Below are 230686 nucleotides of genomic sequence, written 5' to 3'. Positions count from 1 at the left end.
TGCGGATGTAGCCGTGGACGGTGCGCGGGTTGGACCAGCGGCCTTGGCGCATGATCTCCCGATCGCTGGCGCCGCCCAGCGCGGCCTGCGTCGCGAAGCCCGCGCGCAGTGAATGGCCGGAGAAGAGGTCGGGGTCGAACCCGGCTCGGGCGGCATACCGCTTGACCAGTTCGGCGACGGCGCGGCCGGACATCGGACGGTCGGAGATGGCGCCGTGCCGGGTGATGGTGGGGAAGAGGGGAAGGTCCCCGTCGGCGAGGGCTGTGCCGGTGTAGCCGTGGCAGCGGTGGATGCCGGGGTCGATGGCGGGCAGGTCGGCCAGCCAAGCGCGTACACCGAGAGTGCCTGCAGTGGAATGGGTTTCGCGTAGACGCAGCCAGTCGGCCAGGGTGCAGACCGGGCAGGTGGCGGGGCGGCGGCCGCGCGGGAGTGCTACGCGTTGTTCGGCGGCGCCGGTAGGGTCTGTCTTGGTGGCGGGCAGCCGGATCAGGAGGACCGGCTCGTCAGTGCTGTGATCGAGGGTCACCGAGACGTCGCCGATGCGCAGGCCGGCGAGTTCGCTGCGGCGCAACGCCCCGGCGAAACCGATGAGCAGCGCGAGCGAATCCCGGCGGCGGGCAGGTTCGGTGGGCCAGCCCGGTTCGGGAAGTCCAGCCAGGAGTTGGTCGAGGGTGTGCAGGAGGACGGGGCGTTTGCGTGCGGGCTGGGTGCGGCGAGTGCGGCGGACACCACGCAGAGTGAGGCGCACGACGTCCGAACGCGTCGGTGACGGCAGCCCGTTCGCGGCATGCACCGCGGCGATGGCGGCCGACTTGCGTTCCAAAGTCGCCGGGCTGAATGCCCATCCGCCGGTGGCGCGGCGCGCGTCGGCGGCTGCGGCCAGATAGACGGCGACGTCGAGGGCATCGGCGGGCAGTGCCTGCCTGCCCTCGGTCGTACACCACGCCGACCAGGCGACCCAGTCGGTGCGGTAAGCGCGCAAAGTATTCGCCGATTGCGAGGCCTCGAGATACCGGCGCAGCGAGCCTGCCTGATCGTCGTCGAAGCGATCACGTACCAGGCGCAGCGCCGCGGCATCCACCAGCACGCTGCGCACGCCACGGCGCAATTCCGTGCGCACCGACTCCGGGACTGCGACGACACTGGATCGATTGTCCATGTTCGGCTCCCGCGTTCACTTCGGCGATTGGCTGTCTGCGCCACGGTATCGGCGCCCGCGATCCCGTGGCGAATCCTCTGGCACTACAACGGTATCGAGCGCCAGTCTTCGCTGAACGGGCCATCGCGGCGCTCGACCATCGCCAGCGCCTGACCGCGAGCCGCATCGATGGCATGCTGCCATTCGATCGGCACCAGTCCGAGGCGGATGGCGAGGACGTACTCGTCCTCATCTTTCCAGTGGCAGTTCAGGTCCGGGTCGACGATGAGATCGAGGTGCAGATCGCTGGTGTCGACGCCATCGGCGGTTCGGGTGAAGGGGAGTTGGAAATTGACGTACCAGCAGCGGAATTCTCCGCGCTCGTTCCACATCGGCGCGATGGCGAAGTAGCGGTCGGTGTACATGATGGCCAGCCGGGTGTTGCGCTGCCAGGTCCAGGGCGCCATCTCCCATTCCCGGCGGGCATAGGCCTGCAGTAGTTCGCCGCGAGCCGCGGGGTCGTTCTCGCGCATCGACTTGATCCATAACGCCGGGCCGAGACCCTTTGTCCCCGGTATGAGGAGCACGCGGAGCTCGTTGCCGCGGTCCTCGATCACCCGTTGCGGCCACTCGGTGAACGATCTGCCGTAGATCATGTCTCGGATAACGATCGTTCGACCTGCGGCGAAGGATGTCACGAGAACGCAGCATAGTGATCGGGCGGTGGAAAAGCAGTTTCCGGAACAGCGTTTCCCGGTGTGGGACTGTCGGGCCCGACGTCGGCTTTGGATGAAAGTTCCATTGCCGAGGTGGACGGAATGTTGCGTCGGAGGTGGCTGCCCCTCCGGTGCGCCACCGACGCTTGCTGTGGTCAGGATGCCGCGCCGATCTATCTCGATGCCCGCCGTGTCCGGGTGGAAGCCGACAACCGGCGCGGCCCAGTGCACAGGAGCGCCGAGTTCTGTTGCACGCTGGTCGAGTTCGCGTTCGATCACCGGTTGCAGAACGGCGAGCGTGTAGAGGTGGCGGGTGGCACGTGAAGAACAAGCGAGAACTGCTCGACGTCATGGCCAGAACCGTCTTCGTCTCCGCCACCGTCGGCTTCGTCATCGAGGAACAAGCCCACTCCGGCGCGGAGTACGCCGAGGGGAACCCCTACGACGCGGACCATATCGGCGCGGCCGTCGATTCCCGACGCTACCCACTGGCCGCCGGCATGGTCACCGAACTCTTCGCGGCCGAACCCGAAGTTCGACCACGGGCTGCGTGTCATCCTCGCCGGAATCGGGTCTCCGCGATCTATTGACACTTGAGGCTAATCAAATTAGCTTTGTGGCTATTAGGATTAGCTACTAGCTCTTCGGGAGTTCGATATGACCGAGTACCTGACCATCGACGGTGGACAGATCGCCTACGACGTGGACGGGGCAGGGCCACTGGTCGTGCTCTCGCACGGCATCGGTGACCGTCGGCAGGCCTACCGGTTCCTCGCACCGAAGCTGGTCGCGGCGGGATATCGGGTGGCAGCAGTTGATCTGCGCGGACATGGGGAGTCCAGCATGAACTGGAGGTCTCATGACGGGGGTGACGCGATCTCTCGCACCGACGTCGCGGGTGACCTGCTCGCCCTGATACGTCATCTCGGCGGTCCCGCCGTCATCATCGGCCACTCCCTCTCCGGCGGCGCAGCAACCATCGCCGCGGCCCAAGCGCCCGAACTCGTCAGCGGGATCATCGAACTCAACCCGTTCACCAAGACCCAGAAGTTCGCCGCGGGCGCCGTATTCACCATCTCGCGCTACCGCAAGGGCATGACGCACCTGATGGCGGCGATGATCTTCAAGAGCCTCGGCCAGTGGATGAGCTACCTGAATGTCGCCTATCCGGTCAAGCCCGCCGACTACGACCAGTACATGGCCGAGCTATCGGCGAAGCTGCGCGAACCCGGGCGGTTCGCCGAGTTCCTGAAAACCGGCAAGTCCACACCGGCCGACGCCGAAGCGCAGCTGCCGAACATCGGCAGCCCCGCGCTGATCATCATGGGCACCGAAGATCCCGACTTCGCCAACCCCCAGGCCGAAGGTGATGCCATCGTGGCGCTGATGCCCGCAGGCATGGGCCGGGTCGAGCTGTCCGAGGGGTCCGGGCACTACCCGCACGCGGATTCGTCCGACCGGGTCGCCGAGCTCGCCCTATCGTTCCTCGAGGAGCATGCCCGTGCCTAGAGTCGGACTCAGCACGACTGACGTCGTTCGGGCGGGCGCCGAGCTCGCCGACGACCTCGGCTACGGCAATCTGGCCATGGGATTGCTGGCCGAAAGGCTCGGCGTCCGAACCCCTTCCCTCTATAAGCATGTTGCGAACCTGGCCGACCTACAGCGGGGCATCGCGGTGCTGGCCGTGACCGAGCTCGACCGCGAGATCCGTGACGCCATGCACGGACTATCCGGCGCGCACGCTCTGGCGGCCTTCGCGCGCGCTTTCCGCGCCTACGTGGTCGCGCATCCCGGCCGGTACTCCGCTACCATCGGCGCCGAATTCACCGGCCCCGACGATCCGCTACTGGAGCTCAGTACCCGGCTGTTGGATTCGATGACGGCAGTACTACGCGGCTACAACATCCCCGATGACGAAATGGATCACGCGCTGCGCAGTCTGCGCAGCACATTCCACGGGTTCGCATCCCTGCAAGCATCCAACGGGTTCCAATGGACCGGCGACCCGGACGTCAGCTTCGACTGGATGATCGACTTCGTCGACCGCGGACTTCGGGCCTCCCGCGATTCGTAACCGACGGCCCTGACGCAGCACGACTCGGGCACCGCCGGAGAGCGAGAAATTCAGTTTCTTTCGCCAACTCGCCCTGAGCTGGGGCGATTCGAGTTATCCATGGGCCGCCGCACGATCATGGTGAAATGCTGGACAGTGGGCATCAGGGTCGTCCCCCCCAGGCGGGAGGGGGCTGTCTACTGGGCAGCGAGGTGATAAAACAAAGGCAAGGAGGGGTATCCGCTCCTTGCCACTTTGAGCATATAGCGCATAGGGGGTCTTGCCGCAAGGCCCCGGTTGTGCCGCACAATCACCCCTCGACGCCGGAACGTACGAAAGAGGGAGTCGCCGGAATGCGCGTTGTGTTGGTGACCTACGGGTCGCGCGGGGACGTCGAGCCGATGACGGGGCTGGCGCGGCAACTGCAAGCTCTCGGCGCCGAGGTGCGGGTGTGCGCGCCACCGGACTTCGCGGAACTACTGGGCGGCGTCGGCGTTCCGCTGACGCCCGTCGGTTGGCCGATACGCGCGCTGGCGACGCGGGCGGTCACCGGCAAAGCACCGAAGACCCTTCCCGAGATCGCAGCCGAGCTGACCGCCATGGCCTACGAGGCGGTCGCCGCAGTGGCCGTTGGCTGTGACGCGGTGGTGGCCACCGGCTCGCTTCCGGCCGTGGCCGGTGCGCAGGCGGCGGCCGAGAAGCTGGGCATCCCCTATGTGTTCACGTCCTTCTCCCCGTGCTACCTGCCGTCGCCGCACCACCGGCCGGTCGCCTGGCCGGGCCAGGTTCTTCCCGCGGACGAGACCGACAACCGGGTGCTGTGGGACGCCAACGCCGAGCACCTGAACACGCTGTTCGGCGAGACGATCAACACCCATCGGGTTTCGATCGGCCTGCCTCGGACCGACAACATCCGCGACCACGTCCACACCGCCCTCCTGTTCCTGGCGGCGGACCCGGTCCTGGGACCGTGGCCGCAGCCCGCGGACCTCGACGTGGCGCAGACCGGCGCGTGGATCCGGCCGGACGAGCGCCCGCTCTCGGCCGGTCTGGAGGCGTACCTGGACGCCGGCCCCCCGCCCGTGTACGTGGGCTTCGGCAGCATGCCCCTGCGCGAGGCGGAGGAGGTCACCCAGGCGGTCATCGAGGCGGTCCGCGGACAGGGCCGCCGCGTCCTGCTCGGGAGCGGCTGGGCCGACCTTGCCCTGATCGACGACCGGGACGACTGCTTCGTCGTCGGCGAGGTCAACCAGCAGGCACTGTTCCGCCGGGTGGCCGCCGCCGTGCACCACGGCGGTGCGGGCACGACCACGACGGCCGCCCGGGCCGGCGCGCCCCAGGTGATCGTGCCGCAGGTGGCGGACCAGCCCTACTGGGCCAGCCGAGTAGCCGAGCTGGGAATCGGCACTGGACACGACGGTCCGACGCCGACCGCCGAGTCCCTGTCGTCCGCACTCGAGATCGCCCTGACCCCCGAGACCGGCGCCCGCGCGGCCGCCGTGGCCGCGACGGTCCGCACCGACGGGGCGGAGCGGGCCGCGAATCTTCTGCTCGGCATGATCGGCCGGAGCGGGTCCGCGGTGTCCGCGGGCTGATCCCCCGGAGGTCGCGCGGGCAGGCACCCAGCCTGTCCGCGCAGCCGACCAGGGACCCCTCGGACCCGTTCGGTCGAGTTCGTCGAAGCCTGGTAATTCGATCAGCAGATCCACCAGAGCGTCGGTGATCGTCGACCAGCTTCTCATCGGCATCGGCGAACAGATCCGGCGGCAGCCGCAGCGCCCGAACCGCCGACAGCTTGTCCCACCTCCCGCAACAGAGTCTCCGAGCTGACCTAGCCCGGGTCGGACTTCAACTCCGCCAACAGATTCCGGCGACTGGCCAACGGTGCGGTATCGGTCGCGACCAGAGCGGTCCACCGATGTCTCACTGAGCCGGGACACGGCGCGCCGGCAGACTTCGGCCGACAAATCCGGCGGGATCCTCCACTCTGGTACGGGCGTCCAGGGGGCTCTAGTTTTCAAGCGGTTCCGTAGCAGTTTTGTTTCGTTTGCTTCAATCAAACGCAAACGAAAAAGATGTTGAAGGTTTCGAGGGTCTGTCCAATTCTGACCGCCGATAATGTTCACTTATCGGCGGTCAGAACGGAGGTTTGTTCCTTCCGGCCCACCCTGGCGGGGGAGACAAAACGTTCGACTGGCACCCGGGAACGGCTACGCCGCCGCGTCGCGAAGATCTCGGGAGGCCGCTACGGCGCAACCGCCGTCGAAGGCAACGTTCAATCGGTTGGTGGCGAATCTGTCGACGGGACGGCACAGCTTCGGATCGGCTAAGGCGCTGCTTCGACATCCCGCGTTGGCCAGGGGCTGGTCAGCGATCGGCACGGTGGGAGTGGTGATCTCGGAGACGAGCCCTTCGCGAGGGTGGGTGTCGGAATCGGATGCGCAGGTGAGCGTGGCGAGCAGTCGGAGGGCGTCGTGGGAGGGGGAGTCGGGTTCGGCGGTGTAGACGGTGAAAGTGAGGTTGGGGTCGGCGACGAGTTGCATGCCCTCGTAGGCGAGGGTGATGTCTCCGACAAGGCGGTGGTGGAAGTGTTTGGTGCCGTGGTGGCGTACGTTGTGGGCGGCCCAGCGATGGCGGAATTCCTCTGAGCGGGTGGATAGTTCGCCGACCAGGTCGTGGATGCCCTTGTTGAGTGGGTCGCGGCCGGCGTTGGTGCGCAGGACCGATACGCAGATGTCGGCCATGGTGTGCCAGTCGCTGAAGAAGGTCCGCGCGCGGTGGTCGAGGAATGTGTAGAGGGCGAGGTTGTCACGATTGTCGGGGGTGTCGTAGACCTCGCTCTACCCGACACGCGGCTGCTGTGGTGGGCCGCCGCCGCGCTGCTCGAGACCGCCGGAACATGGACGGCGCACCTGGTACCCGGGCGCTCGCTGGATTCGGAGCAGTTGGCGTTCGACGCCGATCACATGCTCGAACGCATGGGGTTGTTCTTCATCATCACCCTCGGCCAGGTCGTGCTGGTGACCGGCACCGCCATCGACGAGGCCCACGACACCGGCGTCATGATCGTCCGCGCTGATGGTGGCGACCAGCCTGTGGGCGCTGCAGTTCAGCGGATCTCAGCGCATCGCCGTCGAATACGCCGCTCGTAGCTCGAACCCTATCCTCGCGGTCAGGCTCGGCGTCAACGCCCAACTCGTCGGATTCGGCCTGGTCTGCCTCGCCGATCGAACTGATCCGCCCCGAACAGATCAACCAGGCGATGGACAACGTCGTCGCGAAGAAAGCGCGCTACTGTCAATCCCCTCGAAGTGTGGAGGGTTCCTTTATGCGGCTTCGTCTCGCGACAGGGCTGCGGCGGCCTCCGCTCGGACGGTGGTCATGTGGGTCTCGTAGTCGATCGTGATCTCCCGCAGAAGCGGATAAATGACAGGCTTCAGCTCAGTCGAAGACGTGCCAGCAGATGGCGCTCCGACGTTGTTGATCGTCGAGAACGAGTTCATGGATAGCGGCAGGGAGGTGCAGCCGCTGCCACTCCCGTTCCTTGGCCTGAGCTTGCGCAGCGTCGTCGGCTGCGACGCATGCGCCGGCTGCCCTGATGGCGTACGCCGCAGCGCCCAGCTCATGGGCGGCGACGTGAGCCACCGCAACCGCCTGGCCCGCCGACAGTGCGGCGAACTTCGCTGGATCGGGCATCCCGCGCGCCGCGGCATTCGCCTGGAAAGCGGCTCGGTGTGCGTCACCCATACGCACCTCACCGCGGATCCAGGCTCGACCGATATCCATAGCGTCGCGGGGCCGGCTGTCACCTGGTTGATGATGCTCGAACAGATGCAGCACGTGCTCGGCGCACAAGAGGGCCCAGTCAGCCAACAGTCGGTGGTGCTCATCCGTCAGAGTGCCCCCGCGACGGATGGTGATCAGCCGAGGATCACGCTCTTTCGGAAGAATCGGCACGCTCCCATTCCTACCATCCAGATCCCGGCCGCCTCCTGCGTGGACAGGCCGTGCCCACGCGCCGGGTCGATCGGCCTGAGCAGTCCACTATCTTGAATGTTTCTCCTCACTGTCCTGAGGATATCGCGCATAAGTTTCAATTGATGGTTCAACGATACCGTTGAGGGAATGACTGCTTCTATCAAAGACGCCGCACATGTCGTCGACGCTGCGACCGTCATGGGGTTGCTCCCGGCAAGGCCGCGGCTGCTCGCCCTGGGTGAGCCCACCCACGGCGAGGATGTTCTGCTCGAGCTGCGAAACGATCTGTTCCGGCAACTCGTCGAGCAGGAGGGCTACCGGACCATCGCGATCGAGAGCGACTGCATGATGGGCCTGGTCGTGGACGACTATGTCACCTCGGGCACGGGCGATCTCGACGACGTCATGGAGCGCGGCTTCAGCCATGAGTGGGGCGCCTTCGCGGCCAACCGCGAGCTCGTGCGTTGGATGCGCGCGTACAACCACGGCCGGCCCGTGTCACAGCAAATGCGCTTCGCCGGTTTCGACGGCCCGCTGGAGATCACCGGCGCCGCGAGCCCCCGGGAGTCCCTGGCCGCACTCCACACTTACCTCACCGCCTGGGTCGACGCCGACCTGCTTCCCTGCAGATGGGCGACCTGCCGGTGGAATGGTGGAGCGCCGGGGCGATCGTCAGCCCCCAGGCTGGGCGAGGAGTACGCCTTCATCGCCACGGCCCTCGGCACGATCCGCCACCACGGTGTGGAGATCCCACCCCCGGACACCGTCGAAGGACTCCTGTACGCGCTCCCGGAGTACCGATACGTCGTCGACGCCCGCCGACTGGCCGCTATCCTCCGCGACGTGACGCCCGCTCCCCGCGTGTCCCCTTGGTTCGGCTACTCCCCGCTGGACCCGGCCCACGTGGCCGGCGCCGACGGGATCATCTTCGTCAAGGACGCCCCGCCGAGCTAAGCTCCTCCGCGTTGAGCGCCGACCGGCCGGCAACGGTCCAGGCGGCGACCGGGCGTCGTCGGCTACTCGTCGACGGTGTCCGGGTCACGCAGTGGGCGTAGCGCCCGGTCGGTACGCGGGCTGAAGGCATAGCGGCCGAGGATGTTGATGTGGGTGTGCGCTCAGCGGGGACAGCCGGGCAACGTCCTCATTGCGGACCGGGTTCCTGTCGGTGCGCAGCCGGTCGACGGCGGCGTCTATGTAGCCGGTGTTCCACAGCACCACGGCGTTGAGACCAGACCGAGCGCGTCCTCCTGGCCCTCAGGGTAGGAGTGGTGCTGTTCGCCGCGCTGCCCGTGGAAGATTCTTGCAGTCTGAGCGGTGGCGGGACTCCTGGACGGTGAGCCGGCGGTGTACGGTGCGCCGGTAGCCGTATCGATCGGGTCGACCATCGCCAGCAGGTGCAGGGTCTCGGCGATGTGGCCGCACTCGGCGAACGCCTGCCCCGGCGGGGGGTGCGTGTTCCGGGCGAGCATCCGGATCAGGTCGTAGGAGCGCACCCTGTTGGCCAATAGCGCCCCGGCCACCCGCGGCATGTCCGGCCAGTGCGCCCGGATGCGTTCCAGGTTGACCCTGTGCCGGGCGATCGCGCCCAGCGGCAGATCAAAGATCACACCCTCAACAAGCCAGCCCGCTTACCGGAGGATCCTGTACCGATCCTCCCCGCCCTCGCAGCCACAATCGAGTTCCTCACTAGCCAGATCTGATGAGATCAGATGGCGCTTGCCTTCTCGATAGATCTGGCCAAACCCCAGTTCAGCGAACCTGATATTGGCCAGATAAATTGAGACAGGAATAGCCACAAGGTATTTCGTTTCATATCAATAATTCATATTCGACAAAGCAAACGCTACGATTTCCAGGTGTCCAATGTATGCAACTATCCGGGCTGCGCTCGTCCCATCACACGCGGCGGCGGGCCTGGTCGGCCGTCGGAGTACTGCGACCATCCGGATCACACGCGATGGCGCGCCTGGCGGGAACGTCAACGGCAACAACAGGAATTGGAGGTGCCCGCCGCTTCCGTCACTGTGACGCAGCAAGGGCCGGTGCCGGCCGCGCGATTGCGCGCCGATGAACTGCTCACCCGGTTCCGCGGACTCGCTGATCAGCTGACGACCACGTTGAACGCTGCCGTCGCCGAATTGTCCACACTGGCCGACCCGTCCATCGTCGAGGCCCAGGTACAGGCGGTGCAGGCGGACGCGGCGCGGCGCATCGCCGAGGCAGAGGTCGCCTCCGTCGCGGCCGAGCAGGCGCGCAGGGAGGCGGACGAAGCCAGAGCCCTCGCCGAGTCCGCGGCCCACGACGCGGCAAACGCCGCCGAACAGGCGGAAGGGCGGGTCGCCGAGGCGAATTCGGCCCGCGAGGACGCACTACGCGAGGTCGAACGCATCACCAAACAGGCGGCCGACGATGTGTTCGCCGCGCGCGGCGCCGCCGACGCCGAAATCCGCACCGTCCGTCGCGAGTCCACCGAAGAGATCGAACGCATCAAGCAGGACGCCGCCGAACAGGTCCAGCGTGTGGAGCGGCGCGTCGAAACCGAAATCGCGCACGCGCGGCGCGAAGCGGCCGCACAGGTCTCGGCCGCCAGGTCTGAACGTGACTTCGCTGTCCAGCGTGCTGCCGAGGCAGAACGCGCGACCGACCGCGCCGAACATGCCGCTGCTGAACGAGTCGAAGCCGCGAACGAGGCCCGCGACGAGTGGCGCAGGGTCCGTGCCGAACTCGACGCCACCCGTGCCGAGCTCACCGAAGCCCGCCGATGCGCCGCCGCCGACCTCGCGCTCGCCCGTTCGGACGCCGCGGCGGCCGTCGACAAGCTCCGCGCGGAGGCGGCCCACCGTATCGAGGCGCTCGACGAAGCCCGCGCCCAAACCCTGGCCCGCGCTGAACGCGCGGAAGCGCAACTCGACGAACTCCTCGCCGAAGCCCGCCGCAAACCACCCGCCACCGATCTCGGTGCCCGCGTCGAGGCGTGACGGGCTGTGAACGAACACACCGAACCCGATCCGCACCCGTTTCAGTGACCGCTGCTGCGGTCGCCAGCCCGATCGTGCCGTCCAACGTGGGCATTCCCGTGGCCAGATGATCCCCGAGTCACACGCTGTCCAGGCCCACGTCCTCGTCGGCCGCCGGCGAAATGCATTCGTGACGCTGAACTTCGATCGACGGCAGAATCGCTTCGATGCTCATCATTGGAACGATCCTGATATCTCAACCCGACTCGAGGTCGAGCACCGGTTCCGAGCGGCTGATCCCCGCAGAAGAACTGCCACCGCCGACGAATCATGCCGCAGTGTCGAAAGGCTACATGATCCCAACAGATTCTGGTCCGGCACCGGTCGGCTGAACCAGGGCGGATACGTGAAGGATGGGCTGGTCGGAAGCCTGATTACACTTCAGTGTGACGGCGGCGTGGAGGAGGCTCGGGTATGCCTGTCCTCTACCGAACCACGATGGTTCCAACGAAGTTGGCGCTGCTGAGTTCTTGGTTGCCCACTCGCGCATGGTATCGCGGTGACGGCGAGCGCGAACTGCGGAAAGCCGGTGGGTTCCGCCTGGATGATCCCGATGGCGAGGTCGGGATCGAATTCATGGTGGCCACCGACCATGCGGGCGAGCAGGCGCGCACCTACCATGGGCCGCTGACTTATCGCGGGTCACCGCTGGCGGGTGCCGACGAGGAGCTTGTGGGGACCGCGATGCACGGTGTCCTCGGCAAGCGATGGATTTACGATGCTGTCCGCGATCCGGTCGCGGTGGCTCAGATCGTCGCAGTACTCGCTGGGCGGACGAAGCCGCAGGCGCAGAGCGAAAGCGGCACCCCGGACCCTTCCGTGGTGGTCCGTGCTGCCGAAACTCTCGTCTCCACGAGCGAATTCGGCCCAGCGCAGGAAGTATTGTCCTACACCGACATTCCGGTCGGACAGCGAGTCGTGCGCGTCCGTCGCCTCCTGAACGCTACCGGCGCACCCGCCGAAGCATGTGGTTCCGGCCATGTTCCGGCCCCGTGGCGGACTGCCGGGGGAATCGCCGTCCGCAGTGTGTTCTTGTCCTTCGCCGAGAGACCAAGAGAACGCTGATCGACCCGCAGGCCTGGGTGACTCGAATCTCGAGCATTCGCTTCGGCGTTGCGTAGTGCAAGCAAACATCCTGCGAACAGAAGTCGTCATATCATGTTGCTATGCCCGAAACCGAGATCGAAGGGCGTACGGAACCACTGGCCGGCGGCGCCCGGCAGATGGTACTGGTGGCCGGTGCCTGCTCTATGATCATGGGTGTGGCCTTGGCAGTGTGGCCACACAAGTCGCTGCCGACGGCGGAAATGTTGTGCGGCGCTTATCTGCTGCTCCACGGAGTGCTCCAACTGATTGTGACATTCGGCGCTCGCTTCGCCACAGCGCTGCGCGTGCTGGTGTTCGTCAGCGGCGTGCTGTCGGCCGCGCTGGCCGCGCTGTGCTTCGCGGGCGGCAACTCGACGCAGCTGCTGTCGTTGTGGATCGGTTCGGCGTGGGCGATTCGCGGCACCTGCCATGCCACTGTGGCGGTGTGGGTCGAGGACCTGCGCGGCGGGGGACGACAGGAGGTGGTCGGCCTCGCCACCATGGCGCTGGGTGTGACCATCGGCGTCCTGCCATCCGACTCGCTGGACGCGCTCGGCTGGGTGATTGGGCTGTGCTTGATCGCGATCGGGTCGACGGAGGTGCTCGGCGTCGCAGTCGTCCGCCACGGCGCGGTCGCGTTTCCCGCGCTCGCTCCGAACACACGGTTGAATCCGTAACCGCGCCAACGATTGCGGTGGCGACGGGCCCGCACACCAGGTTGACTGTTCACCATGGCAGCCCAGCATCGAGAGTTCCGATCGCCCGCCGAGCTGATCGTGGTCACCCACGGCACCGATTCCGCGATCACACCGACTGCCCTCAGCGAGAACCGCGACGGACAGTCGCGAGTCGACGATTTGCTTCCGGCGGGCGCCGACTTGGTTCGAATCTTCGGACCGGCCAACCGGTTGCAGAGCAGGCTCGCTGGCACCTCGCACGCGGATGCCGGCGCGGAGTACCTGAACTACTTCTTCGTCCGCGGCGTCACCGATGATCTCGACAGCGTCGTCGAGCGATTGCGTGCGGACGACGCCGTGGAGGCGGCCTATGTGAAGCCGCCCGCTGAACCGCCGATCGCGCCGGGAGGTGTCGTGCGCGTCGCGGCGCCTGCCGCTGACGCACCGCCTGTGACTCCGAATATCGAAGAGCGCCAAGGGTATCTGGACGCCGCCCCGCAGGGGATCGACGCACGATGGGCCTGGACGGTTCCCGGTGGGCGCGGCGAAGGCGTGCGCGTGGTAGATGTCGAGGGTGCGTGGCGGTTCACCCACGAAGACCTGCACAACAATCAGGGCGGGGTGATCGGAGGCAATCCGTCACCGGATCAGGGCTGGCGTGACCACGGCACCGCCGTCGCAGGCGAGATCAGTGGTGACGTGAACCCCTACGGGATCACCGGCATCACACCAGAGGCGTATATCAGGGCGGTATCGGTCTTCGGGTCGGGGTCGGCGGCGACGATCCGTTCAGCGGCGGACGCGGTGGGCGCCGGCGACGTGATCCTGCTCGAATTGCACCGTCCCGGACCGCGATTCGACTACGCGGGCAGGCCGGACCAGCGCGGCTACATCGCGATTGAATGGTGGCCCGACGACTGGGCGGCTATCCGCTATGCGATCGGCAAGGGCGTAATCGTGGTGGAGGCCGGCGGCAACGGCGGGGAAGACCTCGACGCCGCACTATATGACACGCGCCCCGCGGAGTTCCCGGAGACATGGCGCAACCCGTTCCGGGGCGGTGCGGCCGATTCCGGGGCGATCATCGTCGGCGCGGGCGCACCACCGCCCGGGTTCCACGGGAACGATCACGGCCCCGCCCGTTCCCGGCTCGCGTTCTCCAATTACGGACAGCGTGTCGATGTGCAGGGCTGGGGGCTGGAGGTCACCACCACTGGGTATGGCGATCTGCAAGGTGGTTCCGACGAGGACCTGTGGTACACAGACGTGTTCAGCGGCACCTCGAGCGCGTCGCCGATCGTGGTTGGCGCCGTCGCGAGCTACCAGGGCATGACCGGGGCCGCGGCCGGACGCAAGACACCTGCGGCGGTGCGAGCTCGACTGCGGGAGACCGGCTCACCCCAGACCGACGCGCCGGGACGGCCCACGACCCAGCGGATCGGCAACCTGCCGGACCTGAAGTCGATGATCGTGCCGCAGGCCGAGCTTCGACCAGATCGTCGCGACCCGACTGAGTCCGGGCACGGTGACCGAGATGCCGGGTAGGTCGCTGCCCGACGCGGCGGCGCGGCTGGGCGAGAAGCAGGCGCAGCCGGTCGTCCGCGGGCGGCGCGGGTGCGCTGAGTTGCATTTGCGCACCGGGGAATCGGCCATCGCCGCACTTTCCGACTCCACTGAGGGGAAGCCGGGCTTCCTCGCCGAACGTCAGATCCTTCCGGAGGTCGCGCAGCGACGGCAATTGTCATTATGCTGCGGGTCGGGCCCGGAGGGCTACGATCGGCGAAGCGGGAACCGGTCCGACGACGCACACATCGTTCCAGCGCGTTCGCCTACTTCCAAACCATGACCGGGCCGATGGAATCCGTGCTTCCCGCGACCGCGTCGGCGCGGAGGATCGCGGAAGTAGACATCCTGCGCGGGTTCGGGCTGTTCGGCATCCTCATCACCAACGTCACGGTCGCGACCACGCTGTGGTCGTTCACCGGCACCGACGACGATCCGCGGCCGCGATTCGGGGGGCCGGTCGACGAGGCGCTGCGCGGACTGGTGGACGCGCTGTTCGCCGGTCGGTTCTACCTGCTCTTCGCCTTCCTGTTCGGCTACTCGTTCACGCTGCAGATCGCGGCGGCGCAGCGAGCCGGGGTCTCGGCGAACGCACGCCTGTTGCGGCGCTGCGCGGCGTTGCTGGTCGTCGGGCTCGCACACGTATTCTTCCTGTGGATCGGTGACATCCTCACCCTGTACGCGTACCTGTGCCTGACTCTGATCGCCCTGAAGGACCTTAAGCCGCGCACTGCGGTCATCGCCGGGGCCGTGCTGTACTCGGGCTGGTGCGCCTGGGCGTTCCTGCCGGGTGGCGGCGGCACGATTTCCGGGCTGGTGACCTTCTTCGGCATCCACCGGATACACGACGGGTACACGGGCAACGCCGCGGATGCTTTTGCCAACCAGATATGGCTGGCGCCCGCGTTCATCGCCCTCATCTGGCTCACCCAGGGCGTGACCAGCCTCGGCATGTTTCTGATCGGTATGGCGGCGGGCAAGCGGGAGCTGTTCACCGACCGGGAGACGGTGGCCCGCTGGGCGCCGCGAGCATTAGCGGGCGGCATGGCGATCGGCCTTCCGGTGTCGGCCATGACCTTCGCAGGCGCGCTGAATTGGATTCGGCCGCCTACATTCTGGGTCGGAGTGCAGGAGTTGGTCGATCCGCTCATGACTTTCGCCTACATCGCGGGCATTCTCTGCCTGACCCGGTCGGCGCGCACGGCGCGGGCGATCGGTCGGCTCGCACCGGCAGGACGGATGGCGGCCTCCAACTACATCGGGCAGTCGATCGTGCTGATGGTTGTCTACACCGGGTATGGGTTCGCCCTGGCCGATGCGGTCCCGCCCGCCGTTGTCCTGGGCATCGCGCTACTCACCTACGCCGTGCAGCTCACGCTCAGCGCCTGGTGGTTGGGGCGGTTCCGGTACGGGCCGGTGGAGTGGCTGCTGCGAGCAGCGACCTACCTACAGGTCCCGGCGTGGCGGCATAGTCCGGAACACGTTCCGGCTAACCAATCCTGAAGCCGGCCCCAGACGCAAAGTGGTTTCGCGCTCAGACTGGTTTGCCTACTGTTGCCTGGCACGCGTCAGGGGTGGTCGACCGAGAATTCGATCGGGTCACCGACGCCGGTCGGTGACGAGTGGTGGTTGGTAGGCAACAAGAGCGGTGTGGGTCTGTCCCATCCGCCACCGGCCGGCACGGTTCGTGTCCCCCCGGTGCGCAGCGATCTCCGCCAACCATGCTGCCGACGCTAAGGTGTCGCCGAATAGCGGATTCTGTTGCGTCACAGTTGGATTGGGACGAAGTCGGCGGCGGTGCCGGCTGCCGCGGCGGCGGCGAGGCGGGTCAGGTCACGGCGGAAGGCGTCGTGGGTGGCGTACATGATGGTGAAATCGATGGACATGAGCGACCCTTTCAGCGCGTGAAGGCGGCGGTGTGTTCGGCGGCCCAGGTGGCGAAATCGAGGGCGGGGCGGTCGAGTAGCTCGGCGACGGTGCCGGTGGTGGGACCCGGGACGCGGGCGTAATCGGACAGTGAGCCGAGCAGCCGGGCCGGGACCTCGTCGGGCAGGCCCTGCGCCGTCATTGCGGCGTGCACCTGTTCGGGGGTGAGTTCGAGGAACGACAGGTCGCGGCCGGTGATCTCGCCCAGGATGCGGACCTTGTCGTACTGGGTCAGCGACTCCGGGCCGGTCAGCAGGTAGTGGCGGCCGTCGTGGCCGTCCTCGGTCAGCCCGCGGACCGCGACGGCGGCGATATCGCTCTGGTGAATCGGCGAGGTGGCCGCCTTGCCGTACGCGCCGCGCACCACGTCCCCGGCTCGCAATTGCGGTACCCAGGCCAACGTGTTGGCGTCGAAGTCCGCGCAGCGCATGGATGTCCACGCCAGCCCCGATGCCTCGGCCGCGGCCTCCAGTGCCCGGAATCCGGCCATGAACCGCAGCTCCCCGGCGGGGTACTCGACCGTCGACGCCGAGATCACGACCACTCGGCGCGCTCCGTGATCGGCTGCGGTGGAGAGGATTTCCGGTGCCGAGGTGGTCACGGCGCGGGAGCTCAGCAGCACCCCCTCGACGCCGTCCCAGGTCTCGGTGGGAATGCTCGGTACCGAGGGATCGGCCCCTACCACAACGGTTCCCGTCGGCATCTGTGCCTGTCCGGGGTCCCGGGTCACAGCGGTGACGGCCGCACCGGTCCCCCGTAGCTGCGTGACCACTTCCCGGCCGATCGTTCCGGTGGCTCCGATGATGACGAACATGGTCGACCTTCCCTTCTTCCCCGGTGGGCCGCCGATGCGAACCTACCGAATGTCGTAAGATATGAAAGTCATATTATTTAATATGACTTAGAGATGATATGAGTGTCGTAGAAAATGTAGGTGATGCTCGTCACCGTCGACGCCTGGCCATCCGCGTCAAGGACTCGCTGCGCGATGTGCGCAGCCAATTGGCGTTGCTCAACCGGCAGGTCGGCACCCACCTCGACCTCAAGGACATCGACTTCGACTGCCTGGACCTGATCAACAGCCATGGCCCGCTGAGCCCCAGCGCCTTGGCGAAGCAGGCCGGTCGCCATCCCGCGACGCTCATCGAAATCCCGGTCCGCCTGGAACGCGCAGGCCAGATCGTGCGCGAACGCGCCACCGGCGACCGCCGCGCGGTCACCGGCCCGCTCCCGCCCCGAGCGACTCGGCGAGGTCTACGACCTGCTGTCGGGAATGAACGCAGCCGTCGACAACCTGTGCGCCGGGCCGATCTTCAGAGGTTCGCTCAGCAGGCCGTCGGCCATCTCGCATTCCCTTCTTAATTCTGATGAATCTGATCAAGTATGACGAGATAGTCACCCATCATCCATATGATGCTGGGGTCACATCTGACAAATTCGTCATCAGGAGTTTTCGTATGCACGGAGATCTCGCCGGGCGCACGGTCGTCGTCACCGGCGGAACTCGCGGAATCGGTCTCGAGACGGCCCGGCAGGTCGCGGTCGCGTTGCCGTCCTCGACGTGGGCGGTGCGGCCGCGCAGGACGTCGCAATCACTGCCGGTGCACCGAGAATGGCCCGAGGACTCGCTGCCGACGTCCGCGACGCGTTCGCGCTCGGCACCGCCCTGGCCGCAGTTGAGGGCGGGGATGATCCGTTGGCGATGGCCAAACGATTCGAAGTGGTGGTGACAATCTGGGGTTCACGCCTATATCGCAAGGCGCCACTCACCTGCACCTGCGTTTGACCGACGGGCCGCGCACTCGTCGACATTTTCCCTACCCGTTCACCCTCGACGTGCACCTGCGGCCTATCCGGAGATGAGCGCCCGCTATCTGGTTGCGAATCCGAAGGCTGTACGACAGCTTTCCTATTCGTTCGGGGTGCATTCCGCATTCCGATGGCCGATGGCCGATGGCCGATCGCGCGATCAAGACCGATTGCCGGATCGAATTCGGCACACCGCAAACCGCACCCATTCGCCGGGTCGCGCGTGTGTTGTTACAAGCCGGAATTTTCCCCAGCCCGGTCCACAGATCGACATTGCCTCTACACGTCGACTTGTTTATGGACGGCGCTGTCATCTTCGAGTCGATCGGTCTCGGGGGCGAACACCGGGATGCTGGTGCCCTGGCATCCAGCACTGCGCTCGAAGGAGGCAGCGAACTGCGGTATCTGGACCGCGAGGGCAACGGAATCGGTATGTCGTTGAGGGGTTTCGAACAGCTGGCAATTTGGTCACCGACAGACGGCGCCGATCTGCCCTGTATCGAGCCGTGGTTCGGGCTACCGGCTCCGGTTGGGCTCGACGGCGAATATGTGAACAAGCACCATCAGAGCGAGCTCGCCCCAGGAGACCCGGTCCGGTCCTCTTCTGGATCGAGGTTTCGGTGTTGGGGCGTGGTGTGCCCGATCGGTGCCCGGCCTAGTCGGCAGGGTGGTCGTTGGTGGTCACGGGGATGCGGTTTCGTGGCCGCCGAGGCTGCTGCAAACCCCATTCGGAAGAATGACCGTAGGTTACGAGTGTAGCTCTACATCGTTGACATTACGGTCTGGGCGGCGTCTACTTAACGGAACAACCGATCCGAGCTGAGGCTTCGAGGATCGCCATGGTCATCACTGTCAGGCTTGCCGAGTTGGGCATGCTGCAAGTCGGCTCGAGCGTCGCCGCTCGACGCGTGGCAAGCGCAGGTCGCGGGTTCGACGCCGACGGACACGACCTCCACACTGGCTACCCCGCAATGCCGCCGCCACCAGTGCATCCGGCAACGCCGCCAGGCAGGGACCCGAAAGCTGGCCGACATCACGGGGACGCGACTCCGGGCCAGTTGTTCGGTGACAGGTCGGCCGATCTTGGGCCGTTCGACACCCCACGCGGCGACCAATACCGGTAACCGCGCGTCATCTCACTGCAGACAAGGAACGCCGCGATGAGCATCAGAGCAAGATTCGCCCACAAAACTGGAGCCACCAAGGGTGCCGTCAAGAAGTTGTTCGGCCGCGCTACCGGCAACTCACGCCTGAGGCGCGAGGGACGTTTCGATCAGGCCACCGGAAACGTCGAACAGGCAGGCGACAAACTCGGCGACGTATTCAAGCACTGACCCTGCCCCATAACATCCCACATGCTTCTGCACCGAAAGCAGGTACTGCTCGTGATCATTCTCGGAGTCGTTCTCCTCATCGCCGGACTCTTACTCGGCATCCCGCTGCTCGTCACCGCCGGGGTCATCATCGCGCTCATCGGTGTGGTCCTGATGATCGCGGGCATGGCAGGCCACGCCGTCGGCGGCCGACGCCATTACTACTGACCGATCCCCGCGCAGCCGGGCCGAGATCCGCGGCTGCACCGCGATCCGCCTACGCGGCAACCTGACGCAAGGAGAACATGATGCGACACTCCGCTATCAACAACACGATCGAGACAACGTCGATCCACGAGAACCGAACTCGATGCGGCGCTCAGGCAATCACCGCGCCCAACCCGCCGGAATCAGGTCGAGGTGCACGATGAGTCGTCTAGTCCCGTTGCTGGTGCTCGTGTGGTTGATCATCGGTGTCGTCGCCGCCGGTCAACGCGGATACTTCACCGACCGTGACCAGAACTGCGCCAGTGCAGCAACCATCGCGGTCACCGTCATCGCGGGACCGCTGAACTACGCAGGCGTCAACCCCAAAGTGAACAACTGCAACCTGCCCCAACCCAGCTCGTAGCACGACACCACAACGGATGTCCCGGCCCTATCGGTGCCAGCATCCCCGTACCTATGCCAGGCCGAGGCAATCTCGGCCCGGCACCACGTCGCGACCTGGCGACCTCCATCAACCTCGGTCGTCGCTCCCCAACCGTTCATCACTGCGGTTGTCCGGGTATCCAACCACCGCCGATTCAGCTGGATCCGAGGCAGTACCGATGACCGATAAGTCGACACGAACTTCTCCCGCGAGGACTCCACACACGCGCCGCGGCACCGACGACTACGACCACCTCGAACCGTTGTTCGTCCAGCTCGCCGAGCTGGACGTGGGCGACCCGCGCCGAGTTACCTTGCGGGAGGAGCTGATCAGGCGATGCCTGCCACTGGCCGAACACATCGCCCGCAAGTACGCCGGCCGCGGCGAGAACTTCGACGATCTCCTGCAGACCGCCCGGCTGGGGATGGTGGCCGCCGTCGACCGCTTCGACCCCGATGATGGGGCGACGTTCCTGTCTTTCGCGGTACCAACGATCGTCGGCGAGGTCCGCCGCCATTTCCGTGACTACATCTGGGCGGTGCGAGTGCCGCGGCGGCTCGAGGAAGTCCAGCAGAGCGTCGGGCCCACGATCGACATGCTATTCCAGCGACTGGATCGCATGCCCAAAGCCAGCGAGATCGCTGAACATCTCGGCGTCGACGTAGTCGATGTCATCCAGGCAATCATCGCCCACAAGGGCTACCAGACCTCCTCGATCGGCGCGGACGCCGACAACGACAACGACATCGCACCACCGTTGTTGCTGGACGCTCTCGGCGCGAGGAGCCGGACTACCGCAGCGTCGAGGACTGCCTGGCGGTGAAACCCCTGATCGTCGCGCTGCCTGAGCGTGAACGCGAAGTGCTGTTCATGCGGTTCTTCGAATCCCGATACCAAATCCGGATCGCCGAGCACCGCGGCGTCTCCCAGATGTATGTCACAAGCATCCTGGCCAAGACCCTGAACTCGTTGCGCAAGAAAATATTACGCGATCAAGAGCGACTCGACTCGGCGGCTGTGCGCGATTGCACCTTGGTGTATCGGGCCATGGCAAAGCTGATGATGCCCCGGCCGGACACTACGAGGAGGGCCACTTCGTAGGGTTGAGCCCCCAGGGTTGTGAAGGCGCCGTCGAGTCTGGCGGCCTTGTCCGGCTAGGATCGACTCACGGCGAGGACCATCAGCGACCCGACCGCGGCGATGGCCAGCCCTTTCGCGATGTATCCGACCGTGCCCGGCCTTCGCACGAGGTCTCTGGTGGCGCCCTCGAGGTCCGCGAGCAAGTTCTGACTCGCTCTCTCTGTAGACGTGGTAGCCGCCGATCGTGTTGAAGGTCAGCCCGCCTGCGACGAGGGCGATAGCGTCGGCGGTGGTCTGCATCATGCGGGCGGTGCGGCACGAATCCTTCCGCCTCGCCCGGACGGCCCGGGGCCTTCGGCCCATTGGGGTCATACGCGTTGGCTGGCGGCTTGTAGTTCGAATTGAACGTCGCATCACCGGCGATGGACAGGATAGTCAGTCCGGTGATGGTGGCCAGCGCATTTGTAGCCAGTGCTGCCGCGCTGAACTTGATCCCGCTCAACGTCGTGAAGAACGTCCCGACCACGCGTGCGATAGACGTCGCGGCGCTTTCGAGAGCGGGGCCTTCCACGGTCGCGGCCCTAGGATTGCGAATCCACACCAGGGTCACGGCAATTGCGACCGATGCGGCGACGAGGGGCGCCGCCACCTGAGTGTTGATGTCCGAGCGGAGTCCGACGAGCGCTGCATGGTGGCTGGCGGTCGCACCTGCGAGATCGTCGGCCGCCAGCTTGATCTCGCCCGCATTCTTCGAGAGTGTCCTGAGATGGTCGGTCAGGTTCTGAATATCGGGTGCGTCGAACTTGGCCAGCCCATCGGCAACGACCCGCAGCCGAGCTTCCGCTGCGAAGATCGTGTTGTCGTCGGCGAACGCTTTCCACGCATTGCGACACACCGGCAGGTCTACCTGCAAAATGTGTTCCCGCGCAGTCTGGACCGGCTCGATGATCGCCAGCGCGAATTCGTCCGGCACCGATCGTCATTCGACTTCGTCATCTACAACCGGATCACCAATGAGAGCGTCGGCGCCATCGAAGTGGACGGCTTCAGCACCCATGAAGCGAACCCGAAGCAGCTCGACCGCGACGCGTTGAAGAACGAGATCTGCCAGCGCTACGACTTCGAGCTGCTGCGCCTCCGACCACCGGGAGCGGCGAAGCCGCCGAGGTCCGCAGGTTCCTCGACCGGCTGCCCTGAACGCGAACGCAGCCGCACCCCGACGAACGAGAGGTTCCCATGGTCGGCATCAGTGACGCCGACGCGGCCCTCGCCAGCAGCCCTCGGAGCGCTTCCGACGATCCCGGCGAGGTCCGGAGGTGGTCCGAGCTCGACCCGAAGCACCTCGACGTGCTCGTCGCGAAACCTGCTCGCGTCCAGGGGAGACCTGGTGTCTTCGTCGTCCCCAACACTGAGCCCCTCGACCTCTCAGGGCGGATCATCCGGTCGGGAAGGAACTGAGCGTGCGGTACGTGAAAGTCACCTGGCACCACGACTTCGACGACGAGCCCGTCCACTACTTCCACGAAGTCAGCGACGACAACTACGAAACACGCCGAGTCCAAACCTACCGCGACGGCCACGCCGAATGGGCCGACGATACCCACGAAACAGCCACCGCCGGCATCGCCGAGATCCCGATCGCACCCCCCGAAGAGATAGCAAGCCAACCCGAGTTCGAAGCCGAACACATCTCCCAGCAAGAATTCGAACTTCAGTGGGCACGGGCACGAAAGACGCGACCATGAGCCTCTAGCGACGCAGCCCGATGCGACAGCGCTCGAACGTGGATCGTGACCCGGCCGGCGGACCTGCCCGAAGGGCGCCGCTCACGTTGGCAAACTCCTCGCCGCATGCCCGGAAATGACCGATTCAGCCAGCTTGTCAGCGAATTCGCACAGCCGATGACCGAGCGCCGTGGCAACGACCTGGATTCGTGAATGAAGCAGGTCCGCGAGGCTCGGCTGCCGGAACTCGATCCTTTCCTGTTGTGGCATCGACCAGGACCACGACGCCGCGGTCGCTGGCCTCACCCTGCCTTATAGCAACAGCCCCGTCGGAGGCCCCGTTTGCCCTCCGACCAGACCGCCCACCCAACAGACACCCTCGAAAACTACTGGTCGGCGGGGGCAAACCGGGACAGAAGGCCAACTACGGACAATAGTCCGTGGGCAGCCGTCCGTATCTTGTAGGTTCATTGCGTTCCGGAAGCGAGGTACCGAGCGAAGATTTCGGGACCGACACGCTAGATTGTCGCGGTATGGGTGATGTCATCTATCCCGCAGTGATTCTTGCCGTCAGGGCGGCGTCGCGGGCGCTGGGGCTGCGGATCCGAATCCGTGGCGACGTGAACATCCCCGCGGCGGGCGGCGCGGTGATCGTCGCCAATCATGTGTCCTATCTCGACCCGTTCGCAGTCGCCTTGGGCGCATCCGGGCGCAGCGTGCGGTTCCTGGCGCTGCAGGAGTTGTTCGACCACCGGGTGTACGGGCCGATGATGCGCGGCCTGCGACAGATTCCGGTCCGGCCCGAGCGGGGAGGCGCGGCATATGACGCAGCCGCGGACGCACTGAAGTCCGGCGAGGTCGTTGGCGTGTTCGCTGAGGCCACTATTGCCCAGTCGTTCACCGTCCAGCGGCTGCGGACCGGCGCGGTGCGGCTGGCGGGCGCGGCCGGCGTGCCGTTGATCCCTGTGGCGGTGTGGGGAACGCACCGGTTGTGGACCAAGGACCGGCGCGAGCTGATACAGCCGCTGCTGCCCATCACCGTCCTCATCGGCGAACCGCTGCGCCCGACACTCCACGACGACCCCGCGGAGGTCACCGAGCAGCTGCGCGTGTATATGCAGGCACTGCTGGACTGTGCACAACGCGAGTACCCGTGCTCTGGTACCGAGAAGTGGTGGCAGCCTGAGCATCTCGGAGGAACCGCACCCGGCCCAGAGGAGGCCGCGGCGCGGGACGCCAAGGAGAACGCTACGCGCCGCGGGCAGGTCTCGTGAGCTCGACCTGCGTGTTCCTGCATGCCCATCCGGACGACGAGTCCTTGTTGACTGCGGGCACGATGGCGCGCCTGGCCGCCGAGGGCCATCGGGTCGTCCTGGTGGTCGCCACAGACGGTGAAGCGGGACTCACGGATTCGCCTGCCGGGACCGAACTCGGTGCGCGACGGCGACGGGAAACGATGGACTCGGCGGCCGCCCTCGGCTGCGCTCGGGTGGAGTTCCTCGGCTACGGCGATTCCGGATCGGATGGTGCCGTACCGGACTCGTTCTCCGCTACGCCGGTCGAGCAGGCTGCGGAGCGGATTGCCGCACTGCTGGTCGAGGAGCGCGCCGAGCTGGTCACGTCCTACGACCCGGCGGGGGGCTATGGGCATCCCGACCATGTTCATCTGCATCACGTGGGTTCGCTCGCGGCACGGATCGCGGGCACCCCGGTACTGCTGGAAGCCACCGTCGACCGCGACATGCTGTTGCGGGCGATCCGGATCGCCGCCCTGTTTCGCCTGACACCGACCGGGCTGACGCCGGACCGGCTCGCCAGCAGCTACTCGCCCGGCAGCGCGATCACTCACCGGGTGAACGTACGCTGCTACGCAGCAGGCAAGCGGGCGAGCATGGCCGCGCACGCCAGCCAGGCAGCTGGCGGTGACGGAGTGCGCACGTTGGCCGCTCTGCTGCGGTTGCCGCAGCCGGTGTTCCGATGGGTACTCGGCACGGAATGGTTTGTGCGGCGCGATGTTTGACATTCGTATCGAACGCGATCTGTCCATCCCGATGGCTGACGGCACCCTCTTGCTCGCCGATCTCTACCTGCCCGCCAACAGCCCGGCACAGGCGACAATCCTGGTTCGGTCGCCGATGGGCCGCCGCCCGATGGGCATCCTCTACGGCTGCTACTTCGCTCGACACGGTTTCCAGGTCGTCGTGCAGGACGGCAGATCCTGCGACGAGGTGTTGCCTTTGAGTACTGAGCGCGAGGACGGCCTTGCCACGGTGGCGTGGCTGCGCGCACAACCCTGGTTCCATGGGCCTCTCGCGTTGCACGGCATGAGCGCGATGGGGTTCGCACACTGGGCTATTACGGCCGACGTGACCGAATTACGCGCGATGTCAGTGCATGTGGCGGCGTCGTCGATCGCCGACACGATCTTTACCGGCGGGTCGACCGCGCTGGAGTCGGTGCTCATCTGGTGCTCCAACCACAGCTTCACCACCGCACTGTTGGCGCCCAGGCGGGCGCGTCGGGCCATTGCGTCCGGTCGGCCCGCGGCCGAACTCGACGTGGCGACCGGAGGTAGAACGGTGCCGTTCTACCAAGCCGTCATCGCCGACGAAGGGCCGGGCAGCCCGCTGCGAGCAGGATTGGATCACAGCCATGTGCCTCGATCCGGCGTCGCGGCATCGGTGCATCTGGTCGGCGGATGGTACGACATCTTCCTGCCCGGTCTGATTCGCGACTTTCTCGCGCTGCGGGCGGCGGGCGGCACCCCACACCTGACGGTCGGGCCGTGGGGGCACTATCACCCACAGCTGTTTCTCACCGCGAACCGCGAAGCACGGCAATGGTTCCGGGCGCATCTGTGCGGTGACCGCACGGGTTTGCGGGAGCTTCCTATCCGGCTGTTCGTCACGGGTGCACGGCAATGGCGCGACTACGCCAACTGGCCCCCACCCGGAACCCGCCCGGTCCCATGGTTCTTGCACACGGCCGGTCGACTGGCCCGAAATGGCCCCGACGAGTCTGGCCGTGACTGCTATCGCTACGACCCCGCCGACGCAACCCCGGCACCGCGAGGGCCGGTGATCGTCGGCCATTCTCGACCCGAGGACTGCCGCAGGATCGAGACTCGCTCAGACCTGCTGACCTACACCAGCGAACCGCTGAGCGAGCCGGTGGAGGTGATCGGCACCGCGACGGCCCGGCTGTATTTCCACAGCAGTCCGCCGACGGGCGCAGACTTCGTGGTGCGGCTGTGCGATGTGCATCCCAACGGTCGCTCGTACAACATCTGTGAGGGCGTGCGCCGGGTCGGTCTCGAGACAACGGGCAGGATCGAGGTCGAATTGTGGCCGACAGCCCACCAATTCGCTGCAGGCCATCGACTCCGAGTGCATGTCTGTGGTGCCGCGGTGCCCCGCTTTGCTCGCCACCGCGAGGTCGTGGAGCAGGAGATTTTCCACGACCCGCGCAGACCGAGCGCGGTGGTGCTGCCGATCGTCACCACCATGTCTTGAACGTCTCGAACGCTACCGCCTCGTTGTGGCCGGAGCGATTCACCGTGTGATGCAACGCTCCCACGAACGCACCGGTGGACTCGAGTGGCGTGCCGCTCACGGGTACCACGAGCCGCGACACTCGCCGCCGGGCCAGATGCGCGGAGATCCACACATCATCCTGCCACCGCACCTCGTCGGGCCAACCTTCGAATTCATGCACAGCCTCGTCCAGCGATCCGGGCGGAATCAGATATCCCCACATGCCCATCAACACGTCGACCGGGACGTGCTCGAGCACTGCCGTCCCGCAAACATGCCCGAGATACCTTGGGTCACAACCGAACCGGACATACTGGCCGCGCAATCCCAGCGCTGCGGTCGGAACCTGGCGATGGGCGGCGAGCAGGTCCTCGAGGAACGTCTCAGGGTAGATCGCATCGTCGTCGACGACCACCAGCACCGCGTTCGGCTCCGCCCGCAGCGCGGGCAGCAACTTCGTCGCCGGACCTTCGTCCTCGCACCGCACAATGTCCACCCCGGCGGGCAGCGAAGGCGGGTCGGGGTAGGCAACCCCCGACCGGAGCGAATGCCGCGGCCAGGCCAGCAGCAGCCGATCGGCAGGGACGGTCTGGTCCAGAAGGCTGCGCAGGACCGGGCGCAGGTGCCTGCGTCGTTGCGGCACGGTCGACAGTGTCACGACGACGCGTTCGGCACGCGCGGGCACCATCCGCGGAGCCGGGTCGCGCCGCAGTAGCCGGGCCGCCCTGGTCACGTCGCGAGTCAGGCCGGCAACGGTGGCGTTGCCGAACCGTTTGCGCAGATGATCAACGTTGCTCAAAGAGATCCGGGCAACATGCACGGGCGAAATCATCAGGCGGCCCTCTCCGCCGCCGTCGCGCGGGACATGCACGCTCGACGTTCCGCCTCGTCATAGCAATGGCGAAGCCGATTCAGCACGACCGGCCAACTGTGTTTCGACGGTGCCACCGTGCGGTTGTGTGCGGCCACCCGGTGGTGCAGCTGTATGTCGCGCCCGAGCTGTACCAAGGCCGTCACCAGCTCGGCTGCCGTGTCGCCCAACAAACCCTCGCGGCCGTGCTCGACGAAATCGGCCACCCCTGTACCGGATCGGGCGACCACCGGCAGCCCCGCGGTGCGCGCTTCCAATGTGGCCAGACCGAACGCTTCGCGACTGGTCACGTTCAGGTAGACATCCGCGGTGGACAAGATGTCACGAATGGTGTGCTGATCCTGGACCCCGACCAGATGCACCCACCCAGTCATGCCATGTCGATGCAGGTACCGCCGCATCGCGTCCGTCCGTGGACCGGCGCCGACAACGGTGGCCTGCACTGCGACCTCGCCATCGAGCCGTTGCTGCGCCATCCGAAGGACTTTCAGCAGGATCAGCGGTTGCCGACGAATCACCAACCGTCCGACAGAGACAACATGTAGTTCTCCCGATAGGCGAGAGGTGTTCTGCTGCAATGCCAGTGAGACGCCATTGGGAACAACGACTGTCGCGGTCCCGGGCAACGCGCGGGCGACCTGGTCGGCGACCACTGTGCTCACCGCAGTCAGCACGAACCGGCGTCGCCAGTCACCGGCCCTTCCGATCAGGCTATAACACGCCCGCACCGGCGCGTCCCACATGCTGTGCACCGTCATCACGGTCGGAATCCGGAGCAGCCCCAACTGTCTCACGGAGCGCAACGCGAACGGTGAATAGACGCTCAGATGCACATGCGCCACCTGCGGTCGCAGGCGCAGCAACAACGAACGCAGGTGCCCAGCCCGAGTGATGCGATGCACCCGGTACGGCAGTGCCACATCGTCGTTGGTCCCGCTGGTCACAGTGATCACATGGACTTCCTCGCCCGCAGCTGTTTGGGCGCGCGCCAGCTGCTCGACCTGAACCTCGATGCCGCCGACGCGGGGAGCGAAGACATCAGTAAGGTGCACGATCACGCGCTAACCCCCTCGATTGGATCCAACGCACCCACTGAGTGCTGATCACGAATTATAGCGAGGATAAATTACAATGATCACGCTTATGCATCACTGAGGCAAAGGTGGGGGCATGAACGAAACTCGGGTACTCGCCGACGATGGCACCGGACTGCATGTCGAGCTCGACGGCGATCGCGACGCCGGGCGAGTCATCATCTTCGTCAGCGGGATCAACACTGCACTTGTCTACTGGAGTCGGCAGCGCAAGACACTCGCGGATCTGGGCATGATCGTCCTATTCGACCATCGCGGTCACGGCCGCTCCGACGAATCCCCGGTCGACTACGCTACCGTCAGCCAACTCGGCCTCGACATCGCCGCGATCATCGACTCCGTCGCGCCCGATCGACCGGTGGTTCTGGTCGCGCATTCGTTGGGAGGTATGGCCGTGTGTGCCTTGGCGGCGCATCGACCCGAACTGTTCGGCACCCGCATCGTGGGCGTCGCATTGTTGGACACCGTCCCCTCCCGATGGGGCGAAATCGCGTTGCGGCTGCCCGGTTTCGCGACCCGTGTGTTGGTCCGAGCGCTCTGGTGGGTGGTACCACCGCTGCGCCAGCTGCTCACCGATACCAGCGAGCGACGACATCCGACATACGACTCGAGCAGCCAGGCGGGCACCGGTCCGCGTACACGGACCGCGCACATCTACCGCGCGCGCCGACTCGTCACATCCTTGCGAACCATGAGTCTGCTGGCATTGATCGCCGACACCGCCCTGTGCGACCACAGCGCAGGGTTGGCCACGCTCGGGACCACTCCCGTGTTGGTGGTTGCGGGCGATGATGATCGATTCATTCCTCTTCGGCACAAAACCCGTGCTGCCGCGAGCATTTCGGGTGCACAGCTCGTAATCATCCCCGGCGCAGGACATCTGAGTTCGATCAAGAATCCCGAAGAGGTCGACCGGCACCTGCGTACGTTCATCATGAGTCTGGATCTCGCAAAGTGTCGGGCATGAAAACCGCCTATTTCGTCCTTGGTCCGGAGAGCAGCGGGACGCGCATGGTGGGGTGCCGGTAAGAATCCAGCAGCCGTGCAATCGACGCGACGACGGCACGCGGATGCTGCGGAGGATCCTGGAACTGCAAGCTGTTTCCACCGTCGATGACCTCTTGGCGCAACATCGGGGTGTCGGTCGCTGAAGGCATGACAGATCCGACGTGAATTCCCCTGGCCTTCAGGTCGAGTCCGATCGCCAGCATCGCGCCGCGCAACCCGAATTTCGACGCCGTGTAGATCGGTGTTTCGCCGAGCGGGAAGATCGCGCCCGCCGACACATTCGTCACCACTCGAGGATCCTCCGATTGACGAAGCAGCGGGATCGCCAGCCGGGTCAATGCGAGTGGCGCCACTGTGTTGCGCCGAATTTCCAGCTCGATGCTTTCCACACTGCGTGTGTCGAAACGTTTGCTACTCGTCATGCCCCGCGTTGTTCACGAGCATATCGATTCGCGCATACTGCTGCCACCGGCACCGCCGGTGACCACGAACACTCGATCGCGATAGTCGAACTCGGACATGACGTCCTTACCTTCTTGTGAGTCGGCCGAGTCGTTGGCCGCGAGCTTCGCATCACCCAGAGACGACGGGTATGGCTTTCATCGCGTTGCTGAGATTCATGGCCGAAGGAGATCGACCACCCGGCGTCCGCGACGACTCGACCGCTGATCGAGAATTTCTGCTATCCGGATTCCGGCCGAGTCGGGGTTCGCTCGGCGAACGCGTCGGCCGACGAGAAGTCGAAATCGCCGTAGTCGCTGCCGAGTCCTTGTGCGACGAGTGCGGCCGCGGCGTTGCCGAGGACCGCGGCGGCGCGCGGTGTGCGGCCGATGGCCGTGGCGTAGACGAATCCGGCGGAGAATGCGTCACCGCAGCCAGTAGTGTCGACCGCGAAGGCCAGGACACGGTCTGTGCCTTCGGGGGTGGCGATGATCGCACCCTCTGCGCCCAGTGTGACGGCGAGCAGTCCCGCGCCCGCGTCGAGCGGGATCCGGCAGCCCTCGGCGATGTCGGCGGCTTCATATCAACGAGGATGATGTCGAAGGCGTGTGTATAAACCATATTTCCAGCGCGGCCTGCCCGTCGGCGACGAAATGAATTCGTGCGCCAGCTTTCTGCAGCGGCCGGCACAGTGTGCGAGCCACGTCACTCTGATCGTCGGCTACGAGGACAAGGATGCCGGCCAGCCGCTGGTTCATGGGAGCTCCGATGTGGTCGCCATGGCTACCGGCAAGGCAATTGGCCATGCGGTGCCGGACGCCGTAGGCGCGGCGTGGAATTGTCCGCCGACTCTGGACAGCAGTGAACGAACCCCCAGCAGGCCAAGTCCGTTTCCCCCGGGTTTAGTGCTACCGATACGCTGCCCCGAGTTCAATGCGGTGACGACATCAGGCGGCACGCCCGGTCCGCTGTCCATGATCTCGACAACAGCTTCATACTTGTCAGCAGTCCAAGCCAGCGCGATCGAACCTCCTTGCGGCAGCGCCTCGATCGCGTTGGTCATGAGGTTGTCCAGTACCGCGGCCAGTGCGGGTACGTCGATCGCGACGCGAACTGCGGTACGGGCTTCCGGCACCGACAGTGAGATGTTGGCCGGCAATCGGGGGAGTGCGGCAGCGGCGTACTGCCGGAGGAAGGCGCCCAGTTCGACGCTGTCTGAGTTGGCCGGCATCAGCAGGGAGGTCGCGGCGCCGTGCCGCGAGTGCATGCGCCTCATCGAGGTGGCGGCTCGCAGCGAGCTGTTGTTCCAGGCGGCCAGTTCGGCTTTCGGCAGATTGCGATATAGCAAGCCGAGTGGCGACGAGCTGATTCTTCAGATCATGGAGCAGATCGGCGACAGCGGCCCGATACGGCTCCGGGCGGGGGCGTCGTGCAGCTATCACGGCTCGAGTGGTGGGGCCTGGCTCACCGGGGGCCTCCGGTGCCGTGATGGTGACGTCGATCGTGCGCTCCTCGATGTGTATCGACACTGCGCTGCTCACGCTGGACCGCAGTTGCCACATGCTGGTCGAAGCGGTCCTGTCCAGGGGCGGGTTGCCGAGAAGCGCAGGCGAAGTGGTCTGGTAGCGAGAATGTCCACCGACGCGTCGTCATCGGGGCCCAGCACTGCGGATAGCGCAGCGTCGACTACTGCCTGTTCTCGGCCGGTTAGCTGGATGTCCGGGGGAGTCATCGGTGCCTGTGCCCGACTGCGGTGCACAATCCGCCAATCGCGCACCCAGATCGCCGCCTGGGCCGTCGAGCAGAGCCGGCCTGCGCACAGTTGAGGGTGCAGCTTCCGCTGCCTCGGTCTCTATCAGCCGAGGTGGGTGATTGGATTCGCCATAGATCCCCTCGTGACGGAATCGATTTCAAGTTAATCGCACGGCCCGCCTCGGCATCGTTCGAATGTGCATGAAGGTTCGACTTTTCGAGCCCGGTTCGGTCACAGCCCGAGATCGTTGTCGCGGTGCGGCTCGATGGGCTCGAATGGATCGGGGGTGTAGTCTATGGACTGGTCGTCGGGGCTGGTGAGTTGTTGGCGGAGTTGTTGTTCGGCGGCTGCTTGGGGTGGGGTGAGGTGTTCGCGGCGTCGCTGTTCGGTTGTCAGTTCGTCATTGATGCGATGGTGCGCTTCGCGTTCGGCGGCTTCGCACCACTCCTCGATGTGTGGATGGTCGAGATGGTGAGCCCATCCTGCAGACTGCGGGCTGGCCTGCCGTCTGGTGCGGGACACTAGAACACGATCATGTCCGGCTGATCATGGCTGAGGAAGTCGTGGTGCGAGATCTCCCAGGCGTACGCGCCTGCGCGCGGAAAGACGAGAATGTCACCCACTCGCAGTCGGCGAACGTAGGCGTCGCGAGCCAGAATGTCTCTGGGCGTGCACAATTCGCCCGCGACGGTGATGATGTCGTCGATGACACCCGGCCTGGCGAATGGGTACGACCACTCCTGGACCGGAAGCACAGTGAACGGATGGCTGTATCCCCAGGCTGCGGGGAGCCGGAAATGGTGTGTTCCGCCGCGCAGTATCGCGTACCAGTGACCGTGGGTGCGTTTGAGGTCGAGTACCTCGGCGGCATACCAGCCCGCATCGGCGGCGATCATGCGTCCGAGCTCGAACAGCACACGGATACCGGGTGGCAACGGTGGCACCCGGGCGGCGAACTCGGAAAGGTCCAGGTCGGCGCCGCCGGGATAGTCGATACCCATGCCGCCGCCGACGTTCACCACCCCCAGATCGATTCCGAGGCGGGTGGCAGTTGCGTTCGACCAATCCAGCGCCGCGGCGACGAATTCCGCGTGCGCTGCGGCGTCGAGGTTGTTGCTGACCGCATGCAGATGGAATCCGATGAGTCGGATGCCGGGCAGTTGCCGCACGGTGGAAACCACCTGCGGCAGCAACTCCTCATCGATCCCGAAAGCCGTAGGGGCGCCGGTCATGTGATGAGTGCCGAGTGGTGGTGGGCCGGCGCGATTGACCCGCAGCGTGATCGGTACCGGGTCCCCGGTGTTCGGGTTCGTTCGTTCGGCGAGGCGCAGCAGTTCGAGTCGGCTCTCGACGTTTATCGTCGCCCCGGCCGCGACCGCGGCGGCGAGTTCGGCATCGGTCTTTCCAGGACCGGAGAACACCAGCCGATGGGCCCCAGCTGCAGCGGCCTTGCGAATTTCACCCCCGGAAGCGATGTCCATGCCGTCGGTCACCGGCGCCAGCGTCTCGAGCACGGCCGGGTGACTGTTGGCCTTGACGGCGTAGTACAGCTCTGCACCGGAAGGCAGGGCGGCACGGATCTCGGCGACCCGGTGCCGCAGCCGTGCGGTGTCATAGACATACGCACACACCGGGCGGTCAAGTGAGCGCAGTGCCCGCACGACGCAGGATGGAAGAGTGCTCATATATCCGCGAGCGGGTTCCGTACGCTGCACCACAGGAATTCGTCCGGGTCCGCTGCCAGTCGCATGGCTGTGGTCGCCTTCGTCGGGAGCCTGTCGGCGAAAAGCACCTGGTGTTCTGGGCCTGCGGGCCAGGTGTTGCGCAGCACCTCGGCTGCTGCGGCCCACAGCCGATCCGATGCGAACCCGCAGTCCTCGCAGGCTGTGATGAGTGTGGCCAGTGTGCCGCTGACGAACGCTGACAGCAACGTCGCACGCGTTTCGTCCGGATCGGAAGATCGCACGGACCCCTGCGTCCGGGGTACGCCGCTGCGGGCGGCCACTGCCGTATCGACCCGGATGCCGCCGAGATCGCGGTAGATAAGGCGCACGGGCCGTCCGTCCCGAAGTACGACCAGTAGGTTCTGGCCGTGTGCTTCCAGCGCGATGCCGTAGCGGGCGAGCACCGCCCCGAGGCAACGAGCGGCCAGGGCTGCCACCGTAGTGACAAATTGTGCTGCCGCGGTGGGGTTGTCGGCGTATCCGAGGGTGAGCGCTTCGGCCAGCACGGGCATACCGGTGCGCGGATCGACCGCCGCGAGCGCGCCGACCGGGATAGCCAGCTCGCCCGGCCCGGTGCGCGGCGGCCGTCGCAACAGCACAGCGATATCCGCACTGAGTCCGGCATCCGATCGCAATGCGCCCGCGGCGGGCTCGGCGAGCACTGTCATCCCGGGCAGATCCAGGCGTGACAACCACCGGCTCAGGGTCGGCCCGTTGTGGACGTTCTCGGCGGTGATATTCCTTATGGCACTGGTCAATTGGGCGGTGAGCGCTGTCTTGACATGGAGCTCGCCGCCAATTGGCGCGAGCGTGCGCACCGACATCAGCGGCCGTGCGGGCATGCTGACGGCACGAGCACGCAGCCCGCAACCGGTGAGATCGAGCCGGGCGACCTGCCACGGGTGCAAGGGCACCAGAATCCGATCGCCTGCACGGAGGTGGCGGGGCCACTCACCCACCGTGTGCCAACGCGGCGCGGGGACTTCGACCACGACCAGATCGACGATCGGACGGTGCTCCGGGGCGTACGCACGTACCTCCGAGGCAGAGAATCCGCTTCGGCTACGACAACACGGGTGAGTCGGATGGCCCTCCACCACAGTCTGTTCCAGATACGCGGAGCCGTCGAACCCGGGATCGGCAGCACGCCGTGCAGACACCCACGACAGCGCGCCCCCGCAATGCGGTGAGGCCCTTGAAACTGCCCGCGCGGACGCCAGGTTGGCTGCACTGTTCTCCAATTCAGATGCCAACCGCGCGATTCGGTCCAGTGGAACGGGTAATCGCAACCCTCGCAGAAGGTCAGAGGCGCGGATGATACGTTCTCCCCCCACGAACACCGCGAGACCTACGACCCCCTTCGCGTGCGGTGCAGCCGCCCCCGCCGGCCCGCGAAGCCACCGTCCGTCGTCGAGTCGCACCCGCATCATCCCACCAACCTGATGACGGCGACCGATCCCCGGAATGGGCTCACGGGTCAAAGCGCCCCACAAACGCGCCAAAATGGCGGCCTCAGCGCCTCGAGCCTCCGATTCACTCACCTGGATATCCACCGGTGCAACGGAATTCGAATCCGCGAATCGTTTGGACGCCTCCGTCGGCACGTTCATCAGGCTAGGTTCCCACAACCCGTGCACGGTCATCCGAAAATGACGAACCTCGAAGTGCCGTGACGCGGAGGATGCACGAACCCATGTCCTCGGGCCTGCCGTTGTGACCGCAAGTGACCTGCTCCGCTCGGCCGCTTCGAACCACGCGGTATGCGGCATGTTAGTGCGTTTCGGTCCCTCGAAGATCGACAGCGTCGCTGGCCGGCTTGTCGTAGACAAGTGAGTACCGCCAGAACAGGCGGCGGCGGATGTGCGCTCCGGGCAGACACTCTCTTGCTGCGCGGTGACTCTCCGTTCGCTGGACCAGGCTCGGTTCGTCAGCAACATCCATGGTGGCCACGGCCCTGCTGCCTCCGATACCTCACCGCGACGGCGTACATCTTCGGCACGGCGACGGAACAGACCATGGCGAACGACGAATTCATCGGCTGCAGGGAGTCCCTAATCGATGGCTCCATGGACATGGTCGGCGCCGACGGGCATTCCTACACCCCCGAGGAGTACGCCGGCCACCTCGAGGAGCAGGCAATCGAGCGTGCTCAGACCAATAGATGGAAACTCGGGCGACGAATGCTGGGAGGAGCAATCCCATCAGCCTATGACACGCACAACCACAGGTAGAGCTGGCTGAGAGCTTCCCCGCACGTGACGTCCTACGGTCATCAGACGGCGTGCGGGGGTAGAAGAGAAAGCCCCGGGGGGCCGGTCTGGCGCCGGTCCACAACCCGGGGTGCTTCCGCACCCCCAGTGTGACGTGCACGAGTAACACTGCTCGACCAGGCCGAACCGTGACGAGGAGGCAGACGATATGGGCGAGAGCGCGAACACGGCGCCGCGCAACAGCGTTAACCTCGCACAGCTGGTCGACGACCTCGGCTATCACCGATACTGGGTGCCTGAGCACCATGGGATGCGGGGCGTGGCCAGCGCCGCGCCGGCGGTCGTGGTCGACCGCATTGCCTCGGTGACACAGCGCATGCGCGTGGGGTCGGGCGGCGTGATGTTGCCCAACCACCCACCCATCGTGATCGCCGAACAGTTCGGAACCTTGGAGGCATTCCACCCAGGACGTGTCGACCTCGGACTCGGACGCGCTCTCGGCAGGCCTCGCGCCTGCTGGGGGTCTGCGGCTAACAGGACCCGGTCGCGAATACGGATGCCCGCACTGCGGCGCATCGGCGCCGGTAGGGCCAGGTGCCCGTGCTTGGTGACGCCGCGGCGGCCGTAGCCGCGGCGAGTGATCACGATCAACCCGCCGGTGACACGCCACGACAGCAGGTCACCGGGCCGCCAATCCAAAGCCGTCAGGACGGCCTTGTCGACCACGCGCCCGTTGGTGTCGACCGGGCGGATGCTGTGCACCGCCGATCGCTGCGGTGGTAGCTCGACGTTCCCCAGCGGCAGCCCCGGCGTGCCGGGAACCGTGCCATCACCACCGGTGGCGGTGGGCGCGGAGAACGAGCGTAGCTGGGACCGGCAGCAAGAACCGAAAGGGAAAGTTCGGTAAGGACTTTCGCTACTGTAGCTGCCCCGCTATCCCGCGGATGATTGCAGCATGACGCGAGCAAATGCACCGAAACGGCGGTGGTGGTCATGGCCGTAAGGTTCGACGCCCCGGGGACTGGGCACATCGTCGGAATTGCTGGCGTCACGGCCGCCGCTGCGGTTAGGCGCACCGCGCTTTCGGTGAACCGCGGTATCAGTGCGTGTGTTTGGGTCGGTGCTGTGCCCTGCCGATGTTGTATGTGGTGGACCTACGATCGTGTGGTCGTCCGGGGGCCCGGGCCGCCACAACGACGTGGCGGTCGGCGAACACCGTCCTTACGTGGTGCAGCACGGCACCGCAGCTGATCACCAGCTCCCTGCCGTACGGGTCGGTCGAGGGCGGCAGCCGGTCGGCATCGGTGTGCAGGCGCAAGCGCATACCGTCGAACACCCAGCGCCAGGGCTGGGTGTTGATGTCTCCAACCAGTCCAGGATGCTTCAGTTGTGCACCGACGGCGCCCAGGCAGCAAGCCGCAGCGCCGCAAGGGTCGTCGGGTGATCGGGAACCGAAACGGGAGGTGTGTCGTTATCGGCGGTCATAATTCGAGTTTGCTCGGTGCGCGGAAGGGCGAGTACGGGCCTTTCGCCCGCGGGGCAGGGCATGTGATCACCGCGGGTGGCCTGCTCTGGCGCGCGACGCTGATAGTCACATAGGCTCGTGTCCTAATGAGGTCGGCTTGTTAAGCCCACTCGGGCTACCGCGCCACGGATCTCGACCGACACAGCGGATTCCGAACCGCCGGACGTGGCGCGGAAGCCAGCGTCCATCTCGCCGACATCCCCGTCGACGGCCCGTCTGGCAATTTGTTGGCTATCTTTATGGGTGCTACCGAAGGCGAAGTGAGGAATACGGTCCATTGCCTGGTAACCGGTGCCGATCTGCGCTCACGCGCTGTACATTGCGCCGACCTCCGTGGCGAAGTCACGCAGCACGATGTTGCGTTTGAGCTTTAACGACGGGGTGACATATCCGTTGGCCTCGGTGAGGTCGGCGCGCAGCAGGTGGAATTTGCGGATGGCCTCAGCATGGGAGACGGCTCGGTTGCCGTCATCGATGGCGGCCTGGATCGCGGCGAGCAGATCAGGGTCGGCGGCGAGATCGGCCACGCTGGCTTCGGCGGGTTTGCCATTGAGCTGTTTCCAGGTGGGGAAGTGCTCGTCATCGATGGTCACCAGGCAGCTGATGAACGGCTTGCCGTCGCCGACGACGATCACTTCGCCGATGATGGCGTGGGCACGGATGCGGTCTTCGATCACCGCGGGGGCGACGTTCTTGCCGGCTGCGGTGACGATGATTTCCTTCTTGCGTCCGATGATGGTGAGGTATCCGTCGTGGTCGAGCGTGCCGAGGTCTCCCGTGGCGAACCAGCCGTCTCGGAATGCGTCGGCGGTGGCGGGTGGGTTGTTCCAGTATCCGGTGAACACGTTCGGTCCTCGTAGCAGGATTTCGCCGTCGTCGTCGATGCGGATCGAGGAGCCGGGTAGCGGCTGGCCGACCGTGCCGATCTTCGGCCGGTCATTCGGATTGAACGTTGCGGCCGCGCAGGTCTCGGTTAGCCCGTAGCCTTCCAGCACGGTGAATCCGACCCCGCGGTAGAAGTGGCCGAGCCGTTCGCCGAGCGGGGCGCCGCCGGAAAGGGCGTGCGTGGCGCGGCCACCCAGGGCGGCGCGTAGACGGCGGTAGACGACGCGGTCGAACAGTGCATGCCGGATCCGCAGCGGAAGCGGGATCCGGCCGCTGTCTCGGGCGCGACTGTAGGCGATGGCCGTCGTGGCCGCCAGATCGAAGATCCAGCCCCGACCGGTGAGTTGGGCTTGCGCACGGGCGGTGTTGTACACCTTCTCGAAAACACGCGGGACGCCCAGGATCAGCGTCGGCCGGAACGCTCCGAGCTCGGCGGTGACATTCTTGACGTCGCCGACGTAGGCGATGTCGACCGGGACGAACGCTGCCGCGACCTCGGCGATCCGGCCGAGCACGTGCGCCAGCGGCAGGAACAGCAGCACCGAAGACTTGCCGGTGCGGAACAGCGTCGGCATCCGGGCGGTGGTGTTGCCCAACTCGGCAAGGAAGTTAGCGTGGGTCAGCTGACAGCCCTTCGGTCGGCCGGTGGTGCCGGAGGTGTACACGATCGTCGCCAGCGCATCGGCCGATACGGCGGCCCGGCGATCGGCCACAGCGGTGTCGCTGATCCGTGCGCCGTCCGCCGTCAGGGTCGCGATGGCGGCGGCGTCGATCTGCCAGGTGTGCATCAGTTTCGGCAGTTGGTCGCGCAGGCCGGCGACCACGGCCGTGTGGTGGTCGGTCTCGGTGACGATGGCGACCGCCCCGGAGTCGGAGACGATCCACCGCACTTGTTCGGCGGAGGAGGTTTCATACACCGGGACCGTGACCGCGCCTGCACACCAGATCGCGAAGTCCAGCAGCGTCCACTCGTAGCGGGTGCGGGACATGACGGCCACCCGATCGCCGACCTGAATGCCGTTCGCGATCAGTCCCTTCGCTGTCGCCCACACCTCGGTGCGGAACTGGGCAGCGGTCAGATCACGCCAACGGCCATCGACCTTGCGGCTGATCACGGTGAGCTCCGGATACCGTTCAGCGTTGCGATCGATCAAGTCGGTGAGATTCGCGTCGGGGGGGACGTGGTACAGAGCCGGCAATCCGAATTCGTGCATGATCGCTCCTCGTTGGCGACGCTGCGGCAAGGCGTTGGTGCGCTCGACCTGGCTAAGCGGCGCACAGTCAAGCGTGAACCGAACTACATCGGTGTGGCGATGGCTGTTGGCAATCCTGCGTGAGGACCAAAGTCCTCTGTCGCAGGTCGGGCCGGGTGGCTCCGGCTGTGCCCAGGGTGTCGTCTTCCACCGCTGAGCGCATTGCGCCGCCGGTGCCCGGTTCCGGCAGCGCGGAATGTCCCCAGACGCCAGGACAGGTCGAATTGGACCGGATCACGTCCATGTTCCATGAGGACAGGGTCGACCGGGACATGTGGGATTCGCGGGCCCATAACCTGTGTCTTCAATCCGCCAGGGTCCAGCTCGGCTCCGGGGCGAGTGTCGCGCGATTCGGTCTTCCAGTCCGTCGGCGCGGCGCGCGACGACCAGGACAACACCTACGGTCATGGATCAGTCCTGTCTGCCTCCGTCGGCGGGGTTATGCTTGGCTCTCAGAGCCCGGTGGGGTATGTCTCGGGAGTGGCGTCGGTTTTCCAGTGTGTACCGGGGGCGAGTGGTTGGAGGGCGGTGGTGTTGTCGATGTGGATGATGGCGTCGTACCGGTCGGCGAGGCGGGTGTGGAAGTAGTGGCTGTGGCGTTCTGTGCTGGGTTGGTAGATGACGCCGATGGCGCGTTCGAGGCGTGGACTGTGGAGGATGTCGACGGCTTCGCCAGGTAGGTCCGTGCGGATCATGAACGAGGGGATTCCGGTGTCGTGCAGCAGTTCCTCGGCGCTGCTGGGCAAGGACATGCGCACGGGTTTGTGTTCGGCGGGACCGTCCCATCTGCTTGCCGCTGTGACCGTGCCGTGGCTGGTGGTGAATCCGATGGTGCGGCAGGCTTTTTCGTGTCGTTCGCGCACCAACTGCCCGAGTGAGAGCTGGCCGTCGGCGGCCATTTCGGTCGCGCGGGCGTCTCCGATGTGGGAGTTGTGCGCCCATACGACGATCCTTGCCGGAGCGCGGGGGTGTTCAAGGTGTGCCGCGAGAGCATCGAGGGTGTCGGCCATGTGCTCGTCACGCAGATTCCATGACGACACCCGGTCGCCGAACATGGCACGGTAGTACGCCTCGGCGTCGCGGACTGTCCAGGCGTTGCGCAGTGCGTCGAAGTGTGCCTCACCGTCACGCACGTCGATATGTTCGGCGGCGCTGCGGTGCAGGTCGACGAGCTGACCGACCACCTCGGCCTGGCAGGACTCTCCGGCACCGAACGCCGCGGCGAAACCGTAGGTTCGGCCGTCGTTTTCGGAGGTGCGATCGAAACAGCTGTAGCGTCGTCTGGCTCGTTCGGCCGCGTCGGGGTCCACGGTCTCCAGGTAGGTGATCACCTGCCGCATTGAGCGGTGCATGCTGTAGAGATCGAGCCCGTAGAACCCGGCGAGCGCGCCGCCCGCGCGGCGCTGTTCGTCGTTGTGCAGGCGCAGCCACGAGATGAACTCCCAGACCACGGTATTGCGCCACATCCAGGAGGGGAACCGTTCGAAACTGTGCAATGCGGAGGCGGCCGATTCGTCGGTGCCCAGGCCGCGGACGTATTGATCGACGCGGTGGGCGTCGGGCCAATCCGCTTCGGCCGCCACCGCGGTGAACCCCTTTTCCATGATCAGCCAGCGGGTGATGGCGGCTCGCGCGGCGTAGAACTCCTCGGTGCCGTGTGAACTCTCGCCGATCAGCACGAACCGGGCATCGCCGACGAAATCCTCCAGGACGTGTTCGGGCGGTACGCCCGCGGGCGCCTCGATCGCTACCTCGCGCAGCATCTCGACCGGGTCGGTCACCGCGATGGGGGCGTCGGCGGTGGAGGTCGCGAGTAGTTCCCGGACCTGGTCATCGCTCACCTGGGCGAAATTCCAGAACGAGTTGCCGACCGCGAGGAACGGTGACGGCATGGTCGCGCACACCATTTCGTCGACGAGCGCCTCGAACTCACGGCACGTGGATTCGGGGGCGGCTGGGACGGCGACCACTATCCGTTTCGGCTGGCCCGCGCCGATCGCATCGACGGCGGCGAACATGCTCGCGCCGGTAGCCAATCCGTCATCGACGAGAATTACGGTGCGGCCCGCGACATCCAGAGGTGGGCGGCCACCGCGGTAGGCGGCCTCCCGGCGTATCAATTCGCGCGCTTCGGTGCGGGCGATGCTGCGCACTTGTTCCGCGGTGAGACGCATTCCCCGGATCACGTCGTCGTTCAGCACGATTCGGCCGCCTCCGGCCAGCGCGCCGATCGCGAACTCCGGATTGCCCGGGACGCCGAGTTTGCGCACGACGAGTGTGTCCAGGGGCGCGCGGAGGGCGGCGGCCACCTCCCAGGCGACAGGCACACCGCCGCGGGCAAGCCCCAGTACGGCCACGTCCGGATCACCGCGATAATGCTCCAACAGGCCAGCGAGGACACGACCGGCTTCACGCCGGTCACGGAAGATCGGCTGAGGTTCGTCCCGGATGGCCGGTGCCGATGTCATGAGAAGCTCCTCTTGTCGATTGACGAGGGAAAGTTGTGCGAGTGCCTCCCGCTTCCGGGCGGCAAGCCGAGTGCGGAACCGCCATCGGCCGCCGTGTCATCAGCTCGCGAACCCTGCTGTCGCCGAATCGATGGCGCAGTCCGGCGACGGTGAGTTCGGCGTGTGCCGCCGATTGCAGGAACCAGCCGAGCAGCATCAGCCACAGTCCTGCGAGGTAGCCGAACACGATCAGTTCCGCGACACCGATCATCAGCAACACGGTGCCGAGGATTTGTCCGCTGCGCGCGGCCGTGGTCGCCGCCCGCAGCCGGTCACCGGTCCGCCACCAGATCGTCGCGCGCAGCACCCGGCCACCGTCCAGCGGCGCGCCGGGCAACAGATTGAACACTCCCAGGACAGCGTTCATGACGGCCAGCCACACCAGCGCACCGGTGATCGGCCCGCCCGGGTCCACCACTGCAGCGGCGACGGCGGCACCGAACGCGACCACAGCGAGCGCGAGGCTCGTCAGCGGCCCGGCCAGAGCGATCCGGAGATCGGCCCGCGCGTCTCGCGGCTCTTCGGTGAGTTCGGAAACACCACTGCCGTGGACGCCGTTGCCGACAGATAGGAACCGAGAATCCACGTGAACAATGCGGCCGTCACCAGCACCGACCAGTGCGCACCGATACGGATCCCAGGACCGCTGTCGCGCGCGTGTGCGCCGACGCGAGAAGGGACGCGGTCGGGCCGGACGATGTCCGCCAGCACGGGGTGGGCCTCGGGTGCGATGTAGACGATGCGAAGGGGGCAGTGCAGGCGTTCGGCGAGCGCGGCCGACCACACGGCAGCGTCGTGCCCGATCGGGGCCTGGTCGACGGTGACCACGACCCCCAGATTCTTGTGTGCGCTCACGTACGTCTCCTCGGCAGAGGCTCCCTCGACCGGTGATCGCAGCGACGGGTCTACCGCCTGTGGCTGAGCGGTCGGTCACCGCGCCGCAGCCGGGCGGGGCCACCCATCCCCACAGCAACGGTGCCTAGACCCAGCACACACACAACCGCCCCGACGACGATGTTGGACCAGATCATCGCGGTGGTGGTATCGACACCGGCGACGATCCAGGGGGAGACGATCATCCAGACCCCGAGCAGCGGTGCGACGAATGCCATGCCGTGGGTGCGGCCGTATGCGGACCCGAATGCCAACGCCAGCAATGCGATCGCGATACCGCAGACCAGGTTCGTCATTGTCAGCGACGTCTGGTCGGCAAAGCCGATGATCCAGGCGGACGCCGCTGCGTACAGTCCCGACAGCAGCAGCAGCCCGTCGGCGACTTGCGCGGTGGGTTGTTCGGCTGCTTGGTCGTAGCGCTCACGCAACGCGACGATGTCGGGGTGGGTGTGGATCGGGGTGTGCGTCGGTGTCGACATTGCGCTCATCTCCTCGGCGGGCTCGTCAGGACTTCTTACCGGTGTCCTCGGGGGTGGTTTCTGCTTGGTTTGCGGTGACTTGGTGTACCTCGATGTGCTTTTCGGCTGTCTGGGGTTCGGTAATCGGCATCGACACCGTAAGGATTCCGTTGGTGTAGGTAGCGTCGATGTCGTTTTCCTTCGCACCCGTGGGCAGCGGGATCGACCGGTAGAAGCTGCCGTATCGGAATTCCGATCGGGTGCCTTCCTTCGTTTCTTCGCTGCGTTCGGCCTTGATCGTGAGTTGCCCGTCGCGGACGCTGACGTCGACGTCCTTGGCCGGGTCCACACCGGGTAGTTCGGCGCGCAGGGTGTAACGGCCGCTCTCGACGTGTTCCTCGACGCGGATCATGTGGCCCTCGAGCGATGTCCACGGGGGCATCGACTCGAGTCTGGCCATCAGATCCGGCCAATCGGGCATGGCAGGCAGATTCGACAACCAGGACTGGCGTGGGCGGCGGGGAGAAAGGGTGCTCATATCAACTCCAACAAGAAGGAAACAAATGATGACCCTTCGATTGGACTCGCCCACCATACCGCGGCAGTAGGGCCGACGGTCCCTCCCCCGAGGACGAGGGTCATCGGGACGGGTTCCGGGATAGGGCCGATCCGCTGATGTGACACGAGCAGCTCACCAGGCACCGGCCCGAAACCGACGCCGAAACACGACGCAGATTGTCGAACCACCTCCCCGCCGGGAGGCTGTTCTGCCGATCGCCCACGGGTCGGTCGTTCTACGGTCCGAGGACCTCGCCCCGTGAAGTTCTGTGGTGTCTGCAGCCGGTGTCGTTAGACGCCGCCGGCCCCGGCCCCGGCCCGGGCCTTGTCCTTGACAGCGTGATGTCCATGATCGTTGTGCCGTTGGGTCGGGCGGCGGTGGCGTCGGGGCCGGCAACTGGTTCGCGGATCACGTTGGTGATGAGTTCGCCGAAGGCGTGGGGGTCGTGCATGAGCCAGGTGTGCCCGCCGGGCACGGTGATGGTGTGCGGGTCACCGAGAGCGGTCTGCAGCGACATCGAGGTGGATTCGGGGATGACCGTGTCTCGCTTGCTCCACACTACGAAGATGGGGAGCCGGCGTTCGGCGAGCGCAGCGAGTTCGGGGGCCAGGTTGGCGGTTCGGGCGAGGTGGGCGACTTCCCGCACCGCGGTCGGGTTCCGCAGGATGTTCGGCACCGCATCGCACAAGATCACCGGCAGGACCCGGGTCAGTTGGCGGCCGGGCAGCAGGTCGGCCTGCAGGTGCAGGCCCCAGTCCCACAGCGGACGTTCGCGCAGCGCGCGTACCACTCCACGGCCGTCGGTCCACGCCGAGCCGCCGATGGAGTTGACGAGTACGAGCCGCTCGGAGAGGTCGGGTAGGTCGTGGGCGGTTTTGATCGCGACGCCGCCGCCGAAGGAGTGCCCGACCAAGGTAACCGGTCGGGGTAGGCCGATCGCGTCGGCGAAGTGGCCGACCCACCGGGCGTATCCGGCGAGGGTTCGCTGCTCGACCGGCAGGCTGGCGGTGCCGCCGAACCCGGGAAGCGCCGGGGCGTACACGCGCATTCCCATTCGGATGAGCTGTTCGAGCGGGCGGACATAGGCCTGTCCGCCGAGTCCCCACCCGTGCAGGAAAAGCACGCCAGGGCCGAACCCGCCGACCGCGTAGCGGGCGGTCCGGCCCTCGACCAGGATCGACCGCCACCGCAGTCGAGTAGAACGGTCCTGTGGTGACCGTTTCGCATTCGTACCCTCCGTCACACGCCGATCGGGTGAAGAGAACTCCCCGACCTCGAGCAGTGAGAACAGTGGCGCCAGTTCGGCTGCGGCGTCGACGATTCGATCGGCAGACACGCCCGGGCCCGCCGACGCGACGGGAACTCCGGCAGACCGGAAGCGCTGGAGAAAATCTCGCCACTGCCGCATCTGAACTCCTGACATCGTCTCGACCATGTCGCTGTTCACGTTCGGGGCCGCGAAGTCACGAACGGTTCCGCTTGTCCGGCCACCACAGAAAGCGAGCTGGCCCATATCGAGAATCGCCGATAGCTCTAGCCAGCCGGAAGGGCGCAACGTCCACCATGTTCGGGTCGCCGGTCTCTCGATCCAGGGGACTTTCGGCACCGTCCGAACAGGACGCTACGCGGCACGCCGCTCCCGCTCCAACACGTAGTTCGCGAATATCATCGGGGGAAAATCCTTGACACCGTTGATATCCGGTGTGTTCCACACTGCCTGAGCCGCAAGGTCCGGCGGATCTGCGGCGGGTCAGTCCGGCGCGTGCGCTTTGACCGCGGTACTCGCCGTCCCGTTGTGTATCGGTGTCGACACCGGCGGGGTCGTCGGCGGTGTCTGGGCGGTGCGGGTCAGGGCCGTGGAGGCGGTGGTTTCGCGGGCGAAGAAGGCACCGACGTCACCGATCGCGCTCATCAGCGGTGCTGGGAACACGACGGTGGTGTTCTTGTCGACGCCCAGCTCGAGGAGGGTCTGCAGGTTGCGTAGTTGCAGGGCCAGCGGGTGGGCCATCATGGTGTCGGACGCATCACCGAGTGCCGCGGCAGCCATGGATTCGCCCTCGGCGGCAATGATTTTGGCTCGCTTCTCCCGTTCGGCTTCGGCTTGGCGGGCCATCGCCCGCTTCATGGTGTCGGGCAGTTGGATATCCTTCAACTCGACCAGCGTGACTTCGACACCCCACTCCAGAATGGTCGTGTCGAGGATCTGCCGGATATCGGCATTGATCGTGTCGGTCTCGGCCAGTGCTTGGTCGAGGGTGTGCTGCCCGACGACTTTGCGGAGCGTGGTTTGGGCGATCTGATCGATCGCGGCGTAGACGTTTTCGATCGCGACGACCGATTTCTCGGCGTCGACGACACGGAAGTAGGCGACGGCGGAGATATCTACGCTGACATTGTCGCGGGTAATGATGCCTTGAGATTGAATCGGCATGGTGATAATACGCATCGACACCTTCCACAGCCGATCAACCACCGGAATGATGAATCTCAACCCAGGCTCCCTGACCGCGATCACCCGCCCGAGACGGAACAACACTCCCTTCTCATACTGGGTCACCACCCGAATCGACAGCCACGCCACGATCAGTGCCACGATGAGCACTACGACGACAATCACGAGTGCATCCACAACTTCTCCCTATCTCGAATTCGGGTCGGCATATGAAAACGAGGTGGTTGACGGCGTTGCCGACGAATACCGACATAACGACCACCAGCAGCCCGCTGGACGCGCATACCCGCGACGATCACGGCTCACCACCTTTCAGGATGTGGCCCCGTACACCGATTTCACAGTGCCGAACGACACCGCCCGCTGGGTACTTTGGCGCCGGCGGCGAAGAAGCCCGGCAAGCCCTCCGGATTCGAAGACCGCATACCACGCGCGCCGCGCCACGCGCTGGATCGCTTCGGAGTGCGCTGCGGCGATACACGTCGCGACGTTGTCGCTCGCGGCGGAGATCGGTCTCGTGCTCGAGATCGACGACAGCTTCACGACAGGAATACTCGACGCTGGTCAGCCATTCCACCCGATTCATCGGATGGTGCGACGTCGCTGTGGGGCAGAGTCCGAATGGCAGCGGTGGCATCATCGCGGCACCGGCAGGTAGATCACCAGCGCGGCGGCGAACGCCTAAAGGCAGCGGCGACGGTCTACCACGAGGTGACCGAATCCGCTGCCGAAAACCCACTGTAGCCGTTGCCCTCGAAGCGCCTGGCCACCCGGCCGACCACGGTGCGGGAGCGTTCGGGGTCGGTGTTTGCCCCTGAAATCTGCCGGTTCGTGGTTGTGGCCGCGGTTAGGCGTGGTTGCCTCCCGAGGCCCCTGGCGAGCGGCGGGAGTCGTGACTGCTGAAACTTCAGGCATCGTGGCCGGTTGTCGTGTTCTTGTCGCACTGGACTGTTCGAGCCGATGAGGGTGCAGGCGATGCTGGTTACAGCATGTGGTGGCGTTGCAGGGAGGTGAAGGAGAAGAAGCCTGCGGTGGCGGGGAGCCAGAACGTGGCCAGTCGGTAGGCGAGGACGCCGGCGATCGCGGGTGCGCTGGGGACTCCGCCGGCGGTGAGGCCGGCCACGAGTGCGGCTTCGACGACACCGAGGCCGGCGGGGGTAGGGCTGGCCGCGCCGAGCGAGGTACCGCTGAGGAAGACCGCGGACACCAGGGCGGCGGACGGGTGCCCGCCGAAGGCGTGTACCGCGAATCCCAGGGCTGCGATGTAGGCGATGTTGGTGGCGATCTGGCCGCCGAACAGCAGCAGTGCCTGCCGCGGTCGGCGTGCGATCGCGGAGATCGACCAGACGGCGTTACGGATCTCGGCGAACCAGTCCGGCCGCCGGATCAGCACCGCGACGGCCACGCCGAGCAGGGTCATGACGGCGACGAATCCGATCAGCAGCCCCCACCCGCTGGGCAGTGCCGAGGCGAGCATCAGCCGGGTGCGGCCGAGCCACACGCCGGCGCCGATCAACTCCAGAAAGTGCAGGATCACAGCGGACCCCAGGTAGACCGCCATCGCGGCCATCGCGGTGGCGCGGGGTAGCCCGGATCGCTCGAGATAGCGTTCGTTGACGGCCGTGGCAGCCAGCCCGTAGGGCGCCAGCCGGTTGGCGAACGAGGTCGCCAGTTGCACGTTCACCGTGCGGCCGAACGCGAGCGGGTGCGGGCAGGCGCCCATCAGAGCCAGCGCGGCGGCCAGGTAGGTCCCTGCGGACATCGCGAGCGTGCCTGCCAGCCAGGGCCATTGCGCGTCGCCGAGCGCGGCGATCGTGGCGCCGAGTTGGCCGACTTGGGGGAGGAGCACGTAGGTGGCGAACACGGTGGCGGCGATCCAGCCGAGCGTGCGCCAGCGCACCCGCAGCAGCTCTTGCGGTGGTGCACGTTGTTCGCCGGTTGCCTCGGCGATGCGGGTGCGCAGTTCATCGAGCAGGCCGTGCTGGTGGCGGACGGCGTGCCGAGTCGCCGATGTCAAGGCCAGCGGCTGGAGCAGTGGTGCCGCGTCTGCCAGCGCATCGTGGCCCAGTACCCGCACCGCGGTCGCGACCGTGCGTTCGACGCCGACACGCAGGCTCATCGAGACCAGCAACTCGGCGACGTCGGTGGCGAGGCGGCGGTCGGAAGCGCTGGACTCGCCGAAACCGAAGTCGACGATCCATGCTGTGCCGCCGGAGTCGATGAGGACGTTGGCCAGCCGCAGATCCCGGTGGGCTATGCGGGCGGCCCGCAACCGCGCCAGCTGGCACCAGACCTCGCACAGCATCTGCTGGGAGATGGGCTCGGGCACCGAGCGGGCGAGGTTGCGTGCCGGGATGCAGGTCTCGGCGAGCCAGGCATCGTTGCCTGCGATGGCTCCGGCGCCGGCGATGGTGGGCGTGCAGACCCCGGCCCGCGCCGCCAGCAGTGCGATGAACGCCTCGTGTTCGGCCTGCTGTTTCGGTGTGGCGAACGGTGATTCGTCTTCGACCTCGCGGAAGACCAGGTGGCGGAACAGTTTGAACAGCAGATCCGCGTTGCGTTCGTGGTAGCCGACGACTTTCACGAACAACTCGTCACCTGCGGCGGTGGTGGCGATGAACGGTCGGGAGCCGCGCGAATCTGCCTGCACCGCAACCACGGACACCGGGCGCAGTCCGGCGGCGGTGAGCGCGGCCCGCACCGCCGGCGCTTCGGCCCGGTGCAGTGGCGCACCCCACACCAGATGCAATCCCGCGGCCACCGACCAGCCCAACGCGGCGCCACCGAAGACGTCCAGCACCAGATGTGCCCCCATGAACACCCGCGCCAGGGCCACCATCGCCGCACCCGCCCACGCGGCGCGCCGCCAGGGCCGCGGCAGCCACGGACCGGCCGCCGCGGCCATCGCCGCCGCCACCGCCGCGTGCCCGGACACGAAACCCAGCCCATCCTGCTGGCTGCGCAGAACGACCTCGTGCAGCAGCGCATCCGGACGCGCCCTTCCCACAAGATGTTTCACCATCGACGCCAACAGGTAGGCGAGCACACCGGCCGCGACCAGATCCCGCGCCAGCGCGACCCGCCGCCGCAACAGCGCGGCGCCGGCCGCGACTGCGACCGCGCCGATCGTCCCTGCCTGCATCACCGCCCACAGCACCGGCCTCACCCAAGACGGCAGGTCGTTGATGACGTGGAACAGGTCCACTTCCAGACGCGGCACTTGAGTGTGGTGCGCGACCAGCGCGGAAATCACTACCGCGGTAACACCGAGCGCCAGCCGGACGGCGTCACCGGGATGACGGTGCACGATCCGCCGCGGCACTCGCACGAGCGCGGCCGCGTCGGCCGCAGTCGATTCGTGCGCTGCCTCGGTGGCCATGTTCCCTCGTCCCTTCTCGGATGGACTCTGCCGGTGACCGGGCGGTGCTCGACAGGGCAGTTCGGCTCGCGACACAGCGGGGCCGGATGACACACCGGCGTTCACGCTCGCGGATCCGCCACACCGACGAGGAGATCGCGTACGGCGCCGAGAGCGACCCCGGCGGCCGCGCCTGCCAAGACATCCAGCAGCGCATACGCGCCGAGATGGATGCATGCGACGGCACGGCCGCGCCGGCGAAGACCACCCCACGCCACCGCCGACCGAGATAGGGACTCAGCAACGTCGCCATGCGGCTCTTCTCCAGTGTCTGCGCCTCGTCCACCTGCCTGCGGGCCAGTCCCTCGAAGAATCCGAGAATTGGCCTGCCAGAAGCAGGAGGCGCCCGCGATCATCAGGCCGGTGAACACGATGCCGAGCGCATGGTTGCGGATGTGCAGTCCCCACGCGGCGAACAGGTCGAAGTCGGTGATCCACGCGGCCGCGATCCGAGCACGACGTAGCCGACGGCGACGAACTCCCGCGCCATCTCCAGATACCGGACCGAGATCCGCGACACAATCAGGGCCGCGAGTCCGAGCAGAGCGATCATTCCGAATGCTTCCATGGGCTGACTCCCTCCTCACACGTTCAAGCCACCCTTCACGATCCGCTACCCGGACCGTGGCAGGCAGTGCGACGTGTCACCGACTGTCATGACTTTCGGCCGTGAACCCGGCTGGGAATTGGGTGAAGGGGTAGAGCATCGTGTTCTCCGGTCCCGGCGGAATGTAGGTGTCTCGACGTGGCGGCGATCTCGTTGCACGCGGTGACCACACCGTCGACGGCCTCGGTGAGGACAGTGATGATCTCGACCAGCGGAAGGCCCCCTGCCCCGATGACTTTTTCCCCTGTCGGCGCGATCGAACGCCATCGAATGATAGTCAGGCAATCGAAACCCGACCACGGAGAGGAGCTCACCATGACCAACGCACAAGAGATCATGCACACCCACGCAGCATGCATCGGAGTGCGCGACACCATGGATACCGCGGCGCAGCGCATGCGCCAACTGGATGTCGGCGCGCTACCGATCTGCGATGGGGAACATCACCCCGTCGGCATCATCACCGACCGCGACATCATCATCAAGGTCCTTGGTATCGGCGCGAACCCGAAGACAACCACCGCTGGTGAACTCGCCCAAGGCGACGAGCTGCACACCGTCGACGTCGGCGCCGACATCGGCGACGCACTGGCCCTCATGGAACAGCACCAGATCCGGAGGCTTCCGGTGACCGAGCGCGGCCAGCTGGTCGGCATCATCACCGAGGCGGACCTGGCCCGCCACCTGCCCGAACAGACGGTCGGCGAATTCGTCGAAGCCGTGTGCGCCCAGCATTTTCCGACGGCCACCGCCGAGGCGCCGTACTAGAGCCGACGGGAGTGATCAGCCCCAGGTCCGCATCGTAGCGGCGAGGCAGCAGGTGTCTATGGCCGGTTCCTCGACGAGCGGCGCACAAACAGACATTGGTCCTCGGCTGCGAGTAATCCTTGGCGTCTTCGGCAGTCGATGGTGCGTGCAGTGGTGACCGAGGCCGGTGGCCCGCCCGGCGAGTCGTCCCTGCCACGCGACGCGGCGGGATTGCTCGTTGGGAACCCGATGACGACGAAAGGTTAAGACGATGGCCGATTCCGCTGCTTCGCAGTCCGTCCCGCAGATGATCGCGGCTGTCGACGGCTCGGAGAGTTCATATCAGGCGGTGGCCTGGGCAGCAGTCGAGGCTGCCTTGTACCTTCGGCAACTGCAAATTCTTACTTCGATGGCGCTGCCCGGTGGTTTCGGTCCCGGCGTGACACTGAGCGAGTCGGATAGGGAGTGGATGCGCCGCGACGGCGAGCGGATCGTCACCGAAGCCAGCAGGATCGCGCGAGCGGCCGTGCCGGGTGCGGAACTCGTCCTCACCACCGAGGTGTCGTTCGACCTCCTCGTTCCCACCCTGATCGCCCGGTCGGAACAAGTGAAGATGCTGGTGGTCGGCAGTCGGGGCCTGGGCGCCTTCCATCGCGGGCTGTTCGGCTCGGTCAGCACCGCGTTGACCCGGCATGCGCATTGCCCGGTGGCTGTCGTTCACAACGTCGCCGGCATCGAACCGGAGTGGGCGGGCAAACCCGTTGTCGTCGGTGTAGACGGCAGCAGCAACAGTGTTCCCGCCATCGAGCTCGCCTTCGACGATGCGTCGTTGCGCAAGGTCGGGCTGACCGCAGTGCACACGTGGAGCGATGTCACCGGACTCGATTTCCCGGTGCCCGGCTGGGATGCGGAACTGGAGTCGGAGGAGATGGTGCTCGCCGAACAGCTGGCCGGCTATTGCGAGCGCTATCCGGATGTGCCGGTACGGCGCATCATCAAGGTGGACCGCCCGGCTCGCGCGCTGCTCGACGAATCGGCGCACGCGCAGTTGCTGGTGGTCGGCAGCCACGGTCGCGGCGGGTTCGCTGGCATGCTGCTCGGCTCGACCAGCAACGCGCTGCTGCATTCGGCGCAGTGCCCGATGATCGTCGTGCGAGATCACAAACGTCCTCCAGAATAAGGGCCTTCGCATCTGACGCGCCCGTGAGCCGCGCCGCCAGGATGAAGTCAGCGATCGCCGCGGCCACTACCTACCAGCACAGCATCGCCGGGCTCGCCACCAACGTGCCGGATCCGAAGCGACTGCTGTCCCTGCACGGCAGCGATGTGCTCGAGAAACTCGCCTACGCTCGGATTGTCATGCGGCTGCGCACCGGCATCGCCAATCTCAGCTATCGCGACCAGCTGGCCTTCGGCATCCCGGCGACTACGACACCACAGCCGACATCGAGATGATCGCTACCGGGATCGGAGACGCCATCGAGGAGTTACAGCACCACGCCCGCAGCGCGGCGGCCCCACCCGCATATAGCCCTGCGAGGTAGCTCGGGGTGCCCGATTTCGTGCCCGACGGCCCGGGCAGCTGGTGACTTTCGGCCGTCGGCGCAGGTGTGGCCGCGCGGGAGGCTTAACGGATAGACACTCGATGAGACAAGAGGTGGGTCATCATGAGCAGGTTCAGTGCACGCAACGCGATCGTCACCGGCGGCGCGCGTGGCATCGGAGCCGCCATCGCGGAGGCGCTCGTCAAGGAAGACATCTCGGTGGTGATCGCCGATTTACTCGAACACGAGGGCTGTGAGGTCGCGCGAAAGCTCGGCTCGACTGCGAAGTTCTGCCGGCTCGATGTCACCGACGACGCCAACTGGCGCATTGTCATCGACGAAGCGGAAGAGGCGTTCGGGCCGCTGGCGATCCTGGTGAACAACGCGGGAATTCTCGATTTCGGTGGGATCGAGACGCAGTCGCCTGTGATGTTCCGGCACGTGGTGGACGTCAACCTGTACGGCGCCTGGCTCGGTATGCATCTAGCCGCACCGCGCCTGCGGGCGGGCGGCGGCGGGGTGATCGTCAATATCTCCTCGACTGCCGGGCTGCTCGGATATGCGGGGATCGGTGGTTACGTGGCCAGCAAGTGGGGGTTGCGCGGGCTGACGAAGGCCGCTGCCATCGAACTCGGTCCCGCGGGGATCCGGGTGTGCTCGGTGCATCCCGGCCCGATCCACACGCCGATGACCGCCGGCCTCGACGCTTCGGTCGCCGCAACGCAGCCGCTGGCCCGCTTCGGGGAGCCAGAAGAGGTCGCCGCGATGGTCCGTTTCCTGATCACCGAAGCCACCTTCTCCACCGGTTCGGAATTCGTGCTGGACGGTGGTGCTACCGCTGGGCAGGCGCTACCGCTGCCCAACGCGTCCTGATTGCGACGAAGTCACCGGGCCTTCGATATGTGGCCTTGGGCCCTTTCGGCGGCGAGGTCGCCGGATGCGACCGTAGCGACAGCAGACATTGGCGTCGAGAACGAGGAAAGAACAATGGCCAGTAGGCATCCCGATGTCGACAGCGTGCGGGCCGCGTTGGCGCTGGCCGTATGCGCACCGTCGGTCCACAATACCCAGCCGTGGCAGTGGCGCGTCGGCGACACCACCGTGCACCTGTACGCCGACGACAGCCGCAGACTGCCGCAGGCCGACCCGGATCGCCGCGATCTGCTGATCAGCTGTGGCGCCGCGCTGCACCATTTCCGGGTGGCGGCATGGTCGTTCGGGTGGGACACCGTCGTCCACAGGTTCCCGAACCCGGCCGAGCCACGACATCTCGCGGCTTTCGAGTTCAGCGCGAGCACGCCGACCGCGGACATGGTCGCGGCGGTGCGCGCCATCAGCTGTAGGCGCACCGATCGGCGGCGGGTCACCGCGTGGGAGATCTCGCAGGCGCTGCTCGCCGAGATCATCGAGGCCGGCACCGCCGAGGGGGCGCTGACCAGCGAAATTCCCGGTGGGCCGACCCGAATCCGGCTGGTGCGGGCCTTCCAGGAGGCCGCGCGGCAGCATGATGCGGACCCCGCGTATCAGGCCGAGCTAGCCGCCTGGAGCGGACGCCATGCCGCCGTGGAAGGGGTACCGGCGCGCAATACCGTGGCCGCCTCCGATCCGCTGACCCGCGAGTTCCACAATCCCACCCTCACCGAGGCAGTGCTCCACGATCTCGACGTTCGTGGCGGCCTTTTGCTGGTGCACACCAGTTCCGACGATCCGTTGTCGCGGCCGCGCGCCGGGGAGGCGACCAGTGCGGTGCTGCTGGCCGCCACCAAGATCGGATCGACGACCTGCCCGCTGACCGCCAGTGCCGAGCAAGTAACGATGACTCCGCGGCGCGCGCTGGCTGACGTGGTGCGCCCCCTGTGACCTGGCGCCCGGCGGGTCTGACGCAGGTCCGCGGCTACCGGCCCGTTTGGCTGCGGGACGACGCCATTGCCGGTGTCACCGTGGCGGCCTATCTGGTGCCGCAGGTGCTGGCGTATGCGACGGTGGCCGGGCTGGCACCGGTCACCGGACTGTGGGCGGCACTCGGACCCCTGATCGTCTATGCGCTGCTCGGTAGTTCGCGGCAGCTGTCGGTGGGACCGGAATCGACTACGGCGCTGATGACCGCGGGAACGCTGGCACCCCTGGCCGCGGGTGATCCACGGCGCTATGCCGCACTGGCCGCGGTGCTGGCCCTGCTGGTGGGGCTGATCTGCTTCGCAGGGGCGCTGGCTCACCTCGGACTGCTTGCGGATCTGTTGTCCAAGCCCGTGCTGATCGGATACCTGGCCGGCACCGCCGGAATCATGATCGCCGGTCAGTTGGGCCACGTAACCGGCGTGCCGGTGGAGGGGGAGACGATTCCCGCGCAACTGCGCTCGTTCACCGCGAATTTTCACCAATGGCATTGGCCCACCGTGATTCTGGCCGCCGCGGTACTGATCGCCCTACTGCTGCTCGGCTCCCGGGCGCCGCGGATACCGGGCCCGCTACTCGCGGTGCTGTTCGCCACGCTGGCGGTCACGTTGTTCTCCATGCAGCGATATGGGATCGATGTGGTGGGTGCGGTGGAGTCGGGTATTCCGCTGCCCGGTGTCGCGGCCGTGCCGCTCCATGACATTGCGATACTGGTATTGCCCGCGATCGGTATCGCAGTCGTCGGGTTCTCCGACAACACGCTTACCGCACGGGCATTCGCGGCACGCCACGGCCAGAACATCGACGCGAACACCGAACTCGGCGCGCAGGGAGCCAGCAACCTCGCCGCCGGACTGCTGCATGGGTTTCCGGTCAGCTGCAGCGGCAGCCGCACCAGCATCGCCGATATCGCGGGTGCCAGAACACAGCTGTACTCGGTGTTCGTCGCGGGCGTGGTGGTGGCGGTGCTGCTCGGAGGGCGCGGAGTGCTCGCGCAATTCCCTACTGCTGCCCTCGGCGCGCTGGTCGTCTACGCGGCACTGCTCCTGATCGACCTCCCCGCATTCCGGCGGATAGCCCGGTTCCGGCGCAGTGAATTGGTGCTGGCCATCAGCACCACCGCTGCCGTGCTCGCACTCGGTGTCCTCTATGGCGTGCTGGTCGCGATCGCACTGTCCATTCTCGACCTGCTGCGCCGCGTCGCGCGGGCCCACGACGCGATCCTCGGCTTCGTGCCCGGTTTGGCCGGGATGCACGACATCGACGATTATCCGGCAGCGAAACTCGTGCCAGGACTGGTGATCTACCGCTATGATGCGCCGCTGTGCTTCGCCAACGCCGACGACTTCCGGCGCCGGGCGCTGGCCTCGGTCGAGCAGCGGACCGCCAGCCGGAATCCGGGCGACCAGGTGCGCTGGTTCGTGCTCAACGCAGAGGCGAACGTCGAGATCGACCTGACCGCGTTGGACACGTTACGGCAATTGCGCGGCGAGCTGGCCGCACGTGGCGTCGTCTTCGCGATGGCGCGGGTCAAACACGACCTGTGGGTGGCCCTCGACGCGGTCGGTCTGATCCACGAAGTTGGCGCCGACCGCATCTATCCGACCCTGCCGACCGCGTTGGCGGCCTATCGGCGGGAAACCGGGGGTCGACGACACATCCACCCGGTGACTTCCTTCCCCGCAGGCCCGGCGCTGAGCGAGATAGGTGCTGCCTCAGACGCTTTCGATGTCGCGCTGGTTCCCGGGACCGGCCAGCCCCGACGCTCGCTCCAGCTCACCGTCGAGTCACCGGGCCGAGCGGGCCGCCGACAACGAAATCCTGCAGTGCGGTCATGAGCAAGCCGTCCCCGTCAGAGCCGTCGGGCCCGTTGGTCGCGACCACACGACCCCGCAAGAACCGAGTCCGGGTGAGGAGCATTGATCCATGACGAGCACAACCAGGTGTCAAGCACCGAACTTCTGCGCCCGCTGATCCTGCGGGCGCTGTTGCCGAGGTGGTCGGAATGGAAAGTCGCGGTCCGCGCCCTGGGGCGGACTTGCTGGTCGGACTCATCGTCGCGCTGGTCGCATTGCCGGTGGCGTTGAGCTTCGGGATCAGCTCCGCCCTCGGCTCCGGGGCCGGACTGGCCACCACTGTGGCCGAGGGAACAGTAGCCGCGCCTATGCCGGGTGTGCTATCAGCACCGGGCAGTGGGCGTGCTGGACCAGGAAATTGCTGGTGGAGCCGAGTAGCAGGCCGGTGAAGCCACCGCGGCCGCGGCTGCCGACGGCGATCAGCTGGGCGGACTTCGAGGGGTTCCGGTAGTAACCGCCGAAAAAACAACGGATATGCGTAATCTGTTGGTAGATAACTAATTTCGTGCTCGGGATGCGGGTTTGGGCTGGTAGTGCTTGGCCTGGCTGCTGATGAGGTTGCTCGGCGTGGTGGAGGTCGGGGTTCATGGCGACGCGGGTATTCGCGGACGAGGAGTTGGCGCGGCTGCGGGAGTTCCCGGAGATCAGCCGCGAGGAGCTGTACCGGTTCTTCACACTAACCCTGGCGGATGTGGCGTTCGTCGCGCCGGGACGGGGCCGTGGCCCGGCAGACCGATTGGGTGTGGCTGTTGCGCTGTGCACACTGCCGTGGTTGGGGTTCGTGCCGGACAAGGTGTCAGCAGCGCCGCCGGTGGCGGTGGCACGGCTGGCTGATCAGCTGAATCTCGATGCGGCCCAGATTCTTTCCTACGGCCGCCGGGCCCAGACCAGGACAGAGCACCTGCGGCTGGTGGCGCAGTACCTGAGCTGGCGGGGGCCGGGGACGATGGAGCTGAAGGAGCTGGACGAGTTCCTGCTGGCAAGGGCGATGGAGCACGATTCACCGACCCTGCTGTTCCGGTTGGGGTGTGAGTACCTGATCTCGGCGAAGGTGATCCGACCGGGCCCGGTGGTACTAGTGGAGCGGGTCGCTCACGCCCGCGAGCAAGCGCAGCGGGAAACCTACGACCGGCTGGCGCACGAACTCACCCCACAACGGTGCGCGGAGCTGGACGACTTGCTGGTCACCGATGCCTCACTGAAGATGTCACGGCTACGGTGGCTCTCGACCGGCCCGGTGGAGGCGTCCGCGGCGGCGGTGAAAGCTGAAGTCGACAAGCTCGGGTTCCTGCGCAACCTGGGCGCGGATCGTTTGGACATGTCGGTGCTGCCTGCCGAGCGGCGCCGGTTTTTGGCCACGATGGGCCGACGGCTGACCAGCCAGCCAGGCACTCGAACGGCGGGATCCGCAGCGGCGTCATCCGATCCTGCTGACGGTGCTGGCGCAGTCGGGCACTGATGTGCTTGATGAGGTGGTCGCGTTGTTCGATCAGGCGATCTCGGCGAAATTCGGTGCCGCCGAAAAAAGGATGAAAGACGAGCTGGCCGAACGCGGCCGCTCCGGTGAGGACCGGCAAGCCCTGCTGGACGAGCTGCTGACGATCATCAACGACCCACTCGTTCTCGATGAACAGGTCGGCGGCCTGATTCGCGGAGACCGGATCGGGTGGGAACGGTTGCGGGCGGCGATAGCGCAGGCCAAACCACGTTTGCCGCGTGATCACGGGCATCTGGCCGCCCTGAATACCTCCTACAGCTATCTGCGGCAGTTCACCCCGCACGTGTTGTCGAGTGTCGGGTTCGCCGGCGGTACCGCGGCGACCGAGCTGCTGATCGCGGTGAACATGCTGCGGGAGTTGAACGCGACCGGCCGCCGCAAGGTGTTCGACGAGGCCCCGACCGGATTCGTACCGGTCAAGTGGCGCGGCTACCTCGAGGAGGCCCGCAAATCCGGCAATCCCACCGCGTATCGGCACTATTGGGAGCTGTGCGTGCTACTGGGCTTGCGTGACGGGCTGCGCACCGGGGACGTATACGTGCCCGGCTCACGCCTCTACGCCGATCCGGCGTCGTATCTGCTCAACGCGGAGCAGTGGGAGCCCCAGCGCGCCGAGTTCTGCCGCCTGGTCGGCAAATCCGCCGATCCGGCCCGCGCCTTGGCGGCCGCGGTCGATGAACTCCACGAGTCGGTCGGGGAGCTGGAGAAGGTCCTGGCAGAGGGCGAGGGCCCGGTCCGTCTCGATGAGGATGGCGACCTGGTGATCTCGCCGTTGACCGCGGAGGATGTGCCTGCTGAAGCGCGCGAGCTCAAGGCGGAGCTGACGCAGATGCTGCCGTTCGCGCCGATCGTGTCGCTGCTGATCGAGCTGGACAAACGCACCGGTTTCCTGGACTGTTTCGTCCACGCCACGGGCAAGCAGGCCCGTAGCTCGGAGCTGAAACGCAACCTGATCGCGGTCCTGCTGGCCAATGCGACCAACCTCGGGCTGGCCAGCATGGCCGACGCGTGCGGCATCTCCTACGACATTCTGTCCTGGACCGAGGAATGGTATGTGCGGGAGGAGACGCTGCGGGCGGCGAACTTGGCGATCATCGACTACCACCAAAGCCTGCCGCTCACCGCGACTTTCGGTGGCGGCACGCTGTCCTCCAGTGACGGGCAGCGGTTCCCGACCCGTGGCAAATCGACCACCGCCCGCACGGTTCCGCACTTCTTCGCCGAGCAGGGCCTGTCGACCTACACCCACGTCACCGATCAGCACACCACCTACGGAACGAAGGTGATCGTCACCACCCGGCGCGAGGCGCACTATGTGCTGGACGAGATCCTGGGCAACGCCAAGGATCTGCCGATCACCGAGCATGCGACAGATACTCACGGGGTGACTCTGGTCAACTTTGTACTGTTCGACCTGCTCGGTATGCAGCTCTCGCCCCGTATCCGGGATCTGGGCAAGATCACCCTGTACCGGCCGGGTTCGCGGTCCGACATCGAGTCCCGGTTCCCACACGCCGGGCCGCTGTTCACCCGCAAACTGAACTTGGACCTGATCGGCGAGCACTACGACGATTTGCTTCGTCTGACCGGGTCGCTGAAGTTCGGTCACGCGACCGCGTCGCTGCTGGTCGGGAAGCTGTCGGCGTCGAGCCGGCAGAACGCGCTGGCGGCGGCGTTGAAAGAGTATGGGGCGCTTCGCCGTACGATCTACGCCGCCCGCTATTTGTCAGATCCGGACTATCGGCGCAAGATCACCCGGCAACTGAACAGGGGCGAGTCGGTCCACGCGCTCAAGCGCGGCCTGCTCTACGCCCACGAGGGGATGATCCGGTCCCGGCATCTGGAGGACCAGGCCGAACAAATGTGGTGCCTGACCCTGGCCACGAACGCGGTGATCGCGTGGACGACAGAGTATTTCGGTCTCGCGGTCGAGCAGATGATGCGTGAGGGTCGCCGGGTGGATGACGAGGTGCTGGCTCATGTGTCTCCGGCGCACAGCGAGAACATCAACTTCTTCGGCGCAATCGAGGTCGACATCGACGCCGAGTTGGCCCAGCTCGGGCCGACCGGGTATCGACCCCTGCGGATGCGTGACACTCTTTTCTGATGCGAGTTGTTGACACCAGGGATCACCGATCGACTCCTGACACCTGCTGGCGCGCACTGGGTTTCCTCGGGCAGCGCCCACAACGCGTACTACGCCTACGACGTCGCCTGCGGTATCTCCGATCCCATCGGCTCCGCGCTCGGGTTCTTCCAGTCCGCCTACATGGCTAACCCGGGAATCCTGAAGCTGGCCCCAGCCCCAAAGTAGAACTGTCGGCGGGGGAATCGTAGCTGTCCAGCGCGCCGTCGAAGTCCAGGCCCGCCAGGCGGTGGTGGCGGTGAGGTGCATCGAAACCTCAGATGCAACGATGTTCACCCGATACACCATTCTCGTCCAGCCCGTAGGCGAGTACTACCGGCCGACGCTCATCTTCGATCGGATCGGGCCCGCGGAAGATACCGGGCGTGATCTTCGTCTGCATCTCGTGGCGTCGGCAGCACTGCTCATTCTGCCGATCTTCCTGCCACCGCTCTTGATATGGGCTGACACTCCCTCGGCGCACCCGGCGAAACCGGCTTCGGATGGTCCGACGGGTGCGTGATCCGTGGTGACATGGATAGTATGTTGCTCGGGGAGGATCACATGCGCCAGCACATGTTCGGTCCATCTGAGTGGCGACCGCCGCAGGATGCCGTCCGAAATCCACTGGCCACGCCGGATGGAGGGTCGGCCCGGCGGGAGTCCGCGCCGGGAAGTAGCGGCTGTTGGGCCGAGATCACCGTGCATGCGTCGTGCTCACCCCTATTGATCGACGGCGAGTCGATCTGCAAGCCGGTCATCGTGGTGAACGGATGGGTGGTGCCGGGCAGCCACTGGGGTAGGAACCGGGTTCCCATGCGGGAAGGCCGATATCACGTACGGGTTTTCACCACCTCGACTCTCGACGACGGTCCCGAGGTGGGTTCCGCTATGACCAACGTATCGGTCGCCCAGGCATCGCCAGCCGAACTCTACTACCGGGCACCGACTATGCCTCCGTTCTCGGGAGCCATCGGCCCGGTGCCGCAGCGCACGCCGGGTCTCGCGTTGAGTTGCGTGATCTGGGGGATTACGGCCTGGGCACTGGGCTGGCTCCCGGTGGTGATCCTCGTCGTGGCCGTCCAACACTTGGCCGCGCTGTGACCGGTGGAAATGGTCCGGCACGACAGGTGGCCGGCCCGCGACCGGAGGGAGTTCCATGAGCCGACACGACATCCGTTCCGAGCCGAAACCGCCACCGCAACCTTCGCGACGAGGAACGCGGGCGAACGACCCACCGGGGCTCACTGTCCACACCTCGTACTCCTGGTTGGTGGGACTCTTACTGCCCAAACCTCACATCGTGGTCAATGGCCGGCAGGTTCCCCGCACACGCTGGGGCGCGAATCACGTACCCGTTGGCCCAGGCCTTTATCAGGTCGAAGTTTCGATACATGGGCTGTTGCAGCCGAAAGGTATCGCCAGGATCACCGTACCTGTCGCGGCTGGAGAGTCCGTGCGGCTGCGCTACCGGGCACCGGTCTCGCTCCGATACTTCTCTCCGCCCGGGGCAATCGGGTACGGGCGACAGAGGACTCACTACCGCCTGTATGGAATTCTAGCCTGGATAGGGATGGTGGAACTGCTGCTCCTGGTGGTATTCGGGGTACTGGTGATCTGATGATCGGAGCCGGCGGGCCCGCCCGTGACCTCACCGGCTGGGGCGGCATCACCGACCCGGTCCGCCGCCGGCACGATCCCCGCTGGCTGGAGTGGCCGAGCCCGCACTGACCGGGGTTACGATCACGGAGTGGTTGCTCCTTTTCAGCAAGTGATTCCGGTAGTCGTGGTGGCGGGCACGCGGATTCAGGCTCGCTACCAACGGATGCCCATATATGTCGACTTCGGCCGCGGTCTGCATTTCGAACTTTGGGAAGGGCGCAACGATCTCGCTCTGCCGCCGGGCCGGTTCCGTGCCCAGCTGTACTCCGGTGGTTGGATGCGGGTCGGCCGGGCATTCCTCGATATCGACACGACCCGAGGGCCGGTCAACTTCTTCTACGCGCCGCCGTACACCATCTGGTCCCAGGGTGCGGCCGGATTTCATCCGGTCGAGCGCCCGGGGCGCGGCGCGCTCGCAGTGATCATTGCGCTCGTGGTGGTCACGCTCGTCCTCTGGGCCGCAGCACTGATCCTGCGCTGAGTTCCGAGCGCTGCTATACCATCGCCGACGTGCTCGATCTTGCTCTCCCACTGCTCGCAGGACTGGGGGCCACCACTGTCGGCGGATTCCTGTGCGGTGCCGCCTTCCACCATGTGCTGGTGCCGCTCAACGAGATATTTCGCAGCATCGGCCGGCCGTCGTACACCAACCGTCGCCCGGCCCTCGCCATCGCCCACACCTGTGTGTACGCCCACGACCCCGCGGTCTGCTCGTGCATGCCGCGGCATCGACGCACCGTGCTGGAATTTCGGGGGACGAACGCGCTCCCACAACAGGCCGCGGTACACGGTGTCTACGCCCTCGGCGCAGAGCTGCCGGTGCGCGTGCGCTATTCCACGAACGAGCCGGTCCCGCTGACTCGAAACACCGTGGTCCGCAGTGCGATTCGAGGCAGCACCCTGGGAGCCGGACTCGGGTTGGTCTACAGCGCACTGCTATTTGCTGTGCTACGCACATGGGCATAGCTCTGAATTCGAGGCTGACGAGGACCGAAAGCGAGATGCCGCAGTTCACCTGACGGCCGCCGAGGTCAAGGGCGGCAGCGCACCAGAACGCTGCGATGGTCACCGCCATCGGCGAGGGTGCCGAAGCGCCGCCGCCCCAGCCGGGGGCGGGCGGCGTCGCCGTCGCGAGGTCTCTCTCACAAACGATGATCAGATACGAGAGTTCTGCGACAGCCCCGGATCGACCACCAACCCGCAGGCCAGCGCTCGCAAGACTCCTCTCGAAACCTGCCCCTTGTGCGAGACACTTCTGAGAGACTTCGTCCATGGGGCTGACCCCCGATCAGGCCGCCGCCGCGGTAGAACATCACCGCTGCCCGAACTGCGATGCGCCTGCCGGACCCGAAGCGGGAAGACCGCCGCGAAGTACCACACCACACCCCACGCTTCGTCCTGGTGCCCGCACTGCGCGAGGAACTCGACGTGCCGGTGCCCGCCGATCGTCGCCCTGGCCGAACCTGGACGCAAGGCCCTACGCTGACCGTGGTTCCGGCACCGGCAACCGAACGGCCGGTGCGGATCGGCTACGCCAGAACATCGACCGCCCGCCAAGAGCTGGCCAGTCAGCTCGAAGCTCTCCGCCGGGCCGAATGCCACAAGATCTTTCACGAGCAGATCAGCACCCGCGTCAGGGTCCGGCCCGAGTTGGAGAAGGCGCTTGCGCTGGCCCACCAGTTCAAAGAGGCCGCACCCGAGACACCGGTCATGTTTACCGTCCACGAGCTCAAGCGCCTGGCCCGCAACGCTGCCGAACTGATGGCGCTGTCCGCCGAACTCCAGACCGGCGGCATCCAGCTCGAACTCCTCACCGGCCCACTCACCGGCATCTACGACCCCAACGGCATGGGCGCGATGTTTTTCGCGGTCCTCGCCGGCGCCGGGCAGATCGAACGCAACTACATCCGAGAAAAAACCCTCGAAGGCCAAGCCATCGCCGCCTCCAAGGGCAACCACGGCGGCCGGCCCAAGGTCATCGACGACGACTCGCTCACCTTCGCCCTCGCACTGAAGAACAAAGGCATCCCGGTCCCGGACATCGCGAAAAAGCTCACCATCAAGACCGGGAAGAACGCAGGCGAATCCCCGTCCGTCGCCTCCCTTTACCGGGCGTCCGCGGAAGCCGAACACACCGCCGCGGACGACGGCCTGCCGATCCGGCCGAAACCCGCCCGCATTGGTCGTCCCGCTCACACCCGAAGAAACCGACCTCCGCGACCGCCTCCAGGCCCAGGTTCTCCAGCGTCCAGAAGACCAGTAGCCAGCCGGAACCCTCAACGCCGCACCTATCCCTGACCAGGGACTACGCCATATCCGTTGTTATTTCGGCGATTACTACCGGAACCCCGGTTGAACGTCGTGGCCGCCTTGTTGTCCCACACGACGGTGAACCACCCGCTCACCCGATCCGGCTCCAGGACCAACAGCGCCACATTCGTGTCCCGCGCCGAAGTCGGCGACCAAGCGGTTAAACACGATGCCGTAGCCCCGGCGGGTGTTCGTCGCCGGGATCGTGTCGAGGAACACCTTCACCGCGTCCGCCAAGCGCACGCCTGCCGTATCGGCAGGCTCGAAACCGTCCCCATTGCACCATCTCTCGCGCTATCGCAGATTAATTCCGGAGTCGACCCGACCCGAAAGGGTCATAACGCCAAGCCGGCCCCGAGCCTATCTCAGATAAAGAGTCCTTATCTGCGATAACTCCTTAGCGCCGGATCTCGGGCGACTGTCCCTCAACCCCCGAACGGGCCCGACAGGACTACGACGCCCACGAGCGGACCCCGACCGTTGGACCTGATCGGCTAGGAACGTCGATCACCACGAGATCAGCGGATGAACGTCGCCGCCCGACCAGCCAAATCGAGCAGCGGCTGCGGGAACACGCCGAGCACGAGGGTAGCCGCCGCAGCGACGGCCACGATCGTCGTGGTGAGCGCAGGGGTGGTGATCAGCGGAGCGTCGGCGGGCGGGTCGGTGAAGAACATCAGCACGATTACGCGAATGTAGAAGAACGCCGCGATGGCACTGCAGATCACGCCGACGATCACCAGCGGCGTCGCGCCGCCCGTGGCCGCGGCTTCGAAGACGGCGAACTTGCTGACGAACCCGCTGGTGAGCGGCAGGCCCGCAAAGGAAAGCAGCAACAGTGCGAAAACCGTAGCCAGCCAAGGGGAGCGGCGGCCGAGCCCGGCCCACTGGGGCAGGCTGGTGGCCTCGGCGCCGGAGGATTCGCGGACCAGGCTGACCACCGCGAATGCGCCGAGCGTGCCTAGGCCGTAGGCCAGCAGATAGAACAGCACCGCCGCGACACCGCGATCGTTCGCCGCCGCCAAGCCGATGAGGATGAAACCGGCATGGGCCACCGAAGAATACGCGAGCATGCGCTTGACGTCGGTCTGCGTGATTGCCATGACCGCGCCGACCGCCATGGTGGCGATCGCGACGGCCGCCAGGATCGGGCGCCAGTCGTCGCGCAATCCCGGCACCGCGACCTGCAGGACACGCAGCAACGCGCCGACTGCCGCGATTTTGGTTGCCGCGGCCATGAAGCCCGTAATCGGGGTGGGCGCGCCCTGGTACACGTCCGGCACCCACGACTGGAACGGCACGGCACCGATCTTGAACAGCAGGCCGACCGCGAGCATCGCGACTCCGAGCAGCGCCAGCATCGCGTTGTCCGGGTGCTGAGCGATAGCGTCCGCGATCCCGCCGAGCCGCACCGTGCCTGCCTGCCCATAGAGCAGCGCGACACCGTAGAGGAAGAACGCCGAGGAGAACGCGCCGAGCAGGAAATACTTCAGCGACGCCTCCTGCGAGAGCAGCCGGCTGCGCCGCGCCAGCCCACACAGCAGATACAGCGGCAGCGACAGCACCTCGAGTGCGACGAACATGGTGAGCAGGTCGTTGGACGCCGGAAACAGCATCAGGCCACCGACCGCGAGCAGCGTCAGCGGGAACACCTCAGTGGTCGCGACGCCCGCGCGGAGCGCCGCAGCTTCGGTCGCGCTGCCGGGCACCGCGGAAGCCTGCGGAGTGAAGGCGTCCACGCCGTGTCCGAGGGTGGCGGCGGCCAGACTCCATGTCCCCGGGCCGGTACGGGCTTCGACACGGGGTTCGGCGCCGCGCTCGGCGATGAGCAGGACGCCGAGGATCGACACCACCAGGATCGTGCCCTGTAGAAACAGGCTGAAGCCGTCGATCGCCACGGCGCCCGCGATCGCGGTGGACTCGGTGCCCGCCAGCGCCACCACGGCTACCAGCGCCGCCACCAGCCCGACCAGACTCAGCACCAGGTGCGTGCCGTAGCGGTAGCGGCGCTCGAGGAACGCCTCGACGAGCACACCGAGCACGGCGGCGCCGAACACGATCAGCATGGGGGACAGGTAGCCGTATTCGATGCTCGGCGCGGGCACACGCGCGGCGAGCGTTGTCGCGTAGTCGAAGTCGCTCACTCAGGCCGTCCTCGGGAAGGCGATCATCGCGGCGAGCATTCCCGCGACGGTGACGACAAGGCGCGCAATCAGTCGGCTCATTTGTGGGCACCTCCGGGGTGTTCGGCCGAACCTGCCTCGGGCAGCGTGGGTGTCGACGGCGCGGGATCGGTCCGGCCGATGGTGGTGAGCGTCTGGCTCACCGCGGGATTGATGAAGTCCGTCAGGACTTTCGGGTAGACGCCGAGGAACAGCAGCGCGGCGATCAGCGGAGCCACCACGGCGAGTTCCCGGGGCACTAGGTCGTAGATCCGCTCGTTGCCGTCCTTCACCGGTCCGGTCATCATCCGCTGGTATAGCCACAACACATACAGCGCGGCGAGCACCAGTGCGCTGGTGGCAACTACCGCGGCGAACTGGTAGCGGGTGAATGTGCCAACCAGCACGAGGAATTCGCTGACGAACGGGGCGAGCCCGGGCAGCGACAGGGTCGCGAGACCGGCGATGAAGAACGTGCCGGCCAGCACCGGGGCCACTTTCTGCACGCCGCCGAACTCCGCGATGAGCCGGGTGCCGCGGCGCGATACCAGGAATCCGGCCACCAGGAACAGTGCGGCGGTGGAGATGCCGTGGTTGACCATGTACAGCGTCGCGCCGGTCTGGCCCTGGCTGGTCATGGCGAAGATGCCGAGGATGATGAAGCCGAAGTGGGAGATCGAGGTGTAGGCGATCAGCCGCATCACGTCGGTCTGTCCGATCGCCAGCAGCGCGCCGTAGACGATGCCGATCACCGCGAGCGTGATCACCAGCGGCGCATAGGTTCCGGACGCGTCGGGAAACAGCGGCAGGCAGTAGCGCAGCATGCCGAACGTCCCCACCTTGTCGACCACCGCCATCATCAGCACCGCGCTCGACGGTGTCGCCGCGACGGCGGCGTCCGGCAGCCAGGTGTGTAGCGGCCACAGCGGTGCTTTTACCGCGAAGGCGAACATGAACCCGAGGAACAGGGCATTGAGCACCGCGGGCCCCGCGCCGAGCTGGCCTGCGTTGGCGGCCGCGACCACGGCGCGGAAGTCGAATGTGCCCGACGATCCCTCGCCCAGCCCTTCGCGGGCGGTGAGCACGTACAAGCCGATCACCGCAGCCAGCATGATCAATCCGCCGAACAGGTTGTACAGCAGGAACTTCACCGCCGCCCGCGACCGCTGCTGACGCAGCTGCACATCCCCGGTGCGCGGCCCGAAGCCGCCGATGAGGAAGTACATCGGGATCAGCATCGCCTCGAAGAACACGTAGAACAGTAGGATGTCCAGCGAGACGAAGGAGATCAGCACCATGGCCTCGACGAGCAGGATGAGCGCAACGTAGGTGTGCGCGACCCGTTTGCCGCTGCCCACCTCGCGTTCGTCATGCCAGCCCGCCAGGATCAGCAGCGGAACCAGCGCCGCGGTCAGCAGCACCAGCACCAGGGCGATCCCGTCCAGGCCCAGCGTGTAACCGGCGCCGAACGCCGGAATCCATTGGTGGGATTCGACGAACTGGTACTGTGCGCCGCCGGGATCGAATCCCACCGCGAGCCCGATACCGAGAATCAAGGTCACCAGCGAGAAGCCCAGCGCCACACAGCGGGCGAGGGTGCGTCGCGCGGCGGGCAGCACGAGTACGATCGCCGCTCCGACGATCGGCGCCAACCACAGCGTCGTCAACCAGGGAAAATCGCTCACCACAACCTCACCGCCAGCAGGGCGGCAGCCACCAGGGCCGCGCCGGTGAACATGGACAGGGCATACGAGCGCACGAACCCGGACTGCACCCGCCGGACCCGCGCCGACAGCCCACCGATCACCGCAGCGGTGCCGTTGACTATCCCGTCGATGCCGCGATTGTCGAGGAAGACCAGTGCCCGAGTCAGATGCCGTCCCGGCCGCATGAACGTCGCCTCGTTGAACACATCGCCGTAGAGGTCCCTGCGCGCCGCGACAGTCAGCGTCGACACGGTTTCCGGTGCGGCTTGCGGAACCTCACGCTGCGCGTACCGGTAGTAGGCGACCGCGACGCCGACGGCTACCACCAGTAGCGCGAGCGTTGTGACCACAGCCGCGGGGACGGCTTCCTCGCCATGATGGGCGCCGACCACCGGTTCGAGCCAGTTCTGCAGCGAGGAGCCGAGGACGAACAGGGCGCCTGCCCCGACCGAGCCCACCGCGAGCAAGATCATCGGTCCTGTCATCACCGCTGGCGGTTCGTGTGGATGTGTATCCGGTTTCCAGCGGCGCTCACCGAAGAAGGTCATCAGCATGACGCGCGTCATGTAGAACGCGGTCAGTCCCGCACCGAGCAGCGTCACCGTGCCCAATGCGAGTCCGCTTGTGCCGCCTTGGTTGAACGCCGCCTCGATGATCCGGTCCTTCGAGAAGAACCCGGCGAACGGCGGGACCCCGATAATGGCAAGGTAGCCGAGGCCGAAGGTGACATACGTGATCGGCAGGAGCGTGCGCAGGCCGCCGTAGTGGCGCATGTCGGTCTCGTCGTCCATCGCGTGCATCACCGAACCGGCGCCGAGGAACAGTCCGGCTTTGAAGAATCCGTGGGTGAGCAGGTGCATGATGGCGACGGCGTAGCCGGCCGGGCCGAGGCCCGCAGCGAGCACCATGTAACCGATCTGGCTCATCGTGGACGCGGCCAGTGCCTTCTTGATGTCGTCCTTGGCGCAGCCGACTATCGCGCCGAACAGCAGCGTGACGGCGCCGACCAGCACGACCCCGAGCCGCGCGTTCGGCGCGAGGTCGAAGATCGGGTTGGACCGCGCGATCAGGTAGACGCCCGCAGTGACCATGGTGGCTGCGTGGATGAGCGCCGACACCGGGGTGGGGCCCTCCATCGCGTCGCCGAGCCAGGACTGCAGTGGCACCTGCGCGGACTTGCCACACGCGGCCAGCAGCAGCAACAGGCCGATCGCGGTGAGTGTGCCCTCGCCGGCGGCGGGCGCGGCGCCGAACACGTCGCCGAAGCCGATCGATCCGAACGTCGCGAACATGATCATCATGGCGATCGCCAGACCTATGTCGCCGACCCGGTTGACCACGAACGCCTTCTTGGCCGCCGTTGCCGCCGATGGTTTTTCGTGCCAGAACCCGATCAGCAGGTAGGACGCCAGGCCGACGCCCTCCCAGCCGAGGTAGAGCACGAGGTAGTTGTTCGCGAGCACTAGCAGCAGCATGGCCGCGAGGAACAGGTTGAGGTAGGCGAAGAACCGTCGCCGCGCCGGGTCGTGGCTCATGTAGCCGATCGAGTAGACGTGGATCAGCGAGCCGACGCCGGTGATCAGCAGTGCGAAACACACCGAGAGCTGGTCCAATTGGAGCCCGAAGTCGACCTGGAGGCCTGCCACCGGAACCCAGCTGAACAGATCGGTGTGCACCGCACGTGCGGCGGTGTCGCGCCCGAGCATGGCGAAGAACGCGATACCGGCGACCACGAAGGAGGCCAGCGCCATCGTTGTGCCGAGCAGGTGACCCCATGCGCCGCTGTAGCGTCCGGTGAGCAGCAGGACGATCGCACCCGCCAGGGGGAGGGCGGGCAGCAGCCAGAGCGTTGCCGTGTCCACGTCAGAACTTCAGCAGGTTGGCGTCGTCGACCGAGGTCGAGCGGCGGGCGCGGAAGATGGTCATGATGATGGCCAGACCGACGACGACCTCGGCCGCGGCGACCACCATGGTGAAGAACGCGAACACTTGGCCGTCCAGGTTGGCATGCAACCTGGCGAAGGTGACGAATGCGAGGTTCACCGCGTTGAGCATCAGCTCGATGCACATGAACACCACGATGGCGTTACGCCGCAGCAGTACGCCGGCCGCGCCGATCGTGAACAGCAGGGCGGACAGGAACAGGTAGTTCTCTGGATTCACCGATTGCCTTCCTCGTCGCTCTGGTTCTCGGTCCCGTTCGATGGGCTCGCGGTGCCGACCGAGAGGACGGCCGCTTCGGTGAGCGCCCTGGTGCGACGGTGCCGCAGGATGGTGCTGACCGAGAGTTCCTCGAAGGAGCCGTCGGGCAGTTGTGCCGGGACGTCCACCGCGTTGTGCCGGGCGTACACGCCGGGAGTGGGCAACGGAGTGGCGCGGTGGCCCGCTTCGCGGAACCGGCGGCGGGACACCTCGCGCTGGCTCATCCGCGGCCCGAACTGTTCGCGGTGGGCGAGCACCATCGCGCCGATGGTGGCGGTGATCAAGAGGGCGCCGGTGAGCTCGAAGGCCCACACATAGCGCACGAAGATCAGCTCGGCGAGCTCGCCGATCACGTCGCGGCCCGCGAAACCACTGGCGGGGAAGGGGATTCCGGAGTCACGCACACCGTTGGCGATGCCGCCGACCAGCAGCAGGCCGAAGCCGAGGCCTACCGCGGCGGCGGCGAGGCGCTGGCCGCGGATGGTTTCCTTCAGCGATTCGGCGGAGTCGACGCCGACGAGCATCAGCACGAACAAGAACAGCATCATTACCGCGCCGGTGTAGACCACGATCTGCACGACGCCGAGGAACAGCGCATCCTCGGCGATGTAGAACGCGGCCAGCGTGATCATCGTCGCGGCCAGGCACATCGCGGAGTACACGGCCTTGGGCGCGAACACCATGCCGAGCGCGCCGATCACCGCCAGTGGGGCCAGGATCCAGAATTGGACGGCTTCTCCGGTGGAGGTGCGGGTCAATGGCTCCGCGGCCAGGATCAGGTCGGTCACCGCACTGCTCCTTTCGCGCCCGCGGGGGCGGGCTGCCCGGGATCGACGGCGGCGGTTTCCCGTGGGCTGCCGGGAACGTTGCCGAGGTAGTAGTCGGCCTCGTCGGCGCCGGGGTACATCGCGTGCGGTGGCGCGGTCATGCCGGGCTGCATCGGGGCCAGCAGTTGGTCCTTCTCGTAGATCAGGTCGGCCCGGTTGTCGTCGGTGAGTTCGTAGTCGTTGGTCATGGTGAGTGCACGGGTGGGGCACGCCTCGATGCACAACCCGCAGCCGATGCAGCGCAGGTAATTGATCTGGTAGACCCGGCCGTAGCGTTCACCTGGCGAATAGCGCTCCGCCTCGGTGTTGTCGGCGCCTTCCACGTAGATCGCGTCGGCGGGGCAGGCCCATGCGCACAGTTCGCAGCCGATGCACTTCTCCAGGCCGTCCGGGTGCCGGTTGAGCTGATGCCTGCCGTGGTAGCGAGGCGCGGTGGGCACCTTCTGCTCTGGATAGAACTCGGTGTTGGGCCTTTTGAACATGGTGGCGGCGGTGACCATGAATCCGGCGAGCGGGTCCAGCAGTCCGGCTTCGGCGGCGTCTCGGGAGCGGACGTCGGCGGGCAGCGGCGGCACCGGGAAGCCGAGGAAGACCGACGAGCCTGCAGCCGCGGGCTCGTCGACCGGTGGCGGCGTGCCCTTCGCCCGGCCCGCCCGCAGGAACTGGAGCACCATCAGCCCGGAGATCACCAGGCCGCCTATCACCAGGATCGGCGTCTGCACGTGATAGCCCTCGGCCTGCAGTACCCGCGCGGTGGCCACCACCATGACCCAGAACAGGGAGGTCGGGATCAGCAGTTTCCAGCCGAGACTCATGAACTGGTCGTAGCGCAGGCGCGGCAGCGTGCCGCGCAGCCAGATGAAAACGAACAGGAACGTCCACACCTTGGCGGTGAACCACAGCACCGGCCACCAGCCGGAGTTGGCGCCGTCCCACATGTTCAGTGGCCACGGCGCGTGCCAGCCGCCGAGGAACAGGGTGGTCGCCAGGGCGGAAACCGTTCCCATGTTGACATATTCGGCCAACATGAACATGGCGAACTTGAGCGAGGAGTATTCGGTGTGGAAGCCGCCGACCAGCTCGCCCTCGGCCTCGGGCAGGTCGAAGGGCGCCCGGTTGGTCTCACCGACCATGGAGACGCAGTAGATCAGGAACGACGGAAGCAGCAGGAAGACATACCAGGTGCCCTCTTGCGCGGAGACGATGCCGGAGGTTGCCATGGTGCCGCCGAGCAGGAACACGGTGGCGAAACACAACGCCATCGCGATCTCATAGGAGATGACCTGTGCGGTCGAGCGCAGGCCGCCGAGCAGCGGGTAGGTGGAGCCGGACGACCATCCGGCAAGCACGATGCCGTACACGCCGATCGAGGTGATCGCCAGGATGTACAGCACCGCCACGGGCAGGTCGGTGAGTTGGAGCGCGGTGCGGTTGCCGAAGATCGACACCTCGGGGCCAAGGGGGATGACTGCGAACGCCATGAACGCGGGCACCACCGAGATGATCGGCGCCAGAATGAAGATCGGCTTGTCCACGATCGCCGGGACGATGTCCTCCTTGAGGGCCATCTTCACGCCGTCGGCGATGCTCTGCAGCGAGCCGAACGGTCCGGTCCGGTTGGGCCCGATCCGCATTTGCATGCGGGCCACGATCTTTCGTTCGGCTACCACGGCGATCAGCGGAATGAACATCAGGTAGACGAAGACGGCGAGAGCTTTCGCGATCACGAGCCACAGTGGGTCGTTTCCGAAACCGGCGGTCGCGTCGGGCCCGTAGGAGGCAGCGTGCGTAACCACAGAGGGCCCCGCGGACGCCGTGAAGAGCGCAGCCAGATCACTCATGACGGTGTTCCTTCATCCTCTCGTCGGCGCGTCGCAGGTGCACGATGTCACCGGGTTGGACGGCGAGTTGCTCGGTGACGGAGCAACCCGGTGAGTGCTGCGGCAGCCAGACCACACGGTCGGGCAGGTCGCTGATCATCAGCGGCAGTGTGACGGCGCCACGGTCGGTGGCGACCGTGACCGGATCGTCGGTGATCACGCCGATTTCGGCGGCCGTCGCGGCAGACAGGCGCACCACCGGTGGGCGGGCGATGCCCGCCAGATTCGGTTCGCCGTCCTGCAGGCGGCCTTGGTCGAGCAGCATCCGCCAGCTGGCAAGTATCGCGGCGCCCGGTCCGGGCTGGGGGAGTGGATGCGGCCGGTTCGCCGGCGGTGTGACGGGCGCTCCGTCCCACGCGCCGAGTTCGGCGAGTTCGGCGCGGGCGGATTCGGTGTCGGGCAGGCCGAGGAGCACCGTCATCTCGTCCGCGATGGCGTGCAGCACCCGCTGATCCGACAGCGGGGCGGACTGGCGACGCACCATGTCGTCGCCGAGCGCGGCGGCGAACGGTCGAGGCCTCCCCTCCCAGGTGCGGAACGTGCCGGACTTCTCCATGGCCGAGGCCACCGGGAAAACCACGTCGGCGCGTTCGGTGACGGGACTGTGCCGCAGTTCCAGGCTGACCACGAACCTCGCGGCGTCGACGGCGGCGAGCGCGGCGGCCGGGTCGGGCAGGTCGGCGACGTCGACGCCGCCGATTACCAGCGCGCCGAGGCCGGCCGCGGCGGCCAGGATGGCCGCGGTGTCGCGGCCGACGGTGCCCGGCAGTTCGGGCACGTTCCACAAGGACCGGACCTGTTGGCGGGCACGGGAATCCACCACAGGGCGACCGCCGGGCAGCAGGCCGGGCAGTGCGCCCGCCTCGACGGCTCCACGTTCTCCGGCTCGGCGCGGGACCCAGGCGAGCGCGGCTCCGGTCTCGTCAGCGAGCCGGACAGCCGCCGACAGCGCACCGGGGATGCCCGCCATCCGTTCGCCGACCATGATCACTGCCCCTGGTTCGCGCAGCAGCCCGGCCAGTTGAGCATAATTAGTTGTGGGCGTGGGGTTTTCGCCGGTGCGGATGGCGTCCAGCAAGCGCGGTTCCGCACCGGGCACGGCCTGCAGGAGGCGGCCGGACATGCGGCCGAGTCCGCGCGAGGAGTAGGGCGCCACCGAGTAGACCGGCAGGTGATGCTTGCGAGCCGCCTTGCGCAGTCGCAGGTAGACGAGGGGCGACTCCTCCTCGGGTTCGAACCCGGCCAGCAGGACCACCGGTGCGGCCTCGAGGCTGTCGTAGGTCACCGTGGAGCCCCGGCCCGCGACGTGGGCAGCGAGGAAATCGGCCTCCTCCACCGAGTGCGCACGGATGCGGAAGTCGATGTCGTTGGTGCCGAGGGCGATTCGCGCGAACTTGGCGTAGGCGTAGGCGTCCTCCTCGGTGACCCGGCCGCCGACGAGCACGCCGGCGTTGCCGAACGCGGCGGCGAGTCCCTCCGCGGCCGCGGCGAGCGCTTCGGACCAGGAGGCGGGCGCGAGCTTGCCGTCCCACCCACGCACCAGCGGCGTAGTGAGCCGGTCGCGTTCGGTGGCGTAGGCGAAGGCCCAGCGCCCCTTGTCGCAGTTCCACTCCTCGTTGACCTGCGGGTCGTCGCCCGCAAGCCTGCGCAGTACCTTGCCGCGCCGATGGTCGGTGCGCTGTGCGCAGCCGGAGGCGCAGTGCTCGCACACGTTCGGGCTGGACACCAGGTCGAACGGGCGGGCACGGAATCGGTAGCTGGTGCCGGTGAGCGCGCCGACCGGGCAGATCTGCACGGTGTTGCCGGAGAAGTAGGAGTCCAGCGGTTCGGCCTGTGCCGTGCCGACCTGTTGCAGCGCGCCGCGATCCATCAATTCGATGAACGGGTCACCCGCGACCTGCTGTGCGAAGCGGGTGCAGCGGGCACAGAGCACACAGCGTTCCCGGTCGAGCAGGACGGCCGTAGACAGCGGAATCGGCTTGGGGTAGGTGCGCTTCTCGCCGTCGAACCGGGATTCGGCACGGCCGGTGGACATCGCCTGGTTCTGCAGCGGGCATTCGCCGCCCTTGTCGCACACCGGGCAGTCGAGCGGGTGATTGATCAGCAACAGCTCCATCACACCCTCCTGCGCCTTGTCGGCGACGGGGGAGGTGAGCTGGGTGCGCACCACCATGCCGTCGGCGACGGCCATGGTGCAGGAGGCGACTGGCTTGCGCTGGCCCTCCACCTCGACCAGGCACTGGCGGCAGGCGCCCACCGGGTCGAGCAGCGGGTGGTCGCAGAAGCGGGGGATCTGGATGCCGATCAGTTCGGCGGCCCGGATCAGCAGGGTGCCCGCGGGTACGCTGACGGCGGTGTCATCGATGGTCACGGTCACCAGGTCGGCCGGAACCAGCCCGCTGGTGCTGCTACTCGCGATGGCTGGCCGAGCTGTCGCCTGACCTCCACCCCTCATCGAATCGCTACGCGATACCGGATTCATCGAACCTCTTCTCCTGCCTCGGCCCATGCCGTGGTGCGAGCCGGGTCGAACGGGCATCCGCCGAGCCGCAGATGGTCGACGTACTCCTCGCGGAAGTACTTCAGCGAGGAGATGATCGGGCTTGCCGCGCCGTCTCCGAGGGCACAGAACGACTTGCCGTTGATGGTGTCGCTGATGTCGAGAAGCTTGCCCAGGTCGGATTCGGTGCCGCGGCCTGCCTCGACCCGCCGCAGCAACTGAACGAGCCAGTAGGTGCCCTCCCGGCACGGGGTGCACTTGCCGCAGGACTCGTGCGCGTAGAACTCGGTCCAGCGCAGTACCGCCCGCACGACGCAGGTGGTGTCGTCGAATATCTGTAGTGCCTTGGTGCCCAACATGGATCCGGCACCGGCGACGCCCTCGTAGTCGAGCGGCACGTCGAGGTGCTCCTCGGTGAACAGTGGCGTGGAGGAACCGCCTGGGGTCCAGAACTTGACCTGGTGTCCGGTGCGGACGCCGCCGGCGTAGCCGAGCAGCTCACGCAGCGTGACGCCGAGCGGCGCCTCGTACTGTCCCGGCCTCGCCACGTGGCCGGACAGTGAGTAGAGGGTGAAGCCGGGGGACTTCTCGCTGCCCATGGACCGAAACCAGGCAGTGCCGTTCTGGATGATCGGTGGCACGCTCGCGATCGATTCCACGTTGTTCACCACGGTCGGGCAGGCGTAGAGGCCCGCGACGGCGGGGAACGGTGGACGAAGTCGCGGTTGCCCGCGACGGCCTTCGAGCGAATCCAGCAACGCGGTCTCCTCACCGCAGATGTAGGCGCCCGCACCCGCGTGCACGATCAGCTCGAGGTCGAAGCCGGAGCCGAGGATGTCGCGGCCGAGGAACCCGGCCTCGTAGGCCTGCGCCACTGCGGCTTGTAGCCGTCGCAGCACCGGAACGACTTCGCCCCGTACATAGATGAACGCGTGCGCGGCGCGGATGGCGTACGACGCGATGACGACGCCCTCGATCAGCGCGTGCGGTGCGGCCAGCATGAGCGGAATGTCCTTGCAGGTGCCTGGTTCCGACTCGTCGGCGTTGACCACGAGGTAATGCGGCTTGCTGACACCATCGGGGCCGGGGCCCTGCGGGATGAAGCTCCACTTCATGCCGGTGGGGAAGCCCGCGCCGCCACGGCCGCGCAGGCCCGCGTCCTTGACGGTCTGAATGACCTGGTCGGGGTCCATGTCAAGGGCTTTGCGCAGCGCCTGGTAGCCGTCGTGGCGACGGTAGGTGTCGATCGTCCAGGACTGCGGCTCGTCCCAGTACCTGGTGAGTACGGGGGTGAGTGCCATCAGGCGCCCTCCGAATCCTGTTGTGGCCCTGGCGCTTGCATGTTCTGCTCGCGGGCGACGCGCAGACCGGCGAGAGTGGCATCGCCCGCGACTCCGTCGAGGACGCCGGGGCGTTCGTCCGGGAATCCGGCGAGGACGCGCGCGGTCTGCTTGAAGGTGCACAGCGGCGCGCCACGGGTCGGCGTCACCTGCTGTCCGGCGCGCAGCGCGTCCACCAGGGCGCGGGCGGATTCCGGCGTCTGGTTGTCGAAGAACTCCCAGTTGACCATGACCACGGGCGCGAAGTCGCAGGCCGCGTTGCATTCGACGTGCTCTAGCGTGATCGACCCGTCCGCTGTGGTGTCGCCGTGCTCGATGCCCAGGTGGCGCTCGAGGGCAGCGAGGATGGCGTCACCGCCCATGACCGCGCACAGCGTGTTGGTGCACACGCCGACGTGGTAGTCGCCGGTCGGTGTGCGCCGGTACATGGAGTAGAAGGTGGCCACGGCGGTGACCTCGGCACCGGTCAAGTCCAGCTGCTCGGCGCAGAAGTCGATGCCGGTTCCGGTGACGTAGCCCTCCTCGGATTGCACCAGGTGTAGCAGCGGCAGCAGTGCCGAGCGCGGATGCGGGTAGCGCGCGATGATCTGCTCTGCGTCGGTCTCGAGCCGCTCGCGGACGAACGGAGGGTACGGCTCGGGCCGGGTGCTGAGCTTCAGGAGGATTTCCGTCATCGGTCCACTCCGCCCATGACCGGGTCGATACTGGCAACCGAGGCGATGACGTCGGCGACCATGCCGCCCTCGCACATCGCCGCGACCGCTTGCAGATTGGTGAACGAGGGATCGCGATAGTGCACCCGGTAAGGTCGGCTGCCGCCGTCGCTGACCATGTGCACGCCCAGTTCGCCGCGCGGCGACTCGACGGCCACGTACACCTGGCCCGCCGGAACCCGGATGCCCTCGGTGACCAGCTTGAAGTGGTGGATGAGGCCCTCCATGGATGTACCCATGATCTTGCCGATGTGCTTGGGCGAGTTGCCGAGTCCGTCCGGGCCGAGCTGCAGGTCGGCGGGCCAGGCGATCTTCTTGTCGTCCACCATCACGGGGCCGGGCCGCAACCGGTCCAGGCACTGTTCGGCGATCTTCAGCGACTCCTTCATCTCCTCCACCCGGATCACGTAGCGGCCGTAGCAGTCGCAGCCGGTCGTGGTAGGGATGTCGAATTCGTAGTTCTCGTAGCCGCAATACGGCTGAGCCTTGCGCAGGTCGTGCGGAAGGCCGGTGGCGCGCAACACCGGGCCGGTGATGCCGAGCGCCATGCACCCCTGCAGATCGAGGTAGCCGATGTCCTGGGTGCGGGCCTTCCAGATCGGGTTCGAGGTGAGCAGGTGCTCCATATCGCGCAGCCGCTTGGGCAGCAGGGCGAGCAGTTCGCGCACCTTGGAGACGCCGTCGTCGGGCAGGTCCTGGATGAGGCCGCCGGGTCGGATGTAGGCGTGGTTCATCCGCAGACCGGTAATGGTCTCGAAGACGTCGAGGATCAGCTCGCGTTCCCGGAAGCCGAACAGCATCGGGGTGAGCGCGCCGAGTTCCATCCCGCCGGTGGCCAGCGCGACAAGGTGTGAGGAGATGCGGTTGAGCTCCATGAGCAGGACGCGGATGACCGTGGCGCGTTCGGGGATCTGCTCGGTGATGTCGAGCAGCTGTTCCACGCCGAGGCAGTACGCCGTCTCGTTGAAGAATGGCGACAGGTAGTCCATGCGGGTGACGAAGGTGACGCCCTGGGTCCAATTGCGGAATTCGAGGTTCTTCTCGATTCCGGTGTGCAGATACCCGATTCCGCAGCGGGCCTCGGTGACCGTCTCGCCTTCGATCTCGAGGATCAGCCGTAGCACGCCGTGCGTCGACGGATGCTGCGGGCCCATGTTCACCACGATGCGTTCCTCGCCCGCGCCGGATAGCGTCTCGGCGACCTGATCCCAGTCCTGTCCCGCGATGGTGACCACGGTGGGCTCCGGCCCGGCGTCACCTGCGACGTCGGGCCGGGTGTCGGTGTCGTTCATCAGCTGTACGTCCTCCGCTCGTCGGGCGGCGGGATGCGCGCGCCCTTGTATTCGACCGGGATCCCGCCGAGCGGGTAGTCCTTGCGCTGGGGGTGGCCTCGCCAGTCGTCCGGCATGGCGATCCGGGTGAGCGAGGGGTGACCGTCGAACAGGATGCCGAAGAAGTCGTAGGTCTCGCGCTCGTGCCAGTCGGTGGTCGGGTACACGTCGTAGAGCGAGGGGATGTGCGGGTCCGCGTCCGGCGCGGACACCTCCACGCGCAGACGGCGGTTGTGCGTGATCGACATGAGGTGGTAGGCCGCATGCAGTTCGCGGTCGGAGTCCTCCGGATAGTGCACGCCGTTCACGCCGAGGCAGAGCTCGAAACGCAGCGCGGGGTCGTCACGTAGTGCGCGGGCTACGGCGACGAGGTGCTCGCGGCGCACATGCAGGGTGAGTTCGCCGCGGAAGACGACCACCTTCTCCAGCACCGTGTCGAAGCGGGTGCCGACCGCGCTGAGCGCGGCGCGGAGCGAGTCGACCACCTCGTCGAAGTAGCCGCCGTAGGGTGCGGGTGTGCTGCCGGGCAGGGTGACCGGGCGGACGAGGCGGCCGTAGCCGGAGGTGTCGCCGGTGCCGGTGACACCGAACATGCCGCGGCGCACGCTGATCACCTCGGCGCCGGACTGTGCGGAATCCTCTTCGGGCAGTGTGCCTTCGGGGCCCGCGGTGGCCGCGGCATCGGTCGCGTCGTGGCCGGGCGCGGTATCGGCGTTGTCGGAGGTATCGAAGGTCATCGCAGCAGACCCTCCATCCGGATGGTCGGCGTCGAGGCGAGCGCGGCCTGTTCGGCGGCGCGGATGGCTTCCTCGCGGTTGACGCCGAGTGGCATCTCCTGAATTTTCGCGTGCAGCGCCAGGATCGCGTTGAGCAGCATCTCCGGGCGGGGCGGGCAGCCGGGTAGATAGATGTCGACCGGCACCACGTGGTCGACGCCTTGGACGATGGCGTAGTTGTTGAACATCCCGCCGGAGGACGCGCAGACGCCCATTGCCAGCACCCATTTCGGCTCGGTCATCTGGTCGTAGACCTGACGCAGCACCGGGGCCATCTTCTGACTCACCCGGCCCGCGACGATCATCAGATCGGCCTGCCGAGGTGAGGCGCGGAACGCCTCCATGCCGAAGCGCGCGATGTCGAATCGGCCTGCGCCGGTAGCCATCATCTCGATGGCGCAGCAGGCCAGGCCGAAGGTGGCGGGCCACAGCGAGCTCTTGCGCAGGTATCCAGCGAAATCCTCGACCGTGCTCAGCAGAAACCCGCTGGGCAGTTTTTCCTCGAGACCCATGTTCTACCGACTCACTTCCACTTGTCGTCTACGAATGCGGTCGTGCGGTGTTCAGTCCCAGCTGAGACCGCCGCGCCGCCATTCGTAGGCGTAGGCCACGGAGACGTTGAAGATGAACAACGCCATCGCGGCGAGACCGAAGAGACCGAGCGCATCGAAGTGGACAGCCCACGGGTAGAGGAACACGATCTCGATGTCGAAGATGATGAACAGCATCGCGGTGAGGTAGTACTTCACCGGAAAGCGCTGTCCGGTAACGTTTCCCGGGCCGCCCGCGACGGCGTGCGGGGTGGGTTCGATACCGCATTCGTAGGCTTCCAGCTTCGCCCGGTTGTAGCGCTTCGGGCCGACAAGGGCTGCCATGACGATGGAGAACAGCGCAAACGCCGCAGCGATCGCGCCGAGTACAAGAGTCGGCATCTCGATGTTCACGACTGCCCTTCCCCTCCTTGCGAGCTGGAGCTGGTCACAACAGCGTCCGAGGCGGGCTGACGTCGCTGTCCGCCTCGGCCGGACTCGCCCCTCGGCTTGCCCGGGACGGGTTCATACCGTTCCCGCTCCCATGTGAGCTAGGGCACAGCCTACAACTGAACGGCCGAGACACAACTCGTTTCGATGCAGCGTTTGATCGAATTCAGTACGCCGATTTATGACTGAAACGGTGGTAATCCGAGACGGCCTCACGTGACATCGGGTGATCGGTCAGTTGCGCGGTGGATCCGTTGCCGTCACCGACGTCCTTGTGGGTCCGAGCGGGTTCAGAGTCGGAATCGGCGATGGCGAACGGCGGCCCTGCGGTCGCAGGGATGGCGACGAATCGCTCGGGTCTCGGTTGTCCGCGCGCATGACGGAGACCGCCAACCTATTCATGATCGCTATGAGTCGCGGCGGCGTCGTGCGCCGGAGCCGTGTGGGTTCAGGCCGCGGAACGGTTGCGCAGCAATCCTACGACGGCCTCGGTGAGACGGAGGGGATCGATCGGATGAGCGACCGATGCCTCGGCGCGTGACCACTTGGCCAGCCACGCGTCGTCCGGACGGCCGGTGAGCACCAGAACCGGTGGGCACTGGTCGATTTCGTCCTTCAGCTGTTTGGCGATGCCGAGTCCGCCTGTCGGGGCCGCCTCGCCGTCGAGGATGGCCAAATCGATGCCTCCCGCATCCAGCTGCTCGATCACCACAGGGGCTGTGGCCACCTCGAGGTAGTCGAGTTCGGGGAGTTCGGGATGCGGGTGTTTGCCCAATGCCAGGATCACCTGGCGCCGGGTATCGGCATCGCTGCTGTACACGAGGACCCGCAGTGCGGTGGAACCAGCGGAATCGGCCACGAACGGCATGGTACGTCCGCGAGGGCAGGCCGCGTGGCAGGTTCGCTCAGATCGCTTCCGCGCGTCGGACGGCGGCAAGACGGACTTGGCCATCCAGCTGATTTCGACGCCGCCGATCCTGCGGCTGATGGACACGCGGCCGAAGCGATCCGCTGAGCGACCGGAGGCTTCCCGCCCGACACGATGTGGGTTACTGTCGAGGCAACCCTATTCAACCAGTTGCATATGTGGAGGTATCGAATGAACGCGTTCCGAGCGGCCGTCGAGGCCGGGGACATCACGGCGGTGGAGGAGCTGTTGGCCGAGAATGTGGTGTTCACCAGCCCAGTGGCGTACAAGCCGTATTCGGGCAAGGCGATCACCTCGGCGATCCTGCGCGCGGTCTTGCGTGTGCTCGAGGACTTCCACTACGTGCGCGAGATCGCCGGGTCCGACGGGCGCGACCATGCGCTGGTCTTCGAGGCGACGGTGGATGGGAAGACCGTGAACGGTTGCGATTTCCTGCATTTCGACGAGAACGGCAAGATCGACGACCTCATGGTGATGGTGCGGCCGCTGTCGGGTGCCCAAGCCCTGTCGGCCGCCATGGGCGTCCAGTTCGAACGGATCCAACAGGAGGCGCCGGCCGCGACGCGGGGGTAGCCCTGGCGCGCGAGGGCTGCGGTTTTCGGAGAGCTGCCACGCGTACGATTGCATCGACCGTAGCCCCGTCCCGAGTGAGGCGGCTAGTGAGCGTTCTACCGGTGTGGGCCGACGATCCAGGCGCACTGGAGATGACGGAGGCGCAGTACGGCCAGCTGCCGGACGATCTGCGCAAGCTGATCGAAGTGATCGATGGCAATGTGATCCGGTGCCAGAGCGGGTCCGCCGAGCACAGCGATATCGCTCGAAGGCTTGCCAACCGGCTGGAAGCGGCGAAGCCCGCCGATCCATGCACACGCGTATCAACCGACGTCGACGTGCACTTCAGCAGGCGCGCGGACCGCGCGGGCGCCTTCTCGTTCCGCCATCCGGACGTGACCATCTACCGCTGCGTCGAACGCGGGTCGAAGCTGACGACGGCCGACGCGCTCCTGGTTGTCGAGGTCGTTTCACCCGGTTCGGTTTACACCGACACGATCGACAAGCTGGCCGAGTATGCGTACGAGGGCATTCCGGTCTATCTGGTCGTGCATCTCGACGCGAACCTGTACGTCAAGCTGATCCAGGAGTATCGACTCGACTGGGCCAGCCGCAATTATCGTCTGGTAGACACCCATCAGGAGACCGTGGTCCTCGACAGCCCGTTTCCGGTATCGATCCCGTTCGCGCAACTCGATGGGTGACGCGATTCCTCACAGGCGGTCAGTCGGGTAGCAGCGGCACTGAGAGGCCTTCGCCGCGGCCAAGGAGCGACGCGCGGGTAACCGCGGCGGGGCCGAAGCGCTGTCGCAGGTTGTCGAGCGTCGCGTCGAGGGTATTGGTGGCGCGTACTTCGAAGGGCAGGGTCAGCTGGACGGCGTCGGCGTTGTCGAGATTGGTCAGTGCGAGGCCGATCAGGGTGAGGCCGCGCTCCTGGATCACCGGCATGGCTGTGGCCAGCAGGATGCGGGCCGCGTGCAGGATCGCCTCGGAGCTGTCGGTGGCCCGGGCGAGGGTGTGCGAGCGGGTGGCGCGGGTGAAATCGTCGAAACGCAGGCGCAGCACCACGGTTCGGCACACGCGGTCGGCGGCGCGCAGGCGTCTGCCGAGCCGGTCGGCGAGGCCGTGTAGATAGGCCTCGATCTCGTCGGGCGGGCGGTAGCGCCGGCCAAGAGCGCGCTGGGCGCCGATCGATCGGCGCCTTTTGCCGGTCTGGACCCGGCGCGGGTCGCGCGCCCAGGACAGTGCGTAGAGGTGGTGGGCCGCTGCGGGGCCGAGGATCGCGCGCAATGGGCTCTCGCCCAGCTCGGCCAGCTGGCCAACTCGCGTGATGCCGTGCTCGCGCAGCGCGCGGGCAGTGACATCGCCGACGCCCCAGAGCCTTTCGACCGGCAACGGGTGCAGGAAATCGAGCTCGCCGTCCGGGGTTACCAGGCGCAGCCCGTCGGGCTTGGCGACCGCGCTGGCCACCTTTGCGAGGAACTTGGTGCGGGCGATCCCCACGGAGATGGGCAGACCGACCCGATCGCGCACCTTGCCGCGCAGCTGCTCCGCGATCGCCACCGGCTCGCCCGCGATCCGGCGTAGCCCCCTGACGTCGAGGAACGCCTCGTCGATGGAGATGCCCTCCACGACCGGCGTGGTGTCGCGGAAGATCTCGAAGATCGCTTTGCTCGCCGCGGCATAGGCCGACATGCGTGGGCGCACCACGATCGCCTGCGGGCACAGACGCCGCGCGTGTCCGCCGTTCATCGGGGTGCGCACGCCGAACGCCTTCGCCTCGTAGCTGGCCGCGAGCACCACACCGCCGCCGACGATCACCGGCTTGCCGCGCAGGCTCGGATCGTCGCGCTGCTCGACCGAGGCGTAGAAGGAGTCCAGGTCGGCATGCAGGATCGACGCCTCGGCCCGCGGGAGGATCCGGGGTCTGCCGGATCGGAGGACGGGTGAATCGGACACGAACATATGTTCGCATACCCACATGACTGGCCGCGTCGGCCGCAGCCGAATCTACGATTTAACTCAGTAGTAAGCCACCTCGGCCAGGTACCCTCGTTCCCACGAGAGGGCACAGCTAGGCATGAGGGAGTCGGTAGTATGCGTGGATTCGGGGACCTGGAGGCGGTGATCATGGACCGTATCTGGGATCGGGACGCAGAGGACACGACAGTGCGCGAGATCTTCGACGAACTGTCGACTCAGCGGGACATCGCCTACACCACGGTCATGTCGACCATGGACAACCTCCATCGCAAGGGCTGGCTGGCGCGCGAGCGCTCCGGCAAGGCCTATCGATATTGGCCGACGCTCACCAGGGAGGAGCACAGCGCCCGGCTCATGCTGGAGGCGCTCGGCTCCGGCGGACGCTCGGACCTGGTTCTCAGCCATTTCGTCGACCGGATCAGCGCCGAGGAGTCAGCCGGCCTGCGCGCTGCGCTGCGCAGATTGCCGGCTCGCAAAACCCCAAAAGCACCGTGAGCCTGGCGATCGCGCTGATGTTGTACGGCAGCGCGGTGGCGGCCGGCGGCCCCCCGGTGCTGCGTCGCCTCACCCAGCGCGGCGCCGCGCCGCGCCGCGGCTCGGCGTGATCGCCTGGCTCGCCGCGATCGTCGGCGCGCTGACCGCGTGGACGGCGACGGCGATCATGCTGACCATCGAATTCGCCACCTATTGGGGACATCCGAAGGACGCGCTGCGCGCCTGCTTCGCGATCCTGTGGACGCCGATCCACGCGCACGGCGTCGCCGCCACCCAGGCTGCTACCTTCGCGGTGGCCGCGCTGGTGGTTACCGCCACGGTCGCGCTCGTGGCGCGCGCGGTGAGCGTCGTCGTGCATATGCGCAGGCGCACCCGTGTCCACGCGCGCGCTGTGCGCCTGGTCGGCAGGCAGGTGCCCGGCGTCGGCGCGGTCGTGCTGGATTCGGCTGAGCGCCAGGCGTATTGCGTACCAGGCCGCCCCGACACCATCGTCGTTACCAGCGCCGCGCTCGAGGCGTTGACATCCGATCAGCTCGCCGCGATCCTCGCCCACGAACGCGCGCACCTGTCCGGTAGGCACGCGCCGTTGACGGCGGTGCTGCACGCGGTCGCCACCACACTCCCCGGCCTTCCTCTGGTCACCGGTGGCGCGGCCGCCATCGCCCGGTTGCTGGAGATGTGCGCCGATGACAAGGCTGCCGAGGAACACGGTCCGCTGCCGCTGCTCGGCGGGCTGCTCGCGATCGTCGGCATCGCCGAGCGCGCGCCATCCGGCGCACTGGGCGCGGCGAGCACCGCTGTGCTGGCGCGGGCCGAGCGGCTGGCCGATTTCGTGGGCACGATCCAGCGGGCGACCACCCGCACCGCGCTGGTCGGCGTGATCGCGATGACGGTGACCGGTTCGGTGCTCACGGCCGCGACCGCGCCCTTTTTCGGCGCACTGCTGAACTGAACCGTAGCGCGTTACCTGGGACCAGGTTTCGCTTGGCGGCGCCGCCAGCAATAGGTCGAGTCGCGCTCGGACGACGGTGCGGCGTTAGGCTGCGGCGGTGGCGGACGGGCGCGTGGAGCAGTTGATCGATACGGTTGCGTGGGTGCGGATCGAAAGCGGGCGGATTCTGTGCGCCAGACCGCGCGGCAAGCACATCTTCTACATTCCCGGTGGTAAGCGCGAGGGCGGTGAGACCGATCTGCAGACGTTGCTGCGCGAGATCGAGGAGGAACTCACGGTCGCGCTGCTTCCGGCTACCGTCGCGCACGTCGGCACCTACGAGGCGGTGCACGGGCCCGGGGGCGCTCCGGTGGTCCGGATGAGTTGCTACACCGCCGATTACCGCGGAACACTGGCCGCGAGCAGTGAGATCGAGGAGGTCGCGTGGTTTTCCTACGCCGACCGGCCGCTCGTGCCGCCGGTCGACCAGTTGCTGTTCGACGATCTGTTGCATGCGGGCCGGCTGCGGTGAAGCGCGGATCCGACATCGCTATCGTCGACACCATGCCGTGGATTCGAGTGCTGCTGGGTATGCGCTCTGGGTGCTGCCGCTGTCGGTCCGGCGAATCGCGACCAGGCTACGTGTGCCGCGGCGGATGCTCGGCGAAACTGTTTTCCCGCATAGGGTTTCGGCTATACGAGCAATCCTGCACTCGGTGCTCAGCGGCGCGGTCGGTCTGCTCGCCTGGTTTCTGGCGTTCCTCGCTGTGGTAGCCGTGCTCCGGGAGATCGGTTACCCACTGATCGCGGACGACAACTTCGAGGGTTCTTGGGGTGGGCCCACATTGGCTGGCGCGTGGGCGGTCCATGCCGTGCTCTGCGTCTGTCTGCTGCCGGCCTGTCTGCTGCCTGCTGGCCGGGCTCGGGCGTGTTCCAGGTGCAGCTCGTTCGTGGCTTGCTGGGCCGGAATGGGCCGCGGTGGTCGGTCCCGGTCGCGCTGACGCTGACCACAGGCGGCGTGCTGCTGTTCCTTGCCTGGCTGCGGCAGGCATGAGCGCTCAGCAGTACGGGATACACCGAGCTGACGAAACTGGCCCTTCAGCAGGCAGCCGAGGAACTCCAGGAACCCCGGCCCGAAGGTGACGACTCGCTGGCAGCCACCTCGGTACTGCTCGCCGCAGGCGCGGCCGCCACGGCTGGCCCGACGGGTAGGCGCAGGGGGATGGATACGGCAGCGCGAGCGCGTTCGACGCACATGATGACTCCAGTCGGTCGGCGATCGAGGCATCGGTTTCGTGTGCGATCCGAGTAACCGACAGCCCCGAACACCCGGGGAGCAGCTGTCGGAGGCAGCACGGTGACTACGTGGGTCGACGGTAGTCGTCGGCAACTACCTCGGCACCGTGCGTGTAGGTCGAATCAGGTGGTGACGCGCGCGCGCTGAGCGCGCGCGATCAGGTGCTCCACCAGGGTCAGCAGCACGGTCTTGCACGAACTGCGGTCGCGGGCGTCGCAGAGCATCACCGGAGTGACCGAATCGAGGTCCAGGGCGTCGCGGACCTCGTCGGCGGTGTATTGCGGCGCGCCGTCGAAACAGTTGACGCCCACCATGAACGGAAGCCCCCGGCGTTCGAAGAAGTCCACGGCGGCAAAGGAATTACCCAGCCTGCGGGTATCGGCCAGCACCACGGCGCCGAGCGCGCCACGGGCGAGTTCGTCCCAGAGGAACCAGTACCGGTCCTGGCCGGGGGTGCCGAACAGGTAGAGCACGAGATTGCCGTCGATGGTGAGCCTGCCGAAGTCCAGCGCGACCGTGGTCGTTGTCTTCCGCTCGACGCCCGATAGGTCGTCGACACCGGTGCTCACCTCGGTGATCAGCTCTTCGGTGCGCAGCGGCGCGCACTCGCTGATCGCCGAGACCATGGTCGTCTTGCCGACGCCGAACCCGCCGGCGACGAGGATCTTGACCGAGGCGGCCAGGTGCGGCGTGCCGCTCGGGTCAAATTTTTCGGATTCCATCCAGTACCGCTCGCAATATGTTGAGGTCATCGGGTCCGGCCTCCGTCGGAACGGGGGCACGGAAGATCAATTGCCCGTCGCCGATCAGATCACCAACGAGGATCTTGGTCACCGCGAGCGGCAACCGCAACCGGGCGGACACTTCTGCCACGGTCTGCGAAACCCGGCACAGCCGAAGGATTTCGGTGTACTCGGGTTCGTTCCGACGCAGTGCGGGCGCGGACTCGTCCGCGATCACGGACGTGAGCATATCCAGTTCGGGTCCGGATCCCGTGGTACGTCCGCGCGTGAGCGCGTAGGGACGGACCAGCGGGCCTGCCGCCTCGTCGAACCAGGGCTCACGCGGATGGGTCATGGCAGCTTCGGCTCGACTTGTCCGACGAGGTCCTGCCGCGGAGTGGTGGACAGATAGGTGCCGACGCGCTGGACGGTCAGGTTCATCTCGTAGGCCACCATGCCCAGGTTCGCCGACTCGGCGGCCTGCAATGCCAGGCAGGCGTTGTCGCCGGCGGCGGTCACGAACAGCACGGCGCGGTCGAGTTCGATGACCGCCTGGCGCACGCCGCCACCATCGAAGCGGCTCCCCGCGCTGCGGGCGAGACCGTAGAGGGTGGAGGACATGGCGGCGAAATGTTCTGCGTCCTCGCGCGTTATCGCGGCGGAGCGGCCGAGTAGCAATCCATCCGTGGACAGCACCACCGCATGCCGCACACCGGCCAGCCGGTCGACGAGATCGTCGAGCAACCAATTGAGATCACCTGGGTTGGATGAAGTCACCTTAGTCTTTCTGATCGTCCGGGGTCGGGTTGTCGTCGGAGAGAGGCTTGCGGCCCTGCCTGGTGCCGTTCTCGATGGCGGACATCAGATCACGGGCCTGTTCGGCCGTGCGCTGTCGTTGCGGGCCGGTCGGCGTTGCGGCCGGTTCGCTCAGTTGCGGCGCGAGATTTGCCTGGCGATTGCGGCGCGGCAGCACAGGCCTGGCATCGACGTTGCCGGTCGGTGCGGCGGTCACGGCCTCGGACGGCGTCGGGTCCGCGGCGGCCGGCTTGGCGACCAGTGTCGCGACGGGCGCTTCGCTCTGTTCCGCCAAGGTCATGGGGGACTGGTGCACGGGCGGTGGTGCCGCCGCCCGTGAGGGCGTCGCGCCGGACACCTCGGATCTCGGTGTCGGCGTGCCGGTTTCGCGGGCGATGAGCGCGGAAGGAATGAGCACGATAGCCCGGATCCCACCATAGTCGGACTCCACGAGCCGAACCGACACCCCATACCGAACGCCGAGCTGAGCGACCACGAACAGACCGAGCCGGGAATCGGCGGACAGCGCGGCGACACCGAAATCCGGTGGGTTGCGCAGCATGTCGTTCGTCTTGGTCAGCTCGTCGGCGGGCATGCCCATGCCCTGGTCCTCGATCTCGACGACCACGCCCTTGCCGACGACATTTCCGCTCACCTCCACGCGTGACTGTGGCGGGGAGAACGAGGTGGCGTTGTCGATCAGCTCCGCGAGCAGGTGGATCAGGTCGGCGACCGCGGAACCGACGATCTGCGTCTCGGGCTGCCGGGCGAGGCGGACACGCGAGTAGTCGAGCGTTTCGCCGATGGCGCTGCGCACCAGAGCGATCAGGTCTACTGGGTTACGCCACTGCCTACCGGGCTGGCCTCCGCCGAGGATGACCAGGTTCTCAGCATTGCGACGTTCCCGGGTGGCCAGGTGATCCAGTCGGAAGAACGTGTCGAGCAAGGCGGGATCCTCTTGTCCTCGCTCGGCTTCGTCGAGGATTTCCAGCTGCTGGTGCACCACGATCTGGCTGCGGTGGGCGATATTGAGGAAGACCGCCTTCACGCCCTCGCGAGTTCGGGCCTCGGTGACCGCGCCCGCCACTGCCGCGGCGTGCGCGCGGCCGAATGCCTTGGCGACCTGGCCGATCTCGTCCTCCCCGTAGTCCAGCAGCGGCGTCTCCTCGGCCGGGTCCACCGGCTCGCCCGTGCGCAGGCGGCGCATCATGTCGGGCAGACCTTCGTCGGCGAGTGCGAGAGTTTCCCGGCGCAGCAGCTTCAGCCTGCGGATGATCCGATTGGCAAGCTTGACCGCGATGATGAAACCCGCGATCGCAACCAGCAGTACCCCGATTCCGAACAGCAGCGAACTCAGCGCGGAGCCCCCGGCCTTGTCTTCGGCGACCTTCTGAGCCTGCTTGTTCTGGTTGATCCAGATGTCGATCAGCCCGCGGTTGACGTCGGTCGCCGCGTTCTGCCAGTCCGCCACACTCCACGGCAGTTCCATGTTGTCGGATGTTGTCGTGTTCTGACCGTCGTCTGGGGGGCTCTGCAGAGCACGCCGGGTGAGGGTGTCTTCCATCGAGGTCAGTTGCCGCCATGCGGGGGAGGCGGTCGCCGCCTTTGCGGCATCGCGCTGCGGCGCGTCGAATTCGCTGGTCAGATAGTCGATCTGAGCATGGTAGTAGCCGACCTGGCTGAGGTACTCCGCTACCGGGACGGTCGCCTGATCATGTGCGTTCACCAAGGCCATAGCCAGCGCATTGCTGCGCGACATCGCCTCCGCCGCGTAGAACAGCCGCAGACCCTCCGCGAGTTCGATCGCGATCTCCGGGTCCGGCGAGAACTGCTGGGCGATCTGCGTTGCGGTCGGAATGGCCCGGAGCCCATCGTTGTAGAACGCGTACGCCTCCAGAATGGGCAGCGCCCCGGTGTCGACCTGTGCTCGCACTGTCGGGAGGCGGTCCAGCACATTCAGGAAGTGGGTGACCTTCTCCCCGATCAGGGACGATGCGAGTGTTTGCAGCCCACCCGAGGCGCTGCGCAGTTCGGCGACCGCCTTGTCGACCCGCACCCGCGCCGCGGCGAGAGCGGGCGCGGCGTCGTGGTCGCCCGCGAGTTCGGCAAGGGTCAGGCGACGCTCCAGCTGGACGGACTCGGTGAACTCCCGGGCCGAAGGGGTCGACTTCTGCACTTGGATTGCCCACACCCGTGCGTAGGCTCCTTTGAACACCAGGTACCCCGCCGTACCCACGCCGACTAGCAGGAGGGTCAGACTCGGAATGAGTGCGATGGCCAAAATCCGACCGCGGACACCGAGCCTCCTTCTGAACATTTGCCCAACGTACTCGAGATCAACGTCTACCCGATGCCTTGTCTCGTTGAGCGGGACTCGGTTTGACATTGCGCGATAGGTATGAGCGAATTGTTGCATTCCAATGTGACTTGATGTCATTTCTGATGTGCCACAAGGGATTTCGGAGTGGAATGCGGACGGGATCACTCTCGATGTCGAGGTCTGTTATCGCCGACCGTGCGGAGTGGCTGTCGATTGGGCCCGCGACGGCGTAGATTATCTGTATCTCGCGGTTACCTACAAGTAGGAGGCATGGATGCCAGCGCCGAAAGTCGACGTCTTCGACCGCCTGAGCGCACTCGCCGCCCTGGATGAGCCCGACGCGCGTCAACGCAAGACGATCGCCGAACCGTTCACCGGCAAACCGCTGGGCAGCGTGCCGGTGGGCACCGCCGCGGACGTGGCGTCCGCCTTCGCGAAGGCTCAGGTGGCGCAGGCATCGTGGGCGGCGCGTCCGGTCCCCGAGCGCGCCGCGGTGCTGGAACGCTACCGAGCACTGGTGGTGGAGCACCGCAAGTTCTTGATGGATGTGGTGCAGGCCGAGACCGGCAAGGCACGCTGGGCGGCCCAGGAAGAGATCATGGGCATGATGTTCGCGGCCCGCTACTTCTCGAAGGTCGCACCGCGCCTGCTCGGCGCGCACAAGGTCCCCGGCGCTTTTCCTGTACTCAATCGCGCCACCGTCCGCGCCAAGCCCAAAGGTGTGGTCGGCGTGATCGCACCGTGGAACTACCCGATGCTCCTGTCGGTCGGCGACGCGATTCCGGCGCTGATCGCGGGTAATGCCGTGGTGGTCAAGCCCGACACTCAGACCCCGTTCTCCGCACTGGCCGCCGCGGAACTGCTCTACCGCGCTGGCCTGCCACGCGATCTGCTCGCGGTCGTCCCCGGCGCGGGCACCGTGGTCGGCACTGCCATCGTCCAGGGCTGCGACTACCTGATGTTCACCGGCTCCTCGCAGACCGGGCGCACCCTGGCCGAGCAGTGTGGCCGCAGGCTGATCGGTTTTTCCGCCGAACTCGGTGGCAAGAACCCGATGATCGTGGCCGAGGGCGCCGATCTGGACGCCGCCGCCAAGGCCGCGGTACGCGCTTGCTTCTCCAACGCGGGGCAGCTGTGCATCTCGATCGAGCGGCTGTATGTCCAGCGCACGATCGCCGCGGCATTCACCGAGAAGTTCGTCGCCGCCGTCGATGCGGCGAAACTGGGTGCGGCCTACGACTATTCGACCGACATCGGCAGCCTCATCTCCGAGGCCCAGCTCGAGACCGTGTCCAAACACGTCGCCGACGCCACCTCCAAGGGTGCGAAAGTGCTCACCGGCGGCAAGGCCCGCCCGGATCTTGGTCCGCTGTTCTTCGAGCCCACCGTGCTCGTGGAGGTGACCGACGAGATGGAATGCGGCCGCAACGAGACCTTCGGCCCACTGGTGTCGATCTACCCGGTCGACAGCGTCACCGAGGCCGTGCGCCTGGCCAACGACAGCGATTACGGCCTCAACGCGTCGGTATGGGCGGCGAGCAAGCACGAGGGCGAGCGGATCGCCGGACAGCTGCACGCGGGAACCGTGTGTGTGGACGAGGGCTACGCGCCTGCCTGGGGCACTACTGCGGCGCCCATGGGCGGCATGGGCATCTCCGGCGTCGGCCGTCGGCATGGCCCCGACGGCTTGCTGAAATTCACCGAACCCCAAACCGTCGTAGTGACCCGGTTCTTGAATCTCGACCCACCGAAACTGTTCCCGCATGACAAGTGGCAGCCGTTCCTGATGACCATCGCCCGCAATCTGCGTCACCTGCCCGGCCGCTGACACTCGACGTCCGCCCGGGTGGTCGTGCCCCACCCGGGCGGACGCCCCGCCGGTTCGCATGTGCAGGCTTATGCCAACCGGTCGGCTCCGGTGCGTGGCGGCGGTGCGTCCGCCAGCGTCTCTGCTTCCTTGTCGGTGAGCAGCCGTGATCGGAGGGTGAAGCGCACTCCCTCAGGCGCTTCCGGCGCGCAGCGGCCGTTCACCACATCCACGGTGAGGTGGGTGTGCTTCGAGAGTTCGTACTGCTCGCCGCTCATCCAGAATTCGGTGTGCCAGGGCAGATTTCCCAGCAGCACATCCCCGCGGCCGGCCCGGAACTCCCGGACCGGAAGACACACCGGTGCGTCGCTGTTGCGGCCTCCGGCGGACTGGTGGAAGAGCACCGCGCCGTGCTGTTCGATCATCTGGCGCAGCACGATCCTGGCCCGGTCCGTGATGTCCACCCGATGAATCCGCTGCGGCATCAACAGGCCGCCTCGTCGCCACCGATGGCGCCGACCCAGCGCGTGGCGCAGCCGATGACATCGGAATCGGACCCCGGTTTGGGGTTACTCATGACACTTGCTCCTCGCGAATCTCACCGTCCGGGTCACTATGGTCCCCGAAGGTTGGCGCAAGGTTGGTGCGAGAGGGCTAGGCGCGCAATGCGGTATGCAGTCGGGCGGTAACCATCGCACGGCGCACATCGTCGGACGGGAGCAGCCGCAAGGCGTGTTCGTGCACCTCGATATCGTCCGGCGCGCGCACGCCGAACGACACGACGTGCTCGGCGCGGTCGCTGGCCAGAACCGCGGTTCGCACGCAGACGTCGAGGTGGTCGCGCCACTTCACCACGCCGGGTGTGTCCGAGTCAGGCAGTAGTGGGCCGCGATACAGCCACACCGCCGAGGCGGTGTCGCCCGCCGCGATGGAGGCCAGCAAGTCGACGGCGTCGCAGGCTATCGGGCCGGTCAAACGGTAACGGCGGTTGCTGATTTCGCCGCCGGTGGCGCGGCGCAGATGAGAGACGTCGGCCTTCAGTGTGCTGGTGGAGACCGCACGGTCACCGTAGATGGCGGTGTGCAGCTGTTCGGGGGTGAAGCCGTCCGGCTCGAGCGCGAGCAGCGTGAGGATCTCCAGCTGCCGCGGCGGCAGCGGCAGCGGCCTGCCGTCACGCAGCAGCCGTGCGGCGCCGAGACACTCCAGCCGAATCCCGGGCGGCGGCGCGGGTTCGGTGGCTCGCAGGATCGTCTCGACCGTGGTGACGAGGGCCCGTACCGAGGTGAGCACCGCGGGATGCGAGCGGTCCCAGGAGCTGGACAGATTCAGGGCGCCGACCAGCGTGCCGTCGGGACCGTGGATCGGCGCGGCGTAGCACACCCAGCCGTGCAGTGCGGCGACCAGATGCTCGGCGGAAAACACCGACGCGGGGCGGTCGGTGCGCAGAGCGAGCCCCAAACCATTGGTGCCCATGTGACTTTCGTCCCAGCAGGCACCCGGGGCGAAGTTCACCCGCTCGGCCCGCCTGCGCATGGCGCGATCACCGCACGACCACAGGATGGTGCCCGCGCTGTCGGTGACCGCGGCCAGGTAGCCGGAGTCCTCGGCGATCCCGCGCAGGTCGGTCGCCAGCTCGGTCACCGGGCCGCGCAGCGGGGACTCGGCCCACAGCTCGCCGATGTCGTCCAGTCCCGGTGCGACCGTGCGCCCGGGATCGACGGTGTGCAGCGACCGCCGCCAGGATTGCGCTACCTCGTCGCGGAGCAAGGTGGTTCGGGGCGGGCGCTGCGCCGCGGTATTCGGCACCGTCGCCCAGCGTTCCCATTCCCGTTCCAGTTCGACCCGCTGCTGAGTGAGGGTACGGAACTGTGCCACCTGGAAGAACCCCATCCTCGTGTGAGCTCACATTCGCTTCCTCATTCTGGCGTACGCGCGTCGCATGCGGGCGGCTTTTGATGGCAGACCAGCTGAGCGCGATCGGTTTCGGTGACGAGTCGACCGCGAGCGCCTACGCTGCTGACATGGTGACCGTTCCGCGGCGGGCACGCCTCGCCGATGTGCACGAGGTGGCATCCGGCATGCCGCATGTGGCACGGGTCGATGGACCGCACGGTAACCCGATCTATCAAGTCGGGGGAAAGTCGTTCGTGTTCTTTCGCAACGCGCGCCCGGATGCCGTCGACCCGCAGACCGGCGAACGCTACACCGATGTGATCGTGTTCTGGGTGCCGTCGGAATCGGATAAGCAGGCACTGGTCAAAGACCCGGACTCGCCGTTCTTCACCACGCCGCATTTCGACGAGCACCCATCGGTACTGGTGCGCGGCAGCAGAATCCGCGAGCTGAGCAGTCAAGAGCTCACCGAGGTGATCCAGGACGCCTGGCTGGCCCGCGCCTCACGGAAACGAGCGACCGACTGGCTCGCCGCCCATCCGCCGCAGTGACCCGGCGCGGTCACTTCCTGATGAAAATTCCTGCGACGTCGGCATTTTTGATGGGAGTGTCGGCGTTGGCCTGGCTGCCGCAGAGCAGGTCGACCGAGACTATCGTCGCGTCCACCGCGGTCCCCGCGGGCTCGTGGTCGTCCTTGCTCTGCTGCTTGACGAACTTGGTGATCGTCGTGCGCTTGGTGTCCTGGTCCTGCTTGATGTACTCGCTGCACGGCGTGTCGCCACCGCGATTGAGGGCTCGCTCGATGTCGGTGCAGCCCGCGAGCACCATGGCGACCGCCGCGATCCCGAGGCCGGTCCGGCCGGTCCGTGACAGCGTGGCGTTCATGTGCTCCTCCTGAATGTTCCTCGCGCGGCGATGCCCGCCGCGATCGGTGTCCAGCCTAAGGCCAGTGCGCGCCGATGTTACGCGGACCGGCTGGTGTTCAGGCGCGGAAGACCCGTAGCGGGACGTTCATCTCGGCCGAGGTCAGCGAGCCGTGGTGGCCGACCAGCATCGACTGCAATGGCTCGGCGCCGCTACGGATGATGCCGTTCCGTGCGCGGGACGCGACGACCAGATCGCCGATGCGTTCGGCAATGGCAGGCGTGACCCGTGGCCCGAACCACCCGCTTGCCACGGCGTCGTCCCTGGTGAGCACCGCGAAATCCGCGCCGAGCATGCCTTGCCAGGTCGCCGCGACATCGGACGCCGCGCCGGCTCTGGTGTAGACGTGCCGGGCACGCGCCTCGCCGCCGAGCTGGCGAATGCCGTCGCGCAGCACGGCGGTGGTGTCGAAGTCGATGCGATCGGCTAGTTCCACCATGCCATGATCGGCGGTGACGATCAGTGCGGCATCGGGTGGCAGCTGTTCGGCGATAGCCGCGGCCAGACGGTCGACGTTGGCGAGTTCGCAGCGCCAGGCCGGAGAGGAGGGCCCGCGCACGTGCCCGGTCAGGTCGAGATCGCCATAGTAGGTGTAGACCAGCGAGCGCCGTCCGGCACGCAGCGCCTCGGCCACGGTGGCGACGAGGTCGCCGAAGGACACCTGGGGGCGGAACTCGCAGCCGCGCAACACCGCCCTCGTCAATCCCGACCCTTCCTGGTAGCGCGGCGACACCTGGGCGACGGCGATGTCGTTGTCGGCGGCGCGCTCGAAAACCGTTGGGGTGGGCTGGAATTCCTCTGGCACGAGTTCGGTCCGCAGATCGGACTTGCCCTCCGCGCCGTGCAGACGCCAGGTCAGGGGATTCAGCAGCCGGTCGTAGCCGGGGACGTTGAGCAGATAGCCGACGATCCCGTGCTCGCCGGGCGGGACGCCGACACCGAGCGAACCCAGGCTGGTGGCGGTCGTCGTCGGAAAGCCCGCCGTCAGAGTGACCGGCGGCAGGCTGGAAAGGAACGGCGCCGCAGCGGGATTCGCGGCCAGCGCATCGGCACCGAGCCCGTCCACCAAGAGGACACAGACCCTGGCGGCGGTGACTTCGAGACCTAGGCGATCGCAGGCGCCGGGGACTCCGAGCCCCGCGAGGACGGAGGGAAACAGATCGGCCAAGGAGCCCGTACCGTAACGGGGCGTGACGAACACGCCCGTCAGAATGTCAAGTTCGGCGACCGGATGGCAAGGGCGCTCAGGCCTGCCCGGTCTCGAAGCGGCTGATCTTGCCGTCGCGGATGGTGAACCGCCAGCTCGTGCGCATCGAACCCCAGCGCGAGTTGGTGTAGTCGGCCAGGAGTTCGGTGCCGACGTCGCCGACGGACTCGACCTGCATTCGCGCGTTGCCGCCGAAGATCTCCGATTCGGTCCACTGGGCGAGGTTGCGTTCCACCCCGTCGTCGGACATGGTCGCGTCGTCGGTGAGTACCGCGAAGAACCGGTCCTGATCGTTGGCGTTGAGTGCGTCGACGAATTCCTGCACCGTCGGATCCAGCTGTGCGGTCATCCGTGTCTTCCTCTCGGATCAATGGGGGAAGCATCAGACAGCGAATATTTGGAATCCACCTTAGTTCAGTGGCGGTACGCTCGGCTCGATCAGCGCGGCGAAGGTCTACATGACGTCGTTCACCAGGACCGATGCGATGGTTTCGAACTGGCCAGCGCGCTTTGATCGCCGCCATCGCCGACGAGTTCAACCCGCGTGGGTTCCGAGTGCCGAACAGGCAGCTGCCGAACTGGGTGGTGCGTGCGGTCGCGGTCTTCGACAGGGGCGTTCGACTGACGCTCCCTGCCGAGCGACGGCCCGAGGGTGCGATCCCGCGTGTGTTGCGCCGTCTGATTCCGGTGGTCGCCGCCGTTGCCTTGTCCGGGATCGCCGTGGCCGCGGGCACGCTCGCTCAATGCTGAACCCCGCGATCGTGGGGGGCGGGGTGACTGCGCCGAACCCGATTCGCTAGACAAGAGGCGTGACTGCGCAGCGCCCCTTTCGGTTCGGTGTCAACATGGTGGTTCCCGAATCCCGGTCGAGTTGGATCGAAAAGTGCCGTAGGGCAGAGGAACTCGGCTTCGACGTGATCGGCGTCGCCGACCATCTCGGCCTGCCCGCGCCGTTCCCTGCGATGATTCTGGCCGCCGAGGCGACCGAGCGGGTACGGCTGAACACGTTCGTGCTCAACACCCCTTTCTACAACCCGGTGCTGCTGGCTCGCGACGCCGCGGGCGCCGATCAGTTCACCGACGGACGAGTCGAACTCGGCCTCGGGGCGGGCTACGTGCAGGCGGAGTTCGAGGCCGCTGGGATCCCGTTCGAGAGCGGGCGCAAGCGGGTCGAGCACCTGGAGAACACAGTGATCACGCTGCGTCGCCTGTTCGCCGATCCGGAGTATCAGCCGCGACCCTCGCAGCCGTGCGGTCCGCCTCTGCTCATCGGCGGCTGGGGCGACCGGCTGCTGCGCGTGGCCGCGGAGCACGCCGATATTATCGCCTTCACCGGCGCGGCCGCCGCACGCAACGGCGCGCCACTGCAGATGGCTGGACTTGCCGAAACGGAGGAGCGCGTCGCCTACGTGCGCGAACTGCTCGGCCCTCGCCTCGACAAGGTCGAGTTCAACATACTGGTCCAGCGCGTGGTCCCGCCCGCCGAACGCGCGAGCGTCCTCGAGATCTTCGGCCCCGCGTTGCCTCCCGATGTCGCCGACACCCCGGAAGAACACCCCATCCTGCTCATCGGCACCCCGGAGGAGATGGCCGATCGCCTTCGTGGCCGCCGCGACCGTTACGGCATCAGCTACGTCACCGTTCTCGAGGACAGCATGGAAAAGCTCGCCCCCGTCATCCAACTACTGCGCTGAGCGCCGCGCGGCGGAAGTCAGGGCAGCGGGTCGATAATGACGCGGGGGTCGATCTGGCGGAGCTTCTTCGGACGGCTGGTAAGGCAAGGCCAATCCCGCGCGACCGCTTCGCGGGTGGCGTGGCCCGCCGCGATCAGCGCTTCGGCCGTCGGGTTGCCGATGATGTCGACGCCGAGGCGTTCCGCGGTCGTTCGATCGAAGGCCGGGATCACGGTGTGCGGCAGTCCGAGCAGCACGGCCAGGATGTCGAGCCGGTCGGCCCGAATGTGCGCCCGCGCCGCCGCGAGAACGGTGCTCGGAACCACGATAGTGTTGCCCGCGCTCACCGTCGCCCAAGTGACCGCCTGGGCGTAGTTGGCGCGGTTGGCGAACGCGATGACAGCGGCGGCGTCGAAGACGACGCCACCCAGAGCCCGGGCCCTCACGCCGCGCCGGCGTGAGGGCCGCCCGCCTCCTCTTCGGACAGCGGCGGTAGCCCCTGTGCGGCGCGGGCGCGGTTGATCAGATCCAGCGGCGGGCGTCCGCCGAAGACCTCCTCCAGCTTGGCCAGCGATTCGGACTGGTTGATCCCCGCCCGCACCGATGCGGCGACGAACGCGGACACCGAGTCGATGTTCCCGGCCGCGCGCCACCGTTCGAGAATCGCGACGACATCTTCGGGAAGCGTGACGGTGACCTTCCGCGTTCTATGGTCCCGAGGCGACGTCATGCTACGACTGTATCCCGGCGCTCCGCCTGCCGGGAGGGCGATTACGCGGGTTTCGCCAGAGCAGGGTGTACCGCCACGAGGCGTCGCCGCAGCCGGGCGTGCGGGAGTAGGGCGTCGGCGGCGCGGATGTCGGCACAGTTGTGCTCGGGATCGCTGATCTGCACGCCGGGTCCGCTCACCTTGTGCGCGGCGTCGAGCGCCCAAATGGCAGGCAACGGCGGAGAACGAATACCTGCGCCGACACAAGGTGGCGTAGGGCAGGATTCTCGGCCTAGCCGGAAGGCTCCGCCACGGTGAACTGTTGCGTTCCGGTAACCAGGAGCAGATCCAGCGCCGAGGATTCGCGACTGCCGAGGGCCGCGGAGTAGACGACCACGGCCTGGTCGGTATCCGGGACCAGCAGGGTGTCGCACTCCAGCCGCAACGGCCCGAGCTCCGGGTGATCAACGGTCTCGCTCGCGCTGCGCCACTGCCCGGAGCGCCGCTCGTTCCACAGCTGCTCGAAACACGGACTGCGGGAACGCAATTCGGAGATCAGGCGGAGCAGGCCGGGATCGTCGGGGTAGCGAGCACGGGCGCCGCGCAGGCTCGCCACCGAGAACATCGCGGCGAAGTCGGCCTCGGCGGGCGTCATCGCGACCCGCCCACGATCGGTGCCGAGGAAACGCTGCCAGATGATGTTGCGCTGCGTGGGCGGCCAAGCGGTGAAGTCGCCGAGCAGCGCCGTCGCCATCGAATTCCACGCCAGCACATCAGCTTTCGCCGAGAGCGCCAGGGCGGGCAGATCCGCCATCCGGTCGAGTAGGCGCAATACACTCGGCTGGACGACCATTTCTATCCGGCCCTCCTGCGGTTGCGCCGCGCCCGCGAACTGGAATAGCAGGGTGCGATCCTCATCGTTCAGCCGTAGCGCACGGGCGAGTGCGGCGAGCACCGAGCTGGACGGACGGGGGCCACGCCCCTGCTCCAACCCCACCACGTAGTCCACGCTGACGCCCGCGAGCTGCGCGACTTCCTCGCGGCGCAGCCCGGTTACCTGTCGGCGCGAGCCCGCGGGCAGGCCGATGTCGCCCGGGCGCACCCGGTCGCGTGTGTGCCTGAGTAATGCGGCCAGCTCGGTTCGATCCACGGTCCGGCGTCGAAGACCGCGCTGAACATGATCACCCCGGGACCCATCGATGCGGCCGCACCTGCCGAACACCTGCACCGCCCGATACTCCGAGCGTGATCGGACGCCTCGGAGTGCCCGCTAGCCCGCGACGGCCGCGCCGAACTCCGTCGCGAGCCAGCCGGGGAACTCGGTCAGGTCCGCGAGCACCACGTCGGCGCCCGCCGCACGTAGCTCGTCGGCCGCGCACGGCCCGGTGGTGACGCCCACCGCGACAACGTCGGCGGCCCTCGCTGCGCGCATGTCGCCGACATGGTCGCCGACGAATAGATCTGCCCGCTGTTCGCGCAACGCGGTCGCCTTGGCCGCCGACCACACATCACCCGCGAGATGGTCGATTCGCCAGCCGAGTTCGTCGATGTGCAGCTGGGCGAGCGGGGCGTGCTTGCCGGTGATGACAAGCACCCGCCCGCCGCGCGCCTGGATCGCGGCCAACGCGGCCTGCGCGCCGGGCATCGCGGGAATGCTGGGCACGATGGCCGGGTAGAGCGCGCGGTAGCGCGCGACCAGCGCGGGAACGAGTTCGTCCGGGGCCCCGGCTTCGACCAGCAGGCTGGCCAGTGGCGGCCCGAGCCGATCGGCGAACTCCGCACCGGAGAGCGAGAGATCGAATTCGGCGGCAACGGTGTCGATGGCCTGGGCGACACCTGGTCGCGAGTCGATCAGCGTCATATCGAGGTCGAATCCCACTGTCCAGGTCACCACTCGACCCTAAAGGACGCGACGGCGTCGGCCGATTCGTGCGGCGTGTTTGCCGGGGCCGGAGCCCAGGGCTGAGATTGGAGCGATCTCATCAGAGCTACCAGGAGCGGCTGTTCGACGGTGTGTCCACACACCACCCGCTGGGGGATGATTTTTGTTGCATCCGACCGGAACCTGCCTCAGTTGGATCGCGGCGGAGCGGCGCGCTTGGTGTAGCGGCAGCGCCCGGCCCGGCGAACCGCCCACCCTTCGTGTCCGTCGGCAACGCCTATGGTGTGGGCCTGTTCTTCGTGGCGGCCTGACTCAGGACTGCTGGGCTAGGGCGCTGGGGTCGGTGTCGGGAACGAAGACGCAACGCGTTTCGTGCTCATTGTGAGATTACCCGACCCAGGAGGGGCGGAGCGTCACTTCCCAACGAGCGTGGAGCGCTTGCGTCCGTAGCCGAAATAGACCGCGGTGCCGACGAGTACCCACACTGCGAACCGCACCCAGGTGAGCGCATCGAGGGTGGTCGCGAGCAATACACAGCCGATGAGCGCGAGAACCGGAATCAGCGGAACGAGCGGGGTGCGGAACGGGCGCTCGCGATCCGGCTCAACCCGGCGCAGCACCAGCACCCCGACACATACCACTGCGAACGCCGACAGCGCGCCGATGTTCACCAACTCGACCACGATATCGATCGGAAGCAGCCCCGCGATCGCCGCGCCGACGCCGCCGAGCAGCAGCGTCAACCGCGCCGGGGTCGAGCGCTTGCCGGTCGCCGCCAGTCGGTACGGGAGCAGCCGGTCGCGGCACATCGCGAACATCAGCCGCACCTGTGCGTACACGATCAACAGTAGCCCTTTGGTGAGGGCGATGATCGAAGCGATCACGATGACGTTGCCGATCCAGCCGATGTGCAGCCCGCCGAACGCGGTCGCGATCGGCGCACCGTTGTTCAGCGACGCGAACGGAACCATTCCGGTGAGCACCGCACTGACCAGCGCGTAGAGCAGAGTGGCGATGAGCACCGTGCCGATGATGGCGAACGGCACGTCCCGGCGTGGTTCACGGGCTTCCTCCGCCGATGCGGCCACGACGTCGAAGCCGAGGAACGCGAAGAACGCGATTGCCGCTCCGCCTATGACGCCGCCGAGCCCGAACGGCGCGTACGGCGTCCAGTTGCCGACGTCGATGTGCGGCGCGCCGACGGCCACCACCAGCACCAGCACGCCGATGGTCACCCCCACGAGGGCCTTGGTGATCCGCGCCGTGAGGGTGACCTCGCCGACCAGCACCGCGACGATCGCGGCGATGATCAGCACGGCGGGCAGGTTCACCACGCCGCCTTCGCCAGGTCCCGCGGCCAGCGCCTTCGGGATGGTGATGCCGAACAGCGAGTCCAGTGCCGACACCGTCGTACCGGACCAGCCGATGGCCACCGCGGCACCGGCGATGACGAACTCCAGCAGCAGGTTCCACCCGACGAGGAACGCCGGGCCTTCGCCGAGCGTCGCGTAGGTGTAGGTGTAGGCGCTGCCGGAGACGGGCACCATTGCCGCGAGCTCGCTGTAGCACAGCGCCACCAGCACGCAGATGGTTCCGGCCAGGGCGAACGACAGCATGATCGCGGGCCCGGCCTTCTCGGCGGCGGCCACGCCGGTGATGACGAAGATCCCCGCACCGACGATGGTTCCGACGCCCATGGCGGTGAGATCGAGTCGTCCGAGCGTGCGCGCGAGCGTGGGCGCGCCTACCTCGATCGTCGCGGTGTCGGGCAGGCGGCGGCGCCATCGCCCAGCTGGTGCGGTGGTCATGACTCCCTCACGAAACGGTCTGCCGTGCGCGGCCGGTGGGCCGAACCGGTAGACCATTGTCGCCGCGTCGGGCGCCGCACCGCTAACGGGGGGTGTCACGGCCATACCGGCCGCGCGGTGCTCAGCTGCTGGACGACGCCGCGAACGGCGTGGCGGCGGGGACCTGCACAGTGCGGTTCGGGTGCCGCCACGGTGCGCCTCCTAGGCGCGCCGCAGTGATCCATGCTCAGCGCTCGGTGGGTCGGAGTCACCGTTTGGAACCACCGCGGTTTTATTCGGGTGCCACGCGTGTCCTGGCACGACACCCGGCGCCACGACCATGCCCTCCGGTTCATGACGTAGTGCACGAGCAGCGCCGGCGGGCCCCAGTGTTCTCCTGAGCATGTTTGCCGTGGCCGATCCCCGCTGTTGCCGCCCATGCGCTTGTTTCGGAGCGATACCCTTGAGCAGGGAGGACTGGTGATAAGGAGATGATGTGGGGCAACTACGGTATCGGGCCGCATCGCGCGTAGCCGCCATGTGATCGCCTGGGGCTGATCTCGAGCTACCTATGCACGAGCCGATCGATCTGGTCGATTCAGCTGAACGAACCCGCACAGCGCTTGCCACTGTCGTGGCACTGTTTTCAGAGGCTTGGGCGTCCGGGTCCCCACCCGACCTGTCGGCATACCTACCCGGTGAACCGGCTCAGCGCCGAACGATCTTGATCGAACTGATCAAGATCGACCTCGAATACCGCTGGCTTCGCTATCACTTTCCCAAACGACTGGTCGAATATCGTGCGGAATTTGCAGAGCTGCAGAACGGTCCGCTTCCAGCCGAGTTGGTCTACGAGGAATTCCACGCTATGCGCCGCGGTTCGCCCGCACCGGCGACCATGATCGCTGAGGCCACCCCCATGGCGGCCGGCCCTGAACTGGCACAGCTCCCGAGCGATTACCGCAGCACGATGATTGCTCGTCCAAGTGCCCAAGTAGCCCTCGACGCCATCGATGTCGGCGACCATGTCGAGGACTTCGACCTCCTGATGAGGATCGGGGCCGGCGCCTTCGCCCAGGTGTATCTCGCTCGGCAACAATCGATGCAGCGACTGGTCGCGGTCAAGATTTCCCACAATCACGGCATCGAGCCGCAGACCCTCGCCCAATTGGACCACGAGTACATCGTGCGCATTTTCGACCAGCGACTCATCGCCGACGGCGAGCTGAAGCTGCTCTATATGCAATACCTACCGGGGGGAACGCTGCTCGATGTGCGGCACTTGCTGCGCTCGACGCCACAGGAGCACCGCAGTGGGCAACTACTGCTCGATGCCGTCGACGAGGTACTCGCGCAGAAGGGCGAGGTTCGGCCCGCAGAATCAGCTGTTCGAACACGGACCGCCGCACTGACGTGGCCGGAGACCATCGCCTGGCTGGGCCGCCGACTCGCGGACGCGCTGCAACACGCATCTGAACGAGGGGTGTTGCATCGAGACATCAAACCCGCGAACGTGCTGTTGAGCGCCGAGGGAATTCCGAAGTTGGCCGACTTCAACGTCAGCTCCAGCAAACGCGTCAAAGGCACAAGTCCCCTGGCCTACTTCGGTGGATCACTGGCGTACATGTCGCCCGAACAGCTCGAAGCCTGCCATCCGGACTTGCTGACGACCGCCGCCGACCTCGACACTCGAAGCGACATCTTCGCGCTGGCCGTCATGCTCTGGGAGTTGCTCACAGGACACCGCCCATTCGCGGACCAAAGGTCCGCCGGCGAGTCGGAGACGTCGCTGGCCCGCATGCTCGAACTGCGGCGCAGACCCGTCGAGTCGAAGTTCCTGGCGGAGCTTCCTTCGGATTGCCCCATGGCGTTGCGTCGAGTGCTGTTGAAGTGTCTGTCGCCCGACCGCGAAGACCGCTACTCGTGCGGCACGGAATTGGCCAAGCAGCTCGACTTGTGCCTCGAGGAAAGGGCCCGCGACCTGGTCTATCCGCCGCCGAACAGTTGGCGGACACGACTTTCCCGACGGCCCACCCCCGTCCTGTGGTCATCTTCGATGGTCGGCGTCGGCCTAGCTCATGTCTACCTGGCTGCGCACCTCCAGGAACTGATCGCCGCGCGCCTGCCCGATGCCACCGCCTCGCAGCTCTACCGGGGCACCACCATTTTCGACCTCTGTGCCTTGCCGCTGTCCGTCCTCGTCTACGTATACATATCGCGTGATTTGCTCGCTGTTCCTCGTGGCTTGCGCCATGGCAGACGCTACGACGAGGTAATGCTCGCGCGGGTGCGGTCGGGAACACTATTTTGGGGCGATCTGTGTGCGATGAACACTCTTCTGTTCGCGGTTCTCGGAACCGTGACGGGGGTGATGCTGCTTGTCCGGTTTACCGACCTCCCGGCGCGGATGCTGGTCCATGCGGCAACGACCGTTCTGGTGGCGGGCACAATCTCGGTTGCCTACACGTTTTTCCTTTCGACGTTCTACGTCGTCCGCTGTGTTTATCCCATCTATTTGCGCCACGGCCGCACCACGGCGCGCGACTCCGCAAATCTTCGCGCGCTGCGTCGAAGAACCACGGTCTATCTTGCGGTGACGGCGTCAGTGCCGCTGGTTGGGGTGCTGGCCGGATTCAGTGCCCTCGAACCTGCGGAGCTTCCGCTCGTGCGCGACTCGGTTCTGGGGTTGTGCGCGGCCTCCGGGCTCGCGTTCATCGCCGTCTATTGGTTGTTCAGAAAGCTGGATGCAGACCTGCGCGCGCTCGAACGGGTGGCCTAGCAATTTTGCTGCACCCATGCGCCTCGGCCGCCGCCCTGCGTGGCCGGGTCGAAAGTTGTTCATACAGTGTTGTCCGAGAATGTGAGCAGCTCCGATGTTTCAGACGAGCGGCACCGATCGGACGCCGACGACCAAAAGGAATTGTCCTGCGCACCCGCGCCGGTCGGTTGGACGCGATCGCCGAGTGGGTCCCATGGCCGCACCCAGCCCCGCCGAAGCTGTCGGTGCCGACCGCCATACTCGCGAGGCGACCGGACCACCGCGACGAACCTGGAGGAGCGCATGCCGCGTGAGCTCGACGACCTGCCCTACGCCCAATACCTCACGGCAGTGGGGGGCGACCTCGAGCCCGAAGGCGACTACGACTGTGTGTGGCTGGACGGCGGCCGGTTCGACGACCTCGACGTGCCGAACGCGCGGTTCAGCGAATCCGCGTTCACCTCGATGGTGATCAACCGGGGAAGCATGCGGTACACCCGGTTCACCGACGTTTGGCTGCGCCATGTCCGCTGGGTGGGAACCGAACTCGCCGACACGGTCTGGATGGACGGTGAGCTGGTCGCCGGTGCTCTGTCCGGTGTCGATTTCGCGGGCGCGAACCTGCGACGAGTGCGATTCGAGGGCTGCAAGTTCGACTCGGTCAACTTCCGCAGCGCCCGGCTGCGCGAGGTCTCCTTCATCGACTGTGTGCTGCGCGACTGCGATTTCGGCGATGCCGAACTCACGAAGGTCACCGTTCCCGGATCGATGCTGGGCGGGCTATCGCTGAACAAGGCCCGGCTGTCGAAGGTGGACCTGCGTGGTGCGGCGGGCCTCGACATCACCGACGGACTCGACGCCCTGCGTGGCGCCACGATCAGCGGCATGCAGCTGATCGACCTCGCGCCTGCCTTCGCGAGGGCTATCGGTGTCACCGTCGCGGACTGACGTGCCCGGTCGACCTACCGCTTGGTGGAACTCCCTGGCGGAGGCCATCCTGCGCCCGGTGTGGTCCTGCGGCGAGTGCCGTCCGTCGTCGACGCGCCAAACTGTTTGCCTGTCTCTTATGTCCGATATCGGACACCACGCCGGTCACGGCAGGATCTCGATCGAACCGACACTGGGATCTGCCTCCGGGAACGCTCCCGTACTATTCCGAGCGGAGTCGCCGGGCCGGGGAGATGAAGGAGGACGGTGTGGAACCTCGCACCAGCAACGGGCCACTATGGAAACGGCCGGGCGGACTGCACACGAAGAGCGCTGCGGCTTCCGCCGCCGCGTCCGTATCGATGGGAGTGCGCAGCCCGAGGACACGCCGATGAGCGATGAGGGGATCGACCTACGTTGCGCGGGGTGCGCCGCCGTCCGCTTGGACAGCAACGTCTGCCCGGCGTGCGGACGCGAACTCGGGTACCGGTTCGTCGCGCTGCCGAGCCACGATCCGAGTCCACCTGGCCCGTGCGCGGGCTGCGGCAGCGACCGCTACGACGCCGAAGGACGCTGCGCGGAATGTCGTCGGCCGCAAGCACTTCGAGATCGCTGCGAGGCCGATCTCGGGTCGGTCGCGGTAATCACCGATCGCGGCCTCGTCCATGAGCGCAATGAGGACGCGGTCGCAGCGGCTGTGATCGATGGCGCGACCGCTGGGGCGGCCGGAGTCACCGTGATAGCGGTGAGTGACGGCGTGTCCACCTCCACGCAGCCGCAAGTGGCCTCTGGTGCCGCGGTCCGAGCAGGCGTGCACGCGACCGTCACCGCACTCGCGGGCGGGCAGGCCCCGACCGAGGCGATCATGACCGGGCTCGCGTCGGCGGCGCAGGCGGTTCGCGATGTCGACGTCGCAGACGGCCCGGCTCCATCGTGCACCTACGTCTGCGCGATCGTGCCGCATGCCGCGGAGACGGCCGAGATCACCATCGCCAACGTCGGTGACAGCCGGGCTTATTGGCTGCGGGCCGAGTCTGCGGACGGGCCGGGGAATGCGCCGTCGCAGCGGCTGAGCGCCGACGATTCGTGGGCCCAAGCCCTCGTCGACGCGGGCGCTATGGACGAGCGCGCAGCCATGAACGATCCACGTGCGCATACCCTGATCCGCTGGCTCGGCGCAGACAGCCCGCTCCGGCCGTGGGCGGACAATTGCGTGCGGACGATACGCACCGCAGGTCCAGGTGTGTTGCTGCTGTGCTCCGACGGCCTATGGAACTACCTGCCCGCCCCGACCGCCCTGGCGGGCCCGGCCACAGCGGGCGTACCCATGGCGGCGGCCCGCGGCCTCGTCGAGTTCGCGTTGCGCGCCGGCGGTGGTGACAACATCACCGCCGCAGTGGCTTCGGTTCCGCAATGCGACGGACGATGAATATCGTGCTCGCGCCGCATCTGGAGGCCTGTCGCCGCGCGGGAAGCGGGCCGCGGCAAGGACGCATACGGCGCGTTCGGCATTGCGGGCTTGGACACGGTGCCGCGCGAGGCGACGCCCAGAATCGGGCTGTGGCTCGACGTCTCGAGGTGGCGGAGCCGATCTGAGCGAGCGGGCCCGTGAACTCGGTCAGCGCGGGTCCTCCGAGGAGTGAAAGACGGTGAGTGGCTTGGTGGCCGGCCCTTCCAGCAGCGTCCCGTCGGGTGCGAACCGTGAGCCGTGCAACGGGCAGTCCCAGGTGCACTCGGCGTCGTTCCAGTGCACGATGCCATACAGGTGCGGACACACCGCGGACAGACGGGTGGTGGTGCCGTCGACCGTGCAGGTGGCGGTGGGCCGCAGACCGTGTCGTTCGACGGAGCCGCCGCCTTCGGCGGGAACCTCGCCGTAGCTGGAGCCATTCACAACGACCCGCAGCCAGTCTGCCGAAAGGTACCGGGCGACTGCGGTATTCACGCGGGCCGCGGCGGGAAGCGCTTTCAGCTCGTCCGGACGCCAGCTGGCGAACACTCCGGACCAGCGCGGTGGTTTGCCGGTGAGCCTCCCGGCCAGTGCGATGCTGGCCGCGACACCGTTGGTCATGCCCCACTTGGCGTAGCCGGTGGCCACCAGGATGCGCTCCATGCCGGGCAGCAAGGGCCCGGCGTAGGGCAGCTCACCGACCGGAGCGTAATCCTGGGCCGACCACTGGTAGATCGGATCGGCGGTGGGGAACCAGGTCTGCGTCCAGCTCACCAGGTCGGCGGCTTTCGCGCGCGTCGAGCCGCCGCGGCCGACCACGTGGCCGTTGCCGCCGACCAGCAGCAGATCGCCGTCCGGTTCCGGGGCGTAGCGCAGCGACCGGGTGGGTTGTCCCGCGCTGATATACATGTCGTGCGGAATGGATTCGTCCACGCGGAAAGCGGCCAGATACGAGCGCTGCGGGGTGAGCCGCGCGAAGAACCCGCCGCGGTCCAGAATCGGTGTGCCCGTGGCGAGGACGACGGTGCCCGCGGCCAGGTCGCCGTGCTCGGTCGCCACCACAAGGTCGCCATCTCGGTCGTGGTGCACGGCCTGGGCGAGCGTCGATTCGAAGATCGGCGCGGCATGGGATTCAACCTCGGCGGCCAGCGCGGCCAGCAGTTTCATCGGGTCGACCTGCGCCTGGTCGGGCAGCCGTACCGCGCCGTAGCTGGGGAAGGGCAAGTCGAGTTCGTCGACCAGTTCGGTGGGCAGCCCCGCCTTTTGGGTCGCGGCGTATTCAGTTCGCACCGAGGACTTTTCGGCCTCCGTCTGCGCATAGGTGTATGCCGTCGCCTGCTGCACCGGCACCCCACGCTGAGCGCAGAAGCGCAGCAACCACTTCTGCCCTTCGCGATTGGCGTCGACATAGGCGCGGACGGTGCGGTCGGCATGGTGGCGTGCGATCTGCTGTGCGCGAGTTCCCTGGAGAAGGCTGATCTTTCCGGTCGTGGCGCCGGTCGTGCCCGCGCCGACACGCCGACCTTCGACCACCGCCACCTGGACGCCACCCTGTGCGAGCAGCAATGCGGTGACCAGACCGGTGAGCCCGGCGCCGATCACGACGGTGTCGAAGCGCGATCCGGGCGTCAGCCGCAACCGCGCCGGCACCTGGGCATCATGCAACCACAATGACGTCATGGGTGCGGCATAGCCGGTCCCGACGTGCTGAAACGCACCCGGCAAAATATGCGTACACGCCGGTTCGTGTCGAATGTATTTCTGCTCATCCCGCGTGCCGGCCAAATATTCGGCGGTCGCCATCCAGAACTCCGAAAGCGTGGAGTCCTGATTGAGCCTGTGTATCCCGGGTACGCGATCGATGTACACCTGATAACCGGTAGGCCGCCGGAACGGTCTTCGGAAATGACGATCTGCGGGACGAGGGCAAGGCCCAGCAGGACAAGGCCGGATCTCAACGCGAAGCCGCGCAGAAGGAGCCGGCCGCCGAGAAGGAACGCGCCCGAAGCGGCGGTCGACGAAAAGCGTCAGCGCGCCTACCAGAGCGGACAGCGGTAGTCTACGTCGGTGGTGACGGATGGGTTGTCCGGCTTTCGCCGGACTACCCTCGCGTTCCGACCGAGCCGCCGACGAATTATCCGGAGTACACCAAATTATGCAGATCGCGCCGCGGTGTGCAGAAGTGCCGCTTCGGTAGCCTCGTGTACAGCGAGCAAGCGCGCCAACTCCTCTAGCGGTTCCCGCCGTTCGGCGTCCGATGTCGACAGCATTTCATCGACCAATTCGCGCATTCTCCTGTGTTGCATAAGCAATAAATCGACGACGTTCTGGTGGTGGCGCGTTGTCATACTTTTTCCTCACTGTTCCACGTGTTCTACTGCCGGTCGGCAGTGGCCGCTACCTCGGCGGCATCGATCAAGACCGGGATCCAGGTCAGCGCCCAACCCGCCCCGAACCGCGGCGCAACCAGCTATTCGGGCAGGAGGACACCCGAGAGGTCCGCCTCGCGGATCGGCGTGCTCGGATTGGCCTGCACCGAGCACATCGCTTCGATCGCGGCGGTCACGCCGTCGATGGTGCGGTCGTCGCTCGGTGACGGGTCGCCATTGCGTTCCTCCAGGAATTTCGTGACCGTAATGCGTTGCTTGTCCGCGTCCTGGGCGACGAACTCGCTGCATTTGGTGTCGCCGCCGCGATTCACCACCTTCTTCGTCTCGTCACCGCAGCCGACCACAGCAGCAGTGGTGACCAGGCACGCCGCTATCGCACATGCCGCTCTCATCGGCCGAATCCCGCGAGCCCCGAGGCGAGATCCGGAATGTCGAGCACCTCGAGGGCCTGCTGACGCACATCCGGGCAGTTCTGAGTGGTGATAGCGTCGACGACCGAGCGGTCGCGGATGACAGTGTCGTTCAGGCCTCCGTTGCGGGCGGCCCAATTGTGCACGGTGCCATTGAAACTCACCTTGCCGACCGTGGGGCCTTGGTCACGCCAGTGGTCGATTTCCGGACGGATCATGTCGCACAACTGTTTCGCCGCCCCGGAGGTGATCTGGTCGGTGTCGGGCACCTGCGACGAACCCGGTGTGGGCATCGTGATCGAAACAGTGGCATCGGTCGGGGAGGTGGGCGCGGAATCGACGTCCTTGTCATCCGTGCACCCGACCAGGGCCGGCGCCGTCACAAACACACCGGTGATCAGCAAGGCGCGCGTCGCACGGTAGCGATGGTGTGTCATGTCATCTCCTCCGAATCGAAAACGCCGATAACGCACAGCGTTACGATTTCGCATACCCCGCTCGACCGCGACAAATCAGTGGCCGCCTGGATCAGTCAGCGCGCGTCCTTCGCGCGCCTTGACCTTCCGATGCTCGGCGATGGTCAGGAAGGCTCCGGCGAGCAGACACACCGCGGCGACAATGCCTCCGATGATGGCCCAGCCTTCGAAGCCGTAACCCGCGGCGGTCAAGGTGAGCGCGACGGTGACGACGCCGACCCCGACGAGGATTATCCCGGGCCAATTACGAGCGTCTTCGATGGATTCGCCCGCATGACTCCGGGCGGTTCTCGCGTGGTCCGGGAAGCTGTGCTTCCGGGGCAGACCGTGCTCGGCAGGGTCGTATCGCTGAGTCGGCTCATCGGGTCCGGGAAGCATAAGGATGTCCTTTCGTCCTGACTTCGAACGGGGTGTTCGACCGGATACCCCGTTCGAAGCGAACCAACCGGTGTCCGCATGAGCCGTTCGGTGGCGGCCCAGCGACTTCGGCGAGATCGGAAGGAAGGTCACCGTCTCGGTACGCCAGGCGACCGCTCGCACGGCGTGCCCGGTCAACAGAACGTCGCCCGCGCTGTCCAGCCGGGCCACCAGGACTGCTCGCTCATCCGCCCTGTCCATCGGCGATGTAGGTCAGCAGGCGATCCCACCTTGCGACGAACTCGTCGATGCCGAAGTTGGCTTGCGCCCAATGCCGGGCGGCCTTGCCGGTCAGCTGGGCGAACATCGGTTCGTGCAGGAACAGCCGGATCGCCTCGGCGAGGATGCCCGGTTCGGTAGACACGACACCGGCCTCGGCCGGGATCGACGCCGAGGCCTCGGTGGTGCCGAGCGCCACGATCGGCATCCCGAGGTACATCGCCTCGATCACCGACATACCCAGGGATGTCCAGCGTGGAACGTGCACGAATACCCGTCGGCGAGCCAGCTCGACGTGCAGGCGGTCCTGCGTGAAGTCGCCTACACCGCACACCCGTTGAGGGGCGACCCGAAGTGCCCTGTGCAGACCCTCTGTGCCCATTCCGTAGACGTCGATCGGTGTGGCGTCGGACAGCGGACCGAGCAGGTCGGTGCCGGTGATCCGCCAGCGCCGCACCGGCTCGTTGATGATGGTGGCGGCACGCGGGAGTTCTCCGGTGTAGAGATGCCCTGGATCGAGCACGCCGTGCGGGATGACCGTGGTCGGGCACCGACCGTTGTCCCACATCAGCCGATTGAAGTGTGTGACGTGCACGAGCTGGATGTCGGCGCGGTCAGCCAGGACATGCCGGGTGAGCGTCGCGTGCTCGTGCGGCGTGTCGTGCTCGACGTAGATCGCGGGCAGGTCGGAGCCGGGGGACCGGCGCAGCCATTCCGAAACCAGGTCCAATTCGTGCGGACGTTGCAGGACAACGACATCGATGTCTTCGTCGGCGAGGTCGGCCGGTGCGATCTCGATGGCATTGCCGGGCCAGGCGCGACCGCAGCGGCCCCGCGCCCAATCGCCGAGCTCGGCGTCATACGGCAACAGATATCGGTGGCGCCCCTGTACGAACGAGGTCATCCAGAAGCCGTGCACATGCCAGACGAGGACGTTCAGAGATCTCGTCGCCCCGTTCGAATGAGTCGTCGGAGCTTCCATATCCGCCGAATGCCCGCGCCACAACGTCCGAAACGCGAGCGCAGGCGAACGTGTACATGTGTCAGACCCGGGTACGCGGACAACGAGTGGCCGGACGGCCGGCGCACTTGTACGGCACGAGGAGGAGGAACTCTGATGACAATCGCGCGCGAAATCATGTCCGTGGACGTCCAATGTGTGCGCTCCAGCGACTCTGTCGTCGCTGCGGCGCAACGGATGGCGGAGCTGAACGTGGGGGCGCTGCCGATCTGCGGCGAGGACGATCGGCTGAAAGGCATGCTGACCGACCGCGATATCGTGCTGAAGGTGGTCGCGGAACGCAAAGACCCGCTCGGCGTGGACGCGGGCGAACTCGCCGAAGGCGTGCCGGTGACCGTGGACGCGACCGACGACGTGCGCAAAGTCATGTCGGTGATGTCGCAGTATCAGGTACGGCGCGTGCCGGTCCTGGAGAACCACCGTCTGGTCGGCATCATCGCGCAGGCCGACGTCGCGACGTCGCTCGGCAACGCCGAGTCGGGTAGCACGGTCGAGGCGGTCTCGACCGACTTCTGATCCGGCTGCCCCGATCAGGCCCCATCCGGGTGCAGTTCGTAGACCGCGTACGCCGAACGGATCACCGGTTGGGCCACGTTGCGCACTCGGATGCCGCCCGGGGTGGTGCCCCGTTCGGCGCCGGCATGCGCATGGCCGTGCAGTGCGAGATCGGCGCCGGTCGCGTCGATAGCCTCACCGAGTAGGTAGGAGCCGAGGAATGGGTAGATCTCCCGCGGTTCACCATGCAAGGTGTCACTGACAGGGGAGTAGTGCGTCAGCGCGATCGTGACGTCGGCGCTCGATTCGGCCAGGGCACTGCTCAGCGATCCTGCGAGATCCACAGTATGTGCGGCGAATTCGCGCATCAGGCGCTCGCCGAAAACGCTGGCACACTTTCCGGCGAACCCACCGCCGAAGCCCTTGGTACCCGCGACGCCCAGACTGTGTCCGTCGATATCGAAGCGCGCCGCCGTTCCCTCCAGCACCGTGATGCCGTGGTCGGTCAGTAGCTTCACAATGTCTTGCTCGACGTCGCTGTGGTGGTCGTGGTTGCCGAGCACCGAGACGACCGGGACACCGATGCCGCTGAACTCCGCCGCAACGACCCCGGCTTCCTCCAGCGTGCCGTGCCTGGTCAAGTCGCCTGCCAGCAGGAGGATGTCCGCGCGCTCGGGCAGATCCAGCATCGCGGGCCGGTATTGACCGCGTGACTCCGCACCCAAATGGACATCGCCGACTGCCGCGATTCGCATTCCGTTCAGCCCCTTCCGAGATCTTCGCTGTCAGCGGGCGCGGCGAGGTGGGTGACGTGAACGTCGTTGTGGATCCGCGCTTGCGGAAGCTGTTCGCGCACTATCGTTTCCACTTGCTGTTTGACGCGCTCGCTGCTCACTTCGCCGCCGAGCACTACCACGTCGCCGCGGATCGTCACGTGCACGCCGAGTTCGGCGGTCCGCGGATCCTCGGCGAGCGCCCTGCGCAGGTGCGCGACAAGGTACTGGGGTTGTTCCATTCACTTCACCTTCCCCGTATCGGTGATGCCGAGGTCGTCGAGCAGCCCGAGAAACGCCCTGGCGTACGGGGACACGGCGGTCCGCTCGCGCACTGCCGCCCAGTCCACCTGTTCGCGCACGTCACGCGCTGTGTGCAGCAGCGGGCTCAGGTCGAGCCGGTGCGCATCGAAGACCAGCATCTTGTCCACCATGAGATCGGTGCCGCTGATCACCGGCGCCGCTGCGGGCCCGATCCGCATTACGGTCGCGCGGTCGAGCAATTCGTCGGTCACTTCTCGGTTGTTCGGCCGGAAGATCACGTCGATCAGAACATCGCCGTCGTACACCTTGCGCAGCCAATCCTCTGGCGGATCGCACACTCGTAATCCGCTGCGGGCCAACGTCCGCATGGCCTGCGACACGTCCTCCGGTTTGACGAAGATGTCCACATCGTGCTGGCTGACCGGGCCGCCGCGCGCATATATCGCGCACCCACCCGCGACCGCGAACTTGATACCGGCGCCGGACAGCGCGTTCACCGCGCGGGTCAGCGCGTGCAGCAGTTGGTCGATCGTCGCTGCCATGCTGCGGTGGTACCCGGGGAATGCCGGGTTAATCGTGCGCTGACCGGGTCAGCGACCACGTGCCGGCAGACCGCCACGGGCTGAATCGGCGGCCGTCCGTAGGTCGATTCGACAAGGAAGGAGCGCGGGCAACGCCCAAGACAACCGCACGTGGTGACGCAAAGACGTCCGAGTTGCCGAGCGCATTGTCACAGTCGGGGGACAAGGCACAGCGGACCTTGCGAATCCGTTCTCCGGCTTGCCCCGGTCGATGATCAGGGGGCGTGCCTCCTGCCTGCTGCTCGGCGGTCGCCTCGCCGAGGCGGGAGGCGCCTCCGGTGATCAAGACATTGCCGATTCCTGTTCCTTTGCCGACGAGACGACATCACCCGCGCGCGTTGGTGCGGCCTCGTGGTAGGCGGTCAGTGTTTCCATTGCGATCCGATCCCAGCCGTAGCGGCCCGCGGCCCGCCGATATCCCGCAGCGCCCCAGGTGTCACGCAGAGTGGCGTCGTCGAGCAAGGGGCGCACGGCGCGCGCCACGGCGATCGGCTCGGGCGGCGCGACCAGACGTCCGGTCACCCCGTCGATCACAGTGTCGAGCATGCCGCCCACCGCGGTCGCGACCACGGGTTTGCGGCACGCCATCGCCTCCAGCGGGACCATCCCGAACGGCTCGTACGACGGCGTGCACAGCACCACGTCAGCGGAGCGATACCAGCGCGGCAGCTGTGCGCGTGCGACCGGTCCAAGCAACCGAACCCGCTCCTGCACACCGTAATCCACGGCGATCTGGCGCAGCCGTCCACGCTCGCTGTCGTCGGCGGCGCCGCCCGCGATCACCAATTCCGTGTCAGGCAGTTCCTGCAGTGCCTTGATCGAGGTGTCGAACCCATTGTGCGGCACCAAGCGCCCCACCGCGAGCAGCCGATGCGGACGACCGCGTTCGGCTGTGGGTCCTTCGGGCGTGAACGTCGACAGGTCGACCCCACACGGCACGATAGAGGTCCGGATCCGTGGGACACCCATTCTGTTCAACTCGACTATCTCATCGGCGGAGGTGGCCAGGATGTGCGCCGCGCGCGCGGCGATCAATCGTTCGAACCGGACGCGGGCACGCGGGCTGGCATCGACCAGGCCCTGATAACGCCGCTGCACTGTGCCGAGTATGTGAAACGTGAGCACGACAGGGATACTGTGTGTCCGCGCCGCCAACTCAGCGGCCAACCCCGACATCCAGAAGTGGGCGTGCACGATGTCGGGTTTCTCCACCGCCCAGTGCCTCTGCAGGAACGTACCGAATTCGCCGAGATACGGCAGAATCTGGTCTTTCGCGAGCGGCTTCGGTGGGCCCGCCGGTACATGGACGACTCGGTAGCCCGCCGCTGTGCGCACCTCCCGCTCGTCCGCTGGATTGTCCCACCGGGTGTAGACCGTGACGTCGTGCCCCCGTCTGGCGCATGCCGCCGACAGTTCGGCGACATGGACATTCTGTCCCCCTGCGTCGACGCCGCCGAGCTGCGCCAAAGGGCTCGCGTGGTCGGAAACCATGGCAATTTTCACGATGCGCTCCGTTCTCCTCCAGGGGTGCGGCGCGGCGGGGAGCGACAGTGCGTGTTGCCCTCGGCCGGGTGGGAATGCGCGGATCCGGATTTGTGCCGGATATGCCCTCGGCGATACCGACCGAAACAATGCGCGGCGGCCGGCCGCGGCGTTCCCGGTCCGCCCACGATCGATCGGAAAGGACCACCGGCTGGGCGGCCGCGGATGACACGGTTGTTTGCCTCGGCCGTATGCGGGCAGTCGACAACAAGAGCGATTTCTTTCGCGCGCACGCATGTGGAAAGCAGGAAGGAGCGACAGTGGGCGAGGCAACGAACGGTCGCGCCGATTCCGGTGCCTACGCCGAGCAGCGCCAGCTCGACGAATGCCGAGTCGACCGTGAACAGGGCCGCCGGACTCCGACCTCGCCGCCTCCAACGGCGTCGTGGTGACCGACATCGGGCGGAAGAGCGGATGCGACTTTCACCGACGCTGCCACCGACGCGACCGCAGGTCACCGGAAATGGCGTCGGCCCACAGCAGCAGTTCCCGCCTGAACCTATGACAGCAGTGCCGGACCATGACAGACTGAGAGGCAGGTTGAGACTACAGCCGACCCCGGTTCGACGCGGAGAGCACGAACCCCGGGCCCGCCGACCGGCGGAAGTAGCGACAACCTTGTTGCGACATCCGTCCACGATCGTCGCCCCCGCCGCGTAGGGCTGGAAATCCCCCCTTGTACGGGAGGTTCTGTTATGTCCGCCATTTCTTTGCTCCGGGAGCACGCCGACGGAGTACATCGGAACGGCTCGGGGCCAAAACCCCGCGGGAAGGCCCGCTTGTGGGCGCAACACGTGGACCGCCGCCGGGAATGTGTCGTGGTCCGAGTCGAAGGCGAACTCGACGCCGCGGCCTTTTCCGAGTTCTTCCAAGCGCTCGATCGTGCCGCGGAGTCGGACTGCCACGCGATAGTCGTCGATCTACGCGCCGCGCGATTCCTCAGTCTGCGGGTCGCGGCGACGCTGGGCGCGGTCAAACAAGACCGAGACGCCCATGGTGGCCCTGACCTCCGTATCGTGGCCGGACGCCAGGTGATCGAGCGTGCCCTCGAGGTCACCGAGGTCCGCGGGCTGTTCCACCGATACGCCTCGATACGCGCCGCCCTGCACGGCTGAGCGGTTCCCATAAGGGAGGCACCCGCGGGGGCGGCGTGGCGTGATGCGCTCGCGTGGCGTATGGCCGCAAAGGATACTGGCGACATGACTGAAAGTGGGTCGCTACCGCCGGAGGACAGTCTGGTGCTGAGCCAAGTGATCGGGTTCGGCACGCCGCAAAGCGTTGGTGCCTTTCGGTTCTGGTTCGCTGATCGGCGCTGGGAATGGTCCGACGAAGTAGCGGAGATCCACGGCTATCCGCCTGGAAGTATCACGCCGACCACGGAGCTTCTGCTGACCCACAAGCATCCCGAGGACCGGGCACAGGTCGCCAGCGCGCTGGAGAAGTCCATCGAGAACACCGAGCCGTTCTCCAGCCGCCACCGGATCATCGATACGGGCGGGCGAGTCCACCATGTGATCGTGGTGGCCGACACTATGAATGATGAGCGCGACCAGGTGGTCGGTACATCCGGGTACTACATCGACGTCACCGACACGCTCGAAGAGCACCGGCAGGAAGCCCTCGACGACGCGCTCCCTGAGCTGTACGCCGCACGAGCGGTGATCGAGCAGGCCAAAGGCGCGCTCATGCTGGTATACGGCATCGGTCCCGAGCAGGCGTTCCGCGTGCTCAGTTGGCGTTCGCAGGAAACCAACGTCAAACTGCGCGCGCTGGCGGAGCGGTTGGTCGCCGATCTGGCGTCGCTGGCGGATTCCGCGAGCGGTTTGCGCACCCGATTCGACCATCTATTGCTCACCGCACACGAGCGTGTCCGAAACGGTTGACTCCGGCGGCTCGACGCGTAGCCGTTTCGAGCATCATGCGGCGGGTACGCCACCGTTTGAGGAAGTCGCGGCCTCTTGTGTTCCGCCCGCCGCGAGCGCTGGGCTCGTGTGTGGTCGGGAACGCCGGGAGCGGTACCCGACCGTCTCCCTGTCGGCTGCGAGAGCGAGGTGGTGATGGGCATGGGCGAGTGGACTTCCCGATCCTCGACCGAAACGACGACAATCGGCGTACGAGTGCCTGCCCGGTTGGAGCAGCTGACCATGCTGCGCGCCCTGGCCGAAACCGTCGCGCTCATCGCGGATTTCGCGCTGGATGAGGTGACCGACATCCGGCTGGCGCTGGACGAGGTGGCGACGTCCCTCATCCTGGATGCCGTCTCGGAGTCGGCCATCGATTGCAACTTCACCTACGACACCAACCAGATGTTCGTCCACGTCTCCTCGGTCACCGTCTCGCCATCGGCGGTCGACGGCGACGGCTTCGGCTGGCACATCGTCCGGACCCTGACTGATTCGATCGCCGCTGCGCAAAGCCCCTACGACGGGATGCTCGGCGGATACCCGACAATCGTGGACTTCAGTTGGGTACGAGGTGTCGCGGATGACCGCTGATTCGAGATCGCGCGGCGACAGCTACGACAACATCGAGCCGCTGTTCGAGAAGATCGCGGCACTGGACCCCGATGACCCGCGCCGAGATACCGTGCGATCGGAGTTGATCGGCCGATGCCTGCCGCTGGCGGACCACATCGCTCGGAAATTCTCCGGCCGTGGCGAGAACTTCGATGATCTGTTGCAGGTCGCGCGCCTCGGTCTGGTGCAGGCGGCCGACCGGTTCGACGTCACCCGCGGGTCATCGTTTCTGTCGTTCGCGGTGCCGACCATCATGGGTGAGGTGCGTCGGCATTTTCGGGACAACACCTGGGCGGTGCGTGTGCCTCGGCGTGTCAAGGAGATCCAGCTGACCATCGGCGTCACAGTGGAGACGCTGTCCCAACGCCTCGGCCGTATGCCGCGAGCGAGGGAACTCGCCGCGGAGTTGGACGTGGACCTGGTCGAAGTAACCCAGGCCCTCATCGCAGGTAACGCCTACCAGTCCTCGTCCATCGACGCCGTCGCGGGCGAGGACATCGAGAACGCGCCGTTGCCGCTGCTGGAAAGCCTCGGTGCGGAGGAAACGTCCTACCACGTGGTGGAGGACTATCTCGCGGTCCGGCCGCTGATCGAGGAGCTGCCCGACCGTGAGCGGCAAGTCCTGGTGATGCGGTTCTTCGAATCGATGACGCAAACCCAGATCGCGGATCGCCTCGGCGTCTCTCAGATGCATGTCTCGCGCATCCTGTCCAGAACGTTGAACCAGCTGCGTGAACAGGCGTTGCGGGACTGACCCGCCAGTCACGGCCGTTTCACGCGCGATCGAGTGTGCCTGCGTCGTCGGGCAAACGCCGCGGTCACATGGGATTCGGTGGCGCAGGATCCGGTGTCGGTCCCGGCGGCTGCGGGGCCGGGAACGGATGCCCGGGATCGGGTATCGGCTGTCCAGGGTCCGGTATGGGGCGTGGCCGGGGCTCCGGAGTCGTCGGGACCGGATCCGGATCGCGCGGTGTGGGTTCGGGGTCGGGGAGTGGTTCGGGGCCGGGCGCCGGTGGTATCGGATCGGGTATCGGTTCCTGCGGGACTGGGCTGGGATTCGGTGGCACCGGGCGCATCATGCTCATTCGATCTCCTCCTCGCTCTGCGCTGTCTCGACGCGACACGCGCTGCGGCGCGGCGACGACCGAGGTGATCGCCTACGACGGCAGGCCAACCGAACCGCCGGGACAGTCGACCACGCTGTCCGGGTACCCGTGCCCTCTGGCCCGAATCAGCCCGCTGGAGCCCCATCGGCGCTGGTCGTCGGCGGAGCGGGCGATACGAGCGGTTTGCGCGTCGGTGACGTGGGGTACGTGAAGGAAAGCCGGACAAACGATGCCTACGGCTCGAGGAGTTCGTCATGAACGAGCAGCGACGACCAGGCACCCGAAACCCCGGGTCGGGCAGTTCGAGGTCGCCGAGACATGCAACGGAAATCCCTCCCCCCGTGCAGCGGACGGAGCGCATGAACGACACCCGCACCACGACGAGTCATGAGGTGATCCGGCGCTGGGCGGAGCAACGCGGAGCCCGCCCCGCGACCTTGCCCGGTAGCGAGTACGACGGGCGGCTCGGTGTGCTTCGCTTCGATTTTCCCGGGTACGGTGGCGCCGTGCTGCGCACCGTGGACTGGGACGAATGGTTCGCCACGTTCGACGCGCGGCGATTGCATTTTCGCTACCAGGAACAGCGGCCCGATGGGACGCCGAGCAATTTCAATCGGCTCGAGCAGCCCGACCGGTGACATCCCTGATCGGGATCAGCCTGCTGGTCACGGGCACCGACGCCGCTCGGCCCAACCGGTCGCAGCGTCCCCACTTCTGGCCATCTATCACCCTGAGCGCGGTCGCCCGCGCTCGGACCAGGTGGATCCGCCACCTCCGGGATCAGGCTACCAACGACCGAGAGATCTGCTGCTCGGTTCTCCGGCGGAACTCAGGTGTTCTCGCGGTTCCCGTCCGTGGTTGCCCTCAACTCGCCGCCGAGTGCGCGATGATCGCTCCGGCGGTATTCGGCGTCGGAGAGCCCACCCCGGCCTGTGCGACAGCGTGAGCCCGGTCACCGGTGCCACGCGAATCGACCTCGACTCCGCGGAGAGCGAGGCCGGGGCAATGTCGGCCTCGGCCCAGCGCTCTGCGCTGCCGCCGAACTATGGTTCGCACGGGCAGAAAGGTTCTGGCGACATCGATTCGGCTAGCGGCACGGCAGGCCGAACAGACACCGAACGGCGGGTCACGACCGACCGTCTTCGGCCCGATCACCGCTCCATCGGCCGTTGGTGTCCCGGTCGGCGGAGGATGAGCGCGCCTGCTCGTGGGCTGCCGAACGTTTACGGGACGGTATCTTCGGGTAAACGTAATCAGGCAAGGTTGCTCGAAAGCGGGTTTTCGCGTCGGTATGGGGTTGCGATTCTCCGCATCGTGACGCGGATCCGCGTGTCTGCAAGGGATAAGGTCTTGGGCGCAAACCTGATGATCGTGGAAGACGACGACCGGGTCCGTGGCGCATTACGACTCGCCATGGAAGACGAGGGCTACGACGTCGACGAGGCGGGGGAAGCCGAGGACGCGCTCACCCATCTGCGCAGCAACGGCGCCCCCGATGTGATGATCGTGGACCTGATGCTCGGTGGTATGGACGGATTCGAATGTATCCGGGAGATCCGCCGCGACCACGACGTGCCGATCATCGTGGTCAGCGCCCGCGACGACACTCACGACGTGGTGGCCGCGCTGGAGGCGGGCGCCGACGATTTCGTCACCAAGCCGTTCGAGATCAAGGAGATCACCGCCCGTATGCGTGCGGTGCGTCGTCGCGCACGGCTCACCGCCGAGCGCGAGACGCCGCAGGAGATGATTCTCGACGCCGACGACACAGCGCCGTTGGTGCTCGCGCAGGACAGCGGCGTGGTCCGTCGCGGCGACGAGGAGATCCGGCTCACGCTCACCGAGTTCCGGTTGCTGTGCGAGCTGGCGGAGGCGCCGGGCCGGGTGCTCAGCCGCACAGTCCTGCTCGAGCGGGTGTGGGATCGCGGATTCTTCGGTGACGAGCGCATTGTGGACGTCCATATGCGCAGGCTGCGCACCAAGATCGAACGGGATCCGTCCGATCCGCGCATCGTGGTGACGGTGCGCGGGCTCGGCTACCGACTCGATGTTCGGCGCTGAGCGCTCTCTGAACCCGAAGCACTGGAGCCCGAACGCCTGGAGCATGCGCGGCCGGGTGACCGCCGCGTTCGCGACGATCGCCGCGCTGATGTCGCTCGTCCTGGTCGTTTCGGTATTCCTCATCAGTCGCAGCTACCTGGAAGCGCAGCGGCCGCATACGAGCACCGAGCAGTCCGGCGATCTCAATTCCGATCTGGATCTGCTGCGCAATGTGCTGATCGGCTGTGCCATCGTGGTCACCCTGATCGGCGCGGCCGTGGGATGGTGGGCGAGCAGACGCGTGCTGACCCCGCTGCACCAGCTCGCCGGGACGGCGGCCCGGATCGCCTCCGGCGATTTGGACCTGCGGCTGTCCACTACCCCGGACCACGACTTGGCGATCACCGTCGAGTCGTTCAACACGATGGTGGACTCGCTGCAGCGTCGTATCGAGCGTGAACACCGGCTCTTCGGCGATGTCAGCCACGAGCTGCGCACGCCACTGACCACGTTGATGGCCAGCGTCGACGTGCTCAACCGGCACCGCGACGATCTGCCCGAACGCTCTCGGCGCGCGCTCGGCCTGGTCACCGACGAGGTCGATCATCTGCGCAGGCTGCTGGACGACCTGCTCGCCCTTGCCCGCGTCGAGGCAGGAATGCACCACGGCGACGCCGAGCCACTGTCTGTGCGCGACCTACTGACCCATACGCTGGCCGATCGCCGCTATCCGGCGGAACTGCTCACAGTGACCCACGACGTCATCGTGCGCGGTCGCAAGCTGGAGCTGGAACGCGCGGTGGCCAACTTGTTGCACAACGCGGACCGGCACGGCGGCGGCGTGGTGGCGGTCACCGCAAGCCGCGACGGTACCGACGCGGTGATCATCGTCGACGACGCGGGTCCCGGAGTGCCGACTGCGGACCGAAAGCGGATCTTCGAACGTTTCGCGACCGCCCGCACCGGCCGACGGTCGGCCACCGGAACCGGCATCGGCCTGGCGCTGGTCGCCGAGACCATCGCCACGCATCGCGGCCGGGTCGAATGCGCCGGGCGGACGGGAGGAGGCGCGCGCTTCGTCGTGCGGCTGCCCCGGATCGACGACACAGAGCTGTAACACAACCGTAAACAAGTCGACCACTTCACCTCAACGTTGCTTCGCAAGCCTGGATATGTACTGCTGACCCGACGAGGGAGTTGTATGTCACCGCCAATCCTGTCCCCAGCGGAGATCGAGCGATCGCGCGTTGAAAACGCGGCGGCCGCGCTGGGGTCCACTACGATCCGGAACACCGGACCGGCCGTGGTCCTGCGCACCCCCCGCCTCGGCGACGGCGCCCAGATGTGGCGCATCGCGAAGGACTCAGCGGTGCTCGACGCCAATTCGAGCTACGCGTACCTGCTCTGGTGCCGCGATTTCGCGAGCACCTCCGTGGTCGCCGAGCTCAACGGTCGTATCGTTGGATACGTGATCGGATTCGTCCGCCCACAGGCACCGGACACCGTCTTCGTCTGGCAGATCGCGGTCGAGCGATCACAGCGCGGCCGCGGCACCGGGGCCGAGCTACTGCACGTTTTGCTGAATAGTGTTGCAGCCCAAGGAGTTTCGGTACTGGAGACGACGATCTCGCCGGACAATCTCGCGTCGATCGCAATGTTCACGTCGGTGGCCCGGACCAGAGACGCCGCCATCACCAAGCGGCCCTTGTTCGATGCAGGCGTCTTTCCCGACAGCCATGCACCCGAAGATCTGTACCGCATCGAACCGGCCGTCCGCACCACCGAGGAGAATCCCCGATGATCAACGCCGATACCACCATTTTCGAGAGTCTTGAATCGAACGTGCGCGGTTACTGCCGCGCCTGGCCCACCGTGTTCACCACCGCGAAAGGCAGCTGGCTACGTGACGAGGAAGGCAGGGACTACCTCGACTTCTTCGCAGGCGCCGGTGCACTGAACTACGGCCACAACAACGAGGTGCTCAAGCACTCGCTGCTGGACTACATCGCCAGTGACGGCATCACGCACGGCCTGGACATGTCGACGGCGGCCAAACGGGAACTGCTGGAGACACTGCGCGACACCCTCTTCACGCCGCGCGGCCTGGACTACAAGGTCCAGTTCCCCGGCCCGACCGGCGCCAACGCCGTCGAGGCTGCGCTCAAGCTTGCTCGCAAGATCACCGGCCGCGAGACGATCGTCAGCTTCACCAACGCCTTCCATGGGATGACGCTGGGCGCGTTGTCGGTCACCGGCAATGCGGCCAAGCGGGCGGGTGCCGGCGTACCGCTGGTGCACACGACGCACATGCCCTACGACGGCTACTTCGATGGCACCACCGCCGACTTCCAGTGGATGGAGAAGGTGCTCGACGACAGCTCGTCGGGCGTCGACCGCCCCGCCGCAGTGATCGTGGAGACGGTGCAGGGTGAGGGTGGCGTCAATGTCGCGCGCGCCGAGTGGCTGCGCCACCTCGCCGGGCTCTGTGCGGAACGTGAGATCCTGCTGATCGTCGACGACGTGCAGATGGGCTGCGGCCGGACCGGCCCGTTCTTCTCCTTCGAGGTCGCGGGGATCACCCCCGACATCGTCACGCTTTCGAAGTCGATCGGCGGCTACGGTCTGCCGATGGCGCTGGTGCTGCTCAAGCCGGAGCTCGATCAGTGGGCGCCCGGTGAGCACAACGGCACCTTTCGCGGCAACAACCCCGCGTTCGTCACCGCGACGACCGCGCTGCGGCACTTCTGGTCCGATGGCGCCCTCCAGGACGCGACGCAGGTCAAAGGCGAGCGCGTCGAACGCAGGCTGAGCGAGCTGGCCGGTCACTTTCCCGGCGTCTCGACCCGAGGGCGCGGCCTCGTGCAAGGCGTCGTGTTCGATGAGCCGTCACAGGCGAGTAAGGTTTGCCAAATCGCGTTCGAGCGCGGTCTACTGGTGGAGACCTCCGGTTCCACCGACGAAGTGGTGAAGCTCTTGCCGCCATTGACCATCACCGAGCAGGAGCTCGACCAGGGCCTGCACATCCTCACCGGCGCCGTCGACGCCGTGTGTGGTGGTGTGGGGGCGGTCGGATGATCGTGCGCACTACCGCGGAGATCACCGGCACCGAACGCGACGTGGCGGGGGAGGGGTGGCGCAGTAAGCGCATTGTCCTCGGCGGCGACGGGGTGGGCTTCTCTTTCCACGAGACCACCATCGAAGCAGGTACCGTGCACGAGTTCCACTACCGCCACCACGTGGAGGCGGTGTGGCTCATCGAGGGCGAGGGCACGTTGACCGACCTGGACAACGGCGCCACCTACGAACTCGTGCCGGGCTCGATGTACCTGCTCGACGGACACGAACGCCACCGCCTCGAGGTGCGCAGCACCATGCGGATGATGTGCGTGTTCAACCCGCCGGTTACGGGGCAGGAGGTTCACGACAGCGACGGCGTCTACCCGTTGGTCGCCGCGACAACGATCGGAGGATGAGAACGGTAATGGCTTTGCAGCACACCGATGCTCGACTCGAGACCGCGCAGTCTGATCGCTACCCCACCCGGCTCGGCGTGCCCGCCCCGCATCTGGAGCGCGCCGACCCCACGGTCTGGGGCACGGTCGACAGCAAGGAGCTGGCCGCGTTCGACGCCGACGGCTTCGCGATCCTCGACGCGCTGCTGACTCCCGCCGAGGTGGCGGAGTTCAGCGCCGAGATCCACCAGCTCGCTGGCGATCCCACACTGCGCGACGACGCCCGGCTGATCGTGGAGAAGTCGTCGAACCGGGTGCGCTCGATCTTCGAGGTGCACAAGCTCAGCTCGGCGGTCGCCGAGCTGGCGCGGGAGGAGCGCGTCGTCGGGCTGGCCAGGAAGGTACTGGGGTCGGAGGTGTATGTGCACCAGAGCCGGGTCAACTACATGCCCGGCTTCCGCGGCACGGGTTTCTACTGGCACTCGGATTTCGAGACCTGGCACGCCGAGGACGGAATGCCCGCGCCGCGCGCGGTGAGCCTGTCGATCGCGCTGACCGACAACTATCCGATCAACGGCAGCCTGATGGTGATGCCCGGCTCACACCGAACCTTCGTGCCCTGCCTGGGCAGCACCCCGGCCGAGCACTATCGGGAGTCGTTGCAGGAGCAGGAGATCGGTGTTCCGACGGCCGAGGACATCGCCTCGCTCGCGAAGCAGTACGGAATCAGCCAGTTCACCGGCAGGGCCGGGTCGGCGCTGCTGTTCGACTCCAATCTCATGCATGGGTCGTCGAACAACATCACGCCCTTTCCGCGCTCGAACATCTTCCTGGTGTTCAACAGTGTGGAGAACACCCTTGTGGAGCCGTTCGCCGCGCCGGCGCGGCGACCCGGATACATCGGCAGCCGCGACTTCACGCCACTCTCGGCGTGACGTGACCGTCCCGGTGTGCGCCCGCCCGGCAGGGCGCGGGACCGTGCACCGGGACGGTTCGCGTATCGACGCCGGCATCCACGGTGTGGAGAAGGCTGTGAGGTTCAGGCGGTGGGTTTCGATGCTTTCAGTGAGAACATCAGCGGGACACGCGGCTGTCCGACAGGCAGGCGGAAGATCCCGTTGTTCTCCGATAGCAAGTGAAATCGTTGGAATAACGTGAAGTCGTGCTTGTGGAAGAAATCCACCTGCAATCCGGCTGTGATCAGTACTGTGACTATGTCGCCGAGGCCGTGTTGCCACTGCACAGTGATGTTTGCCGTGGTCGGCGCGTCGAGATCCCTGCGTGTCAGGGTGAGATGAGTTTACCGGCTCACAGCCAATCAGCCTGACGCGGGGCGAGAGACGAGCCGAATTCTGCCGCCTGTACGACGTCCTGGCCTGGACGGCGGAATGGTACGTGCGGGAGGAGACGCTGCGCGCGGCGAATCTGGCGATCATCGACTATCACCAAAGATTTCCTCTGACCGGCACTTTCGGTGCAGGCACACTCTCGTCCAGTGATGGGCAGCGGTTCCCCATTCGCGGCAAGTCCGTCACCGCACGAGGGCTGAGCCGCTATTTCGCGAACGAGGGTCTGTCCTCCTACACCCATGTCACCGATCAGCACGCGACCTACGGCACGAAGATCATCGTCGCCACCAAACGCGAATCGCACTACGTGCTGGACGAAATCCTCGGCAACGCAACCGATCTGCCGATCACCGAGCACGCGACAGATACGCACGGCGTCACCCTCGTGAACTTCGGTTTGTTCGATCTACTTGGGATGCAACTCTCGCCCCGGATCCGGGACCTGGGGCGCATCACCCTGTATCGGCCGGGCCCGCGCTCCGAGGCGGAGACCCGATTCCCGCACGCGGGCCCACTGCTGACCCGACGCACCAACCTGGATCTGATCGCCGAGCACTACGACGACCTGCTGCGGTTGGCCGGATCGCTGAAGTTCGGGCACGCCACCGCATCTTTGCTGGTCGGCAAGCTGTCCGCCTCAAGTCGGCAGAACACCCTGGCCGCGGCGCTCAAGGAGTACGGGGCGCTGCGGCGCACCATCTACGCCGCGAAATACCTGTCCGATCCGGACTACCGCCGCAAGATCTCCCGCCAACTCAACAAGGGCGAATCTCTGCCCGCCCTGCGCCGCGACCTGCTCTACGCCCATGAAGGCATGATCCGCGTCCGCCACCTCGAGGCCCAAACCGAACAAGCCTGGTGTCTCACCCTGGCAACCAACGCCGTAATCGCCTGGACCACAGAATATTACGGGCTTGCCGTCGAGCAGATACGCCGCACCGGTCGACGCATCGATGACGAGGTGCTCGCACATATCTCGCCCGCACACACAACTTCTTCGGCGCCATGGAGGTCGACATAGAGGCCGAACTCGCCCAGCTCGGCCCCTCTGGCTACCGACCGCTACGTGTCCGCGACACTCTGTTTTGACCACTCCAACTTCCGGCCCGCGCATCCTCGAACGCGCTGTCATGCCGATGCGCGGGCACTTCGAATAGCGAACACCGACACGCCCTCGCGACCCGTGACCCGTGACCCGTGACCCGGCGATCGTCACCGAGGCCATGCCGGAAAGTTGACGCGCCGAATCGGTTTCGCCGGGCGCGGACGAACGAACGTGAGACCGATTGTCGGACAGCCGATTACCACGATTCGATCGGCGCGACGGCATGCTCTCGACGCCGCCATTCCGCGGTGAGGCGACCGAGCCGGTCCGGGGCGGCAATGCCGCGCACACCTGCGATCTTGTCGCCACGGATCTCCAGGATCGCGACGCCAACGACCCGGTCGTCGAGCGTGACGAGCATGGCCGGGCAGCCGTTGACCACGACGGCATGGATCGAGGGCGAGCCACCTGCGAGCATCCGCTTGGCCAGAGACGGTTTGAAACCGCCCCGCAACGCGCTGGCGATCCGCTCCGGGGTCGAGTATTGGATCAGCTTCTCGGCCAGCCCGCCGAAGCCGTCAGAGACGCCGGTCGCATCGTCCGTCAGCAGCGCCAGCAACCGTTCGGTCCGGCCCGAGGAGGCGGCATCGACGAACGCCTCGACGATCCGGCGCGCGGAGGCATGGTCGATGCGAGCGCTGTTGCCCGCGGCGGCGATTCGACGCCGGGCTCGGTGAATGTGTTGCTGACTCCCGGACTCGGTGATGCCGAGAATCTCGGCGACCTCGGCGTGGCTGTACGAAAAGGCCTCGTACAGCACGTAAACGGCCCGTTCGACCGGCGACAGCCGCTCCATAAGGGTCAGCACTGCCAGGGTCACCGATTCGCGCTGCTCGACGGTGTCGGCCGGGCCCAGCATCGGATCGCCGTCCAGGAGCGGTTCGGGCATCCACGCGCCGACCGCGCGTTCGCGCCGCACCTTCGCTGAACGAAGCCGGTCGAGCGCCAGGTTGGTGACGATCTTGGTCAGCCATGCCTCGGGCGTCTCGACATACTCCTGGTCGGCGGCTTGCCACCGCAGGAACGCGTCCTGCACCGTGTCCTCGGCGTCGGCGGCCGAGCCGAGCAGACGGTAGGCGAGCGAGGCCAGCCGATTCCGGCTGGCCTCGAAACGCGCCACGGTGGCAGTGTCCATGAGCACGATTCTATGCGGCGACCACGTCGGGCGAGTGCTCTCGGGTGGTTGCCGAGCGGTACCTGTGCCCCGGCATTCCGAAGGTCGGGCGGCTGATGCTCCAGCCGCTGGCAGCCACGATTGCCGACTTGACTCGCGCCGCCGACCTGCCCACCAGGGCCCCGGACTTCGAGCTCGCGTCACCGTTGACCAGCTGGAAGATCCCGTCCTTGCGACCGAGGCTGATGTGGTTGCCGAAATAGGTCAGCGTGGTCGCCTTGACCTTGCGCCCGGTCCGATCCCCGATGATCGCGGCCGTCGCCTGCATGCCGGTGTATCCCGCCGAAGCACACGACATCGGCAACGGCCGACCGTTCTCGCCGATGACGAAGGCGCTGTCACCGGCAACGTAGACATCCGGGTGCGAGACCGACCGCATCTGCCGGTCGGTCGTGATCTGGCCGTTGGATTCCACCGCGAGGCCACTGGCGGCGGCAATTGGGTGCACGGCGAAACCGGCCGCCCACACGGTCGCGTCAGAGGGGAAAACGGTGCCGTCGTCGGCTACCGCCGCCGTCTCCTCGATGCGCTCGATGGCGGTGTGCTCATGGACCGTGATCCCGAACCGGTCGAAGGCACGCAACAGGTGACGGCGGGCCTTCGTGCCCAGCCAGCCGCCGAGCTCGCCGCTGGTGGCGAGGCTGACCCGAAGTTCCGGATGGGCTTCGGCGATTTCGGTGACAGTTTCGATCGCGGTCAGATTGCCGCCGACCACCAGCACATTCCCGTCCTCGCCCAGCTCATCCAGGCGTGCGCGCAGACGCAGCACGGAAGGCCGTCCGGCCACGTGGAAAGCGTGCTCGGCGACGCCCGGAACGCCGTGGTCGGCAGCGGTGCTGCCGAGCGCGTAGAGCAGGGTGTCGTATCCGAGCCGATCGATGCCCTCGCCGTCGGCGACCGTGACAGTCCGGTGCTCGACATCGACGGCGGTTACCCGCGCCACTCGGGGCCGAATGCCGGTGCCCGCGAACACCTCCGCCAGCGGCCGATGGCGCAGATCCCGCCCCGCGGCGAGCTGATGCAGGCGCAGCCGCTCGACGAAATCGGGTTCGGCGTTGACGACGGTGATCTCGAAGTCGTCGGCGTGGAGTTGGCGTGCGAGGTATCCGGCGGAGAAGGCTCCGGCGTATCCGGCCCCGAGAACGACGATGCGGTGCTTCATGATTCGCTCCTGTCTGGTTCGCGTGCTGTCTGAACGAGACAGCTCCCGAATTCCTGACAGCATCAACCAGTGACGTGCATCACCCCCGAGGCGCGCTGAGCGGACGAACTCCATACAGAACCACGCTGGGCGCGTGATTAGGCCGAATACCTCGAACGCACGCCACCCGAAACGGCGTGGATCTGGGCGAACTGCTGGTGATGTGGCAGCCAGCGGGTCACCGCCGGAGTACGGGCTGGAAGCCGTTCCTGCATCATGTCACCAAGCGGGAGCCGCAGGCTCGGCGAGCGATCGCCTTGAAGGCACCGCGGAAGCTTCCGCGTGTGCTGACCGTCGCCGAGATGCATGCCATTCTCGATGGTTGCGACCGGTTACACGACAGGTTCTTGTTCGCCCTTCTGCACGAGACGGGCATGCGGATCGGCGAAGCGCTGGGCCTGCGGCACGAGGATATCGCCGCCGCCGAACGGGAGATCAGCATCGTTCCGCGGGACAACGACAACGGTGCCCGCACGGAATCCCAACGGCCACGGTCGATCCCGGTCAATGCTGATCTGATTCGCCTCTATGCCGACTATCTGCACGGCGAGTACGGAGACCTCGATTCGGACTACGTCTGTGACTTGCAGTGATAAGTGGCGGTGTTTTCGCATGGTTAGATGGCGCAGAGGTGGCTTACTGTCCGGGCATCCTCGATGAGGCTGTGGCACGGCAACCTTCGGCAGCGCTGTGGGGTCGTGGAGGTTATGGGGATGAGTTTCAGGTTGGCGGCCTACGCCGTATGCATCGAGGATGGGCAGGTGCTGCTCGCCCGGCATATACCGGCCAGCGGTGAGACCAACTGGACTCTTCCGGGCGGCAAGGTCGAGCACGCGGAGGACCCGTTCGACGCGGTGACCCGGGAACTCGCTGAAGAGACCGGCTACCACGGAACCACCGAACGCCTGCTCGGCGTGGACTCGAGGGTGATCTCCGCTGCGGCCTCGCATTCGGGAGCCGAGCACCAGAATGTCGGGATTTTCTACCGAGTCCGTGTCACCGGCGGCCAACTCCGCCCTGAACCCAACGGTGCGACCACCGAGCCGACCTGGACCTCGATCCCCGACGTCGACCGCCTGCGCCGCTCCTCGCTCGTGGATATCGGCCTCGCTCTGGCTCGGACGCTTCCGGCAACGGGTCATGTCGCTGCCGTGCCAGTCGGTGGTTTGGTTCAGCACTGAGGCGTGAGGCGTCTGGCCATGAGTGGCGGTCTCTCACGTTGTCAGGTGGCGCCGATGACGAGGGTGCTGCGGGCGGTTTCGAGGACGTCGGTGGTGATGGTGTGGAGTTCGTTGATTTTCATGATGCGTTGGATTTGGGCGAAGAGTCGTTGCAGGAGTCGGAAGTTGCCGCCGGTGATGCGGGCGACGGCGGCGATGGCTTGGGTGTCGGTGAAGTCGTCGGGGTGGAGTTCGAGGTCGAGTTTGTGCCAGTGCCGGGTGAGGACGAAGGTGAGTTCTTCGCCGGTCAGGGGTCGGTAGTGGTGGGCGAAGCCGACGCGGCTGTAGAGCTGGGGGTAGCGGGAGAAGGTTTTCTCGATGCCGGGCATGCCGATGAACAGCAACCCGTGCTCGCCGCGGTCGTAGAGGTCGCGTAGGTGTTTTGCTGGAACGCGTCCGCATTTCGTTCGATCGGTCGATACTGCACCGACTCCTTACTCTAAGCAGCGGCCGTGCGGTATCCCCGCCACCTCTCGGGCCGGGATACTCAACGCCACGGAGGATGATTCTGCGCCATCTGACGGCGCAGAATCACCGCCACTTATCACTGCGAGTCGCACTCGAAGGCTCAGTAAGAACGGAAGGAGAACCCACGTCGGCAGGTCTGCCGACAATGCGCCGATGGGGTCCGTCGCGGCAGTGCACGCGATGTCCTGATCCTTCACTGCCAGTAAGGCGCCGACCGTCATCAGCGTGATAGCGGGTGCCGCACCACCGAGCACGGTCCATCCGGTGACGGCGGCCATCCCGGCCTCCCGGGGAAGATATCGTGTGTAATCCGCTGCACTGAAGATCCACCCCAAACCCAGCGCGGTCATGGCAAAGACCACCCCACCGGCAAGGGCTCCCCAACTTCGATGGCCGGTCGCCCCGAAGGAGAGCCTGGGAACGTTCAGCACCACATACATGGTAGCCAGCGTGACCGAGACCGGTGCAATCCACTTGTGGGCCCGCAGGATCAGATGCCAACCGAAAATACCGATGATCGTGGGCAGGACGACGACAAAGGAAAAGGCCACGACCATGGCCAGCCTGCTGTCGACATGCGGCGCCACTCGCCGTGCCAACGCACCTGCGGTCAGGCAACATCGTAGATGGCCTGCGGCAACCAGCCCGGAAACGATCGGACCTGCACGAACTACGACACTCCGGCCTCACCCACCTCGGCGAATCCGACGCCAACCTGCTCGAGCTGATGGCAAAATCTCGTCACCGCAAACCGCAGAACCTACGCCGCTACTTCAAACCCTCACCAGCGGCCATGCGCAACCTCACCAACCTGCTCGGACCCGACGTCCACCGATGACCTGGTCCAACAGCTTCGTTTGCCGCTCCTGACACGGTCCTTAACGGCACCTCAACTAGTCAGCGGGCTGCTTCGGGTCATGCGCGCAAAGCCCGGTAGAGGGCCGTCCAGCGATCGGGGGAGACCAGGCCGACCGGCTGGTCGAGCGGAATCCCGGCCGCCGCGCAGGCGGCGTGCACGGCGGAGGTGGGGAACTCCCGATGCAGCGACGCGGCCAGGGAGCCGCCGACTCCGGAGAAACCCAGCGCAACCACTTTGCGGTAGTCGCCGATCAGTTCGCGCGGCAGCAGGGGGTCGGAGCGTTTGCGCAGGCGCAGAATCGCCGTGTCGACCCGCGGCATCGGATGGAAGCTGTGCCTGCCGATCCGTGCGCCCAATTCGACTGCCACAGTGGGCCAGTGGCCGATGGTGAGTTTGGTCCATCGTCCGTAGTCGCCGGAATGCTTGCGCGCGAACTCCACCTGGGTGAGTAGGGTGGCGGCGGTGAGGTGCCGGGCGGCCAGGCACCAGCGCACGATGTCGGTCGTGATGGTGAACGGCACGTTGGCCACGACGGCGAACGGTTCTCTCGGTGCGCGAGCCGTGCGAAAATCCCGGTGGAACAGACGTATTCGCGGATTGTTTGCGTATCTTCTGCTCAGCAGGGTTGCGTAGTGCGGGTCCTTCTCGTAGGCGAGGATCCGGCCTGCCACACCCAGTAGCTGCCTGGTCAGCATGCCGTCGCCGGGGCCGATCTCCAGCACGAGGTCTTCGGTGGTGACGCCGGACGCATGCACGATCAGACGTGCGGCGCGCGCATCGGTGAGGAAGTTCTGGGACAGCCGTTTTCGCGTGCTCGTAGTGCGGACATGGCTGTCACGGGCACGCGAAACGGAATGGTGGCGGGACATGGGTGTCCTCCGAACGGAGTGGTCGAATCAGGAAGGTTGATTCGCCCGGACCCACGCCAGGGCACAGCGGATCAGACGGCCGCTATCGGCCGCCTGCGCGGATTTCGATCAGCCGGATCAGGAAATCGAAGCGATACGGTGCGCCGGCAGAGCCCGGACCTCCATGCGCAGTCGAATGAAGTACGCGCCGACCGCGCACGCCCCGTTCACACCTGGACTGCCACCCATACTCCGCAACATACTGCATGCCGACTTCCTCAGGCGAATTCTTTTCCTCCCCAGGTCAGCAGCCCGCCGATGCCCTTGTCGATCCCGCGCCGCAGAAACCGGCCGACAGGGTGTTCCGGCATGGCCGATCGATCAAAAGGTGGACCCACAGAACCTGCTTGGCGTCGCGTTGATAGCGGCCGCGCCGAATTACACAGGAATCAGTCGGATGCCGGCTGACCGACCACGTCGGCGGCTTGCTCCTCGGACGCGTACGTCCGCCATGCTCTGGCCTCGTCGTGGTTGCCCTGCTGGTCGAGTAGTTCTGCGAGTCCGGCCATCGCACGAGGCTCGCGGCGGTCGGCGGCGGCGCGCCACCAGTATTCGGCCCCGGCCGGATCACCTCGCCGGAATCGGACCATGCCTAGCTCGTAGGCGGCGGCCGCATGCCCGGCGTTGGCGGCCTGCGCCCAGAGCCCGCATGCCTGTTCCGCCTCGCCTCGGCTCTGCATGGCGACACCGAGGTTGTAAAGCGCGCTTCGATAACCAGGGTCGCCTGACTGTCCCGAGTCGGCCTCGGGCCGAGGGATATCGGCAGCGGATTCTTCGCTGGGCTGTGGCCTCGAAGCCGGAGCGGTCCGGGTGTCGGAGACCTGCGGGCTAGGCGCGGGGCGCTGGGTATCCGCGGCGGGCTGCGCGGTCCGTGACGACTGCATGTTCGTGAAAAGTGTGCCTGGCCGTCGGGTGGGGGTGTCTTGCGCCGCTTGCCCGTTCACGGGTGGATCGCCGCTCGTGGCCGATCGCGGGTCGGAAGGAGGTCGGCCGGCGGCCGGCGGGCCCGCGTCGATACGGGGAACGGGCATAGTCGGCGCGGTGGGCGGACCGGCCGAGGAAGGGGACCGAGTGGAGGGCGTGCTCGTGGCGATCGGTGTCGTGGTGGGCGCGCACGGGATCGATTCGTTCGGTGTGACGACCGCGGGAGCGGTGTGCACCTCCACGACGAGGTTCGCGAAGTTCGGCGGTCCCTCCCCGATGCTGCACCACAGGACGATTCGACCGCCGGGCCGGTGCTCGATAACTATGCCGTAGTTGCCGACCCAGGACTTCTGGGTCCCGAATTCGTCCACCCATACGGGGGTGAGCGTCACCAGCGTGCCCGGTGCCGTCGGCGTTACGTCGAAGCTGACACCCGCAGCGAGTGCGTCGCTCCATGCGTCGACCCCGGCGAGCGAGCGTCCGTGCAGATCCACGTAGCCATCGACCACGGACAGACCCATTCCCAGCCCGCGAAGTCCGGCGGGCGGCGCTGCGGACAGCAACGTCACGGTGACGGTTGTGGGCGCGGGTCCGACCTGCTCGGTGTACATGGGGTAGACCATGCTGCCGTGCCAGACGATGGGTTCGGCGCTCTGATAACGGGCGGCCAAGGGTAACTCTTCGGACGAATTCCGAGCAGCCCACGACGAATACGGCTTGTTCACTGTCGTGTTCGCCCGCCTTTCACTCGATCCGTGCCTTGCCCCCTGCATTGTGGTGTGGGATATACCGTACTAGCCGGGCATTACAACTGCGCCTCGATCCGCGGGCGTCGCGTGACGCCCTGACGTGACATCGATGCCGAGTAGTTCGCCGGAGGTTCCGCCGCTGTCGGCGAGGTCATTCAGCGCCTTTGTCAGGCGCCGCTTTTCCCAGTGGAAGTGGGATTCCAGAATCGCGGTCAGCCCGTCCAGTTTCCGATGGACGGTTTCGGCATCCGGCGGCACGGAGGCGAGCAGATCGTCCAACCTGCGCAGGATCTCGGCCACCCGACCGTGGTCGGCACGCAGCTCGGCCGGCACCGGCGCGAGCTCGGGGAACTGGGCGGCCGGCATCGGGAACGCGCTGTTGTCCTCAGCGGTGTGGTGTCGCGTGAGTGCCTGACAGAACGCGGCGCAGTGCGTGCGCAATTGCATGCCCCGCATGGGTGCACCGCCCTCCAATCCGGCACACAGGCGGGCGAGTTCGAATGCCGAACACCGTCCACCTGGCGCAGCCACGCGACACCTGCTCGATCCTCCCGTTGCGCTCCCGTTGATCAAGCCCCGCGGGCGGCGATGCGTTCCAGCGCGGCGAGGTCCTTTTCGAGTATCCGGAACAGCCAATAGACGCCGATGAAAGCCAGTGCGCTGCCGATGCAGAGTAGCCGCAGCGTCACGATGACGGCGGCAATGTCCTCGGACGGAATGAAAGTCGCGCCCGCGACGCCCAGCAGCGGGACCGCTGCGGCGGCGGCCAGGAAGTACGTGCTGCGTACCTCGAGTTGCCGCAGGCGGTGTGCATCCTGGGCGCCGAGTCCGCCATGTGGGATGAACATCGGGTACAGCGACCGCACCGCGTAGAAGTTGACCAGGAAGTAGGGATAGGCCATTGCAACGCCGCACACGATTTGAGTGATGAAGAAGTAAACGTAAGATTCGGCGGCGATATGGTTGCCGGTCACCTCCATTATCACGGGGACCACCACGCCTGTGATCGCCCACAACGTGCAGCAGGTCAATACGGTGCGTTTGCCGAGTCGTAGCGTGTCGGCCCTGGCCCGGGCGAGGGTTTCCGGGTCGTAGGACCGGCCCTTGCGCAGCCCACGCGCGATCGACCAAAGCCTCGCGACCAGCATGTTGATGACGACGAAGCCGATCAGAAAGCCAACCCCATAGGCTACGAACGTGATCTGCTCGAAGCGATGTTGAGTCTGCACGTCGAGCATGTCGATGATCAAACGGTGATTGTGGTGGTGGTTGTAGATGATCGCGAGCGCATTCGGCACGGCGATAGCCAGCGCCATGATCGGGTGCATCAGCATGCGGGCGCGCAGGCGCCAGCTTGTCGCCGGCGGGTCGACGAGGTCGCGGGCACGGGCATCGAGGCAGACTTCCAGCTGCTGGGCCATGTCGGCACCACGCGACCAGCGGTTTTCTGGTTGGGGGTTGAGCGCCCGAACCAGGGCGCGCTGCAATGCCTCCGGGCAGTCTGTGGGCAGATCCGAACAGGGCAGCGCCTGCGGGCTGCGGGGTCGGCGCTCCAACATTCCGTCCAGGGTGGCACGGTCGCTGTCGGCCGTGACATCGTCGTCGAACGGCTTGCGCCCGGTGAGCAATTCCCACAGCACGACGGCCAGGGCGTAGAGATCGCTGCGGGTATCGAGATCGTCGGCTGTAATCGGGAGGTCCGGGTGCAACGCAGCGAGCTGCTCTGGTGACATGTATGCCAGCGAACCGCCGAAGTAGGCGACGGGATTGTCGCCGGCGACGTTACCGCTGAAGCTGATGTTGAAGTCGGCCAGCTTAGGGACGCCATCTGCGGTGAGCAGGACATTGGCCGGTTTGACGTCGCGGTGCAGTACGCCCGCGTTGCCCGCGTAGTCGAGCGCCTCGGCGAGCCGTCGCCCGAGCCACGCGACGGTCTCCGGCCAGGACAACTCGGCCAGCTCCGCGCGCTGGGGCGACTCACTGGGCTGGATCTCACCTTTTGCGGCAAGCACTTGATCGATCACCTCGAGCAGCATCGCGCCACTGCGCTGAGCCTGCGGTGTAGCGCGGACACGCTCGAGCACGGTGAAAAGCGTGCCGCCAGGCACGTACTGCATGTACAGCAGGCGCAACTTCCTGCTCTCCAGCACCCGCTGGTCAAAGACCCGCACGATGTAGTCGTGGTCGAGCTGAGCCAGCGTCTGCGGCTCAGTGCTCCTGTCACGGGAGATCTTCACTGCGACCAACCGCTGCATCGACCGTTGCCTGGCCAAGAAGACCCGGGCGAAGGTGCCTCGTCCGAGACGGGTCATCAGGTCGAAGTCGTCGATCTTCTGTCCGACGGCGAGGTCGTCGAGGTTCGTCGGCTCGGCCGGGACCGTCATGACCGTGCTGTGGTAGTCGTCGATGGCGAGCATCTTCGAGAGCTGGTCGCTCTGCTCGGGGTAGGCCGCAGTGTACTCGTCGACCGCGACCGGGCCACCCGCCTGCTTGCGGACGTGGAATTCCTCGTAGATCAGATCCGGCGGCAGGGGCCAGGTACGTAATTCCGGCAGTTCCTCGACGTAATCGGCCAGCCGTTTCGGCGCCTTGCCGTGCCCCCACCGGTTGGCCAGGTCAACCTTGATCAATTCGATCAGCGACACGCGGCGGATCGCGGGGGATTCCGGGAGGTAGGCAGCCAGCTTCGGCGGTGTAGCCGCGGTACGCCACGCGTCGGCAAAGCGCTCAACTATGTCGGCGACCCGGGTTACCCGCGCTTTTCCGGGCGGGTGGCCGAATCCGGCCGTCGCCTCCGGGCCCGGCGAGGCGGGGCACGCCATATAGTCATCGTATCGCTGTCGCTGTCGCTGGGCTGAGGCCGAGGTTGGGCCACGGAAATCTCAGTCCGGTGGCGCCACATGGCAGGCAGCGTTTCTGCGTAGTTATCGCCTCGACGGGCGGGAGCGCGGTCGGAAGAAGCCTGGAAGCGCATACAGCCGACCAAGCGCTTGCTACGCTCGGCGAATGATCTCCACGGTGGTCTGGGGCACCGGCAATATCGGCCGAGCGGCGATCCGTGCCGTCGCGTCCCACCCGGCACTGCGGCTGACGGGCGTGCTCGTCCGCAACCCCGAGAAGGTCGGCCGTGACGCGGGCGAACTCGGTGGCCTGGGCTATGCGCTCGGAGTCGCGGCCAGCGACGACATCGAGGGCGCACTCGCCGCGGCGCCGGACGCCGTGGTCTACGCGGCATCCGGCGATATCCGCCCTGACGACGCACTCGGCGACATCGTGCGTGCTCTCCGCGCGGGCGCGGTGGTCGTCACGCCCGCGCTCTACGCGCTCTACGACCCGCGCAATGCCCCCGCTGAGGTGCGCGAGCCGGTACTGGCCGCCATCACCGCAGGCGGCGGGTCGCTGTTCGTCTCCGGCGTCGACCCCGGCTGGGGCAATGACGTCCTGCCGGCCCTGGTCAGCGGGCTCGGCAGCAGGGTCGAGGTGATCCGCTGCCAGGAAATCTTCGACTACTCCAGCTACGACCAACCGGACTCGGTGCGCTACCTGGTCGGCATGGGGCAGCCGATGGACTATCAGCCGCCGATGCTGGCACCGTCGGTGCCGAGCATGGTGTGGGGCGGGCAGATTCGGCTGATGGCGCGGGCGCTGGGTGTCGAACTCGACGAGATCCGCGAGACGCTGGACCGGCGAGCGCTGGACAGCGCCGTCACCACCGCGGCCATGGGGGAGTTCGAGGCGGGCACCCAGGGCGCTGTGCGGTTCGAGGTTCAGGGCATCGTGGAAGGGGAGCCACGCCTCGTCATCGAACACGTCACCCGCATACATCCGTCCTGCGCCCCCGACTGGCCCTTGCCCGCGGACGGCGGCGCGGGCGCACACCGCGTGATCATCGAGGGCCGCCCGCGGATCGAAGTGACCGTCGAGGCCACCGACGAGGACGGCAACCGGTCCGCAGGCGGAAACGCTACGGCCGTCGGCCGTTTGGTGAGCGCGATCGACTGGCTGGTAGCCGCCGAACCAGGACTGTACGACGCGCTGGACATTCCGCTGCGCCCCGCGGTCGGCAAACTCGGAAGGAAGCACACATGATCATCGACGTTCCCGAGGGTAAGGATCCGATCGGCTACGTCTGGGGCGAAATGGTCCCCGGCATCGGCATCGCCGCCTCCAACTTCTCCTTGTCGGTGTACTCGCACAGCACCCTGGGATTGCGCGAGTTCGAGGCGGCACGGCTGCGCATCGCCCAGATCAACGGCTGCCTCTTCTGCCAGGACTGGCGCACTGAGCGCGACGGGAAGAAGGTCGAGCCCGAATTCGCCGACGCCGTCACCAACTGGCGCACCACCGGCGCCTTCGACGAACGCACCCGCCTTGCCGCCGAATACGCCGAGCGCTACGCCACCGATCACCACAACCTCGACGACGAGTTCTGGACCCGGATGTTCGCCCACTACAGCCAGGTCGAACTGGTCGAGCTCAGCATGAGCATCGGCTCCTGGCTGGCCTTCGGTCGCCTCAATCGCGTGCTCGGCCTGGACGCGGTCTGTGTGCTGCCCAGCCATCCCTCGGGCCGATAGGCCCGAACGGCCCACGGCAGGACCCGGCGTCGAATCCGTCAAGCCCTCAGTTTCGACACCCAGGCGGGCTGCCCGTCGACGAGGCCGAGCTCGAATTCCTCGGGCGCGTCGAGCGCCACGGTCAACTGTTGCTGTGCCTGCTCGGCCGAGATGTTCGCAGGAAACCGGATGAAGTCGAGTGTGGCGCCGGAAATTCGGGCGCGGAACCCGTACTCGAATTCGTACTGGGCGCAGTAGGTGAGGGCGATCCGGCCCTGCCAGTCGATGTCATGCCTGCCGTCGGCGCGTCGAGTGAAGGACACTTCCTGGTCGGCGACCGAGTCGTGCCCGAGCAGATAGATGTTGAACGCGAGGCCTTCGACGTCGTCGAACTCGGCCAGGGGAAGGGGATCAACCGTCAGCTGCTGCGGCTGAGCCGCTTTCAGCAAAAACGGGCGGCCGGGCTCGGCGGCGCGAAAGCCGGTCCCCTCGTCCTCGCCCCAGTACGTCGACGACAGAGTGCAGCGGTGATAGTTCTGCCAGACGATCCGCGACGTCCAGCCCTCGTGGTCCTCATCATCCTCGGGCTCCCATTCGGCGTCGTCTTCGGGTGCCCGTTCGGCGTTGTAGTCCGCAGACTGCAAATGCAGATCGAACCACAAGTGACCGGCTGGATCCAAGCGGCCGGTCCAGGCGAACTCCTCGATCGCATGCCCCTCGGGCCACGGATTTCCCGGGAACACAATCCTCCCGGTGGGTGAAATACGCGCCAGGTCGGTCCTTTCCATGCCGACGAACCCTAGTGGCCGGGACCGACAAATTCGAAATGCCGGTTCCCGGCAGGCAGGCCGGTCAGATGATGGCGGGCGCCTCGGCTTCCGGTTCACCGGCGGGCGGCTCGTCCACCGTCCGCTTCGGGCCGGTGAACCAGGTCCGCGCCGATATCAGCCACCAGATTCCGATCGCGCCCACCACGCCGACCAGGGTGATCGGAGCGTAATTCACTGTGTTCCAGGTGAATTCGCTGTTCCACGGATAGCCGCGGTCGTCGGTGGGCAGGATGAACAGGAAGCTGATCAGCACGATCCAGATCAGCGCGACCACACCGACCGGCCGATACCACGGGCCGAGTTGCCATGGGCCGTTGCGGAATCGGGCCCCGTGCAGCTGGCGCAGCAGAACCGGTATGCCGTACGCGATATACAGGCCGATGGTCGCGACCGAGGTGGCCGCCGCGTACGCGGTCGGCGCGTTCGCCGCGGGCACCAGCATCGACGGAATCAGCAGGACGAAGGCGAAGAACGAAATGAACAGCACCGCGTTCACCGGCACCCTCCGCGCCGACAGCTTCGACCACAGCGCCGACCCGGGCACGGCGCCGTCGCGTGAGAACGCGAACAGCATGCGGGAGGCCGAGGTCACCGAAGCGTAGCCGCAGAATAATTGCGCGATCGCCGCGATGACCAGCAGCAGACTCGACCAGAACGAATTCAGCGAGTTCTCCAGGATGTAGATCACCGGGTAGCCGCTGTTCATCTCTGGATCGAGCGCGTCGTCGAGATCAGGAATCGCGAACGTCACCGCCATGATGAGCAGATATCCGGCGATCGCCGAAACGATGATCGTATTGATAATGCCCTTGGCCGCCATACGGGAAGCGTCGTGGGTCTCCTCCGACATGTGCGCGGACGCGTCGTATCCGGTGAACGTGTATTGCCCGTGTAGCAGGCCGAGTAGGAAGCTGAATGCCACCCCGCCGAATCCGACCGCGCTGTTGTCGACCGTTTCAGTGAAGACGAATTCGACGCTCTGGTGGTGCTTCGCTCCGAACCCGAGCACGACCACGAAAATCACCACACCGCCGACGTGCCACCACGCGGACACGTTGTTGATCACCGCGGACAGGTGCGGGCCGATCGCGTTCAGCACGGCGTGCAGAACCAGAATCGCGGCGAACACCAAGAATATCGCGGTGCGGTCGGTACCGATGTCGATGCCGATGACGTTCAGCACCACGGTGGTGAAGATGGCCGCGCCGTAATCGATCGCCGCGGTCACTGCGATCTGCCCGATCAGGTTGAACCACCCGGTGAACCATCCCCACACCGGTCCGCCGAGTTCCGAGGCCCACCAGTACAGGCCGCCGGAGGTGGGATAGGCGGAGGCCAGTTCCGCCATGGCCAACCCAACGAACAACACCATGACCGAGACCAGTGGCCATCCCCAGGCCATGGTGATCGGGCCACCATTGGCCAAACCGATGCCGTAACTGGCCAATCCACCGGTGAGAATGGAGACGATGGTGAAGCTGATGGCGAAATTGGAGAATCCAGACCACGATCTGGCCAGTTCTTGTTTGTAGCCGAGTTCGGCCAGCCGACGTTCGTCGTCGGAGGTGGATCGGGTGTCGGTCATATCGTGCTCCCGGGTGAAAACGCTGCCCTCATACCGCGTTTGTCAGAAGATCAGTGTGTAGTACGCACGGGTAGATCGCACGGCAACCAGGAAATCCGCGAATGGCGGCGACATTGGAACCGGACAGCTAGATAACCCCACGGCGCATGTGCGGTGACCGGGTTCGTCCGGCGCCCCGGCGCCCGCCCAGTAGCTGTCCGCCGTAGCGTGAGGACCATGAGCGAGCGACTGGTGGTCATCGGCGGTGACGCGACGGGCATGTCGGCGGCCTCGCAGGCGCGCAGGATGATGGACACGAGCAAGCTGGGGATCGTCGTCTTCGAACGCGGCCGGTTCGCTTCGTTCTCCGCCTGCGGTATTCCATACTGGGTCGGCGGCGACGTAGCCGACCGGGACGCCCTGATCGCCCGCACACCCCAGGAACACCGCGCCCGCGACATCGACCTGCGACTGCGTACCGAGGTGACCGAGATCGACGTCGACGGTTCCCGGGTTCGCTCCCGTGACCTCGCGTCCGGTGGCGAGTCGTGGACGGCCTACGACCACCTCGTGATCGCCACCGGCGCCCGCCCGATCCGCCCGCCGCTACCCGGCATCGACACCGACGGCGTCCACGGCGTCCAGACCCTCGACGACGGCCAGGCGCTGATCGAGACGCTGGAGCGGGGCGAAGGCAACCGCGCCGTGGTGGTGGGTGCCGGCTACATCGGCGTCGAGATGGCGGAGGCGTTGATCCGGCGTGGCTACGACGTCACGATGGTCAACCGTGGCGCCGAGCCGATGTCCACCCTCGATCCGGACATGGGTGCCCTGGTTCGTGATGCGATGTGCGGATTGGGCATCAAGATCGTGTGCCATGCCGAAGTGACCGAAATCCGGACCGGGGACGACGGCCGCGTGGCCGCGGTCGTGGCGGACACCACCGAATACCCAGCCGACGTCGTGGTGCTCGGTATCGGTGTCCGACCGGAAACGGAGCTGGCGCGCGCGGCCGGGCTGCCGCTGGGCGAGCACGGCGGCCTGCTGACAGATCTAGCCATGCGGGTGCGCGGCCGGACGAACGTCTGGGCGGGCGGCGATTGTGTCGAAGTGCTCGATCTGGTCTCCGGCCGCGAACGTCATATCCCTCTCGGCACCCACGCCAACAAGCACGGCCAGATCATCGGCGCGGGGATCGGCGGGGGATACGCGACCTTTCCCGGTGTCGTCGGCACCGCGGTCAGCAAGGTATGCGACCTGGAGGTGGCGCGAACAGGCTTGCGCGAAAAGGACGCTCGCGCTGCGGGCGTGCAATACGTGACGGTCACCGTCGAAGCCACAAGTCGTTCGGGCTATTACCCCGGTGCGGCGACAATGACGGTGAAGATGCTCGCCGAGCGCCACACCGGCCGCCTGCTCGGCGTGCAGATCGTGGGACGCGAAGGCGCGGGCAAGCGCGTCGACATCGCCGCGGTCGCGCTGACCGCCAGGATGACCGTCGAGCAGATGACAGCCCTGGACCTCGGTTATGCGCCACCGTTCTCACCGGTGTGGGACCCGGTTCTGGTGGCGGCCCGCAAAGCGGTCACCGCCGTCCGGAAGCGGGGCTAGCGCGGCGCCGAGCCCCCGAACAGCTCGAGCACCTCGGTCTTGCCGAACATGACGGCGGCGTCACGCGCCGACGGCGTGCCAGCGTCCGGGTCGGCGCCCGCTGCGGCGAGCTGCCGCACGATCTCGGTCTCACCCTTGAAAACCGCCCCGGCCAACGGGGTTTGGCCCTTGTCATTGGCGCGGTTCGGATCGGCGGACCGCTCCAGCAGGGTCGCGACGGCATCGCCGTGACCGTGATACGCCGCGAGCATGAGTAGTGTGTCGCCCGCGTCGTTGGTGAGGTTCACCGGCACGCCCGCGTCCACGAAGGTCGCCAGGCCCGCCGCGTCACCGCGTCGAGCGAAGTCGAAGACCTTCCCGGCCAGCTCGATCAGTTCCGGATCAATCTCGTCGTCGGTCACGAGCCCATTCCTACCACGTGAGAGTCTCCGTCGACGGAGATCTTCAGCGGGCCGCCGCGGACTTTCTCAGTTGCGCCCGGACGGTCCGCAGATCGGCGCCGAATGCCTCGTACGCCGCCGCCCGGTCGGGGCGCGCAACACCGACGACGGGTACACCGTGGCGATCACCCGGTAGTCCGCGGCGTCGGGCGTCTTCATTGCTCGGCCCGCCTGCCTCTCACCGCACCTACCAGGGCTGCACTCGCCGCTACCGGCATATTGCCGACCTCCTCTGCTGCCGTGGACTGTTGGCGATTTACCCGTATTCGCCGCCGTCACGCGTGCAGCGCACTCGATCTCGGCCCGAATGTCCCCTCCCACCTGCTGAACGGGCGGACATGGGTCGGTATAGTCGCCGCGGATGAGTAGTGTCACGGCCACCACCGATACGCCGATGTCCCAGAACCGTCGACTCGGGCGTGCGGTGCGGCTGTCACCTGTCCTCTCAGTCGCGTTCTCCGCGTTCTGTCTCCTGACGCCGGTCTGGCCGTTCCACAAGATCACTGGCGGGTTCATCGACCTGCAGGTGTATCGACTGGGCGTCGACGCGCTGCGCCACGGCGCCGATATGTACGGCCAGCTGCCGCAGACCACCATCGGTGCCGGCCTTCCGTTCATCTATCCGCCGTTCGCCGCGCTCGCGCTGAGCCCGTTCGCGATGCTGCCCTGGGACGTGGCTGCCCTGACCTTCTTCGTCTCCTCAGTGGCCGCGCTCGCGATCACGCTCTACCTGGTCGCCCGGCGGGTGTGGCCGGAGGAGGCGCGGCGCAGGCTCGCGGTCTGGGCGACGGCATGTGCGACCCCTCTCGGACTGCTGCTGGAGCCGATTCATTCGACGCTGGACTTCGGTCAGGTCAACCTGCTGCTGATGGCGCTGGTCGCCGCGGACTGCCTGACGCACAAGCCTCGTTGGCGCCGGGGCATGCTGATCGGCATCGCTGCCGCGATCAAACTGACACCCGCGGCGTTCGTGCTGTATTTCCTGGTACGCAGGGATTACCGCGCCGCCGCTACGGCCGCCGTCACCGGCGCGGCCGCTACGGCGGTCGGCTTCGCGATCCTGCCGAAGGAGTCGGTCAAGTACTGGTTCGGCGGTCTCGGGAACGTGTCCGGGCTGAGCGGGTCGGCATTTCACACCAACCAGTCGATTCAGGCGGTTTTCGCGCGGCTCGAGGTGCCCGAACCCGCCTTCACCGCGGTCTGGCTGGTGCTCGGCGCCCTGCTGCTCGTGCTGGTCGTTATCGCGATGCGCCGGGCGGCCGACTTCCCCGCGCTGGCGCTGGCCATCAACGCCGTGTTCACCCTTCTGGTCTCGCCGATCTCCTGGTCGCACCACTGGGTGTGGATCGCGCCCGCGCTATTCGCCCTCGTTGGCTATACCACCCGCCTTCCGGGGAGACGGGCGATCGGCTGGTGGGTGACGATCCTGGTCACGACGGCGGTGTTCGTGATCGGACCGCAGAACTGGCTGCCCGACGGCGAGCACCGGGAATCCGCATGGACGCCATGGCAGCATGTCATCGGCAACACCTATGTCTGGTTCAGTGTTGTGCTGGTCATGCTTTACTTGCTGGGCACAAGGCGGGCTGCGGCATCGCGAAATGTGGATCGGCCGCGCGACGGGTACGCACTGACGCCGAACCCTCAGCCCTGACCTCCGCGTACGCCGCTGTGTTTGCCCGCCGGATCCGCGGGTAGCGCCCACAGTGACGGCGTCCTGTCGTCGCCGCAAGGAATCATCCGAGGGGCAAGGAGGGATGACACAATGGCCAACGCCCACCGCGGCTTTGCCGCCATGGACGAAGACCGGCAGCGCAAGATCGCCAGCCAGGGTGGCAAGGCGAGCAGCGGCAGCTTCGACAACGATCCCAAGCGTGCCAGCGAGGCAGGCAAGAAGGGTGCTGCGGCCCAGCCCACCGAGGCCAAGCGCCGCGGCGGCGAGAACAGCCACCGGAACCGCTGACTCTCGACAACGATGGGCGAGGCTGCCGCGCCTCGCCCATCGCGTGCTTCCGCGATGGGAATGCGACGCAGTTTCGTGTCCGGTCCCGGACTGACGTGGATCCAGAGAGACGTATGCCACCACTGATGGTCGGCAGGACACCACGAAGGAAACGTTGGAGCGGGCTGCTGTCCGGCAGCGGCGACCACGGAAGTGCGCGGAGACCGACTCGATGTCGTCGACGCGATCATGTGGCACCTCTGCGGACCGTGCCGCTGAGAGTCCGTCGGCGACTACCGATGTGTCACGGCGGGTAGTCGCGTGAACACCGGCCGCCCCGCCGTCAGGTGTTCGGCATCGCAGGTCCAGAGGTGCAGGATCACTTGCGCGGCATCAGCGTTCGACTCCCCAGGTCGAGAGCGAGTTCGGACCAGCGTGCCGGATCCGACCCGGGTCAACTCATTCCTGGGGCCGACGGCGCGACGAAGAGGAAGCTCTTCTCCTCGACCCGCTTCTTGATCCGCCACTGCCCATCGACTCGGACGAATGTGTCCAGGTACCACAACCCGCACAACATCATGCTCGGTGGACCGTCGCCGCCGGACACCATCATCGGGTTGTGGCACATCGTGCGTCCGGTGGCCGTGTCACCATCGACGATGATGGACGAGTTGCTGATCAGGTGTTGGAATGCAGGAAAATTCGGCAGCACCGACGCGAGAAACTTCTTCGTGGATGCCAGGTCGCCCACCGATCCACCCATGGCCGAGTAGTCGATGTGCGCGTCGGGGGTGAACACGTCGTCCAACAGGTCCCATTGCTTGGTATCGACCGCGTGCGAATACCGCACCATCAGATCCTCGATCTCCAGTCGATCCGAAATCTCCTGCAACGACAGCATGCGCGCCTCCGAGTAACGCCGGTATCTCGATAGATGCCACCAGGATTCGAGGCCGAGGGCAAGGGCCGGCTGGACTACGCCGGAGGTGGTCGCGTTATGCCTTGTGCGGCAGGATGTTCAGCACGAGAGCGAGCCCGGCCATGATACTGATGCAGGCCACGAGGGTGGGGAGCACAGCCTGCGTGATCGCTGCGATGCCGATCGAAAAGGCAAGGCACGTGGACAAAGCGAGCGCGCCGGTTCCCGGTTCCACACCGGCGATCCGGGTTGGTCGGTGATCCGTCATATTTACGTGATACCCACAGTCGGCCGTTACGAAACCGTGATGGCTAGTCGGTTTCCATTCCAAGTGGCCGCCGAGCCGAACCCTGGTGTCCGCCTCGGAGAGGATCGGGTCATGACCCTCGCGGTGCAGACCCTCCTCGCCGGGGACGACGCCGCACATATCGCGATGCGGTCGCAGTGGTTCTCCAGCGCCTCACCGGCGAGAATCCGGTACACGGCTGGGTTAACCGGCACCGCATTGCGCCCGGTCCGCAGCGCCCTCGACGACGCGGGGTGGCACAAGTTCACCACTCAGCTCGCCCCGCTTCTGGGCGCCGCCTACCCGCGCCGCAGTGACGGCACCACCTGGCTGCCGTCGAGCGTTCGCTGTCGCGCAGAAGAGGTGGCCACCAGGTAAACCCTGCGGACACCTGCCGGACAACCATGTGTCCGCCGAAACCTTGGAAAGGGCCGGTTCGTCCAAGCGAGCAGGATGTATGAGGATATCTCTGGTGTGGTGTGCCCGCCCCGTCTGTAAGCGCCTATCGGAGTTGTTCGTGCGCGGTCGACAGCAAGCGGGTGACTCTACTGCGCAGTTCGGTGGTGACCGCGGGGACGCCGACCGACGGTAGTTCGGCGGCTACTTTGGCGGCTAAGACCCGCAGCTTGGTGTTGGTTTCCTGGGAGCGCACCCGAAGGATGGCGAACGCCTCCTCGGCGTCGAGCCCGTAGACCAGCATCACGGCCCCTTTGGCCTGCTCGATCACCGCTCGCGCGGCCACCGGATCCAGGTCACCGGGTGCTGTGACATCGTCGCTCACACCCAGGCACTACCCGTCTTCGGCGAGCTGACACCGGTTCGGCGGCACCGAAATCGATCGCAGGCACATGTCGACCGCCGGTCGGAGGGTTGACGGATTGCGCGCGGATAGCGATACTTCCATCGTCATAGCGATTGCGTATAGCTTGTCCGGCGGCAACGCATGGGAGACAGATCAACGATGATCAATACGGCGATCGAAGAATTGTTGATGGCTCAGATTGGCAACCCCGAGCCCGAAGCTCCACCCAACTCGGACAAAATCCTGACACTTGTCCGATATTTCACGTGGTTCGTGATTCTTTCGGGCGTGACGGGAATTATGTACGCAGGCGGGAGATTCGCCTGGGAAAAATGGAACGGCGGTCCACTCGCTTCGGCGAAAATGGTCGCGGGCGGCATGCTCGGCGGCGTCATCGCCACCAGTGCCGGAACGATCATGAACGCACTGATCAGCTGACATCGCACCCGACAGCCTGATGGGCCTGGACCCAGCTCCATCAGGCTGTCTTTGCGCTGCTGGAGGGATCCGCGGCTAGTCGGGGACCTCGAGCTCGACCAGCTGGCTCAGCGTGAACGACTTCTCGCGCCGGTTGGACTCCACCCCGAATACCGCGACCACGAGGTCGCCGCCCGGCTGCACGACGCCCGCCTGCGCAAGTTCGCCGTACCCCACGACGGACTCGCCGATATGGTCGGCGAGTTCCGCCGCGGGAATTCTAATTGTCCTGCTCACGTGACACCTCCTATCGAGAGTCGAATCATCGCTTCGGCCGGATTCGATCCTATCCGCGAAAGCGGCAGCGGTCCGCCTCCTCGGCCTTCGAATCACCCGGAACCGGTCGGAGCGGCGGGAAACTCCGCCGTCCGAGCGGAAATCTCTGCGCGATAACGATTTACATTCGCCGCCCATTGCCAAACGCTGATGCCTGGCGTGCGGGAGAACTGGATCTGCCCGCGGGTGCCTTCGACCGCGACGCGCGGCCAGGATTCGGCAGTGCGCGCCCGGTCCTCGCCGTGAGCACGCAGCATATCGGCGAGGACGGTGCCCGTGTCGTAGCCCTCGAAGGCGACGAAGGAGGGCGCTTCGGCCAGCCGCTCGCGCAGCGCCGTCTCGACTCGTGCACCGAGTGGGCTGAGGCGCTCGGGCAGGTAGCGCAAGAACGGGATCGCGGCGCTGTCGTCGCCCAGCAACCTCGCCCATTCGGCGAACTCCGGTTGCCCGGCCGGAGCACCGATCATGATCTCGGCGAGGCGCTGGTCGCGGCGAACAGACTTGACGATCGACACTGTCGGCTCCGGGTGGCCGACCAGAAGAAGGAGGGCTGTCGCGCGATTGTCGACGAGTTCGTCGCACACGGCAATGGGGGCGAGTGCTCGCATGTCGAGTTCGATGACGGTGCCGCCGCGTGGAGCGAGGTAGTCCTGCAGAATGCGGGCTCAAGATGCCCAGTAGACACTCGGCTCGGCTGCTACGGCGATTCGACTGTGGCCCGCGCTGAGGAGGAAGTCTGCGTAGATCTGCCAGCCGTGGGACTGCGCCGGGGCGAGGCGCGCGCGACCCATTCCGTTGGCTGTTCGGTGAGCGCGTCGAGAACCGCTGACGAGCAGAGGAACGGCAGGCCGAGGGCGTCGGCCCTGGCGGCAGCGGCGCGAGCCACGACGTTGTGATACTCCCGGCCAAGGCAGCCACGCCCAGGCGAGCCAATTCGTCTACGGCCGCCGCGGCCCTCGGTGGATCAGCCGCGGTGTCTCGGACCACCAGCACCCGCGCCAGCTCGGCGTCCGCCCGATCCACATCGGGCCATTCATGCATGCTCAGGCTCGAGACGACCAGGTCAAAGCTGTCGTCGGACAGGGGAGTGCGCAGACGTCGCCGACCAAGAGCTCGACTGGGCCGCCCGTGAGATTGCACGCGGCGAGATCGATCGTGCACGGCGACAGATCGACACCGTGCAACCGCCGATCTGAACGCCGGGACCGCAAGTGAGCCAACAGCTTTCCGGGGCCGGTCCCAACGTCGAGCACCGACGCATCCGGCTTCGCGGCGGCGTCTACCTCGGTGGCGACCAGCGAATACAAGCCACCGAGCAGCCGGGTGCCCGCTGGTCGTAGCCTCGACTCTGCTTGTCTCCGAACGTTGTCGTGATTTTCCCTTTCTCGCAGTGCCTCAGCTTGCGAGTTGAGGTCGACCTGAAGTCAAGTGGTCGCTTCTCCGAGATCGCCTTCCCGCGAATGGGGAGGCGATGGCTACCCCCCTCGCTTAGCGTGTACTGCAATCGTCGGATTGTGGCCCCGGGGTTGCGTGTGTGGGGGGGCGAGCGCCTGATCCGCATGTGATCACTACCTTTTGGACAGGCGATGACCAGATTCGTACACTTTGTGGGCAGTTTGCCCCCGCAGTTGATGACGAGTGACAGTGACGTACTGGAATGGTTCGTCCAGCGCAGTAGCGGACACCAGCTGACCGGGGTCCCCTGTGATCTCGACCCGAACTGGGTCGTGCAGTATCTCCGAGATCGGGAGAAACACCTCGACGTGTTCGAGGTGGTGCGCGGCGGTGATTTCGCTGATTACTCCGACATGCGCGGCTACGGCATCCGCCGTGGGCGCACACTCGAGCCCCGCCATGTATCGATGGACCGCGGCGGTCGGATCACCGAAGCCGTCACCGCGTTCCGTGAGGTGCAGAAGCGGCATCCCGAGCTCGCCGGTACGAGATTGCAGATCAGTCAGCCGAACCCGCTGGACATGGCGTTGTTCGTGTTCGCGGGCGCAGCGGTCACCGACGGTCTTCCTCTCGGACGCGCGCTGCGGCACGCCGGAGCGGTCGCGCCCGCGCTGCGCAACCTGCCGGTGTTCGTCGAGGCCGTGCTCGCCGAAATGGCCGAATTGACCGCGAAGTACGGCGACACGCTCACATGGCAGGTGGAGTCGCCGATCGCTCAGCTGGCACTGGTCAAGGCAGCGCAACTGGGCGTACAGCTGCCGGTCGGGCGTCTGGTGGCGAGGCAGTTGGCGGGATTCCTCGAGCGGGCACACGACATCGGCGCGCAGACCGTCCTCCATCTCTGTTACGGCGACTACCAGCACAAAGAACTGCTCGCCCCGCGGACCATCGCGCCGGCCGTGAACCTGTTGAACGCCACCGCGCGAAGACTGCGCAAACACGGTGTGCCGCTGCCGCCCGCGCACATTCCCTGCGCCTATGGCGCCCACCCCGCGCCGCTCGACCCAGCGTTCTACCGGCCGCTGCGCCGCCTGAACGAGGACTGGCAATTGATCGCCGGTGTTGTGTCACCGACCGACACCGAAGGCAGCCTCCGGAGCCTGGCGCTGTTCGAACAGGCAGCCGATCGAACCGCCTACGGCGTGGCGACGGCCTGCGGCCTCGGACGAAGCACTGTCGAGGATGCCGAACATGCCGCCGAGGCCACCGTGGCGATCGCAGACGCCGAACCTCCGACCGCGCCGTCCGACCTGCGTACGGCGCAACGCGAAGGCTGATCGCCAGCCGCCACTGACGAGCTACAGCGCGGCCATCAGCGGAACCATTCGCTAGTCCGCGGCGCCTCGCGTTCAGGCAGAACATCGCCGCCCGGTGTCGTGACCTGGACGCGACCGCCTGCCCACACCATCGGGAAGCGTGGGCAGGCGGTCGACAACACCTATTGGATCGGACCCCATTCAGCCCCTTCCGCGGGCCTCTCGGGTGGTGGTCTCACAGGCAGAAGGCGACACTGCCGAACATCAGACAGAAACCAACTGATCCAACGACAGGAGTGGCTGAGGTCGACACGGGATCGGCGGAGGGAGGCGTACTGGCCGAAGCTGCGGGAGCTGCGACGATACCGAGAGACAAGGTCATGGCGGTCGTGGCGACGATTTTGGTGATTGTGGTAGACATTTCGCATCCTTCCGTTGGATGAACTGCTTACCTCAATGACTCTTGACTGTCCGTGTTCACCTGATTTGACGATAAATGCCGGGAAAGTATATGACCGCGAATGCCAGACAAAGGAGATGTCGAGTTCCGGGTGTGGCGAAATGAAATGACGCGCTACACGGGGCCGGAACACCAGCACTATCGCGGGTGCAGGGTGACCGGCAGGGCCGAGGGCGACAGGACGAAGTCCCGATTCGACGCCCGCACCACGTAATCCGGGTGGGGCGTCGGCCGCCAGCGTGCCAGCAGCGCTGCCGACGCCAGCGCGATCTCGAGCATCGCGAAGTGATCACCCAGGCAGCGGCGACGGCCGATACCGAACGACAGGCTGGCTTTCTTATCGTTCGCACCGGCGCGTTCCGGGGACCAGCGCGCCGGGTCGAACGCTTCCGGATTGGCGAAATAGCGTTTGTCGTGCTGGACCATATAGGGGCTGAACATGATTGCTGTGCCATCCGGAATATCGAGCCCGCCGATGGTGATGTCGCCTTCGGCGGTACCTGCGCTGATCCAAGGTCCCCAGAAGCGAAGTGTCTCGGCCACAACCTGTTTCAGGTAGGGGAGCGCGCCGAGATGCTCGGCGCGAACAGGGCCCGATCCCACGACAGCATCGAGTTCGTCGTACAGCTGCTCGGCAACCTGGGGGCGGCGCATCACCTCGTGCCACAGCCAGCCTGTCAGCGACGCCGTGGACCCGACACCGCCGGCGAGCATCAGGATCGCTTCGTCGATGATGTGCTCGTCGGACAACGTCGCTCCGGTCTCGCCATCCGTATGCCGGATCAGCGCGGACACCACGTCATTGAAATCCTCTTCGCAACGGCGATATTCGGACACTACATCGCCGATAGCGGCACGCAGGTGCCGCGCCTTCCTGCGCCACCGCCAGTTGGCGATGACACGGAGACGGCGCAGTTGCGGCGGTAACGCGGTCCGCAGAATCACCTGGCTGAGCAGCCAAGGCACGTTGTCCCGGATCTCGCGTCGTGCGCCGGCGCTGAAGTCGGCGGTGAACAGCGTCGACGAAACAGTGTCGAGCACCAGGCCGTGGGCCTCGTCCATCAGATCCACGCGTCTGCCCGATGGAAGTCCCGCCGACCACGTGTCGGCGATATCGGCCGCCGACTTCGTGTACTCGGCGAGTCGGCTCTGGCGCAGAGCGGGCGCGATCATCCTGCGACGCAGCTTGTGCTCCTCGCCGCGTAAGACGTTGACCGAGCCGCCTGCAACATCCTTGATCGCCTCCCGCAGGTCTTCACGATTGAATTCAGCGTCGCCTAGACCGACCTCGCGAACCAGCTCCGGGGTGGTGAGGACGTATCCCATCTTCTGCCCGAAAAATATCCGCACTATCGGACCGAGCTCGGACAGCGACGTCATGAATGTCGGGGCGCCGCGCAGTGCCCGCAGGCTGTGCCCCACGAGCGGCAGCCTGCCCGGCGCCGTGGGAATCTGCGAAAGGGTGTGCGGCATTTCCGATTTCGGGCTGTGCGCCGATTCCTCACCTGCCTGCCGGTAGATTTCGACGACTGCCCCCGTGTGACGTGACTGAAGAACAGAGTCGCAGTGCCTGCCGAGTACCTCGCGCATGTCGGCGAGTGCCGGAGGGTTGTCGGCGAGCTCGGAGATCGTCTCGGCGATACGATCGACCGACGGATCCGCGGTGCGAATGCCGCCACCGGTGGGCACGGACTCGTCGAGTTCGGGATCGCAATAGACAATCGGAAGCCCCACCGCCACCGCCTCGAGCAGGACCATGCCTTGCGTGTCGAATCCGTAGGAAGGAAACAGCAGAGCGTCGCATCGGGACATGGCGTAGATACACTCTGCCTGGGTAACCCTACCGTGCAACCGGATTCGATCGTTGAGATGATGTTCGGCAATCACGGCGGCAGCATCATCTCGCAAATCGCCGTCGCCATAGATGTCGAGGGTGCAGCTGTCGGTGCGCCGCACTGCGTCGATCGATTCGAGCAGACGCTTCTCGTTGGAAAGCCTTCCACTCCAGACAAGCCGCAGCGGTCCGTCGGCCGGCGGTCCGGAAATGGCACTGCTACCGCAGCTTTGGAGTACTTCATCGTCGACGCCGTTGGACACGACCTGAATCGGTCGCGTCAGCCCGTGTGCGACCATCAGTTGGGCGAAATGGCGCGTCGGTGCGATCACCTGGTCAGCGGCTCGGGCCTGACCGACTATCGTCCACCAGGCATGGCGCGCCGCACGGCTTTCCGGCACCTGCGGCATGTGATCGCAGTGCGGGACGAACCGGCCGTGCAGTGCGCGCATCGCCAGTGCTGCCGGATATGGAGCGGACGAGGTGTGTTCGATGAACGCGTCGTCGCGGCTCTGCGCGGTATGCACCAGCGGAAGCCGATGCCGCCGTGCTGCTTTCATACCAGCGATAGCGACGCCGTAGGTCGTGTGCGTGTGTACGACGTCGATCGGGCCGCGTGCGGCGAATTCCGCGTCGATCAGCCTGTCATTGCGCTTGGTAGGCAGCACCATTGCGAAACCGTTGACAGCGAGCGCGGCGACGGCGTGGAGTTCGACGACGTTCGGGATCGGGTCGGTGTCCGCACCCGGTAGCGGTGCCACGAAGAGCGTGACGCGGTGACCCGCGCGCTCGAGCCCGCGACACAGCGAGCCGACTGCGGTCTGGACTCCGCCGAGCGTGGCCGGGTGGTAGTCCATGAACATCGCTATGTGCACAATTGTTCACTGTACCGACGTCCGACCGCGCTGAAGAGCCCACAATGCTGTCGTCTGCACGCCGAGCGCCGGTAGGGGCACAGTGTCGACAGGTACTACGACAACACCGAAAGAAGCGCCGTGAGAATAGCGATTCCGCTCACCGGAACCCGTGGTGACGTACAGCCGATCGTGGCGCTGGGGCTCGAGCTGCAGCGGCGTGGTCACGACGTGCTGCTCGGCGCACCGCCCAACCTGATCGGCTTCGTCGCAGGCACGGGGCTTGCCGCCCGCGCGTGCGGTCCCGACATACAGCAGCTCTACAGTTCGGAGCCCGGGCAGAAGGCGCTGGCCTCGGGAAACACATTCCGCCTGATGCAGCTGGTCGCACGGCAGATGGCCGGCTACGCGGGCCAGATGAACCGCGAAGTCATCGAGGTGTGCGCGAACGCCGACCTGATCGTCGCCAGCACCGTCACCGAAGACCGGGCGAGTTCGGTTGCTGAAGCGATGGACGTTCCTCTGGTCAGCTTGCACTATTACCCCTGCCGGAACAACGGGGCCTATCCCTTCCCCGGCGCCCTTCCGCCGCACTGGAATCCACCCGCGCGGGTCAATCGAGCGACCTGGGTACTTGCCGAGAACCTGCGCCGTGTCGTGTTCATGCGCTACCTCAACGACCTGCGGGCGATGCTAGGGCTGCCGAAGTCGTGGGCGAGCACAGCCGCGGTGCTGGCCCGCCGGAACGTCCCGGAAGTGCAGATCTACGACCCCGCGCTCGTTCCGGGGCTGCCTCAGCAGTGGGACGAGCGCCGGCCTTTCACCGGCTTCCTGACACTCGATCATGCTGCCCGCGAAGCTGTCGGCGACCTCGCAGGCGACCATGCCGGCATTCTGTCCTGGGCAAGCGAGGGGGAGCCACCAGTGTTCTTCGGCTTCGGCAGCATGCCGATCCGGGACGCGGCCGCCGTGCTGGCGATAGTGTCCGAGGTATCCGCGCGGTTGGGTGTACGTGCGCTGGTGAGCGCGGGCTGGAGCGATTTGGACATCGCTGCCGCGAAAGTCGGCGCGCACGTGAAGGTAGTCGGCGCTTTCGCGTACGACATCGTCTTTCCGCGGTGCGCCGCCGCTGTCCATCATGGCGGGATCGGAACATTGTTCGAGAGCCTGCGCGCCGGATTGCCGACGCTGGTCTGCTCGGTGTCGTTCGAGCAGCCCATGTGGGGCGGGCAGGTCGAGCGCCTCGGCGTGGGTGCACACATGAAGTTCACGCAGCTCACGGCGGCTCGACTCGAGCAAGGCGTGGCCTCGATACTCACGCGGGAATGTAGGGACCGCGCAGCGGCATTCACGAAGACACTGAGCACCGAGGACTCCGCTGCCCGCGCCGCCGACATTGTCGAGGCCACCGCCCGGTGACGTCGCACGTTTTCACGGACACGGTCATCATGTTCCAACGCTGTGCCCGACATACTCTGCGCAGCCGGGACACACTGACCATTTCACTGCTGATGCCGGTCCTGGTCATGATGCTGTTCACCTACGTCTTCGGCGGGGCAATCGACGTGGGAGGGCCCTACCTGGACTACGTGGTGCCCGGAATAATGCTGCTGTGCACGGGATTCGGCTCATCGATCACGGCCACCAGCGTGTCGACGGATATGACGAAGGGCAGTATCGACCGGTTCCGTACACTTCCGATGTTCAGGCAGGCTGTCCTGGCCGGGCACGTCGCCGAAGGTGTCGTCCGCAATTTGGCGGCCATCGGCATCGCGGTCGCCGCGGCCCTCGTTCTGGGGTACCGACCCCATGCCGACCCGGCTGCCTGGCTGTCGGCATCGGCGGTGATCGCGCTGTTCGTCGTGGCGATCTCCTGGATCGCGGTCGCGCTGGGATTGCTCGCCAAGAACCCGGAGGCGGCCGGGGGACTCACCTACGCGATCATGTTCATCCCGTACATCAGCAGCGCATTTGTGCAGACCGCCACCATGCCGGCGTGGCTGCGCGGTTTCGCCGAATATCAACCGGCAACGCCCGTCGTGGAAACGGTACGCGGATTGCTCAATTCCACCGGCATCGGAAACAACGCCGCTCTCGCCCTCTCCTGGTGCTTCGGGCTCACGATTGTCGGCTTCTCGTGCGCGAGCGTGATATTCAGCCGATTGTCGCGCCGATGAAGATCGCGCGTACAGCTCGGTCGCACCGAAGACTTTCCTGCCCTGAGCAACCCGAACCATGGCGATCTGGCAGCGTGATCACCGCTCACGTCCGAACCAGCCCGGCCTGCTGCGATTTCCACGCCCGCACGTCGGGTGCCCGACTTCACGGCAGTCGTCCACGTCGACTCGGCGGCACGTGCGCGCTCCACTGGCCGTCCCTGGCTGGCGCAGGATCGGCTGAGTTACCGCTGTATCGGGTAGTGCTGGTCCAGCCACTCGTCGAATGTCGGCCCGGCGAGGATCGCCGCCGGTCCCGGCAGCAGGGCGCCGTCGGCCTGCAGCTCGTGGTTTGGGTCGTCGGTGTCGAGGATCTCCTGCACACGTGCCGGACTGCCGCGTCGCGCAGCGAGTCTCGCCGTGGCCGCGGCGAGGTTCAGCTCCTGCGGGCCGGCGATCTCGAACAGTTCGGCGCCGCTCTCCTCGACGGCCAGTTCTGCCAGCTGCTCAGCGACGGTACTGGCGGCAACGAGCTGAGTCCGATACTCCGGAACGGAGGCCGTATCGCCGTGGGTGGTCCAGTCGAGCATCATCTCCGTGAACTCGTGAAACTGGGCGGCACGCAGGATCCGCACCGGTACTGGGCCTTGTCGATAGGCTTCTTCCTGCGCCAGCTTCCCCGCGTAGTGCCCCGCGGTGAACGAATCGATGCCGATGATCGATAACAGCACGATCCGCTGCGCGCCCGCGGCGGCCGACTCTCGCTGCACGTTCTGGGCAACAGTGCGGAAAAAGTCCGTCACCGCGGCGGTTTCCGTCGTTGGCGCATTGACCGCGTCCACCACCACCCGCACCTCGGCCAGCGCCTGCGCCAGGCCCTGCCCGGTGTAGACGTCCACCCCCGCCGACCGAGTGATCCCCACGACCTCGTGGCCCTGGTTCTTCAGCACGTCGACCACCTCGCGGCCGACCCGCCCGCTCGCTCCGACTACCGCGATCCGCATCGCTGCCTCCTTCGTTCCGATTGTCATCCAGTAGACGATGCAACGCAGACGAGTGTGACAGGTGAATGAGGGTCAGCCGCCTGCCTGCCGATCCGGGCTCAGTCTTCCGCCAGCTCTTCGGCCGACTCGTGCCCGGCCGCCCCGCTCCTGCGCAGGAAGTCGGCGATCACCGCGAGTTCGGCCTCGGAGTACCGTTCGCACAACTCGTCCATTCTGGTGTTCATGCCGGACAGCACCTGAAACAGCTCCGAATTGCGTTCGCGCACCGCCCGCAGGGTGACCGCGCGGCGGTCTGATTCGGGATCACGCTCGCGCGCGATCCAACCAGCCTTCTGGAGTCGGTCGAGGATCCCCGTCAGCGTCGCCGGATGCAACCCGGTACGCCGAGCCAACGCGGTCGGAGTCAACGGTCCGTGTCGATTGATGAGGTCGAGGCAGGTCCAGTCGACATCCTTGAGCTCGACCCGGCCGCCGAACCTCCGATTGAGCAGCGCCAGCTGAATGTTCAAGTCGCGCAACGCCTCCTTGACGGCAACTGTCAGCTGCCGTCGATGCCGCGCCACGGCCGGACCTGCTGTTGGAGTCATACACCACTACTTTCGCACAAGCTGTATGGATTCCGTACCATATCGCGACGTAGGCTCGCTCGGCGTGACCGGACGGCTTGACCGACCTCTTGCGGTCAGGCTGGATCTACGCGGAATACCGCGATTCGCCCCGCTGCGGCGGCTACTCCGTCTGGTGTAGGCGCATCGGCCAGGCCCGTGGTCACGAAGCGGTTGCCGACACTGGCCGGGCTTGTTGTCACCAATTCGCGGAGTAGCGACCCGCGCTCGTCGACAGGGACTTCGACCAGGCGGGCCCGCGAAGACTTTCGGCCTCGTGTCAGCGTGACCGAGCCTGCTGCGCGAACGTTCGCGACCCAGGCGGCCTTCGGATAGGCCTGGAAGATGTATCGGCCGCCGTTCAGTTCATTCACTGCGATGGGGGATGTGCGCAACTGACCACTGCGTCGACCTTTGACGGTGAGTAGCTGCATCGGCCCGAAGACGACGCCGCCGCGCTGCAAACCGACGACGACCTTGCTGAAGATGTTGACCACCCGGCGATAGCTGTCCGCGTTCACGAGAACCTCTCCTCATAATTATCTTTCTCATACTCTATGAAAAACATATAGTACCGGAGCGGTATTAGATGTCGGTTCGGGTGCTCCCGGCGTACCCACGGAGGATGAACCTGGTCGGAGGTTGGCGTGCACGGGAATGGTGGAAAGGCAGGAGCAGACTGCTCCTCATGCCGCTGCCCGTCCTGGTGCTCGAGGCTCAGTGAACCTGAACATGCCGCTTGCGTGGGTGGCTGTGCCGGAATATTGAGACACGGGTGCCCGCAACAGGATTCAGCACCGGGTGGGTCGACCGCGCGGTTGTCGGCCGGCGGCAGGGTGCCGTGCGCACAGTCAGTCGAGAGCTGTTGCCGCAAGTCGGTCCATCAGGATGTGCGGGCTGGCGCAACCCTCGACGACGTGCGCGCTGCGCTTCGCTACAACGCACAGTTCGGCGCGACCCGGGTGTGGCACGCGTGGCGGGCGTTCCATGCCTACGCCGCGGAGGCCGGATGGAACGACTGACCGCGCCCGTGTCGGGTCCGGTGCGCTCCGGCCCCGGCACGGCCCTGGAATGGCGAGGTCGCCGACGTCGGGATCTACTCCCGGTTGAACCGCGCCCGGACCACCCCCATCCGCGCACCCAACTGTTCGGGCGTGATCAATCCGCGATCCATCAGCGTGTGGGCCGTCACGACGACCGATCGGGTCCGCACCGGAAAATCGTGGTAGATCGTCTCACCGAGCGCATCCTCGGTATGGCGGCGTTCCAGGTTGTCCAGTGTGCCTCGCCAGGACAGGCATTCGCACGTCGCCTGCATGCTCGACTCCCACGGGTCGGGCTTGCGGTCGAGTTCGGGAAGTGTGCTCTCCCGCCGCGACCCATCCAGGGTGTGTAGGAGGATTTCGTACGGACCGCTTGTCACCGCTGCCCACCCCTCCCCGTGGCGGGCTCGACCTGGCCCGGCGGCGCCTGCGAAGTCCAGTCGACCTGCGGCAGTGCCACGCCGATCATCGTGTCCCGGGTGACGATGGCCGCCAGTTGTTCCTCGGTCCAGCCTTCGGTGCCCGCGGGGCGCATCGGCATCACCATGAACCGGGACTTCTGGTTCGAGTCGTGCACCCGAATCTCGACGTCAGGCGGAAAGTGCAGGCCGAATTCGGCGAGCACCTCACGAGGCCAACGCACGAGGCGCCGACGGTAGTTGGGGGTGCGGTACCAGTCCGGAGACATACCGAGAACCGGCCGGGGATAACACGAACACAACGTGCACACGATGACGTTGTGCACCTTGGGCGTATTTTCCAACACGTAGAAGTAGGTGTAGTCGCTCGGCGTTCCGGAGCCTGTCGGGTCACGCCAGTCGATGCCGACCTCCTTACACGTTTCGGTCCCGTCGGCGAGCAGACGCGCCTTGAAATCGAGATCCATCCACGCCTTCGCGACCAGTTTCGATCCGCCGTGCGGACCGACCGACTCGGCCCATTCGGCGAACCGTCGGTGGTCTTCCTGCGAGAAAAGGCCCTTTTCGATGGCGAGTTCGCGAATCGCCGTCTCCAAGACCTCGAACTCGCTGATCTCTCCGCCCGTCTGGATCGGCGTGTGCGCCCCGTGATCGTGGGTCTGACTCACTCGGATCCTCCTCCGCGGGCTCGAGCCAGCGCTCGGAGACCTCCGTCTCCAGGGTGTCGACGTCGAAACCGGTGTATTTGGGCCACAGGTCTTTCTGGCGGAACCGCACGACGTAGAACGGTTCGAAGCGGCCGTCGTCACGCCCCCACGCCTCGTCCTCCGGAATCACCCACTCGGGCCGGTGTTCGACGACGACACCCGTGCGCCCGCGGGTGTAGGCCTGGGTGCGGGTGTGGAACATCGACGTCGCGTTTCGAACCCGGACGCGATCTCCGATCTCGTACTTCCTGGTCATGGCCGCGCCTCCATTCGCGCGCGTACCTCGTCCAATTTCGCCGACAGTTCGTCCGGGGTGATCAGACCCTTGTTGACCAGCACCTTCGCGGCGACAGTCGCCCAGCGCGCGTAGTAGGGCAGGCCGAAGTACAGCGTCGCGCCGAGGTCGTTCTCGGCTCGTCGGCGTTCCTCGGAATTCCACACGCCGCGCCAGCCGAGGCATTCGCACGTGATGTAGGTGTTCATCTCCCAGGGTTCTTCGTCCTTTTCCTGGTACTCGATCGGTAGATCGGGTTGTCCGCCGACGTCGTGCAGGACGTGGCGGAGAGCGGCAAACAATTCGTTCGAGATCTCGTACGGCAAGTCCAGCGGCTTGTGGAACACTGGAGCGATATCTGCGACGTTTTGGACTTCGTCGAACCGATTCGGTGAACTCATGAGGTCTCCGTAGTGACGGTACCGATGCCCCCGGCAGGGTGATCGCATATGCACACACCCGGCTGCGGGGCGGTCGACCGAGCTGAACTGGTGGAAGGACACCCCGACGGGGTGTCTGCCGTCGCGCATCAGCTCGTGCAGGTATACCCCGGCGCGTGATCCAACGCCTGGTAGAGCCCGATTGGGCAGAGAACAAAAAATGTGAGCACAACGCTGCCGAGTGCCGAGCGAACGCGTGCACTTGTCGAGGCTGGAGTGTGAACGAGCGCCATGGGGACTCCAAGATAAAGCCATGTTCAAGGGTGCGCGGGTATTGACTGGAGACAAATCTGGAGGAAACTGGTTATTACACCGGAGCACCGGGAGAGAACCACATTGTCGGCGGAGACGTCAGTCGACAACGATGAACTTTTCCAGGATCTGGCTAGGCCCCCGGCAAGCCAATCGAATACCGGAGTTGTCAGCGACGACTGAGGCTCATGGATTCGATGGAGACTACCGGGGACTGTTCTGTCTGGGGGTTCGTCCAGTGCGGTCTGCACTCGGTGGCTGGCACTGCGGTGCCGGCGGCCGGTGCCAGAGACTGCCCGGGCCGAAACAACAAACTGCCCCCGTGTGGATCGCCGTCATGCTCCACACGGGAAGGTAAGCGCACCAGTCGGTCGGGCACGGTGTCCGGCGAGTTCGCGGGTTCTCGGCCCGCTCTGCCTGCGACGGGGCAAAAGCAGCGGGGCGGCCAGAGCCAGCAGCCCGGCGATGGCTATTGCGAGGCGTGGGCCGGCGACGGAGGCCAAGAACCCCGCTACGCGCAGGTCGGCGTCGCGATGGTGGCGTTACTTGTGATCGACCACGCCGACCGAGTTCGGGCGATGCGGTCGGCGCTCCGGGGCCGGCCTGACCAACCGCCCTGGTCGGGTTCGGACAGTCAGGCCGGCGATCGAGCCCGACCAGCCGGCCCCTGGTCGGGCTCGGACTGCTACGCCGGTGTGAGCGCCTTCATCAACGCGGCGGCGGTGTCTTGGTCGATGCACGTCGGCTTGCCACCGTTGTCGGAGTGGTACGCGCCGCCCTTGGTGCTTCCCGTGAAGTAGCACAGTGGGAACGCGGGTTTGCCTTCCGGGAAGGTCAGCGGGGGAGCAAGGCCGTCGAGGGTCTCATCTCTCAGTGCGTGCAGGCCTTTGATCACGTCCGCACTCGTCGAGGACGGGCTGAGACCAGCCGCTTTCGCTGCTGCCAGGAACAGCTGGCCGCCTGCCCACGGCCACAGCAGCGGAGCGCTGAGGTCCGCGCTGTTCCGGAGGCCGGGAACGTATTTGTCGAGGGCTTCGCTGAAGTCCTTGATGGCCGGAATTGAGTCGTCGGTGTACAGCGCGTTGGAGCCTGCGAAAATGCTGCCCTCGAAGTTCGGGTCGGCGGCCCACGCTTTCTGGAGGCTTGCGCCGGAGGGAGCTTGAATCGGTTTGTAGCCTTGCTGGGCGCATGATGCGGCGATGCGCGAAATCGCCTCGACCGAGACGCCAGGGAACACGGCGTCGACACCCTTTTCCTTGAATGCCAGGCAGGGAGCGATGTAGTTCGGTGCGGCTATCGCGACCTTCTCTGCCGCGAATCCCATTCCGGCCTGTTTGGCCATCGGCTCGAGCATCTTCGGAAGTTGCTCGCAGACCGGGATCTCGGCACAGTAGTAGACGCCGAAGGTCTTGGCGCCCGCCTGCTTGGCCTGGGCCACCTCGCCCAGCATCAGCACCGGCAACGTGGTGCCGGAGGCGAAGAAGTTCGGATCGGTGATGAACGGGGCATCGACAGGCTGTCCGCCGATGACCGGAATGCCCTTGCTGTCGACATAGGCTTGCCAACTCGAACTAACCAGGCTGGTCTGGCCGACGATTGCGACCACCTTGTCCTGTTCGACCAGTTTCTTCGCGACGGCCAGAGCCGTCGTCGGATTCTGCCCATCATCGTAGGAGACGACCTTGACCGGGTGCCCGTTCACCCCGCCGCGATCGTTCACCGACGATGCCCACGCTTGCAGCACATCGGCGGCGCGTCCCACCGATCCGGCGGCAGGGCCGGTGCAACTGCAAATCGACCCGATGAGGATCGGATCGCCCGTGAGCCCGCCATCGGAAACCTTCGCCGGGCCGATGGATTCGGACCCGCTGTTCGCCGAGTCGGCGGAACACGACGTGAGCGCGAGCGCTGCCGCCAGCAACGGCGCGACCCACCACAGAAACCTTGTCTTCTTCATTAGCTCCACTCCTATGCGGATGCCGAACTTCGAATTCGCTACGCCCACGGCCCGGCAACGCTTCCGGGTGGGTGTCCCGCCGGCGACGCCGGCAAGTCTGTGTGTCCGCTATCGATGCCGAGATAGTTCTCCAGCACGGCATCTCGGTCGATATCCGCGGCGGGTCCGGAGAACGTGACCGTGCCGCGGCTGAGCAACACCACGTGATCGGCCATTGCCAGGGCGTGGTCGACGTACTGTTCGACCAGCAGAATCGCCGCGCCGGCCGCACGCAATTCGCCTAGCGCGGCGAAGATCTCGTCTACGACCAGCGGTGCCAGGCCCATGGACACTTCATCGAGCAGGACAACCGCCGGATCGGCCAGCCAGGCACGTCCCAGTGCCAACATCTGCTGCTGCCCGCCGGACAGGGAACCTGCCCGCTGGTCGAGCCTGGTCCGCAGCGCAGGGAACACATCGAGCGCGTCGTCGACGCCGCGGTGGCGTCGCCACGGTGGCGTCAGCAGGCGCAAGTTCTCCCGGACCGTCAAGTCCGTGAACACCCCTCGGCCCTCGGGGATCAGGCACAGGCCGGCGCGAGCGCGACGCGCGGGGCGGGCACGGGTCAGCTCGGCGCCGCTGATTGCCACCGTGCCCGATCGCGCACGCAGCAGTCCGGAGGCCACTCGCAGCAATGTCGATTTTCCCGCGCCGTTCGGTCCGAGCAGCGCGACGACCGACCGAGGTGGAATCGTGAGGTCGACGTCGTTCAGCACGATCGTGGAACCGTATCCCGCGGTGATCGAGCGCAATTCGAGTGCTGAGTCGGTGTTGGTCATGCTACGGGTTCCTCCAGCCGGTACTCATCGGTGACCGGCTCGCCGAGGTAGGCGTGCTGCACCATCTCCGAAGCCCTGACCTGCGCGGGCGTGCCCCGGAATATCAGGCGGCCGAAGTCGAGGACGATGATCTCCTCGCAGATATCGAGGACCAGCGACATGTCGTGCTCGACCAGGACGATTCCGACGCCGCGTGCGGCGACGACATGCCGCAGGATCTGACCGAAACGTGCGGTCTCCGAAGGATCGAGGCCCGAGCTCGGCTCGTCGAGCAACAGGATCCGATACGGCCCGGCAAGACAACGGGCGAGCTCGACCAGTCTGCGCTGCCCAGTGGAGAGCGCGCCGACGCGGGTGTGCGCGATGGATTCGATGCCACACAACGCCATAGCGGAGGCCCTTGCGGTGCGCACCCGCCGGGACTGTCCGCGCGTCGCGATGAGGTGGGCGAGCGGGTTCGCCCCGGCGAGCGGACCTTCCGCGCCCAACGCAACGTTTTCGGCGACGGTAAGGGAATCGAACAGTTCCGTCTTCTGGAAGGTTCGCCCGAGGCCCAGTCGCGCTCGGCGTGGAGTCGATACCCGGCTGATCACCCGGTCTCGCAGTCGCACCACGCCCGCGTGGGCTTTGACCAGACCGGTGCAGGCATCGAACGTGGTGGTCTTTCCCGCCCCGTTAGGACCAATGAGCCCGGTGATCCGCCCGGTCGGCGCTTCGAACGAAAACTTCTCGACTGCCACGACGCCACCGAAGCGAACCGAAAGGTCGCGGACGTCCAGCACCGCCGGGGACAACCTGGTGGCCGGCTCCGCCGCAAACAGCGCCGATGATCGGCTACGGCGGAATGTGCGGTCCAGCCACGACCGGATCGGGGTGGGAACCTCGAGGCGGCTCGCGGTGGCGGCACGCAGCACCGCCAGGATGCCGAAAAGAACCTGGAGCCGCAGCGACATATCGGGTGTCGCGATATAGGACGGCACCAGGATGAGGGCGGCCGCGGCCAGCAGCGAATACCACGGCTCGCGGCCGACCATGATGACGATGACCGCGAAATAGGTGACCGACAGCAGCGGCTGGTAGTTGTCGGCCGCGGCGGTGGTCTGGGCCATTCCGGCGAGTGCACCACCGAGCGCAGCGAGAAATGCCGAGACGCAGAAGACGAGAACGCGCGTGATGTCGATCGTGACGCCGTGTGTCCGCAGCGCGGTCGGCGACTCTGCCAAGCCGCGGAGCAATCGCCCGAGTCTGCCCTTGTCCAACGCCACCACCATCAGGGTGGCCAACGTGGCCAGCGCCAGCACGAGATAGTAGAAGGCGGGGTCGGAGTCGAGTCCGAATGTGCTGGGCCGCGGCATTTTCAGGCCCAGCCCGCTGGTGCCGAACATGTAGTCCTGGCTGTAGAACATCACCTGTAGTACGACGCCGAATCCGAAGGTAGCCAACGCCAGATAGAGGCCGCTGAGGCGAATAGCCGGGATCGACAGCACCGCGCCGATCGGCACGACCACCAGCCCGCAGCCGATGAGCGCGAGCGGCCACGGCAACCGCCAATCGACAGCGAGATGCGAGAACGCGCAAACGCCGATCGCGGTGAAGGCCATGTGACACAGCGAGACTTGACCAGACGTGCGGACCAACAGCCCGAGCGACAGAAAGACGAGTGTCATCGCCAGCGCCACGGTCCAGTCCGTCAAGTGGATGCCGGCGAACGACGGCACCAGCGCGAGCACCACCAACACCACGGCCCCGCCAACGGATTGCAGTGCGGGCGGAGCAGTCCAGCCGGCTCGGATCCGCTGGACCGACCGGTCTCGATCCATCAGGTAGCGACGCGGCATGACCAGCAAGACGAGGAACAACGCCAAGAACGGCAATGCGGCAGGAACTCCCGCGGCAAGCCCTGTGGTGAAGTAGTGGGTAGCCAGTGCGGCGAGAACCCCGATGAGCAGTCCACCGCCGAAACTCCATGGCAGACTGGTGAATCGACCGATGGCCGCCGCTCCGAACGCCTGGACGACCAGTAACGTCAACTGCACGGGATCGAGCGGAATCAACGGCGCGAACAGCACCCCGGATAGTGACGCCAAGCCGGTGCCGACGCACCAGGCCCATCGTCGCGTGCTCACCGGACTGGTCCCGGCCAGATCCAGCAACGCCGCATTCTCGACGACCGCACGCATCGCGACGCCGCGGCGGGTGAACCGCAATGCGGCTGACAACGCGGCCGTCGCAAGTACCGCGACAACGAACGTGGCCACATCCGACCACTGCACCCGCACGCCGAAAACAGCGAATCCGCCCTGCGGCAAGAAGATCGGAACGATGCGCGTCGTCGTCTGCCCGAAGTACAGACTCGCCCCCGCCTCGACGACCAGCAGAATGCCGACGGTCGCGGCGATCCGCAGTTCCAAAGTCGCCCGGTCGACGACACGGGCCAGCAACTCCAGCACCAGGCCCATGGCCGGACCGATGCCGAGAACACAAATCGCCACGGCGAGCTGCCATGCAACACCATCGATGACGTGCAACGTGTAAAACGCATACGCCGAGACGGTGGCCATGGCGCCGTGGGCGAAGTTGAACACTCCCGACGTCTTGTAGGTAAGCACCAAACCCACTGCGGCCAGTCCATATACCGAACCGGATACAATTCCCGCGATCAAGAACGGCAATAGATTTGCCACGATGTACTCCAATTTTCGCCGATCGCCGACGGTTCGCGACCCAGAGGAAACGTCGGCGCGGATCTGCCTGACAGGTCGGCCGTTGGTCGAACGACCACCTACACGGAAAGAGCGTCAGTGCTCTTTGGTATAAATGGATCTATCGGTGGGCAGCTGGGCGGAAGACTCGATCATGCTGTCTCCAAGGGGGCGATGGACAGGTCACACATGTGCTGGACGAGCATGTGCCAGGACAGTGTTGATCGTCGACGCACACCACACCACACGATCTCGCAGTTCCTGCCTCGCAACAGAATTCAACAGCACAAAAACGTAACTGGTCAGTTGGCTATGCGGGCGGCCATGGTCGTCGCTCGACAAGCGTGACGGGGGGTTCGAATCGGAACCGCCGAGAAATGCCCGCGGCACAAGCGCGTGGCGGTGCGGGTCGACGTACTTACGGCAATCCGATAGACCGATGGCGTGGGTGAACGTTCCCGACCTGCGCAGACCGCTGATTCTCTACCGAAGTTCCGCGCTTACCGCACTTGCTCGCTGCGTGGCCGAGGAACTGTCCTGCGCCGCCGGTCTTGAATTCAATCAACGATTGAAACGTTGCTTTAGTCGTGCTTGACTATCGGTATGACTGAGAAGGTGTCCGCGGCTACACGCGAACGTCTGCTCGCCGCCGCCGAACGACTGTTGTCGACCGAACGCTATGACGATGTGTCGGTGCGCGGGATCTGCGCTGAGGCGGGAGCGAACCCCGCTGCGGTGCATTACCACTTCGGGTCGAAGGAGGCGCTGGTGACAGCGTTGCTGGAGGACCGGCTGGGTCCGTTGTGGGCAACCCGGCTGGCCGCTGTGACCGCCCGGCACGGCTCGGTGTCGGCGGTTGTCGATGCGGTGATCGAGCCGTTTGTCCAGCTGGCCGGCGATCCGATGGGCCGATTACATCTGCGCTTGCTGGCTCAGTACGTACTCGGGCGGCACGCCACGTCCTGGCACCAACCGTGGTTCCGGATGGACTCCTGGGTCGGTCTTCTGCCAGAACTGAGCGAACACGAGAGCCGTCGCCGCTGGATGCTCGCATTCGATCTGATCATCATGCGGTTCGGCGGGGCAGGAACAAATGAACGCGCCATGTCGCCGCAGGCGGTGAGCGCCCTCCGTGACTTTGTCGTGGCGGGACTGACTGTTCCGGCGGGAGGAAACAGATGAACGAGGTTTTCGCACCAGCCACACTCGGGCCGATCACGTTGCGCAACAGGGTGATCAAGGCAGCGACGTTCGAGGGTCGCACACCGGACGCGTTGGTCACCGATGAGCTGATCGAGTTTCATCGGGAGACGGCCGCAGGCGGCGTGGGCATGACGACGGTCGCGTACTGCGCCGTCTCCCCGGGCGGTCGTACCGACCGCCACCAGATCTGGATGCGACCGGAAGCAGTACCCGGACTTCGGCGATTGACCGACGCCGTGCACGCCGAGGGCGCGGCGGCGAGTGCGCAGATAGGGCATGCCGGCCCGGTGGCCAACGCGGCATCCAACCGCGCTCCCGCCGTGGCGCCGAGCCGGATGTTCAGCCCGCTCGGCATGCGCCTGACGACGGTTCCCGATGTGACCGAGATCCGCGAAATCATTACAGTTCATGCCAACGCCGCACGGTTGGCGATCGAGGCCGGCTTCGACGCAGTGGAAATCCACTTCGGGCACAACTACCTGGTGAGCTCGTTCCTGAGTCCACGGTTGAACCGGCGTAAGGACCAGTACGGTGGCTCGATAGCCAATCGGGCCAGGCTCGCGCGCGAGATCGCGTGCGCTGTACGAGAAGCCGTCGGGGATCGGCTCGCGGTCACGGCGAAGCTGAACATGGAGGACGGTGTTCCGGGTGGCCTGACCGTGCCTGAGTCGCTGCAGGTCGCCGCATCCCTGGAGGCCGACGGCGCGCTCGACGCGCTCGAGTTGACCGCCGGCAGTTCACTGCTCAACCCGATGCTGTTATTCCACGGGGACGCCCCCCGGCGTGAGTTCGCGAAAGTCCTTCCGGTTCCGGCGCGTTGGGGCTTCCGGCTCGTCGGCAGAGCCTTTTTGAAGGAGTATCCATATCGAGAGGCGTACTTGCTCGAGCGGGCGCGCCATTTTCGTCGCGAACTGTCGATGCCGCTGGTCCTCTTGGGCGGCATCACCGAACTCGACACGATGCGTCTGGCCATGGCGGAGGGATTCGACTTCGTAGCCATGGGCCGGGCGTTGCTACGAGAACCGAACCTGTTGCGCCGCATCCAATCCGATGCGGCGACACGGTCGGCTTGCGTTCATTGCAACGAGTGCATGCCAACGATCTACACCCGCACCCGCTGTGTGTTCCGGCTCGATCAGCGACCCGATCCAGTCGGGGTCGGCTCCGCGGACGATGGAAACCAAGTGCGGGCATGAGTTTCCTGAGTCAACCTCCATGCCGCGATCGGCTGCGCGGGCGTGTGCTGCCGGTCGGGGTTGTAGGCGGCTTTTTGTGCGCCAGCAGGCCCAGATGATGCGCGGCCGAGGGCTGCGGAGGGCGTGCGGGGTCGTCGGCCGCGAGCGGCTGCGTAGCGCTGCTGAGCCCAGGGGACCGGAGTCCCGACTGTTGGTGAACCAGGTGACGAGCGTTTTACCGGCGCGGTAGTTGGTGGCGTGCCGGAACATGACGGTCGGTGCGGAACTGAAGACGCGAGGCTCATGCGGCAGCCCTGACGAGCAGCGAAGTCCTTCGAACTCGCGTTCTGTCGCAGTCAGTCCGTGTCACCATTGCGGTGTGCTTGAACGAACAACCGTCGGTGTGATCATTCCGGCATACAACATGGCTGACTGTCTCGACCGCGCACTGTGTTCGCTCGCGATGCAAACGCAGCCCGCTGAAGAGGTGGTCGTCGTCGACGATGGTTCGCAGGATACGACCTGTGCGGTTGCTCACCGCTGGCGGGGTGTGCTCCCGATCAAAGTCATCCGTCACGAACACAGGTGTGGGATCGGAGCCGCTCGCGCGACGGGGATCGCCGTGCTGAACACCGAGCTGGTGGCTCAGTTGGATGCGGATGATTTCGTGACACCTGATCACTTGGCCACGCTGCGGCGGACATACCTGGAACGACCGGGATTGATCAGTCCGCGGCCGCTGCATTGGTATGGCGGCCTGGAGGTGTGTGTCGATCGGACTCACGACGCGCGCCCACTGCCGGGAGCCGGCCACCTCGATCAGCTCCTGATGCGCAACTACGTCCTGGTCGGTGCACTCTACAGTCGTCGGCTGTACGAAGACGTCGGCGGATATCGCGATCGAAACATCACCTATGCGGAGGACTGGGATCTGTGGCTGCGGATGGTGAACGCGGGCGCACAGGTGGTTAAACCCGCGGAGCACACCTACATATACCGGACCGGATTCCCCAGCTACAGCAGTGGTCTGGACTGGGATATCGCCGATGTCGAGGTCCTCGACCGGTTCCTGGCTGAGATCGAGTCCCTCGGCGGCACTGCGCAAAACAACACGGCGCGGTATCGGAGAGTCGCCAAGTTTGCCTTGCTGGGTCGGATGGGAAGACGATATCTGGCGCGCGCCGCGCCGGTGACGCTCGACTTTGCCGCCGCCACAATGGCAAAGGCGTGCCTCGGCAACGCTGGATCGTTGACCGCCGCAGCTCACGATCCCGATCTTGGATTGCTCATTCTGACGCGGAATCCGGATAACACCGACAATCTCCTGCTGCTGTCTTCCGACCAGTCCCGAGTACTGATTCGGGCCGGATTGCAGGAACATCGAATGAAATTCATCGAAGTATCGGACGAATCTATCCAGGTTTCGTACCCGGCGTTGCAGCCCGTGGCAGCCGACGAGAAGTTCGATGTTGTCTCGCGAAGTATCGCCACCAGCCGACCGTGGGAAAACCTGCTCGACGACCGGGCCCTCTCGTGAACGTCCCCATCCGAGGCGCTGCGGTCGATCCCGTCCGGCCTCGGCGGCATGCTGACGGCGCCGCCACTCCGGGAGGCCGATTCGTGCAAAGTCCGACGTTCGTCCTATCTCTGATGAGGTCCGGGTCGACCCTGCTGAGGTGCATCCTCGATTCGCATTCGAAAATATATTCTCCGCATGAGTTGCACCTCGGCTCGATCGAAGTAGAAGCCGTCGGTGGCGCACGGCTGTCGATCGGCCGGCTCGACATGACGCAACATGACCTGAAATTCATGCTCTGGGACCAACTCGTGTATCGACAACTGGTGACGAGCGGGAAGAGATTCATAGTCGAAAAAACTCCGGCAAATACATTGATACACGAACAGATACTTGCATGCTGGCCCGATGCTCGATTCATCATTCTCTACAGGAACCCCATAGATATCTGTCTCTCGTTTGTAAATTCTGGAATAGTCACTGAAGTCGAAGAAGCATGCGAATCAATATTGCAATGGTCGAAAAGGCTGGAATCGGCAGCGGCGCATCCCGATTCGATCGAAGTCCGATACGAGAAGCTACTCGAAGCTCCTGACATCATATGCAGTCACTTGTGCGGCTTCATCGGCGTCGATTATGAGCCGACGATGCTGGACTACGGAAATTACGATCATGGGACCTATGAGCCCGGCCTAGGGGACTGGCGAGACAAGATTCGAAGCGGGCGCATCCAAGTGCTGAGCACTGACCCCGAGGCCTGCGACTTGCCGGATTCGATAGTCGAACTCGGCAAACGCTGGGGATATGGGGTCGAGGAACATGACCGCCGAATCCAGCGCTAACGGCTGCTGCACTTCCAGGCCGACACCGATCCCGCCGCGCGCCGGCACGGCGGGCGATGAGCCGAAGAGTCCGTGGGCGGAGAGGAACGACTCACGAAGGTGCGCGTTGCACCAATTCCTGGATGAAGGCGGCGACTTCGTCCGGCTTCTCCTCAGCCATGAAGTGTCCGGCATCGATCGGCTGGTAGGTGGCGGAGGGGGCCCACTGCCGCCACAGGGCCTGCGCGTCGAACCCAAGCTGTGAGCCCCAGTCCTGGGATATCACCCCCACAGGCATGCCCAACTGGGCGCCTGCCTTTCTGTCGGCCCGGTCCATCTCGAGGTCGATACCAGCCGTGGCCCGGTAGTCGGCGACGATGGACGGAACAGCGCGCGAGCAACTGTCGATGTAGTGCTGCCGCACTCGCGGTGGGAATGTGGTTCCGGCGGGATCCCATGCGTCGAGGAACGAGCTGAAGAAGTCCTCGGCGACTGCTTCGATCATCCGCTCGGGCAAGCCCTTTGGTTGCGCCATCAGGTACAGGTGCCACGCGACCGCCGCGTCGACGCCATGCAACACGTCCCAGGTATCCATGGTCGGCAAGACATCCAGGATCCCCAGGTGGGTGATCTTCTCCGGGTGGTCGAGCGCGGCCCGGACTCCCACGAGAGCTCCCCTGTCATGACCGACCAAGCTGAACTGTTCGGCTCCTATATCGCGCACGATGTTGACGATGTCGCGCGCCATGGTCCGCTTCGAGTAGGTGTCAGCGCTCGTATCGTCGGGTTTATCGCTGGCACCGTAGCCACGCAGGTCGGGCACGATAACCAAATGCCGCTGCGCGAGTTTGCGGGCGACGTGGCGCCACATGAGGTGAGTTTGCGGGAAGCCGTGCAACAGGACGATGGGATGACCATCACCACCGACGGCGACATTCAGATGGGCGCGGCCTTCCCCGGGGATCCGTCGGTAGTCGAAGCCGTCGATCGTCGTGCTCGTCATGGGCGCACCTTTCATGGGTTGGGTTGGTTGACGCGCTGCGGTCAGGAGAAGATGGCCCGCAGCGGCGGCACCGGGGTCGTGACGCTGGCCCGCAGCGCGGGAATGAGGATGGTGTCGACCAGGTGAGTCAGGTACTCGGGTCCGGTCGGAAGCCCGTTGAGCCTGCGCAGGAGCAGTACCGATCCGGTGATTTCCTCGTAGGGGAACGGCTGCGCGCCCGCAGGAAGCTCGCCCCTGCCAATGGCGGCCGATAACACCGACGCGGGCAGCTTCGCCCCGGTCGGCCCGGTCGACTCCTCGATGTGGCGGCACAAATCGGGGTCCTCCAGGCCCGCTTGCAGCAGCATCAAGCTCATCGCCGGGTCAGCCGAGCGCATCGTGGTATCGAGCCGTTCGCATAGGGCGATCAAGTCTCCTCGCAGGGAGCCCGTGTCGACGGCGACAGCTGAGTTGCCCGACGCCGGGCCGGCCTTCACCGCAGCGACAACCATGTCGCGTTTTGTCTCCCAGCGCCGGTACAACGTCGCCTTCGATGCTCGGGCACGGCGCGCGACCGCCTCGAATGTCAACCCGTCATGACCCACCTCGCCCAGCAGCTCCAACACGCACGCGAGGATCTCGGCCTCGCGTGCGCGGTCACGAGGCCGTCCGGTACGCGCCTCGGCGACCTGATCTCCGGAACCGGTATTACGAAACGACACGTTCCGTACCGTAACATGTCAGGAATTCTTCTCCTATGGGTCTGCCCACTCAGGCGTGGGCTGCGATGAGCACATTCCGTGAGATCGTGAGCGCAAGCCACATCGACACAGACAGGTTCGCCGCCCACTGGGGGGATATGTGCCGGGATCACGGGTCAGGCCCGGCACGCCGGGGCTGGTCACCGGTTTGAAGCCGACATTCATCGCGTTCGCGCACAGGACCCCGGCGACCGACAGCCGGAGATCGGCCACCCTGGCGTGGTTTCCAGAGGCGTGGGTGAACGCCTCGGTGAAACCGGGAACCCAGGACATGACCTCCAACACCAGCTCGCACAGGTCGATCTCCGGCAGCATCGCCTCGACTCGTCGCCGCAGATCGACCAGCGACGCCGGGTCGGGCACCGCCTTGAGCGCGGCCAGATGCAGCTTGCCGTCCTCGTCGACCGATGCGGGACCGTCCCCGCCCAACCGCGCCGCGACCTCCCGGTAGGCGGTGTCCAGGGCGCTCGCGTGGTCGGCGAGCAGCGTCGTCGGCTCGGTCGGCAGGCTCAGCGCGGCGCAGCAGCGGTGCCTTGCTCGACAACCCATAGGCGGCCAAGCCGACAACGCCGAGGCTGCGTCGACGGACACCGGGCCGGCCAACTGACTCCACAGCTTCTGGTCTCCGGCCTGGCGACCGTCGGAGACCAAGCGCTCCAGCGTCCGGTAGCCGGGCAGCAGGGCTTGGTGGGTTCGCAGCCATTCAACCGCCCCGGCGAACATCGCCTTCGGGCCGCCGCCGGTCATCCACGCCTGGTCGGCGACCCAGGCGGCGAGTTCCGACTCTACGTCTGGGAAAGGGGACAGCCCGTACTCGCGCTGGATCTCTCAGGCGTGCTCCAGCTTGGTCTTCTCCCGCTCGGTGTACTGCTTCACGCACGAGGAGTCCTCGATGCCCAACTGCTCGGCGAGGTAGTCGATCACCTCTGGCGGCACGTCCAACGGGTCGGCCAGGAACATACCCAACTGACGGACAGTCACGACCTGGAGCGCGAAGCCGAGTCGGTTGTAGTCCCGAAGTCGCGCCGCGATCAGACGAGGGTCTTCGTCATCGAGATAGAAGAGCCGCCCCAACTCAATACGGGACAACGCCCCGAACCGGCCGTAGCCGCCCTCATGGGTCACCACGACATGAGATCACCTACAGCACACCGGCGCTCGACGTACAGTCCTTAGCACCGGATTGGGCGGATCTGTTCCTCAACCCCCGATATGGCGAGAATGGTGACCGGTGAATCCCGGTAAACGACCCAAATGCGCGGCACCCCGTGAGCCGTTTCGGCTCGCGGGGTGCCGCATGATCGATCGGCCTCCGGGGGGCCTATCATCGCGCTGTGATCAGGCGAGATCGAACCGGTCGAGGTTCATCACCTTGTCCCACGCAGAGATGAAGTCCTGCACGAACTTCTGCCGCGCGTCGTCGCCGGCATAGACTTCGGCGAGAGCGCGCAGCTGCGAATTCGAACCGAAGACCAGGTCGACGCGGCTTCCGGTCCACTTCACCGCACCAGTGGCGAGGTCCCGGCCCTGGTAGGTCTCCGAGTCCTCGGACGTCGGCGCCCACTCCGTGCCCAAGTCGAGCAGATTCACGAAGAAGTCGTTGGTCAACGACCCGGGAGTCGAGGTGAGGACACCGAGCGACGACTGCTTGTGGTTCGTACCCAGGACGCGCAGACCACCGACGAGGACCGTCATCTCCGGAGCGCTCAGGGTCAACAGGTTCGCCTTGTCGATCAGGAGGTACTCGGCAGGCAGCTGGTTGCCCTTCCCGAGGTAGTTGCGGAAGCCGTCCGCATTCGGCTCGAGTGCGGCGAAGGACTCCACATCGGTCTGCTCCTGCGTGGCATCCGAACGTCCCGGCGTGAAGGGGACCTCGACATCGTGGCCGGCGTTCTTGGCGGCCTGCTCGACGGCCGCAGCGCCACCCAATACGACCAGATCGGCGAACGACACCCTCGTGTTCCCGGTCTGGGCGGAGTTGAAGGACTCCTGGATGCCCTCGAGGGTGCGCACCACCTGCGCGAGTTCGTCAGGGTTGTTGACCTCCCACCCGCTCTGCGGCTGGAGGCGGATACGCCCGCCGTTGGCACCGCCGCGCTTGTCGCTGCCGCGGAACGACGACGCAGCCGCCCACGCGGTCGAGACCAGCTGCGAGACGGTCAGACCCGACGACAGGATCCGGCTCTTCAAAGTGGCGATGTCTTCGGACCCGACGAGGTCGTGCGTCACGGCGGGAACGGGGTCCTGCCACAGCAGGGTCTCGGCCGGAACCTCCGATCCGAGATAGCGCACGATGGGTCCCATATCACGGTGGGTGAGCTTGAACCATGCCCGGGCGAAGGCGTCCGCGAACTCGTCCGCGTTCTCGAGGAAGCGCCGCGAAATCTGCTCGTAGACCGGGTCGAACCGGAGCGAGAGGTCGGTCGTCAACATCGTCGGGGCGTGGCTCTTCGACGGATCGTGGGCGTCCGGCACGGTGCCGGCACCGGCACCGTCCTTCGGCTTCCACTGCCAGGCACCAGCGGGACTCTTGAACTGTTCCCACTCGTATCCGAAGAGGATCTCGAAGAAGCTGTTGTCCCAGCTCACCGGGGTATTCGTCCACGTACCCTCGAGGCCGCTGGTGATCGTGTCCCCGCCCTTACCGGTGCCGAAGGCGTTCTTCCAGCCGAGGCCTTGCGCCTCGAGCGGGGCAGCCTCGGGCTCCGGGCCGACGTTGCTCGCGTCTCCCGCACCGTGGGTCTTGCCGAACGTGTGCCCGCCCGCGATCAGGGCGACCGTCTCCTCGTCGTTCATCGCCATGCGTCGGAAGGTCTCACGGATATCCCTGGCCGCGGCGATCGGGTCCGGGTTGCCGTTCGGGCCCTCAGGATTCACGTAGATGAGGCCCATCTGGACCGCGGCAAGGGGGTTCTCCAGCTCCCGGTCACCGGAGTAGCGCTCGTCACCGAGCCAGGTGGCCTCGGGGCCCCAGTACACGTCCTCGTCGGGCTCCCACACGTCCGCCCGGCCACCGCCGAAGCCGAAGGTCTCGAAGCCCATCGACTCGAGGGCGACGTTGCCGGCAAGGATCATCAGGTCGGCCCACGAGAGCTTCCTGCCGTACTTCTTCTTGACCGGCCACAGCAGCCGACGGGCCTTGTCGAGATTCCCGTTGTCGGGCCAGCTATTCAGCGGCGCGAAGCGCTGCTGGCCGGCCCCGGCACCCCCGCGACCGTCGTGGATGCGGTACGTGCCCGCGCTGTGCCACGCCATCCGGATCATGAACGGGCCGTAGTGGCCGAAGTCAGCCGGCCACCAGTTCTGCGAGGTCGTCAGCACCTCCGCGATGTCCTGCTTGACGACGGCGAGGTCGAGGGTCTTGAACTCCCGGGCGTAATTGAATTCCTGGCCCATGGGGTCGGCCACGGCGGGGTTCTTCTGGAGAATCTTCAGGTTGAGCTGGTTCGGCCACCACTCACGGTTTGCCGCACCCTCGGTGGGGTGGGGGCGGCGACCCGACGCAACGGGGCAACCGGGCTCCGTGTTGGCCTCTGCGATCGGCGGGTGTTCCTCAGGCACAGTATTTCCTTTCAAGAGTGAGTGAATCGGGCTGTGATCATGTGTGTGATCGCGACGTGTGCGATGTCGAGCAGTCGGGGCACAGACCCCAGTAGATGACTTCGGCCTCATCGACGAGGAAGCCGTTGTGGTCGGACGCGGTCAGGCAGGGCGCCTCGCCGACAGCACAGTCGACATCTGCGATGACCCCGCAAGAGCGGCAGATGACGTGGTGGTGGTTGTCGCCGACCCGTGACTCGTAGCGAGCGACAGAGCCGGACGGTTGGATCCGCCGCACCAGACCCACAGCGGTCAGGGCATGCAGTACGTCGTATACAGCCTGCCGGGACACCTCCGGCAGAACGGTACGCACGGCTCCGAGAATCGTGTCCGTGTCGGCATGTGGATGCGCGTGCACCGCCTCGAGTACCGCGACCCGGGGGCGGGTCACGCGTAGATCAGCCATACGCAGCTGCTCTGCGTGATCAGAGGTCGGTGACACCCAGACAATATGACGCACTTTTCTGGATTCAGTCAAGACTCTGGGCGACAATGGCTGGTTTGTGTCCGGAGTTCTGCGGCTACTGACACCTGGCCGGCTGGGTTACTTGACATAATGTTGATTATCGGCGAACGAACCGACGGGGTTCATCAGATACATCAACTGGTGACTCTGCGCGTCGCGTCCCGATCCTGGAGGTGATGGCCAGCAGTTCCGGGGGTTTGGCGATGTCCTGTTGACTCCTTCATGTACTGCCGCTCGTAATGTCTGTAAATTCCCCTGCATAATTATGCGTCACTGTGACGGAATGAGACTAAAGTGTCTGATGTGACGATTGATGTGCGGCAGGTCAAACCGCCGTCCTGGCGGCCGCTTCGACAACGTTGGAAATCGACAGGTAGCGCTCGCCAGTGTGCGCTCCGTCGCCGTTGATCGGCCGCTGTGCGAGTCCGATTTCGGCGACGTGGACTGGGGTGGGTGATGATGGGTTGATCGAGGTCATAGCTCCCCTCCCCTCTGCCCGCTCCCTTTAATGCGTCACAGTGACGAATTATCGGACCGGGCGGTTGCGCCTGCTGACGGAATTGGAGATGCTGCTGGCCATCGAAGTCGCGCGAAGCGGGCCGCGCCGAAGCGCCGGGCGACCGGGTGACCAAGGGCCCCGCCCTGCGGGCGGAAGGCCCGTATCCGCTGGCTTGCTCGCCGAGAAGGCTGAAAGCATGACCGTCGACGACGATGAACCCGCCGTATCGGTACCCGATCGCCTGACGATACAGGCGGTGATTCGGCTGGCCGCCCGCGCACCGTCGGTGCACAACACCCAGCCGTGGCGCTGGGTGCTGGACGGCACCCGCCTGCACCTGTACACCGATGCCGACCGGCTGCTGCCCTCGACCGACCCCTTCGGCCGCCAGCTGGTGATCAGCTGCGGCACGATGCTGCACCACGTGCGTACCACCTTCGCCGACCGGGGCTGGCACACCGACACGGTGCGTCGGCCCGACCCGCAGCGCCCCGATCATCTGGCGACGATCGAATTCCGGCAGTGGCCGGATCCGCCCGCCGGTGTCCACATCCGCGCGCTCGCCATCGACCAGCGGCGTACCGATCGGTTGCCTCTGGCCGAACCTGAGGGCTTCGCTGACATCCTGCCCAGAATGCGGATGCTCACCTCACCGCATAAGGTGGAACTCAGCGTCCTCGACGAGAGTGCCCGGCCACGGCTTGCCGCCGCATCGCAGCAGGCCGGTGCCCTGCGCCGCGAAGACATGCTTTATCAGACCGAGTTGCATTGGTGGGCTGGACATTCTGAGACCCCCGAGGGGGTGCCGCCGTCCGCGCTGGTGTCGGATGCGGAGTTCGCGCGAGTCGGTGTCGGACGCCCCTTCCCCTCCGCCCCGCATTCGATGCGCCGCGCGCAGCTCGACGACCACGCGCGACTGGTGGTACTCAGCACCGATGCCGATTCGGTGACGCATTGGCTGCATACCGGCGAGGCATTGTCGGCGGTGCTGCTGGAATGCGCCGCAGCCGGCCTGGCAACCTGCGCGCTGACCCATATCACCGAACTATCGGCAGGCCGGAAACTGCTCGCGAACCTGATCCCCCGCCCGGGCACGCCGCAGGTGCTGATTCGCGTCGGGACAGCGCCCGATGACAGCGGCTTGGTCCCGCCCACACCCCGCCGCCCGATCACGGACATCTTCAGCGTCCTCGAGCCACACTGACGCGATCGTGTCGATTGGAGTCGCCGTGAGCGGCGGCTGGCTGTCGACAGTAAAAAGGATCGGGGAGTCGAGTTTTGAGCGTCTCCCCTGGGCCCTGTTCGGGCAGAGCAGAAGGTCATCGGCTGATGGGGCCGAGCGGGCGCCGGTCGCGTAATGGCCCCGGCTCGGTTGTGCCGGACACCGACCGCTCGCGGGATCAGACGGTGGTTGAGGGGGCGCGCGCCCGGCTATCGGCGCAGAATGGTCATGACAGCGGTCGGCGGGTAGCTACCGGCCCGGTCAAGCGGCTTCGGTCACTGGTCCACGGTCGAAGTCCGGCGTGCGCCACCATGACGCTCCATAGTCCGGGGATGTCGACTGAGGGAGAGGTGTACCCATGGTCACGGTGTTCTTGGTCGACGACCATGAGATCGTCCGGCGGGGGGTCGGTGATCTCATCGGTGTGGAGCCGGACCTCGAGGTGATAGGCGAGGCGAGCAGTTACTCGCAGGCACTCGCGAGGATTCCCGCGTTGCAACCCGACGTCGTCGTCCTCGACGTGCGGCTACCCGACGGCAACGGCATCGAACTGTGCCGCGAACTGCTCTCGGCGAACTCCGATCTGCGCTGTCTCATCCTGACCTCGTTCACCGACGAGCAGGCGATGCTCAACGCTATCCTGGCCGGAGCCAGCGGATATGTCGTCAAAGACATCAAAAGCCTGGAACTGATCGACGCGATCCGTGAGGTAGGGGCAGGCAAATCGCTGCTCGACAATCGTGCCGCCGCCGCGCTCATGGTCAAGCTCCGCTCCGCGGCCGAGGAAAAGACCGGCCCGCTGGCCGGCCTCACCGACCAGGAGCGAACGCTGCTCGCCTTGCTCGGCGAAGGGCTGACCAACCGGCAAATTGCCGGCCGGATGTACCTGGCCGAGAAGACGGTCAAGAACTACGTGTCGCGATTGCTGACCAAGCTCGGGGTCGAACGACGTACTCAGGCGGCGGTGCTGGCCTCGAAGCTCAACCAACCAGGCAGATCGGACTAGCTGCCTCCGGCCAGGTTTCCAGTGCCCAGCAGTCGGATCCAGGCATTGATCGTGGAAGAAGGCCGGATATGGAACGACAGCCGTCCGGGACACACCCGAATGGCCGGACGTCGGTAACCGAAACGCTGTCCCCGCTGCGGCTGCGCGAGCTGCTGATCGAAGTTCAGGAGCGGATCGCGCTGATCGTCGATGCGCGCGATCGGATGGACCGGCTTGTCGAGGCCATGCTGGTGATCACCGCGGGGCTGGACCTCGACAACACGCTGCGCACGATCGTGCACGCCGCCATCGAGCTCGTCGACGCCGGGTACGGCGCGCTCGGGGTCCGGGAGACCGACAAAACGAGCAATCAACTCGCCGAGTTCGTCTACGAGGGCATCGATGACCGGACTCGCGTTTTGATCGGTGACCTGCCGCGGGGCCACGGAGTGCTCGGCCTGCTCATCCAGCAGCCGAAGCCCATTCGGCTGGTGAATCTTTCGGACCATCCGTCCTCGGTCGGCTTCCCGGAGCATCATCCACCGATGCAGACGTTCCTCGGTGTGCCGGTGCAGGTGCGGGGCGAGGTCTTCGGCAATCTCTATCTCACTGAGAAGGCGGGAGGTCAGGAGTTCACCGACGACGACGAGGTCGTGGTGCAGGCACTCGCCGCGGCCGCGGGCATTGCCATCGAGAATGCCCGTCTCTATGAGGAGTCCCGCTCGCGGCAGCAGTGGCTGGAGGCGACCTGGGATGTGGCGACCGAGCTCTTGGCGGGCGGCGAGCCGGGCGAGGTCCTTGATCTTGTCGCCGAGCGAGCACTGACGCTCACCGAGTCCGCATACACGTTCCTCGCTTTGCCCGAGGACACGGACATCCCCCACGATGAGGTGACCGAGCTGGTCGTGGTCGCCGCCGCGGGAGGAAGCTGCGAGGAACTCATTGGGCGGCGGATACCTCTCGAACAATCCTGTGCGGGCGAAGCCTTCCGGGACGGGTGCATGATCGCGGTCGACAAGCGGTCGTACTTCCAGCTCTTCGGCTCGGCTACGCAGGTGGGTCCAGCGCTGATCCTTCCGCTGCGGGCCGGACGCTCCGTCCTCGGTGTGCTCACCACGGTTCGGCCCGCCGACGCGACGCTCCTCGACTCCCCCGCCGAGTCGATGATGGCCGCGATGGCCGACCAGGCAGCACTGGCGCTGCGACTGGTCGACACTCAGCGACGGATGCGGGAACTCGACGTGCTGTCCGACCGCGACCGCATTGCCCGAGGCCTGCACGACCACGTCATCCAGCGACTGTTCGCGATCGGGATGTCTCTCCAGGGAACGGTGCAGCGGGCGCGGGCGCCGGAAATCAAGTCCCGGCTGATGGAAACCGTCGACGACGTCCAAGCGATCGTGCAGGACATCCGCCATTCGATCTTCGACCTGCACAGCAACACGGCAGCGGATTCCTCGAAGTACCGCAGACATGTGCACGGCATCATCGTCGACATGACCGCCGAGAGCGGACTTCGCACCACCGTGCGATTGGCTGGACCCGTCACCGTCCTGGAGCCCCCGCTGTCCGACGATGTGGAGGCCGTTCTGCGGGAAGCGGTCAGCAATGTGGTGCGGCACGCTTCGGCAACCACCGTGTCGGTCGAATTGCAGGTACGCGATGACGTCAGCATCGAAGTGACCGACAACGGGATCGGTTTATGCGACGACATCACCCGCCGTAGCGGATTGGCGAATCTGGCGACGCGAGCCGAGCGGGCAGGCGGCCGTTTCAGCATCGAGAGCCGTCCGTCCGGCGGCACCGTTCTGCGCTGGTCGGCGCCGCTACGCTAGCCGACCGAGCTGGTGCCGACCGTGTGGTTCGTGACCAAGGACCGGTGCTATGTCACGGTGAATCCATGACCTACAGGCGGGCACCCGTTGACGATGCCGGCGATGTCGTGGATGACCGCGAGTGGATGACGACGACCGGGCAGTGCGCGTGCCGGGTCACGGCGGTGCTGACCGAGCTGAGCGGCCCGCGGTGGACGGCGCTGAGGCCCCGGCTGCTGCCGATCACCAGCATCTTCACTTGTTCCGACCGGGCGATCAGGGTGGGAACGGGGAGGTCGAACGACACCTCGGTGGTGAGGACGAGTTCTGCACCCAGCACGGCGGCTCGCGCGATCCTGCTGGCTTCGGTGACGATCCGCTCGCCGTCGCGCCGCTTGCACTCCATGTCCGACTCGCTCAGTGCCGTGCCGGGACCGAAACCGCCGGGCAGCGCCATCGAGGTGAGAATGTGTAGTTCTCGGCGGTGCAAGGCAGCCTCGACCGCTGCCCAGGCCACCGCTTGATATGAGCTGGCGGAGCCGTCCACAGCTGCGATCATTTGCGGGGCGGACTGCGAGGCAGCGGAGTCGGCCATCGGCTTACCTATCGTCGTCATCAGGTTCAGTATCGAGAGGTTCGGTATCGAGCATTCCTGCCGGGCCTCGTGCGCGACAGGGGCGAAAGTCCCTCGCTGGGCGGCCACCGGTCCTCGGTTGCCCAGTGCACGCATCGCGACGACGACGGAAGACGCTGCTCAGTGGGCGGTGGTTTCCCCGGCGTCGAACGGGTCCAGCACTTCGTCGACCGTCCGTCGTGGCGCTACCGGCAGTGGCGGGGTGTCGTCGGGCAGCCAGCCGATTCTGATGACAGCTTGTGGGGAGGTGGCGTCGTCGAGCACGCCGAGGCTGATCTTCTTGCGCAGTTCGGGGATCTCCAGCGGCTCGGTCAGCAGGCAGGTGGCCAATCCGACATTCGTGGCGGTCAAGAGGACCGCGCTTGTCGCTTCGCCCGCGCGCAGTCGCGACAGCCGGTCGTCGGCTGCGGTGCCGAGCACCAGCAGTTCGGCGTAGTCGGGTTCGCGGGTGCGATCGATCAGCCGTGGCGCGGTGAAGACCCGGCTCGAAATCTCCTGGCCGGTGCGGGGTGGCGTGGTGTCGCGTGCCGGTACACCGTTGGCGGTGTCGTGCCTGCCGCTCCATGCCGCCAGCTCGAGTTGATAGTCCGGGTCTTCGGGGTGTTGTCGTGCCGCCGCGTTCATCGCCTCGACGAGCCGGTCGCGCGATTTGTATGCGGCCTGGCGGATGACGCCGCCGAACTCCGCGGCGCGTTCGGTGACCAGCCCGAGATAGCCCGGCGGTAGGGGTCGGGAGCTGTAGTTCCTGCGGTCGGTTCGTCTGTCGGTTATCGCGGCGCCCAGCGCGACATCGGTCATGGTCGGCCGATTCCGGAGGAGTTCTATCGAAGCCAGGTGATTCTGATCGGCGGGATTGGGAAGTCTGTGCACCACGGCCGACCATCCCATGGCCGCGAGCGCGATCCGTAAGTGGTGCAGTGCCGCGCCGCAGCTGAGTACGAGATCACGCTGGTCGGGATCGGTCGAGGGGTGTGCTCGCGTCGGGTCGAGGTAGATGCGCACTCCGCGCTCACCGATGCGGAACCGCCATGGCTGTGTGTTGTGTACCGACGGTGCTCGCACCGCGAGCGCGAGCGCGGCCTTCATGGTGTGATCATCGGGCAGTCGGTTATCCATGTCTGTCGTCCATCCCTCCTTCGTCGCATCCGATCCCCACGCTGCCATCGCGACGCGCTGTCGGTTAGAGCAGGACGTCCCCTACTGATGGGACGGACTTCCACTGGTCCAGCGAATCACCAGCACAGACGGGGCTGACGTGTCTCCGGGGGCATGGGAGAATTCCGAACATGGAACGCCAGCGGTCCGAGGCCGGTTCCAGTGACTGGACGCCGGTCACCGAGACACTGTCTCAGCTGCGGCTACGTGAGTTGCTCCTCGAGGTCCAGGACCGGATCGCGCAGATTGTCCGCGCCCGCGACCAGATGGACCGGCTCATCGAGGCCATGCTCGTCATCACCGCTGGACTGGATCTCGGCAACACGCTGCGTTCCATCGTGCACGCCGCCATCGAGTTGGTTGACGCACGGTATGGCGCCCTCGGCGTCCGCGCGATTGACACGTCCAGCAGTCAGCTCGCCGATCTCGTCTACGAGGGCATCGATGACCGTACCCGGATGCTGATCGGTGACCTGCCTCGTGGCCTCGGAGTCCTCGGCCTGCTGTTCGATCAACCGAAACCCATTCGGCTGACCGATCTTTCGGCTCATCCCGCCTCGGTCGGCTTCCCTGAGCACCATCCGCGGATGGGCAGCTTTCTCGGCGTGCCGGTCAAGGTCCGCGATGAGGTGTTCGGCAACCTCTACCTCACTGAGAAGGCGGGGGGTCAGGGGTTCACCGAAGACGACGAGGTCGTCGTCCAGGCCCTCGCCGGGGCCGCGGGCATCGCCATCGAAAACGCCCGGTTCTACGAACGGTCCCGGATCCGCCAGAAGTGGTTGGAAGCGATCCGCGACGTGTCTACCGAGTTGCTCGCCGGCGGCGAACCCGGCGAAGTGCTCGACCTGATCGCCCAGCGTGCGTTGACGCTCACCGACTCTGCGTGCACGTTCCTCGCCTTGCCCGACGACCCCGATATCCCTCATGAAGACGTGACCGAGTTGGCGGTGGTCGCGGCTGCGGGCGTTGAAGCCGACGCACTGATCGGACGGCGGATCCCGATCAGCGAATCTCATTCCGGCATGGTGTTCCGGGAAGGGCATGCCATGGCCGTCGACCGGCTGCTGCATAATGTGCTGTTCGACTCTGTGGCGGCACTCGGCCCGGTGCTGGTCCTGCCGTTACGAGCCGCGAACACCACTATCGGTGTACTCACCACCCTGCGGCCCGCCGGTGCACCGCGCTTGGACACCGCGGCGCAGTCGATGATGGTGGCCTTCTCCCACCAAGCCGCGCTCGCACTGCACCTGGCGGACACGCAACGGCGGATGCGGGAGCTGGATGTGCTGTCCGATCGCGACCGGATCGCCCGTGATCTGCACGATCACGTCATGCAGCGACTTTTCGCGGTCGGCTTGTCGCTGCAAGGCACTTTGCAACGGGCCCGTGCGCCCGAAGTCAAGAGCCGGCTCACCGAAACCATCGACGAGCTGCAGGCCATTCTGCAACATATCCGCCACTCGATTTTCGATCTGCAGAGCAGCACCAGTGCTACCGAGACCCCTGTGTTCCGTACAAGATTGCATGACATTGTCGCCGAAACGACCGCCGACAGCGGCTTGCGCACGACGGTGCACCTAGTCGGTCCCGTTTCCGTACTGGTGCCGTTGTTGTCCGAGGATGTCGCAGCGGTGGTGCGCGAAGGGACGAGCAACGTGGTCCGGCATGCCGCCGCGACCTCGGTATCGGTCAGCCTCACCGTGGGTGACGACATCGCCATCGAGGTGGTCGACGACGGAACCGGCGTTCCCGATGACCTCGCGTGGCGCAGCGGGCTGGCCGACTTGGCCGCCCGCGCCGAGCGCGCGGGTGGCAGCTCGAGCATCGAGAGCGGCCCCGCCGGGGGAACCGTGCTGCGCTGGTCTGCACCGTTGCCGTAGCCGGTAGCGCACTTGGCTGATCATGAACCGCATATGCGGTTCTGGGGCAGGGTGGGTGGAGATTGAGTTTTACAGTCCAGTAGTTGGTAGGTGGCTCTGTTTTGGCAGTCCAGTTATCGGCATGCTCGGTCGGTGCTGGTTCGTCGATTGGTCGCGTTGTATGTCGGGTTGTGGTTGTACGGGTTCTCGATGGCCGTCATGGTTCAGGCGGGGCTTGGGCTGGATCCGTGGGATGTGTTTCATCAAGGGGTGGGGCGGCATGTACCGATCAGTTTCGGGGCGGTGACGGCGGTGACCGGTGTTGCGGTGCTGTTGGCGTGGATTCCGTTGCGGCAGTTGCCCGGATTGGGAACGGTGAGCAATGTCGTGGTGATCGCGCTGTCGGTCGACGCCGGCCTGGGGTGGCTGCCGTCGTGGGACGCGCTGCCGGCGCGGGTGGGCGCGATGGGCGCAGCGGTGATGCTGAACGCGGTGGCCAGTGTGTTGTACATCGGCGCGGGAATGGGGCCGGGGCCGCGGGATGGATTGATGACTGGACTGGTTCGCCGGACCGGAAAACCGGTGTGGATGGTGCGCACGGTGATCGAGGTGATGGTGTTGTCGACCGGGTGGATTCTCGGCGGCGGTGTTGGTATCGGAACGCTCGTGTACGCGTTCGGGATCGGTCCGCTGATTCACCTGCTGATTCCTGCGGCGAATCGGTATCTGCCGGGATTCCGTGTTCCGCCGAAGGAGGAATCCGTCACCGTGGTGTCCGTCCGCGAGCCGACCGTGTAGCTGAGAGGTCACCCCCTGCTTCTTCTCCGGGGACGGGCTGCGATCGAACGTCACAATATGGTCGGTCGAGTAGGCGATCCAGTCGATGCTTTGGCGCTGAAATATGCTGAGGCTGGCGGGATTTGGACGCCGCGTGCGCGTGCTGGACAAGGAGATGCTAAGTTCACCGATATTGGACGAACGTCCAAATTTGCTGGTAGTCGGCTAGGTGTGGAGGCGATATGGGCAGGAGGGTGCGCGCGGTGGTGGCGTGCGCGGCGATCGGCGCTGCTGTCTCGGGTGTGCAGGTGTCGGCGTCCTCGGCGGCTCCCCCGTTCGGTGAGTACGTCGCTTTGGGCGACTCGTGGGCGGCTGATGCCTCGTTGAGTCAGCCGACCGACGAGTTCGTGCCGATCGGGTGCGCACAGAGCCGGGCCGACTACGCCAAGCAGGTGGCCGCGGCACTGGCGATGCCGGTGTTCCGGGACGCGACCTGTGGTGGGGCGACGACCGCGCATATGACCGCTGCGCAGAGCACTGCGCGCGGAGTGAACGCGCCGCAGTTCGATCGCCTCACCTCATCAACGGATCTGGTGACCCTTGAAATCGGTGGTAACGACGCGGGATTGGCCGCAACGGTCCAGCGCTGCCTGACCGCCGACCCTGTGGTGTCGCCTTGCCTGAATACGCTGGTGGTCGACGGCGTGGATCGGATGTCGGCGAATATCGCCGCGGTCGCGCCGAAGGTTACGGCGGTGATCGAGGGCATCCGTGCGCGGTCGCCGCGTGCGCGGATTCTGCTGCTGGACTACTTCGCGGGCGTCAGCACCGGACCCGGTTGCTTTCCCTCCGTCCCGATCTCGGATGCGGACGCGAACTGGCTGGGCCACAAGCTGATCGAGCTGGACGCGATGCTGGCGCGGGTGGCGCGGGCGACCGGTGCGGAGTTCGTCGACTCATACACCACGAGCGCCGGGCACGACGCATGTCAGGCGCCGGGAACGCGGTGGGTGGAGGGGCTGGTCCCGTTCTCCGGTGATCCGGTGGGCCCGGCGGTGCCGTTCCATCCGAATCAGCTCGGCGCCGATCACCAGGCCAGGAGCGTGCTTGCGGCCTTGGCCGGTTGATTCCTGGACGAAAAACGAAGCGTCCGAGGATAATTCGGATGTGCCTGCGCTGATGCCCGATGTTGTTGCCGCCGCTGTGTTCGCTGCCGGGACGCAGCCCACCCTGCGGGGCGAGGTGGTGACGTTGCGGCCTTGGTCCACCGCCGACGCGCCCGCGGTGCATGCCGCCTACCGTGATCCGGACATTCAGCGCTGGCATGTCCGCAGTGCGGTGTCCGAGGACGAGGCGGCGGGGCTGATCGAGCGCTGGTGTGCGGGGTGGTCGAGTGGTCGCGATCCGCAGTGGGCGGTCACCGTGGGCGATGTGGTAGCGGGCCGGATCGGGTTGCGGCACATGTCGCCGCCCGCCGGGCTGTCGGAGGTCGCGTATTGGACGGTTCCGCGATGGCGGGGTCGCGGTGTGACGCCCGGCGCGCTGGCCGTCCTGACGCGCTGGGCGTTCGGGGCCGGTTTTCACCGGCTGGAGGTGTCGCATTCGGTGCGGAATCTGCCCTCGTGCCGGGCGGCGACGAAGGCGGGATTCGCGCCGGAGTCCGTCAAGCGCAGCGCCGGGCTGCATTCCGATGGGTGGCACGACGTGCATGTCCATGTGCGGATTCGCGGATCATAGCGCCCTGTACGGGACGCTGCGCCGCGATTAGCCTGTGGGAAGCGAACCGGCAGAAGGTGAAAATCCATGCGTGCTACCACCATTGCCCGGCAGTGCACATTGTGTGAGGCCCACTGCGGAATCCTGGTCACGGTCGAGGACGACCAGGTGAGGCGGATCGAGGGGAATCCGCAAGACGTGTTGTCGAACGGGTACATCTGCCCGAAGGCGACGGCGATGGGTGGGCTGCATCATGACCCTGACCGGTTACGCACCCCGGTGCGGCGAGTGGGTGAGTCGTTCGAGCCGGTCGGGTGGGAGGAGGCGTTCCGGGAGATCGGGCAGCGGCTGCGGAAGGTGCAGCGCGAGCACGGGCCCAGCGCTATCGGCATGTACCTGGGCAATCCGGCCGCGCACAGTTCGTCGGTGCTGTACGCGGTGATGCTGCGTGCGGTGTTACGGACGAGGAACTTCTATTCAGCGTCATCGATCGATCAGTTCCCGTCGACCCGCGTCGGACGGAGACGGCGCGGTTGGCCGATCAGCATGTCGCGGTGAGCCCGGGTGGTGACGTATACCTGTTGCTGGCGATGCTGCATGTGTGCCCGCGATGGTGAAGGGCCGTGATCGGTGCACGGCGCTGATGCATCCGGCGGATGCGGCTGAAGGTGGATTGCGCGACGGTGAGCCGGTGATGGTGCGGTCGCGCACCGGATCGATCGTGGTGCCGTTGGAAATCAGCGACGACATCCGGGCCGGTACAGTGGCGATTCCGCACGGATGGGGTCACGGTGAGCCGGGTGTCGGCTGGAAGGTGGCGGCGTCGGTGCCGGGGGCGAATGTGAATCTGCTGCACGATCCGGCGTTGACAGACACGTTTTCCGGCGCTGCGGCGGTGAACAACACATGGGTGACGGTGACACGGGCGCCTGTGGAGCGGTTTGCCCGTGATGCGGCAAGCGAGCCGGAGCCCGCCACGACGGCCTGAGGGCATACTGTGCCGCTGTGTGCGGTGTTGTACGCGTTGGCGCTGTCGATGCGTCCGCAGGGTGACGCGGTGGCTGATGCGGAGTTCTCTGCCGATGTGTGCGGTTCCGCCGACGGGTAGCCGGCGCTGTGCGTCACCGCGCGCCCGGACACGGTGCTGATCGTGTAGTCGTCGAAGCCTTCTGGGACCAGGGCCTTGGCCAGCGTCCGGACCTGTACCAACCGCAACAGATCGGCCGATCCGTACCGCCGGTAAGCGGAATGTGCCCGAGCGTCTCACAGATAGGGAGGATCTGCCCCTCGCTCACGCGCGGCAGATCCTCCCGGTTCACACAATCTGGCGCCACGACCCGGCGGTGCGGTCACCCCGAACGTCCGCCCGCGGGAATCGCCGATGGCGCGGGTTCAGCCGACCCGGTTGCCGTGAAATTCCAGGAACGCCGTCAGCGTCTCCTCTGGCGCCTCGAGCTGGGGGTAGTGGCCGATCCTCGGCAGTTCCACCACGTCCGGGTCGGGGATCAGCTCGCGGTAGCGGTGCACCATGTGCGCGCCGGAGACCGGGTCGAGCAGGCCGTCGATGAGCCGGATCGGGACCTGCGCCTGCTGCAACGCTCCGACCCAGCGGTCTCGATGCTTGCGGCGCTCGGCCATATAGCGGATCAGCTTGTGTCCATTGCGTTTACCGTGCTTGCTGCACCACAGCAGCCAGAACTGGTGTGCTTCGGTGTCGCTGGGTTTGGTGTCGGGACCGAACACCGCGGCCAGGCTGTGGCAGAAGGTGCGCTCACTGCCGAACACCCCGACTGCCGGTCCAAGCGGGCTCGCCAGCAGCCGCTGTATCAGACGCGGTCGGTGGGCCTCGGGGAACAGGCCGCCGTTGAGCAGGCACACCGATTCGATCATCAGTGATTCGTCGCCTGCCGCACGGCGTTCGGCATCGCGGGCCAGCAGTTCCTGCGTGACCGTGTCGCCGTAGTCGTGGGCGAGGATGTGGTACCGGCCCACGCCTTGTTCACGCAGCAGGTTTTCGTGGATGTCGGCCTGGTCGCCGATCGTGTAGTCGTAGTGGCGCGGTTTCGCCGACCAGCCGTAACCGATCATGTCCGGGGCGATGACCCGTGCGAAGCGTTCGCACAGGCCGGGCCAGACGGCGTGCCAGTCCCATGATGCGGTGGGAAATCCGTGGATACAGACGAGTGTGTCTTCGGCGCCCCCGCCGCCGTCCCGCCAGAAGATCTGGTGACCGCGGTGGGTGTGCCGTCGTCCGTTCGCCCGCCAGGACGCAAACTCCTCCATGCCTACCTCCCTTTCGCCGACAAGCATGGCGCGTGCACGCGCCGGGCACAGCCGTTCCGCCGACCGCGCACGTGTCACATACCGCGCGGCCGGTTGCCGATCGTGCGCTCTGCGAGAATGCCACAGTGCATGTCGCGATCGGCCTGGTTGTTCTCGTCGCGTCGGCGGCCGCGTTGGCGGCGCTGGCGCGTCGGTTCGGGGTGTCCGAACCGCTGGTGCTGACACTGTCCGGGGTGGCGGCGTCGTATCTGCCGTTCGTGCCGGAGATCCACCCGGATCCGGAGATCATTCTGCTCGGTCTGCTGCCTCCGTTGCTGTATACCGCCGCTATCCGCACGTCGCTGGTGGATTTCCGCGCCAATGTGCGCACCATCGTGCTGCTGTCGGTGGGGTTGGTGCTGTTCAGCACGTTCGCCGTCGCGGCGGTGGTGTGGTGGCTTTTGCCGGTGCCGTTCGCGGTCGCGGTCGCGTTGGGTGCGGTGGTGGCGCCGCCGGACGCCGTGGCCGCGACGGCGGTGGCGCGCCGGATCGGGATGCCGCGGCGGATCGTGGCGATCCTGGAGTCGGAGTCGCTGTTCAACGACGCGACCGCGCTGGTGGCTTTGCGCACCGCGATAGCGGCGTCGGCGGGCACCCTGTCGGTGTGGCAGGCCGGCGGTGACTTCCTGCTCGCGGCAGGCGGTGGTGCGGTGGTCGGCATCGTCGTCGCTTACCTGCTGGCGATGCTGCGGCGGCGCATCACCGATCCGGTGCTCGACACGACGCTGTCGTTCTTGGCTCCGTTCGCGGCGTATCTGCCCGCCGAGGGCATCCACGCCTCGGGGGTGATCGCCGTAGTCTGCTGCGGCATGATCCTCGGACACGGCGCACCGGTGTGGCAGAGTGCGGCGTCGCGGATCTCCGAGCGCATCAACTGGCGGACCATCCAATTCATCTTGGAGAGTTCGGTGTTCGTCATTATCGGGTTGCAGGTGCGCGCGATTGTCGAGGGTGCGTGGAGCAGCGGGCTCGACCACCGCACTCTGGTGTCGGCGGCGATCACGGTGCTGGCGGTGACGATGCTGGCGCGGCCGCTGTGGGTGTTTCCGTCGACGCTGCTGTCACGCAGGTTCGGGAGGGCCGACGATGTGCCATTGACGCACCTGGTTGTGGTGTCGTGGGCGGGTATGCGCGGCGTTGTGACATTGGCGGCGGTGCTGCTGCTGCCCGAGGACACCCCGCAATTGCCGGTGCTGAAACTCCTCGCGCTGGTCGTGGTGGCGGGAACACTGCTGTTGCAGGGGACATCGCTGCCGTGGCTGATGCGGTGGCTGCGGCTGCGCGGGCCCAGCCGTGCCGAGGACGCGCTGCAGAAGGCCAACCTGTTGCAGCAATCCACTGCGGCGGGCCTGGCCGCGCTCGATGCGGCGATCACGCCGGATACCCCGCCCGCCGTGGTCGAGATGCTGCGCGACCGTGTGACCTGGAAGACGAATGCCGCGTGGGAGCGGCTAGGACGCGCCGAGTCGGAACTGGCCACCCCCACCGCCGAGTACCGGCGGCTGCGGCTGGAGATGCTGCGTGCCGAACGCGAAACCGTGCTGCGGGTGCGGGATTCCGGGGTGGTGGACTACGAGATCCTTCAGCACGTCATGGCGCGGCTGGATCTCGAGGAGTCGATGATCGACCGCTTCGACGAGGCCGAGGAAGGGCGTCTCGAACCGCTGGCGGGCCCGGTGGCCGAGGACAACTGCGCGCATCTGTGCGCCGCGCCGCTGGTGTGTGAGCCTACTGGGGCCGACGAGTGCGCCGAATGTGTGGCCGAGGGGCTGGTGTGGGTGCATCTCCGGATGTGCTTGTCGTGTGAGCACATCGCCTGCTGCGACTCCTCGCCGGGCAATCATGCGACCAAGCACTACGCGAGCAGCGGGCATCCGGTGATGCGTAGTGTGGAGCCGGGTGAGGCGTGGCGGTGGTGCTACGTGGACGAGCTGCTCGGCTAGCCGCGGGGCTTCAGCGCTGGGCGTGCGAGTAGATCAGGCGCGCGTATTCGGCGAGCAGCCCGTCGAGCGACAGCTCCTCGCCGCCCGCGGCGATCTGCTGGTACCCGACCAGCATCGCCATGCCCAGCGAGGTCACCACGGTGGTGGTGGCGTCGTCGCCGACGACGCCTTTGATCGCCTTGTGCACGGTGCGCCTGCGGGATTCGTCGACGCGTTTGAGAGCGAGGTTGACCGACTCGTCATTCGCGGCCCACGCGCGGATCGCGGCCTCGGCGGCATGGTGCAATCCGGCGGCGAGAACGGACATGGCGCGAATGTCGTCGTCGGGGTTGCCCTGGTTGAACTTCAGCGTCCGCAGGATGCGGACCTGGCGGTTTTCCCAGTGGTCGAGCAGGGCGTCGACGAATCCTTGCCAGCTGCCGAAATGGTGGTAGAACGAGCCGCTGGTGACGCCGAGCTGCCGACATAGCACGCCGATGTTGAGGCCCTTGAACCCGAATTCGGCGAGCACCTCCAGTGCGGTGTCGAAGTACTGCTCTTTGGTGACCACACGTGACATTCGCGGCGCCGTTCTGTTCGTTCGAGCCGGACTTGACGCACCGTACAGTACCCCATCGTGGCGGTGCTCGGGCCGCGCTCAGCGAAGTTCGCGGCGCCCATATTCGGGTGACACTGCGGTAGCAGACCGAATTCCGCCGCACGGGTCGCGTTCCCATTGCTGTCGATCATGTTGCGCGCGACCGCATGCGGCGGTGCTCGCGGCCGACCAGCTGATCCGAGCCGTAGGTCCTGCGAGGGACGACCTCAGCATTGACCGTCGGGCGAGGGCGGTCGCCCAATACGGTCAAAACGGCCCCCGCGTGTCGGCCGGGCACCTACGGTCTGGGAAAGCCAGGTGTACTGAACGAGGTTGTGGGATGAGCGAACCGAACACGTCCTGTGCCGCATTCCAGCGCAACGCGGCAATTGATCCGGCCGCGGTGGCCGTCCGATCCATCGGCGGTGATCACACACTTACCTGGCGGCAGTACGCCGATCAGGTCCGCGAGGTCGCCGCCGGGCTGCACGCCCTCGGGGTCGGCCACGGCGACACCGTCGCGCTGATGATGGGTAATCGGGTGGAGTTCTATCCCGTCGAGGTCGGCGTCCAGCACACCGGCGCGACCTCGTTTTCGGTATACAACACCCTCGCACCCGAGCAGCTGAACTACGTGTTCGAGAACGCGGGCAACCGGGTGGTGATTTGTGAGCAGCAGTACGTCGAGCGCATCCGCCGCTCCGGCGCACCGATCGAGGCCATCGTCTGCCTCGATGGCGCACCGGAGGGCACGCTCGGCCTCCCCGAGCTGAAAGCCATGGGCAGCGGTGATTTCGATTTCGAGGCGACCTGGCGGGCCGTGCGGCCCGAGGACATCCTCACCCTCGTCTACACCTCCGGAACCACCGGAAACCCGAAGGGTGTCGAGATTACGCACAGCAACGTGCTGGCCGAAGCGCGCGCGTTCCACGCCGTGCTTCCGGTGGCGTTCGGTGACCGCCAGACCTCCTACCTGCCGTCGGCGCACATGGCCGACCGGTTCTGCTGTCTGTACTTGCAGCAGGTCTACGGCATTCAGATCACGGTGGTGCCCGACCGCTCGCTGCTGCCTGCCGCGTTGGTCGATGTGCATCCGACGATCTGGGGCGCGGTGCCGCGAGTGTGGGAGAAGTTGAAGGCGGCCATCGAGTTCGCGGTCGCGAACGAACCCGACGAGCCCACCCGGGCCGGGTTGCAGTGGGCGCTGGGGGTGGCGGCGCGAAAAGCCGACGCGCAGCTGAGTGGTACGGCGATCGGTGTCGAGCTGGCCACGGAATGGGCGGAGGCCGACGAGCGGGTGCTGTCGGCGTTGCGTGCCAAAATCGGTTTGGACCAGTTGAAGTGGGCCATGTCCGGTGCCGCGCCGATCCCGCCGCAGACGCTCGGGTTTTTCTTCGGACTCGGCATCCCGATCTCGGAGATCTGGGGCATGTCCGAACTCACCTGCGTGGCCAGCGCCTGCCCGCCCGCCCAGGCGCGCCTGGGTTCGGTGGGCCGGATGCTGCCCGGGATGCAGTGGCGGATCGCCGAGGACGGTGAATTCCTGGTGCGCGGGCCGCTGGTGATGAAGGGCTACCGCAAGGAACCACACAAGACCGCCGAGGCACTCGACGCCGACGGTTGGCTGCATACCGGCGACATTCTCGCCGTGGACGACGGCGGCTACCTGCGCGTGGTCGACCGTAAGAAGGAGCTGATCATCAACTCCGCGGGAAAGAACATGTCCCCCGCCAACATCGAGAACGCCGTCAAAGCCGCGACCGCGCTGGTCGGTGCCATCGCCACGATCGGCGACGCCCGCCCTTACAACACGGCGCTGATCGTCATCGACGCCGAAACCGCGACGTTGTATGCCGCCCGGCACGGTTTGCCGGACGCGTCGGCGCCCGCGTTGGCCGCCGATCCCGGCGTGCTGACCGAGATCGCGCGTGGCGTGGCGGCCGGCAACGCGACCTTGTCACGTGTGGAGCAGATCAAACGCTTCACGGTGCTGCCCACCTTTTGGGAACCGGGCGGTGACGAGGTGACGCTCACAATGAAAGTGCGGCGCAAGCCGATCGCGGACAAATACGCCGAGGAGATCGAGCGGCTCTATGCCGAAAAGCCCGGCGACACGGTGCACGAACCGGCCGAAGCGCAGGCTGCGCGGTAGGAGACGCGCGTCGACGGTAAGGGCGTATGTGACGCTCGGCTGTTGCGCTCAGAACGTGAAGGTGAGTCGCCCGGGTCGTAAATAGTCCGCCAGATCATGCAGCGTGCGCAACTCCGGTCGCCGGGCGGACGCGATCCGGGCGAGTTCGGCGGGCAGCGGCCGGTCGTAGTTCGCGGTGCTCGCGGTGAGGCCGGGCAGCCAGTTGTCGTGGTGGGAGGGCACGAACAGAGCGGGGGTGATCGCTGCGGGCGCCAGATCAACCAGATCCTGCGGTATGGCCGGGACATCACCGGTGCTGGTCAGTCGCGGCACCCACGCGTCGAGCAGGAACACCGAACCGCCGATGGCCAGTGCGTAGGTCGTGCCCGCGACCCAGGACAGCCGATGGCATTTGTCCGGATCGAGGGTCGGTATCCCGCGATGGCCCAGATTGTTTCGTTCAGATGATGCGAGTGTCGTAGTTATCGCGGTTGACGAGTACTTCATCCATGTGCGCCTCGGCCCAGTCTTTGATGCCGCGCATCAGATGGTGGAGCGAGAGACCGAGGTCGGTCAGCTCGTACGTGACCGTCGTCGGCACGGTCGGGGTTACGGTGCGGGTGAGCAGGCCGTCGCGTTCGAGGGAGCGCAGTGTCTGGGTGAGCATCTTCTGGCTGACGCCGGCCAGCCGACGCGACAGTTCGGAGTACCGCATCGATCGCGGCTCGCCGATATTGTCGTTCCCGGGGTGCGGGCCGTCGCTGCCGAGCGCGGCCAGGATCAGCGCAACCCACTTGTCGGAGATCCGGTCGAGCAGTTGGCGACTGGGGCAGCCCGCCAGGAACGCGTCGTAGTCCGCCTGCGCCTGTACCCGCTTCTGGGCCGCCGTCATCGTGGGCATGGACCGCTCCTTCCTACCTAGAGGTGACTTACACACTTCGAAGTGCGTACTTCCCGATCGAGAGTTACCCATCAATGATGGAGCGGGTCAACCACCGAACACAAGTGAGGAGAAGTGAACCATGAGCACGCTCACCTTCCGAGCCGCCGTCGTCCGCACCCCGAGCGGACCCGACTCGATCGAGATCATCGATGTTCCCGTCGCCGAGCCCGGCCCCGGCGAGGTTCTGGTCGCGGTCGCCGCCGCGCCGGTCAACCCCACCGACCTCGGAGTCGTGGGGGGCTTCTTCCATGACCTGGGCCTGATCAATCAGCTCGACCACACCGGCCTGGGCTGGGACTTCGCCGGCACCGTGCACGCCGCCGGTCCCGGAGTCGACCTGGCCGTCGACACCCGGGTCGCCGGCGTCGTTCTCGGTTTCGACCGCGACTTCGGCACCTATGCCGAACAGCTCATCGTGCCGGCCGCCGATATCGCCGTGGTACCCGACGGGCTCGACCTGGTCGCGGCATCGACGGTGCCGCTCAACGGGCTGGGTGCGGCGCAGATCGTCGACTTGCTCGGCGACGCTCCTGCCGACGGCAACCGGCTGCTGGTGACCGGCGCGGCCGGGGCGATCGGGGCGAACGTGGCCTCGCTCGCGCCCGACCGCGGCTGGCAGGTGACCGGTTTGGCCCGAGCCGCAGATGAGGGGTTCGTGCGCGGTCTCGGCGCCGACTTCGTCACGCACGCCGAGCCGGGCTGGGACGCGGCCGTCGACACCACGCCGCAGCAGGTGTGGGGCCTGGCCCTGGTCCGCGACGGCGGAACCTTCGTCGGCGTCCGACCCAACATAGTGCCGGCCGCCGAACGCGACATCACGGTGAACGCGTTGGTGACGCAGCCCGACGGTCCGCGATTGGGGCAGCTGCTGACCCGCGCCGCGTCCGGCCGGCTACCGACCCGAGTACATGCGGTCGTGCCCTTGACCCAGGCAGCCGACGCCCAGCGGGCCATGGCCAAAGGCGGAATGCGCGGTCGCTACGTGCTCGAGCCCTGACCAACTCGGCCACCAGAGCGCCCGCGCTGTTTACCGGGTGCCAGCCCGGCCTCGAGCGCAGCTACCCGAGCTGGCGAATTCCACGGGTCGTCGCAACACAGATGGTTAGGCGGCGTTGTCGATGAGCCTGGCGAGATGCTCGGCTGGACTATCCCAGCCGAGCGTTTTGTCTGGGCGGGAGTACGAATGCTCGTTTGCCGCTGGTGACACGATTCCTACCGACACCCCGAACAGAGGAATCTTGCACACGTGTGTACGTGATCACGGAAAGTGCGGCGCAAGCAAGCGATGCGCTCGACAGTCGCCCCAACCTGGAGCGAGGACGGGTCCGGCGGTTACAGGCGGATGCCGAGCAGGGCGTCGACCGCGGTGGTGATCAGTGCGGGCGCCTGGGTGTCGGGTCCGCCGTAGTCGAGGGCCTGACGGGCCCAGTTGTCCACGGCGTCCAGCGTTTTGGGTGTATCCAGGTCGTCGGTCAGGTGCTGGCGCAGGCGCGCGACCGCGTCGGTGGCCGACGGGCCCGACGCCGCCGCGGCGGCCGAGCGCCACAGCTCGAGGCGTCGCTGGGCCTGCTCGAGCACCGCCTCGGTCCACATGCGGTCCTGACGATAGTGGCCGGCCAGCAGCCCGAGGCGGATGGCAGCCGGGTCGACGCCGCTACGGCGCAGCGCCGACACCAGCACCAGATTGCCTTTGGACTTCGACATCTTCTCCCCATCCAGCCCGATCAGGCCGGCGTGCACGTAGTGGCGGGCGAAACGACGGCCCGCGATCAGCGCCTCGCCGTGCGCGGCGGAGTATTCGTGGTGCGGGTAGATCAGGTCGCTGCCGCCGCCCTGGATGTCGAATTCCGGGCCGATCCGGTTCAACGCGATCGCCGAACACTCGATGTGCCAGCCAGGTCGGCCCGCGCCGAACGGGGCAGGCCACGACGGCTCACCGGGCCTGGCCGAGCGCCACAGCAGCGCGTCGATGATGTCGCGCTTGCCGGGGCGGTCCGGGTCGCCGCCACGCTCGGCGAACAGCCGCTCCATCGTGGCGCGGTCGTAACCGGACTCGTAGCCGAACTGCTCGGTGGCGTCGGCGCGGAAGTAGATGTCGGGGTACTGGGCATCATCGACAACATAGGCCGCGCCGGACGCCAGCAGTTTCTGCACGAATTCGACGACTTCGTCGACGGATTCGATGGCGCCGACATACTCGCGCGGCGGCACGATGCGCAGCGCCGACATGTCCTCGCGGTACAGGTCGATCTCGGCCGAGCCGAGGTCCCGCCAGTCCACGCCGTCGCGGGCGGCCCGCTCGAACAGCGGATCGTCGACATCGGTGACGTTCTGGACGTAGTGCACATCGTGGCCCGCGTCTCGCCACAGCCGGTTGACCAGATCGAAGGTCAGGTAGGTCGCGGCGTGCCCGAGGTGGGTCGCGTCGTAGGGGGTGATCCCGCAGACGTACATGGTGGCTGTCGCACCGGGGGTAACCGGGCGTACCTGACGGTCCGCGGTGTCGTACAACCGCAACGGCGGCCCTGCTCCGGGAACGGTCGGGAGGGCGGTATCGGACCAGGACTGCATGATTACGAGGGTAAGGGTGTGGTCGAGATCATCCGCCCCCGGCCCGGCCTCGCGGCGCGGGGAGCCGACGGGCGGTCGGTGCCGACCTGTGTCTTCCAGCAAATCGTGGGATGTCAAGGTTTTGGGTTTCGCTGAATCAGCTGTCGGCGCGGCGGGTGGGATCGGAGATCGCGTTCCGGGTGATCGCGAACCTCCCGTCCAGGTCCGGAATGTCCGGGTCGGTGTCGGCGAGGGCGATCTGGGTGAACTCGCCGCGGGCCATGTCGAACTCGAGCTCATGGTAGGCGACCGTGTCGCCCCAGTCCGGTGAGGGCAACGAGATGAACCGGATGGTGAACCGGCCCGAGTCCACCGACCCCTCGGTGAGGACGTAGACGCCGAAGTGGTTCTCCCCCTCCGAACTGAGCCAGTAGACGCCGTTGTCGTAGAGATACAGGTCGGTGTCGGGGTAGGGCTTCTTGTTGTAGAGATGCACGTAGTGCAATGCCAACTTGTAGGTCGGCGCGCCGATCCCGATCTGCACAGTCGGTGCCGCACGGTCTCCGGTGGAGTGGGTCATCGGGTCCTCCTCGTCGTCGCGCCGAGCATTCGAAGCTCAACTGTGCCAGGAATTCCGGCGCGACGGCATCACGGTCGCCGCGGAATCGGCCAGCACGGTCAGAAGGCCGGCCACGGGATCGGCCGCGAGGTACGCGGCACGGGCATCACCGGGTCGTCGAGCACCCGCTGGGTGCGTTCGGTGAGCGCGTCGATCTCGGCGTCGGTGATGTGCTCGCTGAGCGTGTCCGCGAACGCGCCAGGCAACTCCTTCGCGAATGCGGTGAGGTCGGTGATCAGGCCGTCGGAGATCGGCTGACCGGCCCAGCCCCACAGCACGGTGCGCAGCTTGTGCTCGGCATGCAGACAGATGCCGTGGTCGACGCCGTACACCTGCCCGTCCATGCCTTCCAGTGCGTGCCCGCCCTTGCGGTCGGCGTTGTTGAGCAGCACGTCCAGCACCGCCATCCGCTGCAGTCGCGGATCGTCGGCGTGAATCAGCGACACCTCGTTGCCTTCCTGGTCCAGCGCGCGCAGCACCTCGCAGAAACCATCCGGTATCGCGCCCGCCGGGCACAGGTCGATCAGATCGAGCCGGTTGCCCTGCTCGGTGTGGTTGTCCACGCCCTCGACCCAGCGCTGCACCATGCCCGGCCCGAAGGGGCCATTCCGCAGGATCGTCTCCGGGATCACGGCCCAGCCGATCGCCTCGGAGATCAGATACGAGGCCACCTCGCGTCCGGCCAGGGTGCCGTCCGGAAAATCCCACAGCGGCTGCTCGCCACGGATCGGCTTGTACACCACACGCAGCGGAAGGGCGTCCGCATCGGCGGCGGCGGTGTCGATCACCTCGCAGACCAGGGTCACATTGCTGGCGGTCGTCACCCGGCCGATCACTGTCAGCTCGCCGCTGCGGAATCGGTCCCCGGCCTCGGCCACCGACTCACTCCTCTGCTTCGGCCGCGCCGAAGATGTCGCCGCGCTTGTATCCGTTGGTGCGCACACACATGTGCCCACGGGCCGACAGCGGCTCACCGCACAGGGGGCACGGCGGACGCCCGGCCGCGATCACCCGGGTCGAGCGCAGCGCGAACTCGCGGGCCTGGATCGGGGTGAGGAATACGCGCACCGCGTCGGGGCCCTCCTCGGTGTCGTCGAGTACCACCGACTCGTCGACCTCGGTCTCGGTGATCGCCAGCAGTTCCACGACCACCGCGCCCGCGTCGGCATCCCAGCCGAGACCCATGGTGCCGACGCGGAATTCGGCGTCGATCGGGGTCACCAGCGGCGCGTTGTCGCTGACATCCTCCGCCTGCGGCGGCACCTCGGCGCCGAAGCGGCGGGCCACCTCGTCCAACAGCAGACCCATCCGGTCGGCGAGCACTTTCACCTGCTGCTTCTCCAGCAGCACACTGACGACGCGCGGTTCCTGAACGGCCTGCAGATAGAACGCGCGATCGCCCGGCTCACCGACGGTCCCGGCGACGAAACGATCGGGGGTGCGAAATACATGGATTGCGCGTGACACATGCACCTCCTGATACGTGACCCTGATCGACTACCCGCGGCGCGCGGCTTCTATACAACGGTTGCTACATCGTTTACAAGGAATCTCAGCGCTCCGCATTCCCATTATCCGCACTTCCGGTACCACCAAGCTCCCCGCCGGGAACCGGCCCGGAAGCGTCGGCGGGTGCGGCGTCGGCGTTGGTGGCCGATGTGGGCGCCGAGCGTTGCGGTCCGGTCGCTGCGAGGGCGGACAGATCGGTGCCGGTGTCGTTGAGCCGCCACACGTAAGGCGCGGTCGGGGTGTAACGGACCACGCTGATCGAGGCGGGCTCCACCACGATCCGCTGGAAGCCGTCGAGGTGGATGCCCAGGGCATCAGCGAGCACCGACTTGATCACGTCGCCGTGGGTGCACGCCACCCACAGCGCGTCGCGGCCGTGTTGCTCGGCCATTGCCCGGTCGTGGTCGCGGATCGCGGCCACCGCACGGGTTTGCACCTGTGCCAGTCCCTCGCCTCCGGGAAACACCGCGCCGGAGGCGTGTTGCTGCACGACCTTCCACAGCGGTTCCTCGAGCAATTCGGCGATCGGGCGCCCGGTCCATTCGCCGTAGTCCACTTCGATGAGCCGTTCGTCGAACACCGGCTCGAGCCCGAACTTCTCCGCCAGCGGCGCCACCGTGCGCTGGCAGCGCAGCAGTGGGGAGTGCACGATGCGTTCGATCGGCAACCCGGCCAGTCGTTCGGCCACAGCCCTCGCCTGCTCGTCGCCGCGCTCGGTGAGTTCGACGCCGGTGCTGCGACCGGCCAGGGTCCGGGCCATGTTCGAGGTCGACGCACCGTGCCGCAACAGGATCACCGTCATGCGGCCAGCCTAGCGATCATGTCGCCGAGACCACCCCGCCCGCCAGCAGACCCATGATGGTCAGGCCCAGCACGATGCGGTAGCCGACGAACCAGTCCAGGGAATGCCGCGCCACGAACCGCAGCAGCCACGCCACCGACGCGTAGCCGACCACGAACGCCAACAGTGTCGCCACCAGCAGTTGCGGGCCGCTGGCATGGAGTCCCTCGCCGGCGGGTTCGAACGCGTCCGGCAGGCTGAACAGGCCCGAGGCGGTCACGGCCGGAATAGCGAGCAGGAACGAAAACCGCACGGCCGCTTCGCGCTCGAGCCCGAGGAACAGACCTGCCGTCGACGTCGCGCCCGAACGCGACACACCGGGAACCAGCGCGAGGCACTGCGCGAAACCCATCACCAGACCATCGCGGGTGGTCAACTGCCCGATCGGACGCTCTTTGCGTCCGTAGTATTCACCGGCCGCGATCACCAGAGCGAACGCGATCAGCATGAACGACACCAGCCACAGATTCCGCGCCCCCGTGCGGATCTGGTCCTTGAACAGGAACCCGAGCACCCCGATCGGGATGGTGGCGATGATCACATACCAGCCCATCCGGTAGTCCAGTCCGCGTTGCGCCTTGTCGGCCAGGCCCCGGAACCAGGCGAGCACGATCCGCCCGATGTCCTTGGCGAAATACACCAGCACGGCGGCCTCGGTGCCCAGCTGGGTGACCGCGGTGAACGAGGCGCCCGCGTCGTCGCCGAAGAACACCGCCGACACGATGCGCAGATGCGCCGACGACGAAATCGGCAGGAACTCTGTCAATCCCTGCACCAGACCGAGCACCAGTGCCTGTACCCAGGTCATCGACTCAACCACGAACTACCTCTTCCTGCTGCCCGAAACCTTCGATCCGACTGGGCAATTGGTGTGCCGGCGGGTTGCACCGACATGATCATCGCCGCAATCTCGCAGCGACAGTACAGTGTCGGGCCGGTGCGGACATGTCGGGCCGGTGCGGACATTGTCGGGCCGGTGCGCCGCGACCCACGGTGCGCGTGGGCGCCGAGTCGGGCCGGCACACTCTAGGCTTGGCGCCGTGACGAATGCGCGGACACGGTGATGGAACAGCGGACGGTCGGACGCAGCGGCCTACGGGTGTCCCGGATCGGCCTGGCGACCCACACTTGGGGATCGCACACCGACGCCGACGACGCCGCGGTGCAGCTGGTGGCGTTCGTGGACGCGGGTGGCACGCTGGTGGACACCTCCCCCGCTTACGCCGGCGGTGGCGCGCAGCGGATTCTGGCCGAGTTGCTGGGGGATCTGGTGTCGCGTGACGATGTGGTGCTCAGCGGATGCGCGGGCATTGCGCTGCGGCGCGCTCCGGCACCGACCGGGCCTGCGGTGCCCGGCCCGGAGGTGGCGCGAACCACGGTGGACACCTCACGGCGGGCGCTGCTGGGGCAGTTGGATCGGACGCTGCTCGAGTTCGGCACCGACTATCTCGACATCTGGAATGTCGCGGTGTGGGATCCGCGGACCCCGCTCGAGGAGGTCGCCGCGACCCTGGAGCAGGCCGTGCGTTCCGGGCGGGTCCGCTACGCGGGGGTGCGTGGGTTCGGCGCCTGGCAGCTGGCCAGCTTGGCCGCGATCGTGTCGGTGACCGCGGCGCAGACACCGTATTCGCTACTGACACGCGGCGCGGAGGCCGACTTCGTGCCCGCCGCCCAGCATCATGGTGTCGGTGTGATTGCCTCGGCGCCGCTGGCGGGTGGCATCCTCACCGGCAAGTACCGTGACGGTGTTCCGGCCGACTCGCGTGGCGCCGACGAGGCGACCGCCGCGGAGATCCGCAGCGGGCTCGACGACCGCGCCACCCGGGTGGTGGACGCGCTGGTGACCGCCGCGGACGGGCTGGGCACCTCGCCGCTGGCAGTAGCGCTGGCCTGGATCCGGGATCGGCCGACCATCGCAAGCATGATCGTCGGTGCCCGCGACATCGGGCAGCTCACCGGGGTGCTGGCCGCCGAAACCCTCGAACTGCCGCGCGCGATCGCGGCCGCACTGGACGACGTCAGTGCACGCATCGAATGAGGCGGATTAGCCTTGCCTGCATGAGCACAGCAGCAACCGTGGGTGGGCGTCTCGGCCGAGTCCGAACCGGAGGGTTGCGTGCCGTCTCGGCCGTGTTCGCGGCGGGCCTGCTCGTCGGTGCGGTCGCGTGCGGCGCCGACGGCGGGACGCCGCACCCGGGGCACGGCCCGTCGACGGCGAGGCTGAGCGATCTGGACCCGGTGCCGATCGGGTCGGAACCGACGCCCGCGCTGCCGGTGACGGTGCGCTCGTTCGACGGCACCCAGGTCACCGTCAGCGACGCGGGCCGCATCATCGCCGTGGACCGCTACGGCACCCTCGCCCAGATCGTCTACGCGCTCGGTTTGGGACCGAAGCTGGTCGGGCGCAGCACCTCCGCCGCATTCCCCGCGGTGCGGGATGTTCCCAACGTGGCAGGCGGCAGCGGGTCGCTGAATGTGGAATCGGTTCTCGCGCTGCGGCCTTCGGTGTTCCTGACCGACACCACCAGCGCCGCGCCCGCGGTGCGTGAGCAGCTGCGCGCGGCCGGTGTCACGGTCGTCTACTTCGATCCGCAGCGCACGATGGAGGGGGTGGTGCCGCAGATCGAGGCCGTCGCGGGCGCGCTCGGCGTGCCCGACCGCGGGCAGGCGCTGGCGCACCGCACCCGCGACGAGATCGCCGCCGCGAGCGCCGCTGTGCCCGCCCAGGATCCGCAACTGACCATCGCGTTCCTGTATCTGCGGTCCACCGCCATCACGATGCTCGCCGGGCCTGGGTCGGGCGCGGACGCGTTGATCGCGGCGCTCGGCGCGCGCGACGCGGGAACCGTCGCCGGGTTGACCGAGCCGTTCACCGCGATCACCAGCGAGGCCATGATCGGGGCGGCGCCGGATGTGCTGCTGGTGATGTCGGACGGTTTGAAATCCGTCGGCGGGCTCGACGGGCTGCAAAAGGTGCCCGGCATAGCCCAGACCCCGGCAGGCCGGGACAAGCGCGTTGTGGACATGTCCGATGCGGTGTTGCTGAGCTTCGGGCCCAACACCGGCCGGGTGATCGCGGCGCTGAGCGAGGCCGTGTACGGCACCGAGCCCGCATGAGTTCCTCGGCCACGAAGCCGGCGGGGCCCACGGTCACGGCTGCGCCGAAATCGCGGGGCCGCTCGCGGGTGACGATCGTGTTCGCGGTGGCAATCGTCGGGCTGATCGTGCTCGCGCTGGCGTCGGCGGCGATCGGTCAGGTGCCGACGACACCGGCCGAGGTGGCTGGCAGCGTCCTGCACCGGATCGGGCTGGAGTGGGGGCCGATGCCCGCGCATCCCGCCGGGGAGGTGACGCTGTGGCAGGTGCGGTTCCCGCGGGTGGTGCTGGCGATGCTGGTCGGCGCCGCGCTCGCGACAGCGGGTGCGCTGTTGCAGGGGGTGTTCGCGAATCCGCTCGCCGAGCCCGGGGTGATCGGGGTGTCGGCGGGTGCGGCGGTCGGTGCGGGAACGGTGATCGTGGTCGGTGGCGCGTTCGTCGCTGCGTGGTCGGTGGCCGCGGCCGCGTTCGTCTCGGGGCTGGCGACCACGTTGCTGGTGTATGTGCTGGCGCGTTCCAACGGTCGCACCGAGGTCGTCACGCTCGTGCTCACCGGTGTGGCGATCAACGCCTTCGCTGGCGGGTTGATCGCGTTGTTGTTGTTCGTCGCTTCCCCGGCGGCCCGCGACCAGATCGTGTTCTGGCAGTTGGGGTCGCTCAACGGTGCCACCTGGGAATCCGTCGGCGTGGTCGCGTGCCTCGCTTTCGTCGGTGTGGCCGCGTCAGTGCTCATCGCGCCCCGGCTGGACCTGCTCGCGCTCGGTGAGTCCGCGGCGCGCCATCTCGGTGTCGACGTGGAGCGCTTGCGCCGCAACGTGATCGTCGTCGTCGCCGTCCTCGCCACCGCTGGTGTCGCGTTCACGGGGATCATCCTGTTCGTCGGCCTCATTGTCCCGCACCTGGTGCGGATGCTCGTCGGCCCCGGCCACCGCGTCCTGATCCCGCTCAGCGCCATCGTAGGCGCCGTCGTCCTGCTCGCCGCCGACGTCACCGCGCGTTCCCTGGTCGACAACGCCGACCTCCCCCTGGGCATGCTCACCTCCCTGATCGGCGGCCCGTTCTTCTTCTGGCTGTTGCGCCGCACCCGAGCCCGCTCCGGGGGCTGGGCATGACCCCCCACGCCCTCCGTCGAGTAGCACAGGGCTGCGGCGAACGCCGAGAACCCCTCTCCATGGTGTGCTGTGGAATTGGTGCCGGAGGTGGTTGGTGAGCGGGGCGCGGCACAGGTTGGGCGGGTTGTTCGCTCGGATGCACGAAGTGCCGGTGGCGCCGAAACGCGGGGGGGTCACGGTGCGTGCGGTCGGGGTCAGCGTGGATCGGCGCGGCGGCAGTGGGGCGCACAGTCGGCGTGTGCTCGAGGGGATCGACTTCGAGGTGGTTGCGGGGCAGGTCGTGGCGCTGGTGGGCCCGAACGGGGCGGGCAAGTCGACGCTGCTGGCTGCGCTGGCCGGGGAGCTGACGCCCAGCGAAGGGGTGGTCGAGCTCGATGGGCGGGCGTTGGCGCACTGGTCGTCGTTGGACATGGCGCGGCGGCGGGCCGTGCTGCCGCAGAGCCACACCGTCGGATTCCCGTTTACCGCACGAGAAGTGGTGGCCATGGGCCGCGCGCCTTGGGTGCGCACCGAGCGCCGCGAACGCGACGAGGAGCAGATCGCCGCCGCAATGGCCGCCACCGACGTCGAACACCTTGCCGCCCGGTCGTTTCCGACGCTGTCAGGCGGTGAACGCGCCCGCGTGGCGCTGGCCCGTGTGCTCGCCCAGGACACCGGCACTCTGCTGCTGGACGAGCCGACCGCCGCACTGGACCTCGGCCACCAGGAAGCCGTTCTGCGTCTGGCCACCGCTCGCGCCGCCGCGGGCGCCGCCGTGGTGGTGGTCCTGCACGATCTCGGTATCGCCGCCGCCTACGGCGACCGTGTCGCCGTCCTCGAATCCGGCCGCATCGCCGCCGACGGTCCACCCCGCGCTGTCCTCACCACCGACCTGCTGACCCGCGTCTACCAGCACCCGGTGGAGGTCCTCGACCACCCGGTCACCGGCGCCCAATTGGTCCTGCCTGTCCGCCGCTGATCGGGTTCGCCCCACGACGACCTACGCGACGTCGAGCTACCGCCAGATAATTTTCAGGACGGCGGGCGTCAAAAGCATGCGGATCACGGTGGCGTCCAGGATCAGCGCCGCGATCATCCCGTAGGCGATGTATTTCATCAGCACCAGGTCCGAGAACCCGAACGCGCCGGTGACCACGATGAGAATGGCGGCCGCGGAGGTGATCACGCCGCCGGTGTGGGCGATGCCGTAGCGGATCGCCTCCGGCGCGTCAGCGCCTCCGGCGCGCGCCTCCGACACCCGCGACAGCAGGAACACCTCGTAGTCGGTGGACAGCCCGAACACCACCGTCACGATCAGCGCGAGCACCGCGAACATCAACGGTCCCGGCGTGAAATGGAACATCCCCGCGCCGTGCCCCTCGACGAACATCCAGGTCAGCACACCGAGGGTCGAAATGAGGCTGAGCGCACTCATCGTGACGGCCTTCAGCGCGAGCACGACCGACCGGAATGCCGCGTAGAGCAGCGCCAGCGCCGCGGACACCAGGATCGCCAGCAGCATCGGCAGACCCGCCAGCAGGCCGTTGATGCTGTCGCGTTCCAGCGCGGGCACTCCGGCGACCATCACCTCGACCCCAGGCGGTTCGGGGAGAGCCCGCAGCGCCTCGATCACCCGGTCCGCGTCGCGTTTGTCGGCGAGCCCGGCGGCGAGCACGTTGATTCCGTCCTTGGTCGGCGCGGAGGGCTCGAACCGTCCGGTCAGCCCGGCGACCTGGTTGGCGGCGAATCGGATATCGCTCAACTGCTGCGGTTCGGCGCCGACCACCACGAGTTTCAACGGCTCGGTACGGAAGCTCGGGAACAGCTCGTCGAATCGTTCCTGTGCCACCCGCGCTGGATTGTCGTCGGCGAGATACCGCTCGCTGAGTCCGCCGAACTCGATGTGCCGCAAGGGGATACTCAGTGCGAGCAGCCCGAGCAGGATCGAGACCACTACCGCGAGCGGGCGCCGCATGGCCCACAGTGCGAGCCGGGAGAAGAACCCGGCCTGGATCTGCGCTTCGGTCCTGGTGCGGGAGAACTGTTTCCACCCCAGGAAGTCGATGCGGCGTCCGACGATGCTCAAGGCCGCCGGCAGCGCGGTCACCGACAGCAATGCCGCCAGCAGTACCGAACTGATGCCGCCGTAGGGCACCGAGCGCAGCACCCCGATCGGGTAGATGAACAGCGCGCCGAGGCTGATCGCGATGATCGCGGCCGAGAACAGCACCGTGCGTCCCGCGGTCGCGACGGTACGCGCGGTGGCCTCCTCCACCGTGTGTCCGGCCGCGAGCTCCTCCCGGAAACGGGTGACGGTGAACAGTCCGTAGTCGATCGCCAGTCCAAGACTCACCAAGGTCATGACGGCATTGGCGAAGACGTTGACGTCGATGTAGTCGGTCAGCAGGCGCAGTCCGCCCTGCGTGCCCAGGATCGTCATGCCGCCGATCAGCACCGGTAGCAGCGCCCCGATCACGCCGCCGAACACGAAATACAGCACGATCGCCACGATCGGCAAGGCGATGACTTCCGCGCGTTTGATGTCGTGCTGCATGCCGCTGTTGATGCCTCCGACGACCGGCTGCAACCCGGCCGATTGCACCGTCGTGCCGCCGGGGCCACCGCCGTCGCGTCCCGCGCCGAGGTGGTCTTTGATGGCTGCGTAGTTCTCCACGGTCGCGGTGCCCGCGCCGCGCAACCCGACGCTGGCGAATGCGTGGGTGCGCGAGACATCGGTGGCCTGTGCGGAAAACGGGCTGTCCCAGTAGCTGTCGATCTTCAGGATGCGGTCGGGATAGGTCGCCAGCAGGTGTGCGAGTTGTTCGATCACCGGTCCGCGGACAGCGGGGTCGTCGACCGTCTTCCCGTCCGGGGCGGTGTAGAGCAGGATCAGGTCGCTGTCGGTGTCGCGTCCGAAGGTGCTGTCGGCCAGTTCGGCGGCCGCGACCGATTCACTGTTCTCGTCGAACCAGCCCTCCTGGGTCAGCCGCCCGGATAGGTCGCGGCCGTACCAACCCGACACCAGCACGAACAGTACGAAAACGGCCAGCACGAGAAAGCGGTTGCGGTGGACGAACCGTCCCCATCGCAGCGATCCGGACCTCAGCATCGAGTCGCGGAGCCCGGGCTAGCCGCAGGCCGGGGTGCGGTAGTCGGCGGAGCGCAGGATGCCGCACAAGTCGGTGCGCGAGATCTTCCATTTGTCGGCGACGAGCACGAAGTGCATGACGGTTGTTCGCACGGCGGCGCCGGTGCCGTCCTTGTCCAGCCGCATGGTCGCGGTGAGCGTGCCGTCGTGGTTGTCGAAGACGGGGTCGGTGACGCCGTAGACGGCGCGGGGGTGGTCCTGCAGCGCCTTGTACATGTCGGGAATGGCCTGGCGGAAGGTCTCGCCGTCCTCGATCAGGTCGGTGCGCTCGCTGTCGGGCAGTGCCGGGTCCAGCGCCCGTTTGATGTGGGCGTCCAACTCGGCGGCGGTGGGCAGCGGCGGGTGCGCAGCGCTGGCGGAGGCGCTGACCGAGGACGACAGCGATGCGTTCGCCGAGGAGCGCGCGGCGTCGACGGCGGCCTCGTCCGGGCCGGTGCTGCAAGCCGCGGCGACGGCCACCAGCAGCAGGCCTGCCGCGATTCGGGCGGTCCGGGCGAGCGGTGTGTCAGTCATCACCCTCTACATACCATCGATTACGGCGCTGATTCGTCCCAGCAGGGCTCGCACGGTCGTGACGTCCCGATCCGCGGCGGCCTCGGCCGGGGCGGCGTCGGGGATCATATCCCGCACCAGCGCGATGACACTGCGCTCGTCGTCGAGGTCGATGTCGGTGACCCTGGCCTCGGCGATCGCCACCACGTCGTCCGGGGCCGGGACGGCGCTGTCGAGGTCGCGGCGGTAGATCTCCAGCATCAGGGTCGAGCGGATGGTGCGGAACGCGTAGGGGCGGCCGTCGGCCGTCCTGCCGAACCCGTGCGCGTAGGTGCCGACGGTGATGTCGTCGATGGTAAATCCCGACGGATTGTCGGCTTTCAACCGGAACTCCCTGATTCGGACACTGTGTGCAGTCCACCGTAACCCCGATCACCGACATTCTGCTCGAGCAGAGACCCGGTCGGTCGGTCGGTTGCGTCATCATGGTCAGATGGTTCGGTTGCGGAAGATTCGTCGGTAGAAGGAGTTCGGTGGATGCGCCCTCGTGGCTCGGTCTGCTCGGCATTCGCAGGTGCGGCGTTGCTGGTGGTGCTGGCCGGGTGCTCCTCCGGCACCGGCGGTAACGATCAGCCGACCAGGGAACCGGCCACTGCCGCGGTCGCGCCCGCCGCGAGCGTGCGGCCTGCGGGCGAGGTTTTCGCGCTCGCGAATCCGGTCGGCGGACTGCTTGCCGAGGCGGGCACCGGGCAGCTGGCCGCGCTCGCCGCGAGCAGCGACACCACCGCCATGCTCTCCGTCGTCGATCCCGCAAAGCTGACCCGGGTCGGCCCCGGAGGTACTCCGGATCCCGGCATGCGCACCCTGCAGCTGCCCGCACACGGGGCGGGTCTGGCCCAAGGCAAGCCAGGCGAAGTTCTGGTTCCCGCGGCGAACCGCGTCATTCGCGTGGATCTCGCAACCGGCGTGATGACCGAGATACCGGTCGACGGCGACGCCAGGTCGGTACAGCAGCGCGAGGACGGGTCGCTGATCGTCGGCACTGCGGACGGCAAGGTCCGCACCGTCTCCCCCGACGGCAAGGTCGCCGAGACCGTGTCCGGGCTCGCCTCTGCCGACGCGGTCGCGCTCACCGGTGACCATGTCTCCGTGCTCGACCGCCGCCAAACATCTTTGACCCAGCTCGACCGCGGTGCAGACCGCCTCGGATTGGCACTTCGCGCGGGCGACGGCGCCACCAACCTGGTCACCGATCCGTTCGGCCGCATCGTCGTCGCCGATACCGCGGGTAACGAACTGCTGGTCTATAGTGCCGGACCGCTCGTGCTGCGCCAGCGTTTCCCGGTAGGATCGTCGCCTTACGCGCTCGCCTATGACCAGCGGTCCGACACCGTATGGGTGACGTGTACGCAGAGCAACGAAGTCGTCGGATTCGACCTGTCGACGGGTATACCGGAGGAAGTGGGCCGCTACTCGACCGTCCGGCAGCCGAACTCGGTGGCCATCGAGCAGCGCACCGGTGACTTGTTCGTGGGGTCCGCGACCGGCGACGGTCTGCAACGGATCGGTGCGGACGATCGGAAGAGAGGGCACTGATGGCTCGGACACCGCGCGCGGGCGACGATTCCGCGGCATCTCCCGATCCGACGGCGCACCGGGCGCGCAGGCGTGCCCTGCCCGCGGGCTGGGAGACTACCAGCGACGATTACGAGTACGTGCCGCTGCGCCTGCCACCCGACGTGACGCGGGTGACCGCGTCCATGCGGCTGACGATCCAGGCCGAGTTCGGCGGCTGGGAGCTGTCGCGGGTGCGGGCCTACACCGACGGCAGCAGGCGGGTGCTGCTGCGCCGACGAAAATCCGCAATACCTCAGCCCGAACCCGGAATGTGAGCCGATGTACGCCCTGCTACTGCGACTGATGTTCCTGGTCTCGCCGGAACGCATCCACCACTTGGCCTTCGCCGCCATGCGGTTCGCCGCCTGGTTCCCGCCGCTGCGCTGGGCGATGACCAAGCTACTCACCACCGATGACCCCGTCCTGCGCGGCACCGCGTTCGGGGTCGAGTTCCCCGGGCCGCTCGGCTTGGCCGCCGGTTTCGACAAGAATGCCGACGGCGTCGACGCATGGGCCCCGCTCGGGTTCGGTTTCGCCGAGATCGGCACTGTCACCGCGCAGGCCCAGCCGGGCAATCCCGCGCCGCGGCTGTTCCGGCTGCCCGCCGACCATGCCCTGATCAACCGGATGGGTTTCAATAACCACGGTGCGGCCGCTGCCGCCGAACGGCTGCGCAACCGTCGCGGCGACGTGCCGATCGGCGCCAATATCGGCAAGACGAAGATCGTCGAACCCGACGACGCGGCCGTCGATTACGCGACCAGCGCCGCCCTGCTCGGTCCGCACGCCGACTTCGTCGTCGTCAATGTCAGCTCCCCCAATACCCCCGGCCTGCGTGACCTGCAGGCGGTCGAATCGCTGCGCCCGATTCTGCGGGCGGTGCTGGACCGCGTGCGGGTGCCGGTCCTGGTGAAGATCGCTCCGGATCTGTCCGACGAGGACATCGACGCGGTTGCCGATCTCGCCGTCGAGCTGGGTCTGGCGGGCATCGTGGCCACCAACACCACCATTCGCCGCGATGGGCTACGTACAGGTCCCGCCGAGGTTGCCGCCATGGGCCCGGGCGGCTTGTCCGGCGCACCGGTCGCCGACCGTTCCCTCGAGGTTCTGCGCCGCCTGTATGGTCGTGTCGGCGACCGTCTCGTGCTCATCTCGGTGGGCGGCATCGAAACCGTCGACCAGGCGTGGGAGCGCATCCTTGCCGGGGCCACCTTGTTGCAGGGCTACACCGGCTTCATCTACGGCGGCCCGTTCTGGATGCGCAAGCTCCATCGTGGTCTCGCGGATCGGGTGCGCACCGATGGATATCGCAGTATCAGCGAGGCCGTCGGCGCAGGGCACATCGCCCACGCCTGAGGTTGCGTTCGCGGCACGCTCGATCGGATCAACCGTGCACGAATGGCGGTTCGATGCTGTGGGTGCGCAATCGTCGGGTGCGCGGGCCGGGCCCCGGCGGCGCTGTGTCGCCTTCTGGTCGCAGGTCGTTCAATCTGGCCGCCATCCGCTTGGCCAGCAGGATCACGGCGTGTTCGCGCAGGATGCCCAGTTGGTCGGCATAGGTGTCGGCGCGGGCCTGGATCATCCGGTCGTGTACCCCGTACGGGTCGCTGAGCAGTTCGTCGAGTTCCATACCTGCCTGCGCCTGGGCGCGGGTCAGTGGCCGGTTCGGCAGCCAGCTCAGCCGCCATATGTCGGCGCCCTCGATGTCGCGGTAGGCCGACTCCGGGGTGATGTCACTGGTCATCGTCCATTCGGTGGTGTGAACGGTCATCGTTGTCTCCGGTGCAACAGGTGGAGTGAGGTCGGCTCCAGGGTGCTGGGATCGATGGTCACGAGTGCCTCCTGTCGTGCATACGCTGAGGCAGCGCGATCGATGCGTGCTGCGGGGTGATTCCCTCTACGTCGGCGCACGCGTGGGCCGACGGGGCTGTTGCCGAGCCGAGGCACTGAGCAGTTCGCTCAGGTCTATTCCGGCTCGTGCCTGTTCGCGGGTCAGCCGGTAAGTGAACCAGTTCAGCTGCCATGCTTGTTCCTCGCGGCCTGCCCGCCAGGCGACGCCGCTGGTCATCGATCGGCTGTTCGCGTCGATCGCCACGGCTGGCTCCACGGCGGACGAGTTGTCGCCGAGGCGCACCGATCGTAGGAGGGTGTGCTCGGCCGGGCGGAAGCGCGACCTGCGGGTGTTTCCCCGCTGCGGGCGGACGACGACCGGGCGGATTGCCGCGAGTGTGTCGGACGGCGCGTTTAGTCCACCACCGACTTCGCCACCAGCTCGATCTCTGGTCCGGCGGGGCGGTGTTGCCGTCGCCGTCGAATCTGCCATATCAGGAGAATCACTTTCATCACCAGCCCTCCCGAATTGTCTGGTGCTGCGATGGGGATCGCCACATCCAGTGTGGCATTTGCCGTTCCCCGAGCGCAATTGCCGTTGTAATTTGGTAATTGACGGTTCGCCCGCTGGCTAAACCCGACTGACCGACGTGAGCGGGGCGCGGCGACGACGCGCGGATCGAGGAGGGGGATTCACCATGGTCCCGCAGGACTCGGGAATGGTTGCCGTGCGCAATATCCTTACGCGGTTGTGCAAACGGTCCGGCCTGAGCTCGGATCGGTTGCGCAGCACCGAAATCGACGTGCTGCCGCTGCTGGATCTACTGGCCGTGCGCCAGTACGCGTGGCGCACAGGCATCGCGCGGGAGGAGGCGGTGCTGCCGCTGGTTCGGGAGTTGGTCCGGCGGTTGGAACCTACGAACCGGCTGATCGTCGACGCGGAGCTGTCGTTGGGTCTCCTGCGCGAACATCCGCCGAACGGCGTGGACCTCGAGCGCCTGTACGCCTCGGATCTGGGCGAGCGTCGCGAATATCTCACCGAGCACTGGGATATGCTCCACGAAGCTGTGGGGGCGCAACGGATTCCCGCCGTGCCGACGGTGCGGTCGCTGCGCGCGGCGCCCGAGCACCGCGCGTTCACCGAGCTGGCCGCCCTCCTGGCCACGGCGTCGGTCTTCGACGGCGCGCCCGTCCTCGACGCTGTCCTCGCTGCGTCGGAAACCACCGTGAGCCAGCCGGTTTCGGCGAAGTCCCGCGGCGCGGTGACCGTGATCGGCGACGCGGTCATCGACCACATGTACCTGGTCGACCGGATTCCGGGCCCGGGCGGCACCGCCAGGGGCAGCTACGAGGAGCATCCCGGCGGCAAGGGCCTGACCCGTGCGGTCGCGGCCGCCCGGCTCGGCATGGACGTGCGCCTGATCTCGGCGGTCGGCGACGACGACGCCGGAAGCCGCATTCTCGAGTATCTGCGCAGCGAACGGGTCGACACCGAACTGATCAAGGTGGTGCCCTATGCGCCGACGCCAGTCACATCGGTGACCGTCGCCGGCACCGGCGCGGCCAGCACGATCGGTTGCAAGGACGAGCGAATCCGGTTGAGCGCACAGGATTTACGCAGTGCGGGCATCCGCAGCGCGATCGCCGGCTCCGACGCAGTGCTGCTCACCTTCGAACAGCCGACCGGGGTGATCGAGCAAATCATGGCGGAACTACGGCGCCTGGGAACCCGGCCGCTCGTGGTCGTTCACCCGGCACCGCCGCTGGATCGCCCGCAATACCTCTACCAGTACCTCAGCGCAGTGGACTATCTGGTCGGCGCAAACAAGGAACTGGGGGCGCTGGCGATGGTGCCCGACGGCGCCAACGGCTCCGGTGCGAAGATCGCGACGCTGCTGCGTGCACTCGGGGTGCGGTCGGTGTGCGCGATCCAGGACTTCCGGTGCGCGGTGTGGTCCGACCAGGTCAGCGCCGAATTCCAGCCGTTTCCGACCGCACTGGAGGACTCGGTCGGTGCTCACGCCGCCTTCTCTGCCGCGCTGGTATATCGTCTCGTCTCGACGCGCCGCCCCGCCGAACGCAACGACTACGTCTGGGCGACCGCCGCGATGGTGGCGACGCAATCGGTCGGGGATGTCCCCGGCGCAATGCCACTGGTGAGTGAGGTCGAACGGATATTCCGACTCGCTACGGAGGAGCATTGACCAGAATTGTGTCCAGCCTTGCCGATACCGATCACCGGTTCGGCCGCAAGGGGCATGATTTGCGAGTTCGTGTGGTGGAACTGAACGAGGAGAACGAGCGGGGCCACCTGTTGATGTTCGGTGCGGTCACCGACGGATGCCTGGTCAGGGTGCACTCGCGCTGCCTGTACGGCGAAGCGCTGCGGTCCGACGACTGCGACTGCGGGCCCGAGCTGGACAGGGCGCTCGATCTCATCCAGGCAGCGGGTTGCGGGGTGCTGGTCTATCTGGAGCAGGAGGGCCGCGGCGCCGGACTGATCGCAAAGGCGCTCGGATACCGCGAGAGCGAGCTGTCGGGCACCGATACATTCGCCAGCTACGAGAAGCTCGGCTACCCCGCCGACGCCCGCACCTACGTCGCGACCGCGCGCGCTCTGGCGGATCTGGGACTGCGTTCGGTGCAGCTGCTCACCAACAATCCCGGAAAGGTCGAAGCCCTGCGGCAAGCCGGTTTGCAAGTCACCGCGGTGCCATTGCGGACCACGGTGCTCAGTGAGCGGGCCCGCGACTATCTGGAGGTCAAGCGCAGGCGTCGCAAGCACTGGATTCCCACGGATTCCGCACCGTGGGCGGTTGAGCTGGATACCTCGCAGGTCCCGGGGCCCGCCTACGACCCGGCGGCGGTCGTCCCAAGCGACGGTGACGTGGCGTTGGCTGTCGATTCGGTCGTCACGCCGAGCGAGACCGTCGGCGCACGGCCGGGTTCCGCATCGGCCCCGGATCTCATCGGCGCGTAAAGGTTTCACGATCAGGCCGACCACGATCCCCGCACATGGCTACGGGAAGCGAGCCGGGCCACTTCCACGGCACGACGGTGCTGGCCTCGCGCGGCGACTGCTGGAACTGGAGGTTGAGGAATCCGAGGAAGGCTCCGGCCGTGAAGCCGTAGGTGGTCCCGGTAGCACTGACGAATTTTCGGTCGGATATAGCTGCGACTTGCGGTGATGTCGCGGTGTAGGTCCTGGTTCGTGGGCTGGTGATCGCTGCCGCTACGTTCTGATCCGGTTTTGTACGGGTCGAACGTTGGGGTGGTTGGTGTCAGAGAAGATGTTCTCCGAGGAGCAGTTGGAGCAGCTGCGATCGTTCCCGGAGATCACCAGAGACGAGCTCATCAAGTACTTCACGCGGATGCTGCTGGTGGATGTCAGCCTACGGATGACCCGGCTGGAGTGGCTGAACAGCCCGGCCAGGGACGCTTCAGCGTCGGCGGTGAAGACCTCGATCGAGAAGCTGACCTGGTTCCGCAATATCGACGCGCACCTGCTGGATCTGTCGATGCTGCCGAACGAGCGGCGCCGGTTCCTGGCCCAGGTCGCGCGCCGCTCCACCAACCAGGGGCTGGAGCGGCGCGGGGAGCGTAGGTTCCCGATCCTGCTGGCGTTCGTCGCCCAGGCCGCCGTCGACCAGTTGGACGAGGTGGTGGCGTTGTTCGACCAGGCGGTGTCGGCGCGGGAGTCCCGGGCCAAGTCCAAGACCGATGCGGCGCTGGCTGAGCGGGCCAAGAAGGGCGAGGCCGGGCAGCTGTTGATGGATGTGATCCTTCCGGTGCTGGCCGATGCGTCGATCTCGGACGAGCAGGTCGGCGGCATCCTGCGGGACCGGGTCGGGATGCAGATGCTGCGCGAGCTGAACGCGGATGCCTGGACGCCGCTCCCGAAGGACCACGGCCGGCTGTCGGAGCTGGACTCCTCCTGCACCTACCTGCGGCAGTTCACGCCGAACGTGCTGGCCACGATCGACTTCCGTGGCGGGCCGGGCACCGACGCGCTGATGCGGGCCGTGGCCATCCTCGAGGAGATGAACGCCTCCGGCGGCCGGAAGGTCCCCTCGGACGCGCCGACCGCCTTCGTCCCGGCCAGGTACGCCGACTACCTGGACAAGGCCCGCAAGTCCGGGCAGGACACCGCCTACCGGCACTATTGGGAACTGTGCGTGATCTTGTGCCTTCGGGACGGGCTCCGCTCCGGAGACGTCTGGGTGCCGGGGTCGCGCCGCTACGCCGCCCCGGCCACCTACCTGTACACGCCGGCACAGTGGGCGCACCGCCGCGACGACTACTGCCGGCTGGTGGCCAAACCCACATCTGCGGCCGAGGCGCTGGAGCAGGGCAAGGAAGAGCTGCACGCCGCCCTCGAGGAGCTGGAGGGGACGCTGGCAACGCGTCGCCGGACGACACCGGCACGGTCCGTCAGGACGACGATGACCACCTGGTGGTGCCGCCGCTGTCGGCCGAGGACATCCCAGCCGAGGCCAAGACGCTCAACGACGAGCTGGCCGGGATGCCGCTGCCGGGTCGGACGTAGCGCATCGCGGTGCGGGGGTTTCGGTGGCGGGTCTTGGCCATGATGAGCTGCAGCGGGGTCTTGGCGTCGCCGAGGTGGGTGGCGGCCGAGTGGCGGAGCTGGTGGGGGTCGAGTCCCGCGTACTGCTCGAGGAGGACACGGACACGGACACGGTCGTAGCCGAGGCGGGCCCGCCCGGTGTGCGGACAGATGCCTTCGGCCGCGGGCCGGCGGGCGGGGACGGGGCGGCGGTGCGAGAGGAACAGCGGGCCGTGGGTGCGGGAGGTTCCGTCGGGGAGTTTGAGCAGGCGGGGTAGGAGGCGGGCGGTGCCGGCATCCCAGTACACCCATTGGGTCGCGCCGCCTTTGGACTTCACGGATGCTCTGTTGTTCTCCAGATCGAGGTCCTCGACGTTGAGGGAGAGGATCTCCGCGGTCCGGGCCGCGGTCTCGTACAGCATGCGCCACACGGTCCGCTCGCGCAGCGGGATGTCACGACGGGACAGCGGCCGGTGGACGGCGGTCTTGGTAACGGCCTTGGTTTCGTTGGGGTGTTCGCCGGCGCCGTTCGGCGTCGGCGGGCACGCAGGGCGCGGCCCAGTGCTTCTTGGTCTGGCACCAGGTGAGCCAGGAGGCGATCGCCGCGCGGTTGCGGTTCCACGTCGCGGGTTTGCATTCGCCCCACAGCTTGATGAGCGCCTCGCCGATCTGCTCGTCGGTGACGTCGACCAGGCAGCGGTCGCCGCCACCGAGCTCGGCGATGGTGCGGTCGATCGCCGAGGCGTAGGCGCGGTGGGTGTTGGGGTTGGCGACGCGCGCAGTCGACAGGTACTCGTTGCTCGCTGCGGTGAAAGTGACGCCATCGCCGCGCAGCGCGGTGATCTTCCGTTCAGCAGACACGGTCACCGGATGCCCGCCGCAGGGGCTGTTATCCGGTAGACCACGAGACGTCCGCAACCGGCGTCGAGGCCCGCCCAGGCCACCCCGGGCAGACGGTCGATCCGCGCAGTCAGGTCTGCGGCGAACGCCTAGGTGTGGACTCTGCGGGTTTTCACCTGTTCGTGGTGTGGTCGCTGGTGCGCCGAGCCAGAGCACTGCGCGGTGCATCGGGCGGATCCGGTTCCCGCCGCCGAGTGGGAACGCCCTCGCAGAGCACCTTCGTCACAGTTTCTCTGAGCTGCGGTGATGTCCCACAAACCGGAGCCGGTGGCCCTCGACCGGCCTGGTTCGCGGCCCGGAATCGCGGTTGCCGACCAGGTCACTCCGTTACGGGCAGACACTCGGCGAGCAGGTCGACGACGTCGCGCCAGGCTCGCTGCGCGTGCCGTGGGTGGTAGCCGACGCCGGGGACCGCGGGGTGGTCGACCGGCGGGTGGTGGAAGGCGTGCAAGGCACCGCCGTAGACCACGAGGCGCCAGTCGACGCCCGCGGCCTGCATCTCGGCGGTGAACGCGTCCCGTTGCGCGGGCGGCATGATCGGGTCTTCCGACCCCACCCCCGCCCACACCGGGCAGCGAATGCGCGCCGCCTCGCCCGGTCGGCCCGTGGTCAGTGCGTTGACTGTCCCGATCGCGCGCAGGTCGACACCGTCGCGCCCGAGTTCCAGCACGATTGCGCCCCCGGTGCCGTAGCCGACGGCGGCGATCCGGTCAGGGTCGGTCCGCGGTTCGGCGCGCAACACGTCGAGCGCCGCGTGGCCGATGCCCCGCATCCGGTCGGGGTCGGCGAGTAGCGGCATGCAACGGGCCAGCATCTCCTCGGGGTCGCCCAAATAGCGCCCGCCGTGGACGTCGAAGGCCAGCGCTACGTATCCCAGCTCGGCGAGAGAATCGGCCCGGCGGCGCTCGACGTCGCTGAGCCCCATACCCTCTGGTCCGACCAGGACCGCGGGCCGGCGGTCGACACCGGCCGGGAGCGCGAGGTGCCCGATCATCGTCAGGCCGTCGGCCGGGTACTCGACCGTGCGCGTTGTAACCGTCGTCATGAGACTGGACTGTAGTGATCGTCGAGGCCGGCCGGGGCCGGTGTTCACTGCTGGCAGAACAGCGCGGGTGTGCCTCTGAAATGTGGTGATGGCTCACAAGATCCGTCACAAACCCCGCTCCCGCGGCAGCGTTATCGGATCACCTGCCCTGGACACGGTGCTGGAGGTGGACCTGCCGGGTCTTCCGCTGGGGGTATACCTCGCGCTGGACGAGCAGACACCAACCACCCAACGTTCGACCCGTACAAACCGGATCAGAACGTAGCGGCAGCGATCACCAGCCCACGAACCAGGACCTACACCTCGACATCACCGCAAGTCGCAGCTATATCCGACCGAAAATTCGTCAGTGCTACCGGGACCCCCGTAGACACCGATCGTCGCCACTCCCGGCTGACGCATGCAGCGGAGGACGGAGTCGACGCCGGTATTGACGAAGTTGTCGGTCAGAGGTCGGTGCGAAGCCTCGCGAAGTACGCGCGTGTCCGACGAAGGGCTGCGGCGCTATCAAGCCGATAGCGACCCGGCCACGCGTCGTCGGCCGGGTCGATGATCCGGCCCGACGACGGCAATCGCATCGGGGCAGGCCGCCACTTTGGTCGGACTCGTTGACGCGACGGCATTGCCCGGGCTCGGTGGGTCGTCGATGGATTCGACCGGTCGCGGACGAACCGGGCGCAATCTCCTTACTGCTCGAACATTTTCGCGAGCTGCTCGATGAGTTCGGGGAGGTGGTTTCGGAGGTAGAAGTGATCTCCGGGGTAGACGTGCGTCGTCACGGAACCGGTCGCCTGTCGACCCCATCCCTCCAGGTGCTCGGGCTTGCACAGCGGGTCGTCGTCGCCGGCGAACAGGACGAGGGGGCAGTCGAGCGGAGTCGAATCTGTCGTGTATCGATAGCCCCGGTACATGGTGTAGTCGTAGTTCAGCGCCTGTGTTGCGCGTTCGAGCATGGCTTTTTCCTGCCGGATCTCCGGTGGGATGAAGGCCAGTGCCTCCAGCGCCTCGGGACTGGGGGTACGGAAGAGGAGTTCTGAAAGCTCGTCCATTGCCGGGCCATCGGGTGCCGGCATCGCCGAGAGCCCGAGCGTCACCGGGCTCGTGCGGTGGCCGCGCGAGAGTGCGCGGGCGGTCTCGAAGGCAAGCAGGCTCCCGCCGGAGTGCCCGAAGAATGCGAACGGGCGCGGGTCAGGATCCGCGGCGATGATGGACGACAGTTCTTCGGCCAGTGCGAACAGGTCGCTTCGCGGTTCTTCTTCCGTGCGGTCTTCGCGTCCGGGCAACTGGATAGCGTGCAACTCGATGTGCTCGGGGAGCAGGTCGCTCCAGGGCAGATAGGTTGATGCCGAACCCCCGGCATGCGGAAAGCAATAGAGACGTATCGCCGCGTCGAGCCGCGGAGCGAATGTGCGGAACCAGCGTCCACTTACGGCGCGGGTGGTGGAGGGGGCGGCTTGGGCCTGCTGGTCGTGGGCCGTTCGGGTCTCCAAGTCGAGACGTTTCAGGAGATAGCCGACCAGTTCGCCCGCACTGGGGTGGGTCCACACGATGGTGGCGGGAATCTTCACATGTAGGTCGGTCTCGAGGCGATTGCGCAGTTGTAGGGCGGTGAGCGAGTCGAACCCGAGGTCGGACAGCAGTGTGCTCGAGTCGATCGATGCGGTGCTCAGCCCGAGGATCGCCTGCATGCACCCGCCGAGGTAGTTCAGGGCGAGCTTGCCGCGCTCATCGAGCGCTGCCGCCCGAAGCCGGGCGTTGACGCCGGAACTGTTGTCGACGCCGACGGACTCGGTCGCCGACGTGATCGGCATATCGGCGAAGAAGGCGGATTCGGCTGCGGCAGGGGCAGCGTGAAACCAGTGTTCGGGGTCGTAGATGAGCACGCCAGCGTTCGTTCGCTCGTGATCGATCAGTTCTTCCAGGGAATGCAGGCCTTCGGCGGTGGTGAACGCGGAGTATCCGTGGCGGCCCAGCTGGGTGGCCCGGCCGGCCTCACCCCAGACGCCCCAGTTGATCGCCAAGGCGGGCAGTCCGCGTCCCCGTCGCCATCGGGCGAAGGAGTCGAGCCAGTCGTTGGCCGCGGCGTAGTTGCCCTGTCCTGGACTGCCGAGTAGCGATGCTACCGAGGAGAACAACACGAACCAGTCGAGGGCGTGGCCGGCGGTCGCCTCGTGCAGCCGCCAGGCGCCGGTCACTTTCGGCCGCCACACGCGGTCGAGGCGGCGGACGTTCAGACCGGCCAGGGCACCGTCATCGAGGACGGTCGCGGCGTGCAGCACTCCGGAAAGCGCCGCTCGGTCGGCGGTCGCCGCCGCGACGAGCCTCTCGGCCACACCGGATTCGGCGATGTCACCGTGGATGAGGTCGATCCGGGTACCGGTTGCGCGGATTTCGGCAAGTGCGGCAGCGGCGGTGTCAGACGGTGCCGACCTGCCGTTGAGCACGATCCTGCCCGCACCGTGGTCGGCGAGCCAGCGGGCGATTTCCAGGCCGAGACCGCCGAGTCCACCGGTGATGATGTAGCTCCCGCCGTGGCGCACGATCGGCCTCGCGCCGGAGGGAAGTGCCACGTCGATTTCGCCGTGCTGCGGCACGGTCAGAATCAACTTACCGATGTGTTTGGCGGCGGCCATGTGCCGCAGCGCTGTCGCTGCCTCGGTGAACGGGAACTGGGTGCAGGCAGGCGGGTCCAGCCGGCCTGCGGTGAACTCGTCCCGCAGTTCCTGCAGCAGTTCGTGGATCAGCGGACGGCGTTCGCGGCCGAGAACGGCCAGATCCACGGCGGCTACCGTGATGTTGCGGCGCAGCGCCAACAGACCCAGCTTGGCGTTGGCGTAGATATCGCGCTTGCCGATCTCGATGAACCGCCCGCCCAGGTTCAGGACGTCCAGGCCCGCGAACAGCAACGGTCCGGACAGCGAATTCAATACCACGTCGACGCCTTCGCCGCCGGTAGTGGCGAGAGTCTGGGCGGCGAAATCCGATGATCTGGAGTCCATCACATGCTGCACGCCGAGGTCGCGGAGGTAAGCGCGCTTTCGGTCGCTGCCTGCCGTGGCGAAAACCTCCGCGCCGAGAGCCCGGGCGATCGCGATCGCGGCCAGACCGACACCCCCGGTTCCTGCATGGATGAGGATCCGTTCGCCTGCGGTGAGGCGGGCAACTCTCGTGAGCGCGTACCAGGCGGTCAGGTGAGCAGCAGGCACGCCGGCGGACTGGACGTCTGTCATCTCGTCGGGCGCCGGAACGACCAGTTCGGCCGGCAACGTGACGAACGTGTCGGCGGTGCCGTCGTAGAACGCCATCACGCGGTCACCAACCCGCAGGTGGTCGACGCCGGGACCGATGGCGGTAATGACGCCGCAGCATTCCAGGCCGAGCCTGCCGGAGGTACCGTGCAGGTCGGGGAACATGTCGAGCATGTGCATGACGTCTGCGAAGTTCAGCCCTATCGCCGTCGTCTGGATCTCGATCTCCCCGTATGCAGGCTCGCGGCGCGTCCGGGCGACCGGGCCGATCGTGTCCAGGTCTCCGGGGCGGGCGATATCGAGGGAGATGCGGTCCTGGCCGTACCGCAGGGTTCGCCGCGGCCGGGTTTGCCAGGTCCCGTCGCTGATGCGGTTGTTCACCAGCCGGGCCGCCCACCTCCGGCCGCTCCACCAGGCGATTTCGTCGTCGGGGCCGTCGGCGAAGAACTCGGCGACGAGATCGCGCACCGAGCCGATGCCGGGTTCCACGTCGACCAGGGTCGTGCGCAGGCCGGGATATTCGCACATTGCCACGCGGGCGACGCCGCGCAACCCGCCGTGCACCAGGGCAGGCACTTCATCTGCGGTAATGGTGTGAGCGCCCTGAGTGACGATCCACAGCCGGGGCACGCCGGTCTCGGACTCCGACAGTAGTCTGGCCAGATCGACCATGCGCATGACCGCGCTACGGCTGAGGTCCGGGATCTCCGATTCCGCCGACACCGACGGGGCCGGGAGGAAGACGACGTCCGTTGCCGATGCCAACGCCTCCGTCATTGCCGCCATGGGCCACGACTCGCGTGGACCTTCGGCGCTGAGCAGTGTGGCAGTCACCTCCGACGCGGCCAGTTCGGTGTGCAGAGCTGCCGACAGCGGATCGGCGTCGTCGCCGAGTACGAGCCAGCTCCCGCGAGCCGTGCCCGACCATTCCAGCGGCAAGGACGTCCACCGGACCTCGTGGAACAGTCGCTCATGCTGGGAGGTGGGCCGTTGCCGCTGCATCGGCGCGAACCGTACATCGGTGGCTTCGGCCACCACTGCGCCGTCGTCTGCCAGCAACCGCAGGATTCCCGTTGCTCCGTCCGCCGCCGTCGACACGAGTGCCGTCTGGCAGTACGCCGCGGTCGGGCTGGTCGAGAAGACACGCATTGATCCCACGCCGACGGGGAAAAGCAACCGGTTCCCGGCGCTGCCCGTCGCGGTTATCGCCGCGATGAGGAGCGTCTGCAGACATCCGTCGAGCAGGACTGGATGCAAGCTGACCGGCCCGGCGAGCGCACGGGCCGCGGGTGGCACGCTGACCCGCGCGAGCATCCCCTCGTCAGCCGACCGTCGCAGGGTCTCGACTGCGGCGAAGGCTGGGCCGTGATGGTAACCGTCGGCGCGTAGTTCCGCGTAGCGGCTCTCGACGTCGATTCGCTCGTTATACGACGCCTTCAAGGAGGTCGGGTCGACCGGCTCGGGAGGAGCGTCCTGCGGCAGATACCGCAATTCAGCGGTCGCGTGGACGATCCACTCGTCGTCGCCGTCGCCCTTGCTGAGCATCTCGACGACAGCGGTGTCTTCGCTGCGTGGAGTGAGAGAGGTGTACAGCGTCGTGTGTTCCTCCAACGGCAGCAGCTGGACAAAACGCATATCGGACAGCAGGACCTGCGCTACGTCGCAGTCGAAGAACTCGATCCCCGCAGCCAGCGCGGTCTCGCAATACGCCGCTCCGGGAAGTACTGTGACGCCCTCTACTCGGTGCTCGGCGAGCCATCTCTGTGCCTGTGTCCCGATATCGACCTGCCAGAGATGTCTGCGGCCGGGCTCGGGCACGGCAGTGTGCATGCCGAGTAGCGGAGGCCGAACCTGCGCCACGATTTGACGCGCGGGGTGCGGCAGCGGCAAGTCGACCCAATGGCGGGTCCGATTCCACGTGGTCGCCGGGGCATCGACGAGCGTTCCGACCGTGTGGCGCCGGGCGAAGTCGATGGGAACGCCCGCGACATAGAGGCGGGCCAACTGGCCCGTGATCGTGCGCAGATCGTCGTTGTCGCGCCGGACGGTGTGCGCGACCACCGCGTCGCGATCAATGTCCTGGAGCGTTTCTCGCATCGCGTGGCCGACGATGGGATGGACCGAGATCTCGAGGAACACGACATGGCCGTCCTCGGCGGCGGCCCGGACCGCGTCGGCAAACCGGACCGGTCTGCGGAGGTTGTCCGCCCAGTAAGCACCGTCGAAGAGGACCGTTTGTCGGGGATCGTCGGTGACAGTGGAGTAGAACGGCACCGTGGGACATTGCGGGCGGATATCGGAGACCGTGGGACATTGCGGGCGGATATCGGAGAGCGCACCGATCAGCAGGGGCGCGTGGGGATCCAGGTGCGGCCCGTGCGCCGCCACATCGGAGGCGACGAACCGGGCCGTCAGCCCGCGGTTCTGCCAGCGCTCGACAATGTGCCGTACCGGCTCGGGACCGCCCGCAACCACAGTGCCAGTGGGGGATGAGATCACGGCGACCGTGACATCGTTCACTTGACGCAGTTCTTCCTCGACCTGCTGATGGGGAAGGTCCACCGACGCCATCGCCCCGGTACCGGCCAGCGGGATCAGCGCAGCCGCACGGCGGCAACTGACTCGGACACCGTCCGCTATCGACAGCGCACCACAGACCACCGCGGCCGACACCTCCCCCATCGAATGGCCGAGCACTGCCCCGGGCCGCACGCCGAGTGATCGCCAGACTGCGGCCAGCGCAACCTGAGTGGCAAACAGGCAGACCTGGATACGGTCGATCCGAGTGACTACCGTCGAGTCGCGCAGCGTGTCGGTCACCGAGAAGCCCGCCTCGGCGACGATCAGCGGCTCCAGTTCAGCGATCGTGGCGGCGAACACCGGCTCTTCCTCGAGCAAGCGGCGGCCCATGCCGGCCCACTGCGAGCCCTGTCCGGAGAACACCCAGACCGCACCCGCGCTCGCCGCATCGCGTACCGTGCCGCCGAGCGAATCATCCTCATCGCCACCTGCGGCGATCCGGTCGAGTCCTTGGACGAGCTCATCCACAGACTCGGCGACCACGCCTATCCGCGCCCGGTGATGTGAGCGCCGGACCGCGAGCGTATGCACTACATCGCCGAGTTCAACCCGGCCGCGCGTGTCGGTCAGCCAGCGAGAAAGCCGTGCAGCGGCCGCACTCAGCATCTCCGGCGCCGTTGCCGACAGCGGTACCAGGACCGGGCGCGGCGCGGTCACGGCCGGGATTTGCGCCGCAGCCGGTCGGTCCGGGCAGTCCTCGAGAACAATGTGAGCGTTGGTGCCGCTGAAGCCGAACGATGACACCGCCGCCAGACGGGTGGGCCCGTCCACCGGCCATGTAGTCGGCTCTGTCGGCACGAAGAAACGAGTGCCGTCCGGAGAGATCTTCGGGTTCCATTGCTGGAAGTGCAGATTCGGCGGAATGACACCATGCTGGAGAGCGAGTACGGCCTTGATGAAGCCCGCGATCCCTGAGGCCGATTCCAGATGGCCGATATTGGATTTCACCGAACCGAGCGCGCATCGTCCCACACCCTCCCCGTAGACCGGCGACAGCGCACGGAACTCGATCGGGTCACCGACCGGCGTGCCGGGACCGTGGGTCTCCACCAGCCCCACCAGGCCGGGGTCGATGCCCGCCTGTGCAACCGCTGCGGAGTACACCATGCGTTGTGCGTCCTCGGACGGATGGACCAATCCCTGCGACCGCCCGTCCTGGTTGATCGCGGAGCCGCGGATGACCGCCAGCACCCGGTCCCCGTCGCGCTGCGCGTCCGAAAGCCGCTTGAGCACGACAATTCCGACGCCTTCACTTCGCACCAGGCCGTCTGCGCGGGCGTCGAAGGCATGACAGCGCCCGGTGGCCGAGAACATCCCCCACCGGGTCCCGGAGAGCATGAACTCCGGGCTCAGCATGACGTTCACACCGCCGGCCAGCGCGAAGTCGGACTCGCCGGTCCGCAAGCTCTGAACGGCCAGATGGGTCGCGACCAGTGATGACGAGCAGGCTGTGTCGATGGCGACACAGGGTCCGTGCAATCCGAGCACGTAGGAGACCCGTCCGGCCGCCGTACTGTGCACGTTCCCGATAGTCGCGGCGTAGGCATCGATGTTCTGGTAATGCGTGCCGAGACGCACGGAATTGTCCTGGCTCCAGATCCCGACGAAGACACCGCCCTGGGTTCCCATCACATCGCGTGGCGGGATGCCGGCATGCTCGAGAGCCTCCCAGGAAACCTCCAGCAGGAGCCGATGCTGGGGGTCCATCGAGGCCGCCTCCGCGGGTGATATGCCGAAGAAGGCGGCGTCGAAACCGGTGATGTCGTCCAGTGTGGCCGCCCAGCGAGTGTTGGAACGACCCGGCGCCTCTCGGTCGGGGTCGTAGAACGCGTCCACATCCCATCGGTCGAAGGGGCCCTCGCGGACCGGATCCCGTTTCTCGATCAGAAGCCGCCACAGGTCATCCGCCGAATCGACCTCTCCCGGCATTCGGCAGGCCATCCCGACGACAGCGATATGCTCGTCCAGTCGACGCGTGTCGTCCATGAGCAAGTGCGAGATTTCACCGATCACCATCGGTCTTTCCTTTCCAACAACCGCTCCGGCTCGTGTCGGCGCAACGGGGGATTTTTACAGCGGGATGTTTCCGTGCCGCTTCGGAGGCGATGGCTCTCGCTTGTCATTCATGATGCGCAGTGCGGCGGCAATATTGGGCCGTGTTTCGGAGGGGGCGATCACCGCGTCGACGTATCCGCGTTCGGCGGCCCGGTAAGGCGTGCAGTGGGTTTGGTCGTATTCGGTGATCAGCCTGCGGCGGAGACTTTCCGGATCCGCTGCGGCAGCAATGTGGTCGCGGTGCAGAATGTTGCTGGCGGCCTCCGCGCCCATCACGGCGATCTCGGCCGTCGGCCAGGCAAAGCAGACATCCGCGTGTAGGTGCTTCGAGCCCATGACGACGTATGCGCCGCCGTAGGCCTTACGGATTATCGTCGTGATCTTCGGCACGGTAGCCTCCGCATACGCGTACAGCAGTTTCGCACCGCGCCGGATGATGCCATTCCATTCCTGATCGGAACCAGGGAGAAACCCTGGCACGTCGACGAGTGTCACTATCGGAATATTGAAGGCGTCGCATGTTCGGACAAATCTCGCGGCCTTTTCCGACGCATCGATGTCCAGGCACCCGGCGGATTTCAGTGGCTGATTCGCCACGATCCCGACCGTATACCCGCTGATGCTGCCCAGGCCGCAGATGATGTTGGGCGCAAATAGTTGCTGTACTTCGAGGAAGTCCCCGTCGTCCACGATGGCGTTCACCACCACGTACATGTCATACGGCGTGTTCACAGACTCGGGGACCAGTGCGTCCAGCACGGCCCCGTCCGGATCCTTCCCAGCGGCGTAGACCGGCGGGAGGTCGTTATTGCTGGCGGGCAGGTAGGCCAGCAGATCCCGGACATACGCGATCGCGTCTTCCTCGTCCAAGGCAAGGTGGTGCGCGTTGCCGGAGCGGGAGTTGTGCACTCGCGCGCTGCCGAGTTCTTCCAGCCCCACGCGCTCGCCCATGGCGACAGCCAGTACGTCGGGACCGGTAACGAACATATGGGAGGTCTTGTCCACCATCACGACAAAATCGGTGAGCGCTGGCGAATACGCCGCACCCCCAGCACATGGGCCCATGATGATCGAGATCTGCGGAACGACGCCGGACATGCGAACGTTCCGGAAAAAGATCTCGCCGTAGAGCGCCTGCGCAACGACCCCTTCCTGGATGCGCCCGCCGGCTCCGTCGTTGATACCCACCACCGGACAGCCCGCCTTGGCGGCCAGATCGAGAATCTTGCAGATCTTCTCGCCGTGCACCTTCCCGAGCGTGCCACCCAAGACGGTGAAGTCCTGGGCGAACACCGCCGTCGGCCTACCGTTCACCGTGCCGTGGCCGATGACGACACCGTCGCCGTACACGTGGTCACCCACATTCAAATCAGTGGAATGGTTCCTCGCGAACGCGTCGAGTTCGACGAAAGAACCCGGATCGAGGAGCAGTGCGATGCGTTCCCGGGCGGTCTTCTTGCCGCGCGAGCGTTGCCTGGCAATCGCCCGCGGCGGCCCGGGACATTGCGACCTGACTGCGAGCTCATCGAGCTCTGCGAGCTTCGCCGCCGTTCCACGACCACCCTCGGCGCGCCCCGTGACGCTCTGGTCCCCGACCGGTTTGTCGCTCATCGAAGATGACCTTGTGCACTGACCAGGTAACGATCTACCGTGGCCGTGTCCCATCGACTCATGTTTGCGAAAGTAACGATCCGCTCGAGCCTGTGTCCACCAGCGTGTTCACCGTCCATGGGAACGACGGGCCGGTCCAGGCGCTGATCCTCGATCAGCCCACCGGCAGGACGGAAGCAACAGTTGGTTCGGTCTTTCGGGTTCCTGGTTCGAGCCGATCGGACCCACTCGACTCGGCTACTCGGGACCCCGCCGCAGTGGCGGGCGGTGCGTTCGGAACTCATCGAGTCATCCTCCGGCCCTTCCGGGTGGCGCGGGCCAGTGGTCAGCAGACGGCATACAAGGAAATGTCCATGAGGTCGACGTACTACAGCTGCGCCACGGTGAAGCCGACGAGTAGGACACTGAAGCCTCCGATCTCGCCGACGATCAGAGCGGCTAGCACGAAACGCAACACGGGCGGCGGGTTGCGCATTTGATTGTCGGTCTCACGCCGCAATCCGAGCCGGATATAGTTCGCGATCGTCACCACGAACAGCAGGACTATCGTCGCAGCCGCGAAGAAGTTCACCGCAGACGGCCAGCCGGACAGTTCGACGAATAACGCGATCAGCCCGGTCGCGAACGCGTATAGCAATGCGGCTCGATGGGCGATGTCGACGTAGGGGTGTGCCAAGCCGTCCGGCGAGTTGGCCATCGCCTGCCATTTCCACACACCGAGAACCAGTGCCCACAAGAAGATGAGTCCGGAGAAGAACAGCACCAAGGCTGTTTCCGTGCGGATATTCAAGTTCGTTCCCTCATCAGTCCATCAGGCAACCCGCGTGGGCCGCCGTTCAGTAGCGTGTCGTCTCCGGTCGGTCAGGGCACCAGCACCAACTGCCGCTGCGCTATCCGCCTGATCAGACGCAATTGTCCGGTCCGCCGGTACTGGTCGGCCGCTCACCTCTTCTTTCCGCCGGTCTCGATCGGCTACGGCGTGAAGGTGAGCCCGAAATGCGCGCCCAGCCGATTGAGCGCCTCGGGGTCGCCGAAGACGGCTTCCCCGTTCACGTCCTCGTCCCCGGGATCCACGTCACAAAAGCGCTGGGTAGAGTTCTCAGGGATCCCGGCGAGGTGCGTGGCGAAGACGAGCCCGGCTTCGAAAGCCTCGTCCTCATCCCCGGGATATGCCGGCCACGACTCCGTCTCACCGTTACAGTCGAACCGGAGCTCCCATTCCGCATCGTTCTCGACCAGTCGCACGTTGGTGATAGTCACCGTGCCTCGGGTGCAGGAGGCGATCGACTGCAACTCTGCCTGATACCGTTCCAGCCGTTCGTCGTCGTCGGCCTCGTCGATGCCGCGAAACGTTTTGTAATCGAACGAGTATCGGATCTCCAGTTCGCTGAGCAGACTGAGCACGGCCTCCTGAGCCGTGTGGCCGTAGTAGCTCAGCGGCTCGTCGAGTACGTCCGGCTCAAAGGTCTCCCCGGGTGTGGACCGGTCGACAAGACCGAGTTCGACGATCATGTCCACCACCTCGCGGACGGTACGTTCGGAACCCATCAGTCCTCCTCTGGGCCTTCTCTGGAGCCGCGACAACAGGCAGAGGATATCCATATCCCGCGAAACGCCTCCCGCCCCAACCTGTCCCCATCTCTGGGAGGTTCGTCCCGCCTGTGTAACCCCTGCCATGAAAGGCGACCAACTCGAGTGGCAGCGGCATGCGGATGGGCGACTGCACGGAGAAAGCACTGTGGCCCTGAGCATTTCGGCTCCGGGCCACAGCCGTCTCGTGTTCTACTTCTGCTCGTAGGTGCCGATGATGGTGGCGCGGGCCAGCGTGTGCGAGTACAGGTTGAAGCCGAGGTAGGCGGGCGTGGCGCTCTCATCGATACCGAGACTGTCGACGTCTACCGCGTGCACGACTACGAAGTAGCGGTGCGGGCCGTGACCGGGCGGGGGCGCGGCGCCGACGAAGCCGTGGAATCCGCCGTCGTTGCGCAGTGTGATCGCCCCGGTCGGAAGGGCTCCGCCCTCCTCACCGCTGCCCGCGCCGCTGGGCAGCGAGGTCACGCCAGCCGGGATGTCGGCGACTACCCAGTGCCAGAACCCGGATGCGGTGGGAGCGTCGGGGTCGAACACCGTGACCGCGAAGCTCTTGGTCTCCGCAGGGAACCCAGACCAGGA

General features: G+C 66.4%; 219 protein-coding genes and 13 pseudogenes (2 of these 232 running past the window's edge). 106 read left to right on the top strand and 126 right to left on the bottom strand.

Features of this window, described 5'->3' with window-relative positions:
* Both OHB12_RS07335 and OHB12_RS07330 read right to left on the bottom strand, forming a co-directional pair.
* Positions 1-1159, bottom strand: the 5' portion of a protein-coding gene (locus OHB12_RS07335; protein WP_327117379.1) for a site-specific integrase. 47 nt of this gene lie to the left of the window's left edge; the window shows 1159 of its 1206 coding nt (coding positions 1-1159); it begins with the start codon at positions 1157-1159; the stop codon falls past the left edge of the window.
* An 83-nt stretch (positions 1160-1242) separates the two neighbouring features.
* Positions 1243-1836: a DUF402 domain-containing protein gene (locus OHB12_RS07330; protein ID WP_327117377.1), complete on the bottom strand. Its 594-nt coding sequence runs from the start codon at positions 1834-1836 to the stop codon at positions 1243-1245.
* A 338-nt stretch (positions 1837-2174) separates the two neighbouring features.
* Between OHB12_RS07330 and OHB12_RS07325 the strand changes: the two genes are divergently transcribed.
* From OHB12_RS07325 to OHB12_RS07310, 4 genes are all read left to right on the top strand, one after another.
* Entirely contained in the window at positions 2175-2444 is a 270-nt protein-coding gene (locus OHB12_RS07325) for a hypothetical protein (RefSeq protein WP_327117375.1), read from the top strand.
* Positions 2445-2511: 67 nt separating this feature from the next.
* Positions 2512-3363 (top strand): alpha/beta fold hydrolase, encoded by an 852-nt coding sequence (locus OHB12_RS07320; RefSeq protein ID WP_327117374.1) that lies wholly within the window; start codon positions 2512-2514, stop codon positions 3361-3363.
* Positions 3356-3928, top strand: a complete 573-nt coding sequence (locus tag OHB12_RS07315; RefSeq protein ID WP_327117372.1) for a TetR/AcrR family transcriptional regulator — start codon at positions 3356-3358, stop codon at positions 3926-3928. The genes OHB12_RS07320 and OHB12_RS07315 overlap by 8 nt, the downstream gene beginning before the upstream one ends.
* Positions 3929-4260: 332 nt before the next feature.
* Positions 4261-5502 (top strand): glycosyltransferase, encoded by a 1242-nt coding sequence (locus tag OHB12_RS07310; RefSeq protein WP_327117370.1) that lies wholly within the window; start codon positions 4261-4263, stop codon positions 5500-5502.
* A 615-nt stretch (positions 5503-6117) separates the two neighbouring features.
* Here the strand turns inward: OHB12_RS07310 and OHB12_RS07305 are convergent.
* Positions 6118-6672: pseudogene (locus OHB12_RS07305) on the bottom strand (MmyB family transcriptional regulator); the annotation flags it as partial.
* On the opposite strand from OHB12_RS07305, the gene OHB12_RS07300 reads away from it, so the two are divergent.
* Entirely contained in the window at positions 6583-7059 is a 477-nt protein-coding gene (locus OHB12_RS07300) for a low temperature requirement protein A (RefSeq protein WP_327117368.1), read from the top strand. The pseudogene OHB12_RS07305 and the gene OHB12_RS07300 sit on opposite strands and share 90 nt — an antisense overlap.
* Positions 7060-7348: 289 nt before the next feature.
* On the opposite strand, the gene OHB12_RS07295 is transcribed toward OHB12_RS07300, so the two are convergent.
* On the bottom strand, positions 7349-7864 hold the full coding sequence (locus OHB12_RS07295; RefSeq protein ID WP_327117366.1) for a putative immunity protein: 516 nt from the start codon (positions 7862-7864) through the stop codon (positions 7349-7351).
* Between the two features lie 168 nt (positions 7865-8032).
* Here OHB12_RS07295 and OHB12_RS07290 point away from each other — a divergent pair, with 168 nt between their 5' ends.
* Positions 8033-8839, top strand: a complete 807-nt coding sequence (locus tag OHB12_RS07290; protein ID WP_327117364.1) for an erythromycin esterase family protein — start codon at positions 8033-8035, stop codon at positions 8837-8839.
* Positions 8840-8923: 84 nt separating this feature from the next.
* Here OHB12_RS07290 and OHB12_RS36175 read toward each other — a convergent pair whose 3' ends face one another.
* Both OHB12_RS36175 and OHB12_RS07285 read right to left on the bottom strand, forming a co-directional pair.
* Complete coding sequence (locus OHB12_RS36175; protein WP_442799984.1) at positions 8924-9100, bottom strand: hypothetical protein; 177 nt, start codon at positions 9098-9100, stop codon at positions 8924-8926.
* The gene (locus OHB12_RS07285) at positions 9076-9492 is read right to left on the bottom strand and encodes a Tn3 family transposase (RefSeq protein WP_327117362.1); all 417 of its coding nucleotides are present in this window, start codon (positions 9490-9492) and stop codon (positions 9076-9078) included. Before OHB12_RS07285 ends, OHB12_RS36175 begins: the two co-directional genes overlap by 25 nt.
* 396 nt (positions 9493-9888) lie before the next feature.
* Between OHB12_RS07285 and OHB12_RS07280 the strand changes: the two genes are divergently transcribed.
* From OHB12_RS07280 to OHB12_RS07260, 5 genes are all read left to right on the top strand, one after another.
* Entirely contained in the window at positions 9889-10863 is a 975-nt protein-coding gene (locus tag OHB12_RS07280; protein ID WP_327117360.1) for a hypothetical protein, read from the top strand.
* A 453-nt stretch (positions 10864-11316) separates the two neighbouring features.
* Positions 11317-11967: a maltokinase N-terminal cap-like domain-containing protein gene (locus OHB12_RS07275; RefSeq protein ID WP_327117358.1), complete on the top strand. Its 651-nt coding sequence runs from the start codon at positions 11317-11319 to the stop codon at positions 11965-11967.
* 101 nt (positions 11968-12068) lie between these two features.
* Complete coding sequence (locus OHB12_RS07270) at positions 12069-12665, top strand: HdeD family acid-resistance protein (protein ID WP_327117356.1); 597 nt, start codon at positions 12069-12071, stop codon at positions 12663-12665.
* 54 nt (positions 12666-12719) lie between these two features.
* On the top strand, positions 12720-14210 hold the full coding sequence (locus OHB12_RS07265; RefSeq protein WP_327117354.1) for a S8 family peptidase: 1491 nt from the start codon (positions 12720-12722) through the stop codon (positions 14208-14210).
* Positions 14211-14519: 309 nt separating this feature from the next.
* The gene (locus tag OHB12_RS07260) at positions 14520-15731 is read left to right on the top strand and encodes a DUF418 domain-containing protein (protein WP_327117352.1); all 1212 of its coding nucleotides are present in this window, start codon (positions 14520-14522) and stop codon (positions 15729-15731) included.
* A gap of 394 nt (positions 15732-16125) precedes the next feature.
* Here the strand turns inward: OHB12_RS07260 and OHB12_RS07255 are convergent, their stop codons facing one another.
* On the bottom strand, positions 16126-16968 hold the full coding sequence (locus tag OHB12_RS07255; RefSeq protein ID WP_327117350.1) for an NAD(P)H-binding protein: 843 nt from the start codon (positions 16966-16968) through the stop codon (positions 16126-16128).
* Between the two features lie 98 nt (positions 16969-17066).
* Here OHB12_RS07255 and OHB12_RS07250 point away from each other — a divergent pair, with 98 nt between their 5' ends.
* From OHB12_RS07250 to OHB12_RS07225, 6 genes are all read left to right on the top strand, one after another.
* Positions 17067-17516: a MarR family transcriptional regulator gene (locus OHB12_RS07250; protein WP_327117349.1), complete on the top strand. Its 450-nt coding sequence runs from the start codon at positions 17067-17069 to the stop codon at positions 17514-17516.
* Between the two features lie 1607 nt (positions 17517-19123).
* The gene (locus tag OHB12_RS07245; protein ID WP_442799983.1) at positions 19124-19297 is read left to right on the top strand and encodes a CsbD family protein; all 174 of its coding nucleotides are present in this window, start codon (positions 19124-19126) and stop codon (positions 19295-19297) included.
* A gap of 51 nt (positions 19298-19348) precedes the next feature.
* Complete coding sequence (locus tag OHB12_RS07240; RefSeq protein WP_327120941.1) at positions 19349-19504, top strand: DUF6131 family protein; 156 nt, start codon at positions 19349-19351, stop codon at positions 19502-19504.
* A 199-nt stretch (positions 19505-19703) separates the two neighbouring features.
* Positions 19704-19907 carry a hypothetical protein gene (locus OHB12_RS07235; RefSeq protein WP_327117348.1) on the top strand — a complete coding sequence of 68 codons (204 nt, stop codon included), beginning with the start codon at positions 19704-19706 and terminating at the stop codon, positions 19905-19907.
* 199 nt (positions 19908-20106) lie between these two features.
* On the top strand, positions 20107-20751 hold the full coding sequence (locus tag OHB12_RS07230; protein ID WP_327117346.1) for a sigma-70 family RNA polymerase sigma factor: 645 nt from the start codon (positions 20107-20109) through the stop codon (positions 20749-20751).
* Entirely contained in the window at positions 20748-21029 is a 282-nt protein-coding gene (locus OHB12_RS07225) for a sigma factor-like helix-turn-helix DNA-binding protein (RefSeq protein ID WP_327117344.1), read from the top strand. The genes OHB12_RS07230 and OHB12_RS07225 overlap by 4 nt, the downstream gene beginning before the upstream one ends.
* A 79-nt stretch (positions 21030-21108) precedes the next feature.
* Here the strand turns inward: OHB12_RS07225 and OHB12_RS07220 are convergent, their stop codons facing one another.
* Positions 21109-21981 (bottom strand): hypothetical protein, encoded by an 873-nt coding sequence (locus tag OHB12_RS07220; protein WP_327117342.1) that lies wholly within the window; start codon positions 21979-21981, stop codon positions 21109-21111.
* Between OHB12_RS07220 and OHB12_RS36170 the strand changes: the two are divergent.
* The 5 genes and pseudogenes from OHB12_RS36170 to OHB12_RS07200 all read left to right on the top strand — a co-directional run.
* Positions 21925-22092: pseudogene (locus OHB12_RS36170) on the top strand (hypothetical protein); the annotation flags it as partial. The gene OHB12_RS07220 and the pseudogene OHB12_RS36170 overlap by 57 nt on opposite strands.
* 376 nt (positions 22093-22468) lie before the next feature.
* Positions 22469-22753, top strand: a complete 285-nt coding sequence (locus OHB12_RS07215) for a DUF6881 domain-containing protein (protein ID WP_327117340.1) — start codon at positions 22469-22471, stop codon at positions 22751-22753.
* Between the two features lie 512 nt (positions 22754-23265).
* Positions 23266-24006 (top strand): lysophospholipid acyltransferase family protein, encoded by a 741-nt coding sequence (locus OHB12_RS07210; RefSeq protein ID WP_327117338.1) that lies wholly within the window; start codon positions 23266-23268, stop codon positions 24004-24006.
* On the top strand, positions 24003-24752 hold the full coding sequence (locus OHB12_RS07205) for a PIG-L deacetylase family protein (RefSeq protein WP_327117336.1): 750 nt from the start codon (positions 24003-24005) through the stop codon (positions 24750-24752). Before OHB12_RS07210 ends, OHB12_RS07205 begins: the two co-directional genes overlap by 4 nt.
* The gene (locus OHB12_RS07200) at positions 24745-26244 is read left to right on the top strand and encodes a CocE/NonD family hydrolase (protein ID WP_327117334.1); all 1500 of its coding nucleotides are present in this window, start codon (positions 24745-24747) and stop codon (positions 26242-26244) included. The genes OHB12_RS07205 and OHB12_RS07200 overlap by 8 nt, the downstream gene beginning before the upstream one ends.
* Here OHB12_RS07200 and OHB12_RS07195 read toward each other — a convergent pair.
* Complete coding sequence (locus OHB12_RS07195; RefSeq protein ID WP_327117332.1) at positions 26228-27097, bottom strand: hypothetical protein; 870 nt, start codon at positions 27095-27097, stop codon at positions 26228-26230. The genes OHB12_RS07200 and OHB12_RS07195 overlap by 17 nt on opposite strands.
* Positions 27097-28194: a glycosyltransferase family 4 protein gene (locus tag OHB12_RS07190; RefSeq protein WP_327117329.1), complete on the bottom strand. Its 1098-nt coding sequence runs from the start codon at positions 28192-28194 to the stop codon at positions 27097-27099. The genes OHB12_RS07195 and OHB12_RS07190 overlap by 1 nt, the downstream gene beginning before the upstream one ends.
* A gap of 112 nt (positions 28195-28306) precedes the next feature.
* Here OHB12_RS07190 and OHB12_RS07185 point away from each other — a divergent pair, with 112 nt between their 5' ends.
* Positions 28307-29197, top strand: a complete 891-nt coding sequence (locus tag OHB12_RS07185) for an alpha/beta fold hydrolase (protein WP_327117327.1) — start codon at positions 28307-28309, stop codon at positions 29195-29197.
* Between the two features lie 7 nt (positions 29198-29204).
* On the opposite strand, the gene OHB12_RS07180 is transcribed toward OHB12_RS07185, so the two are convergent.
* The gene (locus tag OHB12_RS07180; RefSeq protein ID WP_327117325.1) at positions 29205-29660 is read right to left on the bottom strand and encodes an SDR family NAD(P)-dependent oxidoreductase; all 456 of its coding nucleotides are present in this window, start codon (positions 29658-29660) and stop codon (positions 29205-29207) included.
* Between the two features lie 170 nt (positions 29661-29830).
* Between OHB12_RS07180 and OHB12_RS36165 the strand changes: the two genes are divergently transcribed.
* Positions 29831-30295 carry a hypothetical protein gene (locus OHB12_RS36165; protein WP_442799982.1) on the top strand — a complete coding sequence of 155 codons (465 nt, stop codon included), beginning with the start codon at positions 29831-29833 and terminating at the stop codon, positions 30293-30295.
* 138 nt (positions 30296-30433) lie between these two features.
* On the opposite strand, the gene OHB12_RS07170 is transcribed toward OHB12_RS36165, so the two are convergent.
* The 4 genes from OHB12_RS07170 to OHB12_RS07155 form a co-directional block, all read right to left on the bottom strand.
* Positions 30434-30946: an ATP-binding protein gene (locus OHB12_RS07170; protein WP_327117323.1), complete on the bottom strand. Its 513-nt coding sequence runs from the start codon at positions 30944-30946 to the stop codon at positions 30434-30436.
* Between the two features lie 717 nt (positions 30947-31663).
* A complete protein-coding gene (locus OHB12_RS07165) occupies positions 31664-31954 on the bottom strand; it encodes a hypothetical protein (protein ID WP_327117321.1) in 291 nt (96 codons plus the stop codon).
* Complete coding sequence (locus tag OHB12_RS07160; RefSeq protein WP_327117319.1) at positions 31954-33117, bottom strand: alanine racemase; 1164 nt, start codon at positions 33115-33117, stop codon at positions 31954-31956. Before OHB12_RS07160 ends, OHB12_RS07165 begins: the two co-directional genes overlap by 1 nt.
* A complete protein-coding gene (locus OHB12_RS07155) occupies positions 33114-34583 on the bottom strand; it encodes an IucA/IucC family protein (protein WP_327120937.1) in 1470 nt (489 codons plus the stop codon). Before OHB12_RS07155 ends, OHB12_RS07160 begins: the two co-directional genes overlap by 4 nt.
* A 588-nt stretch (positions 34584-35171) precedes the next feature.
* Between OHB12_RS07155 and OHB12_RS07150 the strand changes: the two genes are divergently transcribed.
* Together OHB12_RS07150 and OHB12_RS07145 are read left to right on the top strand one after the other, a co-directional pair.
* The gene (locus OHB12_RS07150) at positions 35172-35387 is read left to right on the top strand and encodes a hypothetical protein (RefSeq protein ID WP_327117317.1); all 216 of its coding nucleotides are present in this window, start codon (positions 35172-35174) and stop codon (positions 35385-35387) included.
* Positions 35388-35574: 187 nt separating this feature from the next.
* Complete coding sequence (locus tag OHB12_RS07145; RefSeq protein WP_327117315.1) at positions 35575-35994, top strand: MsnO8 family LLM class oxidoreductase; 420 nt, start codon at positions 35575-35577, stop codon at positions 35992-35994.
* 1202 nt (positions 35995-37196) lie between these two features.
* On the opposite strand, the gene OHB12_RS07140 is transcribed toward OHB12_RS07145, so the two are convergent.
* The 10 genes from OHB12_RS07140 to OHB12_RS07095 all read right to left on the bottom strand — a co-directional run bounded on the left by OHB12_RS07140 (position 37197) and on the right by OHB12_RS07095 (position 49278).
* On the bottom strand, positions 37197-38990 hold the full coding sequence (locus tag OHB12_RS07140; RefSeq protein ID WP_327117313.1) for an AMP-dependent synthetase/ligase: 1794 nt from the start codon (positions 38988-38990) through the stop codon (positions 37197-37199).
* Between the two features lie 491 nt (positions 38991-39481).
* Positions 39482-41497, bottom strand: a complete 2016-nt coding sequence (locus OHB12_RS07135; protein ID WP_327117310.1) for an erythromycin esterase family protein — start codon at positions 41495-41497, stop codon at positions 39482-39484.
* The gene (locus tag OHB12_RS07130) at positions 41448-41987 is read right to left on the bottom strand and encodes a site-2 protease family protein (protein ID WP_327117308.1); all 540 of its coding nucleotides are present in this window, start codon (positions 41985-41987) and stop codon (positions 41448-41450) included. Before OHB12_RS07130 ends, OHB12_RS07135 begins: the two co-directional genes overlap by 50 nt.
* Before the next feature lie 17 nt (positions 41988-42004).
* The gene (locus tag OHB12_RS07125; RefSeq protein WP_327117306.1) at positions 42005-42391 is read right to left on the bottom strand and encodes a hypothetical protein; all 387 of its coding nucleotides are present in this window, start codon (positions 42389-42391) and stop codon (positions 42005-42007) included.
* A 50-nt stretch (positions 42392-42441) separates the two neighbouring features.
* Complete coding sequence (locus OHB12_RS07120; RefSeq protein ID WP_327117304.1) at positions 42442-42909, bottom strand: SPW repeat protein; 468 nt, start codon at positions 42907-42909, stop codon at positions 42442-42444.
* A gap of 25 nt (positions 42910-42934) precedes the next feature.
* Positions 42935-43426 carry an Hsp20/alpha crystallin family protein gene (locus OHB12_RS07115; RefSeq protein WP_327117303.1) on the bottom strand — a complete coding sequence of 164 codons (492 nt, stop codon included), beginning with the start codon at positions 43424-43426 and terminating at the stop codon, positions 42935-42937.
* Positions 43427-43682: 256 nt separating this feature from the next.
* Positions 43683-44855 (bottom strand): alpha/beta fold hydrolase, encoded by a 1173-nt coding sequence (locus tag OHB12_RS07110; RefSeq protein ID WP_327117301.1) that lies wholly within the window; start codon positions 44853-44855, stop codon positions 43683-43685.
* Between the two features lie 342 nt (positions 44856-45197).
* Positions 45198-46076, bottom strand: a complete 879-nt coding sequence (locus OHB12_RS07105) for a slipin family protein (RefSeq protein WP_327117299.1) — start codon at positions 46074-46076, stop codon at positions 45198-45200.
* A gap of 135 nt (positions 46077-46211) precedes the next feature.
* Positions 46212-46442 (bottom strand): hypothetical protein, encoded by a 231-nt coding sequence (locus tag OHB12_RS07100; protein WP_327117297.1) that lies wholly within the window; start codon positions 46440-46442, stop codon positions 46212-46214.
* A 439-nt stretch (positions 46443-46881) separates the two neighbouring features.
* Positions 46882-49278, bottom strand: a complete 2397-nt coding sequence (locus OHB12_RS07095) for a lysylphosphatidylglycerol synthase domain-containing protein (RefSeq protein ID WP_327117296.1) — start codon at positions 49276-49278, stop codon at positions 46882-46884.
* An 86-nt stretch (positions 49279-49364) separates the two neighbouring features.
* Here OHB12_RS07095 and OHB12_RS07090 point away from each other — a divergent pair, with 86 nt between their 5' ends.
* The 7 genes and pseudogenes from OHB12_RS07090 to OHB12_RS07060 form a co-directional block, all read left to right on the top strand.
* Positions 49365-49550, top strand: coding sequence for a hypothetical protein (locus OHB12_RS07090; RefSeq protein WP_327117295.1), 186 nt, complete (start codon positions 49365-49367; stop codon positions 49548-49550).
* A gap of 689 nt (positions 49551-50239) precedes the next feature.
* Complete coding sequence (locus OHB12_RS07085; protein ID WP_327117294.1) at positions 50240-50692, top strand: CBS domain-containing protein; 453 nt, start codon at positions 50240-50242, stop codon at positions 50690-50692.
* Between the two features lie 250 nt (positions 50693-50942).
* Positions 50943-51851: a universal stress protein gene (locus OHB12_RS07080; RefSeq protein ID WP_327117293.1), complete on the top strand. Its 909-nt coding sequence runs from the start codon at positions 50943-50945 to the stop codon at positions 51849-51851.
* Between the two features lie 41 nt (positions 51852-51892).
* A complete protein-coding gene (locus tag OHB12_RS07075) occupies positions 51893-52126 on the top strand; it encodes a WS/DGAT domain-containing protein (protein ID WP_327117292.1) in 234 nt (77 codons plus the stop codon).
* A 212-nt stretch (positions 52127-52338) separates the two neighbouring features.
* Positions 52339-53088 carry an SDR family NAD(P)-dependent oxidoreductase gene (locus OHB12_RS07070; RefSeq protein WP_327117291.1) on the top strand — a complete coding sequence of 250 codons (750 nt, stop codon included), beginning with the start codon at positions 52339-52341 and terminating at the stop codon, positions 53086-53088.
* A 114-nt stretch (positions 53089-53202) separates the two neighbouring features.
* On the top strand, positions 53203-54075 hold the full coding sequence (locus tag OHB12_RS07065; RefSeq protein ID WP_327117290.1) for an Acg family FMN-binding oxidoreductase: 873 nt from the start codon (positions 53203-53205) through the stop codon (positions 54073-54075).
* Positions 54072-55748, top strand: a pseudogene (locus tag OHB12_RS07060) (SulP family inorganic anion transporter); the annotation flags it as partial. The gene OHB12_RS07065 and the pseudogene OHB12_RS07060, both read left to right, overlap by 4 nt.
* Positions 55749-56273: 525 nt before the next feature.
* Here OHB12_RS07060 and OHB12_RS07055 read toward each other — a convergent pair.
* A pseudogene (locus OHB12_RS07055) lies at positions 56274-56405 on the bottom strand (universal stress protein); the annotation flags it as partial.
* 148 nt (positions 56406-56553) lie between these two features.
* Between OHB12_RS07055 and OHB12_RS07050 the strand changes: the two are divergent.
* The 7 genes and pseudogenes from OHB12_RS07050 (at position 56554) to OHB12_RS07020 (ending at position 63550) form a co-directional block, all read left to right on the top strand.
* A pseudogene (locus OHB12_RS07050) lies at positions 56554-59572 on the top strand (Tn3 family transposase).
* A 9-nt stretch (positions 59573-59581) separates the two neighbouring features.
* Positions 59582-59779, top strand: coding sequence for a hypothetical protein (locus OHB12_RS07045; protein ID WP_327117289.1), 198 nt, complete (start codon positions 59582-59584; stop codon positions 59777-59779).
* A 100-nt stretch (positions 59780-59879) separates the two neighbouring features.
* On the top strand, positions 59880-60113 hold the full coding sequence (locus tag OHB12_RS07040; protein WP_327117288.1) for a hypothetical protein: 234 nt from the start codon (positions 59880-59882) through the stop codon (positions 60111-60113).
* 53 nt (positions 60114-60166) lie between these two features.
* Positions 60167-60694 (top strand): hypothetical protein, encoded by a 528-nt coding sequence (locus tag OHB12_RS07035; RefSeq protein ID WP_327117287.1) that lies wholly within the window; start codon positions 60167-60169, stop codon positions 60692-60694.
* Between the two features lie 646 nt (positions 60695-61340).
* Positions 61341-61733, top strand: a complete 393-nt coding sequence (locus tag OHB12_RS07030; protein WP_327117286.1) for a hypothetical protein — start codon at positions 61341-61343, stop codon at positions 61731-61733.
* A 29-nt stretch (positions 61734-61762) separates the two neighbouring features.
* Positions 61763-62218, top strand: a complete 456-nt coding sequence (locus OHB12_RS07025; protein WP_327117285.1) for a hypothetical protein — start codon at positions 61763-61765, stop codon at positions 62216-62218.
* A 366-nt stretch (positions 62219-62584) separates the two neighbouring features.
* Positions 62585-63550, top strand: a complete 966-nt coding sequence (locus tag OHB12_RS07020) for a recombinase family protein (RefSeq protein ID WP_327117284.1) — start codon at positions 62585-62587, stop codon at positions 63548-63550.
* 530 nt (positions 63551-64080) lie between these two features.
* On the opposite strand, the gene nuoN is transcribed toward OHB12_RS07020, so the two are convergent.
* The 15 genes and pseudogenes from nuoN to OHB12_RS06945 all read right to left on the bottom strand — a co-directional run bounded on the left by nuoN (position 64081) and on the right by OHB12_RS06945 (position 80847).
* Positions 64081-65628: an NADH-quinone oxidoreductase subunit NuoN gene (gene nuoN / locus OHB12_RS07015; protein WP_442800078.1), complete on the bottom strand. Its 1548-nt coding sequence runs from the start codon at positions 65626-65628 to the stop codon at positions 64081-64083.
* 155 nt (positions 65629-65783) lie between these two features.
* Positions 65784-67409, bottom strand: coding sequence for an NADH-quinone oxidoreductase subunit M (locus OHB12_RS07010; RefSeq protein ID WP_327117282.1), 1626 nt, complete (start codon positions 67407-67409; stop codon positions 65784-65786).
* A complete protein-coding gene (nuoL, locus tag OHB12_RS07005; RefSeq protein WP_327117281.1) occupies positions 67406-69292 on the bottom strand; it encodes an NADH-quinone oxidoreductase subunit L in 1887 nt (628 codons plus the stop codon). Before nuoL ends, OHB12_RS07010 begins: the two co-directional genes overlap by 4 nt.
* A gap of 1 nt (position 69293) precedes the next feature.
* The gene (nuoK, locus tag OHB12_RS07000) at positions 69294-69593 is read right to left on the bottom strand and encodes an NADH-quinone oxidoreductase subunit NuoK (protein ID WP_029892786.1); all 300 of its coding nucleotides are present in this window, start codon (positions 69591-69593) and stop codon (positions 69294-69296) included.
* Complete coding sequence (locus OHB12_RS06995; RefSeq protein WP_327117274.1) at positions 69590-70420, bottom strand: NADH-quinone oxidoreductase subunit J; 831 nt, start codon at positions 70418-70420, stop codon at positions 69590-69592. The genes nuoK and OHB12_RS06995 overlap by 4 nt, the downstream gene beginning before the upstream one ends.
* Positions 70417-70941 (bottom strand): NADH-quinone oxidoreductase subunit NuoI, encoded by a 525-nt coding sequence (nuoI, locus tag OHB12_RS06990; RefSeq protein WP_442800077.1) that lies wholly within the window; start codon positions 70939-70941, stop codon positions 70417-70419. The genes OHB12_RS06995 and nuoI overlap by 4 nt, the downstream gene beginning before the upstream one ends.
* A 3-nt stretch (positions 70942-70944) precedes the next feature.
* A pseudogene (nuoH, locus tag OHB12_RS06985) lies at positions 70945-72300 on the bottom strand (NADH-quinone oxidoreductase subunit NuoH); the annotation flags it as partial.
* Positions 72293-74794 carry an NADH-quinone oxidoreductase subunit G gene (locus OHB12_RS06980; RefSeq protein ID WP_327117270.1) on the bottom strand — a complete coding sequence of 834 codons (2502 nt, stop codon included), beginning with the start codon at positions 74792-74794 and terminating at the stop codon, positions 72293-72295. The pseudogene nuoH and the gene OHB12_RS06980, both read right to left, overlap by 8 nt.
* A 23-nt stretch (positions 74795-74817) precedes the next feature.
* Positions 74818-76140, bottom strand: a complete 1323-nt coding sequence (gene nuoF / locus OHB12_RS06975) for an NADH-quinone oxidoreductase subunit NuoF (protein WP_327117268.1) — start codon at positions 76138-76140, stop codon at positions 74818-74820.
* Positions 76140-76853, bottom strand: a complete 714-nt coding sequence (nuoE, locus tag OHB12_RS06970; RefSeq protein ID WP_327117266.1) for an NADH-quinone oxidoreductase subunit NuoE — start codon at positions 76851-76853, stop codon at positions 76140-76142. The genes nuoF and nuoE overlap by 1 nt, the downstream gene beginning before the upstream one ends.
* Positions 76850-78184, bottom strand: coding sequence for an NADH-quinone oxidoreductase subunit D (locus OHB12_RS06965; protein ID WP_327117264.1), 1335 nt, complete (start codon positions 78182-78184; stop codon positions 76850-76852). The genes nuoE and OHB12_RS06965 overlap by 4 nt, the downstream gene beginning before the upstream one ends.
* On the bottom strand, positions 78184-78960 hold the full coding sequence (locus OHB12_RS06960) for an NADH-quinone oxidoreductase subunit C (protein WP_327117262.1): 777 nt from the start codon (positions 78958-78960) through the stop codon (positions 78184-78186). The genes OHB12_RS06965 and OHB12_RS06960 overlap by 1 nt, the downstream gene beginning before the upstream one ends.
* Complete coding sequence (locus tag OHB12_RS06955; RefSeq protein ID WP_327117260.1) at positions 78957-79511, bottom strand: NuoB/complex I 20 kDa subunit family protein; 555 nt, start codon at positions 79509-79511, stop codon at positions 78957-78959. Before OHB12_RS06955 ends, OHB12_RS06960 begins: the two co-directional genes overlap by 4 nt.
* A gap of 51 nt (positions 79512-79562) precedes the next feature.
* Positions 79563-79931, bottom strand: coding sequence for an NADH-quinone oxidoreductase subunit A (locus tag OHB12_RS06950; RefSeq protein WP_406281794.1), 369 nt, complete (start codon positions 79929-79931; stop codon positions 79563-79565).
* A 496-nt stretch (positions 79932-80427) separates the two neighbouring features.
* Positions 80428-80847 carry an Rv3143 family two-component system response regulator gene (locus tag OHB12_RS06945; RefSeq protein WP_327117255.1) on the bottom strand — a complete coding sequence of 140 codons (420 nt, stop codon included), beginning with the start codon at positions 80845-80847 and terminating at the stop codon, positions 80428-80430.
* Positions 80848-81078: 231 nt separating this feature from the next.
* Here OHB12_RS06945 and OHB12_RS06940 point away from each other — a divergent pair, with 231 nt between their 5' ends.
* Positions 81079-81480: a nuclear transport factor 2 family protein gene (locus OHB12_RS06940; RefSeq protein ID WP_327117253.1), complete on the top strand. Its 402-nt coding sequence runs from the start codon at positions 81079-81081 to the stop codon at positions 81478-81480.
* Between the two features lie 86 nt (positions 81481-81566).
* On the top strand, positions 81567-82163 hold the full coding sequence (locus tag OHB12_RS06935; protein WP_327117251.1) for a Uma2 family endonuclease: 597 nt from the start codon (positions 81567-81569) through the stop codon (positions 82161-82163).
* 19 nt (positions 82164-82182) lie between these two features.
* On the opposite strand, the gene dinB is transcribed toward OHB12_RS06935, so the two are convergent.
* A complete protein-coding gene (gene dinB, locus OHB12_RS06930; protein ID WP_327117249.1) occupies positions 82183-83424 on the bottom strand; it encodes a DNA polymerase IV in 1242 nt (413 codons plus the stop codon).
* Between the two features lie 132 nt (positions 83425-83556).
* On the opposite strand from dinB, the gene OHB12_RS06925 reads away from it, so the two are divergent.
* From OHB12_RS06925 to OHB12_RS06910, 4 genes are all read left to right on the top strand, one after another.
* Complete coding sequence (locus OHB12_RS06925) at positions 83557-83937, top strand: BlaI/MecI/CopY family transcriptional regulator (protein ID WP_327117247.1); 381 nt, start codon at positions 83557-83559, stop codon at positions 83935-83937.
* Between the two features lie 106 nt (positions 83938-84043).
* Positions 84044-84889: a M56 family metallopeptidase gene (locus OHB12_RS06920; protein ID WP_327117245.1), complete on the top strand. Its 846-nt coding sequence runs from the start codon at positions 84044-84046 to the stop codon at positions 84887-84889.
* Positions 84890-84986: 97 nt separating this feature from the next.
* Entirely contained in the window at positions 84987-85400 is a 414-nt protein-coding gene (locus tag OHB12_RS06915; RefSeq protein ID WP_327117242.1) for an NUDIX hydrolase, read from the top strand.
* A 396-nt stretch (positions 85401-85796) separates the two neighbouring features.
* Positions 85797-85922 (top strand): hypothetical protein, encoded by a 126-nt coding sequence (locus OHB12_RS06910; RefSeq protein WP_327117240.1) that lies wholly within the window; start codon positions 85797-85799, stop codon positions 85920-85922.
* Positions 85923-86287: 365 nt separating this feature from the next.
* On the opposite strand, the gene OHB12_RS06905 is transcribed toward OHB12_RS06910, so the two are convergent.
* Genes OHB12_RS06905 through OHB12_RS06890 form a run of 4 tightly spaced genes read right to left on the bottom strand, consistent with a single transcriptional unit; the run spans position 86288 to position 89999 of the window.
* Entirely contained in the window at positions 86288-86887 is a 600-nt protein-coding gene (locus OHB12_RS06905; protein WP_327117237.1) for a GTP-binding protein, read from the bottom strand.
* Entirely contained in the window at positions 86868-87242 is a 375-nt protein-coding gene (locus tag OHB12_RS06900) for a DUF742 domain-containing protein (protein WP_327117235.1), read from the bottom strand. Before OHB12_RS06900 ends, OHB12_RS06905 begins: the two co-directional genes overlap by 20 nt.
* Positions 87239-87664: a roadblock/LC7 domain-containing protein gene (locus OHB12_RS06895; RefSeq protein WP_327117232.1), complete on the bottom strand. Its 426-nt coding sequence runs from the start codon at positions 87662-87664 to the stop codon at positions 87239-87241. The genes OHB12_RS06900 and OHB12_RS06895 overlap by 4 nt, the downstream gene beginning before the upstream one ends.
* A gap of 1 nt (position 87665) precedes the next feature.
* Positions 87666-89999, bottom strand: coding sequence for a sensor histidine kinase (locus OHB12_RS06890; protein WP_327117230.1), 2334 nt, complete (start codon positions 89997-89999; stop codon positions 87666-87668).
* Between the two features lie 277 nt (positions 90000-90276).
* Here OHB12_RS06890 and OHB12_RS06885 point away from each other — a divergent pair, with 277 nt between their 5' ends.
* Entirely contained in the window at positions 90277-91830 is a 1554-nt protein-coding gene (locus OHB12_RS06885) for a succinic semialdehyde dehydrogenase (protein ID WP_327117228.1), read from the top strand.
* 68 nt (positions 91831-91898) lie between these two features.
* On the opposite strand, the gene OHB12_RS06880 is transcribed toward OHB12_RS06885, so the two are convergent.
* Complete coding sequence (locus tag OHB12_RS06880) at positions 91899-92294, bottom strand: DUF779 domain-containing protein (protein ID WP_327117226.1); 396 nt, start codon at positions 92292-92294, stop codon at positions 91899-91901.
* A 169-nt stretch (positions 92295-92463) separates the two neighbouring features.
* On the bottom strand, positions 92464-93684 hold the full coding sequence (locus OHB12_RS06875; protein ID WP_327117224.1) for a transcriptional regulator: 1221 nt from the start codon (positions 93682-93684) through the stop codon (positions 92464-92466).
* A 146-nt stretch (positions 93685-93830) separates the two neighbouring features.
* Here OHB12_RS06875 and OHB12_RS06870 point away from each other — a divergent pair, with 146 nt between their 5' ends.
* Entirely contained in the window at positions 93831-94253 is a 423-nt protein-coding gene (locus OHB12_RS06870; RefSeq protein WP_327120936.1) for an MmcQ/YjbR family DNA-binding protein, read from the top strand.
* A 10-nt stretch (positions 94254-94263) separates the two neighbouring features.
* Here the strand turns inward: OHB12_RS06870 and OHB12_RS06865 are convergent, their stop codons facing one another.
* From OHB12_RS06865 to OHB12_RS06855, 3 genes are all read right to left on the bottom strand, one after another.
* Positions 94264-94587 carry a hypothetical protein gene (locus tag OHB12_RS06865; protein WP_327117222.1) on the bottom strand — a complete coding sequence of 108 codons (324 nt, stop codon included), beginning with the start codon at positions 94585-94587 and terminating at the stop codon, positions 94264-94266.
* Between the two features lie 97 nt (positions 94588-94684).
* Positions 94685-95827 (bottom strand): alkaline phosphatase family protein, encoded by a 1143-nt coding sequence (locus tag OHB12_RS06860; RefSeq protein ID WP_327117220.1) that lies wholly within the window; start codon positions 95825-95827, stop codon positions 94685-94687.
* Positions 95828-95870: 43 nt separating this feature from the next.
* Positions 95871-96182 carry a nuclear transport factor 2 family protein gene (locus tag OHB12_RS06855; protein ID WP_327117218.1) on the bottom strand — a complete coding sequence of 104 codons (312 nt, stop codon included), beginning with the start codon at positions 96180-96182 and terminating at the stop codon, positions 95871-95873.
* A 131-nt stretch (positions 96183-96313) separates the two neighbouring features.
* On the opposite strand from OHB12_RS06855, the gene OHB12_RS06850 reads away from it, so the two are divergent.
* Complete coding sequence (locus tag OHB12_RS06850) at positions 96314-96583, top strand: hypothetical protein (protein ID WP_327117216.1); 270 nt, start codon at positions 96314-96316, stop codon at positions 96581-96583.
* Positions 96584-96642: 59 nt separating this feature from the next.
* Positions 96643-97527: an LLM class F420-dependent oxidoreductase gene (locus tag OHB12_RS06845; protein ID WP_327117214.1), complete on the top strand. Its 885-nt coding sequence runs from the start codon at positions 96643-96645 to the stop codon at positions 97525-97527.
* Between the two features lie 17 nt (positions 97528-97544).
* On the opposite strand, the gene OHB12_RS06840 is transcribed toward OHB12_RS06845, so the two are convergent.
* The 6 genes from OHB12_RS06840 to OHB12_RS06815 all read right to left on the bottom strand — a co-directional run bounded on the left by OHB12_RS06840 (position 97545) and on the right by OHB12_RS06815 (position 101905).
* A complete protein-coding gene (locus OHB12_RS06840; protein ID WP_327117212.1) occupies positions 97545-97952 on the bottom strand; it encodes a hypothetical protein in 408 nt (135 codons plus the stop codon).
* Positions 97949-98236: a ribbon-helix-helix domain-containing protein gene (locus OHB12_RS06835; protein ID WP_327117211.1), complete on the bottom strand. Its 288-nt coding sequence runs from the start codon at positions 98234-98236 to the stop codon at positions 97949-97951. The genes OHB12_RS06840 and OHB12_RS06835 overlap by 4 nt, the downstream gene beginning before the upstream one ends.
* Positions 98237-98277: 41 nt before the next feature.
* Entirely contained in the window at positions 98278-98451 is a 174-nt protein-coding gene (locus OHB12_RS06830; protein WP_327117209.1) for a hypothetical protein, read from the bottom strand.
* Between the two features lie 56 nt (positions 98452-98507).
* Positions 98508-99365 carry a helix-turn-helix transcriptional regulator gene (locus OHB12_RS06825; protein WP_327117207.1) on the bottom strand — a complete coding sequence of 286 codons (858 nt, stop codon included), beginning with the start codon at positions 99363-99365 and terminating at the stop codon, positions 98508-98510.
* A gap of 120 nt (positions 99366-99485) precedes the next feature.
* A complete protein-coding gene (locus tag OHB12_RS06820) occupies positions 99486-100106 on the bottom strand; it encodes an HAD family hydrolase (protein WP_327117205.1) in 621 nt (206 codons plus the stop codon).
* A gap of 404 nt (positions 100107-100510) precedes the next feature.
* Positions 100511-101905 (bottom strand): amino acid permease, encoded by a 1395-nt coding sequence (locus OHB12_RS06815; protein ID WP_327117203.1) that lies wholly within the window; start codon positions 101903-101905, stop codon positions 100511-100513.
* 550 nt (positions 101906-102455) lie between these two features.
* Here OHB12_RS06815 and OHB12_RS06810 point away from each other — a divergent pair.
* The 3 genes from OHB12_RS06810 (at position 102456) to OHB12_RS06800 (ending at position 106998) form a co-directional block, all read left to right on the top strand.
* Positions 102456-104663: a serine/threonine-protein kinase gene (locus OHB12_RS06810; protein WP_327117201.1), complete on the top strand. Its 2208-nt coding sequence runs from the start codon at positions 102456-102458 to the stop codon at positions 104661-104663.
* 282 nt (positions 104664-104945) lie between these two features.
* Positions 104946-105590 (top strand): pentapeptide repeat-containing protein, encoded by a 645-nt coding sequence (locus OHB12_RS06805; RefSeq protein ID WP_327117199.1) that lies wholly within the window; start codon positions 104946-104948, stop codon positions 105588-105590.
* A gap of 370 nt (positions 105591-105960) precedes the next feature.
* Complete coding sequence (locus OHB12_RS06800) at positions 105961-106998, top strand: PP2C family protein-serine/threonine phosphatase (RefSeq protein ID WP_327117197.1); 1038 nt, start codon at positions 105961-105963, stop codon at positions 106996-106998.
* Between the two features lie 189 nt (positions 106999-107187).
* Here the strand turns inward: OHB12_RS06800 and OHB12_RS06795 are convergent, their stop codons facing one another.
* On the bottom strand, positions 107188-108699 hold the full coding sequence (locus tag OHB12_RS06795; RefSeq protein ID WP_442800076.1) for an FAD-dependent oxidoreductase: 1512 nt from the start codon (positions 108697-108699) through the stop codon (positions 107188-107190).
* A 203-nt stretch (positions 108700-108902) separates the two neighbouring features.
* On the opposite strand from OHB12_RS06795, the pseudogene OHB12_RS06790 reads away from it, so the two are divergent.
* A pseudogene (locus OHB12_RS06790) lies at positions 108903-109077 on the top strand (CsbD family protein); the annotation flags it as partial.
* 412 nt (positions 109078-109489) lie between these two features.
* On the opposite strand, the gene OHB12_RS06785 reads toward OHB12_RS06790, so the two are convergent.
* The 4 genes from OHB12_RS06785 to OHB12_RS06770 all read right to left on the bottom strand — a co-directional run bounded on the left by OHB12_RS06785 (position 109490) and on the right by OHB12_RS06770 (position 111835).
* Entirely contained in the window at positions 109490-109801 is a 312-nt protein-coding gene (locus tag OHB12_RS06785; RefSeq protein ID WP_327117193.1) for a hypothetical protein, read from the bottom strand.
* Positions 109798-110256 (bottom strand): hypothetical protein, encoded by a 459-nt coding sequence (locus tag OHB12_RS06780; RefSeq protein WP_327117191.1) that lies wholly within the window; start codon positions 110254-110256, stop codon positions 109798-109800. Before OHB12_RS06780 ends, OHB12_RS06785 begins: the two co-directional genes overlap by 4 nt.
* A gap of 75 nt (positions 110257-110331) precedes the next feature.
* On the bottom strand, positions 110332-110673 hold the full coding sequence (locus OHB12_RS06775) for a hypothetical protein (protein ID WP_327117189.1): 342 nt from the start codon (positions 110671-110673) through the stop codon (positions 110332-110334).
* A 223-nt stretch (positions 110674-110896) separates the two neighbouring features.
* Positions 110897-111835 carry a glycosyltransferase gene (locus tag OHB12_RS06770; protein WP_327117187.1) on the bottom strand — a complete coding sequence of 313 codons (939 nt, stop codon included), beginning with the start codon at positions 111833-111835 and terminating at the stop codon, positions 110897-110899.
* Between the two features lie 213 nt (positions 111836-112048).
* Here OHB12_RS06770 and OHB12_RS06765 point away from each other — a divergent pair, with 213 nt between their 5' ends.
* Positions 112049-112468 carry a CBS domain-containing protein gene (locus OHB12_RS06765; protein WP_327117185.1) on the top strand — a complete coding sequence of 140 codons (420 nt, stop codon included), beginning with the start codon at positions 112049-112051 and terminating at the stop codon, positions 112466-112468.
* Positions 112469-112482: 14 nt separating this feature from the next.
* Here the strand turns inward: OHB12_RS06765 and OHB12_RS06760 are convergent, their stop codons facing one another.
* The 4 genes from OHB12_RS06760 to OHB12_RS06745 form a co-directional block, all read right to left on the bottom strand.
* The gene (locus OHB12_RS06760; RefSeq protein WP_327117183.1) at positions 112483-113202 is read right to left on the bottom strand and encodes a metallophosphoesterase family protein; all 720 of its coding nucleotides are present in this window, start codon (positions 113200-113202) and stop codon (positions 112483-112485) included.
* 5 nt (positions 113203-113207) lie between these two features.
* A complete protein-coding gene (locus OHB12_RS06755) occupies positions 113208-113462 on the bottom strand; it encodes a BON domain-containing protein (protein WP_327117181.1) in 255 nt (84 codons plus the stop codon).
* Entirely contained in the window at positions 113463-114026 is a 564-nt protein-coding gene (locus OHB12_RS06750) for a nucleotidyltransferase family protein (RefSeq protein ID WP_327117179.1), read from the bottom strand.
* A gap of 321 nt (positions 114027-114347) precedes the next feature.
* Positions 114348-115568 carry a glycosyltransferase gene (locus OHB12_RS06745; protein ID WP_327117177.1) on the bottom strand — a complete coding sequence of 407 codons (1221 nt, stop codon included), beginning with the start codon at positions 115566-115568 and terminating at the stop codon, positions 114348-114350.
* A 734-nt stretch (positions 115569-116302) separates the two neighbouring features.
* Here OHB12_RS06745 and OHB12_RS06740 point away from each other — a divergent pair.
* From OHB12_RS06740 to OHB12_RS06685, 12 genes and pseudogenes are all read left to right on the top strand, one after another.
* Positions 116303-116722, top strand: coding sequence for an STAS domain-containing protein (locus OHB12_RS06740; protein ID WP_327117174.1), 420 nt, complete (start codon positions 116303-116305; stop codon positions 116720-116722).
* Between the two features lie 84 nt (positions 116723-116806).
* Positions 116807-117490, top strand: coding sequence for a PAS and ANTAR domain-containing protein (locus OHB12_RS06735; protein WP_327117172.1), 684 nt, complete (start codon positions 116807-116809; stop codon positions 117488-117490).
* A gap of 180 nt (positions 117491-117670) precedes the next feature.
* Positions 117671-118102 carry an ATP-binding protein gene (locus OHB12_RS06730; RefSeq protein WP_327117170.1) on the top strand — a complete coding sequence of 144 codons (432 nt, stop codon included), beginning with the start codon at positions 117671-117673 and terminating at the stop codon, positions 118100-118102.
* Complete coding sequence (locus tag OHB12_RS06725) at positions 118092-118877, top strand: SigB/SigF/SigG family RNA polymerase sigma factor (protein WP_327117168.1); 786 nt, start codon at positions 118092-118094, stop codon at positions 118875-118877. Before OHB12_RS06730 ends, OHB12_RS06725 begins: the two co-directional genes overlap by 11 nt.
* 711 nt (positions 118878-119588) lie before the next feature.
* On the top strand, positions 119589-119867 hold the full coding sequence (locus OHB12_RS06720) for a hypothetical protein (RefSeq protein ID WP_327117166.1): 279 nt from the start codon (positions 119589-119591) through the stop codon (positions 119865-119867).
* A gap of 712 nt (positions 119868-120579) precedes the next feature.
* On the top strand, positions 120580-121290 hold the full coding sequence (locus OHB12_RS06715; RefSeq protein ID WP_327117164.1) for a response regulator transcription factor: 711 nt from the start codon (positions 120580-120582) through the stop codon (positions 121288-121290).
* Positions 121291-121345: 55 nt separating this feature from the next.
* The gene (locus OHB12_RS06710) at positions 121346-122386 is read left to right on the top strand and encodes a HAMP domain-containing sensor histidine kinase (RefSeq protein ID WP_327117162.1); all 1041 of its coding nucleotides are present in this window, start codon (positions 121346-121348) and stop codon (positions 122384-122386) included.
* A gap of 225 nt (positions 122387-122611) precedes the next feature.
* Positions 122612-123070 carry a diaminobutyrate acetyltransferase gene (ectA, locus tag OHB12_RS06705; protein ID WP_327120935.1) on the top strand — a complete coding sequence of 153 codons (459 nt, stop codon included), beginning with the start codon at positions 122612-122614 and terminating at the stop codon, positions 123068-123070.
* Entirely contained in the window at positions 123067-124344 is a 1278-nt protein-coding gene (gene ectB, locus OHB12_RS06700) for a diaminobutyrate--2-oxoglutarate transaminase (protein WP_327117160.1), read from the top strand. Before ectA ends, ectB begins: the two co-directional genes overlap by 4 nt.
* Positions 124341-124742: an ectoine synthase gene (locus OHB12_RS06695; RefSeq protein WP_327117158.1), complete on the top strand. Its 402-nt coding sequence runs from the start codon at positions 124341-124343 to the stop codon at positions 124740-124742. Before ectB ends, OHB12_RS06695 begins: the two co-directional genes overlap by 4 nt.
* Positions 124739-125656, top strand: coding sequence for an ectoine hydroxylase (thpD, locus tag OHB12_RS06690; protein ID WP_327117156.1), 918 nt, complete (start codon positions 124739-124741; stop codon positions 125654-125656). The genes OHB12_RS06695 and thpD overlap by 4 nt, the downstream gene beginning before the upstream one ends.
* 403 nt (positions 125657-126059) lie before the next feature.
* Positions 126060-127159, top strand: a pseudogene (locus OHB12_RS06685) (Tn3 family transposase); the annotation flags it as partial.
* 212 nt (positions 127160-127371) lie between these two features.
* Here the strand turns inward: OHB12_RS06685 and OHB12_RS06680 are convergent.
* Together OHB12_RS06680 and OHB12_RS06675 are read right to left on the bottom strand one after the other, a co-directional pair.
* Positions 127372-128310 carry a sigma-70 family RNA polymerase sigma factor gene (locus OHB12_RS06680; RefSeq protein ID WP_327117154.1) on the bottom strand — a complete coding sequence of 313 codons (939 nt, stop codon included), beginning with the start codon at positions 128308-128310 and terminating at the stop codon, positions 127372-127374.
* 10 nt (positions 128311-128320) lie between these two features.
* Complete coding sequence (locus tag OHB12_RS06675; protein ID WP_327117152.1) at positions 128321-129511, bottom strand: NAD(P)/FAD-dependent oxidoreductase; 1191 nt, start codon at positions 129509-129511, stop codon at positions 128321-128323.
* Positions 129512-129669: 158 nt separating this feature from the next.
* Here OHB12_RS06675 and OHB12_RS06670 point away from each other — a divergent pair.
* A pseudogene (locus OHB12_RS06670) lies at positions 129670-130128 on the top strand (tyrosine-type recombinase/integrase); the annotation flags it as partial.
* A gap of 135 nt (positions 130129-130263) precedes the next feature.
* Positions 130264-130731 (top strand): NUDIX hydrolase, encoded by a 468-nt coding sequence (locus tag OHB12_RS06665; protein ID WP_327117150.1) that lies wholly within the window; start codon positions 130264-130266, stop codon positions 130729-130731.
* Positions 130732-130772: 41 nt separating this feature from the next.
* Here OHB12_RS06665 and OHB12_RS06660 read toward each other — a convergent pair whose 3' ends face one another.
* Complete coding sequence (locus OHB12_RS06660) at positions 130773-131114, bottom strand: ATP-binding protein (protein ID WP_327117148.1); 342 nt, start codon at positions 131112-131114, stop codon at positions 130773-130775.
* Between the two features lie 90 nt (positions 131115-131204).
* Positions 131205-131825, bottom strand: coding sequence for a cytosine permease (locus OHB12_RS06655; protein WP_327117146.1), 621 nt, complete (start codon positions 131823-131825; stop codon positions 131205-131207).
* A 5-nt stretch (positions 131826-131830) separates the two neighbouring features.
* Between OHB12_RS06655 and OHB12_RS06650 the strand changes: the two genes are divergently transcribed.
* Positions 131831-132076, top strand: coding sequence for a hypothetical protein (locus OHB12_RS06650; RefSeq protein ID WP_327117144.1), 246 nt, complete (start codon positions 131831-131833; stop codon positions 132074-132076).
* Between the two features lie 77 nt (positions 132077-132153).
* Here the strand turns inward: OHB12_RS06650 and erm are convergent, their stop codons facing one another.
* The 4 genes from erm to OHB12_RS06630 all read right to left on the bottom strand — a co-directional run bounded on the left by erm (position 132154) and on the right by OHB12_RS06630 (position 137500).
* Positions 132154-132966 carry a 23S ribosomal RNA methyltransferase Erm gene (gene erm, locus OHB12_RS06645; protein ID WP_327117142.1) on the bottom strand — a complete coding sequence of 271 codons (813 nt, stop codon included), beginning with the start codon at positions 132964-132966 and terminating at the stop codon, positions 132154-132156.
* Between the two features lie 428 nt (positions 132967-133394).
* Positions 133395-134600, bottom strand: a complete 1206-nt coding sequence (locus tag OHB12_RS06640; protein ID WP_327117140.1) for a tetratricopeptide repeat protein — start codon at positions 134598-134600, stop codon at positions 133395-133397.
* A 123-nt stretch (positions 134601-134723) separates the two neighbouring features.
* On the bottom strand, positions 134724-135209 hold the full coding sequence (locus OHB12_RS06635) for a hemerythrin domain-containing protein (RefSeq protein ID WP_327117138.1): 486 nt from the start codon (positions 135207-135209) through the stop codon (positions 134724-134726).
* 38 nt (positions 135210-135247) lie between these two features.
* Positions 135248-137500, bottom strand: coding sequence for a serine/threonine-protein kinase (locus OHB12_RS06630; protein WP_327117136.1), 2253 nt, complete (start codon positions 137498-137500; stop codon positions 135248-135250).
* A 184-nt stretch (positions 137501-137684) separates the two neighbouring features.
* Between OHB12_RS06630 and OHB12_RS06625 the strand changes: the two genes are divergently transcribed.
* Together OHB12_RS06625 and OHB12_RS06620 are read left to right on the top strand one after the other, a co-directional pair.
* Positions 137685-138767: an NAD(P)H-dependent amine dehydrogenase family protein gene (locus OHB12_RS06625; protein WP_327117134.1), complete on the top strand. Its 1083-nt coding sequence runs from the start codon at positions 137685-137687 to the stop codon at positions 138765-138767.
* Positions 138764-139255 carry a carboxymuconolactone decarboxylase family protein gene (locus tag OHB12_RS06620; RefSeq protein WP_327117132.1) on the top strand — a complete coding sequence of 164 codons (492 nt, stop codon included), beginning with the start codon at positions 138764-138766 and terminating at the stop codon, positions 139253-139255. Before OHB12_RS06625 ends, OHB12_RS06620 begins: the two co-directional genes overlap by 4 nt.
* 38 nt (positions 139256-139293) lie before the next feature.
* On the opposite strand, the gene OHB12_RS06615 is transcribed toward OHB12_RS06620, so the two are convergent.
* Entirely contained in the window at positions 139294-140022 is a 729-nt protein-coding gene (locus OHB12_RS06615; RefSeq protein ID WP_327117130.1) for a hypothetical protein, read from the bottom strand.
* Positions 140023-140086: 64 nt separating this feature from the next.
* Positions 140087-141649: an amino acid permease gene (locus tag OHB12_RS06610; RefSeq protein ID WP_327117128.1), complete on the bottom strand. Its 1563-nt coding sequence runs from the start codon at positions 141647-141649 to the stop codon at positions 140087-140089.
* 216 nt (positions 141650-141865) lie between these two features.
* Between OHB12_RS06610 and OHB12_RS06605 the strand changes: the two genes are divergently transcribed.
* Entirely contained in the window at positions 141866-143239 is a 1374-nt protein-coding gene (locus OHB12_RS06605) for an FAD-dependent oxidoreductase (RefSeq protein WP_327117126.1), read from the top strand.
* Here the strand turns inward: OHB12_RS06605 and OHB12_RS06600 are convergent.
* Positions 143236-143640 (bottom strand): ankyrin repeat domain-containing protein, encoded by a 405-nt coding sequence (locus OHB12_RS06600; RefSeq protein WP_327117124.1) that lies wholly within the window; start codon positions 143638-143640, stop codon positions 143236-143238. The genes OHB12_RS06605 and OHB12_RS06600 overlap by 4 nt on opposite strands.
* Positions 143641-143706: 66 nt before the next feature.
* Positions 143707-143838, bottom strand: coding sequence for a hypothetical protein (locus OHB12_RS06595; RefSeq protein ID WP_327117122.1), 132 nt, complete (start codon positions 143836-143838; stop codon positions 143707-143709).
* A 202-nt stretch (positions 143839-144040) separates the two neighbouring features.
* Between OHB12_RS06595 and OHB12_RS06590 the strand changes: the two genes are divergently transcribed.
* A complete protein-coding gene (locus OHB12_RS06590; protein ID WP_327117120.1) occupies positions 144041-145333 on the top strand; it encodes a glycosyltransferase 87 family protein in 1293 nt (430 codons plus the stop codon).
* A gap of 111 nt (positions 145334-145444) precedes the next feature.
* Complete coding sequence (locus tag OHB12_RS06585; RefSeq protein ID WP_327117118.1) at positions 145445-145642, top strand: general stress protein; 198 nt, start codon at positions 145445-145447, stop codon at positions 145640-145642.
* Between the two features lie 433 nt (positions 145643-146075).
* Here the strand turns inward: OHB12_RS06585 and OHB12_RS06580 are convergent, their stop codons facing one another.
* A complete protein-coding gene (locus tag OHB12_RS06580; protein ID WP_327117116.1) occupies positions 146076-146522 on the bottom strand; it encodes a nuclear transport factor 2 family protein in 447 nt (148 codons plus the stop codon).
* Between the two features lie 397 nt (positions 146523-146919).
* On the opposite strand from OHB12_RS06580, the gene OHB12_RS06575 reads away from it, so the two are divergent.
* Positions 146920-147204 (top strand): hypothetical protein, encoded by a 285-nt coding sequence (locus OHB12_RS06575; protein WP_442799980.1) that lies wholly within the window; start codon positions 146920-146922, stop codon positions 147202-147204.
* A 124-nt stretch (positions 147205-147328) separates the two neighbouring features.
* Here OHB12_RS06575 and OHB12_RS06570 read toward each other — a convergent pair whose 3' ends face one another.
* Complete coding sequence (locus OHB12_RS06570) at positions 147329-147607, bottom strand: ANTAR domain-containing protein (RefSeq protein WP_327117114.1); 279 nt, start codon at positions 147605-147607, stop codon at positions 147329-147331.
* A gap of 180 nt (positions 147608-147787) precedes the next feature.
* Here OHB12_RS06570 and OHB12_RS06565 point away from each other — a divergent pair, with 180 nt between their 5' ends.
* Positions 147788-148066, top strand: coding sequence for a hypothetical protein (locus OHB12_RS06565; protein WP_327117112.1), 279 nt, complete (start codon positions 147788-147790; stop codon positions 148064-148066).
* A gap of 75 nt (positions 148067-148141) precedes the next feature.
* Here OHB12_RS06565 and OHB12_RS06560 read toward each other — a convergent pair whose 3' ends face one another.
* The 3 genes and pseudogenes from OHB12_RS06560 to OHB12_RS36160 all read right to left on the bottom strand — a co-directional run.
* On the bottom strand, positions 148142-148342 hold the full coding sequence (locus OHB12_RS06560) for a hypothetical protein (protein ID WP_327117110.1): 201 nt from the start codon (positions 148340-148342) through the stop codon (positions 148142-148144).
* A 92-nt stretch (positions 148343-148434) separates the two neighbouring features.
* The gene (locus OHB12_RS06555; protein ID WP_327117108.1) at positions 148435-148989 is read right to left on the bottom strand and encodes an ABC transporter substrate-binding protein; all 555 of its coding nucleotides are present in this window, start codon (positions 148987-148989) and stop codon (positions 148435-148437) included.
* Between the two features lie 439 nt (positions 148990-149428).
* Positions 149429-149634 (bottom strand): annotated as a pseudogene (locus OHB12_RS36160) (methyltransferase domain-containing protein); the annotation flags it as partial.
* Between the two features lie 333 nt (positions 149635-149967).
* Here OHB12_RS36160 and OHB12_RS06550 point away from each other — a divergent pair.
* A complete protein-coding gene (locus OHB12_RS06550; protein WP_327117106.1) occupies positions 149968-151113 on the top strand; it encodes a hypothetical protein in 1146 nt (381 codons plus the stop codon).
* Between the two features lie 577 nt (positions 151114-151690).
* On the opposite strand, the gene OHB12_RS06545 is transcribed toward OHB12_RS06550, so the two are convergent.
* The gene (locus OHB12_RS06545; RefSeq protein WP_327117104.1) at positions 151691-154243 is read right to left on the bottom strand and encodes a cytochrome P450; all 2553 of its coding nucleotides are present in this window, start codon (positions 154241-154243) and stop codon (positions 151691-151693) included.
* Between the two features lie 138 nt (positions 154244-154381).
* Between OHB12_RS06545 and OHB12_RS06540 the strand changes: the two genes are divergently transcribed.
* Together OHB12_RS06540 and OHB12_RS06535 are read left to right on the top strand one after the other, a co-directional pair.
* On the top strand, positions 154382-155659 hold the full coding sequence (locus tag OHB12_RS06540; RefSeq protein WP_327117102.1) for a glycosyltransferase: 1278 nt from the start codon (positions 154382-154384) through the stop codon (positions 155657-155659).
* Entirely contained in the window at positions 155656-156417 is a 762-nt protein-coding gene (locus OHB12_RS06535; RefSeq protein ID WP_327117100.1) for an ABC transporter permease, read from the top strand. The genes OHB12_RS06540 and OHB12_RS06535 overlap by 4 nt, the downstream gene beginning before the upstream one ends.
* A 224-nt stretch (positions 156418-156641) precedes the next feature.
* On the opposite strand, the gene OHB12_RS06530 is transcribed toward OHB12_RS06535, so the two are convergent.
* The 3 genes from OHB12_RS06530 to OHB12_RS06520 all read right to left on the bottom strand — a co-directional run bounded on the left by OHB12_RS06530 (position 156642) and on the right by OHB12_RS06520 (position 158526).
* On the bottom strand, positions 156642-157400 hold the full coding sequence (locus tag OHB12_RS06530) for an SDR family oxidoreductase (RefSeq protein ID WP_327117098.1): 759 nt from the start codon (positions 157398-157400) through the stop codon (positions 156642-156644).
* A 98-nt stretch (positions 157401-157498) separates the two neighbouring features.
* Positions 157499-157987: a MarR family transcriptional regulator gene (locus tag OHB12_RS06525; protein WP_327117096.1), complete on the bottom strand. Its 489-nt coding sequence runs from the start codon at positions 157985-157987 to the stop codon at positions 157499-157501.
* Between the two features lie 95 nt (positions 157988-158082).
* Positions 158083-158526: a nitroreductase family deazaflavin-dependent oxidoreductase gene (locus OHB12_RS06520; RefSeq protein ID WP_327117094.1), complete on the bottom strand. Its 444-nt coding sequence runs from the start codon at positions 158524-158526 to the stop codon at positions 158083-158085.
* 369 nt (positions 158527-158895) lie between these two features.
* Here OHB12_RS06520 and OHB12_RS06515 point away from each other — a divergent pair, with 369 nt between their 5' ends.
* The gene (locus OHB12_RS06515; RefSeq protein ID WP_327117092.1) at positions 158896-159027 is read left to right on the top strand and encodes a hypothetical protein; all 132 of its coding nucleotides are present in this window, start codon (positions 158896-158898) and stop codon (positions 159025-159027) included.
* Between the two features lie 74 nt (positions 159028-159101).
* On the opposite strand, the gene OHB12_RS06510 is transcribed toward OHB12_RS06515, so the two are convergent.
* From OHB12_RS06510 to OHB12_RS06480, 7 genes and pseudogenes are all read right to left on the bottom strand, one after another.
* The gene (locus OHB12_RS06510; RefSeq protein WP_327117090.1) at positions 159102-159428 is read right to left on the bottom strand and encodes a ScnB; all 327 of its coding nucleotides are present in this window, start codon (positions 159426-159428) and stop codon (positions 159102-159104) included.
* Entirely contained in the window at positions 159425-160135 is a 711-nt protein-coding gene (scnC, locus tag OHB12_RS06505; protein ID WP_327117088.1) for a thiocyanate hydrolase subunit gamma, read from the bottom strand. Before scnC ends, OHB12_RS06510 begins: the two co-directional genes overlap by 4 nt.
* 7 nt (positions 160136-160142) lie before the next feature.
* A pseudogene (locus tag OHB12_RS06500) lies at positions 160143-160430 on the bottom strand (SH3-like domain-containing protein); the annotation flags it as partial.
* A complete protein-coding gene (locus OHB12_RS06495; RefSeq protein WP_327117086.1) occupies positions 160427-160849 on the bottom strand; it encodes a hypothetical protein in 423 nt (140 codons plus the stop codon). The pseudogene OHB12_RS06500 and the gene OHB12_RS06495, both read right to left, overlap by 4 nt.
* Before the next feature lie 976 nt (positions 160850-161825).
* Positions 161826-163097, bottom strand: a complete 1272-nt coding sequence (locus OHB12_RS06490; RefSeq protein ID WP_327117084.1) for an ABC transporter substrate-binding protein — start codon at positions 163095-163097, stop codon at positions 161826-161828.
* 38 nt (positions 163098-163135) lie between these two features.
* Positions 163136-163915 (bottom strand): ABC transporter ATP-binding protein, encoded by a 780-nt coding sequence (locus OHB12_RS06485; RefSeq protein ID WP_327117082.1) that lies wholly within the window; start codon positions 163913-163915, stop codon positions 163136-163138.
* Positions 163912-166599 (bottom strand): ABC transporter permease subunit, encoded by a 2688-nt coding sequence (locus tag OHB12_RS06480; protein WP_327117080.1) that lies wholly within the window; start codon positions 166597-166599, stop codon positions 163912-163914. Before OHB12_RS06480 ends, OHB12_RS06485 begins: the two co-directional genes overlap by 4 nt.
* A 621-nt stretch (positions 166600-167220) precedes the next feature.
* On the opposite strand from OHB12_RS06480, the gene OHB12_RS06475 reads away from it, so the two are divergent.
* From OHB12_RS06475 to OHB12_RS06460, 4 genes are all read left to right on the top strand, one after another.
* On the top strand, positions 167221-167799 hold the full coding sequence (locus OHB12_RS06475) for a TetR/AcrR family transcriptional regulator (protein WP_327117078.1): 579 nt from the start codon (positions 167221-167223) through the stop codon (positions 167797-167799).
* Entirely contained in the window at positions 167796-169016 is a 1221-nt protein-coding gene (locus OHB12_RS06470; RefSeq protein ID WP_327117076.1) for an NADH:flavin oxidoreductase, read from the top strand. The genes OHB12_RS06475 and OHB12_RS06470 overlap by 4 nt, the downstream gene beginning before the upstream one ends.
* A 247-nt stretch (positions 169017-169263) precedes the next feature.
* Positions 169264-170532, top strand: coding sequence for a glycosyltransferase family 2 protein (locus OHB12_RS06465; RefSeq protein ID WP_327117074.1), 1269 nt, complete (start codon positions 169264-169266; stop codon positions 170530-170532).
* 83 nt (positions 170533-170615) lie between these two features.
* On the top strand, positions 170616-171353 hold the full coding sequence (locus OHB12_RS06460; RefSeq protein WP_327117072.1) for a sulfotransferase family protein: 738 nt from the start codon (positions 170616-170618) through the stop codon (positions 171351-171353).
* A gap of 91 nt (positions 171354-171444) precedes the next feature.
* Here OHB12_RS06460 and OHB12_RS06455 read toward each other — a convergent pair whose 3' ends face one another.
* The 7 genes and pseudogenes from OHB12_RS06455 to OHB12_RS06425 all read right to left on the bottom strand — a co-directional run bounded on the left by OHB12_RS06455 (position 171445) and on the right by OHB12_RS06425 (position 177619).
* On the bottom strand, positions 171445-172335 hold the full coding sequence (locus tag OHB12_RS06455; protein ID WP_327117070.1) for an alpha/beta fold hydrolase: 891 nt from the start codon (positions 172333-172335) through the stop codon (positions 171445-171447).
* Positions 172336-172376: 41 nt separating this feature from the next.
* Positions 172377-173036: a TetR/AcrR family transcriptional regulator gene (locus tag OHB12_RS06450; protein WP_327117068.1), complete on the bottom strand. Its 660-nt coding sequence runs from the start codon at positions 173034-173036 to the stop codon at positions 172377-172379.
* A gap of 33 nt (positions 173037-173069) precedes the next feature.
* Positions 173070-173390, bottom strand: a complete 321-nt coding sequence (locus tag OHB12_RS06445; protein ID WP_327120934.1) for a Tn3 family transposase — start codon at positions 173388-173390, stop codon at positions 173070-173072.
* Positions 173391-173729: 339 nt separating this feature from the next.
* A pseudogene (locus OHB12_RS06440) lies at positions 173730-174200 on the bottom strand (DUF4158 domain-containing protein); the annotation flags it as partial.
* Positions 174201-174413: 213 nt separating this feature from the next.
* Positions 174414-176636 carry a catalase/peroxidase HPI gene (gene katG, locus OHB12_RS06435; protein WP_327117066.1) on the bottom strand — a complete coding sequence of 741 codons (2223 nt, stop codon included), beginning with the start codon at positions 176634-176636 and terminating at the stop codon, positions 174414-174416.
* 37 nt (positions 176637-176673) lie between these two features.
* Positions 176674-177081: a Fur family transcriptional regulator gene (locus tag OHB12_RS06430; RefSeq protein ID WP_442799979.1), complete on the bottom strand. Its 408-nt coding sequence runs from the start codon at positions 177079-177081 to the stop codon at positions 176674-176676.
* A 385-nt stretch (positions 177082-177466) separates the two neighbouring features.
* On the bottom strand, positions 177467-177619 hold the full coding sequence (locus tag OHB12_RS06425; protein ID WP_327117062.1) for a hypothetical protein: 153 nt from the start codon (positions 177617-177619) through the stop codon (positions 177467-177469).
* 217 nt (positions 177620-177836) lie between these two features.
* On the opposite strand from OHB12_RS06425, the gene OHB12_RS06420 reads away from it, so the two are divergent.
* The 3 genes from OHB12_RS06420 to OHB12_RS06410 all read left to right on the top strand — a co-directional run bounded on the left by OHB12_RS06420 (position 177837) and on the right by OHB12_RS06410 (position 181682).
* Positions 177837-178844 (top strand): Acg family FMN-binding oxidoreductase, encoded by a 1008-nt coding sequence (locus OHB12_RS06420; RefSeq protein WP_327117060.1) that lies wholly within the window; start codon positions 177837-177839, stop codon positions 178842-178844.
* Positions 178845-179220: 376 nt separating this feature from the next.
* Positions 179221-179868 carry a response regulator transcription factor gene (locus tag OHB12_RS06415; protein ID WP_327117058.1) on the top strand — a complete coding sequence of 216 codons (648 nt, stop codon included), beginning with the start codon at positions 179221-179223 and terminating at the stop codon, positions 179866-179868.
* A gap of 68 nt (positions 179869-179936) precedes the next feature.
* The gene (locus OHB12_RS06410) at positions 179937-181682 is read left to right on the top strand and encodes a sensor histidine kinase (RefSeq protein ID WP_327117056.1); all 1746 of its coding nucleotides are present in this window, start codon (positions 179937-179939) and stop codon (positions 181680-181682) included.
* Between the two features lie 70 nt (positions 181683-181752).
* On the opposite strand, the gene OHB12_RS06405 is transcribed toward OHB12_RS06410, so the two are convergent.
* Together OHB12_RS06405 and OHB12_RS06400 are read right to left on the bottom strand one after the other, a co-directional pair.
* The gene (locus OHB12_RS06405; protein WP_327117054.1) at positions 181753-182256 is read right to left on the bottom strand and encodes a universal stress protein; all 504 of its coding nucleotides are present in this window, start codon (positions 182254-182256) and stop codon (positions 181753-181755) included.
* A 159-nt stretch (positions 182257-182415) separates the two neighbouring features.
* Positions 182416-183411, bottom strand: a complete 996-nt coding sequence (locus OHB12_RS06400) for an Acg family FMN-binding oxidoreductase (protein WP_327117052.1) — start codon at positions 183409-183411, stop codon at positions 182416-182418.
* 170 nt (positions 183412-183581) lie between these two features.
* On the opposite strand from OHB12_RS06400, the gene OHB12_RS06395 reads away from it, so the two are divergent.
* From OHB12_RS06395 to OHB12_RS06370, 6 genes and pseudogenes are all read left to right on the top strand, one after another.
* Positions 183582-185330: a sensor histidine kinase gene (locus OHB12_RS06395; protein ID WP_327117050.1), complete on the top strand. Its 1749-nt coding sequence runs from the start codon at positions 183582-183584 to the stop codon at positions 185328-185330.
* A 132-nt stretch (positions 185331-185462) separates the two neighbouring features.
* A complete protein-coding gene (gene yczE, locus OHB12_RS06390; protein ID WP_442799978.1) occupies positions 185463-186107 on the top strand; it encodes a membrane protein YczE in 645 nt (214 codons plus the stop codon).
* Positions 186108-186328: 221 nt separating this feature from the next.
* Entirely contained in the window at positions 186329-187213 is an 885-nt protein-coding gene (locus OHB12_RS06385; RefSeq protein WP_327117048.1) for an SGNH/GDSL hydrolase family protein, read from the top strand.
* A 40-nt stretch (positions 187214-187253) separates the two neighbouring features.
* Positions 187254-187823, top strand: coding sequence for a GNAT family N-acetyltransferase (locus OHB12_RS06380; RefSeq protein WP_327117046.1), 570 nt, complete (start codon positions 187254-187256; stop codon positions 187821-187823).
* A gap of 66 nt (positions 187824-187889) precedes the next feature.
* Positions 187890-188404 (top strand): annotated as a pseudogene (locus OHB12_RS06375) (molybdopterin-dependent oxidoreductase); the annotation flags it as partial.
* Positions 188405-188412: 8 nt separating this feature from the next.
* Positions 188413-188790 carry a molybdopterin dinucleotide binding domain-containing protein gene (locus OHB12_RS06370; RefSeq protein ID WP_327120932.1) on the top strand — a complete coding sequence of 126 codons (378 nt, stop codon included), beginning with the start codon at positions 188413-188415 and terminating at the stop codon, positions 188788-188790.
* 404 nt (positions 188791-189194) lie between these two features.
* On the opposite strand, the gene OHB12_RS06365 is transcribed toward OHB12_RS06370, so the two are convergent.
* Entirely contained in the window at positions 189195-190085 is an 891-nt protein-coding gene (locus OHB12_RS06365) for an alpha/beta fold hydrolase (RefSeq protein WP_327117042.1), read from the bottom strand.
* Between the two features lie 125 nt (positions 190086-190210).
* On the opposite strand from OHB12_RS06365, the gene OHB12_RS06360 reads away from it, so the two are divergent.
* Positions 190211-192067, top strand: a complete 1857-nt coding sequence (locus OHB12_RS06360; protein ID WP_327117040.1) for a Na+/H+ antiporter — start codon at positions 190211-190213, stop codon at positions 192065-192067.
* Positions 192068-192077: 10 nt separating this feature from the next.
* On the opposite strand, the gene OHB12_RS06355 is transcribed toward OHB12_RS06360, so the two are convergent.
* Positions 192078-192626 carry a TetR/AcrR family transcriptional regulator gene (locus tag OHB12_RS06355; protein ID WP_327117038.1) on the bottom strand — a complete coding sequence of 183 codons (549 nt, stop codon included), beginning with the start codon at positions 192624-192626 and terminating at the stop codon, positions 192078-192080.
* Between the two features lie 358 nt (positions 192627-192984).
* Here OHB12_RS06355 and fadD11 point away from each other — a divergent pair, with 358 nt between their 5' ends.
* Entirely contained in the window at positions 192985-194796 is a 1812-nt protein-coding gene (fadD11, locus tag OHB12_RS06350; RefSeq protein WP_327117036.1) for a fatty acid--CoA ligase FadD11, read from the top strand.
* A 48-nt stretch (positions 194797-194844) separates the two neighbouring features.
* Here the strand turns inward: fadD11 and OHB12_RS06345 are convergent, their stop codons facing one another.
* A complete protein-coding gene (locus tag OHB12_RS06345) occupies positions 194845-195282 on the bottom strand; it encodes a hypothetical protein (RefSeq protein WP_327117034.1) in 438 nt (145 codons plus the stop codon).
* Entirely contained in the window at positions 195236-195676 is a 441-nt protein-coding gene (locus tag OHB12_RS06340; RefSeq protein WP_327117032.1) for a winged helix-turn-helix transcriptional regulator, read from the bottom strand. Before OHB12_RS06340 ends, OHB12_RS06345 begins: the two co-directional genes overlap by 47 nt.
* 121 nt (positions 195677-195797) lie before the next feature.
* Between OHB12_RS06340 and OHB12_RS06335 the strand changes: the two genes are divergently transcribed.
* The gene (locus OHB12_RS06335; protein WP_327117030.1) at positions 195798-196715 is read left to right on the top strand and encodes an NADP-dependent oxidoreductase; all 918 of its coding nucleotides are present in this window, start codon (positions 195798-195800) and stop codon (positions 196713-196715) included.
* A 335-nt stretch (positions 196716-197050) separates the two neighbouring features.
* On the opposite strand, the gene mshC is transcribed toward OHB12_RS06335, so the two are convergent.
* The 6 genes from mshC to OHB12_RS06305 form a co-directional block, all read right to left on the bottom strand.
* Complete coding sequence (gene mshC / locus OHB12_RS06330; RefSeq protein ID WP_327117028.1) at positions 197051-198289, bottom strand: cysteine--1-D-myo-inosityl 2-amino-2-deoxy-alpha-D-glucopyranoside ligase; 1239 nt, start codon at positions 198287-198289, stop codon at positions 197051-197053.
* A 136-nt stretch (positions 198290-198425) separates the two neighbouring features.
* Positions 198426-198848 (bottom strand): hypothetical protein, encoded by a 423-nt coding sequence (locus OHB12_RS06325; RefSeq protein ID WP_327117026.1) that lies wholly within the window; start codon positions 198846-198848, stop codon positions 198426-198428.
* 98 nt (positions 198849-198946) lie between these two features.
* Complete coding sequence (locus OHB12_RS06320; RefSeq protein WP_327117024.1) at positions 198947-199765, bottom strand: SCO1664 family protein; 819 nt, start codon at positions 199763-199765, stop codon at positions 198947-198949.
* A gap of 4 nt (positions 199766-199769) precedes the next feature.
* On the bottom strand, positions 199770-200354 hold the full coding sequence (locus tag OHB12_RS06315) for a DUF3090 domain-containing protein (protein WP_327117022.1): 585 nt from the start codon (positions 200352-200354) through the stop codon (positions 199770-199772).
* 85 nt (positions 200355-200439) lie between these two features.
* On the bottom strand, positions 200440-201198 hold the full coding sequence (locus OHB12_RS06310) for a histidine phosphatase family protein (RefSeq protein ID WP_327117020.1): 759 nt from the start codon (positions 201196-201198) through the stop codon (positions 200440-200442).
* 16 nt (positions 201199-201214) lie between these two features.
* Positions 201215-202057 carry an undecaprenyl-diphosphate phosphatase gene (locus tag OHB12_RS06305; RefSeq protein WP_327117018.1) on the bottom strand — a complete coding sequence of 281 codons (843 nt, stop codon included), beginning with the start codon at positions 202055-202057 and terminating at the stop codon, positions 201215-201217.
* Between the two features lie 243 nt (positions 202058-202300).
* On the opposite strand from OHB12_RS06305, the gene OHB12_RS06300 reads away from it, so the two are divergent.
* The 4 genes from OHB12_RS06300 to OHB12_RS06285 all read left to right on the top strand — a co-directional run bounded on the left by OHB12_RS06300 (position 202301) and on the right by OHB12_RS06285 (position 206403).
* Positions 202301-203275, top strand: coding sequence for an aldo/keto reductase (locus tag OHB12_RS06300; RefSeq protein WP_327117016.1), 975 nt, complete (start codon positions 202301-202303; stop codon positions 203273-203275).
* Positions 203276-203295: 20 nt separating this feature from the next.
* Complete coding sequence (locus OHB12_RS06295) at positions 203296-204354, top strand: heme/hemin ABC transporter substrate-binding protein (RefSeq protein ID WP_327117014.1); 1059 nt, start codon at positions 203296-203298, stop codon at positions 204352-204354.
* On the top strand, positions 204351-205445 hold the full coding sequence (locus tag OHB12_RS06290; protein WP_327117012.1) for a FecCD family ABC transporter permease: 1095 nt from the start codon (positions 204351-204353) through the stop codon (positions 205443-205445). Before OHB12_RS06295 ends, OHB12_RS06290 begins: the two co-directional genes overlap by 4 nt.
* Positions 205446-205581: 136 nt before the next feature.
* A complete protein-coding gene (locus OHB12_RS06285; protein ID WP_327117010.1) occupies positions 205582-206403 on the top strand; it encodes a heme ABC transporter ATP-binding protein in 822 nt (273 codons plus the stop codon).
* Between the two features lie 36 nt (positions 206404-206439).
* Here OHB12_RS06285 and OHB12_RS06280 read toward each other — a convergent pair whose 3' ends face one another.
* The 3 genes from OHB12_RS06280 to OHB12_RS06270 are packed head-to-tail and all read right to left on the bottom strand — an operon-like array spanning position 206440 to position 209448.
* Entirely contained in the window at positions 206440-208533 is a 2094-nt protein-coding gene (locus OHB12_RS06280) for an MMPL family transporter (RefSeq protein ID WP_327117008.1), read from the bottom strand.
* 18 nt (positions 208534-208551) lie between these two features.
* Positions 208552-209085, bottom strand: coding sequence for a hypothetical protein (locus OHB12_RS06275; RefSeq protein ID WP_327117006.1), 534 nt, complete (start codon positions 209083-209085; stop codon positions 208552-208554).
* Positions 209086-209091: 6 nt separating this feature from the next.
* On the bottom strand, positions 209092-209448 hold the full coding sequence (locus tag OHB12_RS06270) for a hypothetical protein (protein WP_327117004.1): 357 nt from the start codon (positions 209446-209448) through the stop codon (positions 209092-209094).
* A gap of 153 nt (positions 209449-209601) precedes the next feature.
* Here OHB12_RS06270 and OHB12_RS06265 point away from each other — a divergent pair, with 153 nt between their 5' ends.
* From OHB12_RS06265 to OHB12_RS06255, 3 genes are read left to right on the top strand one after another with little or no spacing between them, the layout of a single operon-like run.
* Positions 209602-210660, top strand: a complete 1059-nt coding sequence (locus OHB12_RS06265) for a hypothetical protein (RefSeq protein WP_327117002.1) — start codon at positions 209602-209604, stop codon at positions 210658-210660.
* Positions 210660-210956: a DUF5703 family protein gene (locus tag OHB12_RS06260; protein WP_327117000.1), complete on the top strand. Its 297-nt coding sequence runs from the start codon at positions 210660-210662 to the stop codon at positions 210954-210956. The genes OHB12_RS06265 and OHB12_RS06260 overlap by 1 nt, the downstream gene beginning before the upstream one ends.
* A gap of 4 nt (positions 210957-210960) precedes the next feature.
* On the top strand, positions 210961-212037 hold the full coding sequence (locus OHB12_RS06255; protein ID WP_327116998.1) for a quinone-dependent dihydroorotate dehydrogenase: 1077 nt from the start codon (positions 210961-210963) through the stop codon (positions 212035-212037).
* Positions 212038-212065: 28 nt separating this feature from the next.
* On the opposite strand, the gene OHB12_RS06250 is transcribed toward OHB12_RS06255, so the two are convergent.
* Together OHB12_RS06250 and OHB12_RS06245 are read right to left on the bottom strand one after the other, a co-directional pair.
* Positions 212066-212452: a hypothetical protein gene (locus OHB12_RS06250; protein ID WP_327116996.1), complete on the bottom strand. Its 387-nt coding sequence runs from the start codon at positions 212450-212452 to the stop codon at positions 212066-212068.
* 126 nt (positions 212453-212578) lie between these two features.
* On the bottom strand, positions 212579-212776 hold the full coding sequence (locus OHB12_RS06245; protein ID WP_327116994.1) for a hypothetical protein: 198 nt from the start codon (positions 212774-212776) through the stop codon (positions 212579-212581).
* Positions 212777-213209: 433 nt separating this feature from the next.
* On the opposite strand from OHB12_RS06245, the gene OHB12_RS06240 reads away from it, so the two are divergent.
* The gene (locus tag OHB12_RS06240) at positions 213210-214715 is read left to right on the top strand and encodes a PfkB family carbohydrate kinase (protein ID WP_327116992.1); all 1506 of its coding nucleotides are present in this window, start codon (positions 213210-213212) and stop codon (positions 214713-214715) included.
* Positions 214712-215491, top strand: a complete 780-nt coding sequence (gene ribA / locus OHB12_RS06235) for a GTP cyclohydrolase II RibA (protein ID WP_327116990.1) — start codon at positions 214712-214714, stop codon at positions 215489-215491. Before OHB12_RS06240 ends, ribA begins: the two co-directional genes overlap by 4 nt.
* A 1451-nt stretch (positions 215492-216942) precedes the next feature.
* On the opposite strand, the gene OHB12_RS06230 is transcribed toward ribA, so the two are convergent.
* From OHB12_RS06230 to OHB12_RS06195, 8 genes are all read right to left on the bottom strand, one after another.
* Positions 216943-217497 (bottom strand): site-specific integrase, encoded by a 555-nt coding sequence (locus OHB12_RS06230; protein ID WP_327116988.1) that lies wholly within the window; start codon positions 217495-217497, stop codon positions 216943-216945.
* A 31-nt stretch (positions 217498-217528) separates the two neighbouring features.
* On the bottom strand, positions 217529-217942 hold the full coding sequence (locus OHB12_RS06225) for a hypothetical protein (protein WP_327116986.1): 414 nt from the start codon (positions 217940-217942) through the stop codon (positions 217529-217531).
* 352 nt (positions 217943-218294) lie between these two features.
* On the bottom strand, positions 218295-219020 hold the full coding sequence (locus OHB12_RS06220; protein ID WP_327116984.1) for a dienelactone hydrolase family protein: 726 nt from the start codon (positions 219018-219020) through the stop codon (positions 218295-218297).
* Between the two features lie 686 nt (positions 219021-219706).
* Complete coding sequence (locus OHB12_RS06215) at positions 219707-226864, bottom strand: SDR family NAD(P)-dependent oxidoreductase (protein ID WP_327116982.1); 7158 nt, start codon at positions 226862-226864, stop codon at positions 219707-219709.
* A gap of 54 nt (positions 226865-226918) precedes the next feature.
* Positions 226919-228514: an acyl-CoA carboxylase subunit beta gene (locus OHB12_RS06210; RefSeq protein WP_327116980.1), complete on the bottom strand. Its 1596-nt coding sequence runs from the start codon at positions 228512-228514 to the stop codon at positions 226919-226921.
* 367 nt (positions 228515-228881) lie between these two features.
* A complete protein-coding gene (locus tag OHB12_RS06205; RefSeq protein ID WP_327120930.1) occupies positions 228882-229298 on the bottom strand; it encodes a hypothetical protein in 417 nt (138 codons plus the stop codon).
* 188 nt (positions 229299-229486) lie between these two features.
* The gene (locus OHB12_RS06200; protein ID WP_327116978.1) at positions 229487-230062 is read right to left on the bottom strand and encodes a hypothetical protein; all 576 of its coding nucleotides are present in this window, start codon (positions 230060-230062) and stop codon (positions 229487-229489) included.
* A gap of 234 nt (positions 230063-230296) precedes the next feature.
* A protein-coding gene (locus tag OHB12_RS06195) for a YbhB/YbcL family Raf kinase inhibitor-like protein (RefSeq protein ID WP_327116976.1) crosses the window boundary here: on the bottom strand, positions 230297-230686 show its 3' portion. Its footprint extends 144 nt past the window's final position; only the last 390 of its 534 coding nucleotides appear in the window; the start codon falls outside the window, past its right edge; its stop codon occupies positions 230297-230299.

The organism is Nocardia sp. NBC_01730 (assembly GCF_035920445.1).
Classification (GTDB): Bacteria; Actinomycetota; Actinomycetes; order Mycobacteriales; family Mycobacteriaceae; genus Nocardia.
The sequence above is the reverse complement of the archived record's forward strand: the minus strand, read 5'-3'. Positions and strand labels throughout refer to the sequence as shown.

Bases quoted from the DNA above. Each gene is read 5' to 3' on its own strand.
- OHB12_RS07320 (WP_327117374.1), top strand. From the start codon at position 2,512: ATGACCGAGTACCTGACCATCGACGGTGGACAGATCGCCTACGACGTG.
- OHB12_RS07310 (WP_327117370.1), top strand. From the start codon at position 4,261: ATGCGCGTTGTGTTGGTGACCTACGGGTCGCGCGGGGACGTCGAGCCG.
- OHB12_RS07290 (WP_327117364.1), top strand. From the start codon at position 8,033: ATGACTGCTTCTATCAAAGACGCCGCACATGTCGTCGACGCTGCGACC.
- OHB12_RS07275 (WP_327117358.1), top strand. From the start codon at position 11,317: ATGCCTGTCCTCTACCGAACCACGATGGTTCCAACGAAGTTGGCGCTG.
- OHB12_RS07270 (WP_327117356.1), top strand. From the start codon at position 12,069: ATGCCCGAAACCGAGATCGAAGGGCGTACGGAACCACTGGCCGGCGGC.
- OHB12_RS07265 (WP_327117354.1), top strand. From the start codon at position 12,720: ATGGCAGCCCAGCATCGAGAGTTCCGATCGCCCGCCGAGCTGATCGTG.
- OHB12_RS07260 (WP_327117352.1), top strand. From the start codon at position 14,520: ATGGAATCCGTGCTTCCCGCGACCGCGTCGGCGCGGAGGATCGCGGAA.
- OHB12_RS07255 (WP_327117350.1), bottom strand. From the start codon at position 16,968: ATGTTCGTCATCATCGGAGCCACCGGAACGATCGGCCGGGAAGTGGTC.
- OHB12_RS07250 (WP_327117349.1), top strand. From the start codon at position 17,067: ATGAGTGTCGTAGAAAATGTAGGTGATGCTCGTCACCGTCGACGCCTG.
- OHB12_RS07245 (WP_442799983.1), top strand. From the start codon at position 19,124: ATGAGCATCAGAGCAAGATTCGCCCACAAAACTGGAGCCACCAAGGGT.
- OHB12_RS07235 (WP_327117348.1), top strand. From the start codon at position 19,704: ATGAGTCGTCTAGTCCCGTTGCTGGTGCTCGTGTGGTTGATCATCGGT.
- OHB12_RS07230 (WP_327117346.1), top strand. From the start codon at position 20,107: ATGACCGATAAGTCGACACGAACTTCTCCCGCGAGGACTCCACACACG.
- OHB12_RS07210 (WP_327117338.1), top strand. From the start codon at position 23,266: ATGGGTGATGTCATCTATCCCGCAGTGATTCTTGCCGTCAGGGCGGCG.
- OHB12_RS07200 (WP_327117334.1), top strand. From the start codon at position 24,745: ATGTTTGACATTCGTATCGAACGCGATCTGTCCATCCCGATGGCTGAC.
- OHB12_RS07195 (WP_327117332.1), bottom strand. From the start codon at position 27,097: ATGATTTCGCCCGTGCATGTTGCCCGGATCTCTTTGAGCAACGTTGAT.
- OHB12_RS07185 (WP_327117327.1), top strand. From the start codon at position 28,307: ATGAACGAAACTCGGGTACTCGCCGACGATGGCACCGGACTGCATGTC.
- OHB12_RS07180 (WP_327117325.1), bottom strand. From the start codon at position 29,660: ATGACGAGTAGCAAACGTTTCGACACACGCAGTGTGGAAAGCATCGAG.
- OHB12_RS36165 (WP_442799982.1), top strand. From the start codon at position 29,831: ATGGCTTTCATCGCGTTGCTGAGATTCATGGCCGAAGGAGATCGACCA.
- OHB12_RS07170 (WP_327117323.1), bottom strand. From the start codon at position 30,946: ATGCACTCGCGGCACGGCGCCGCGACCTCCCTGCTGATGCCGGCCAAC.
- OHB12_RS07160 (WP_327117319.1), bottom strand. From the start codon at position 33,117: ATGAGCACTCTTCCATCCTGCGTCGTGCGGGCACTGCGCTCACTTGAC.
- OHB12_RS07155 (WP_327120937.1), bottom strand. From the start codon at position 34,583: ATGCGGGTGCGACTCGACGACGGACGGTGGCTTCGCGGGCCGGCGGGG.
- OHB12_RS07150 (WP_327117317.1), top strand. From the start codon at position 35,172: ATGGCGAACGACGAATTCATCGGCTGCAGGGAGTCCCTAATCGATGGC.
- OHB12_RS07145 (WP_327117315.1), top strand. From the start codon at position 35,575: ATGGGCGAGAGCGCGAACACGGCGCCGCGCAACAGCGTTAACCTCGCA.
- OHB12_RS07140 (WP_327117313.1), bottom strand. From the start codon at position 38,990: ATGCACGAATTCGGATTGCCGGCTCTGTACCACGTCCCCCCCGACGCG.
- OHB12_RS07135 (WP_327117310.1), bottom strand. From the start codon at position 41,497: ATGACATCGGCACCGGCCATCCGGGACGAACCTCAGCCGATCTTCCGT.
- OHB12_RS07120 (WP_327117304.1), bottom strand. From the start codon at position 42,909: ATGTCGACACCGACGCACACCCCGATCCACACCCACCCCGACATCGTC.
- OHB12_RS07115 (WP_327117303.1), bottom strand. From the start codon at position 43,426: ATGAGCACCCTTTCTCCCCGCCGCCCACGCCAGTCCTGGTTGTCGAAT.
- OHB12_RS07110 (WP_327117301.1), bottom strand. From the start codon at position 44,855: ATGCGGCAGTGGCGAGATTTTCTCCAGCGCTTCCGGTCTGCCGGAGTT.
- OHB12_RS07095 (WP_327117296.1), bottom strand. From the start codon at position 49,278: ATGGCCACCGAGGCAGCGCACGAATCGACTGCGGCCGACGCGGCCGCG.
- OHB12_RS07090 (WP_327117295.1), top strand. From the start codon at position 49,365: ATGACACACCGGCGTTCACGCTCGCGGATCCGCCACACCGACGAGGAG.
- OHB12_RS07085 (WP_327117294.1), top strand. From the start codon at position 50,240: ATGACCAACGCACAAGAGATCATGCACACCCACGCAGCATGCATCGGA.
- OHB12_RS07080 (WP_327117293.1), top strand. From the start codon at position 50,943: ATGGCCGATTCCGCTGCTTCGCAGTCCGTCCCGCAGATGATCGCGGCT.
- OHB12_RS07075 (WP_327117292.1), top strand. From the start codon at position 51,893: ATGAAGTCAGCGATCGCCGCGGCCACTACCTACCAGCACAGCATCGCC.
- OHB12_RS07070 (WP_327117291.1), top strand. From the start codon at position 52,339: ATGAGCAGGTTCAGTGCACGCAACGCGATCGTCACCGGCGGCGCGCGT.
- OHB12_RS07065 (WP_327117290.1), top strand. From the start codon at position 53,203: ATGGCCAGTAGGCATCCCGATGTCGACAGCGTGCGGGCCGCGTTGGCG.
- OHB12_RS07040 (WP_327117288.1), top strand. From the start codon at position 59,880: ATGTTCACCCGATACACCATTCTCGTCCAGCCCGTAGGCGAGTACTAC.
- OHB12_RS07035 (WP_327117287.1), top strand. From the start codon at position 60,167: ATGTTCGGTCCATCTGAGTGGCGACCGCCGCAGGATGCCGTCCGAAAT.
- OHB12_RS07020 (WP_327117284.1), top strand. From the start codon at position 62,585: ATGCGCCTGCCGGACCCGAAGCGGGAAGACCGCCGCGAAGTACCACAC.
- nuoN (WP_442800078.1), bottom strand. From the start codon at position 65,628: ATGCTGATCGTGTTCGGCGCCGCCGTGCTCGGTGTGCTCGTCGAGGCG.
- nuoI (WP_442800077.1), bottom strand. From the start codon at position 70,941: ATGTTCAAAAGGCCCAACACCGAGTTCTATCCAGAGCAGAAGGTGCCC.
- OHB12_RS06980 (WP_327117270.1), bottom strand. From the start codon at position 74,794: ATGAGGGGTGGAGGTCAGGCGACAGCTCGGCCAGCCATCGCGAGTAGC.
- nuoF (WP_327117268.1), bottom strand. From the start codon at position 76,140: ATGGCACTCACCCCCGTACTCACCAGGTACTGGGACGAGCCGCAGTCC.
- nuoE (WP_327117266.1), bottom strand. From the start codon at position 76,853: ATGACGGAAATCCTCCTGAAGCTCAGCACCCGGCCCGAGCCGTACCCT.
- OHB12_RS06965 (WP_327117264.1), bottom strand. From the start codon at position 78,184: ATGAACGACACCGACACCCGGCCCGACGTCGCAGGTGACGCCGGGCCG.
- OHB12_RS06960 (WP_327117262.1), bottom strand. From the start codon at position 78,960: ATGACCTTCGATACCTCCGACAACGCCGATACCGCGCCCGGCCACGAC.
- OHB12_RS06955 (WP_327117260.1), bottom strand. From the start codon at position 79,511: ATGGGTCTCGAGGAAAAACTGCCCAGCGGGTTTCTGCTGAGCACGGTC.
- OHB12_RS06950 (WP_406281794.1), bottom strand. From the start codon at position 79,931: ATGCCGACTCTTGTACTCGGCGCGATCGCTGCGGCGTTTGCGCTGTTC.
- OHB12_RS06945 (WP_327117255.1), bottom strand. From the start codon at position 80,847: ATGCCGTTCGTGGCCGATTCCGCTGGTTCCACCGCACTGCGGGTCCTC.
- OHB12_RS06940 (WP_327117253.1), top strand. From the start codon at position 81,079: ATGAACGCGTTCCGAGCGGCCGTCGAGGCCGGGGACATCACGGCGGTG.
- dinB (WP_327117249.1), bottom strand. From the start codon at position 83,424: ATGTTCGTGTCCGATTCACCCGTCCTCCGATCCGGCAGACCCCGGATC.
- OHB12_RS06925 (WP_327117247.1), top strand. From the start codon at position 83,557: ATGCGTGGATTCGGGGACCTGGAGGCGGTGATCATGGACCGTATCTGG.
- OHB12_RS06905 (WP_327117237.1), bottom strand. From the start codon at position 86,887: ATGGAATCCGAAAAATTTGACCCGAGCGGCACGCCGCACCTGGCCGCC.
- OHB12_RS06900 (WP_327117235.1), bottom strand. From the start codon at position 87,242: ATGACCCATCCGCGTGAGCCCTGGTTCGACGAGGCGGCAGGCCCGCTG.
- OHB12_RS06890 (WP_327117230.1), bottom strand. From the start codon at position 89,999: ATGTTCAGAAGGAGGCTCGGTGTCCGCGGTCGGATTTTGGCCATCGCA.
- OHB12_RS06885 (WP_327117228.1), top strand. From the start codon at position 90,277: ATGCCAGCGCCGAAAGTCGACGTCTTCGACCGCCTGAGCGCACTCGCC.
- OHB12_RS06880 (WP_327117226.1), bottom strand. From the start codon at position 92,294: ATGCCGCAGCGGATTCATCGGGTGGACATCACGGACCGGGCCAGGATC.
- OHB12_RS06870 (WP_327120936.1), top strand. From the start codon at position 93,831: ATGGTGACCGTTCCGCGGCGGGCACGCCTCGCCGATGTGCACGAGGTG.
- OHB12_RS06865 (WP_327117222.1), bottom strand. From the start codon at position 94,587: ATGAACGCCACGCTGTCACGGACCGGCCGGACCGGCCTCGGGATCGCG.
- OHB12_RS06855 (WP_327117218.1), bottom strand. From the start codon at position 96,182: ATGACCGCACAGCTGGATCCGACGGTGCAGGAATTCGTCGACGCACTC.
- OHB12_RS06850 (WP_327117216.1), top strand. From the start codon at position 96,314: ATGCGATGGTTTCGAACTGGCCAGCGCGCTTTGATCGCCGCCATCGCC.
- OHB12_RS06835 (WP_327117211.1), bottom strand. From the start codon at position 98,236: ATGACGTCGCCTCGGGACCATAGAACGCGGAAGGTCACCGTCACGCTT.
- OHB12_RS06815 (WP_327117203.1), bottom strand. From the start codon at position 101,905: ATGACCACCGCACCAGCTGGGCGATGGCGCCGCCGCCTGCCCGACACC.
- OHB12_RS06810 (WP_327117201.1), top strand. From the start codon at position 102,456: ATGCACGAGCCGATCGATCTGGTCGATTCAGCTGAACGAACCCGCACA.
- OHB12_RS06805 (WP_327117199.1), top strand. From the start codon at position 104,946: ATGCCGCGTGAGCTCGACGACCTGCCCTACGCCCAATACCTCACGGCA.
- OHB12_RS06800 (WP_327117197.1), top strand. From the start codon at position 105,961: ATGAGCGATGAGGGGATCGACCTACGTTGCGCGGGGTGCGCCGCCGTC.
- OHB12_RS06795 (WP_442800076.1), bottom strand. From the start codon at position 108,699: ATGACGTCATTGTGGTTGCATGATGCCCAGGTGCCGGCGCGGTTGCGG.
- OHB12_RS06785 (WP_327117193.1), bottom strand. From the start codon at position 109,801: ATGAGAGCGGCATGTGCGATAGCGGCGTGCCTGGTCACCACTGCTGCT.
- OHB12_RS06780 (WP_327117191.1), bottom strand. From the start codon at position 110,256: ATGACACACCATCGCTACCGTGCGACGCGCGCCTTGCTGATCACCGGT.
- OHB12_RS06775 (WP_327117189.1), bottom strand. From the start codon at position 110,673: ATGCTTCCCGGACCCGATGAGCCGACTCAGCGATACGACCCTGCCGAG.
- OHB12_RS06770 (WP_327117187.1), bottom strand. From the start codon at position 111,835: ATGACCTCGTTCGTACAGGGGCGCCACCGATATCTGTTGCCGTATGAC.
- OHB12_RS06765 (WP_327117185.1), top strand. From the start codon at position 112,049: ATGACAATCGCGCGCGAAATCATGTCCGTGGACGTCCAATGTGTGCGC.
- OHB12_RS06760 (WP_327117183.1), bottom strand. From the start codon at position 113,202: ATGCGAATCGCGGCAGTCGGCGATGTCCATTTGGGTGCGGAGTCACGC.
- OHB12_RS06755 (WP_327117181.1), bottom strand. From the start codon at position 113,462: ATGGAACAACCCCAGTACCTTGTCGCGCACCTGCGCAGGGCGCTCGCC.
- OHB12_RS06750 (WP_327117179.1), bottom strand. From the start codon at position 114,026: ATGGCAGCGACGATCGACCAACTGCTGCACGCGCTGACCCGCGCGGTG.
- OHB12_RS06740 (WP_327117174.1), top strand. From the start codon at position 116,303: ATGTCCGCCATTTCTTTGCTCCGGGAGCACGCCGACGGAGTACATCGG.
- OHB12_RS06735 (WP_327117172.1), top strand. From the start codon at position 116,807: ATGACTGAAAGTGGGTCGCTACCGCCGGAGGACAGTCTGGTGCTGAGC.
- OHB12_RS06730 (WP_327117170.1), top strand. From the start codon at position 117,671: ATGGGCGAGTGGACTTCCCGATCCTCGACCGAAACGACGACAATCGGC.
- OHB12_RS06725 (WP_327117168.1), top strand. From the start codon at position 118,092: ATGACCGCTGATTCGAGATCGCGCGGCGACAGCTACGACAACATCGAG.
- OHB12_RS06720 (WP_327117166.1), top strand. From the start codon at position 119,589: ATGAACGACACCCGCACCACGACGAGTCATGAGGTGATCCGGCGCTGG.
- ectA (WP_327120935.1), top strand. From the start codon at position 122,612: ATGTGGCGCATCGCGAAGGACTCAGCGGTGCTCGACGCCAATTCGAGC.
- ectB (WP_327117160.1), top strand. From the start codon at position 123,067: ATGATCAACGCCGATACCACCATTTTCGAGAGTCTTGAATCGAACGTG.
- OHB12_RS06695 (WP_327117158.1), top strand. From the start codon at position 124,341: ATGATCGTGCGCACTACCGCGGAGATCACCGGCACCGAACGCGACGTG.
- thpD (WP_327117156.1), top strand. From the start codon at position 124,739: ATGAGAACGGTAATGGCTTTGCAGCACACCGATGCTCGACTCGAGACC.
- OHB12_RS06680 (WP_327117154.1), bottom strand. From the start codon at position 128,310: ATGGACACTGCCACCGTGGCGCGTTTCGAGGCCAGCCGGAATCGGCTG.
- OHB12_RS06675 (WP_327117152.1), bottom strand. From the start codon at position 129,511: ATGAAGCACCGCATCGTCGTTCTCGGGGCCGGATACGCCGGAGCCTTC.
- OHB12_RS06665 (WP_327117150.1), top strand. From the start codon at position 130,264: ATGAGTTTCAGGTTGGCGGCCTACGCCGTATGCATCGAGGATGGGCAG.
- erm (WP_327117142.1), bottom strand. From the start codon at position 132,966: ATGTCCCGCCACCATTCCGTTTCGCGTGCCCGTGACAGCCATGTCCGC.
- OHB12_RS06630 (WP_327117136.1), bottom strand. From the start codon at position 137,500: ATGGCGTGCCCCGCCTCGCCGGGCCCGGAGGCGACGGCCGGATTCGGC.
- OHB12_RS06625 (WP_327117134.1), top strand. From the start codon at position 137,685: ATGATCTCCACGGTGGTCTGGGGCACCGGCAATATCGGCCGAGCGGCG.
- OHB12_RS06620 (WP_327117132.1), top strand. From the start codon at position 138,764: ATGATCATCGACGTTCCCGAGGGTAAGGATCCGATCGGCTACGTCTGG.
- OHB12_RS06615 (WP_327117130.1), bottom strand. From the start codon at position 140,022: ATGGAAAGGACCGACCTGGCGCGTATTTCACCCACCGGGAGGATTGTG.
- OHB12_RS06610 (WP_327117128.1), bottom strand. From the start codon at position 141,649: ATGACCGACACCCGATCCACCTCCGACGACGAACGTCGGCTGGCCGAA.
- OHB12_RS06605 (WP_327117126.1), top strand. From the start codon at position 141,866: ATGAGCGAGCGACTGGTGGTCATCGGCGGTGACGCGACGGGCATGTCG.
- OHB12_RS06595 (WP_327117122.1), bottom strand. From the start codon at position 143,838: ATGAAGACGCCCGACGCCGCGGACTACCGGGTGATCGCCACGGTGTAC.
- OHB12_RS06590 (WP_327117120.1), top strand. From the start codon at position 144,041: ATGAGTAGTGTCACGGCCACCACCGATACGCCGATGTCCCAGAACCGT.
- OHB12_RS06585 (WP_327117118.1), top strand. From the start codon at position 145,445: ATGGCCAACGCCCACCGCGGCTTTGCCGCCATGGACGAAGACCGGCAG.
- OHB12_RS06580 (WP_327117116.1), bottom strand. From the start codon at position 146,522: ATGCTGTCGTTGCAGGAGATTTCGGATCGACTGGAGATCGAGGATCTG.
- OHB12_RS06575 (WP_442799980.1), top strand. From the start codon at position 146,920: ATGACCCTCGCGGTGCAGACCCTCCTCGCCGGGGACGACGCCGCACAT.
- OHB12_RS06565 (WP_327117112.1), top strand. From the start codon at position 147,788: ATGATCAATACGGCGATCGAAGAATTGTTGATGGCTCAGATTGGCAAC.
- OHB12_RS06555 (WP_327117108.1), bottom strand. From the start codon at position 148,989: ATGCGAGCACTCGCCCCCATTGCCGTGTGCGACGAACTCGTCGACAAT.
- OHB12_RS06550 (WP_327117106.1), top strand. From the start codon at position 149,968: ATGACCAGATTCGTACACTTTGTGGGCAGTTTGCCCCCGCAGTTGATG.
- OHB12_RS06545 (WP_327117104.1), bottom strand. From the start codon at position 154,243: ATGGACTACCACCCGGCCACGCTCGGCGGAGTCCAGACCGCAGTCGGC.
- OHB12_RS06530 (WP_327117098.1), bottom strand. From the start codon at position 157,400: ATGCGGATCGCGGTAGTCGGAGCGAGCGGGCGGGTCGGCCGCGAGGTG.
- OHB12_RS06525 (WP_327117096.1), bottom strand. From the start codon at position 157,987: ATGACTCCAACAGCAGGTCCGGCCGTGGCGCGGCATCGACGGCAGCTG.
- OHB12_RS06495 (WP_327117086.1), bottom strand. From the start codon at position 160,849: ATGAGTTCACCGAATCGGTTCGACGAAGTCCAAAACGTCGCAGATATC.
- OHB12_RS06490 (WP_327117084.1), bottom strand. From the start codon at position 163,097: ATGAAGAAGACAAGGTTTCTGTGGTGGGTCGCGCCGTTGCTGGCGGCA.
- OHB12_RS06485 (WP_327117082.1), bottom strand. From the start codon at position 163,915: ATGACCAACACCGACTCAGCACTCGAATTGCGCTCGATCACCGCGGGA.
- OHB12_RS06475 (WP_327117078.1), top strand. From the start codon at position 167,221: ATGACTGAGAAGGTGTCCGCGGCTACACGCGAACGTCTGCTCGCCGCC.
- OHB12_RS06470 (WP_327117076.1), top strand. From the start codon at position 167,796: ATGAACGAGGTTTTCGCACCAGCCACACTCGGGCCGATCACGTTGCGC.
- OHB12_RS06465 (WP_327117074.1), top strand. From the start codon at position 169,264: ATGACGGTCGGTGCGGAACTGAAGACGCGAGGCTCATGCGGCAGCCCT.
- OHB12_RS06455 (WP_327117070.1), bottom strand. From the start codon at position 172,335: ATGACGAGCACGACGATCGACGGCTTCGACTACCGACGGATCCCCGGG.
- OHB12_RS06445 (WP_327120934.1), bottom strand. From the start codon at position 173,390: ATGCTGCCGGAGATCGACCTGTGCGAGCTGGTGTTGGAGGTCATGTCC.
- OHB12_RS06430 (WP_442799979.1), bottom strand. From the start codon at position 177,081: ATGGCTGATCTACGCGTGACCCGCCCCCGGGTCGCGGTACTCGAGGCG.
- OHB12_RS06425 (WP_327117062.1), bottom strand. From the start codon at position 177,619: ATGACCTCGATCAACCCATCATCACCCACCCCAGTCCACGTCGCCGAA.
- OHB12_RS06420 (WP_327117060.1), top strand. From the start codon at position 177,837: ATGACCGTCGACGACGATGAACCCGCCGTATCGGTACCCGATCGCCTG.
- OHB12_RS06415 (WP_327117058.1), top strand. From the start codon at position 179,221: ATGGTCACGGTGTTCTTGGTCGACGACCATGAGATCGTCCGGCGGGGG.
- OHB12_RS06410 (WP_327117056.1), top strand. From the start codon at position 179,937: ATGGAACGACAGCCGTCCGGGACACACCCGAATGGCCGGACGTCGGTA.
- OHB12_RS06405 (WP_327117054.1), bottom strand. From the start codon at position 182,256: ATGGCCGACTCCGCTGCCTCGCAGTCCGCCCCGCAAATGATCGCAGCT.
- OHB12_RS06400 (WP_327117052.1), bottom strand. From the start codon at position 183,411: ATGGATAACCGACTGCCCGATGATCACACCATGAAGGCCGCGCTCGCG.
- OHB12_RS06395 (WP_327117050.1), top strand. From the start codon at position 183,582: ATGGAACGCCAGCGGTCCGAGGCCGGTTCCAGTGACTGGACGCCGGTC.
- OHB12_RS06385 (WP_327117048.1), top strand. From the start codon at position 186,329: ATGGGCAGGAGGGTGCGCGCGGTGGTGGCGTGCGCGGCGATCGGCGCT.
- OHB12_RS06370 (WP_327120932.1), top strand. From the start codon at position 188,413: ATGGTGAAGGGCCGTGATCGGTGCACGGCGCTGATGCATCCGGCGGAT.
- OHB12_RS06365 (WP_327117042.1), bottom strand. From the start codon at position 190,085: ATGGAGGAGTTTGCGTCCTGGCGGGCGAACGGACGACGGCACACCCAC.
- OHB12_RS06355 (WP_327117038.1), bottom strand. From the start codon at position 192,626: ATGTCACGTGTGGTCACCAAAGAGCAGTACTTCGACACCGCACTGGAG.
- fadD11 (WP_327117036.1), top strand. From the start codon at position 192,985: ATGAGCGAACCGAACACGTCCTGTGCCGCATTCCAGCGCAACGCGGCA.
- OHB12_RS06345 (WP_327117034.1), bottom strand. From the start codon at position 195,282: ATGAAGTACTCGTCAACCGCGATAACTACGACACTCGCATCATCTGAA.
- OHB12_RS06340 (WP_327117032.1), bottom strand. From the start codon at position 195,676: ATGCCCACGATGACGGCGGCCCAGAAGCGGGTACAGGCGCAGGCGGAC.
- OHB12_RS06335 (WP_327117030.1), top strand. From the start codon at position 195,798: ATGAGCACGCTCACCTTCCGAGCCGCCGTCGTCCGCACCCCGAGCGGA.
- mshC (WP_327117028.1), bottom strand. From the start codon at position 198,289: ATGCAGTCCTGGTCCGATACCGCCCTCCCGACCGTTCCCGGAGCAGGG.
- OHB12_RS06325 (WP_327117026.1), bottom strand. From the start codon at position 198,848: ATGACCCACTCCACCGGAGACCGTGCGGCACCGACTGTGCAGATCGGG.
- OHB12_RS06310 (WP_327117020.1), bottom strand. From the start codon at position 201,198: ATGACGGTGATCCTGTTGCGGCACGGTGCGTCGACCTCGAACATGGCC.
- OHB12_RS06300 (WP_327117016.1), top strand. From the start codon at position 202,301: ATGGAACAGCGGACGGTCGGACGCAGCGGCCTACGGGTGTCCCGGATC.
- OHB12_RS06295 (WP_327117014.1), top strand. From the start codon at position 203,296: ATGAGCACAGCAGCAACCGTGGGTGGGCGTCTCGGCCGAGTCCGAACC.
- OHB12_RS06290 (WP_327117012.1), top strand. From the start codon at position 204,351: ATGAGTTCCTCGGCCACGAAGCCGGCGGGGCCCACGGTCACGGCTGCG.
- OHB12_RS06285 (WP_327117010.1), top strand. From the start codon at position 205,582: ATGCACGAAGTGCCGGTGGCGCCGAAACGCGGGGGGGTCACGGTGCGT.
- OHB12_RS06280 (WP_327117008.1), bottom strand. From the start codon at position 208,533: ATGCTGAGGTCCGGATCGCTGCGATGGGGACGGTTCGTCCACCGCAAC.
- OHB12_RS06275 (WP_327117006.1), bottom strand. From the start codon at position 209,085: ATGACTGACACACCGCTCGCCCGGACCGCCCGAATCGCGGCAGGCCTG.
- OHB12_RS06265 (WP_327117002.1), top strand. From the start codon at position 209,602: ATGCGCCCTCGTGGCTCGGTCTGCTCGGCATTCGCAGGTGCGGCGTTG.
- OHB12_RS06260 (WP_327117000.1), top strand. From the start codon at position 210,660: ATGGCTCGGACACCGCGCGCGGGCGACGATTCCGCGGCATCTCCCGAT.
- OHB12_RS06255 (WP_327116998.1), top strand. From the start codon at position 210,961: ATGTACGCCCTGCTACTGCGACTGATGTTCCTGGTCTCGCCGGAACGC.
- OHB12_RS06250 (WP_327116996.1), bottom strand. From the start codon at position 212,452: ATGACCGTTCACACCACCGAATGGACGATGACCAGTGACATCACCCCG.
- OHB12_RS06240 (WP_327116992.1), top strand. From the start codon at position 213,210: ATGGTCCCGCAGGACTCGGGAATGGTTGCCGTGCGCAATATCCTTACG.
- OHB12_RS06230 (WP_327116988.1), bottom strand. From the start codon at position 217,497: ATGCTGTACGAGACCGCGGCCCGGACCGCGGAGATCCTCTCCCTCAAC.
- OHB12_RS06220 (WP_327116984.1), bottom strand. From the start codon at position 219,020: ATGACGACGGTTACAACGCGCACGGTCGAGTACCCGGCCGACGGCCTG.
- OHB12_RS06215 (WP_327116982.1), bottom strand. From the start codon at position 226,864: ATGGTGATCGGTGAAATCTCGCACTTGCTCATGGACGACACGCGTCGA.
- OHB12_RS06210 (WP_327116980.1), bottom strand. From the start codon at position 228,514: ATGAGCGACAAACCGGTCGGGGACCAGAGCGTCACGGGGCGCGCCGAG.
- OHB12_RS06200 (WP_327116978.1), bottom strand. From the start codon at position 230,062: ATGGGTTCCGAACGTACCGTCCGCGAGGTGGTGGACATGATCGTCGAA.